Annotated in this window: 201 protein-coding genes and 7 pseudogenes (2 of these 208 cut by a window edge); 129 read left to right on the forward strand and 79 right to left on the reverse strand. The window is 73.6% G+C overall.

The genetic code is table 11. The annotated features are described in order from the left end of the window. The 7 genes from truB to O7613_RS02665 form a co-directional block, all read left to right on the forward strand. Window positions 1-583, forward strand: partial view of a tRNA pseudouridine(55) synthase TruB gene (truB, locus tag O7613_RS02635; protein ID WP_282291864.1) — the 3' portion only. 380 nt of this gene lie to the left of the window's left edge; the window shows 583 of its 963 coding nt (coding positions 381-963); its start codon lies off the left edge, out of view; the stop codon is at window positions 581-583. 57 nt (window positions 584-640) lie between these two features. Continuing rightward, the gene (locus tag O7613_RS02640) at window positions 641-1567 is read left to right on the forward strand and encodes a bifunctional riboflavin kinase/FAD synthetase (protein ID WP_281584378.1); all 927 of its coding nucleotides are present in this window, start codon (window positions 641-643) and stop codon (window positions 1565-1567) included. 173 nt (window positions 1568-1740) lie between these two features. Continuing rightward, the gene (gene rpsO, locus O7613_RS02645; RefSeq protein WP_281584377.1) at window positions 1741-2010 is read left to right on the forward strand and encodes a 30S ribosomal protein S15; all 270 of its coding nucleotides are present in this window, start codon (window positions 1741-1743) and stop codon (window positions 2008-2010) included. 217 nt (window positions 2011-2227) lie between these two features. Further along, the gene (locus tag O7613_RS02650; protein ID WP_281584376.1) at window positions 2228-4576 is read left to right on the forward strand and encodes a polyribonucleotide nucleotidyltransferase; all 2349 of its coding nucleotides are present in this window, start codon (window positions 2228-2230) and stop codon (window positions 4574-4576) included. Window positions 4577-4696: 120 nt separating this feature from the next. Continuing rightward, entirely contained in the window at window positions 4697-6022 is a 1326-nt protein-coding gene (locus tag O7613_RS02655) for a pitrilysin family protein (RefSeq protein WP_281584375.1), read from the forward strand. A gap of 47 nt (window positions 6023-6069) precedes the next feature. After that, entirely contained in the window at window positions 6070-6831 is a 762-nt protein-coding gene (gene dapB / locus O7613_RS02660) for a 4-hydroxy-tetrahydrodipicolinate reductase (RefSeq protein WP_282291865.1), read from the forward strand. A gap of 130 nt (window positions 6832-6961) precedes the next feature. Then, window positions 6962-7516 carry a GNAT family N-acetyltransferase gene (locus O7613_RS02665; RefSeq protein WP_282291867.1) on the forward strand — a complete coding sequence of 185 codons (555 nt, stop codon included), beginning with the start codon at window positions 6962-6964 and terminating at the stop codon, window positions 7514-7516. Window positions 7517-7548: 32 nt separating this feature from the next. Here the strand turns inward: O7613_RS02665 and O7613_RS02670 are convergent, their stop codons facing one another. Beyond that, window positions 7549-8142, reverse strand: a complete 594-nt coding sequence (locus O7613_RS02670) for a GNAT family N-acetyltransferase (RefSeq protein WP_282291869.1) — start codon at window positions 8140-8142, stop codon at window positions 7549-7551. A 35-nt stretch (window positions 8143-8177) separates the two neighbouring features. Between O7613_RS02670 and O7613_RS02675 the strand changes: the two genes are divergently transcribed. After that, entirely contained in the window at window positions 8178-9491 is a 1314-nt protein-coding gene (locus O7613_RS02675; protein ID WP_282291870.1) for a glycosyltransferase family 87 protein, read from the forward strand. On the opposite strand, the gene O7613_RS02680 is transcribed toward O7613_RS02675, so the two are convergent. Beyond that, window positions 9390-9941 carry a GNAT family N-acetyltransferase gene (locus O7613_RS02680; RefSeq protein WP_282291872.1) on the reverse strand — a complete coding sequence of 184 codons (552 nt, stop codon included), beginning with the start codon at window positions 9939-9941 and terminating at the stop codon, window positions 9390-9392. The genes O7613_RS02675 and O7613_RS02680 overlap by 102 nt on opposite strands. A 131-nt stretch (window positions 9942-10072) precedes the next feature. Between O7613_RS02680 and O7613_RS02685 the strand changes: the two genes are divergently transcribed. From O7613_RS02685 to O7613_RS02710, 6 genes are all read left to right on the forward strand, one after another. Beyond that, window positions 10073-11302 (forward strand): crosslink repair DNA glycosylase YcaQ family protein, encoded by a 1230-nt coding sequence (locus tag O7613_RS02685; protein ID WP_282291874.1) that lies wholly within the window; start codon window positions 10073-10075, stop codon window positions 11300-11302. A gap of 4 nt (window positions 11303-11306) precedes the next feature. After that, complete coding sequence (locus O7613_RS02690; protein ID WP_281584368.1) at window positions 11307-12047, forward strand: DUF2752 domain-containing protein; 741 nt, start codon at window positions 11307-11309, stop codon at window positions 12045-12047. Window positions 12048-12879: 832 nt separating this feature from the next. Next, window positions 12880-13617: an FAD-dependent thymidylate synthase gene (gene thyX / locus O7613_RS02695; RefSeq protein WP_281590443.1), complete on the forward strand. Its 738-nt coding sequence runs from the start codon at window positions 12880-12882 to the stop codon at window positions 13615-13617. A 52-nt stretch (window positions 13618-13669) separates the two neighbouring features. Continuing rightward, window positions 13670-14596 carry a 4-hydroxy-tetrahydrodipicolinate synthase gene (gene dapA, locus O7613_RS02700; RefSeq protein WP_282291876.1) on the forward strand — a complete coding sequence of 309 codons (927 nt, stop codon included), beginning with the start codon at window positions 13670-13672 and terminating at the stop codon, window positions 14594-14596. Window positions 14597-14647: 51 nt separating this feature from the next. Then, on the forward strand, window positions 14648-16336 hold the full coding sequence (locus O7613_RS02705; RefSeq protein WP_281584366.1) for a ribonuclease J: 1689 nt from the start codon (window positions 14648-14650) through the stop codon (window positions 16334-16336). Between the two features lie 174 nt (window positions 16337-16510). After that, window positions 16511-18055: a S1 family peptidase gene (locus tag O7613_RS02710; protein ID WP_282291877.1), complete on the forward strand. Its 1545-nt coding sequence runs from the start codon at window positions 16511-16513 to the stop codon at window positions 18053-18055. Between the two features lie 407 nt (window positions 18056-18462). Here the strand turns inward: O7613_RS02710 and O7613_RS02715 are convergent, their stop codons facing one another. Both O7613_RS02715 and O7613_RS02720 read right to left on the reverse strand, forming a co-directional pair. Then, window positions 18463-20049: a YbjN domain-containing protein gene (locus O7613_RS02715; protein ID WP_282291879.1), complete on the reverse strand. Its 1587-nt coding sequence runs from the start codon at window positions 20047-20049 to the stop codon at window positions 18463-18465. Further along, entirely contained in the window at window positions 20046-20525 is a 480-nt protein-coding gene (locus O7613_RS02720) for a YbjN domain-containing protein (RefSeq protein WP_282291881.1), read from the reverse strand. The genes O7613_RS02715 and O7613_RS02720 overlap by 4 nt, the downstream gene beginning before the upstream one ends. 113 nt (window positions 20526-20638) lie before the next feature. Here O7613_RS02720 and O7613_RS02725 point away from each other — a divergent pair, with 113 nt between their 5' ends. Continuing rightward, a complete protein-coding gene (locus O7613_RS02725; protein ID WP_282291883.1) occupies window positions 20639-23095 on the forward strand; it encodes a DNA translocase FtsK in 2457 nt (818 codons plus the stop codon). 62 nt (window positions 23096-23157) lie between these two features. On the opposite strand, the gene O7613_RS02730 is transcribed toward O7613_RS02725, so the two are convergent. Both O7613_RS02730 and O7613_RS02735 read right to left on the reverse strand, forming a co-directional pair. Further along, window positions 23158-23397: a hypothetical protein gene (locus O7613_RS02730; RefSeq protein WP_281584361.1), complete on the reverse strand. Its 240-nt coding sequence runs from the start codon at window positions 23395-23397 to the stop codon at window positions 23158-23160. Between the two features lie 84 nt (window positions 23398-23481). After that, a complete protein-coding gene (locus O7613_RS02735) occupies window positions 23482-23796 on the reverse strand; it encodes an SMR family transporter (RefSeq protein ID WP_282291885.1) in 315 nt (104 codons plus the stop codon). Between the two features lie 213 nt (window positions 23797-24009). Here O7613_RS02735 and O7613_RS02740 point away from each other — a divergent pair, with 213 nt between their 5' ends. The 7 genes from O7613_RS02740 (at window position 24010) to O7613_RS02770 (ending at window position 30129) form a co-directional block, all read left to right on the forward strand. Then, a complete protein-coding gene (locus O7613_RS02740; protein WP_282291887.1) occupies window positions 24010-24933 on the forward strand; it encodes an ornithine cyclodeaminase family protein in 924 nt (307 codons plus the stop codon). A 63-nt stretch (window positions 24934-24996) separates the two neighbouring features. Next, a complete protein-coding gene (gene rimO / locus O7613_RS02745) occupies window positions 24997-26481 on the forward strand; it encodes a 30S ribosomal protein S12 methylthiotransferase RimO (RefSeq protein WP_281584358.1) in 1485 nt (494 codons plus the stop codon). A gap of 47 nt (window positions 26482-26528) precedes the next feature. Beyond that, entirely contained in the window at window positions 26529-27110 is a 582-nt protein-coding gene (gene pgsA, locus O7613_RS02750; RefSeq protein WP_282294462.1) for a CDP-diacylglycerol--glycerol-3-phosphate 3-phosphatidyltransferase, read from the forward strand. Between the two features lie 50 nt (window positions 27111-27160). Further along, the gene (locus O7613_RS02755; RefSeq protein WP_282291888.1) at window positions 27161-27709 is read left to right on the forward strand and encodes a CinA family protein; all 549 of its coding nucleotides are present in this window, start codon (window positions 27161-27163) and stop codon (window positions 27707-27709) included. 210 nt (window positions 27710-27919) lie between these two features. Next, window positions 27920-28369 (forward strand): helix-turn-helix transcriptional regulator, encoded by a 450-nt coding sequence (locus O7613_RS02760; RefSeq protein WP_281584356.1) that lies wholly within the window; start codon window positions 27920-27922, stop codon window positions 28367-28369. 127 nt (window positions 28370-28496) lie between these two features. After that, window positions 28497-29348, forward strand: a complete 852-nt coding sequence (locus O7613_RS02765; RefSeq protein WP_281584355.1) for a PspA/IM30 family protein — start codon at window positions 28497-28499, stop codon at window positions 29346-29348. Between the two features lie 16 nt (window positions 29349-29364). Beyond that, complete coding sequence (locus tag O7613_RS02770; protein WP_281584354.1) at window positions 29365-30129, forward strand: hypothetical protein; 765 nt, start codon at window positions 29365-29367, stop codon at window positions 30127-30129. A gap of 287 nt (window positions 30130-30416) precedes the next feature. Here O7613_RS02770 and O7613_RS02775 read toward each other — a convergent pair whose 3' ends face one another. Further along, window positions 30417-34076: a multicopper oxidase domain-containing protein gene (locus O7613_RS02775; protein ID WP_282291890.1), complete on the reverse strand. Its 3660-nt coding sequence runs from the start codon at window positions 34074-34076 to the stop codon at window positions 30417-30419. A 167-nt stretch (window positions 34077-34243) separates the two neighbouring features. Next, the gene (locus O7613_RS02780) at window positions 34244-35035 is read right to left on the reverse strand and encodes a DNA-formamidopyrimidine glycosylase family protein (protein ID WP_282291892.1); all 792 of its coding nucleotides are present in this window, start codon (window positions 35033-35035) and stop codon (window positions 34244-34246) included. Between the two features lie 107 nt (window positions 35036-35142). On the opposite strand from O7613_RS02780, the gene O7613_RS02785 reads away from it, so the two are divergent. Continuing rightward, window positions 35143-36360, forward strand: coding sequence for a hypothetical protein (locus O7613_RS02785; protein WP_282291894.1), 1218 nt, complete (start codon window positions 35143-35145; stop codon window positions 36358-36360). Window positions 36361-36535: 175 nt separating this feature from the next. Here O7613_RS02785 and O7613_RS02790 read toward each other — a convergent pair whose 3' ends face one another. Further along, entirely contained in the window at window positions 36536-37351 is an 816-nt protein-coding gene (locus O7613_RS02790) for an SAM-dependent chlorinase/fluorinase (protein ID WP_281584350.1), read from the reverse strand. A gap of 761 nt (window positions 37352-38112) precedes the next feature. Then, window positions 38113-42726 carry an ATP-dependent helicase gene (locus tag O7613_RS02795; RefSeq protein ID WP_282291896.1) on the reverse strand — a complete coding sequence of 1538 codons (4614 nt, stop codon included), beginning with the start codon at window positions 42724-42726 and terminating at the stop codon, window positions 38113-38115. Between the two features lie 175 nt (window positions 42727-42901). On the opposite strand from O7613_RS02795, the gene O7613_RS02800 reads away from it, so the two are divergent. From O7613_RS02800 to O7613_RS02845, 10 genes are all read left to right on the forward strand, one after another. Further along, on the forward strand, window positions 42902-43255 hold the full coding sequence (locus O7613_RS02800; protein WP_281584348.1) for a hypothetical protein: 354 nt from the start codon (window positions 42902-42904) through the stop codon (window positions 43253-43255). Between the two features lie 143 nt (window positions 43256-43398). Continuing rightward, window positions 43399-46212, forward strand: coding sequence for a Na+/H+ antiporter subunit A (locus O7613_RS02805; protein WP_282291898.1), 2814 nt, complete (start codon window positions 43399-43401; stop codon window positions 46210-46212). Then, complete coding sequence (locus tag O7613_RS02810; protein WP_281584346.1) at window positions 46212-46688, forward strand: Na(+)/H(+) antiporter subunit C; 477 nt, start codon at window positions 46212-46214, stop codon at window positions 46686-46688. The genes O7613_RS02805 and O7613_RS02810 overlap by 1 nt, the downstream gene beginning before the upstream one ends. 88 nt (window positions 46689-46776) lie before the next feature. Further along, complete coding sequence (locus O7613_RS02815; protein ID WP_282291900.1) at window positions 46777-48282, forward strand: Na+/H+ antiporter subunit D; 1506 nt, start codon at window positions 46777-46779, stop codon at window positions 48280-48282. Continuing rightward, window positions 48279-48896, forward strand: a complete 618-nt coding sequence (locus O7613_RS02820; protein WP_282291901.1) for a Na+/H+ antiporter subunit E — start codon at window positions 48279-48281, stop codon at window positions 48894-48896. Before O7613_RS02815 ends, O7613_RS02820 begins: the two co-directional genes overlap by 4 nt. Further along, window positions 48893-49156 carry a monovalent cation/H+ antiporter complex subunit F gene (locus O7613_RS02825; RefSeq protein ID WP_281584343.1) on the forward strand — a complete coding sequence of 88 codons (264 nt, stop codon included), beginning with the start codon at window positions 48893-48895 and terminating at the stop codon, window positions 49154-49156. The genes O7613_RS02820 and O7613_RS02825 overlap by 4 nt, the downstream gene beginning before the upstream one ends. Next, the gene (mnhG, locus tag O7613_RS02830; protein ID WP_282291902.1) at window positions 49153-49476 is read left to right on the forward strand and encodes a monovalent cation/H(+) antiporter subunit G; all 324 of its coding nucleotides are present in this window, start codon (window positions 49153-49155) and stop codon (window positions 49474-49476) included. The genes O7613_RS02825 and mnhG overlap by 4 nt, the downstream gene beginning before the upstream one ends. A gap of 162 nt (window positions 49477-49638) precedes the next feature. Next, a complete protein-coding gene (locus O7613_RS02835; protein ID WP_281584341.1) occupies window positions 49639-50994 on the forward strand; it encodes a hemolysin family protein in 1356 nt (451 codons plus the stop codon). Next, the gene (locus O7613_RS02840) at window positions 50991-52055 is read left to right on the forward strand and encodes a hemolysin family protein (RefSeq protein ID WP_282291904.1); all 1065 of its coding nucleotides are present in this window, start codon (window positions 50991-50993) and stop codon (window positions 52053-52055) included. The genes O7613_RS02835 and O7613_RS02840 overlap by 4 nt, the downstream gene beginning before the upstream one ends. A gap of 129 nt (window positions 52056-52184) precedes the next feature. Beyond that, entirely contained in the window at window positions 52185-53111 is a 927-nt protein-coding gene (locus O7613_RS02845) for a sporulation protein (protein ID WP_282291906.1), read from the forward strand. Between the two features lie 76 nt (window positions 53112-53187). Here the strand turns inward: O7613_RS02845 and O7613_RS02850 are convergent, their stop codons facing one another. Continuing rightward, window positions 53188-54411 (reverse strand): bifunctional pyridoxamine 5'-phosphate oxidase family protein/GNAT family N-acetyltransferase, encoded by a 1224-nt coding sequence (locus O7613_RS02850; protein ID WP_282291907.1) that lies wholly within the window; start codon window positions 54409-54411, stop codon window positions 53188-53190. A 38-nt stretch (window positions 54412-54449) separates the two neighbouring features. Here O7613_RS02850 and O7613_RS02855 point away from each other — a divergent pair, with 38 nt between their 5' ends. Together O7613_RS02855 and O7613_RS02860 are read left to right on the forward strand one after the other, a co-directional pair. After that, entirely contained in the window at window positions 54450-55787 is a 1338-nt protein-coding gene (locus tag O7613_RS02855; RefSeq protein ID WP_282291908.1) for an aminotransferase class I/II-fold pyridoxal phosphate-dependent enzyme, read from the forward strand. Window positions 55788-55869: 82 nt separating this feature from the next. Then, a complete protein-coding gene (locus tag O7613_RS02860; RefSeq protein ID WP_282291910.1) occupies window positions 55870-56568 on the forward strand; it encodes a UdgX family uracil-DNA binding protein in 699 nt (232 codons plus the stop codon). Window positions 56569-56850: 282 nt separating this feature from the next. Here O7613_RS02860 and O7613_RS02865 read toward each other — a convergent pair whose 3' ends face one another. Together O7613_RS02865 and O7613_RS02870 are read right to left on the reverse strand one after the other, a co-directional pair. Then, complete coding sequence (locus tag O7613_RS02865) at window positions 56851-57048, reverse strand: DUF397 domain-containing protein (protein WP_282291911.1); 198 nt, start codon at window positions 57046-57048, stop codon at window positions 56851-56853. Then, entirely contained in the window at window positions 57039-57812 is a 774-nt protein-coding gene (locus O7613_RS02870; protein ID WP_282291913.1) for a DUF5753 domain-containing protein, read from the reverse strand. Before O7613_RS02870 ends, O7613_RS02865 begins: the two co-directional genes overlap by 10 nt. A 114-nt stretch (window positions 57813-57926) precedes the next feature. Here O7613_RS02870 and O7613_RS02875 point away from each other — a divergent pair, with 114 nt between their 5' ends. Continuing rightward, window positions 57927-58187: a hypothetical protein gene (locus O7613_RS02875; protein ID WP_282291915.1), complete on the forward strand. Its 261-nt coding sequence runs from the start codon at window positions 57927-57929 to the stop codon at window positions 58185-58187. Beyond that, a complete protein-coding gene (locus O7613_RS02880) occupies window positions 58168-58422 on the forward strand; it encodes a hypothetical protein (RefSeq protein WP_282291917.1) in 255 nt (84 codons plus the stop codon). The genes O7613_RS02875 and O7613_RS02880 overlap by 20 nt, the downstream gene beginning before the upstream one ends. Window position 58423: 1 nt before the next feature. On the opposite strand, the gene O7613_RS02885 is transcribed toward O7613_RS02880, so the two are convergent. Continuing rightward, window positions 58424-59077 carry a VOC family protein gene (locus tag O7613_RS02885; protein WP_282291919.1) on the reverse strand — a complete coding sequence of 218 codons (654 nt, stop codon included), beginning with the start codon at window positions 59075-59077 and terminating at the stop codon, window positions 58424-58426. A gap of 95 nt (window positions 59078-59172) precedes the next feature. Here O7613_RS02885 and O7613_RS02890 point away from each other — a divergent pair, with 95 nt between their 5' ends. The 9 genes and pseudogenes from O7613_RS02890 (at window position 59173) to rny (ending at window position 68740) form a co-directional block, all read left to right on the forward strand. Then, complete coding sequence (locus O7613_RS02890) at window positions 59173-60315, forward strand: acyl-CoA dehydrogenase family protein (RefSeq protein WP_282291921.1); 1143 nt, start codon at window positions 59173-59175, stop codon at window positions 60313-60315. A 68-nt stretch (window positions 60316-60383) separates the two neighbouring features. Further along, a complete protein-coding gene (locus O7613_RS02895; RefSeq protein WP_282291923.1) occupies window positions 60384-61724 on the forward strand; it encodes an MFS transporter in 1341 nt (446 codons plus the stop codon). A 4-nt stretch (window positions 61725-61728) separates the two neighbouring features. Continuing rightward, a complete protein-coding gene (locus O7613_RS02900; protein ID WP_091072521.1) occupies window positions 61729-61929 on the forward strand; it encodes a DUF3046 domain-containing protein in 201 nt (66 codons plus the stop codon). Between the two features lie 185 nt (window positions 61930-62114). Beyond that, window positions 62115-62729: pseudogene (recA, locus tag O7613_RS02905) on the forward strand (recombinase RecA); the annotation flags it as partial. A 3-nt stretch (window positions 62730-62732) separates the two neighbouring features. Further along, window positions 62733-63581 (forward strand): annotated as a pseudogene (locus O7613_RS02910) (recombinase RecA); the annotation flags it as partial. A 171-nt stretch (window positions 63582-63752) separates the two neighbouring features. After that, window positions 63753-64256: a hypothetical protein gene (locus tag O7613_RS02915; protein ID WP_282294463.1), complete on the forward strand. Its 504-nt coding sequence runs from the start codon at window positions 63753-63755 to the stop codon at window positions 64254-64256. 11 nt (window positions 64257-64267) lie between these two features. Further along, the gene (locus O7613_RS02920; protein ID WP_281584327.1) at window positions 64268-64960 is read left to right on the forward strand and encodes a regulatory protein RecX; all 693 of its coding nucleotides are present in this window, start codon (window positions 64268-64270) and stop codon (window positions 64958-64960) included. A 140-nt stretch (window positions 64961-65100) separates the two neighbouring features. Then, a complete protein-coding gene (locus O7613_RS02925) occupies window positions 65101-65895 on the forward strand; it encodes a 3-keto-5-aminohexanoate cleavage protein (RefSeq protein ID WP_282291925.1) in 795 nt (264 codons plus the stop codon). 1078 nt (window positions 65896-66973) lie between these two features. After that, on the forward strand, window positions 66974-68740 hold the full coding sequence (gene rny / locus O7613_RS02930) for a ribonuclease Y (protein WP_282291926.1): 1767 nt from the start codon (window positions 66974-66976) through the stop codon (window positions 68738-68740). Between the two features lie 56 nt (window positions 68741-68796). Here rny and O7613_RS02935 read toward each other — a convergent pair whose 3' ends face one another. The 4 genes from O7613_RS02935 to O7613_RS02950 are packed head-to-tail and all read right to left on the reverse strand — an operon-like array spanning window position 68797 to window position 72190. After that, window positions 68797-69762, reverse strand: coding sequence for an amino acid ABC transporter permease (locus O7613_RS02935; RefSeq protein WP_282291927.1), 966 nt, complete (start codon window positions 69760-69762; stop codon window positions 68797-68799). After that, the gene (locus O7613_RS02940) at window positions 69759-70466 is read right to left on the reverse strand and encodes an amino acid ABC transporter permease (protein WP_282291928.1); all 708 of its coding nucleotides are present in this window, start codon (window positions 70464-70466) and stop codon (window positions 69759-69761) included. Before O7613_RS02940 ends, O7613_RS02935 begins: the two co-directional genes overlap by 4 nt. A 36-nt stretch (window positions 70467-70502) precedes the next feature. Next, entirely contained in the window at window positions 70503-71381 is an 879-nt protein-coding gene (locus O7613_RS02945; RefSeq protein WP_282291929.1) for a glutamate ABC transporter substrate-binding protein, read from the reverse strand. A gap of 53 nt (window positions 71382-71434) precedes the next feature. After that, a complete protein-coding gene (locus tag O7613_RS02950) occupies window positions 71435-72190 on the reverse strand; it encodes an amino acid ABC transporter ATP-binding protein (protein ID WP_282291930.1) in 756 nt (251 codons plus the stop codon). 206 nt (window positions 72191-72396) lie between these two features. Here O7613_RS02950 and selD point away from each other — a divergent pair, with 206 nt between their 5' ends. From selD to miaB, 3 genes are all read left to right on the forward strand, one after another. Next, window positions 72397-73386, forward strand: coding sequence for a selenide, water dikinase SelD (gene selD, locus O7613_RS02955; protein WP_282291931.1), 990 nt, complete (start codon window positions 72397-72399; stop codon window positions 73384-73386). A gap of 202 nt (window positions 73387-73588) precedes the next feature. Further along, window positions 73589-74068 carry a hypothetical protein gene (locus O7613_RS02960; protein ID WP_281584318.1) on the forward strand — a complete coding sequence of 160 codons (480 nt, stop codon included), beginning with the start codon at window positions 73589-73591 and terminating at the stop codon, window positions 74066-74068. 112 nt (window positions 74069-74180) lie between these two features. After that, window positions 74181-75680, forward strand: a complete 1500-nt coding sequence (miaB, locus tag O7613_RS02965; RefSeq protein WP_282291933.1) for a tRNA (N6-isopentenyl adenosine(37)-C2)-methylthiotransferase MiaB — start codon at window positions 74181-74183, stop codon at window positions 75678-75680. A 101-nt stretch (window positions 75681-75781) separates the two neighbouring features. Here the strand turns inward: miaB and O7613_RS02970 are convergent, their stop codons facing one another. Both O7613_RS02970 and O7613_RS02975 read right to left on the reverse strand, forming a co-directional pair. After that, complete coding sequence (locus O7613_RS02970; protein ID WP_282291934.1) at window positions 75782-77419, reverse strand: cellulase family glycosylhydrolase; 1638 nt, start codon at window positions 77417-77419, stop codon at window positions 75782-75784. Between the two features lie 341 nt (window positions 77420-77760). Further along, on the reverse strand, window positions 77761-78969 hold the full coding sequence (locus O7613_RS02975; RefSeq protein WP_281584315.1) for a DUF349 domain-containing protein: 1209 nt from the start codon (window positions 78967-78969) through the stop codon (window positions 77761-77763). Window positions 78970-79169: 200 nt separating this feature from the next. Here O7613_RS02975 and O7613_RS02980 point away from each other — a divergent pair, with 200 nt between their 5' ends. The 3 genes from O7613_RS02980 to dapF are packed head-to-tail and all read left to right on the forward strand — an operon-like array spanning window position 79170 to window position 81644. Further along, the gene (locus O7613_RS02980; RefSeq protein WP_281584314.1) at window positions 79170-79889 is read left to right on the forward strand and encodes a hypothetical protein; all 720 of its coding nucleotides are present in this window, start codon (window positions 79170-79172) and stop codon (window positions 79887-79889) included. Further along, window positions 79886-80791, forward strand: coding sequence for a tRNA (adenosine(37)-N6)-dimethylallyltransferase MiaA (miaA, locus tag O7613_RS02985; RefSeq protein ID WP_281584313.1), 906 nt, complete (start codon window positions 79886-79888; stop codon window positions 80789-80791). Before O7613_RS02980 ends, miaA begins: the two co-directional genes overlap by 4 nt. A gap of 7 nt (window positions 80792-80798) precedes the next feature. Next, on the forward strand, window positions 80799-81644 hold the full coding sequence (gene dapF / locus O7613_RS02990; protein ID WP_282291937.1) for a diaminopimelate epimerase: 846 nt from the start codon (window positions 80799-80801) through the stop codon (window positions 81642-81644). 145 nt (window positions 81645-81789) lie between these two features. Here the strand turns inward: dapF and O7613_RS02995 are convergent, their stop codons facing one another. Continuing rightward, on the reverse strand, window positions 81790-83262 hold the full coding sequence (locus tag O7613_RS02995; RefSeq protein ID WP_281584311.1) for an NAD-dependent malic enzyme: 1473 nt from the start codon (window positions 83260-83262) through the stop codon (window positions 81790-81792). A gap of 171 nt (window positions 83263-83433) precedes the next feature. Here O7613_RS02995 and hflX point away from each other — a divergent pair, with 171 nt between their 5' ends. Continuing rightward, the gene (gene hflX, locus O7613_RS03000; protein ID WP_281584310.1) at window positions 83434-84924 is read left to right on the forward strand and encodes a GTPase HflX; all 1491 of its coding nucleotides are present in this window, start codon (window positions 83434-83436) and stop codon (window positions 84922-84924) included. A 50-nt stretch (window positions 84925-84974) separates the two neighbouring features. Next, a complete protein-coding gene (locus O7613_RS03005) occupies window positions 84975-86723 on the forward strand; it encodes a hypothetical protein (RefSeq protein ID WP_282291940.1) in 1749 nt (582 codons plus the stop codon). A 54-nt stretch (window positions 86724-86777) separates the two neighbouring features. Here the strand turns inward: O7613_RS03005 and lexA are convergent, their stop codons facing one another. Both lexA and O7613_RS03015 read right to left on the reverse strand, forming a co-directional pair. Continuing rightward, entirely contained in the window at window positions 86778-87560 is a 783-nt protein-coding gene (lexA, locus tag O7613_RS03010; protein ID WP_281584308.1) for a transcriptional repressor LexA, read from the reverse strand. A gap of 142 nt (window positions 87561-87702) precedes the next feature. Then, window positions 87703-88698, reverse strand: coding sequence for an aminoglycoside phosphotransferase family protein (locus O7613_RS03015; protein ID WP_282291944.1), 996 nt, complete (start codon window positions 88696-88698; stop codon window positions 87703-87705). Window positions 88699-89042: 344 nt separating this feature from the next. Here O7613_RS03015 and nrdR point away from each other — a divergent pair, with 344 nt between their 5' ends. The 5 genes and pseudogenes from nrdR to O7613_RS03030 all read left to right on the forward strand — a co-directional run bounded on the left by nrdR (window position 89043) and on the right by O7613_RS03030 (window position 94680). Beyond that, window positions 89043-89543 (forward strand): transcriptional regulator NrdR, encoded by a 501-nt coding sequence (gene nrdR, locus O7613_RS03020; RefSeq protein WP_281584306.1) that lies wholly within the window; start codon window positions 89043-89045, stop codon window positions 89541-89543. Window positions 89544-89608: 65 nt separating this feature from the next. After that, a pseudogene (locus O7613_RS30730) lies at window positions 89609-90061 on the forward strand (vitamin B12-dependent ribonucleotide reductase); the annotation flags it as partial. Beyond that, window positions 90050-90943: pseudogene (locus O7613_RS30735) on the forward strand (LAGLIDADG family homing endonuclease); the annotation flags it as partial. The pseudogenes O7613_RS30730 and O7613_RS30735, both read left to right, overlap by 12 nt. Before the next feature lie 189 nt (window positions 90944-91132). Next, window positions 91133-93559 (forward strand): annotated as a pseudogene (locus O7613_RS30740) (vitamin B12-dependent ribonucleotide reductase); the annotation flags it as partial. 185 nt (window positions 93560-93744) lie between these two features. After that, on the forward strand, window positions 93745-94680 hold the full coding sequence (locus O7613_RS03030; RefSeq protein WP_282291947.1) for a DUF2332 domain-containing protein: 936 nt from the start codon (window positions 93745-93747) through the stop codon (window positions 94678-94680). Window positions 94681-94684: 4 nt separating this feature from the next. Here the strand turns inward: O7613_RS03030 and O7613_RS03035 are convergent, their stop codons facing one another. Next, window positions 94685-95218 carry a hypothetical protein gene (locus tag O7613_RS03035; RefSeq protein WP_281584303.1) on the reverse strand — a complete coding sequence of 178 codons (534 nt, stop codon included), beginning with the start codon at window positions 95216-95218 and terminating at the stop codon, window positions 94685-94687. Between the two features lie 167 nt (window positions 95219-95385). Here O7613_RS03035 and O7613_RS03040 point away from each other — a divergent pair, with 167 nt between their 5' ends. The 3 genes from O7613_RS03040 (at window position 95386) to O7613_RS03050 (ending at window position 97826) form a co-directional block, all read left to right on the forward strand. Then, on the forward strand, window positions 95386-96822 hold the full coding sequence (locus tag O7613_RS03040; protein ID WP_281584302.1) for an alpha/beta hydrolase: 1437 nt from the start codon (window positions 95386-95388) through the stop codon (window positions 96820-96822). A gap of 11 nt (window positions 96823-96833) precedes the next feature. Then, window positions 96834-97475, forward strand: coding sequence for a class I SAM-dependent methyltransferase (locus tag O7613_RS03045; RefSeq protein WP_282291949.1), 642 nt, complete (start codon window positions 96834-96836; stop codon window positions 97473-97475). 120 nt (window positions 97476-97595) lie between these two features. Next, window positions 97596-97826: a DUF5522 domain-containing protein gene (locus O7613_RS03050; protein WP_281584300.1), complete on the forward strand. Its 231-nt coding sequence runs from the start codon at window positions 97596-97598 to the stop codon at window positions 97824-97826. Here O7613_RS03050 and O7613_RS03055 read toward each other — a convergent pair. Together O7613_RS03055 and O7613_RS03060 are read right to left on the reverse strand one after the other, a co-directional pair. Beyond that, window positions 97823-98635, reverse strand: a complete 813-nt coding sequence (locus tag O7613_RS03055; RefSeq protein WP_282291952.1) for an MBL fold metallo-hydrolase — start codon at window positions 98633-98635, stop codon at window positions 97823-97825. The genes O7613_RS03050 and O7613_RS03055 overlap by 4 nt on opposite strands. Then, window positions 98629-99216, reverse strand: coding sequence for a dihydrofolate reductase family protein (locus tag O7613_RS03060; RefSeq protein ID WP_282291954.1), 588 nt, complete (start codon window positions 99214-99216; stop codon window positions 98629-98631). The genes O7613_RS03055 and O7613_RS03060 overlap by 7 nt, the downstream gene beginning before the upstream one ends. 75 nt (window positions 99217-99291) lie before the next feature. Between O7613_RS03060 and O7613_RS03065 the strand changes: the two genes are divergently transcribed. Next, window positions 99292-99780 carry a helix-turn-helix domain-containing protein gene (locus O7613_RS03065; RefSeq protein ID WP_282291956.1) on the forward strand — a complete coding sequence of 163 codons (489 nt, stop codon included), beginning with the start codon at window positions 99292-99294 and terminating at the stop codon, window positions 99778-99780. Between the two features lie 86 nt (window positions 99781-99866). Then, on the forward strand, window positions 99867-100415 hold the full coding sequence (locus O7613_RS03070) for a hypothetical protein (protein WP_281584296.1): 549 nt from the start codon (window positions 99867-99869) through the stop codon (window positions 100413-100415). A 34-nt stretch (window positions 100416-100449) separates the two neighbouring features. Here the strand turns inward: O7613_RS03070 and O7613_RS03075 are convergent, their stop codons facing one another. Then, on the reverse strand, window positions 100450-101148 hold the full coding sequence (locus O7613_RS03075; protein WP_281584295.1) for a metal-dependent transcriptional regulator: 699 nt from the start codon (window positions 101146-101148) through the stop codon (window positions 100450-100452). An 82-nt stretch (window positions 101149-101230) separates the two neighbouring features. Here O7613_RS03075 and O7613_RS03080 point away from each other — a divergent pair, with 82 nt between their 5' ends. The 3 genes from O7613_RS03080 to O7613_RS03090 are packed head-to-tail and all read left to right on the forward strand — an operon-like array spanning window position 101231 to window position 105895. Next, window positions 101231-102106: a sulfurtransferase gene (locus O7613_RS03080; protein WP_282291958.1), complete on the forward strand. Its 876-nt coding sequence runs from the start codon at window positions 101231-101233 to the stop codon at window positions 102104-102106. A 47-nt stretch (window positions 102107-102153) separates the two neighbouring features. Beyond that, window positions 102154-103335, forward strand: a complete 1182-nt coding sequence (locus O7613_RS03085) for an acetoin utilization protein AcuC (RefSeq protein ID WP_281584293.1) — start codon at window positions 102154-102156, stop codon at window positions 103333-103335. Window positions 103336-103360: 25 nt separating this feature from the next. Continuing rightward, the gene (locus O7613_RS03090; RefSeq protein WP_282291959.1) at window positions 103361-105895 is read left to right on the forward strand and encodes a bifunctional GNAT family N-acetyltransferase/acetate--CoA ligase family protein; all 2535 of its coding nucleotides are present in this window, start codon (window positions 103361-103363) and stop codon (window positions 105893-105895) included. Between the two features lie 97 nt (window positions 105896-105992). On the opposite strand, the gene sigB is transcribed toward O7613_RS03090, so the two are convergent. Next, window positions 105993-106979, reverse strand: coding sequence for an RNA polymerase sigma factor SigB (gene sigB, locus O7613_RS03095; protein ID WP_282291961.1), 987 nt, complete (start codon window positions 106977-106979; stop codon window positions 105993-105995). Between the two features lie 222 nt (window positions 106980-107201). Here sigB and O7613_RS03100 point away from each other — a divergent pair, with 222 nt between their 5' ends. Continuing rightward, complete coding sequence (locus tag O7613_RS03100) at window positions 107202-107990, forward strand: sporulation protein (RefSeq protein ID WP_282291963.1); 789 nt, start codon at window positions 107202-107204, stop codon at window positions 107988-107990. Here the strand turns inward: O7613_RS03100 and dtd are convergent. Further along, the gene (gene dtd, locus O7613_RS03105; protein ID WP_281584289.1) at window positions 107987-108409 is read right to left on the reverse strand and encodes a D-aminoacyl-tRNA deacylase; all 423 of its coding nucleotides are present in this window, start codon (window positions 108407-108409) and stop codon (window positions 107987-107989) included. The two genes, O7613_RS03100 and dtd, sit on opposite strands and share 4 nt — an antisense overlap. Further along, window positions 108409-109893 (reverse strand): methyltransferase, encoded by a 1485-nt coding sequence (locus O7613_RS03110; RefSeq protein ID WP_282291965.1) that lies wholly within the window; start codon window positions 109891-109893, stop codon window positions 108409-108411. The genes dtd and O7613_RS03110 overlap by 1 nt, the downstream gene beginning before the upstream one ends. 182 nt (window positions 109894-110075) lie before the next feature. Here O7613_RS03110 and O7613_RS03115 point away from each other — a divergent pair, with 182 nt between their 5' ends. Next, window positions 110076-111296, forward strand: coding sequence for a S8 family peptidase (locus O7613_RS03115; protein ID WP_282291966.1), 1221 nt, complete (start codon window positions 110076-110078; stop codon window positions 111294-111296). Between the two features lie 65 nt (window positions 111297-111361). Here O7613_RS03115 and O7613_RS03120 read toward each other — a convergent pair whose 3' ends face one another. Beyond that, window positions 111362-112558: a HipA domain-containing protein gene (locus O7613_RS03120; protein WP_282291968.1), complete on the reverse strand. Its 1197-nt coding sequence runs from the start codon at window positions 112556-112558 to the stop codon at window positions 111362-111364. Window position 112559: 1 nt separating this feature from the next. Further along, the gene (locus O7613_RS03125; RefSeq protein ID WP_281584285.1) at window positions 112560-114146 is read right to left on the reverse strand and encodes a DUF262 domain-containing protein; all 1587 of its coding nucleotides are present in this window, start codon (window positions 114144-114146) and stop codon (window positions 112560-112562) included. Window positions 114147-114290: 144 nt separating this feature from the next. On the opposite strand from O7613_RS03125, the gene O7613_RS03130 reads away from it, so the two are divergent. Further along, entirely contained in the window at window positions 114291-114875 is a 585-nt protein-coding gene (locus O7613_RS03130; protein ID WP_281584284.1) for an HhH-GPD-type base excision DNA repair protein, read from the forward strand. A gap of 3 nt (window positions 114876-114878) precedes the next feature. Beyond that, a complete protein-coding gene (locus O7613_RS03135) occupies window positions 114879-116105 on the forward strand; it encodes a low temperature requirement protein A (protein WP_282291970.1) in 1227 nt (408 codons plus the stop codon). A gap of 83 nt (window positions 116106-116188) precedes the next feature. On the opposite strand, the gene O7613_RS03140 is transcribed toward O7613_RS03135, so the two are convergent. Together O7613_RS03140 and O7613_RS03145 are read right to left on the reverse strand one after the other, a co-directional pair. Then, window positions 116189-116500, reverse strand: a complete 312-nt coding sequence (locus O7613_RS03140; RefSeq protein WP_281584282.1) for a hypothetical protein — start codon at window positions 116498-116500, stop codon at window positions 116189-116191. Next, a complete protein-coding gene (locus O7613_RS03145; RefSeq protein WP_281584281.1) occupies window positions 116490-116801 on the reverse strand; it encodes a hypothetical protein in 312 nt (103 codons plus the stop codon). Before O7613_RS03145 ends, O7613_RS03140 begins: the two co-directional genes overlap by 11 nt. 99 nt (window positions 116802-116900) lie before the next feature. Here O7613_RS03145 and O7613_RS03150 point away from each other — a divergent pair, with 99 nt between their 5' ends. Then, window positions 116901-117257 carry a DUF3099 domain-containing protein gene (locus O7613_RS03150; RefSeq protein WP_281584280.1) on the forward strand — a complete coding sequence of 119 codons (357 nt, stop codon included), beginning with the start codon at window positions 116901-116903 and terminating at the stop codon, window positions 117255-117257. A 39-nt stretch (window positions 117258-117296) separates the two neighbouring features. Here the strand turns inward: O7613_RS03150 and O7613_RS03155 are convergent, their stop codons facing one another. Beyond that, window positions 117297-118238, reverse strand: a complete 942-nt coding sequence (locus tag O7613_RS03155; RefSeq protein ID WP_281584279.1) for a PfkB family carbohydrate kinase — start codon at window positions 118236-118238, stop codon at window positions 117297-117299. Next, window positions 118235-119155, reverse strand: coding sequence for a pseudouridine-5'-phosphate glycosidase (locus O7613_RS03160; RefSeq protein ID WP_282291972.1), 921 nt, complete (start codon window positions 119153-119155; stop codon window positions 118235-118237). The genes O7613_RS03155 and O7613_RS03160 overlap by 4 nt, the downstream gene beginning before the upstream one ends. 88 nt (window positions 119156-119243) lie before the next feature. Here O7613_RS03160 and O7613_RS03165 point away from each other — a divergent pair, with 88 nt between their 5' ends. The 3 genes from O7613_RS03165 to O7613_RS03175 all read left to right on the forward strand — a co-directional run bounded on the left by O7613_RS03165 (window position 119244) and on the right by O7613_RS03175 (window position 122068). Continuing rightward, complete coding sequence (locus tag O7613_RS03165; RefSeq protein WP_091070524.1) at window positions 119244-119462, forward strand: DUF3039 domain-containing protein; 219 nt, start codon at window positions 119244-119246, stop codon at window positions 119460-119462. A 40-nt stretch (window positions 119463-119502) separates the two neighbouring features. Beyond that, complete coding sequence (locus O7613_RS03170; RefSeq protein ID WP_282291973.1) at window positions 119503-120153, forward strand: TRIC cation channel family protein; 651 nt, start codon at window positions 119503-119505, stop codon at window positions 120151-120153. A gap of 181 nt (window positions 120154-120334) precedes the next feature. Continuing rightward, window positions 120335-122068 (forward strand): DEAD/DEAH box helicase, encoded by a 1734-nt coding sequence (locus tag O7613_RS03175; RefSeq protein WP_282291974.1) that lies wholly within the window; start codon window positions 120335-120337, stop codon window positions 122066-122068. Between the two features lie 146 nt (window positions 122069-122214). Here the strand turns inward: O7613_RS03175 and O7613_RS03180 are convergent, their stop codons facing one another. Both O7613_RS03180 and O7613_RS03185 read right to left on the reverse strand, forming a co-directional pair. Next, window positions 122215-122448, reverse strand: a complete 234-nt coding sequence (locus O7613_RS03180; protein WP_278175105.1) for a hypothetical protein — start codon at window positions 122446-122448, stop codon at window positions 122215-122217. Between the two features lie 247 nt (window positions 122449-122695). After that, the gene (locus tag O7613_RS03185) at window positions 122696-124306 is read right to left on the reverse strand and encodes an RNA polymerase sigma factor (protein ID WP_282291975.1); all 1611 of its coding nucleotides are present in this window, start codon (window positions 124304-124306) and stop codon (window positions 122696-122698) included. A 286-nt stretch (window positions 124307-124592) separates the two neighbouring features. Between O7613_RS03185 and O7613_RS03190 the strand changes: the two genes are divergently transcribed. After that, a complete protein-coding gene (locus O7613_RS03190; RefSeq protein ID WP_281584275.1) occupies window positions 124593-125414 on the forward strand; it encodes an inositol monophosphatase family protein in 822 nt (273 codons plus the stop codon). A 79-nt stretch (window positions 125415-125493) separates the two neighbouring features. On the opposite strand, the gene O7613_RS03195 is transcribed toward O7613_RS03190, so the two are convergent. Then, on the reverse strand, window positions 125494-126009 hold the full coding sequence (locus tag O7613_RS03195; protein ID WP_281590435.1) for a LytR C-terminal domain-containing protein: 516 nt from the start codon (window positions 126007-126009) through the stop codon (window positions 125494-125496). A gap of 437 nt (window positions 126010-126446) precedes the next feature. Here O7613_RS03195 and O7613_RS03200 point away from each other — a divergent pair, with 437 nt between their 5' ends. Both O7613_RS03200 and O7613_RS03205 read left to right on the forward strand, forming a co-directional pair. Beyond that, window positions 126447-126743, forward strand: coding sequence for a DUF4193 domain-containing protein (locus O7613_RS03200; RefSeq protein ID WP_013284790.1), 297 nt, complete (start codon window positions 126447-126449; stop codon window positions 126741-126743). A gap of 210 nt (window positions 126744-126953) precedes the next feature. Further along, window positions 126954-127682 carry a hypothetical protein gene (locus O7613_RS03205; protein WP_282294464.1) on the forward strand — a complete coding sequence of 243 codons (729 nt, stop codon included), beginning with the start codon at window positions 126954-126956 and terminating at the stop codon, window positions 127680-127682. A gap of 109 nt (window positions 127683-127791) precedes the next feature. On the opposite strand, the gene O7613_RS03210 is transcribed toward O7613_RS03205, so the two are convergent. Further along, entirely contained in the window at window positions 127792-128283 is a 492-nt protein-coding gene (locus tag O7613_RS03210; protein ID WP_282291976.1) for a DUF3093 domain-containing protein, read from the reverse strand. An 85-nt stretch (window positions 128284-128368) separates the two neighbouring features. On the opposite strand from O7613_RS03210, the gene dut reads away from it, so the two are divergent. The 4 genes from dut (at window position 128369) to O7613_RS03230 (ending at window position 130748) form a co-directional block, all read left to right on the forward strand. Next, window positions 128369-128866, forward strand: coding sequence for a dUTP diphosphatase (gene dut, locus O7613_RS03215; RefSeq protein ID WP_281590432.1), 498 nt, complete (start codon window positions 128369-128371; stop codon window positions 128864-128866). A gap of 25 nt (window positions 128867-128891) precedes the next feature. Further along, window positions 128892-129512, forward strand: coding sequence for a DUF3710 domain-containing protein (locus O7613_RS03220; protein ID WP_281584273.1), 621 nt, complete (start codon window positions 128892-128894; stop codon window positions 129510-129512). 172 nt (window positions 129513-129684) lie between these two features. After that, complete coding sequence (locus O7613_RS03225; RefSeq protein WP_281584272.1) at window positions 129685-130065, forward strand: OB-fold nucleic acid binding domain-containing protein; 381 nt, start codon at window positions 129685-129687, stop codon at window positions 130063-130065. Continuing rightward, the gene (locus O7613_RS03230) at window positions 130062-130748 is read left to right on the forward strand and encodes a DUF3159 domain-containing protein (RefSeq protein ID WP_281584271.1); all 687 of its coding nucleotides are present in this window, start codon (window positions 130062-130064) and stop codon (window positions 130746-130748) included. The genes O7613_RS03225 and O7613_RS03230 overlap by 4 nt, the downstream gene beginning before the upstream one ends. Before the next feature lie 13 nt (window positions 130749-130761). Here O7613_RS03230 and O7613_RS03235 read toward each other — a convergent pair whose 3' ends face one another. Next, the gene (locus O7613_RS03235; protein ID WP_281584270.1) at window positions 130762-131451 is read right to left on the reverse strand and encodes a TrkA family potassium uptake protein; all 690 of its coding nucleotides are present in this window, start codon (window positions 131449-131451) and stop codon (window positions 130762-130764) included. A 3-nt stretch (window positions 131452-131454) separates the two neighbouring features. Then, on the reverse strand, window positions 131455-132120 hold the full coding sequence (locus O7613_RS03240; protein WP_281584269.1) for a TrkA family potassium uptake protein: 666 nt from the start codon (window positions 132118-132120) through the stop codon (window positions 131455-131457). Between the two features lie 157 nt (window positions 132121-132277). Between O7613_RS03240 and O7613_RS03245 the strand changes: the two genes are divergently transcribed. From O7613_RS03245 to O7613_RS03265, 5 genes are all read left to right on the forward strand, one after another. Further along, window positions 132278-134326: an APC family permease gene (locus tag O7613_RS03245; protein ID WP_282291978.1), complete on the forward strand. Its 2049-nt coding sequence runs from the start codon at window positions 132278-132280 to the stop codon at window positions 134324-134326. Between the two features lie 56 nt (window positions 134327-134382). Beyond that, entirely contained in the window at window positions 134383-135621 is a 1239-nt protein-coding gene (locus tag O7613_RS03250) for a TRAM domain-containing protein (protein WP_282291979.1), read from the forward strand. 43 nt (window positions 135622-135664) lie between these two features. Then, window positions 135665-136825, forward strand: coding sequence for an anhydro-N-acetylmuramic acid kinase (locus O7613_RS03255; RefSeq protein ID WP_282291980.1), 1161 nt, complete (start codon window positions 135665-135667; stop codon window positions 136823-136825). Window positions 136826-136873: 48 nt separating this feature from the next. Next, window positions 136874-138820 (forward strand): 1-deoxy-D-xylulose-5-phosphate synthase, encoded by a 1947-nt coding sequence (gene dxs / locus O7613_RS03260; RefSeq protein ID WP_281584265.1) that lies wholly within the window; start codon window positions 136874-136876, stop codon window positions 138818-138820. A gap of 163 nt (window positions 138821-138983) precedes the next feature. Next, the gene (locus O7613_RS03265; RefSeq protein WP_282291981.1) at window positions 138984-139481 is read left to right on the forward strand and encodes a GNAT family N-acetyltransferase; all 498 of its coding nucleotides are present in this window, start codon (window positions 138984-138986) and stop codon (window positions 139479-139481) included. A 241-nt stretch (window positions 139482-139722) separates the two neighbouring features. Here O7613_RS03265 and O7613_RS03270 read toward each other — a convergent pair whose 3' ends face one another. Next, on the reverse strand, window positions 139723-140916 hold the full coding sequence (locus O7613_RS03270; RefSeq protein ID WP_282291983.1) for a hypothetical protein: 1194 nt from the start codon (window positions 140914-140916) through the stop codon (window positions 139723-139725). 159 nt (window positions 140917-141075) lie between these two features. Here O7613_RS03270 and O7613_RS03275 point away from each other — a divergent pair, with 159 nt between their 5' ends. Further along, window positions 141076-143112, forward strand: a complete 2037-nt coding sequence (locus tag O7613_RS03275) for a hypothetical protein (RefSeq protein WP_282291985.1) — start codon at window positions 141076-141078, stop codon at window positions 143110-143112. Continuing rightward, window positions 143070-144860: a hypothetical protein gene (locus O7613_RS03280; protein WP_282291987.1), complete on the forward strand. Its 1791-nt coding sequence runs from the start codon at window positions 143070-143072 to the stop codon at window positions 144858-144860. The genes O7613_RS03275 and O7613_RS03280 overlap by 43 nt, the downstream gene beginning before the upstream one ends. Window positions 144861-144955: 95 nt before the next feature. Here the strand turns inward: O7613_RS03280 and O7613_RS03285 are convergent, their stop codons facing one another. After that, complete coding sequence (locus O7613_RS03285) at window positions 144956-146764, reverse strand: hypothetical protein (protein WP_282294466.1); 1809 nt, start codon at window positions 146762-146764, stop codon at window positions 144956-144958. A 140-nt stretch (window positions 146765-146904) separates the two neighbouring features. On the opposite strand from O7613_RS03285, the gene O7613_RS03290 reads away from it, so the two are divergent. The 3 genes from O7613_RS03290 to O7613_RS03300 all read left to right on the forward strand — a co-directional run bounded on the left by O7613_RS03290 (window position 146905) and on the right by O7613_RS03300 (window position 150703). Next, the gene (locus O7613_RS03290; RefSeq protein WP_282291989.1) at window positions 146905-148161 is read left to right on the forward strand and encodes a PQQ-binding-like beta-propeller repeat protein; all 1257 of its coding nucleotides are present in this window, start codon (window positions 146905-146907) and stop codon (window positions 148159-148161) included. A gap of 71 nt (window positions 148162-148232) precedes the next feature. Beyond that, complete coding sequence (locus tag O7613_RS03295; protein ID WP_282291991.1) at window positions 148233-149417, forward strand: PQQ-binding-like beta-propeller repeat protein; 1185 nt, start codon at window positions 148233-148235, stop codon at window positions 149415-149417. Next, the gene (locus O7613_RS03300) at window positions 149414-150703 is read left to right on the forward strand and encodes a PQQ-binding-like beta-propeller repeat protein (protein ID WP_282291993.1); all 1290 of its coding nucleotides are present in this window, start codon (window positions 149414-149416) and stop codon (window positions 150701-150703) included. Before O7613_RS03295 ends, O7613_RS03300 begins: the two co-directional genes overlap by 4 nt. On the opposite strand, the gene O7613_RS03305 is transcribed toward O7613_RS03300, so the two are convergent. Next, window positions 150704-151876, reverse strand: coding sequence for a C39 family peptidase (locus O7613_RS03305; protein ID WP_282291994.1), 1173 nt, complete (start codon window positions 151874-151876; stop codon window positions 150704-150706). A 160-nt stretch (window positions 151877-152036) separates the two neighbouring features. On the opposite strand from O7613_RS03305, the gene O7613_RS03310 reads away from it, so the two are divergent. The 4 genes from O7613_RS03310 to O7613_RS03325 all read left to right on the forward strand — a co-directional run bounded on the left by O7613_RS03310 (window position 152037) and on the right by O7613_RS03325 (window position 157224). Continuing rightward, window positions 152037-152702 (forward strand): response regulator transcription factor, encoded by a 666-nt coding sequence (locus tag O7613_RS03310; RefSeq protein ID WP_282291996.1) that lies wholly within the window; start codon window positions 152037-152039, stop codon window positions 152700-152702. Beyond that, entirely contained in the window at window positions 152699-153856 is a 1158-nt protein-coding gene (locus O7613_RS03315; protein WP_282291998.1) for a HAMP domain-containing sensor histidine kinase, read from the forward strand. The genes O7613_RS03310 and O7613_RS03315 overlap by 4 nt, the downstream gene beginning before the upstream one ends. 205 nt (window positions 153857-154061) lie before the next feature. Continuing rightward, window positions 154062-156599 carry a malectin domain-containing carbohydrate-binding protein gene (locus tag O7613_RS03320; protein ID WP_282292000.1) on the forward strand — a complete coding sequence of 846 codons (2538 nt, stop codon included), beginning with the start codon at window positions 154062-154064 and terminating at the stop codon, window positions 156597-156599. 238 nt (window positions 156600-156837) lie between these two features. Continuing rightward, window positions 156838-157224, forward strand: a complete 387-nt coding sequence (locus O7613_RS03325) for a VOC family protein (protein WP_282292002.1) — start codon at window positions 156838-156840, stop codon at window positions 157222-157224. A gap of 56 nt (window positions 157225-157280) precedes the next feature. Here the strand turns inward: O7613_RS03325 and O7613_RS03330 are convergent, their stop codons facing one another. From O7613_RS03330 to O7613_RS03345, 4 genes are all read right to left on the reverse strand, one after another. Then, window positions 157281-157982: a hypothetical protein gene (locus O7613_RS03330; RefSeq protein WP_282292004.1), complete on the reverse strand. Its 702-nt coding sequence runs from the start codon at window positions 157980-157982 to the stop codon at window positions 157281-157283. Window positions 157983-158163: 181 nt separating this feature from the next. Further along, on the reverse strand, window positions 158164-160221 hold the full coding sequence (locus O7613_RS03335; protein ID WP_282292006.1) for a 3-hydroxyacyl-CoA dehydrogenase NAD-binding domain-containing protein: 2058 nt from the start codon (window positions 160219-160221) through the stop codon (window positions 158164-158166). Then, window positions 160218-161411, reverse strand: a complete 1194-nt coding sequence (locus O7613_RS03340; RefSeq protein ID WP_281584250.1) for a thiolase family protein — start codon at window positions 161409-161411, stop codon at window positions 160218-160220. Before O7613_RS03340 ends, O7613_RS03335 begins: the two co-directional genes overlap by 4 nt. 102 nt (window positions 161412-161513) lie before the next feature. Continuing rightward, window positions 161514-162830: a ribonuclease D gene (locus O7613_RS03345; protein WP_282292010.1), complete on the reverse strand. Its 1317-nt coding sequence runs from the start codon at window positions 162828-162830 to the stop codon at window positions 161514-161516. Between the two features lie 233 nt (window positions 162831-163063). Here O7613_RS03345 and O7613_RS03350 point away from each other — a divergent pair, with 233 nt between their 5' ends. Then, window positions 163064-164521 (forward strand): trypsin-like peptidase domain-containing protein, encoded by a 1458-nt coding sequence (locus tag O7613_RS03350; RefSeq protein ID WP_282292012.1) that lies wholly within the window; start codon window positions 163064-163066, stop codon window positions 164519-164521. 473 nt (window positions 164522-164994) lie between these two features. Then, a complete protein-coding gene (locus O7613_RS03355; protein WP_282292013.1) occupies window positions 164995-165531 on the forward strand; it encodes a hypothetical protein in 537 nt (178 codons plus the stop codon). 222 nt (window positions 165532-165753) lie between these two features. Here O7613_RS03355 and O7613_RS03360 read toward each other — a convergent pair whose 3' ends face one another. Beyond that, entirely contained in the window at window positions 165754-166326 is a 573-nt protein-coding gene (locus tag O7613_RS03360; RefSeq protein WP_281584246.1) for a DUF3000 domain-containing protein, read from the reverse strand. Between the two features lie 184 nt (window positions 166327-166510). Here O7613_RS03360 and hemE point away from each other — a divergent pair, with 184 nt between their 5' ends. Genes hemE through hemQ form a run of 3 tightly spaced genes read left to right on the forward strand, consistent with a single transcriptional unit; the run spans window position 166511 to window position 169718 of the window. Then, window positions 166511-167602: a uroporphyrinogen decarboxylase gene (hemE, locus tag O7613_RS03365; RefSeq protein WP_282292015.1), complete on the forward strand. Its 1092-nt coding sequence runs from the start codon at window positions 166511-166513 to the stop codon at window positions 167600-167602. A gap of 8 nt (window positions 167603-167610) precedes the next feature. After that, entirely contained in the window at window positions 167611-169020 is a 1410-nt protein-coding gene (hemG, locus tag O7613_RS03370) for a protoporphyrinogen oxidase (protein ID WP_282292017.1), read from the forward strand. Continuing rightward, window positions 169017-169718 (forward strand): hydrogen peroxide-dependent heme synthase, encoded by a 702-nt coding sequence (gene hemQ, locus O7613_RS03375; protein ID WP_282292020.1) that lies wholly within the window; start codon window positions 169017-169019, stop codon window positions 169716-169718. The genes hemG and hemQ overlap by 4 nt, the downstream gene beginning before the upstream one ends. A 99-nt stretch (window positions 169719-169817) precedes the next feature. Here hemQ and O7613_RS03380 read toward each other — a convergent pair whose 3' ends face one another. The 4 genes from O7613_RS03380 to msrB all read right to left on the reverse strand — a co-directional run bounded on the left by O7613_RS03380 (window position 169818) and on the right by msrB (window position 172420). Next, entirely contained in the window at window positions 169818-170948 is a 1131-nt protein-coding gene (locus O7613_RS03380) for a lytic polysaccharide monooxygenase (protein WP_282292022.1), read from the reverse strand. A gap of 106 nt (window positions 170949-171054) precedes the next feature. Then, entirely contained in the window at window positions 171055-171498 is a 444-nt protein-coding gene (locus O7613_RS03385; RefSeq protein WP_282292024.1) for a GNAT family N-acetyltransferase, read from the reverse strand. Between the two features lie 73 nt (window positions 171499-171571). Next, window positions 171572-171832, reverse strand: a complete 261-nt coding sequence (locus O7613_RS03390) for a Prokaryotic metallothionein (RefSeq protein ID WP_281584241.1) — start codon at window positions 171830-171832, stop codon at window positions 171572-171574. A 177-nt stretch (window positions 171833-172009) separates the two neighbouring features. Continuing rightward, window positions 172010-172420, reverse strand: a complete 411-nt coding sequence (msrB, locus tag O7613_RS03395; protein ID WP_282292025.1) for a peptide-methionine (R)-S-oxide reductase MsrB — start codon at window positions 172418-172420, stop codon at window positions 172010-172012. 47 nt (window positions 172421-172467) lie between these two features. Here msrB and ligD point away from each other — a divergent pair, with 47 nt between their 5' ends. The 5 genes from ligD to ehuA all read left to right on the forward strand — a co-directional run bounded on the left by ligD (window position 172468) and on the right by ehuA (window position 177151). Next, on the forward strand, window positions 172468-173499 hold the full coding sequence (gene ligD, locus O7613_RS03400; RefSeq protein ID WP_281584239.1) for a non-homologous end-joining DNA ligase: 1032 nt from the start codon (window positions 172468-172470) through the stop codon (window positions 173497-173499). A 550-nt stretch (window positions 173500-174049) separates the two neighbouring features. Further along, window positions 174050-174961 carry an ectoine/hydroxyectoine ABC transporter substrate-binding protein EhuB gene (gene ehuB, locus O7613_RS03405; protein ID WP_281584238.1) on the forward strand — a complete coding sequence of 304 codons (912 nt, stop codon included), beginning with the start codon at window positions 174050-174052 and terminating at the stop codon, window positions 174959-174961. Window positions 174962-174973: 12 nt separating this feature from the next. Next, window positions 174974-175693 (forward strand): ectoine/hydroxyectoine ABC transporter permease subunit EhuC, encoded by a 720-nt coding sequence (gene ehuC / locus O7613_RS03410; RefSeq protein WP_281584237.1) that lies wholly within the window; start codon window positions 174974-174976, stop codon window positions 175691-175693. After that, the gene (gene ehuD / locus O7613_RS03415; protein WP_281584236.1) at window positions 175690-176343 is read left to right on the forward strand and encodes an ectoine/hydroxyectoine ABC transporter permease subunit EhuD; all 654 of its coding nucleotides are present in this window, start codon (window positions 175690-175692) and stop codon (window positions 176341-176343) included. Before ehuC ends, ehuD begins: the two co-directional genes overlap by 4 nt. Then, the gene (gene ehuA, locus O7613_RS03420) at window positions 176333-177151 is read left to right on the forward strand and encodes an ectoine/hydroxyectoine ABC transporter ATP-binding protein EhuA (RefSeq protein ID WP_281584235.1); all 819 of its coding nucleotides are present in this window, start codon (window positions 176333-176335) and stop codon (window positions 177149-177151) included. Before ehuD ends, ehuA begins: the two co-directional genes overlap by 11 nt. 8 nt (window positions 177152-177159) lie before the next feature. On the opposite strand, the gene O7613_RS03425 is transcribed toward ehuA, so the two are convergent. After that, entirely contained in the window at window positions 177160-178140 is a 981-nt protein-coding gene (locus tag O7613_RS03425) for a YihY/virulence factor BrkB family protein (protein WP_282292027.1), read from the reverse strand. A gap of 218 nt (window positions 178141-178358) precedes the next feature. Here O7613_RS03425 and O7613_RS03430 point away from each other — a divergent pair, with 218 nt between their 5' ends. The 4 genes from O7613_RS03430 to O7613_RS03445 are packed head-to-tail and all read left to right on the forward strand — an operon-like array spanning window position 178359 to window position 185984. Continuing rightward, window positions 178359-181544, forward strand: a complete 3186-nt coding sequence (locus O7613_RS03430; RefSeq protein ID WP_282292029.1) for an FtsX-like permease family protein — start codon at window positions 178359-178361, stop codon at window positions 181542-181544. After that, complete coding sequence (locus tag O7613_RS03435) at window positions 181541-184288, forward strand: FtsX-like permease family protein (RefSeq protein WP_282292030.1); 2748 nt, start codon at window positions 181541-181543, stop codon at window positions 184286-184288. Before O7613_RS03430 ends, O7613_RS03435 begins: the two co-directional genes overlap by 4 nt. After that, window positions 184288-185274, forward strand: coding sequence for an ABC transporter ATP-binding protein (locus O7613_RS03440; protein WP_282292032.1), 987 nt, complete (start codon window positions 184288-184290; stop codon window positions 185272-185274). The genes O7613_RS03435 and O7613_RS03440 overlap by 1 nt, the downstream gene beginning before the upstream one ends. Next, window positions 185271-185984, forward strand: a complete 714-nt coding sequence (locus O7613_RS03445; protein ID WP_281584230.1) for an ABC transporter ATP-binding protein — start codon at window positions 185271-185273, stop codon at window positions 185982-185984. The genes O7613_RS03440 and O7613_RS03445 overlap by 4 nt, the downstream gene beginning before the upstream one ends. A gap of 11 nt (window positions 185985-185995) precedes the next feature. Here O7613_RS03445 and O7613_RS03450 read toward each other — a convergent pair whose 3' ends face one another. The 3 genes from O7613_RS03450 to O7613_RS03460 form a co-directional block, all read right to left on the reverse strand. Further along, on the reverse strand, window positions 185996-186448 hold the full coding sequence (locus O7613_RS03450; RefSeq protein WP_281584229.1) for a GNAT family N-acetyltransferase: 453 nt from the start codon (window positions 186446-186448) through the stop codon (window positions 185996-185998). Between the two features lie 130 nt (window positions 186449-186578). After that, complete coding sequence (locus O7613_RS03455; RefSeq protein ID WP_282292033.1) at window positions 186579-188168, reverse strand: alpha/beta hydrolase; 1590 nt, start codon at window positions 188166-188168, stop codon at window positions 186579-186581. 34 nt (window positions 188169-188202) lie between these two features. Beyond that, window positions 188203-189315: an ATP-dependent DNA ligase gene (locus O7613_RS03460; RefSeq protein ID WP_281584227.1), complete on the reverse strand. Its 1113-nt coding sequence runs from the start codon at window positions 189313-189315 to the stop codon at window positions 188203-188205. A gap of 136 nt (window positions 189316-189451) precedes the next feature. Here O7613_RS03460 and O7613_RS03465 point away from each other — a divergent pair, with 136 nt between their 5' ends. Both O7613_RS03465 and O7613_RS03470 read left to right on the forward strand, forming a co-directional pair. Further along, a complete protein-coding gene (locus O7613_RS03465) occupies window positions 189452-189664 on the forward strand; it encodes a hypothetical protein (RefSeq protein WP_282292034.1) in 213 nt (70 codons plus the stop codon). 99 nt (window positions 189665-189763) lie between these two features. After that, window positions 189764-190186, forward strand: coding sequence for an SRPBCC family protein (locus tag O7613_RS03470; RefSeq protein WP_282292035.1), 423 nt, complete (start codon window positions 189764-189766; stop codon window positions 190184-190186). On the opposite strand, the gene O7613_RS03475 is transcribed toward O7613_RS03470, so the two are convergent. Then, window positions 190161-190649, reverse strand: coding sequence for a GNAT family N-acetyltransferase (locus O7613_RS03475; RefSeq protein ID WP_282292037.1), 489 nt, complete (start codon window positions 190647-190649; stop codon window positions 190161-190163). The two genes, O7613_RS03470 and O7613_RS03475, sit on opposite strands and share 26 nt — an antisense overlap. A 74-nt stretch (window positions 190650-190723) precedes the next feature. Between O7613_RS03475 and O7613_RS03480 the strand changes: the two genes are divergently transcribed. After that, window positions 190724-191221, forward strand: a complete 498-nt coding sequence (locus O7613_RS03480) for a DUF1990 domain-containing protein (protein ID WP_282292040.1) — start codon at window positions 190724-190726, stop codon at window positions 191219-191221. Here the strand turns inward: O7613_RS03480 and O7613_RS03485 are convergent. The 10 genes from O7613_RS03485 to O7613_RS03530 form a co-directional block, all read right to left on the reverse strand. After that, window positions 191215-192129, reverse strand: a complete 915-nt coding sequence (locus O7613_RS03485; protein ID WP_282292042.1) for a DNA-3-methyladenine glycosylase 2 family protein — start codon at window positions 192127-192129, stop codon at window positions 191215-191217. The genes O7613_RS03480 and O7613_RS03485 overlap by 7 nt on opposite strands. 183 nt (window positions 192130-192312) lie before the next feature. After that, window positions 192313-192972, reverse strand: coding sequence for a hypothetical protein (locus O7613_RS03490; RefSeq protein ID WP_281584221.1), 660 nt, complete (start codon window positions 192970-192972; stop codon window positions 192313-192315). Window positions 192973-193173: 201 nt separating this feature from the next. Then, complete coding sequence (locus O7613_RS03495; RefSeq protein WP_281584220.1) at window positions 193174-193953, reverse strand: zf-HC2 domain-containing protein; 780 nt, start codon at window positions 193951-193953, stop codon at window positions 193174-193176. Next, window positions 193950-194648 (reverse strand): sigma-70 family RNA polymerase sigma factor, encoded by a 699-nt coding sequence (locus O7613_RS03500; RefSeq protein WP_281584219.1) that lies wholly within the window; start codon window positions 194646-194648, stop codon window positions 193950-193952. The genes O7613_RS03495 and O7613_RS03500 overlap by 4 nt, the downstream gene beginning before the upstream one ends. 82 nt (window positions 194649-194730) lie before the next feature. After that, window positions 194731-195588 carry a fused MFS/spermidine synthase gene (locus O7613_RS03505; protein ID WP_282292045.1) on the reverse strand — a complete coding sequence of 286 codons (858 nt, stop codon included), beginning with the start codon at window positions 195586-195588 and terminating at the stop codon, window positions 194731-194733. Beyond that, the gene (locus O7613_RS03510) at window positions 195588-196562 is read right to left on the reverse strand and encodes a hypothetical protein (protein WP_282292047.1); all 975 of its coding nucleotides are present in this window, start codon (window positions 196560-196562) and stop codon (window positions 195588-195590) included. Before O7613_RS03510 ends, O7613_RS03505 begins: the two co-directional genes overlap by 1 nt. Before the next feature lie 55 nt (window positions 196563-196617). Next, the gene (locus O7613_RS03515; protein WP_282292048.1) at window positions 196618-199092 is read right to left on the reverse strand and encodes an SMC family ATPase; all 2475 of its coding nucleotides are present in this window, start codon (window positions 199090-199092) and stop codon (window positions 196618-196620) included. Beyond that, window positions 199092-200240 carry an exonuclease SbcCD subunit D gene (locus tag O7613_RS03520; RefSeq protein ID WP_281584215.1) on the reverse strand — a complete coding sequence of 383 codons (1149 nt, stop codon included), beginning with the start codon at window positions 200238-200240 and terminating at the stop codon, window positions 199092-199094. The genes O7613_RS03515 and O7613_RS03520 overlap by 1 nt, the downstream gene beginning before the upstream one ends. 11 nt (window positions 200241-200251) lie before the next feature. After that, window positions 200252-202000: an ATP-binding protein gene (locus O7613_RS03525; RefSeq protein ID WP_282292049.1), complete on the reverse strand. Its 1749-nt coding sequence runs from the start codon at window positions 201998-202000 to the stop codon at window positions 200252-200254. A gap of 228 nt (window positions 202001-202228) precedes the next feature. After that, window positions 202229-202993, reverse strand: a complete 765-nt coding sequence (locus O7613_RS03530; RefSeq protein WP_282292050.1) for a pyrimidine reductase family protein — start codon at window positions 202991-202993, stop codon at window positions 202229-202231. 150 nt (window positions 202994-203143) lie between these two features. Between O7613_RS03530 and O7613_RS03535 the strand changes: the two genes are divergently transcribed. From O7613_RS03535 to O7613_RS03560, 6 genes are all read left to right on the forward strand, one after another. After that, on the forward strand, window positions 203144-203689 hold the full coding sequence (locus O7613_RS03535; RefSeq protein ID WP_282292051.1) for a plasmid pRiA4b ORF-3 family protein: 546 nt from the start codon (window positions 203144-203146) through the stop codon (window positions 203687-203689). A 209-nt stretch (window positions 203690-203898) separates the two neighbouring features. Then, window positions 203899-205215: an extracellular solute-binding protein gene (locus O7613_RS03540; RefSeq protein ID WP_282292053.1), complete on the forward strand. Its 1317-nt coding sequence runs from the start codon at window positions 203899-203901 to the stop codon at window positions 205213-205215. A gap of 121 nt (window positions 205216-205336) precedes the next feature. Then, window positions 205337-206317, forward strand: coding sequence for a sugar ABC transporter permease (locus tag O7613_RS03545; protein WP_282292055.1), 981 nt, complete (start codon window positions 205337-205339; stop codon window positions 206315-206317). A 10-nt stretch (window positions 206318-206327) separates the two neighbouring features. Further along, window positions 206328-207224, forward strand: a complete 897-nt coding sequence (locus O7613_RS03550; RefSeq protein ID WP_282292056.1) for a carbohydrate ABC transporter permease — start codon at window positions 206328-206330, stop codon at window positions 207222-207224. Then, on the forward strand, window positions 207221-208654 hold the full coding sequence (locus O7613_RS03555) for a GH1 family beta-glucosidase (RefSeq protein WP_281584209.1): 1434 nt from the start codon (window positions 207221-207223) through the stop codon (window positions 208652-208654). Before O7613_RS03550 ends, O7613_RS03555 begins: the two co-directional genes overlap by 4 nt. Window positions 208655-208738: 84 nt before the next feature. After that, complete coding sequence (locus O7613_RS03560; RefSeq protein WP_281584208.1) at window positions 208739-209785, forward strand: LacI family DNA-binding transcriptional regulator; 1047 nt, start codon at window positions 208739-208741, stop codon at window positions 209783-209785. Between the two features lie 15 nt (window positions 209786-209800). Here O7613_RS03560 and O7613_RS03565 read toward each other — a convergent pair whose 3' ends face one another. Then, window positions 209801-211012 carry an acyl-CoA dehydrogenase family protein gene (locus tag O7613_RS03565; protein WP_282292057.1) on the reverse strand — a complete coding sequence of 404 codons (1212 nt, stop codon included), beginning with the start codon at window positions 211010-211012 and terminating at the stop codon, window positions 209801-209803. Then, window positions 211013-212086, reverse strand: a complete 1074-nt coding sequence (locus O7613_RS03570; protein WP_282292058.1) for a phosphotransferase family protein — start codon at window positions 212084-212086, stop codon at window positions 211013-211015. 147 nt (window positions 212087-212233) lie between these two features. On the opposite strand from O7613_RS03570, the gene O7613_RS03575 reads away from it, so the two are divergent. Together O7613_RS03575 and O7613_RS03580 are read left to right on the forward strand one after the other, a co-directional pair. Continuing rightward, a complete protein-coding gene (locus tag O7613_RS03575) occupies window positions 212234-212938 on the forward strand; it encodes an amino acid-binding protein (protein WP_281584205.1) in 705 nt (234 codons plus the stop codon). Window positions 212939-213018: 80 nt separating this feature from the next. After that, the gene (locus O7613_RS03580; protein WP_282292060.1) at window positions 213019-214149 is read left to right on the forward strand and encodes a GNAT family N-acetyltransferase; all 1131 of its coding nucleotides are present in this window, start codon (window positions 213019-213021) and stop codon (window positions 214147-214149) included. Window positions 214150-214325: 176 nt separating this feature from the next. Here the strand turns inward: O7613_RS03580 and O7613_RS03585 are convergent, their stop codons facing one another. Both O7613_RS03585 and O7613_RS03590 read right to left on the reverse strand, forming a co-directional pair. Continuing rightward, the gene (locus O7613_RS03585) at window positions 214326-214517 is read right to left on the reverse strand and encodes a DUF397 domain-containing protein (protein WP_282292062.1); all 192 of its coding nucleotides are present in this window, start codon (window positions 214515-214517) and stop codon (window positions 214326-214328) included. After that, a complete protein-coding gene (locus tag O7613_RS03590) occupies window positions 214508-215311 on the reverse strand; it encodes a helix-turn-helix transcriptional regulator (RefSeq protein WP_282292064.1) in 804 nt (267 codons plus the stop codon). Before O7613_RS03590 ends, O7613_RS03585 begins: the two co-directional genes overlap by 10 nt. A 363-nt stretch (window positions 215312-215674) precedes the next feature. On the opposite strand from O7613_RS03590, the gene O7613_RS03595 reads away from it, so the two are divergent. Continuing rightward, complete coding sequence (locus O7613_RS03595) at window positions 215675-215938, forward strand: hypothetical protein (protein WP_282294467.1); 264 nt, start codon at window positions 215675-215677, stop codon at window positions 215936-215938. A gap of 68 nt (window positions 215939-216006) precedes the next feature. Next, complete coding sequence (locus O7613_RS03600) at window positions 216007-216192, forward strand: flavin reductase (RefSeq protein WP_281590641.1); 186 nt, start codon at window positions 216007-216009, stop codon at window positions 216190-216192. Between the two features lie 81 nt (window positions 216193-216273). On the opposite strand, the pseudogene O7613_RS03605 reads toward O7613_RS03600, so the two are convergent. Beyond that, window positions 216274-216503, reverse strand: a pseudogene (locus O7613_RS03605) (aldehyde dehydrogenase family protein); the annotation flags it as partial. Between the two features lie 204 nt (window positions 216504-216707). Between O7613_RS03605 and O7613_RS03610 the strand changes: the two are divergent. Both O7613_RS03610 and O7613_RS03615 read left to right on the forward strand, forming a co-directional pair. After that, on the forward strand, window positions 216708-219590 hold the full coding sequence (locus O7613_RS03610) for a glycoside hydrolase family 9 protein (protein WP_282292066.1): 2883 nt from the start codon (window positions 216708-216710) through the stop codon (window positions 219588-219590). Window positions 219591-219789: 199 nt separating this feature from the next. Then, window positions 219790-222243, forward strand: coding sequence for a non-reducing end alpha-L-arabinofuranosidase family hydrolase (locus O7613_RS03615; protein ID WP_282292069.1), 2454 nt, complete (start codon window positions 219790-219792; stop codon window positions 222241-222243). 77 nt (window positions 222244-222320) lie between these two features. Here O7613_RS03615 and O7613_RS03620 read toward each other — a convergent pair whose 3' ends face one another. The 3 genes from O7613_RS03620 to bioB are packed head-to-tail and all read right to left on the reverse strand — an operon-like array spanning window position 222321 to window position 224065. Further along, window positions 222321-222827, reverse strand: coding sequence for a GNAT family protein (locus tag O7613_RS03620; protein ID WP_281584198.1), 507 nt, complete (start codon window positions 222825-222827; stop codon window positions 222321-222323). Window positions 222828-222831: 4 nt separating this feature from the next. Then, window positions 222832-223065: a hypothetical protein gene (locus tag O7613_RS03625; protein WP_281584197.1), complete on the reverse strand. Its 234-nt coding sequence runs from the start codon at window positions 223063-223065 to the stop codon at window positions 222832-222834. A gap of 4 nt (window positions 223066-223069) precedes the next feature. Beyond that, on the reverse strand, window positions 223070-224065 hold the full coding sequence (gene bioB, locus O7613_RS03630; RefSeq protein ID WP_281584196.1) for a biotin synthase BioB: 996 nt from the start codon (window positions 224063-224065) through the stop codon (window positions 223070-223072). Between the two features lie 156 nt (window positions 224066-224221). Here bioB and O7613_RS03635 point away from each other — a divergent pair. The 4 genes and pseudogenes from O7613_RS03635 to O7613_RS03650 all read left to right on the forward strand — a co-directional run. Next, window positions 224222-225352 (forward strand): annotated as a pseudogene (locus O7613_RS03635) (8-amino-7-oxononanoate synthase); the annotation flags it as partial. A 62-nt stretch (window positions 225353-225414) separates the two neighbouring features. Continuing rightward, window positions 225415-226140, forward strand: a complete 726-nt coding sequence (bioD, locus tag O7613_RS03640) for a dethiobiotin synthase (protein WP_282292072.1) — start codon at window positions 225415-225417, stop codon at window positions 226138-226140. A 46-nt stretch (window positions 226141-226186) separates the two neighbouring features. Continuing rightward, window positions 226187-227746, forward strand: coding sequence for a histidine kinase (locus O7613_RS03645; RefSeq protein ID WP_282292074.1), 1560 nt, complete (start codon window positions 226187-226189; stop codon window positions 227744-227746). After that, window positions 227743-228420 carry a response regulator transcription factor gene (locus O7613_RS03650; protein ID WP_282292076.1) on the forward strand — a complete coding sequence of 226 codons (678 nt, stop codon included), beginning with the start codon at window positions 227743-227745 and terminating at the stop codon, window positions 228418-228420. Before O7613_RS03645 ends, O7613_RS03650 begins: the two co-directional genes overlap by 4 nt. 26 nt (window positions 228421-228446) lie before the next feature. Here O7613_RS03650 and O7613_RS03655 read toward each other — a convergent pair whose 3' ends face one another. Then, window positions 228447-229268 carry an ABC transporter permease gene (locus tag O7613_RS03655; RefSeq protein ID WP_282292078.1) on the reverse strand — a complete coding sequence of 274 codons (822 nt, stop codon included), beginning with the start codon at window positions 229266-229268 and terminating at the stop codon, window positions 228447-228449. Then, window positions 229265-230106 carry the 3' portion of an ATP-binding cassette domain-containing protein gene (locus O7613_RS03660; protein ID WP_282292079.1) on the reverse strand. It continues 91 nt past the right edge of the window, so 842 of the gene's 933 nt are visible here — the last part of the coding sequence; the start codon falls outside the window, past its right edge — the gene reads right to left on this strand; it ends in the stop codon at window positions 229265-229267. The genes O7613_RS03655 and O7613_RS03660 overlap by 4 nt, the downstream gene beginning before the upstream one ends.

The following is a 230106-nucleotide window of genomic DNA, read 5'->3' on the forward strand; positions in this document are numbered from 1 at the left end:
ACGCGCCGCGCTGGCGGCGCTCACCGGCGAGATCGACCAGGTGCCCAGCGCGGTCAGCGCCATCAAGATCAACGGCGAGCGGGCGTACAAGCGGGTCCGGGACGGGGAGAGCGTCGAGTTGCCCGCCCGCCGGGTCACCATCGCCAAGCTGGACGTGCGGGCGATCCGCCGGGACACCCCGGACGTGGTGGACGTGGACGTGGACGTGACCTGCTCGTCCGGGACGTACATCCGGGCCGTCGCCCGGGACGCGGGCCTGGCGCTCGGGGTCGGCGGCCACCTCACCGCGCTGCGCCGCACCGCCGTCGGCGGCTTCGACCTGGCCGAGGCGGCCACCCTGGCGCAGTTGGAGGAGCGCGCGCCGGAGGTGGTGAACCTGCCGCTCGACGCCGCCGCGCAGCGGTTCTTCCCGCGTCGGGACGCCACCGTCGAGGAGGCGCGCACGCTCTCCCACGGTGGGCCGCTGGACCCGGCCGGCATCGCCGGGCCGTACGCGGTATTCGGGCCGGCGGGCGGGCTGATCGCTATCGTCAGCGAGCGGGACGGGCGGGCCCGCGCGGAGATCGTCCTGGCCCCGGCCTGACGGCGCGGGCGGCAGGGCCCCGGCCGGGACCGGGCGGGCGGACAGGGGAGGAGCGGCATGCAGCGGTGGCGGGGGTACGAGGCGACGCCCGGCGGTTGGGGGCGCTCGGTGGTCACCATCGGCGTCTTCGACGGGGTGCACCAGGGGCACCAGGCCACCATCGGCCACGCCGTGGCCCGCGCCCGGGAGTTGGGCGTCCGGTCGGTGGTGGTGACGTTCGACCCGCACCCGGCCGAGGTGGTACGCCCCGGCTCGCACCCGGCGGTGCTCACCGAGCCGGCCCGCAAGGCGGAGCTGATCGAGGCGCTCGGCGTGGACGTGCTCTGCGTGGTGCCGTTCACCGCCGAGTTCTCCCGGCTGCCGGCCGAGGCGTTCGTGCACGACATCCTGGTCGAGCACCTGCACGCCGCGCTCGTGGTGGTCGGCGACAACTTCCGGTTCGGGCACCGGGCGGCCGGTGACGTGGCGCTGCTGGAGCGCCTGGGCCGCACGTTCGGCTTCGGCGTGGAGGGCGCCCCGCTGGTCGCCGAGGCGGGCACCGTCTTCTCGTCCACGTACATCCGGTCCTGCGTCGACGCGGGTGACGTGCGGGCGGCGGCGGCGGCGCTCGGCCGACCGCACCGGGTCGAGGGCGTGGTGGTCCGCGGCGACCAGCGCGGGCGTGAGCTGGGTTACCCCACCGCCAACCTGTTGACCCACAGGTACGCGGCGGTGCCTGCCGACGGCGTGTACGCGGCCCGGCTGGTGCGCCGGGGCGGCGACCCCCTCGCCGCGGCGGTGTCGATCGGCACGAACCCGACGTTCTCCGGGCGGGAGCGCCGGGTCGAGGCGTACGCGCTGGACTTCACCGGTGACCTGTACGGCGAGCGGCTGGCCCTGGACTTCGTGGCACACCTGCGTGGGCAACTGACGTACGACGCGATCGAGCCGCTTGTCGCCCAGATCGCCGAGGACGTGGAGCGTACCCGCCGGGCGGTGTCCTGACCGCGCGCCGGCCGCCCCGGGCCGGGGCTGGTAGGCTGACGGGTGACGTCGGCTGACCGACGGGGGCCTCGCGTGCCTGCACGACGCCGCGGGTGCGAGGAACCGGTCCGTCGCACCGGTCACCACGACCGCTCCGACGGACCTCATCGAACCACCCACGAAACAGGGAGAACATGGCGCTCGACCAGGAAGCCAAAGCCAAGATCCGCCAGGAGTACGCGACCGCCGACGGCGACACCGGTTCGCCGGAGGTGCAGGTCGCGGTCCTGACCAAGCGGATCGCCGAGCTCACCGAGCACCTGAAGGTGCACAAGCACGACCACCACAGCCGCCGTGGGCTGCTGCTGCTGGTCGGCCGGCGCCGGCGGCTGCTCAACTACGTCCAGAAGAAGGACATCAACCGCTACCGGTCGCTCATCGAGCGGCTCGGCCTGCGTCGATGACCTGACGGGGGAGTGGCCGCTCGGCTGCTCCCCCGTTCCGGTACCACCGAGAAACCCGGCCGCGACGACCCGAGAGGGAGCCGGTCAGCACCGGTCTCCGGTAGTGGCCCCCGGGAACCCCGGCAGACGAGCCGGCCCCCGGGCGCTTCGATCGAAGACCGGCCGCCTGAGCAGTTCCCGTGTCGTCGGCCGACGACGCGAAGGAGCACCACAGCACATGACCGAGACCAACCTCGGCACCGAATCCCGCACCGCCGTGATCGACAACGGGTCCTTCGGCACCCGTGAGATCACCTTCTCCACCGGCCGGCTGGCCCGGCAGGCCGCCGGCTCCGTCGTCGCCCAGCTCGGCGAGACGGTCGTCCTCTCCGCCACCACGGCCGGGAAGCAGCCGCGCGAGTCGTTCGACTTCTTCCCGCTGACCGTCGACGTCGAGGAGCGGATGTACGCCGCGGGCCGGATCCCCGGCTCGTTCTTCCGCCGCGAGGGCCGACCCAGCGAGGACGCCATCCTCACCTGCCGGCTGATCGACCGGCCGCTGCGCCCGTCGTTCGTCAAGGGCCTGCGCAACGAGGTCCAGGTCGTCGAGACCATCCTCGCGCTCGACCCGCTGCACCCGTACGACGTGGTGGCCATCAACGCCGCCTCGATGTCGACCAAGCTCTCCGGCCTGCCGTTCTCCGGCCCGATCGGGGCGACCCGGGTCGCGCACGTGGACGGCCAGTGGGTCGCCTTCCCGACCCTGGAGGAGCTGGCCCGGGCCACCTTCGACATGGTCGTGGCCGGCCGCACCCTGGCCGACGGCGAGGTCGCGATCATGATGGTCGAGGCCGAGGCCACCCCGAACGCGGTGACCCTGATCTCCGGCGGCGCCACCGCGCCGACCGAGGAGATCGTGGCCAGCGGCCTGGAGGCCGCCAAGCCGGCCATCCGCGAGCTGTGCCGGGCGCAGAGCGAGCTGGCCGAGGTGGCCGCCAAGCCGGTCGCCGAGTTCCCGATCTTCCTGGACTACTCCGACGACGCGTACGACGCGGTGGCCGACGTGGCCCGCGCCGACGTCACCGAGGCGCTCAAGATCGCCGGCAAGGCCGACCGCGAGGAGGCCCTGGACCGGATCAAGGCCAAGGTCGCCGAGGAGCTGACCGGCCGCTTCGAGGGCCGCGAGAAGGAGCTGTCCGCCGCGTTCCGCTCGCTCACCAAGTCCGAGGTCCGCAACCGGGTGCTGCGCGAGCAGGTCCGCATCGACGGCCGCGGCCCGCGCGACATCCGTCCGCTGACCGCCGAGGTCGGCGTGCTGCCGCGGGTGCACGGCTCGGCGCTGTTCGAGCGCGGCGAGACCCAGATCCTGGGCGTCACCACGCTGAACATGCTGCGCATGGAGCAGATGGTGGACACGCTGTCCCCGGAGAACCGCAAGCGCTACATGCACAACTACAACTTCCCGCCGTACTCCACCGGTGAGACCGGCCGGGTCGGCTCGCCGAAGCGGCGCGAGATCGGCCACGGCGCGCTCGCCGAGCGGGCGCTGATCCCGGTGCTGCCGTCGCGCGAGGAGTTCCCGTACGCCATCCGGCAGGTCTCCGAGGCGCTCGGCTCCAACGGCTCCACCTCGATGGGTTCGGTCTGCGCCTCGACGCTGGGCCTGCTCTCGGCCGGTGTGCCGCTGAAGGCGCCGGTCGCCGGCATCGCCATGGGCCTCATCTCCGACGAGGTCGACGGCAAGACGCAATACGTCACGCTCACCGACATCCTCGGCGCCGAGGACGCGTTCGGTGACATGGACTTCAAGGTCGCCGGCACCCGGGAGTTCGTCACCGCGCTCCAGCTCGACACCAAGCTGGACGGCATCCCGTCGGACGTGCTTGCCGCCGCGCTCCAGCAGGCGCACGAGGCCCGGCAGACCATCCTCGACGTGATGCAGTCGGCGATCGAGGCCCCGGCCGCGATGAGCGACTACGCGCCGCGGGTGACCACCGTCAAGATCCCGGTCGACAAGATCGGCATGGTGATCGGCCCGAAGGGTCAGACCATCAACGCGATCCAGGACGAGACCGGCGCCGAGATCTCCATCGAGGACGACGGCACCATCTACGTCGGCGCGACGAACGGCCCGTCCGCGCAGGCCGCGGTCGAGCGGATCAACGGCATCGCCAACCCGACGCTGCCGAAGGTCGGCGACCGGTTCCTCGGCACCGTGGTGAAGACCGCCGCGTTCGGCGCCTTCATCTCGCTGCTCCCGGGCCGCGACGGCCTGCTGCACATCTCCAAGGTGGGCGACGGCAAGCGGGTCGACAAGGTCGAGGACTTCCTCAACGTCGGCGACAAGGTCGAGGTGGAGATCGCCGACGTCGACGCGCGCGGCAAGATCTACCTGGACAAGGTCCGCCCGGAGGGCGCCGAGGCGCCGGCCGCCGGTGAGGCCGCCGGCGGCGAGCGTCCGGCCGGCCGCGGTGGCGACCGTGGTCCGCGTGACCGGGGCGACCGCGGCGGTGACCGCGGTGGCGAGCGCCGCCCGGAGGGTGGCGAGGGCGGCGACCGCCCGCGTCGCCGGACCCGGCACAGCTGATCGACCGACCGGCCCGGGCGACGTACCCGTCGCCCGGGCCGGCACACGGCTCCAGGCCGCGCTCGGCGGGCTGGAGCCGTTCGTCATCCACCCCTTCGCGGCACGGAGAGCAGGTAAGTCGTGAGTTCGTCCTCCCCGGCACGGGCGGTCACCCGCACCCTCAGCGACGACCCGCTCGGCGGCACCGTCCGCCGCACCGTGCTCCCCAGCGGCCTGCGGGTGCTCACCGAGGCGATCCCGGCGATGCGCAGCGTCTCGTTCGGCATCTGGGTGGCGGTCGGCTCGCGGGACGAGACCGGGCCGCAGGCCGGCGCCGCGCACTTCCTGGAGCACCTGCTCTTCAAGGGCACGAAGAAGCGCACCGCGATGGAGATCTCGGCCGAGATCGAGGCGGTGGGCGGCGAGACGAACGCCTTCACCACGAAGGAATACACCTGCTACTACGCCCGCGTGCTGGACGAGGACCTACCGCTGGCCATCGACGTGATGTGCGACGCGGTCGCCGACTCGGTGCTGGCCGCCGCCGACGTGGAGACCGAGCGCGGCGTCATCCTCGAAGAGATCGCCATGCACGACGACGAGCCCGGCGACGAGGTGCACGATCTGTTCGCCCGCGCGGTCTACGGCGACCACCCGCTGGGCCGGCTCATCTCCGGCACCGAGGAGACGGTCACGCCGATGACCCGGCGGCAGATCCAGGGCTTCTACCGCAGCCGCTACACCGCGCCGCGGATCGTGATCGCCGCCGCCGGCAACCTCGACCACGCCGCCGTGGTCAAGCTGGTCCGGCAGGCGCTGCGGGGCACCCCGCTGGACGCCGACCCGGCCGTGCCGGCGCCGCACCGCCCGAGGACCCCGGCGGTACGCACGCAGCCGGCCACCACACTCGTCGAGCCGAAGGAGACCGAGCAGGCGCACGTCCTGCTGGGCTGCCCGGCGATCGACCGCACCGACGACCGGCGATTCGCGCTCGGCGTGCTCAACAACGTGCTCGGCGGCGGCATGTCCAGCCGGCTGTTCCAGGAGATCCGGGAGCAGCGCGGCCTCGCGTACTCGGTCTACTCCTACGCCAGCCAGTACGCCGACAGCGGCGTGTTCGCCGTCTATGCCGGCTGCGCGCCCGGCAAGGTCGACGAGGTGCTGGACCTGACCCGGGCCGAGCTGGCGCGGGTGACGGCCGAGGGCGTCACCGAGGCCGAGCTGGCCCGGGGCAAGGGGATGAGCAAGGGTTCCTTCGTGCTCGGGCTGGAGGACACCGGGTCCCGGATGAGCCGGCTGGCCAAGGGCGAGCTGCTGTACGGCAACCTGATGCCGGTGGACGAGCTGCTGGCCCGGGTGGACGCGGTGACCCTGGCGGACGTGAACGCCCTCGCCGCCGAGCTGCTCGGTCGGCCGATGTCGCTGGCCGTGGTCGGCCCGTTCGACTCCGGCGCCTTCACCGCCTGAGCCGGACCGGCGCAGCGCACCGCCCCGGCTGGGATAGGTTGTGGCCCGTGACTGAGGAGCAGAGGAACGCGGCCCGGGTCGGCGTGCTGGGTGCCCGGGGCCGGATGGGCATGGAGGTCTGCAAGGCCGTCGACGGTGCGTCCGACCTGGAGCTGGTCGCCGCCGTCGACCAGGGCGACGACCTGACCGCGGTGGCCGACGCCGGCGCCGGCGTGGTCGTCGACTTCACCACCCCCGACGCGGTGATGGACAACCTGCGCTGGTGCGTGGAGCGGGGCATCCACGCGGTGGTGGGCACCACCGGCTTCACCGGGCAGCGGCTCGACCAGGTGCGCGAGTGGCTGGCCGACCGGCCCGAGGTGGGCGTGGTGATCGCCCCCAACTTCGGCATCGGCGCGGTGCTGATGATGCAGTTCGCCGCCCGCGCGGCCCGGCACTTCGAGTCGGTCGAGATCGTCGAGCAGCACCACCCGCGCAAGCTGGACGCGCCGAGCGGCACCGCCACCCACACCGCGCGGCTGATCGCGGCGGCCCGCGCCGAGGCGGGTCTCGGCCCCGCGCCGGACGCCACCCGCGACGAGGTGGCCGGCGCCCGCGGCGCCGACATCGACGGGGTACGCGTGCACGCGGTCCGCGCCACCGGCCTGGTCGCCCACCAGGAGGTGCTGTTCGGCACCACCGGCGAGACGCTCACCATCCGGCACGACTCGTACGACCGGGCCTCGTTCATGCCCGGGGTGCTGCTGGCGGTGCGCGAGGTCGGCCGCCGGCCGGGTCTGACCGTCGGCCTGGACGCCCTGCTCTCCTGAGGCCCAACGTAAGGAGGGGCCCCCGCTTAACGCTTTCTGCATAGCAGGGGCCCCCGCTTAACACGCCTGCCGCCGTGGCTCGACGAAAATAGGCGGTCGAGGGGTGGGCCCGGATCCTAGGCTGACGGTCATGATCGATTCTGGGGAGCGCGACCGCCTCGGTCGCCGGGTGACCCTGCGCCCGGTGGGCGACGACAACTGGCGGCCGGTGGCCGACGTGGCCCCGCGCGACGACCAGCGCGGCTTCGTGCCGGCCCTGGCCGCCCGTTACCTGCTGCTCACCACGCACTCGGACGTCTGGAAATCGCTCGCCGTGTACGCCGACGAGACCGTGGTGGGGCACGTCATGTGGGGCGTGGACGACGACGGCTCGCGCTGGATCGGCGGCATGGTGATCGACGCCGCCGAGCAGGGCCGGGGCGTGGGCCGGGCCACCGTACGCACGCTCGCCGGACACCTGGCGCAGGCGGGTCACCCGGTCCGCCTGAGCTACCACCCGGACAACACCGCGGCCGTCGCCCTGTACTCGTCCCTGGGCTTCCACCCTACGGGCGCCATGGAGGACGAGGAACTGGTCGCCGAACTCCCCACCCCGCCCCCACCCCCACCCCCGAGGGGCGATCCGGCCGCCCGTCTCGCCGATCATGAAGTTGGCGGCGATGACGGAGATCGCACATGCCGCTAACTTCATGATCAACGCGCTCAAGGGTGCGGCGGTTAACCCGGGGGCTGGGACGAGGGCTGAACCGCCGCCGGGACGGCGACGTGCAGGCGGAGCTGGGGGACCAGCATGTCGTCCACGTCGAGCGCCCGGGTCGCGCCGTCCGGCTCCCAGCCGGTCGAGCCGAGGAACGCCCGGGTCGCCGCGTCCGCGTCGAACGCCCACGCCACCGCCCGGGTGAACCCGTCGTCGCGCCAGTGCTCGACCGCGGCGGCGAGCAGCCGGCTGCCGTGCCCGCGCCGACCCCAGCGCGGCTCGACAAGCAGGTCGGTCACCGCCGCCAGGCCCGGGGTGAGCGCGTCGGCCGGCTCGCCGGGGGCCAGCGCCTCGGCGTCGGCCGGACCGGAGGCGGCGAACCCCACCAGATAGGATTGCGCCGCCTGTTCGACGGCGACAAGCACCCGGTGCGCGCCCGAGGGCGGCTCCTGCACCGCCGCGCCCCACCGCCGGGCGAGGTACGCCTCGTCCAGGTTGTCGAGCACGTGTCGGGGCAGGATCCGGCGGTACGCGACCCGCCAGGTCGCGAGCTGGATGCGTGCGATCTCGGCGATGTCCTCGGGACGCGCGGGGCGGACGTAGCCTGCAGCCATGGCACGTGAGCCTACGCAGGGCGAGGAGGGTGACGGTGGCGCAGGGTGCCGGCCGCACGGCCGCGCAGGTCGTCGCCGTGGCGGCGCTCGCCGCGGCGGTCACCGTGTTCCTCGCCGTGGCGGCCGTCCGGCACGGCTTCTTCGACCTGCGGGTCTACTACGGCGCGCTCACCTACTGGGCGCGTGACGGCGGGGAGATCTACGACTTCCTGAAGGCCGGCACCCAGTACGGCTTCACCTACCCGCCGTTCGCGGCGCTCGTCATGCTGCCGATGGCGTACCTGCCGTGGGGCGCGGCGATCGTGGTGAGCGTGGCGGCGACGGTGGTGGTGAGCGCCGTGGTGATCTGGTGGCTGCTGGACCCGGTCGCCCGCCGCTCCGGCTGGACCCGGTGGTTCGCCCTCGCGGTCGCGCTCTGCCTGGCCGCCGCGTACGAGCCGATGCGCGAGACGGTCAACTTCGGTCAGGTCAACATGCTGCTGCTGTTCCTGGTGGCGGTGGACCTGCTGCGGCTGCTGCCGGCCGGCAACCGCTGGGCCGGCGTGGGCATCGGCCTGGCCACCGCGATCAAGCTGACCCCCGGCATCTTCGTCGTCTACCTGCTGGTCACCGGTCGCTGGCGGGCCGCCGCCACCGCGGTCGGCTCGGCCGCCGTCGCCACGCTCGTCGCCGCCGGCCTCTTTCCGGACGCGTCCCGGGAGTTCTGGACCGAGGCGCTGTGGAACACCGACCGGGTCGGTGAGCTGGCGTTCGTCTCCAACCAGTCGCTGCGCGGCGTGGTGGCCCGGCTCGACCCGGAGCACCCGAGCACGGTCGCCTGGCTGCTGCTCGTACTCGTGACGCTCGTGATCTGGGGTTGGCGGTGCCGGCGCGCGGCGGCCGCCGGCGACGAGGCCACCGGCCTGGCCCTGACCGGCGCGGTGATGTGCCTGGTCAGCCCGGTGACCTGGGTGCACCACCTGGTCTGGCTGCTGCCGGGCCTGATCCTGCTCGTCGACAACGGCATGGCGGCGCCCGCCCGGGGGCGCCGCCGCCGCGTGCTGCTGGCCGCCGCGCTGATCGGGTACGCGCTGCTGTGCAGCCGGATCGTCTGGTCCTGGGAGAAGGACTTCACCGGCGTGGACGGCTTCCTCGGCAGCAACACCTACGTCTGGATCAGCCTGGCGCTGCTGCTCGGCCTGCCGATCCGCCGCTGGGCGACACCGACCGGCGGCGGCGGGCCGGCCGGATCGGCGGGTCCGGCCGGGTCAGCCGTCGAGCCGGGCGGTGTAACGCAGCTCGCGGAGCAGGACCGGGGCGCGCCCGCCGTGCAGCGGCACCGGATAGGCGGTCTCCTCCCCGTCCGGTGAGTGCCCGGCCCGCTCGTAGAAACGGCGGGCCCGCGCGTTGTCGGCGAGCACCCAGAGCCGATACTCGCGCCAGCCCCGCTCGGCGAGGCCGGCCCGGGCCGCCGCGAGCAGCGCCGGGCCGGTGCCCGAACCCCAGCGCGCCGGCTCCAGATAGATGGCCACCAACTCGCCGTTCGCCGGGTCGAGGTCGCCGCGGTCCTGGTTGTTCCGGTACGGCCCGAACGTGGTGAAGCCGGTGACCACGCCGTCGTCCTCGGCGACGAGCGTGGTGAACGGGTGCTCCGGGTCGGCGGTGCCGAGGTCGCGGCGGCGCTGCGCCCAGGCGGCCGGGTTCAACCGGCGCAGCACCTCCTCCGGCATGATCCCGGCATACCCGGCCCGCCACCCGTGGACGTGCACCCGGGCGATCGCCTCGGCGTCGTCCGGTTCCTCCCGGCGGATGGTGGGCACCTGTGTAGTTGTATGCCCGGACGGGCGACCGGTCCAGCCGCCGCACCCGACGACAATTCCCGCTCGGCGCGTCCGGCGCCGCGCGGCGACCGGGAATCGTCGTGTCGGTGGGTTGGATTAGGGTCGCCGCGATGGCCGTACCGGATTCGCTCTCCCTCGCCCAGGCCCGCCGGGTCGCCCTGGCCGCCCAGGGCTTCGCCGACCCGGCGCCCACCGGCGTGCCCACCCGCCGCCACCTGCGCCGGGTGCTCGACCGGGTCGGGCTGATCCAGATGGACTCGGTGAACGTGCTGCAACGCGCGCACTACCTGCCGCTCTACAGCCGGCTCGGGCCCTACCCGACCGCCCTGCTCGACACCGCGGCCTACCGCCGGCCCCGTGAGCTGTTCGAATACTGGGCGCACGAGGCGTCGCTGGTCCCGGTCGAGCTGCACCCGGCGCTGCGCTGGCGGATGGCCAAGGCGCGCGACGACGCCTGGGGCGGGATGCGCCGGATCGCCCAGGAGCAGCCCGGGCTGGTGGCGTGGGTGCGCGACGAGGTGGCCGCCCGCGGCCCGCTCACCGCGGCCGAGATCGAGCACGACGCCCCCCGCGAGACCGGCAACTGGGGCTGGAACTGGTCGACCGTGAAGCGGGCGCTGGAGTTCCTCTTCTGGGCCGGCGAGGTCACCGCGGCGGACCGCACCACCTCGTTCGCCCGCCGCTACGACCTGCCCGAGCGGGTGCTGCCGGCGGCCGTGCTGGACGCGCCCACCCCGACCGACGCGCAGGCGCACCGTACGCTCGTGGCGATCGCGGCCCGGTCGCTCGGCGTCGCCGCCGAGCCGGAGCTGCGTGACTACTTCCGGCTGCCGGTGGCGGGCGCCCGGGCGGCGGTCGCCGAGCTGGTCGAGGCGGGCGAGCTGATCCCGGTGACGGTGCCGGGCTGGCGACTGCCGGCCTACCTGCACGCCGAGGCCCGGCTGCCCCGCTGGGTCCGGGGCAACACCCTGGTCAGCCCGTTCGACCCGCTGGTCTGGGAGCGGGCCCGGGCCGAGCGGCTCTTCGGCTTCACCTACCGCATCGAGATCTACGTGCCGGCGCCGCAGCGGGTGCACGGCTACTACGTGCTGCCGTTCCGGCAGGGCGAGCGCTTCACCGCCCGGGTCGACCTGAAAGCCGACCGGAAGGCCGGCGTGCTGCTGGTGCCGGCCGCCTGGGTCGAGCCGGGCGCCGACCCGGGGGAGACCGCGGTGGCGCTCGCCGCCGAGCTCTACCGGCTCGCCGGTTGGCTCGGCCTGGACGCGGTCGCCCCACCGGCCGCCGGCGATCTGGCCGCACCGCTGGCCGCCGCGCTGGTGGGCGTGGCCGGTGTACGGTGAGCGCGTGACAAGCGTTGACCGGCCCGCCACCGCGCCCGACCCTTACCGGGAGCCGTCCACGCACGTCGAGCCGTTCCCACACGCCGGTCCGTCCCCGCACGTCGAGCCGTTCCCACACGCCGGTCCGTCCCCGCACGTCGAGCCGTCCCCGCACGGCGGTCCGCCCACGCACGTCGAGCCGCACGGACACGCCGGGCCGTCCGCTCACGCCGAGCTGCACGGGCAGGCCGAGCTGCACGGGCACGGTGAGGGGGCCGGGGCGGCGTGGCCGGCCGGGGTGGCCTACCAGCCGGTCGAGCCCGACCGGTTCACCCGGATGGTCCTGCGCCTGCACGCGCGCGCCCCGCGCTGGGCGGTGCCGCTGGCCGCGCTGGGCTGCGTCGGCCTCGGCATGGCGTACGCGCTGATCAGCGATCCCACCGTAAGTGACCCGGACGCCCGGCCGACCTGCCTGCTCAAGCTCACGACCGGGCTGGACTGTCCGGGCTGCGGCGGCACCCGCGCGCTGTGGTACGTGTTGCACGGCGACCTGCCGGCGGCGGCCCGGCACCACTTCCTCTTCGTCTTCGCGTTGCCGTTCCTGGCCTGGCTCTTCGTCGCCTGGGCCGGCAATCGGGCATTCGGCTGGAGGCTGCCGGAGCCGCAGTTCAGCCCGAAGGTGATCGGCGGCTTCCTGGCTGCCTGGGTGGCCTTCTCGGTGGTCCGCAACCTGCCCTGGGCGCCGTTCCCCTCGCTCTACGTCTGACCGCTCACCGACGCGGCTGCCCCGGCGCCCGGTCGGCGGATGACCTGCTGCCGAGCGCCCTTTAGAGCTGAGTCGTCGGTGCTGTCGCGAACTCGACGTCGTTTCGGCCGGGTGGTCGGGTGGCGCGGTGGCCGGGTAGCCGGACGCCAGCTCGGCGAAGTGGCCGTATCCGGCTGGCAAGGATGCCGCCACTTCGCCGAGCTGGCGTCGATCTTTGACCGAAAATCGCCGCCTACCCTTCCTTTGCGAACGGGCGGAGCCGACCAGCCCATTCACCCGGTCAGACCTCTCGCTTCCGGCATGTGCGGCGCAGAAGTGGACGGCGGTCGAGCGCGGAGGGGCCCTAGCCGTTGACCATGAGGTTGACGTCAAAAAGAGCGCTCTCTCCACCGCCAACTTCATGATCGCCAGGCTCCTGTGCGGCACCGGGGGTGCGGCGTCGGCGTGTGCTTTGACGCGAACTCCTTGATCTACGCCCCGGGACGGCCGGGGTGGGGGCCGTTGGGGTTGGTGGCAGCACGGTTCAGGTCGACGGCTCCGGTCGAGATCTGGGAGGGAGAGGAGTGGACTGCGGCTTTCGGTCACTGATCGACGCCAGCTCGGTGGAGTGGCGGCATCCCCGCCGACCGGATACCGCTACTTCGCCGAGCCGGCCACCGGGCACCCCGGCCACCGCGCACCCCGGCCACCGGCCGCCGGGCCCTCCGGCCACCGGGCCCAGGCCGCCCGGCCACGGGCCACCCGCGGCGGGATAGCGTGCGCCGGCTGGTCGGCCGCGTGCCCGATTTCCGCGCCGGGGGCCGGGCCAACTACAGTCCTCGGCATGCCGGAGATGGTGCAGCCCCAGGTCAAACTGATCGCGTGGACCCAGTTCCAGGCGCCGGACGAGGTGCCGTGGTCGACCGACGCCGACGGCGGGCAGGCGCTCGCCGAGTTCGCCGGTCGGGCCTGCTACCAGAGCTGGAAGAAGCCGAACCCGGCCACCGCGACGAACGCCGGCTACCTGGCGCACATCCTCGACGTCGGCCACCTGAGCGTGCTGGAGCACGGTTCGGTGAGCTTCTACTTCAGCGGCGTCTCCCGGTCGTTCACCCACGAGCTGATCCGGCACCGGCACTTCTCCTACTCGCAGCTCTCCCAGCGCTACGTGCCGGAGCGGGACGCGGCGATGGTCGAGCCGGCGGTGATCGCCGAGGACCCTGAGCTGCACAAGAAGTTCGTCGAGGCGTCCGAGGCGGCGGTGCGGGCGTACACCGATCTGCTGGAGGGCCTGGAGGCCCGCTTCACCGACGAGCCCAACCCGACGCTGCGCCGCAAGCAGGCCCGGCAGGCGGCCCGGGCGGTGCTGCCGAACGCGACCGAGACCCGGATCGTGGTGACCGGCAACTACCGCGCCTGGCGGCACTTCGTCAAGATGCGCGCCACCGAGCACGCCGACGTGGAGATCCGCGAGCTTGCCGTGGAGTGCCTGCGTCAGCTCAAGGGCGTCGCGCCGAACGTGTTCGCCGACTTCGTGATCTCGACGCTGCCGGACGGCACCGAGGTGGCGGCGTCGCCGCACGCCGAGTGACTCGTCGCCCTTCGCCGCCGGGCCACCGGTGGTCGTCCGCTAGGTTGTGAACATGACGCACGACCACTCCGCCGCCCCACACCCGGGGGCGTCACGCCCGTTCGGACGGGTGATCACGGCCATGGTGACGCCGTTCACCCCCGACGGCGCGCTCGACCTGGACGGCGCCACCCGGCTGGCCCGCTATCTCGTCGACGAGCAGGGCAACGACGCGCTCGTGCTCAACGGCACCACCGGCGAGTCGCCGACCACCACCGACGCGGAGAAGGAGACGCTGGTCCGCGCCGTGGTCGAGGCGGTCGGCGACCGGGCCCGGATCGTGGCCGGGGTGGGCACCAACGACACCCGGCACACCGTCGAGCTGGCCGCGCAGGCGGAGAAGGCCGGCGCGCACGGCCTGCTCGTCGTCACGCCCTACTACAACAAGCCGCCGCAGGCCGGGCTGCTGCACCACTTCACCACCGTCGCGGACGCCACCGGGCTGCCGGTCATGCTCTACGACATCCCGCACCGCTCCGGCGTGGCGATCGCCACCGAGACGCTCGTCAAGCTCGCCGAGCACGGCCGGATCGTCGCGGTCAAGGACGCCAAGGGCGACCTGACGGCCACCTCGGAGGTGCTGGCCCGCAGCGACCTCGCGTTCTACAGCGGTGAGGACGCGCTCACCCTGCCGTACCTGTCGGTCGGCGCGGTCGGCGTGGTCGGCACCTCGACGCACTTCACCGGCGCGCTGACCAGGCAGTTGATCGAGGCGTTCGTGGCCGGCGACCACGCCGGCGCGCTCGCGCTGCACCGGCGGCTGCTGCCGCTCTACACAGGTATCTTCCGCACCCAGGGCACGATCCTGGTCAAGGCCGGCCTCGCGGCCCAGGGCCTGCCGGCCGGCCCGGTGCGACCGCCGCTGGTGGAGGCCACCAGCGGCGAACTGGCCCGGCTGCGCGCCGACTGCGCCGCGGCGGGCCTGCCCCTGCCCGAATGATTCAACGACACGACGGACGCCGTGCGACGGCGTCGCAGAATGAGGTGACGCGTGACCGAGGCGCACATCGAGGGTGAGCTGCCCCCGCCGCTGCCGGAGGGCGGCCTGCGGATCATCCCGCTCGGCGGACTCGGCGCCATCGGCCGGAACATGACCGTCTTCGAGTTCGACGGCAAGCTGCTGATCGTCGACTGCGGGGTGCTCTTCCCCGACGTCGAACAGCCGGGTGTGGACCTGATCCTGCCCGACTTCGGCCCGATTTTGGACCGGCTGGCCGACGTGCAGGCGATCGTGCTCACCCACGGCCACGAGGACCACATCGGCGCGGTGCCGTACCTGCTCGCCCACAAACCCGACATCCCGCTCGTCGGCTCCCAGTTCACGCTGGCGCTCGTCGAGGCGAAACTGGCCGAGCGGCGGATCCAGCCCTACACGCTCACCGTCCGGGAGGGCGGCCGGGAACGGCTCGGCCCGTTCGAGTGCGAGTTCTTCGCGGTGAACCACTCGATCCCCGACGCGCTCGCGGTGGCCATCCGCACCCCGGCCGGCCTGGTGCTGCACACCGGCGACTTCAAGATGGACCAGCTCCCGCTGGACGGCCGGATCACCGACCTGGCCGGCTTCGCCCGGCTCGGCGCCGAGGGCGTCGACCTGCTGCTGTCCGACTCCACGAACGCGGAGATCCCCGGGTTCGTCACGCCGGAGCGGGAGATCGGGCCGGTGCTCGACTCGATCTTCGCGAAGGCCAAGGGGCGGATCATCGTCGCCTCGTTCGCCTCGCACGTGCACCGGGTGCAGCAGGTCTTCGACTCGGCGGCCGAGCACGGCCGCAAGGTGGCGCTGATCGGCCGGTCCATGGTCCGCAACATGGGCATCGCCCGCGACCTGGGCCTGCTCAACATCCCGGCCGGTCTGGTGGTGGGGATCGAGGAGGCCACCAACCTGCCGCCCGAGCAGATCGTGCTGATGTCCACCGGCTCGCAGGGCGAGCCGATGAGCGCGCTCGGCCGGATGGCCAGCGGCGACCACCGGCACATCACCATCGCGCCGGGCGACACGGTGGTGCTGGCCTCCTCGCTGGTGCCCGGCAACGAGACGTCGGTCTACCGGGTGATCAACCGGCTGGCCCGGGCCGGCGCCGTGGTGGTGCACAAGGACGTGGCCAAGGTGCACGTCTCCGGGCACGCCCCGGCCGGCGAGTTGCTCTACCTGCTCAACGTGGTGCGGCCGAGCAACCTGATGCCGGTGCACGGCGAGTGGCGGCACCTGCGGGCGCACGCCCGCCTCGGCATCGAGTCCGGCGTCGCGCCGGACCGGGTGGTGCTCTGCGAGGACGGCGACGTGGTCGACCTGGTCGAGGGCCGGGCCAGCCTGGTCGGGCGGGTGAAGAGCCGGTACGTCTACGTCGACGGCCTCGCCGTCGGCGACGTCAGCGAGTCGCTGTTGACCGAGCGCCGGATCCTCGGCGACGGCGGGTTCATCGCGACCACGGTTGTGGTCGACTCGGTCACCGGCAAGGTGGTCGCCGGGCCGACCGTCTCGGCGAAGGGCTTCTCCGAGGACCCGGCCGCGTTCAACCCGGTGGTGCCGCTGGTCACCGAGGCGCTGAACCGGGCCGCCGCGGACGGCATCACCGACCCGCACCAGCTCCAGCAGATCGTCCGCCGGACGGTGGGACGCTGGGTCAACGACGCGTACCGCCGTCGTCCGATGATCGTCCCGACCGTCGTCGAGGTCTGACCCGACCGCTTCGCGCGCCGGCCCACCGTCCGCGGTGGGCCGGCGTCGTCGCTTTCCGGGTACGCCCCGACACGCCGCGTCGAAACCCTGTGCCGCGGTTCAACCGATCGGCGTCCGTCTCCGTACTCCCGGTCGTCCGGCGTGCCCCCGCGCCGGTCGGGAGGAGCGTGGCGGATGGACCGCAGACGGATGACAGCCATCGGCGTACTGGTGGCGGCGGCCGGGCTGACGGCGGCGGTGACCCTGCCGTCGTTCGCCGGTGAGGAACCCCGGCGGGCCGCCCCGACCGCCGACGGCGTCGCCCCGGAGGTGCTGGACGCGCTGGGCCGCGACCTCTCGCTCACCCGCGACCAGGCGGTACGCCGGCTGCGCACCGAACGCTGGGCCGCCGGCACGGTCACCACACTGCGTACCGAACTCGGCGCCGCCTACGGCGGAAGCTGGCTCAGCTCCGACGGCGCCACGCTCAACGTGGCGGTCACCGATGCGCCCGGTGCGGCACGGGTGAAGGCGGCCGGCGCGGTGCCGAAGCGGGTCGCGCGCGGCGTCGCCGAGCTGGACGCGGTGAAGACCCGGCTCGACTCCGCCGGCGCCGACGCGAGCCCGGACATCGCGGGCTGGTACGTCGACGTGGCCACGAACTCCGTGGTGGTGGTCGCCCGGCCCGGCGCGGAGGCCGCCGGTCGCCGGTTCGCCGCCGCCGGCGGGACGGGCGCGGTCCGGGTGCGGACCGCCGACGAGGCCCCCCGCCCGCTGTTCGACGTCCGGGGTGGCGACGCGTTCTTCATCAACAACGCCGGCCGCTGCTCGGTCGGCTTCTCGGTGGTCGGCGGGTTCGTCACCGCCGGGCACTGCGGCCGGCCGGGCGACCGCACCACTGGGTCGAACCGGGTGGCCCAGGGCACGTTCTCCGCGTCCTCGTTCCCCGGTGACGACTGGGCCGTGGTCGAGGTCAACGGCGACTGGACACCGCAGGGTGTGGTGAACGACTTCAACGGCGGCACGGTGCCGGTGAACGGCTCCACCGAGGCCCCGGTGGGCGCGTCGATCTGCCGCTCCGGCTCCACCACCGGCACCCGGTGCGGGGTGGTCCAGGCCAAGAACGCCACGGTCAACTACCCGGAGGGGACGGTCACCGGCCTGACCCGCACCGACGTCTGCGCCGAGCCGGGCGACTCCGGCGGCGCGTGGCTCTCCGGCGACCAGGCGCAGGGCGTCACCTCCGGCGGGTCCGGCGACTGCACCCGCGGCGGGGTCACGTTCTTCCAGCCGGTCAACGAGATCCTTCAACGCAACAACCTGACCCTGATCACCGCCGGCGGCCAGCCGGAGCCCGCGGAACCGCCGGCCGGTGGCGGCGAGACGGTCCCGCCGGCCAGCGCGCCGCCCGCGGAACCGCCGGCCGGCGACGCCGAGTGCACCGGCCAGGTGAACCGGAGCGGCCAGGTCACCGCCGGGCGTGCCCAGGTGCAGCCGGACGGCCGCTTCTTCCGGGTGGCCGGCGGCGCCCAGGAGGCATGCGTGGTGGCCCCGGACGGCGCCCGGGTGGCGCTGGAGCTGCAACGCTTCACCGGCGGCGCGTTCCGCACCGTGGCCCGCGCCGACAACGCTGACGGCCCGGTCCGGCTGACCGCCGACACCCCGGCCGGCGCCTACCGCTACCGGGTCGTCGGGCTGGCCGGCTCCGGCGAGTACACGCTGGCGTTCTCCGCCCGCTGACCGCCGGCCCCGAGACCGCGGCCCCCGATTCACCACCGCCCGGTGGGTCGGGGGCCGCGCCGCGTCTGCGGTCACGCGGCGGCGATCTTGGAGTTGTGGCACCTCGAATGTCAGCAGTGCACCTTTTGTCAACGACCACAACCCCAAGATCGACGGGAAGGGTCAGCGGCCCCCGTCTCCGATGCCGTGATCATGAGGTTGGCGGCGGTGTTGATCTCTGTTGATGTCGTCAACTTCATGATCACCCCCTCTTCCGCTGCTCGTCTGGCCGTCGGGAGGCGTTCCACCCGCCGGCCTGGGGGACGCGAGTGGTGGCAACGTCGAGCCTGATCACCGGCCGAGCCGTCCCGCCACCCCACCGGCCCGACCAAACAGATGATCATGAAGCAGATCGACGGGAAGGGTGGTCAGGCCAGCGCGGCGACCGCGTCGGCGTACGCGGTGCCGGTGCGGACCGCGGCGGCCACCAGCACGGCGAGCTGCGTGGGGGCCACCCCGCAGGACAGGTCGGTGGTGACGCCGGCGACCAGCACCAGCGTCCCGTCACCGGGTTCGTGCACGTAGGCGGCGGGCAGCAGCCGGTCGTGGTTCCAGGCGTTGCAGAACGCGTACGCCTCGGCGCGGCGGCCGGTCGGCAGCCGGCGGGCCGCCACCACCCGGGCGTGCAGCACGTCGCCCTGCCGGCCGAGCCGACGGAACTGGATCGTCGCCTCGCCCCACCGGCCGACGAGCGCGCCGTCCGGCTCCACCGTGTACGGGTCGCCCCGGGCGTCCAGCACGGCGGTGAGCAGCGCCGCGTCGAGCGGGACCGGCTCCTCCGGGTCGGGTGGGCCCGGTTCGGCCGGGTCGACCGCCGGCTCGTCGTCGAACTCGCTCTCGGCGGCCAGCGACACCGGCCCGGCGATCGGCCGTTCGGCCAGCCAGGAGGCGATCCGCCCGGACTGGTGCCCGGTGCCGTTGCGGGCGTCGAAGCTCCCGGCCAGCGCGGTCGCCAGCGCCTGGAGTTGCGCGCCGAGCGTGGCCACGTCCACCTCGGCCGCCGGCCGGGAGCCGTGCCCGGGGCGGTGGATCCGCCGGCCACCGAGGCCGGCCTCCGCGGCCAGCCCGCAGAGCAACGCGCCCGCCGCGGCGAACTCCATTGCGGACAGGTCGTCCGCCGGGCGGTCCAGCCGGGGCAACTGCTCGGTCAGCACCTCCAGCCCGCGGTGCAGATAGCCGCCCAGCGCGCAGAACCGCAGGTGCGTGGCGAGCAGCGGAAACGCGACCCGTTCCCGGCGGTGCCGGCGGTACGCGCGAACGTGTGCCCGGGCCGCCTCCGCCACCGCGCCGGTGCGCAGCCACGGGAGCATCCCGGCGGTGAGGGACCGTTCGGGCTGGTCGGTGCAGCCCGGCACGTCGACCGGCCCCGGCCCGAGCGCCGCGAGCGCCGCCTCCGGCTCACCCCAGCGGGCCAGCAACTCGGCCCGCCGGGCCGGGGCGCAACCCGGGCAGCCGCCCACCGGGTCCGCCGGATCGGCGGCCGTCCAGCGCGCGTACGCGTCCCGGGCGGCCGGCTCGTCGCCGAGGTGGTCGGCGAGCCGGCAGCGCAGCTCGGCGACCGGCCCGGCGTCCGGGCCGAGTTCCTGGGCGAGCGTGTCCAACAGGGACCCGGCCTGGTCCAGTCCCACCCGGGGGGTGCCGAAGAGCGCCTCCACCGCCTGCCGCTGGTGCCGGCGCAGCCGGACCAGCTCGTCGGGGTGGGCGTCGAGCAGCCCCGGGTGCCGGGCCAGCGTGGCCCGCAGGCGCCGCACCGGCTCCACCGTCCGCCACCGCTCACCCAGGTGCAGGTACGCCTCGACGAGCGCGAACCGCGCCGACAGGGCGGTACGCGGGTCGCCGGTGGCGTCGGCGCGGGCGGCGATCCGCTCCAGCTCGGCGCAGCGCTCCTCGCCGTCGGGCCGGTCCCGGGCGTCGGCGAGCGCGGCGGCCAGCCCCCGGTCGCGGGCCGTGGTCACCGGACCGACCCGCCGGGCAGGCCGGCGACGGCGTCGGCGAGCTGGCAGCCGGTGGTGACGCCGCCGTCGACCAGTCGGTCGAGCTGGTGCGGGGTCACCCCGCGTTCCAGGTCGGTGGTGACCTCGCCGCAGACCTGGGCCACCCCGTCGTCGTTGACGTGCACGTACGCCTTGGGCCAGAGCCGGTCGTGGTTCCAGGTGTTGCAGAACACGTGCAACTCGGGCACCCGGTCGATGCCGAACCGGGGTGCGGCGACGGTGCGTACCTGGAGCAGTTCTCCGGCCGCGCCCCGGCGATGGAACCAGATCAGGTGCCGTTCCCAGCGGCCGACAAGCGCGCCGTCGGGCTCCTGCGCCACCGCGTACCCCCGGTGGGCCAGCACGGCGGCGATCAGCGCACCGCTCAGCGGTTGCAGCGCCTGCGGGTGTCCGGTCAGCGGACCGTCCGGACCGTCCTCGATCTCCGGCGACGCCATCGGGCATCCCTTCTGAGGCGAATAACACAAACGACGGTCCGACCTGTGCTGCGACACGCGGACGCGACCCGGAAAAGCGGCGTTTCGTCGGGTGCCGCCGTTACCGTGACTCTATGGCGGGCCGTACCTCTCAGGCGAGCCGGCGGCGCGGCGCGTCGCCACGTGGCTCCACGAACAACCGTGCCCGCCAACCGGCGAAGAAGGCGGCGCGCAAGCCCGTCCGGCGTCGACCGGCGGCGGGGCCGAGTCCGGCCGCGTTCGTCGGCCGGGCCGTCAACGCCATGTTCATGGGGATGGCGCACTCGGTCGGCTGGGGATTCCGGGCGGTCGGCCGGCAGGCCGCGTCCACTCGGGAGCTGGATCCGGAGCACCGTCGCGACGGCGCCGGCCTGCTGCTGTTCGGCCTGGCCATCCTCGCCGCGGTGGGCATCTGGGGCGGCGGCGCCGGGCCGGTGGGCCGGCACCTGGCCGACACCGTGCGTCTCTTCGTCGGGGCGATCTCGATCGTGCTGCCGGTGCTGTTCATGGTCGGCGCGTGGCGGCTCATGCGCACCCCGGTGGATCCGGAGCACCGCGGGCGCGGCCTGGTCGGCTGGGGTTCGATGCTGCTTGCGACCGCCGCGATGCTGCACATCGGGCAGAACCCGGTCGACGAGGTCCAGCGCGACTACGCCGGCGGCCTGATCGGCGCCGGGGTGGGCGACCTGCTGAAGTCGGCGGTGACCGCCTGGGTGGCCATGCCGCTGCTGCTCCTGCTGCTGGTGTTCGGCCTGCTTGTGGTCACCGCGACGCCGATCAACCGGATCCCGGAGCGGCTCGGCCTGCGCGCCGACCCGGACGCTCCCGAGGACGTCGAGGAGGAGCGGGACGAGGTCGAGGCGCCGCCGAAGCCGGCGCGCAAGCGGCCGGCGAAGCGGCTCCCGCCGCCACTGGACCCGCTGGACCCGGACGACGAGCTGGCCGGCGTCGACCTCCAGGAAACCATCGTGCTGCCGCGCAAGATGCCCAAGGTGCCGGCGAACCGCAAACCGGCCGAGCCGCCGGAGCACTCGCCGCTGCCCACCCGCGCCGAGCAGCTCGCGCTCACCGGCCTGGCCGGCGACTACACGCTGCCGCCGGCCAACATGCTCGGCGGTGGGCCCGCGCCGAAGACCCGGAGCAAGGCCAACGACGAGGTGATCGCGGCGCTGACCGGCGTCTTCGACCAGTTCGGCGTGGACGCCGAGGTCACCGGCTTCACCCGCGGCCCGACCGTCACCCGCTACGAGGTCGAGCTGGGGCCGGGCGTCAAGGTCGAGCGGATCACCCAGCTCTCCCGCAACATCGCGTACGCGGTGAAGTCGCCGGACGTGCGGATCCTCAGCCCGATCCCGGGCAAGAGCGCGGTCGGCGTGGAGATCCCGAACACCGACCCGGAGAACGTGTCGCTCGGCGACGTGCTGCGCTCGCGGGCCGCGACAAGCGACCACCACCCGATGGTGGTGGCGCTCGGCAAGGACATCGAGGGCGGCTACGTGGTGGCCAACCTCGCGAAGATGCCGCACATCCTGATCGCGGGCGCGACCGGCGCGGGCAAGTCGAGTTGCCTGAACAGTCTGCTTGTGTCCATTTTGACCCGGGCCACGCCGGACGAGGTGCGGCTGCTGCTGATCGACCCGAAGCGGGTCGAGATGACCGGCTACGAGGGCATCCCGCACCTGGTCACACCGATCGTGACCAACCCGAAGAAGGCGGCCGACTCGCTGGAGTGGGTCGTCCGCGAGATGGACATGCGCTACGACGACCTCGCCGCCAACGGGGTCCGGCACATCGACGACTTCAACCGCAAGGTGCGCAACGGCGAGATCAAGGCGCCGCCCGGCAGCGAACGGGAGATGCGGCCCTACCCCTACCTGCTGGTGATCGTGGACGAGCTGGCCGACCTGATGATGGTGGCGCCGCGCGACGTGGAGGACTCCGTCGTCCGGATCACCCAGCTGGCCCGCGCCGCCGGCATCCACCTGGTGCTGGCCACCCAGCGCCCCTCGGTGGACGTGGTCACCGGCCTGATCAAGGCCAACGTGCCGTCCCGGCTCGCGTTCGCCACCTCGTCGCTCGCCGACTCCCGGGTCATCCTCGACCAGCCCGGCGCGGAGAAGCTGCTCGGTCGCGGTGACGGCCTGTTCCTGCCGATGGGCGCGTCGAAGCCGGTGCGGATCCAGGGCGCCTGGGTGACCGAGCGCGAGATCACCGACGTGGTCAAGTTCTGCAAGGACCAGCGCGAGCCGGAGTTCCGCCCGGACGTCCTCGCCCCTGCGCAGGACAGCAAGAAGAAGATCGACGAGGACATCGGCGACGATCTCGACCTGCTGGTGCAGGCCGTCGAGCTGGTGGTCACCTCGCAGTTCGGCTCGACCTCGATGCTCCAGCGCAAGCTGCGGGTCGGCTTCGCCAAGGCGGGCCGGCTGATGGACCTGATGGAGACCCGGGGCGTGGTCGGCCCGTCCGAGGGCTCCAAGGCCCGCGACGTGCTGGTCAAGCCGGACGAGCTGGACGAGGTGCTGACCGGCCTGCGCGGCGGCGAGGAATAGACCCGGTCACGAACGAGGGCCCGCCGGAATCCGGCGGGCCCTCGTTCGTGCGGGTGGCGCGGTCAGGCGTTCAGGATCGCGGCGGCGAGGATGAATCCGAGGACGGCGCCGGCGACGCTCGCCGCGGCGGCGTACCAACCGAGCGGCTTGTCGCCGAGCACCGCGCCGACGATGCCGAGGACCAACCCGACCAGGCCGAGGAACGGTACGAAGATCGCGATGGCCGCGAAGACGAAACCGATGATGGTGCAGATCCGGGCGGCGTTGCTGTTCGAGCGGGCGGTGGCGGGAACGTCGGCCATGGTGTCCTCCGTGAGTGATCTTCTCGGTGCGCTGACGATCACCTACCCCGGCGGGCCGGCCGTCCAAACCGGATCACGCATCGATCAGTGGAACAGTTTCAGGCCGACCGCCCCGGCGACCACGAGCAGCAGGCAGGCGATCCGGGGCAGGCTCGCCGGCTCGCCGAGGGCGAGCATGCCGACGAGCGCGGTGCCGACCGCGCCGATCCCGACCCACACCGCGTAGCCGGTGCCGACCGGGATGTCGCGCAGCGCGTACGCCAGGCCGGCCATGCTGCCGGCGAGCGTGCCGGCGAAGACGGCGGTGGGGAGGAGGCGGGTGAAGCCGGCGCTGCGGTCCAGGGCGACCGCCCACGCGGTTTCCAGCAGTCCGGAGAGCACAAGCACGATCCAGGCCATGAGTGTCACCTCTGACGGGCGGGCCCGGCGGTCGGCCGGGCGGTGGTCGTTTCCGCGGGGCGTCGTGCCTGACCGGGTACGCCCACCACTCGTCCGGGGCGGCCGTGGACCGCCGTGGCCGACGCTAGCACCGGCCGGGGCGGCCGGGCGGCGTGGTGACGAAGCCCACCATCGCTGGAGTTCACGCAAACTTCAGGTTGCACGATGGGGGTCATGACCGTGCTCTTCTCCGACGAGGACGTCGCGGCGGCCGTGGACGCCCCGCTCACCGTCGCCGCCATGCGGGACGCGCTGCTGGCCGCGCACCACGGGCGGCTGATCGCCCCACCCCGGGCGTCCGCGTCGCTGGGCGGCGGCCGGATGGTGCTCACCGCCGGCCACCTCACCGGCGAGTGGTACGGCTTCCGCTCGTACGACACGTTCGGGCACCCGGAGAGCGGGCAACTCGTCGTGCTGCACGACGCGACCACCGGCGCGGTACGCGCCATCGCCGTCGGCGAGGAGCTGGGCTCCCGGCGTACCGGAGGACTGGGCGGCGTGGCGGTGGACGCGCTGGCCCGTCCGGACGCCGCCACGCTCGGCGTGGTGGGTTCGGGGCGGCAGGCGTGGACCCAGGTGTGGGCCGCGGCGGCGGTCCGGCCGCTGCGCGAGGTGACCGTGCACAGCCGGTCGGCCGCCCGGCGGGAGGCGTTCGCCGCCCGGGTCCGGGCCGAGCTGGGCGTGCCGGCCCGGGCGGTCGACTCGGCCGCCGCCGCGGTGCGCGACCGCGACCTGGTGGTGCTGGCCACCACGAGCACCGCCCCGGTGCTGGCCGCCGCCGACCTGTCGCCGGGCACGCACGTCAACACCGTCGGCTTCAAGCAGGTCGACCGGCACGAGTTCGGCACCGACCTGCTCGACGCCGCCGACCTGCTGGTCACCGACTCGCCGGGGCAGGCCGCCGCGTACGCGCCGCCGATGCTCGCCGCCGTCGAGCCGTACGCCGGGCGGCTGCGCGACCTGGGCGCGGTGCTGGCCGGCGCGGCCACCGGCCGGACCGGCGCGGACCAGATCTCGGTCTTCTGCTCCACCGGCCTGGCCGGCACCGAGGTGTTCCTGCTCGACCGCCTCGCCCGCGCGTTCACCCCGGCGCGGTGAGAGGGTGACCCTTCTCTACCGCAGGCGTTAACAAGGGCCCCTTCCTTGCACCTGTACCCTCGGATGGTGTCTGACTCCTCTCCGCGCCGGGTGGCGCTGCTGACTCTGGGCTGCGCCCGCAACGAGGTCGACTCGGAGGAGTTGGCCGCCCGGCTGCACGCCGACGGCTGGCAGGTGACCACCGACGGCGAGGGCGCCGACGTGGTGGTCGTGAACACCTGCGGCTTCGTGGAGAAGGCCAAGCAGGATTCGATCCAGACGCTGCTGGCCGCCGCCGACACCGGCGCGAAGGTGGTCGCCGCCGGGTGCATGGCCGAGCGGTACGGCCGTGAGCTGGCCGCCAGCCTTCCCGAGGCGCAGGCGGTGCTGAGCTTCGACGACTACCCGGACATCGCGGCCCGCCTCGACGCGGTGGTGGCCGGCGAGACGATCGACGCGCACGTCCCGCGCGACCGGCGCGAGCTGCTTCCGCTCACCCCGGTCAAGCGCCGGGACGCGGCGGTGTCGCTGCCCGGCCACGGCACCCCGACCCGGGTCGCGCCGGAGACCGACGAGCACACCCCGGCGCACCTGCGGCAGGTGCTGCGGCACCGGCTCGACACCGGCCCGGTGGCCTCGCTGAAACTGGCAAGCGGCTGCGACCGGCGGTGCGCGTTCTGCGCCATCCCGGCGTTCCGCGGTGCGTTCGTCTCGCGTACCCCGGACGAGCTGCTCGCCGAGGCCGAGTGGCTGGCCAAGACCGGCGTCCGGGAGCTGGTGCTGGTCAGCGAGAACTCCACCTCGTACGGCAAGGACCTGGGCGATCCACGGGCACTGGAGAAGCTGCTGCCGCAGCTCGCCGCGATCGACGGGATCGTGCGGGTGCGGGCCAGCTACCTCCAGCCCGCCGAGACCCGGCCCGGCCTGGTCGAGGTGATCGCCACCACGCCCGGCGTGGCCGCCTACTTCGACCTGTCGTTCCAGCACTCCAGCGAGCCGGTGCTGCGCCGGATGCGCCGGTTCGGCTCCACCGACCGGTTCCTGGAGCTGCTCGCCTCGGCCCGCGCGCTGGCGCCGGCGGCCGGCGCCCGGAGCAACTTCATCGTGGGCTTCCCCGGCGAGACGAAGCAGGACGTGGCCGAGCTGGTCCGGTTCCTGACCGAGGCGCGGTTGGACGCGATCGGCGTGTTCGACTACAGCGACGAGGACGGCACCGAGGCCGCCGGGCTGCCCGGCAAGGTCTCCGCCGCCACGGTCAAGCGGCGGTACGACAAGCTCGGCGCGCTCGCCGACGAGCTGTGCTCGCAGCGGGCCGAGGAACGGCTCGGCTCGACCGTGGAGGTGCTCGTGGACTCGGTGGCCGACGACGTGGTCGAGGGGCGGGCCGCCCACCAGGCGCCCGAGGTCGACGGTTCGACCACCCTCGTCGCGCCGGACGGCGGCGGGGTGGACCTGGCCGCGCTGCGCCCGGGTGACCTGGTCCGGGCCCGGGTGACGGCGACCGAGGGGGTCGACCTGATCGCGGTGCCGGACGAGATGATCTCAGCGGCGCCCGGCGCGGCCCGGTGACGGTGGGCCCGGACGGAGCGGGGGAGCGACGTGGGGCGATGTCGGACATGACCGGGGCGGAGCCGACGGTGGCGACGCCGGTGCCGCTGCTCAACGCGGCGAACCTGTTGACCGCGGCGCGGCTGCTGTTGGTGCCGGTCTTCGCGGTCACCGTGGCCGTGTCCGGGATGAGCCACGCCGGCTGGCGGATGGTGGCCTGCCTGATCTTCGTGGTGGCCTCGGCGACGGACCTGGTCGACGGCTGGATCGCCCGCCGGTTCGGCCTGGTCACCTCGCTCGGCAAGGTCGCCGACCCGATCGCCGACAAGGCGCTCACCGGCGCCGCGCTGGTGCTGCTCTCGTGGTACGACCGGCTGCCCTGGTGGGTGACCGTGGTGATCCTCGCCCGGGAGTTGGGCATCACCGCGCTCCGCTTCTGGGTGATCCGGCACGGGGTCATCGCCGCCAGCCGCGGCGGCAAGATCAAGACGGCGTTGCAGATCCTGGCGATCACCTGGTACCTCTGGCCGATGCCGGACGCGCTGGCCCCGGTCGGCCCGTGGATCCTGGGCGCGGCCGTGGTGGTGACCGTCGCCACCGGCTTCGACTACGTCGCCCAGGCGCTACGGCTACGCCGTCCCCGGCGTTGATCGGTGTGACCGGCGACTGAGCCGGCGCGACGCGGGAAGAAGGTGCGGTCATGGACGACACCGACGCGAGGCACCGACGGCCCGCCGGCAGCCCGGCCGCCGCCGTGGTGCACCGCCTGCACGACCGCGGGGAGACGCTGGCCACGGTCGAGTCGCTGACCGGTGGCCTGCTCGCCGCCGCGATCGTGGAGATCGCCGGAGTCAGCGCCATCTACCGGGGCGGCCTCGTCGTCTACGCCACCGAGCTCAAGGCGACGCTCGCCGGCGTACCCGAGGATCTGCTGGCGGCGCGCGGCCCGGTCGACCCGGACGTGGCCGTCGCCCTCGCCGAGGGCGGTCGGCAGCGCTGCGGCGCGGTCTGGGGGCTGGCCACCACCGGGGTGGCCGGGCCGGAGCCGCAGAACGGCAAGCCGGTCGGCCTGGTCTACGTGGCGGTCGCCGGGCCGGACGGCACGCAGGTGCGCCGGCTCGACCTGGACGGTGGCCGGGACCACATCCGCTCGGCCGCGGTGATCGAGGCCCTGCGCCTGCTCGCCGAACAGGTCCGGGTCGTCCGCGAGGGCGAGGCCGTCGACCCGGCGGGCGCCGGCCGGCGATGACCCCGCCGACACCGACACACCCGACCGCGGGCGCATCGGAACGGTCGTTCTGACGGGATTGGACAGGCGGGGTGGGATGTCGTCGCGGCGGTCAGCGGGTACGGTTGCGGGAAGGCTCCGGCGGGCGACGCCGGCGCCGGGGCGGCGACTCGCCGCGCTCGGCGCCGCGCGGCGCGGTCGGGCATGGTGACCCGTTCACGGGGAGGTGCGATGGTCCTGCTACGCCGGGTGATCGGTGACGCACTGCGGGCGCGCCGGCAGGGGCAGCACCGCACCCTCCGCGAGGTCTCGTCCGCCGCCAACGTCAGCCTCGGTTACCTCTCCGAGATCGAACGCGGCCAGAAGGAACCATCGAGCGAGCTGCTGGCGGCGATCTGCGACGCGCTCGGCGCCCGCCTGTCCGAGCTGCTGCGCGAGGTGAGCGACACGGTGGCGCTGGCCGAGCAGATGCCCGGCGTGCTGGTGCCGGTCGCCGACGAGCCCGTCGAGTCGACGTCGGTGGCCACGCCGGCCGTGCGTAAGGCGACGAACCGGGGGGTCCGGCAGGTCACCTCCGACGGCGCGGTGGCCGTCCAGGTCCGGCAGGACTCGCCGCTCAAGGCGACGCTGCGCAGCGCGCGCGTGCGCCCCGCCGAGCGGGACGTGGTCTGCGCCGCCTGACCGTGCCGTCCGCCCATGTCGCCGCTGGCGTCCACGTCGTAATGTTGATCAGGATCGTACGGGTGCCGGAGTGGCGTCCGACTGGGACGATGTAGGCGTGACGCTACTGTGAGGGGACGAGGCGGAGATGGCTAACCCGTTCGTCAAGGGTTGGAAATACCTGATGGCGGCCTTCGGCGCGAAGATCGACGAGCACGCCGATCCGAAGGTGCAGATCCAGCAGGCGGTCGAGGAGGCGCAGCGGCAACACCAGGCGCTGGTCCAGCAGGCGGCGGCGGTGATCGGCAACCAGCGTCAGCTCGAGATGAAGCTGTCCCGGCAGATCACCGAGGTGGAGCAGCTCCAGGGCAACGCGCGGCAGGCGCTGACGCTTGCCGACCAGGCCCGGGGCCGGGGTGACGAGGCCGAGGCCGGGCGCTTCGAGCAGTCCGCCCAGATGCTTGCCACCCAGCTGGTCTCCGGCGAGCAGGCGTTGGAAGACTTGAAGACGCTGCACGACCAGGCGCTGAACGCGGCGGCGCAGGCCCGCAAGGCGGTCGAGAACAACTCGATGATCCTCCAGCAGAAGCTCGCCGAGCGCACCAAGCTGCTCAGCCAGCTCGAGCAGGCCAAGATGCAGGAGAGCGTGGCCCGCTCGCTGGAGTCGATGTCGTCGCTCACCGCGCCGGCCAACACCCCGTCGCTGAACGAGGTGCGCGACCGGATCGAGAGCCGCTACGCCACCGCCATGGGCCGGGCCGAGCTGGCCGGCAACTCGGTCGAGGGCCGGATGCTGGAGATCCAGAAGGCGTCGATCGACTCGGCCGGGTCGGCCAGGCTGGAACAGATCCGGTCGAGCATGGCCGGCAAGCAGGTCGACGGCCGGTCGGAGCGCCCCGCGGTGGGTCCGGCGACCGACCCGGCGGCGACCGCCAAGCTGGACGAGATCCGGGCCAGCATGAGCCGGGAGCGTGGCACCGGGGAGACCACCACCGGCTGACGGACGGGGGAGAGCGATGGCGGACGAGCGGACGCGGCACTTCCGCCGGCTGGGCAAGCTGCGGCGCTCGGCGCGGCGGTGGAGCGTTCTGGCCGGCGGGCTCGGCGGTGCCGCCGCGGTGCTCACCCCGTACGCGGGGCTGGGCCTGCCGGACGCGGCCTGGGCCGGCGCCGCGGGGAGCGCGATCGCGGTGGCGTGCTGGCGTTGGGCCGACCACCGGGCGCTCGCGGCAGTGCCGGCCCCGCCCGCGCTCGACCCGGCCGAGGCCGCCGCCCGATCCCGCGCCCGGCTGGTCGCCGCCGTCGAACGGCTGCCGGTGGGCCCGGGCGTCCTCGCCGAGGTACGCCGGGTCCGCGCCCGCCTCGGTCTGCGCGGCACCGCCGCGGCCGAGCCGTGGGCCCGGCTCGACCGGGCCGCGCTCACCCTCGGCGGGTTGGCCGGCCGGCTGACCGGGCTGGCCGAGCCGGCGGTCCGGGAAGCGGCCGAGGCCGACCATTCCCTACGCGAACTGGCCACCCGGGTGGCAGGCGTGGAAGGCGCGGTGAAGCTCGCCCCGCACGGGCCGCTCGCCGAGGTGCACGCGATGCTCGTCGCCCAGTTGGAGGACGGGGTGGCCGCCTACGAGCGGCTGGTGGTGGCCGCCGCCGGCTACGTGGCCGAGGATGCCCGTCCGAACACCGCGCACCCCGCCGCCGCCCGCCTGACCGAGGCCACCGACATGCTGCACGGCGTGGCCGCCGCCCTGGCCGAACTCCGCACCCCCCAGCCCCGCCCCTCCTGACGCCGCTCCGGCGGCCCGTTCCTCCGCGGCGCCGTTACCTTCCAAGTCACCTGGTCTCGTCGGGACGCCGCGCAGGCGTGAAAACGGGCAACCGGCCGCACGGTGGCCTGCTCTCCGGCCGGGTCTCGTGCGAGGAAGCGCGGGCGGTGATCGTTTGGCCATGATCAACACCAGTTCGGTGAAGTGGGGGCCATCGCCGGTGGTCGGATACCGCCACATCACCGAACTGGCGTCCGGCCTACCGACGTCCAGCCCGCCGGGCCGGGCCGGGTCGGTGAAAAGCTGGGTCAGGGTGGGGTGGTGATGCTGGTGGCGGGGGTCCAGGGGGAGGCGCCCACCACGTTCGTCGCGCGTACCCGGTAGTGGTAGGTGACGCCGCGGGACAGGCCGGTGTTGGTGAAGCCGCGACCGGTCGCCCGGAAGGTGGCCGGTTCCCGGGTGAAGGCCCCGTCGAGGGCGCGCTCCACGAGGAAGCCGGCGCCCGGCCCGGCCGGCGCCTCCGCCGACCAGCCCAGCGTCACCAAGGCGGTGTCCGGGGACGGCGCGCCGACGGTGGCGGTCACGCCCGTGGGCGTGGCCGGTCGGGGCGGAACGGTCACCGTGGCCACCGTGGACCAGGGCGACGCCGCACCCAGATAGGTGGTGCGTACCCGGTAGTAGTAGGTGGTGTCGGGGGCGACGGCCGGATCCAGGTGGGTCTCGCCGACGGCGATCGCCGTGGTGCCCGGCCCGCTGGTGAACGTCGGGTTCGTGGCCCGCTGCACGTCCACGCCGGTGGCGAACGAGTGGTTCGCCCAGCGCAGCGCCACCCGCACCGGCGCTGCCGGCGGCACCACCGCGGTCAGCCGGGCCGGCGGGGCCAGCCGCACCGAGGCCGGCGCGCTGTTCGACCAGGCCGAGCAGCTCACCGCGTTCTCGGCCCGGATCCGGTAGTGGTAGGTGACGCCGGGGGTGACTGTCGCGTCCGTGTACCGGGTCGCGGCGGCGGCCACCGTGATCTCGGTGCGGCCGGCGGTGAAGGCGCTGTCGGTGGCGCGTTGCAACCGATGGCTGGTGGCCGGTGGGCGGCTGCCGTTGCCGGTCCAGGTCAGCGCGATGGCGGGCAGCGCGGTGGCCGACCCCGGCGCCGGGGTGGCGGTCAGCCCGGTCGGCGCGCGGGGCGACACCCGCAGCACCAGTGGCCGGCTCATGCCCTGGTCGCGCAGCCCCGCCGAGCGGGTCTGCCAGCGGTACTCCCAACCCAGATTGACCAGGTGGTTGACCACCACCGCGGGCCCACCGTCGACCGGGCTCACCGGGCCGGCGTCCAGCCGCGCGCCGGCCGGGCGGGTCGGGTCGAGCAGCCGTACGCTGTCGCCGATCCGGAACGGCAGGTCGGGCGGGACCGGGCGCAGCGCCACGATCACGTCTTCCCGGGGATTGACCCGGACGGTGTCCTTCCAGCCCAGCTCGCCCAGGTCGGGCGGGCGGAGCGTGCCGTCCCAGCCGACCCGGTTGACCACCTGCACGTCGACGCCCTCGACGTGCACCGGGTGGGTGCGGTCGGAGTCGCCGACGATCCGCCAGAGCTGGGTGCCGTCCGCGGGCGCGCCCACCGGCACGGTCGGGTCGGTCGCGAACAGCACCTCGGTGGCCGGGTCGGCCGGGCCCAGTGGCAGGACGGCCGGGACGAGCGGTCCGCCGATCGGGTGGCCGACGCCGAGCCGGCCCACCGCCCGGCCGTGCCGGGGCTCGAACATCTGCCCGACCGACTTCACCGCCAGGGGCAGCGTGACCGGGGCGGATCCGCCGAGCGGGGTGAACGTGACCGCGCCGGCCCGCGCCGGGACCAGCGTCGGGCCGGCGGTGCGGGTGCCGAACGCCGGGTCGTACGCCGGTTGCGGCACGATCGGCGGCGGCTGGCTCTCCGCGTACGCGCCGGGCAGCCGGGCGGCGAGCCGCCGCCGGTCGAAGCGCGGCCCCGGGGTGCCGGTCACCCGGATCTGGAGCAGGGTCCGCGTGTTCGGGCCGTAGCCGGGGCGGGTCGGCGGGAGGCCGCCGGTGGCGGTGCGGTCCGGTGCGCCGGTGTGGTGGTCGTAGCGGGGGTCGAACCGGGGCAGCGGCGCGGGGCAGTCGTTGTAGAGGATCAGCGTGCCGCCCGGCGGCACGGTGGAGAAGTCCACCACCACGTCGGCGCGTTCGCCGGGGGCGAGCAGCAGCGCGTGCCCGTCCACGTTGAGCACGGTCGGGTCCTGCCTGTCGTACCGGTAGTCGACCGGCCGGTTCGCCAGCACCACCGGGGCCGGGAGCAGGCCGCCCTCGTTGCCGATCTGGATCAGCTCCGGGCCGGCGGCGGCCGGGTCGGGCACGCCGCCGTCGCGCCCGTCCGCCGGCCAGTCCGCCGGCCGGCCGGGCGCGCGGACCGCCTCGACCATCGGCACCTCGCCGGCGAGCGGGTCGGCCGGCCCGCCGTCGGGCGCCCACATCGGCCCGTCCGAGGCGGCCCGGTAGAGCTGGAGGTTGAGCGCCCGGTCCGCGCAGGCGTTGAGGATCCGGAACCGGTACGCCGTCGGCGTGACCTCCAGGTACGGGTAGGCGACGCCGTTGACGAGCGGGGTGTCCCCGTACGCCTCGGGGACCGCGGAGGGGTGCGGCACGGCCGGGACCAGCGGCGGCTCGTCCGGCTCGGTGGCCGGGTCGTGGTGCGGGCTCGGCACCGGGGCGACCCACGGGCTCGCCCCGCCGTCCGGGTCGTGGGTCCACGGCCCGTAGTCCCAGCGGCCGGTCGGGTTGGTGCCGCTGAGCCGGTACGGGTTCTGCCGGGGCTGGTAGACGTGCGGGTGCCAGAGGCTGCCCTTGGCGCCCCAGCGGTCCCGGTCCCAGGTCGGGTCCTGGGCGGCGAGCTGCGCGTCGTCGGGCACGAACGTCTTGTCCTCGATCACCAGCGGGAGCTGGTCGGCAGGGAGCACGCCGTCGTCCACCAGCCGCTGTTCGGCCGGGTCGGTGAGCAGCCAGAGCGCGAGCTGCCCGGAGTAGGTGGTGAGCCGGGACAGGCCGAGCGTGTTGTCGTGCAGCCACATCAGCCGGCCGCTCTGGTCGTTCGGGAAGTAGAGCGTGGTGGCGCCCGCGCCCGGAGCGGGCATGTCCGGCACCGGAACCACACCCACCCCGACCGGGTACGGGGTGATCTCGCCGGCCGGGGTCACCCACTGCCACGGGTTGCCGGCGCTCGTCCACGCGGTACGCGCCCCGGCCAGGTGCGGCACGGCGCGGTTCTGCGGGTAGGGCGCGGGCCCGTCGAGCGGCCCGGCGCCGGCCCCGTCGAGCGTCTCGTCGACCGGCAGGAACAGTTCGCCGGCCCGGCCGGTGGGGAGCTGGTTGATGAACTTGACCCGCACCGGCCGGCCCCGTCGCGCCACGATCATCGGGCCGAGGTGCCAGGGGCGGTCGGGCGGGCTCACCGTGTTGTGGCCGGCGGCGTCGGTGCCCAGGTTGAGTTGCCGGTAGCCGCGCAGCCGGGTGGCCGGCAGGTCCCGGTGCAGGCGCTGCGCGTACTCCTGGAGGCCGATTTCGTAGTAGTCGCAGCCCGGCCACGTGATGGTGTCGGGCACGGCGACGGGCAGGCGGGCGCCGAGCCCGGCGGTGGCCGGCCGGCCGGGTGCGGGCAGCGGGTCGACGAACTTGCGGATGCCGGTGCCGGGCACCGGCCGGCCGTCCGGGTCGAGCACGGGCAGCGGGCTGGCGGCGGTGTTCGGCACCGGCCCGAACAGGCGCGGCGCGACGTCCGGGTCCAGGCTCGCCGGGTTCGGCGCGGTCGTCCCGGCCGGCGCGGTCGGCGTTGCCGAAGCGGTCGGCGTGGGCGGCTCGGTCGGCTTTTCGTCGGTGGCGCGGGCGGTGGGGACGGTGGGCGCGGTCTCCTCGGCGACCGTGGCGGCCCGGACCGGCCGGAGTCTGCGGAACAGCACCATGGCTCTCCCCGGATCGGGGCGCGCGGCCGTCACCCCGGCGTGGCGGCGTACGCGCTGCTGACGAGCGGTGAGCGGTCCATCGCAGCATGCGACGCCGGAGGGGCGAGAGGGAAGTACCCAATCGTCCCTATCTCGGGGGATGTTAGGCGGTTCGTGGAAGTTCCACGTCACTCGCGTTCCGGCTGGCAGGCCGGGCACCAGTAGGTGACCCGTTCGCCCAGTTCATCCTTGCGGATCGCGGCGCCGCACCGCCGGCACGGCTGGGCCCGGCGGCCGTAGACGTAGCTGGTCCCGCCCCGGCGCAGCACGCCGGTGGTGCTCTGCGTCCAGCGACCCCGGTTGGCGGCCAACAGCCGCTGGGCCAGCGTGACGGTGCCGGCCAGGTCGGGCACCGCGCGCACCGGCGTCCACGGTGACACCCCGCGCAGGAAGAGCACCTCACACTTGTAGAGGTTGCCCACCCCGGCCAGGTTGCGCTGGTCGAGCAGGGCCTCGCCGATGCTCTGCTCCGGATGCTCCGCCAGCCGGCGGACCGCTTCCTGCGGATCCCAGTCCGGGCCGAGCAGGTCCGGGCCGAGGTGGCCGACGAGCGTGCCCTCATCGGCGGTCGGGACCAGCGCCAGCTCGTGCAGGTGGTAGCCGACCGCGACCGCGTCGGGGGAGCGGAGCACCACCCGGATCAGGTGCGCCGGCCGGGCCGTCCACCGCTCGCCCGGCGCGTACGCCCGCCAGGCGCCGTCCATCCGCAGGTGCGAGTGCAGCGTCCAGTCCGTGGCGTCCGGATCTGCCAGCCGCAACAGCAGGTGCTTGCCGCGGCTGGCCGACTCGCGGACGGTCCAGCCGGTGAGGTCGGTGGTCGCGAGCTGCGGCACGCGGAAGTCCGACCCGGTCAGGCGGGCCCCGGCCAGCGCGCGTTCCAGCACGCGGGCGGTGTTCCAGACGGTGTCACCTTCGGGCACGCCACCATTCTCCCCGACCGAACGAAATTCGCGTGTTTCGCTATTTGTACCTATGTTCCGATTCATTCGTTTAACGGCGAGGATCAGGGAGTTCTGAGGAGAATCCCATGGCCCATGTCCGCCGTACCTCAATCGCCCTGACCGCCCTGCTCACCCTGGCCGCCGGCCTGCCCGGCGCCCCCACGCCGGCCCGCGCCGCCGCCCCCGGATCCGAACGCTGGTCCGCCGACCTCACCGTCGCCGGCGACGACGACGTCAACGTCACCTGGCGGTCCGGCCGCCTGCGGCTGGCCGATCCCCACCCCACCGACCACACCCGGCCCGCCGCCGCGGCCGGACCGGTCGCCGAGGGCATCCTGCTCACCGCGCCGCGCGCGCTCGACCACCCCGCCACCCGGGTACGCGCCCAGCTCGCCGCCCGCACCGGAGGCGGCGGCACGGCGACGGCCCAGGTGCGCGGGTGGCGGGCCGGTCGCTGGACCGAGTGGCGGGACGCCGCCGAGGCGATCTTCGACCAGCCGGTCACCCAGGTGCAGGCCCGGGTCGTGCTGACCACCCCGAACGCCGCCGCGGAGGCCACCGTGACCGGCCTGACCCTCGCCGCCGACACCGCCGCCACCACCGCCCCGTCGGCGGTCGCGCTCACCTACCGGGTGTACGCGACCCGGATCGGTCTCGTCGGCGGCGTCACCGCCAACGGGCACACCGTCGGCGTCCGGGACCACTTCGCGGCGCTGCCCTCCCGGCGTGGCCTCTCCCCACGCGGAACCGGCGACTACACGGTCAAGGTCTGCACCACGAACGGAAGCCGCTGCGAGTACGCGCCGGTCTGGGACGTCGGCCCGTGGAACACCCGCGACGACTGGTGGAACCCGTCGGACGTCCGGGAGAACTGGCGGAACCTGCCGCAGGGGCTCCCCGAGGCCCAGGCCGCCTACCAGAACGGATACAACGGCGGGCGGGACCAGTTCGGGCGGACCGTACGCAACCCGGCCGGGCTGGACCTGGCCGACGGGACGTTCTGGGACGGACTTCGGCTCACCGACAACGCGTGGATCAACGTGACCCTGCTCTGGACGGCCGGCGGGATCCGGGGCGTGGTCGGCTCCGGGCCGCTGAACCTGCGTACCGGCGCCGGCACGTCGTATCCGAGCCGTGGCCTGGCCGCCACCTACGCGCAGGTGCCGATCGACTGCTACGTGACCGGGCAGCGGATCGCCGGGCCGTACCGCACCACGACCCGCTGGTACCGGTTGGTGGGCGGGCTGTACGTGAGTCACGCGTACCTGTCCACGACCCTCGGTGGCACGGCGCCACACTGCTGACGGCGTCCTGGCCGATGATCGCCCGCGCCGCGGCCCCGCGCGGCCGGTCCCGGTGTCGGTTCCGCCCGGCCGGGTGTGCCTGCGTGTGCCGGTGGCCGGCTCGCCTGGCCGGGTGTGCCTGCGTGTGCCGGTGGCCGGCTCGCCCGGCCGGTCCGCCTGCGCGGTCCGGGTCGGCTCAGTCGCCGGTCACGGTGAGCACGTCGCCCGGTCTGACGCCGAGCAGGTCGACGGCGCGGCCGGTGCGCACCGCCACCGCCACCAGTGCGGCGGAATCGACGTACACCACCAGCTCACCCGGCGCGGCGTCGCCGAACGTGCGGCCGTGCACGGCCGACCGGCCGCCCACCCGTACCCGGGCCGGCAACCCGTCGAGCAGCGCGGCCGGCGCGGCGAGCTGCACGTTGCCGAAGTGATCGACGGTCACCACCTCGGCGCGGAACCCGCCCGCGTCGGCGTGGACCACCGGCTCGGGCAGCCGGACCAGAGCGGCCGGGTCGACGGCCGGTCCGGCCCCGGCCAGCGGCGCGCCCACGGCCAGCCGGGCCGCCACCGGCGCGAACACGTCTCGCCCGTGGAAGGTGCGGGGGACCGTCGGCGCGAGCCACCACTCCGGGTTGGTCAACTCCACCGCCCCGGTCACCCCGCCGAGCGCCTCGGCCGCCGGCACGAGCAGCCCGTTGTCCGGGCCCACCAACAGCCCGCCGGGTGTGGCAAGCGCGATCCCGCGCCGCTCGGTGCCGACCCCCGGGTCGACCACCCCGACGTGCACCCCGACCGGCAGGTACGGCACCGTCTGCGCCAGCACCGCGGCGCCCCGCCGCACGTCGGCCGGCGGCACCAGGTGTGTCACGTCGATCACCCGGGCGGCCGGGGCGAGCCGGGCGAGGACCCCGTGGCAGGCCGCCACGAAGCCGTCCGCGAGCCCGTAGTCGGTGGTCAGCGAGACACACGGCCCGCTCGCCGGCGGTGGATCGTCCGGCTGGATCGCCATCGGTCCCTCCTCCACGTGTCCGGCAACCCTAACCAGTCCCCGAGCCGTCCTCCGCGCCGTCCCCGCTCACTCCCGTCCCCCACCTTTCTCTTGCTTCCTCCCTCCTTTCCGTCCCTCCCCTTCCTCTTCTCCCTCCCCTTCCTCTTCTCCCTCCCCTTCCGGTGCTGTTCGTCCCGCTGTCCTCCTGTCCCTTCGTCTTGCAGCCCTCCTGTTCTGCCGTCGTCCCGTCCTGCCCTCCTCCTGTTCTGCCGTCCCGCTGTTCGCCCTCCTCATTCACCACCTCTCGTCCATTTCGTCATCCCCGCCCCTTTCGAGCTCCGGAACCACGCTTGATCTCCACAATTCGAGATTCGCGTCCACTAATTGGGATCCCGTAGATCTTGGTACGAAAAGGCCCCCAGAGGGGCCATTTCGTACCAAGATCTCGTAGCCGGCGGGCAGGCGCGCCGAGTTGTGGCGATCGTCGGGCCGATTGGGGCCATCGGGGGTGGGAACAGGTGCCGGGCTGGGTGAAGAGCCATGTGCCCCAGAGAGCCGTGCCTCCGTGCTGCCGTGCCTCCGTGCTGCCGTGCCGGAGACGCGGGGCCGGAGCCTATGGGCAAGCCCGGATCGGCCCGTTCCCTCGGGCAAGCCCGGATCGGCTCGCTTCTTCGGGCAAGCCCGGATCGGCTCGCTTCTTCGGGCAAGCCCGGATCGGCTCGCTTCCTCGGGCACGCGGGGCCGGAGGTTAGGTGCGAGTGACGGAGAGGCGGCCGGGGCGGTCAGCCGCGTAGGCGCAGGCCCCGAGGGGTGGCCCGGAAGCCGGCCGCGGTGAGCGCGTCGCGCAGCGGGGACGAGTGCACCGCCTCGCCGTCGGCGCGTTCGACCGAGATCGCACCGAGCGCGCCGGAGTGCACCGCGTCGGCGAGCGCCTTGCCTGCCGCGCCCAGCGTGTCGGCGTCGTCGGTGAACGAGAGGATCGTCCGCCCGCCCCGTTCGACGTAGAGCACCAGGTCGCCGCCGACAAGCACCACGAGCGCGCCCGCCTTGCGCCCGGCCCGGTGACCGGTGGCCGGTGCCGCGCCGTCACCCGAGTCGACCACACGTTCGGGCCAGGGCAGTGCCGCGCCGTACGGGTTCGCCGGGTCGGTGGCGGCGAGCACCACGGTCGGCCCGCCCCGGCTCCGGCCGCCGTCGGTCCGGCCGTGGTCGGCCGGGTCGGCCAGGGCGCGGATCCGGTCGACGGCTCCGGGCACCGCGAACTGCGCCGCGCCGAGCCCTTCGACGAAGTAGCCGCGTCGGGCCGCCCCGCGTTCCTCAAGCGCGGACAGCACCGGGTAGACCGCCGCGAAGCCACCTGTCACCTGCTCGGCCACGACCGCGCCGCGGGTCACCACGCCGTGCCGTTCGAGCAGCAGGTCGGCCAGGGCGGCGGCCCGGCGGGTCGGGTCGAGGTCGCGGTCGGGCAGCCGGGACCACCGGCCGGCCATGGTCGGCGGGCCGCCGCGGCTGGGCAGCGCCACCCGGCCGGGGCGGCGGTAGCGGGTACGCGGGGCCGACGGCCGGGACCGGTGCGCCCCGCCGGCGCCAAGCGCGGCGCGCAGCGGCGCGAGCGTGTCGTTGGTCAGGTGACCGGCCCAGACCAGGTCCCACACCACGGCCGACAGGGCGGCGTCGTCGGTCGCGCCGACCCGGTCGGACAGGGAGCGGAAGAAGAGCGCCTGCCCGTCGGCGAGCGCGTCGAGCACGGCCGCGTGCGGCGGGGTGAGCGTCAGGGCCTCGTCCGGCGGGGGCAGCAGCAGCGGCGCGACGTCGGCGTACGCGAGTGTCACCCACCCGTCGCCGCCGGAGATCGCACCGGCGCCGGCCCAGAGCACCTCGCCGCTGGCGCACATCTCGTCGAGCTGGGCGGGGGAGTAGTCGGCGACCCGGGCGGGCAGCACCAGGCGTTCCAGCGCCGACGCCGGCACGGTCACGCCCTGCAACTGCTCGACGGTGGCGGCGACCGCCTCGACCCCGCGGGCCGAGGAGCCGACCTGCTGCCAGCGGGGCAGGAACGCGGCGAGCGCCCGGGGCGGCACCGGCTCGATCTCCCGCCGCAGCGCCGCCAGGGAGCGGCGGCGCAGCAGGCGCAGCACCTCGGCGTCGCTCCACTGCGTGCCGACGCTGTCCGGGGCGAACTCGCCGGAGACCACCCGGCCGTTGGCGGCGAGCCGGCGCAGCGCCTGCTCGACCACGAACACGCCGAGCCCGAACCGGGCCGCGCAGGTGGCCGCCGCGAACGGGCCGTGGGTGCGGGCGTATCGGGCGACCAGGTCGCCGAGCGGGTCGGCCACCGGCGTCAGGTATGCCTCGGCCACCCCGACGGGCAGCGCCACCCCGAGCGCGTCGCGCAACCGGGCCGCGTCCTCGACGACCACCCAGCGGTCCTCGCCGGCGATCCGCACCCGCAGCACCCGGCGGGCCGCCGCCAGCTCCGCCGGCCACTCCTCCGGCACCCCCCGCTCGGCCAGCTCGGCCGGACTCAGGTCGCCGACCACCCGGAGCAGCTCGACCACGTCCTCGGCGTCGCGGGGTCGCCGCTGGTCGGTGCGCCAGCGCAGTTGGCGTTCGGTCTCGGCGAGCACCGCCGGGTCGAGCAGCTCCCGGAGGTCGACCCGGCCGAGCAGCTCGCCGAGCAACCCGGAGTCGAGGGCCAGCGCGGCGGCGCGCCGTTCGGCCAGGGGCGCGTCACCTTCGTAGAGGAACGCGCCGACATAGCCGAAGAGCAACGACCGGGCGAACGGGGACGGGCGTTCGGACTCCACCTCGACCAGGCGGACCTTGCGGGCGGCCAGGTCGCGCATCAGCTCGGCCAGGGCCGGCTGGTCGAAGACGTCCTGGAGGCACTCCCGGGCGGCTTCGAGCGTGACCGGGAAGTCGGCGTACTCCCGGGCCACGTCGAGGAGCTGCGCGGCGCGTTGGCGCTGCTGCCACAGCGGCTGCCGGCGGCGCGGGTCGCGTCGGGGCAGCAGCAGCGACCGGGCCGCGCACTCGCGGAACCGGGAGGCGAACAGCGCCGACGTGCCGACGGACTCCTCCACCAGGTGGGCGACCTCGTCCGGCTCGAAGACCACCACGTCCGCGCCGGGCGGCTCCTCGGCGGTGTCCGGCAGCCGGACCACGATGCCGTCGTCGGAGGGCATCACCTGCGCGTCCACGCCGTAGCGCTCGGCCAGCCGGCGGCCGATGGCGAGCGCCCACGGGCCGTTGACCCGGGCGCCGAGCACCGAGTGCACGGCGAGCCGCCAGTCGCCCAGCTCGTCGCGGAACCGTTCGACCACCACCGTCCGGTCGTCGGGCAGCGACCGGGTGGCCGCCTTCTGCTCGCGCAGGTAGGTCATCAGGTTGCCGGCGGCCCAGTCGTCCAGCCCACCGGCGCGCAGCGCGGCCACCGCGTCGGTGTCGGACTGCCGCAGCAACGCGCGGACCCGGGCGCCGATCGCCCGCCCCAGCTCGACCGGGCGGCCGAGCTGGTCGCCCTTCCAGAACGGCATCCGGGCGGCCTGGCCGGGGGCGGGGGAGACCAGCACCCGGTCGGGGGTGATCTCCTCGATCCGCCAGGACGACGACCCGAGCAGGAACACGTCGCCGACCCGCGACTCGTAGACCATCTCCTCGTCCAGCTCGCCGACCCGGGCCGCCCGCTCGGCACCGGCCAGGAAGACGCCGAACAGGCCCCGGTCGGGGATGGTGCCGCCGCTGGTCACGGCGAGCCGTTGGGCGCCGGGCCGGCCGGTCAGCACGTCGGTCGCCCGGTCCCAGACCAGGCGGGGCCGCAGCTCGGCGAAGGCGGTGGACGGGTAACGGCCGGAGAGCATGTCGAGCACCGCGTGCAACGCCGAGTCGGGCAGCTCGGCGAAGGGCGCCGCCCGGCGGACCAGCACGGCCAGGTCACCGAGCTGCCACGGCTCCAGCGCCACCATCGCGACGATCTGCTGGGCGAGCACGTCGAGCGGGTTGCGCGGGTAGTGCAGCTCCTCGATCGCGCCCACCCCCATCCGCTCGGCGACGACCGTGCAGGAGAGCAGGTCACCGCGGTGCTTGGGGAAGACCACGCCGCGGGAGACGGCGCCCACCTGGTGCCCGGCCCGGCCCACCCGTTGCAGCCCGGCCGCGACGCTCGGCGGCGCCTCGATCTGCACCACCAGGTCGACCGCACCCATGTCGATGCCCAGCTCCAGACTGGAGGTGGCGACCACGGCGGGGAGCTGGCCGGACTTGAGCGCCTCCTCGATGTGCTTGCGCTCCTCCCGGGACACGCTGCCGTGGTGCGCCCGGGCGATCACCGCCGGCGCGCCGACCGCCGCGCCGGACTGCGCCATCACCTCGGCCGGCTGCCGCGGCGCGCGCACCGGCTCGCCGCCCCGGGCCACGCGGCTGCCGTCCGGGGCGGTCGTCGCCTCCGACTCCTCGGCGGCCAGCTCGTTGAGGCGGGCGCAGAGCCGTTCGGCGCCGCGCCGGGAGTTGGTGAAGACGATCGTGGAGCGGTGCGCCCGGATCAACGCGAGCACCCGTTCCTCGACCGCCGGCCAGATGGAGGGCCGGCGTGGACCGGGACCGCCCAGCTCGTCCTCCGGCGGCTCCTGCTCGTCGAGGCGGGTCATGTCCTCCACCGGGACCTGGACGCTTACCTCGATGGTCTTGTCGGCCGGCGGCTGCACCACGTCGACCGGCCGGGCGCCGCCGAGGAAGCGGGCGCAGACGTCGATCGGTCGGACGGTGGCGGAGAGCCCGATCCGTTGGGCGGGCCGGTCGAGCAGCGCGTCCAGCCGTTCCAGGGAGAGGGCCAGGTGGGCGCCGCGCTTGGTGCCGGCCACCGCGTGGACCTCGTCGACGATCACCGTGTCCACCCCGCGCAGCGAGTCCCGGGCGGCGGAGGTGAGCAGCAGGAACAGCGACTCGGGCGTGGTGATGAGGACGTCCGGCGGGGTGCGGGCGAAGGCCCGGCGCTCGTCCGCCGGGGTGTCGCCGGTGCGCATGCCGACGGTGATGTCCGGCGGGACGAGGTCGAGGCGGGTGGCGGCCTGGCGGATGCCGATGAGCGGGGTGCGCAGGTTGCGCTCCACGTCGACGGCGAGCGCCTTGAGCGGGCTGACGTAGAGCACCCGGCAGCGCCGCCGGGGATCGGCCGGCGGTGGCTCCTTGCCCAGCCGGTCGAGCGACCAGAGGAACGCCGCGAGCGTCTTGCCGGAGCCGGTCGGCGCGACCACCAGGGCGTTGCGCCCGGCGGCCACCGAGCGCCAGGCCCCCTGCTGGGCGGGGGTGGGCGCGGCGAACGCCGCGGTGAACCACTCCCGGGTCGCCGCGCCGAAACTCGCCAGCACCCCGCCTGCCGGGGTCACCTCGTCCGCCACGCCCCCATCCTGCCGCGCCGGTACGACATCCGGCTCGGCAGCGGGTGGTTCTGTCCGCCCGACGAATTGGCGCGATGAATAGGCCAATTGTTCCGTTAAGTCTTACTTAACTGCTTGCTTGCAAGCTACAACATAAAGTAACTTCACTCGCAACGCGGCGTGGGTGGAGGCGTGGATGACCGTGGAGGACCGTGGGCTCAGCACCGGCACCGACGTGCTCATCCGCAAGGTCGACAGCCGGCTCGCCACGCTCCGCGCCGGCCTGCACGGTCCGGAGCTGGAGCTGGCCGAGGAACTGGCCCGGCGCCTGCGCGAGATGGTGGTCGCCACCGCCCGCTCCAGCGCCGCCGACCGGGCCCTGGTCCGGGCCGCGGTGCACTACTTCGTCCTGCGGCGGGAGAGCCGGGACGCCCGGCTGCCGGTCCGCTCGCTCGCGGGCGCGCAGCGCGTGGTCGACCGGGCGGCCCGTCAACTCAACCGCCCGAACCAGGCGGCGCAGTCCCGCCGCAACGCCGCCCCCTTCCACTGACGGCCCGAACTCCTGGTCGAGCGGGCCGGGGCAGCGAGGTGGGTGGGTTTCGGGGAAAACGGCCCGGCTGCGAGGGAAGTGGCGTCTGATCGGTCGTGCACCCAGCGTGCCCCGGCGCGCTGTCACCTCGACCGGGAGCGCGCGTGCTCGTCCTGCTGATCCTGCACCTGGTGGCGGCCCTGCTCGCGCCGTCGCTGGTCCGCCGGTGGGGTCCGCGCGCCTGCCTGCTGCTCGCGCTCGCCCCGGCCGCCACGGCCGGCTGGGCGGTGGCGCGCACCGGTGCGGTACGCGACGGCGGCGCGGTGGCCGAGACGTACCCCTGGATCCCGCAGTTGGGGTTCGACGTCGCGCTGCGCGTCACCACGCTGTCCTGGCTGATGCTGCTGCTGGTCGGCGGCGTCGGCGCGCTCGTGCTCGTCTACTCGGCCCGCTACTTCCGGGCCGGCTCGATCGGGCTGGGCCGGTTCGCCGCGGTGATGGTGGCCTTCGCCGGCGCGATGCTCGGGCTCGTCGTCTCCGACAACCTGCTCCTGCTCTACGTCTTCTGGGAGCTGACCACCGTCTTCTCCTACCTGCTGATCGGCCACAGCACCGAGCGCCGGTCCAGCCGGTGGGCCGCCGCGCAGGCGCTCACCGTCACCACGCTGGGCGGGCTGGCCATGCTCGTCGGGTTCCTGCTGCTCGGCCACCATGCGGGCGGCTACCGCCTGTCGACGGTGGCCGCCGCGCCGCTGCCCGGCGGCGGATACCTGGTCACCGCGGTGCTGCTCATCCTGGCCGGCGCGCTTGCCAAGTCCGCGGTGTTCCCCTTCAACGCCTGGCTGCCGGTGGCGATGGCGGCGCCGACGCCGGTCAGCGCGTACCTGCACGCGGCGGCCATGGTGAAGGCGGGCGTCTTCCTGATCGCGCTGCTCGGCCCGACGCTCGCCCCGGCCGGGCCGTGGCGGCCGGTCACCGTGGTCGCCGGGCTGGTCACGCTCGTCGCCGGCGGGTGGGCGGCGTTGCGGCAGTGCGACCTGAAGCTGCTGCTGGCGTACGGGACGGTCAGCCAGCTCGGCCTGCTCGCGGTGGCGCTCGGCGCGGGCACCCCGGCCGCGGCGCTCGCCGGCGTCGCCATGCTCGCGGCGCACGCCCTGTTCAAGTCGGCGCTCTTCCTCGTCGTCGGGCTCCTCGACCACCAGGCGGGCAGCCGGGACCTGCGGGAGCTGTCCGGGGTGGGGCGGGCCGCGCCGGTGCTGGCCACGGTCGCCACGTTGGCCGCCGCGTCGATGGCCGGCGTGCCGCCGCTGCTCGGGTTCGTGGCCAAGGAGGCGGTGCTCGCCGCGTTCACCGACCGGCCGTGGGTGCTGGTGGCGCTTGTCGCCGGCAGCGCGCTGACGGTCGCCTACAGCATCCGCTTCCTGTGGGGCGCGTTCGGCACCCGGCCCGGCATGCCGGCCACCGAGGTGGCCCACGCGCCCGCGGCGATGCTCCTGCCGCCGGCGATGCTCGCCGTGGCCGGGCTCGCCGCCGGGTCGGCCGCCGGTTGGCTGGGTGGCCTGCTCGACCCGTACGCCGAACTGTTCGGCCCGGTCGAGGAGCACCTGGCGCTCTGGCACGGGCCGACCGCGGCGCTCGGCCTCTCCGCCCTGGTGCTGGCCGGCGGCGTGGCGCTGCACCTGGCCCGCGGCCCGCTCGCGCCCGCGCTTGCCGCGCTGCGTTCCCCGGTCTCCGGCAGGCAGGGGTACGAGTGGGTGACGCACCGCTTCGACCGGTTCGCCATCCACGTCACAAGCGTCACCCAGCGTGGTTCGCTGCCGCAGTATCTCGGTGCGGTGCTCGTCGTCCTGGTGCTGGTGCCGGGCATGGCGATGGTCACCACCGAGCCGTGGCGGGTCCACCTGGTGCCCTGGGACAACCCGGCCCAGTTGGTGGTCTGCGTGGTGATCGCGGTGGCCGCGGTGCTGGCGGTCGGCGCGCGCCGCCGGCTCACCGCCATGCTGCTCGTCGGCGTGACCGGCTACGGCACCGCGATGATGTTCGTCCTCTACGGCGCGCCGGATCTGGCGCTCACCCAGTTCCTGGTGGAGACCGCCACCATCGCCGTCTTCGTGCTGGTGCTGCGCCGGTTGCCGGAACGCTTCTCGGCCCGTCCGCTGCGTCGCAGCCGTTGGGTGCGGCGGGTCGTCGGGGTCGCCGCCGGCCTGGTGGCGGCCGGTCTGACGCTGACCGCGGCCGGGGCCCGGCGGGCGCCGCCGATCTCCGCGGCCTTTCCCGACCTGGCGGTCACGCAGGGGTACGGCCGCAACGTGGTGAACGTGACCCTGGTCGACATCCGGGCCTGGGACACCATGGGCGAGATCTCGGTGCTCGTGGTGACCGCGACCGGGGTGGCCAGCCTGATCTTCGAGCGGTCGCGGACCGGGCCGCGCCCACGCCGTCCCCGCCCGGCGATGCCGCGCGCCGGGCGTACGGTCTGGTTGCGCGGCGGGCAGACGCTGCACGAGCGGCGGCGCTCGATCGTGTTCGAGGTGGTCACCCGGCTGATCTTCCACACCGTGCTGCTCTTCTCGCTGTTCCTGCTCTTCTCCGGGCACAACGCCCCCGGTGGCGGTTTCGCCGGCGGGCTGGTCGCCGGCCTCGCGCTGACCCTGCGCTACCTGGCCGGCGGGCGGTACGAGCTGGCCGAGGCGGCACCGGTGGGCGCCGGCACGGTGCTCGGCGCGGGCCTGGCCCTGTCGGTCGGCAGTGGCGTGCTCGGCCTGGTGCTCACCGGCGATGTGCTGCAGAGCGTCAAGGTCGATCTGGGGCACACCTACCTGGTCACGTCGATCTTCTTCGACATCGGCGTCTACCTGGTCGTGGTCGGGTTGGTGCTGGACATCCTGCGCAGCCTGGGCGCCGAGGTGGACCGGCACGTCGAGGCCGCCGGCGAGCCGGGCCGGGGTCTCACCGTCCAGCGCGAGGGACAGTCCTGATGCGGGGCGTGGCCGGGCCGACGCTCGTGCTCGTGCTGGCGGTCGGCGTGCTCGTCGCCACGGGTGTCACGCTGCTGCTGGAACGCAGCCTGACCCGGATCCTGCTCGGCGTCATCCTGCTCGGCAACGGGGTGAACCTGCTCATCCTGCTCGGCGGGCGGTCCGGCGCGGCGCCGCTCGTCGGCACCGCCCCGCCGGAGCTGATGAGCGACGCGTTGACGCAGGCCATGGTGCTCACCGCCGTGGTGATCACGTTCGGGCTGACCGCGTTCCTGCTCGCCGTCGCGTACCGGAGCTGGCACACGAGCGGTGACGACGAGGTACAGGACGACCTGGAGGACCGGCAGATCGTCCGGCTGGCCGAGCGCAACGAGGTGGCCACCGCGGACCTCGGCGGCGAGGGCCCGGACGGCGATCCGGAACAGGTCGATCCGGAGCCGGCCCGCCGCCGGCTGCGCCGGGGCGAGGGCTCGTGAGCGCGCGGAGCGGGCCGGGTCCACGAGCGTTGCCGGTACGCAACGGCAGGCGCGGCGCAGCCCCGCGCGCGCGCCGAAGGGCGGCGTGGTGAGCGGGCTGGTGCCGTTGCCGGTGGTGGTGCCGCTGCTCGGCGCGGCGCTCACCCTGATGCTGACCGGGCGGCCCCGGTTGCAGCGCTCGATCAGCGTGCTCTGCCTGGCCGGCGTCCTGGCGGTCGCGGTGGTGCTGCTGGTCGAGGCGTACCGGCACGGTCCGGTGGTGACCCGGGTGGGTGGCTGGCCGGCGCCGGTCGGCATCGTGCTGGTGGCCGACCAGTTGGCGGCGCTGATGCTGGTGGTCTCCTCGGCGGTCACGCTCTGCGTGCTGCTCTACTCGATCGGCCAGGGCCGGGCGGAGACCGGCGAGACCGCGCCGGTCAGCATCTACCACCCCACCTACCTGGTGCTCACGGCCGGCGTGACGAACGCCTTCCTGGCCGGTGACCTGTTCAACCTCTTCGTCGGCTTCGAGCTCCTGCTGGCCGCGAGCTTCGTGCTGATCACGCTGGGCGGCACCGAGGTCCGGCTGCGCACCGGCTCGACGTACGTGGTGGTCAGCATCCTGTCGTCGCTGCTCTTCCTCTCCGCCGTGGGACTTGTGTACGCGGCCACCGGCACGGTGAACATGGCGCAGCTCGCCGGCCGGCTGGACGCGCTGCCGTCCGGCGTACGCCTGGCCCTGCAACTGACGCTGCTGCTCGCGTTCGGCATCAAGGCGGCGGTCTTTCCGGTCTCCGCCTGGCTGCCGGACAGCTATCCGACCGCGCCCGCGCCGGTCACCGCCGTCTTCGCCGGCCTGCTGACCAAGGTCGGGGTGTACGCGATCATCCGCACCGAGACGCTGCTGTTCCCCGGCGGCGACCTGTCCGGCCTGCTGATGGTGGTGGCCGGCCTGACCATGGTGGTCGGCATCCTCGGCGCGGTGGCCCAGTCGGACATGAAGCGGCTCTTCTCCTTCACCCTGGTCAGCCACATCGGCTACATGATCTTCGGGGTGGCGTTGAGCAGCGTGGCCGGCCTGTCCGGGTCGATCTTCTACGTGGTGCACCACATCACCGTGCAGACGACGCTCTTCCTGGTCGCCGGCCTGGTCGAGGAACGGGCCGGCAGCACCGACCTGCGCCGGATCGGCGGGCTGGCGCGGATCACCCCGGTGGTCGCGGTGCTCTTCTTCGTCCCGGCGATGAACCTGGCCGGCATCCCGCCGTTCTCCGGTTTCCTCGGCAAGCTCGGCCTGCTCCAGGCCGGCGTGGCGGCCGGCGGCGCGCTGCCCGCCGTGCTGGTCGGCGCGGGCACGCTCACCAGCCTGCTCACCCTCTACGTGGCGTCCCGGGTGTGGAACATCGCGTTCTGGCGGTCGCCGCGACTGGCCACCACCACCCCGGTGGTCCGGCTGCCCGGTCTGATGGTCGGCGCCACCGCCGCGCTCGTGGCGCTCGGCGTGCTGCTCACCCTGGTCGCCGGCCCACTGTTCCAGGTCACCGTGGACGCCGCCACCGACCTGCGCCAGCGCACCCCGTACGTCCGGGCGGTCCTGCCCCGGGAGGTGCCGTGACCGGCGACGAGCCCCCGGGTCGGGGCGACGCGCCGCCGGCCGCCGACCGGCCGACGGTGGGCCGGGGCGGGCGGTGGCGCGACCAGGCCGTCGCGCTCGGGTGGCTTGTCGTCGCCTGGCTGCTGCTCTGGGGCGACGTCTCCTGGGGCAACCTGCTCACCGGAGTGGTGGTCGGTGCGGCCGTGCTGTTCTTCTTCCCGCTGCCGCCGGTCACCTTCGGCGGCCGGTTACGTCCCGGTCCGCTGCTGGTGCTGGCCGGCACGTTCGCCGCGGAGCTGGTCAGCGCCAGCGTGCACGTGGCGGCCGTGGCGCTGCGTCCCGGCTACCGGCCGCGCGGCGCGATCATCGCGGTGCCGCTGCGGGTCCGCACCGACCTGAACCTGGCGCTGACCGCCGAGGTGATCTCGCTGGTGCCGGGCACCCTGATCCTCGACATCGACCGGGTACGGGGCGTGCTCTACGTGCACGTGCTGGACGTGCGCGGCCCCGAGGACCTGGCCGGCAGCCGCGACCGCGTGCTCACCGTCGAACGGCGCATCGTCCGCGCCGTCGGCTCTCCCACCGAGGTACGCCAGCTCGACCTCGAACCCGCCGATCGGAGGAACCACACGTGACCGCCCTGCTCGCCGTCGCGCTGACCGTGCTGTTCTCAGCCACCGCGCTGCTCGCCCTGGTCCGGATCTACCGCGGCCCGTCCCTGCTCGACCGGATCGTCGGCGCCGACCTGCTGCTGGCGGCCATGCTCGGCGCGGTCGGGGCGGAGGCGGCGGTGACCCGGCACGCCACCACCCTGCCGGTGCTCGTGGTGCTGTCGCTGCTCGGTTTCGTCGGCTCGGTCTCGTTGGTCCGCTTCGCCGTCCGGGCCGAATCATGAGGGTCGTGGCGGACTGGGCCGGGGGGATCCTGCTGCTCGGTGGGGCGTTGCTGAGCCTGGTCGCCGGCATCGGGCTGGTGCGGTTCCCGGACACCCTGGACCGGATGCACGCGGCCACCAAGCCGCAGGTGCTCGGCGTGCTGCTGCTCCTGGGCGGGCTGGCGTTGCGCCTGCGTACCGGCTCGGACCTGGGAATGCTGGCGCTGGTGGCGATCTTCCAGCTCTCCACCGCGCCGGTCGCCGCGCAGATGATCGGCCGGGCCGCCTACCGGTCCGGGCGGATCGACCGGACCCTGCTCGACGTCGACGAGCTGGCCTGAACCGGACCCGCGGTGCGGTTCCCGGCACCTTCAGCGGGCACCCAGCGGGCACCGATAAAATGGCCGCATGATCGACTCTCCTGCCCCGGAGGGCAGCAGTAGCCGGCCGGGTCGTACCCGGCATCTCCCCTCCCCGACGACCCCGGGAGCCCTGAACCTCCCGTGCTGATCATCGTCGGTCTCCTTCTCATCACCGTGCTCACCGCCGCCACCGGCTATTTCGTGGCGCAGGAGTTCGGTTACGTCGCCGTCGACCGCGGCAAGCTCAAACAACTCGCCGACGGTGGCGACCGCGCCGCCGCCCGGGCCCTGGAGGTCACCGGTCGGCTCTCCTTCATGCTGTCCGGCGCCCAGCTCGGCATCACCGTGACCGCCCTGCTCGTCGGTTACGTCGCCGAGCCGTACCTGGGTGCCGGGCTGGCCGACCTGCTCGGCGTCGCAGGGGTGTCGAGCGCGGTGGCGCTGCCGCTGTCGGTGGCGCTGGCCCTGGTCATCGCCACCGTGGTGCAGATGGTCCTGGGCGAGCTGGCCCCGAAGAACCTGGCCATCGCCCGGGCCGAGCCGCTCGCCCGGGCGCTGTCCCGGTCCACCCTGGTCTACCTGCGGATCGCCGGTCCGCTGATCACGCTCTTCGACCGGGCCGCCGTGCGGCTGCTCCGCCGGGTCGGCATCGAGCCGATCGAGGAGCTGCCGAGCGGCGCCACCCCGGCCGACCTGGAACAGATCATCGCCGAGTCCCGCGAGGAGGGGCACCTCGACGCGGAGATGTCCGACCTGCTCGACCGGGGGCTCGACTTCCGGGAGTTGACCGCGGGCGAGGCCATGGTGCCCCGGGTGGACGTGCACACCGTCCGGGCCGACGAGCCGGTCAGCCGGGTCGTCGAGATGCTCGACACCGGTCACTCCCGGTTCCCGGTCCGCGGCGCCGAGGGCGTCGACGACCTGATCGGTGTGATCGGCATCGCCGACGTACTGGGGGTGCCGCCGGCTGAGCGGGGGAGTACCCGGATCGACGCGGTGGCCGTACCCCCGTTGCTGGTGCCGGAGACGCTGCCGCTGCCGACGGTGCTGGACCGGCTGCGGTCCGGGCACCGGCAGTTGGCCTGCGTGGTCGACGAGTACGGCGGGTTCGCCGGCGTGATCACGCTGGAGGATCTGGCCGAGGAACTGGTCGGGCCGATCCGCGACGAGGACGATCCGCCGGAGCGGGCGCCGGCCCGGCAGGAGGACGGCTCGTGGGTGGTGCCGGCCCGCTGGCGGATCGACGAGGTCGTCGACAGCACCGGCATCGAGCTGCCCGAGGCGCCCGAGTACGACACGCTCTCCGGCCTGGTGATGCGGGAGCTGGGCCGGGTGCCCGAGGTCGGCGACCGGCTGGAGATCGCGCCCACCGGTGAGGGCGACGAGCCGTCGTCCGGGCCGCGGGTGCTTGTCGAGGTGCTGGCCGTGGACCGGCACGTGGCCGACTCGGTGCGACTGCGGTCGACCGCCGACGTGTCCGGGGAGGGGGCGGCATGAGCCCCGGGTTCGCGCTGATCTTCTCCGTGGTGCTGCTGGCGCTCAACGGATTCTTCGTGGCGGCCGAGTTCGCGTTGGTCGCCGCCAAGCGGTACCGGCTGGAGCAGTCGGCGGCCGGTGGCGGCCGGGCGGCCCGCGCGGCGCTCGACGGCGTCCGCGAGCTGAGCCTGATGCTTGCCGGCGCCCAGCTCGGCATCACGCTGTGCACGCTCGGCCTCGGCGCGCTCGCCGAGCCGGCCATCGAGCACCTGCTCAGCCCGCTGCTGCACGCGGTCGGCCTGCCGGACGCGGCCAGCCACGTCGTCGGCCTGCTGTTCGCGCTGGGCCTGGTGACCTTCCTGCACCTGGTGGTCGGTGAGATGGCGCCGAAGTCGTGGGCGATCACCGACGCGGAGCGCTCGGCGATGCTGCTGGCGCTGCCGTTCCGGGCCTTCGCCCGGATCGCCCGTCCGGTGCTCTCCCTGCTCAACGGCCTGGCCAACGTGATGCTGCGGGTGGTCGGCGTGCGGCAGCAGGACCAGCTCGCCCAGGTGCACGGCCCGGACGAGCTGCGCATCCTGCTGGAACAGTCCCGGGAGCACGGGCTGCTCGGCGCGGAGCAGCACCAGTTGCTGACAAGCATGCTGGAGTTGCAGGGCACCACGGTCGCGCAGGTGATGGAGCCGTTCGATCGGATCGTCACCGTGCGCCGCGACGACACCGCCGAGCGGATCGAGCACGTGTCGCGGGACAGCGGCCGGTCCCGGCTCGCCGTCCTCGACGCGGGTGGCGAGGTGTGCGGCCTGGTCCACGTACGGGAGGCGGTGCGGGCGGTCACGAACGGCCGGCCGGCCATCGCCGGGGAGCTGATGACTGGCGCGTTCACGCTGCCCGCCGAGGCGTCGGTGACCGAGGCGGTGGCCGCCATGCGGGGCCGGCAGGCGCAGCTCGCGTTGGTGCGCAACGGCGGCGGACCGACCCGGCCGATCGGCTTCGTCGCGCTGGAGGACCTCCTGGAGGAGGTCATCGGCGAGTTCGACGACGAGACCGACCCGATCCCCCGAGGCCGCCGCCTCCGCTGACCACCCCACCCCACCCTCACCCCCGCTCGGCGCAGATTCACGGAAAGTGGGCCTATCCGGCCTCGGATAGGCCCACTTTCCGAGAAACAGGGCGGGTGTGTGAGGGCCGGGGGAGGGGAAAGCGCGGGTGTGCGGGTGACGGGGGTGTCTCGGGGGGGCTTCTGGACCGGGCTCTCGGTCAGCAGCACCCTGAGCAACCCGAGCACCCGGCCCGGTCTGCGGCTGCCGGGACGGGTGACGCTTGCCGCCGAGGGGGAGGACGTCCCGGTCCGGCGTATCCGGCTGGGACTTGTCGCGCAGGTCGAGCCGGAGGACCCGGGCGCGCCGCGCCGGCTCGTGCAATATCACCAATGGACGGTCGCCGGGCGGTTCGTGGTGCCGGCCGGGCGGCGGCGGGCGGTCGACTTCGCCGTGCCGCTGCCCTGGGAGACGCCGGTGACGGTGTTCGGCGGGGTGCCGTTGATGACCCTGCGCACCGGGCTGCGTACCGAGGTGTCCGTCGACCCTGACCTGGACCAGGGCGAGATGGTGCCGGTCCTCATCCATCCGCTGCCCACCCAGCAGCACCTGCTCGCCGCGCTCGGCACGCTCGGCTTCGTGATGCGGCAGGCGGGACTCCAGCAGGGCCGGCTGCCCGGGGTGGAACAGACGTTGCCGTTCCAGCAGCGGCTCGGGTTCTGGGTCGCCCCGCTCTACGCCGGGCCGATCACCGAGCTGGAAGTGATCATGTTGACGAACTCGGCCGGCATGGAGGTGCTGTTCTGGCTGGACCGGCGGCTCTCCCTGGCCGGGGTGACCCACCAGAGCATCAGCCGGTTCCGGGTCTGGCACGCCGGGGCGGACCGGCGGGACTGGGTCTCCACCGTGGATGGCTGGTTGCGGCACGCCATCGACAGGCACGCCGCCGCGGCAGCGCACGCGGACTGGTCCGCCACGATCCGCGAGTCGGCGCACGTCAGCCGCGCTCCCGACCAGCCGGTGGCTCCCGGTTACGGCCTGGGCGGCACAGCCGGCAGCGCCGGCGTAGGCGGCTCCGGCGCCGGCGACGGCACCTGAGCGGCGTGCCCCCGCCGCGACGGGGTGTTAAGCGGGGCCCCCTCCTCTACCAAATGCGTTAAGCGGGGCCCCCTCCTTACACTCGGGCGCGTAAGGCGTGCTGGGCGGCGGGCCACTCCTCGGCGAGCATCGAGTACTGCGCGGTGTCCCGCCAGGAGCCGTCGGGGCGCTGCCGGTGCCGCCGCAGCACACCCTCGCGGGTAGCGCCGAGCCGTTTGATCGCCCGCTGGGAACGCTCGTTGCGGATGTCGGTGTGCCAGGCCACCCGGATCGCGTCCAACTCCTCGAACGCCCGGGTGAGCAGCAGCAGCTTCGCCTCGGTGTTGATGCCGGTGCGCCACCACGGCCGACCCAGCCAGGTGTAGCCGATCGCCAGCGACCGGCGGGCCGGGTCGACCTCGTACCAGGAGGTGGTGCCGACGACGGCGCCCGTCACGGCGCAGCGCTGCACCCAGCACACCTGCTCGCCGCGCTGCTGGGCGTCGAGGTAGGCGGCGAGGATCCGGCGCATCCCGGCGACGTCGGCCGGCTGCGGGTAGCCGAGGTGCCGCCACACCTCCGGGTCGTCGGTGGCCGTGTGCAGGTCGTCGGCGTGCGCGAGGTCGAGCGGCTCCAGCACCACGTGCGCGCCGCGCAGCACCACCGGCTCCAACCAGGCCGAGCGCGCCGGTCGCAGGTACGCCGGCACCGGCGCGGTCACACCGTCGGCCGGCTCGGGTCGCCCCGGCGTGAGGCGCAGCGGCAGCACCCCGGCCCAGTACGGCAGGCTCTCGTCGGCCGGCTCGTCGTTCACCCCGCCGGTGCGCATCCGCACCGAGACCTCGCGCAGCGGCAGCGCCAGCACCGCCGTCTCGGCCAGCTCGCGCCGGTTCGGTGGCCGGCTGTCGGCGGACCGTCCGGCGGCCACCTTCTCCACGAGCGCGGTCATCGCCCGGGCCTTCTCGTCGGCGTCGTCGACGAGGCGGGCGGCGCCGTGCACGACGACGGACCGGTAGTTGGCGCTGTGGTGGAACTGCGAGCGGGCGTAGACCAGCCCGTCGAGGTGGGTGACCGCGACGCAGACCGCCAGCCCGGCCTCGCCCCGGGCGGCGAGCAGCGGCCGGCTGCCGGTGGAGCCGTGCAGGTAGAGCGTGTCGTCGACGCGGACGTGCAGGGTCGGCAGGACGCGCGGCTCACCGTCCACCACGAACGACAGCGCGCAGTGGTACGCCTCGTCGAGCAGCGCGTGGGCGGTGGCCCGGTCGTAGTGCATCCGGTCGCGGGTGCGGGTGGCGGTGGTGCGATGGGTCGGAGGGTACATACGACATCCCGCCTTTGTTCTAGTACAATCTTAAAACTGTGGCAGCACATTATCAGGTGACCGGGTCCACGTCGGCGGCCATTTCGGCGAGCGTGGAATCCGCCATCCGCACCGGCGACCTCGCCCCCGGCGACCCCCTGCCCGCGGTCCGCGCGCTCGCCGCCGACCTCGGCGTCAGCCCGGCCACCGTCGCGCGGGCGTACCAGGACCTGCGGCACCGGGGACTGGTCGCGACCGCCGGCCGGCACGGCACCCGGGTCCGCCCCCGGCCGCCGGTGGCCACCCGCCGCGCCGCGCTGGCGCCCCCGCCGCGACCCGGCACCCGGAACCTCGCCGACGGGCACCCCGACGGACGGCTGCTGCCCCCGCTCGGTCCGCACCTCGCCGCGCTCGCCGCCGAGGTCGACACCCCGACCGGGTACGCGGACGCCGCCGTCCTGCCCGAACTGGCCGCCGCCGCCCGGGAACGGCTCGCCGCCGACGGGGTGCCGGCCGACGAGCTGACCGTCACCGGCGGCGCGCTCGACGGCATCGAACGGCTGCTCGCCGCCCACCTGCGCCCCGGCGACGCGGTGGCGGTGGAGGACCCGGGCTGGGCCAACCTGCTCGACCTGATCGCCGCGCTCGGGCTGCGTACCGTCGGGGTGCCGGTGGACGACGACGGACCGAGCGTGGCCGGGGTGCGGGCCGCGCTGGCCGCCGGGGTACGCGCGCTCGTGGTGACCAGCCGGGCCCAGAACCCGACCGGCGCGGCCGTCTCCGCCGACCGGGCCGCCGCGCTGCGTACGCTGCTCGCCGGCCGCGCCGACCTGCTGGTGATCGAGGACGACCACGCCGCCGAGCTGGCCCGCGTACCCCTGCACCCGCTCGCCGGGGCGACCCCGGCGTGGGCCTTCGTCCGGTCGGTGAGCAAGCCCTACGGGCCCGACCTGCGGCTCGCCGTGCTCTCCGGCGACGAGGCCACCGTGGCGCGGGTGTCCGGCCGGGCGCGGGTCGGCGCCGGCTGGGTGTCCACAGTGCTGCAACGCCTGGTCCTGTCGCTCTGGCGCGACCCGGCCACCGGCGAGCTGGTGCGGCGGGCGGCCGACGCCTACGACCGGCGGCGCGACGGCCTGGTCGCCGCGCTCGCCGCGCGCGGGCTGGCCGCGCACGGGCCGACCGGGATCAACGTCTGGGTGCCGGTGCCCGACGAGACGGTCGCGGTCACCGCGTTGCGCGACGCCGGCTGGTCGGTGGCGCCGGGCAGTCTCTACCGGATCGCCGCCGCCCCCGCCGTCCGGCTCACGGTGAGCACCCTCGACGCCCCCGACCTGCCAGCGCTCGCCGAAGCGCTCACCCGCGCGGTGCGCCCTGTGCAAGGCGGGGGCCCCTATTAACGCTTTCGGTAGAGGCGGGGGCCCCGCTTAACACGCGGGGAGATACGGCGTGGCGGGCGGTGGGTGGGGTAGAACGGTCGGCATGGTCGAGACCGGGAGCGCGCCTGGGGCGCAGGAGTTCATCCCGCCGGAGGCGGACACCATCGCCGCGCTGCGGGCGGCGTCGTCCGGCTGCCGGGGCTGCGAGCTGTACCGGGACGCGTCACAGACCGTCTTCGGCCGGGGTGACGAGCGCGCCCGGGTGGTCCTCGTCGGCGAGCAGCCGGGAGACGTGGAGGACCAGCAGGGACTGCCGTTCGTCGGCCCGGCCGGTCGGCTGCTGCGCCGGGCCGTCGACGACGCCGGCCTCGACCCCGGCCAGCTCTACCTGACGAACGCGGTGAAGCACTTCCGCTTCGAGCTGCGCGGCAGGCGGCGCATCCACCAGACCCCGGACCGGGTGCACATCACCGCCTGCCGCCCCTGGCTGGTCGCCGAGTTCGCCAGGCTGCACCCGGAGATCGTGGTGGTGCTCGGCGCCACCGCCGCCAAGGCGCTGCTCGGCCCGACGTTCCGGGTGACGAAGCAGCGCGGCGAGCTGCTGCCGTGGCCGGCCGCCGCGCAACACCCGGAGGACTTCGCCGGGGTGCCGGTGGATCGCGCCGGCAAGGTCGCCGACGCGCCGACCACCCGGCTGCTCGCGACCATCCACCCGTCCGCCGTGCTGCGCGCCGACAATCAGGACATCGCGTACGAGGGCCTGGTCGCCGACCTGAAGGTGGCGGCCGGGGCGCTGCGCTGAGTCAGCCCGGGCGCTGATCCTCGACGGCTCCGGCCGGTGCTCAACCCTGCTGTCCCGCCTTAGCCGGTCTCCCGGCGTCGGGTGGAGCGCTACGGGTGTCATGACGGCCCGCCGCACCCACCCGTGGGCACGTGGTGCGTGCTACGGGTGTCCAGAGCGGCCTGAGGCGCCCTTAGCGTTACACTCGTGGGCTGGGTGGGGTGTGGGTGGAGCGCTATGGGTGTCTACGGGCGCGGAGGGTGCCCACCAGCGGATGACGTCGGCGCGGTCATGGACGCCGGATCAAGCGAGGCGTCGATGCTTGACCGCGGAGACGAACGTCTCGAAGGTCGCCGGGGCGAACACCAGCGCCGGCCCGTGCTCGTCCTTGCTGTCCCGGACGGCGACGACACCGGGGAGATTGGCCGCTACCTCCACGCACGCGCCGCCGTTGTTGCCGCTCTTGGTGCTCTTACGCCAGTGCGCGTTGCTCAGGTCCATGACGCCGCCGCTTCCCTGATGAGGTCGAGAGACTGCGCTCGGGGGAGCGCTTCGCTAACTATGCGCGCCCAGCGGCCTTCCAGGGTAGCGACTTCACCTCGATCCTCGATGATCTGAGCCCTGACCTGTGCGTCTATGTGCGCTGTGCGGGTGCCGTCAGGCATCTCCGCCAGGATGAACGGCCCTCCCATCCCGGGGTACATCGGCGTAGCCGACGGGACCACGTGAACCCGCACGCAGGGCAACTCGGCGCAGGCGAGGATGTGCTCGCACTGCTCACGCATCAGGGTGTCGTCCTTTCTGGTGCTGGCTGGACGGCGAAGGGCTGCCTCGTCCATGACGGCGATGAGCAAGGGCGGTCGGGACCTGCGAAGGACCGATTGCCGCTCGATCCGAGCTGAGACCAACTCCTCGATCTCGCCCGCGGTCAGCGACTCCATCGCGAGGGTCGCTCTGGCGTACGCCTCGGTTTGCAACAATCCGGGCACCCACACCAGCTCGAACCATCGAAGCTCCAGGGCTTCCCGCTCGATGTCGGCCCAGGGGCGGAACCATGACGGCTCACGTCTCTTGAGCACGTCCGGCCACAGGTCCTTTACGTCCTTGCCGAGGATGGCCGCCACCCGGGAGCGGGCCAGGGGGCGCGGGATGCGCCCACGACTGACCCAGCGCTGTGCCGTCTTGGGGTCGACACCTGTCTGAGCTGCGAGGCTCTCCGCGGTCTCACCCGCTTCGGTCATGGCCGCTATGAGCCCGTGGTTCACCGTGCCCTCCCCAGTGGACGTCCCCGACGTCTCACGAACATACAGCAACGCTGTGTGAGGGTCCTGTCACCGTTCGGCATCGTGTGGGAGGCGAGGACGATGCGGAGGCCGAAGATGACCAGGTGGAAGTGGTTCCAGCGTGATGACGAGCCGGTCGACGTGGTGCAGCCGGCCACGGCGTACCCGGATCGGGCCGGCGCCCACGCGACGCCGCCGTTCGCCGTGATCATGGCCGGTTACGTGCTCGACTTCCATCACCGGCAGCCCTGTTCCCGGTGCGAGGCGGACGGCGGTTGCGAGCGACTCACGCGGGCGTGCGAGACCCTGCGCGCCTGGCGGGACCGGACGGGGACCGATGGTGCTGAACGGCGGTGACATTCTGCTGGTCACCAGGGCGGCGAGCGTGCAGTTCACCAAGCCGATCCGGTTCCGGGTGATCCGGGACGTCACCGACGCGGCGACCTTCGACGGCTGGCGGTGGGTCGAGGGCTACGAGTTGGACGCCAAGGGCGAGGCGGTCCGGCGGCGGCGCATCTTCGTACAGTCGAAGGGGTTGCGGGTGGAGCGCCGGGCCGTCGGGGACGGCCGGGTGCGGCTGCCCGCCCGCTGAGTCAGCCGCGTCCCTGCCAGGTGCAGAGGCAGACCCGGTTGCCGTCCGGGTCGGCGAGCACCCAGAAGTTCGGCGCCTCGGCGTCGCTGACAAGCGTGCCGCCGGCCGCGAGCGCCGCCTCGATGCGCGGCGCGACCTCGGCCGGGTCGACCCATACGTCCGGGTGCCAGCGCTGCCGGGGCTCGTCGCGGCCCGACGCCTGGAACCAGATCGTCGGCAGCGCGCCGGCCGGGTCGCGTACCTCGTCGTCGGAGCTGGCATCGGCCGGTCGCTCCCACGCCAGGACCGCCCGCCAGAACGGCGCCACGGCGGCGTGCTCCGGGCTGTCCAGCCCGAGTTCCAGCCGGGCCAGGCCGGCGGGGGAGGGCGTCAGGCCGGCGTCGGCGGCGAGCGCCGAGATGGTCCGGGCCAGCCGCAGGTCACGGCCGGTGACCCCGCCGACGTCGTGCGACCACAGCCGCACGTCCACGAACGTGTAGCGCAGGTCCAGGTCGGGATGATGGTCGACCCGCTCGGCCTCCGCGCCGACGGCGGCCACCAACGCCAGTCCGGCCGCGAAATCGGGGGTACGGATGCGGGTGTGCAAGGCGCCGAGTAGGTACGTCCACCCGTCCAGCCCGGCGTCGTCGATCTGTGCTCCGGTCAACGTGCCCATCCCGCCATCCTGACGTGCCTCGGGCCGGCCGGCCACCGCCCACACCGGCATGCGGCCCCTGTCCCGGGCGGGTGAGCGGTGCCAGACTGGCCGCCATGGAGCAGCATCTCTACCAGCCCGTCCACGAGGAGTTCCGGGACCTGTGCCGCCGGTTCCTGGCCCGGGAGGCGGTGCCGCACCACGAGCGGTGGGAGGCCGACGGCATCGTCGACCGCGAGGTGTGGCGCAGGGCGGGCGCGGCCGGGCTGCTCGGTCCGGACGTCGACCCGGCCTACGGCGGTGGCGGGCAGCGTGACTTCCGGTTCAACGCGGTGCTCGACGAGGAGATCGTCGCGGCCGGCTGCACCGGGCTGGGCTTCGGCCTGCACAACGACGTGGTGGCGCCGTACCTGACCGAGTTGACCACCGACGACCAGCGCCAGCGTTGGCTGCCCGGTTTCTGCTCCGGCGACCTGGTCACCGCGATCGCGATGAGCGAGCCGGGCGCGGGCAGTGACCTGGCCGGCATCCGCACCACCGCGGTCCGCGACGGCGATTCGCTCGTGCTGAACGGCCAGAAGACGTTCATCACCAACGGGGAGATGGCCGACCTCGTGGTGGTGGTGGTCAAGACCGCCCCGGACCGGGGCGCGCACGGCGTGAGCCTGGTGGCGGTGGAGCGCGGCACCCCCGGCTTCGACCGGGGTCGCCGGCTGGCCAAGGTCGGCCTGAAGGCCAACGACACCGCCGAGCTGTTCTTCGACGACTGCCGGGTGCCGGCGGAGAACCTGATCGGCGTCGAGAACCAGGGCTTCTACCACCTGATGGCCAACCTGCCCCGGGAGCGGCTGAGCATCGCCGTCGGCGCGGTGGCGGCCTGCGAGAAGCTGCTCGCCCTCACGCTGGAGCACGCCCGGTCCCGGGAGGCGTTCGGCCGGCCGATCGGTGCGTTCCAGCACAACCGGTTCCTCCTGGCCGAGCTGGACACCGAGGTCACCATCGCCCGGACGTTCGTCAACCACTGCGTGGCCGAGCACGACGCGGGCCGGCTCTCGGTGACCGACGCGGCGAAGGCCAAGTGGTGGACCACCGAGTTGCAGACCAGGGTCGCCGACCGGTGCGTGCAGTTGCACGGCGGCTACGGCTTCATGCTGGAGCACCCGGTGGCGAAGGCTTGGCTGGACAGCCGGGTGCAGACCATCTACGGCGGCACCACCGAGATCATGAAGGAGATCATCGGCCGCGGCCTCGGCCTGTAGCGAAACCGGGTGCCGGTCGCCCGAGCCGGTGGGGGACGATGAGGCCCCCGCCGTACCCCAGGAGCGCCATGACCACCGACCTGACCGCGCCGGCGCCGCCCCGGCCCGACGTCGCCGGCATCCAGCGGCGTACCCTCCGGCTGCTCGTCTGCACCCAGATCATCGGCGGCGTCGGCGTCGCCATCGGCATCTCGGTCGGCGCGTTGCTCGCGGCCCGGGTCGCCGGCACCGCCCTGGCCGGGCTGGCGCAGAGCGCCGGGGTGGTAGGGGCCGCGCTGCTCGCCGTACCGGTGACCCGGCTGATGGGGGCCCGCGGGCGGCGACCCGGCCTGGTCGCGGCCTATCTGGTCGGCGCGGCCGGCGGGGCGCTCGTGGTGGTGGCCACCGCGACCCGCGTGGTGCCGCTGCTCTTCGTCGGCATGCTGCTGTTCGGCGGCGGCACGGCGGCGAACCTCCAGGCCCGCTACACGGCCGTCGACCTGGCCGCGCCGGAACGCCGCGGCCGGCAGTTGTCGTTGGTGGTCTGGGCCACCACCATCGGCTCGGTGGCCGCGCCGAACTTCGCCGCGCTCGCCGACGACACCACCCGGGGATGGGGCCTGCCGGTGCTGGCCGGCCCGTTCGCCTTCAGCGCCGTCGCGTTCGTGCTGGCCGCCGTCGTACTCCTGATCCTGCTCCGGCCGGACCCGCTGCTCACCGCGCGCCGGCTGGCGGCGGCCGAGGACGCACGTCCCGCCGGCCCCGCACCGGCGGTCACCCGCCGCGGTGGCATGGTCGCCGCGTGGCGGACGGTACGCGGACGGCCGGCCGCCCGCCTCGGCATCGCGGCGGTCGCGGTGGGGCACCTGGTGATGGTCGCGGTGATGTCGATGACCCCGGTGCACCTCGGCGAGTGGCACTCCGACGCGGACGTGCTGCGGGTGGTCGGCATCGTGCTCAGCCTGCACATCGCCGGCATGTACGCGCTGTCGCCGGTGGTGGGTTGGCTGACCGACCGGCTGGGCCGGCGGCCGGTGATCCTCGGTGGCGTGGCGCTGCTGCTGGCCGCGTGCGCGGTCGCCGGCACCGCCGGCCACCACACCGCGCCGCTCTCGGTGGGGCTGGCGCTGCTCGGGCTGGGCTGGTCGGGCACCATGGTGGCGGGCTCGACGCTGCTGTCGGAGTCGGTGCCGACCGCCGACCGGCCCGGTGTGCAGGGCCTGTCCGACCTGCTCATGGGGCTGGCCGGGGCGGGTGCGGCGGCGGTGAGCGGGTTCGTCCTGCGGGCCGTGGGGTACCCGACGCTGACCCTGCTGGCGGCCATCGCGGTGGTGCCGTTGGTGGCGCTGGCGTTGCGGACTCCGGGCGCAGCCGGGGCTTCCGGCGTGGCCGGCGTTTCCGGCGCCGGCGGACATCAAGAGGAGGACTGAACACGTGCGGCTGACCGACTTCTGGGCGCGGCTGGAGGAGGCGTTCGGGCCGGGCTACGCGGCCAGCATCGCCAGCGACCAGGTGTTGTCCCAACTCGGCGGGCGGACCGTCGAGCAGGCCCTGGCCGCCGGTGAGGAAACGCATGTGGTGTGGCGCGCGGTGGTGGCCGCGTATCCCGACCGGGTGCCCGCGCGACTACGCTGAGCAGCCTTTTCGGCGGTTCCGCGTGTCGCTTGCCCAGTCGTACACCTGTTCGGCTATTGTCCACAGCGGGGTGCTCGTCCACAGCTCGCGGCCCGTCGGCTGGTTTTCTGTCGGACCCAGCGCCTAGCGTGTCCCGCGTGACGCGAAGCTCAGGAAAGACGCCGGCGAAGGCAGGGGTGGCAACGATGGCGGCAGGTCCTGACCGGGAGAAGGCACTCGACCTTGCTCTCGCTCAGATCGACAAGCAATTCGGCAAGGGTTCGGTGATGCGGCTGGGGGAGCGGCCCGTCATCCAGACGGCGGTCACGCCGACCGGCTCCATCGCGCTCGACGTGGCCCTCGGCGTGGGCGGTCTGCCCCGGGGCCGGGTCGTCGAGATCTACGGTCCGGAGTCCAGCGGTAAGACCACTGTCGCCCTGCACGCGGTGGCCAACGCCCAGCGGGCCGGCGGCATCGCCGCGTTCATCGACGCCGAGCACGCGCTCGACCCGGAATACGCGAAGGCCCTCGGTGTCGACACCGACGCGCTGCTGGTCTCCCAGCCGGACACCGGCGAGCAGGCGCTGGAGATCACCGACATGCTGGTGCGCTCCGGCGCGATCGACATCATCGTGATCGACTCGGTCGCCGCCCTGGTGCCGCGCGCCGAGATCGAGGGCGAGATGGGCGACAGCCACGTCGGCCTCCAGGCCCGGCTGATGAGCCAGGCGCTGCGGAAGATCACCGGCATCCTCAACAACACCGGCACCACCGCGATCTTCATCAACCAGCTCCGCGAGAAGATCGGCGTCATGTTCGGCTGCATGTCGTACTCGACCAGGGTCACCCTGGCCGACGGCACACAGGAGAAGATCGGCAAGATCGTCAACCAGCGGATGGACGTCGAGGTTCTCTCCTACAACCCGGACACCGACCGGGTGGAGCCCAAGCGGATCACCAACTGGTTCAACAACGGGCCGGCGGAGCAGTTCCTCCAGTTCACCGTTGCCAGGTCCGGCGGCAACGGCCGGTCCCAATTCGCCGCGACCGCCAATCACCTGATCCGGACGCCCGGAGGCTGGCGGGAGGCGGGCGAGTTGATCGCCGGCGACCGGGTGATGCTTGCCGAGTCGCGTCGGCTCAGCGAGCAGCAGTGGCAGGTCGTGCTCGGTTCGCTGATGGGCGACGGGGCGCTGTCGCCGAACCAGCGGGACCGCTCCGGTGTCCGCTTCCGGCTGGGGCACGGTGCCCAGCAGGTCGCCTACCTCGACTGGAAGGTCTCCCTGCTGGGCAACATCAGTCATTCCCGCCGCACCGACGCCCGTGGCGCGAGCTTCGTCGACTTCACGCCGCTGCCCGAGCTGGACGAGCTGCGTCGCGCGGTATATCTCGGTGACGGTAAGAAGCACTTGAGCTGGGACTACCTCAAGGCGTTGACCCCGCTGGCGCTCGCCGTGTGGTTCATGGACGACGGCTGCTTCACGCTGCGCTCCAAGGGCTTGCAGGAGCGGACGGCAGGTGGTTCGGGTCGGATCGAGATCTGCGTCGAGGCGATGGCGGAGGGGACCAGGACCCGCCTGGTCGACCACCTGCGCGACGCGTACGGGCTGGACGTGAAGCTGGTTGCGCGAGGCGCCCGGCAGACCGCGTCGATCATCTTCACCACCGACGCGTCGGCGAAGTTCCAAGAGCTGATCGCGCCCTACGTTCCGGTCGCCATGGAGTCGAAGCTCCTGCCCCGGTTCCGCGGGCAGTGCGTGGTGGAGCCGCAGTTCGTGCCGGAGGAGCTCACCCCGGTGCCGGCGCGGGTCATCGACGTACGGGTCAAGCCCCGTACCCGGTCGATGAACCGTTTCGACATCGAGGTGGAGGGCAACCACAACTACTTCGTCGACGGCGTCATGGTGCACAACAGCCCGGAGACCACCACCGGTGGTCGGGCGCTGAAGTTCTACGCCTCGGTCCGGCTCGACGTGCGCCGCATCGAGAGCCTCAAGGACGGCACCGACGTGGTCGGCAACCGCACCCGGGTCAAGGTCGTGAAGAACAAGGTCGCCGCGCCGTTCAAGCAGGCCGAGTTCGACATCATGTACGGCAAGGGCATCTCCCGCGAGGGTTCCCTGATCGACGTGGGCGTGGAGCAGGCGATCATCCGCAAGTCCGGCGCCTGGTACACCTACGACGGCGACCAGCTCGGCCAGGGCAAGGAGAAGGCCCGCGAGTTCCTCCGCGAGAACCCGGACGTGGCGGCCGAGGTCGAGAAGAAGATCCTGGAGAAGCTCGGCGTCGGCACCGGTGGTGCGGGTGACGCCACCGGCGGCCCGGAGCTGCCGCCGGTCGACTTCTGATCCGCTGATCCGTGGCAGGACGACGCGCCCGCACGGGGCGGGGCTGGGATGCCAGCCCGCCCCGTGCGGGTGACGCCACCGGCACGCCCCAGCCCCGCCGTGGGCGCCGCGGTCGCGGGGCGGAGCCCGAACCAGGGGAGGCTCCGGCTCCGCCCCGCGACGAGGCCGAGGTGGCTCGGGAGATCTGTCTGCGGCAGCTCGCGACCCGGCCGCGCACCCGGGCCGAGCTGGCCGGCGCGCTGGCCCGGCGAGGCATCTCCGAAGAGGTGGCCGAGCAGGTCCTCGACCGTTACGACGAGGTCGGCATCGTCGACGACGCCGCCTTCGCGCGGGCCTGGGTGAGCAGCCGGCACACCGGCCGTGGGCTGGCCCGCCGGGCGCTCGCCAACGAGCTGCGCCAGAAGGGCGTCGACGGCGAGGTCGCCGGTGCGGCCCTGGAGGACCTCGACCAGGAGACCGAGGCGGAGACGGCACGGGCGCTGGTGGAGCGGAAGCTGCGCACCGCCCGGGGCGAGCCCGACGCGGTGTTCCGGCGCCTGGTCGGCATGCTGGCGCGCAAGGGCTACCCGGCCGGCGTGGCGATCCGCGCGGTGAAGGACGCCCTCGCCGCGCAGAGCGCCGAGGCGGCCGAGTTCGCCGAGCACATCGACGCCGACGCGTTGGCCGACGCCGAGAACGACCTCGACGCCCGCCGGCACGACTGACCGGCCCGGCGCGTCGACGTCGTGTGGACCGTGGGGAAGAGGTCGTGCCCGTGCTGACGGCGTGTGAAGGGTGTACGCCCGTGCTGACGGCGTGTGAAGGGTGTGCGCCCGTGCTGACGGCGTGTGAAGGGTGTGCGCCCGTGCTGAAGGCGTGCCTGAACGGGGGGCGACGGCGGGACGAGCATCCCGCCGTGCCGCTCACCCCGGCCGAGTTGGCGGCCGACGCCGTGCGCTGCGCGGAGGCCGGGGTGGCGGCCGTGCACGTCCATCCCCGTGACGACGGTGGCGTCGAGTCGCTCGACCCGGCGGTGGTCGCCGCGGCGCTCACCGCCGTCCGGGCGGCCCGCCCCGGCCTGCCGGTCGGGGTGAGCACCGGCGCCTGGATCGTGCCCGACCCGGCCGCGCGCGTCGCCGCCGTCCGCGCCTGGACGGTGCTGCCCGACTTCGCGTCCGTCAACGCCCACGAGCCCGGGGCGGCGGAGGTCGCCGCGGCCCTGCACGAGCGTGGCGTCATGGTCGAGGCCGGCCTCTGGACGGAGGCGGCGGTGGACGCCTGGCGCCGCTGGCCGACACCGACCGGGCGGCTGCTCGTCGAGTGCATGGCCGAACCGGTGGAGGCGGCGCTCGCCGACGCGACCGCGATCCTCGCCGCGCTCGCCGACGCGACCGGGATTCCGGTCGGGCTCGGCGACGCGACCGGGATCCCGGCTCGGCGCGCCGACACGCCCGCGATCGACGCCGGGCCGCCGGACGGGTGCCCGCCGGTGCTGCTGCACGGCGAAGGCCCGGCCACCTGGCCGGTGTTCGCCGAGGCGGTCCGAAGGGGCCTGCACACCCGGATCGGCTTGGAGGACACGCTGCTGCTACCCGACGGCAGCATCGCAGCGGACAACCGCACCCTGGTGCAAGCCGCCCAAGCCCAGCTCACCCCCTGACCCGTTCACCCACCCACCCACCCACCACCCACCCCACCCCGCCCTCTGTCCCGGCGATCATGAAGTTGGCGGCGTAGTTGATCTCCAAAACGGCCGTCAACTTCATGATCGCCGGGGACGGAGAGGCCATCGTGGGTCGGTGATCAAGGGTTTTGTGTCTGGTGGGTGATCGTTCTTGACGTCAACTCCTTGATCAGCGCGGGTTGGAGGACGGGAGAGGGCGAGGGTGGGCTCTGGAGGGAGGGCGTGGCGTCTGAGCAGGCGGAAAAGGTCACGGGGAGGTGACGGGCGGCGAGGTTTGTCCGGCGCTGTCCGGCATATTCTCAGCAATCCGTGACGGGTCAACTTCTCTCCGTCCGGGTGGTTTGATCATGACTCCTTGACCGAACGGCCCCTAGCGACCTAGCCTCGCCATACAGGCTCACTTTGCCCGACCAGCGCAGGCTAAGCGCACAACATAGAACGCGTAACAAGACAGCATCACTTTGGCCAGCTTCACCGGCCTTTGACGGCAGCTCCGGATTCGTCCGGAGCATCCGACAACTGCAACCGGCCGCTGGCGGTGCCCAACGAGGGGCACCGCCGACGGAAAGCTGCCCAGAGCCAGCCGCTCGGGTCGGGCGTCCAGAGCCGCAGGCGCGTCTTCGTGCGTGTCCTGCGGTCGACGTTCAGGGGAGGCGGCCATGGCGCGGCGGCACAGGTTCACCGGCGGTCTGCCACACGGTCCCGGCCGGTCCTCGCCGGTCGTCCGATGCCGGCCGACAGGCGGGTCTCGACCGACGCAGCGACCCCGGTCGCGGCACGCGGAGCCGCGGCCCGCCACGTCACGGCGGACACCCGGCGCGAACCGAACCGGCACGGCAGCGCGGACCGCGGGGGCGGCGTTGGCCGGCACGACGGGACGGTTCGGTGGGACGGCAGTGGCCGGCGCGGCGAAGCGGTTCGACCGGGCGACGGGCGCCGGCGCGAAGCGGTTCGACCGGGCGGCGGGGGTCGGCGCGGCGCGATTCGACCGGGCCACGGGGGCCGGTGTGGCGAAGCGGTTCGACGGAGCGGCGCACCGGTGCGGGGTCGGGCGATGAGCGCCTTCGACGTGATCCTCCTCGTGGTGGTCCTGCTGCTCGTCGCGTTGGTGGTCGGCGCGGTGCTGTTCGGCGTGCGTACGCTCAAGCGGCTCAGCCTGGCCCCCGCGCCGGAGGACCCGGCCTTCATCGCGGAGAAGGACCGGCAGGAGCAGTCCCTGGCCGCGCTCCGCAGCGCCGCCGACGAGGCGAACAGCACCATCGACGTGGCGAAGTCGGCCGCGTCTGCCGCCCGCGCCGAGGCGGCTGCCGCGAAGGCCGAGGCGAAGGCTGCCCGGGCGGAGGCCCGGCGGGTGCTCGACGATGCCCGGGCCGAGGCCGACACCGTGCTGGAACGGGCGCACAAGCAGGCCGAGGCGGACGCCGACCAACTGCGCACCACCGCGCGGCGCAGCGGCGAACGGGAGGTGGCGGTGCTCGCCGCCACCACCCGGGAGCAGGCCGCCGAGGTGGAGCGACGGGCAGCCCGGATGGACGAGCGGGAGCGGATGCACACCGAGGAGGTGGAGCGGCTGGCCGAGCGGGAACGGCAGCTCACCGCCGCCACGGCCGCGCTCGCCGCCCGGGAGGCCGCGCTTGCCGAGCGGGAGCGCGCGCTGACCGAGGTGGAGGAGCAGCGCCGCCGCGAGCTGGAACGGGTGGCCGGGCTGACCGCCGACACGGCTCGCGCCGAGCTGGTCGAGTCGATCGAGGGGCAGGCGAAGCGGGAGGCCGCGCTGCTGGTCCGGGAGATCGAGTCCGAGGCGCGGGGCACCGCCGAGCAGCGGGCCCGGCACATCGTGGTGGACGCCATCCAGCGGGTCGCGAGCGAGCAGACCGCGGAGAGCGTGGTCAGCGTGCTGCACCTGCCCGGCGACGAGATGAAGGGCCGGATCATCGGCCGGGAGGGGCGCAACATCCGCGCCTTCGAGTCGGTCACCGGCGTCAACCTGATCATCGACGACACGCCCGAGGCGGTGCTGCTCTCCTGCTTCGACCCGGTCCGGCGGGAGGTCGGCCGGCTCACGCTGGAGAAGTTGGTGTTGGACGGCCGGATCCACCCGCACCGGATCGAGGAGGTCTACGACCTGGCCCGGCAGGAGGTGGAGGAGCTGTGCCACCGGGCCGCGGAGGACGCCCTGGTCGAGGTGGGCATCACCGAGATCCACCCGGAGCTGGTCACCCTGCTGGGCCGGTTGCGCTACCGGACGTCGTACGGGCAGAACGTGCTCAAGCACCTGGTCGAGACCGCGCACATCGCCGGCACCATGGCGGCCGAGCTGCGACTGGACGTGCCGACCATCAAGCGCTGCGCGTTCCTGCACGACATCGGCAAGGCGCTCACCCACGAGGTGGAGGGCAGCCACGCCATCATCGGCGCCGACCTGGCCCGCAAGTACGGCGAGGCCGAGGACGTGGTGCACGCCATCGAGGCGCACCACAACGAGGTGCCGCCGCAGACCATCGAGGCGGTCCTGACCCAGGCGTCGGACGCCTGTTCGGGCGGGCGGCCGGGGGCGCGGCGGGAGAGCCTTGAGGCGTACGTCAAGCGGCTGGAGCGGATCGAGGAGATCGCGGCCGGCAAGCTCGGCGTGGAGAAGGTCTTCGCCATGCAGGCGGGCCGGGAGATCCGGGTGATGGTCAAGCCGGACGACGTGGACGACATCGGCGCGGCGGTGCTGGCCCGGGACGTGGCGAAGCAGATCGAGGAGGAGCTGACCTATCCGGGGCAGATCCGGGTGACTGTGGTGCGCGAGTCCCGGGTCACCGAGATCGCCCGCTGACGGGTAGACGGAATCGGGCCGGTCGGATCGCTCCGACCGGCCCGATTCCGTCTAGGTCAGAGGGCTTGGCCGGTGCTTTCGGACTGGGAGGCCAGTGCGGCCGGCGGGGTGGGTGCCGGGCCGGTGGTCCGGCGGCCCCGGGAGAGGCGGCGCTCGGCGTACTGGGCCAGCTTCGACAGCGAGTAGTTGATCGCGATGAAGAGCACGGCGATCACCACGTAGACCTGGATCGGGTTACCGAGCACGCCGATGATCTGCTTGCCGATGTTGAGCGTCTCCTCGTAGCTGATGATGAAGCCCAGCGAGGTGTCCTTGAGCACCACCACGAGTTGGCTGATCAGCGCCGGCAGCATGATCCGGAAGGCCTGCGGCAGCAGGATCATCCGGGTGGTCTGGAACGGGGAGAGCCCGATCGCGGCGGCGGACTCGCCCTGGCCGCCGGGCAGCCCCTCCATGCCGGAGCGCAGGATCTCGGCGATGACGACCGCGTTGTAGACGGTCAGGCCGATGACGAGATACCAGAGGTTGTCGAACGAGACGCCGAACTCGGGGAACCCGCGTGCCACGAAGAAGATGGTGATGACGACCGGCAGGCCGCGGAACACCTCGACGCAGACCCGGGTCACCACGGACAGCACCCAGCTCAGCCCGCGCAGGAGGTAGGACAGCGGCGTGGCCAGGCCGGTGAAGCGCCGCCGGGTCAGGCTCTTGAGCTGGATCCGCAGCACGGCGATCAGGGTGCCGACGACGAGCGACGCGACGATGGCCAGCGCCGCGGCGGTCAGCGTGTTCTTCAGACCGAGCCCGAGCCGGTCCCAGACCTGGGAGAAGTTCTCGTTCGAGGGGTCGATCAGCGGGCCCCACAGCTCCATCGAGAGCTGGCCCTTGTCCGACAGCGGCCGGTAGATCAACAGGTACGCCCCGGCCAGCAGCACCACGACGGCGACCAGGCTGCTGATCAGTGTGATCCGGCGCTGGCGCGGGCCCGGAACGTCGTAGAGGACGCTTGTCTGCCGGCTCATCGGGCCACCGCCTGTCGCTTCTCGATCCGGTCCAGCAGGGCGCCGAGCGGCACCGTCATGATCAGGTAACCGACGGAGATGCCGATCGCCACCGGGATGAAGGCGTAGCCGCCGGCGGAGGTGAGCTGGTCGGCGGTCTGGGAGAGGTCACCCACGACGCCGAAGAAGCCGACAAGCGCGGAGTTCTTGATCATCGCGATGATGACCGAGCCGAGCGGCACCACGGACGCCTTCCACGACTGCGGCAGCACCACGTGGCGCAGGTTCTGGCCGAAGGTGAGGCCCAACGACCGGGCCGCCTCGGCCTGGCCGGCCGGCACCGCGTTCACCCCGGAGCGCAGCGCCTCGCAGACGAACGCGGCCGTGTAGAGGACCAGGGCGATCAGCCCGAAGCGAAAGTAGGGCAGGTCGGTGCCGAGCCGGCTGAAGATCACCTCCAGGCCCGGGATCCGCAGGAACTCCGCGTTCGATCCCAGCGCCGGCAGGCCGAACGCGGCGAAGAACAGCACCACGGTCAACGGCATGTTCCGGAAGATGTTCACGTAGGTGGTGCCGACGGCGCGCAGCGGCGGCACCGGCGAGATGCGCAGCACCGCCACGACGGCGCCCAGGACCAGGGCGCCGATCGCGGCGAGTACGCAGATCTGGAGGGTGAGCCAGAACCCGCCCGCGAAGACGTCGAACTTGTCGATGAGCACGTTCACGGGTCGGTTTCCTCCCCACCCTCCGGATCGGACGGATCAGTAGCGGTTGACGGTCGGGGCGTCGCCGAGCGTGGCGCCGAACTTGCCGGCGGTGTCGTCCCACGCCTTCTTCCAACTGCCGTCGGAGAAGGCCTTCTCCAACGTGTCGTTGACGAAGTTACGGAAGTCGGTGTCCTCCTTCTTGACACCGATGCCGTACGGCTCCTTGGTGAAGTTGTCGCCGGCCATCTTGAAGGACTCCTCGTCCTTGGCGATGTAGCCGAGCAGGATGACGTTGTCGGTGGTGACGGCGTCGACCTGCTTGCCCTTCAGGGCGTCGCGGCACTTGTCGTAGGTGTCGAAGAGGACAAGCTGGGAGCCGACGTCCTTGACGTACTTCTTGATCTCCTCGGCCGGGGTGGAGCCGGTGACCGAGCAGACCTTCTTGGCGCCGTCCTTGAACGAGTCCGGACCGGTGATCGCGGTCTCGTCCTTGCGCACCATGATGTTCTGGCCAGCCTCGTAGTACGGCCCGGCGAATGCGATGCGCTCCTTGCGCTTATCGTTGATCGTGTAGGTGGCCGCGACCAGGTCCACGGTGCCGTTCACGATGACGTCCTCGCGGACCTTCGACGGGGCCTCGACGTACTCGATCTTGTCCTCGGGGATGCCGAGTTCCTTCACGATGATCTTGGCGATCTCGACGTCGAAGCCCTCCGGCTTGCCGGACAGGCCCTTCTGACCGAAGCCCGGCTGGTCGAACTTCGTGCCCACCTTGATCGCCTGGGCCTTGTTCAGCCGCTCCATCGTGCTGCCGGCCGCGAAGTCCTTGCTCCCGGCGCCGGTGCCCTCGTCGCCGTCCTTTTCGCCGCAGGCGGCCAGGCCGAGCGCCAGAGTTGCCGCCGCGGCGACCGCCGCCACGCGCTTGTAACGCATCATCATTCTCCTTCTTCCACGAAGCCGCCGGGACGACTCCACTACGGGGACGCTCAGTGCGTGAGGATCTTGGAAAGGAAGTCCCTGGCTCGCTCGCTGCGCGGGTTCTCGAAGAACTCCGCCGGCGGGGCGTCCTCGACCAGTTGCCCGTCGGCCATGAACACGACCCGGTTGGCCGCGTGCCGGGCGAAGCCCATCTCGTGGGTGACCACCACCATGGTCATGCCGTCGCGGGCCAGCGAGGTCATCACGTCGAGCACCTCGCCGACCATCTCCGGGTCGAGCGCGCTGGTCGGCTCGTCGAAGAGCATCGCCTTGGGCTGCATGGCCAGCGCGCGGGCGATCGCCGCCCGCTGCTGCTGGCCGCCGGAGAGCTGCGCCGGGTACTTGTCCGCCTGGTTGGCGATGCCGACGCGGTCGAGCAGGGCCAGGCCGCGCTCGCGGGCGGCGGCCGGCTTCTCCTTGCGTACCTTGATCGGCCCGAGCGCCACGTTCTCCAGGATGCTCTTGTGCGCGAAGAGGTTGAACGACTGGAACACCATGCCGACCTCGCTGCGCAGCCTGGCCAGGGGCTTGCCCTCGGCCGGCAGCGGCTGCCCGTCGAACGTGATGGTGCCGTTGTCGATCGGCTCCAGCCGGTTGATGGTGCGGCACAGCGTCGACTTGCCGGAGCCGGACGGGCCGATCACCACGACCACCTCGCCCCGGCCGACGGAGAGGGACACGTCGTCGAGCACGTGCAGCGGCCCGAACCACTTGTTGACCCCGTCGAGCACGATCAGCGGGTCGCCCGTCGTCACGTCGTCCACCGTCCCTGTCGTCCCTGTCGTCCGTGCCGTGAGGGGGTCGGTCGACCCCCGGTTGGGCAACTGTAGGCGGGGTGACGTGGCAGAACGCAACCGAGATGGTCACGGAGCGGTAACACCGGTCGACGGCGTGCCGGTGCGTCCGAATTCCGTTCCGCCGAAGGCGCGTCCCAGTGGCGGCGGCGCCGGATCGCGGAGATCATGAGGCGATGACCGACACGTTCCGGCTGACCGATCATGCCCGCGGCGGCGGCTGCGCCTGCAAGATCCCGCCCGGCGAGCTGGAGGCGATGGTCGCCGGCCTCGGCCCGAGCGCCGGCACGGCTGACCTCCTGGTCGGCCTGGAGAACGGCGACGACGCCGCGGTGGTCCGGCTGGACGCGCGCACCGGCCTGGTGACCACCGCCGACTTCTTCACCCCGGTCGTCGACGACGCCTACGACTGGGGCCGCATCGCCGCCGCGAACGCGCTTTCTGACGTGTACGCCATGGGCGGCACCCCGCTCGTCGCGCTCAACCTGCTCTGCTGGCCGCGCGAGGTGCTGCCGCTGGAGTTGGCCCGCGAGGTGCTGCGAGGCGGGCAGGACGTGGCGAACGAGGCCGGCTGTCACCTGGCCGGCGGGCACAGCGTCGACGACGACGGCCCGAAGTACGGTCTGGCGGTCACCGGCGTGGTCCGGCCGGAGGAGCTGATCACCCTGGACGCCGGGTGGGCCGGGCTGCCGTTGTCGCTGACGAAGCCGCTCGGCGTGGGCGTGCTCAACACCCGGCACAAGCAGACCGGGGAGCGGTTTCCCGAGGCGGTCGAGTCGATGGCCCGGCTCAACCGGGACGCCGCCCGGGCGGCGGTGGCCGCCGGCATCCGCTGCGGCACCGACGTGACCGGCTTCGGGCTGCTCGGGCACGCCTCGAAGCTGGCCCGGGCCAGCCGGCTCACGGTCGCGATCGACACCGCCGCGGTGCCGTACCTGCCGGGCGCGCGGGAGGCGCTGCGCGACGGGTACGTCAGTGGCGGCACCCGCCGCAACCTCGACTGGGTGACGCCGTGGACCGACTTCGGGGGCACCGACGAGTCCGAGCGGCTGCTGCTGGCCGACGCCCAGACCTCGGGCGGGCTGCTCGTCGCGGGCGAGGTGCCGGGCGGCACGGTGATCGGGGAGCTGCGGCCCACCTCGGACCACCTGATCCAGCTCCGGTGACCGGCGCGGCAGCCCGGGGAACCGGGCACCATACTCGATAAACTGTCACCTTCCCGCCACTGCGGGCAACGTCGCCCAGGGAAATTTTGCCCGGAATGGTCACAGACCGGTAACTTGCCCCCGGCTGAGGCTAAATGCCCCCCACCATCGTCAGTAAGGCCCGATCCGGAGGCCGGTGGGACGAGCGCAGCGAGGAGGCAGCATGACCGAGCTGTGGAACTGGAGAATCAACGGCGGCGCGCCGGTGGAGGTCTACCCGGCGATGGCCGAGGCGCTCGGCCGGGTGGTGATGCCCCTCGCCGTCGCCGACCCGGGCCGGCTGCCCGCGTACGCGGTGGTCTGCGACGTGTGGGAGGCGCCCGGGGCGTACGGGACGGTGGTCGACTGCTACGGCGTACCCGAAAGCCTGGCCGAGCTGCCCGCCATCGCGGCGCTGGCCCGGGTGCTGGGCCGCAACTGCCTGATGCGCGACGACACGCTCGACGCCGGCCGGCACCTGCTTGTCGCCCCGGACGGCACCATCCGCCCGGTGCACTTCGACGTGGTCGAGACCGACGACGGCGAGGTCCTCAGCGACCAGCGGCTCTGCACGCTCGCCGACCCCGGCTGCCGGGGCTGGTCGCGCTGCCACCGCTCCCGGTGGGCGCCGGACTCGGTCGCACCGGCGCTCGCCGCCGCCTGACCGTCGCCGCTGACCGCCGGGGCCTGACCGCTATCGGCTGACCGCCGCCTGACCGTCGCCGGCTGACCGCCGGCGGCGCGTACCGGCGCCACCCGGATACGCTGTCCGGGTCATGACTACCGCAGCCGTGGGCAGCCCGCGCACCTACCAGGTGCGTACGTACGGCTGCCAGATGAACGTGCACGACTCCGAGCGCATCTCCGGCCTCCTCGAGGACGCCGGATACGTGCGCGCCGCCGAGGCCGACGATCAGCCCGACGTGGTGGTGTTCAACACCTGCGCGGTCCGGGAGAACGCCGACAACCGGCTCTACGGCAACCTGGGTCACCTGCGCCCGGTCAAGGCGAAGCACCCCGGGATGCAGATCGCGGTCGGCGGCTGCCTGGCCCAGAAGGACCGCGGCGAGATCGTCCGCAAGGCGCCCTGGGTGGACGTGGTCTTCGGCACGCACAACATCGGCTCGCTGCCGGTGCTGCTGGACCGGGCCCGGCACAACGCCGCCGCCGAGGTGGAGATCCTCGAGTCGCTCGAGGTCTTCCCGTCCACGCTGCCGACGCGGCGCGAGTCGACGTACGCCGGTTGGGTGTCCATCTCCGTCGGCTGCAACAACACCTGCACGTTCTGCATCGTGCCCGCCCTGCGCGGCCGGGAGAAGGACCGCCGTCCCGGCGACATCCTCTCCGAGGTGCGCGCGCTCGTGGACGAAGGCGTGCTGGAGGTGACCCTGCTCGGGCAGAACGTCAACTCCTACGGCGTCGAGTTCGGCGACCGGTACGCCTTCGGCAAGCTGCTGCGGGCCTGCGGCGACATCGACGGGCTGGAGCGGGTCCGGTTCACCAGCCCGCACCCGAAGGACTTCACCGACGACGTGATCGCGGCCATGGCGGAGACGCCGAACGTCTGCCACTCGCTGCACATGCCGTTGCAGTCCGGCTCCGACGACGTGCTGCGGGCCATGCGCCGCTCGTACCGCTCGGAGCGCTACCTCGGGATCATCGAGAAGGTCCGGGCGGCGATGCCGGACGCGGCGATCACCACGGACATCATCGTCGGCTTCCCCGGCGAGACCGAGGCGGACTTCGCCCGCACCCTCGACGTGGTCCGGGAGGCCCGGTTCTCCTCGGCGTTCACGTTCCAGTACTCCAAGCGCCCCGGCACCCCGGCCGCCATCATGGACGACCAACTGCCCAAGCCGGTCGTGCAGGAGCGGTACGAGCGTCTGGTCGCGTGCGTCGAGGAGATCACCTGGGCGGAGAACCGGAAGCTGGTGGGGGAGACCGTCGAGGTGCTCGTCGCCGTCGGCGAGGGGCGCAAGGACGAGCGCACCGGCCGGATGTCCGGCCGCGCCCGCGACGGCCGCCTGGTGCACTTCGCCACCGGCGAGTTGGCCGGGCGGATCCGCCCCGGCGACATCGTGCACACCGCCGTCACGTACGCGGCGCCGCACCACCTCAACGCCGACGGTGCGCCGCTGGCGCACCGGCGTACCCGGGCCGGCGACGCGGCCGAGGCGGGGCGGGCCCCGCGTACCCCCGGGGTGCTGCTCGGGTTGCCGACGGTCGGCGCGCCGGCCGCGCCGCCCGCCGCCACCGGCGGTTGCGCCGCCCGCTGACCCCGCCCTGACGGTTAGGAGGGGCCCCCGCTTAACACCTCGTGTTAAGCGGGGGCCCCTCCTCTACCGAATGCGTTAAGCGGGGCCCCCTCCTTACAACCTCAGCAGGTGGCGCTGTTGAGCTTTACGGTGGCGGGGGAGGCGGCGGTGCCGTTGGCGGTGAAGCCGACGGTGACCGACGCCCCCGCCGCCAGCGACGGCGACCAGCCCGGCGCGGCGGCCGTGACAGTGGTGCCGGACTGCGTGACGGTGGCGTTCCAGCCACTTTGGAGCGTGACCCCGGACGGCCAGGCCCAGGTGACCGACCACGGGTTCACCGCGCCGGTGCCGGTGTTCTTCACGGTCAGTTCGCCCTGGAAGCCGCCGGCCCAGGCGTTGATCTGCTTGTAGCTGGCGGTGCAGCCGCCGCTCGGCGCCGGCGTGGTCGGCGTCGCGGTCGGGGAGCTGGTCGGCGTCGCCGTCGGCGAGCCGGTCCCGGTCGGCGTCGGGTTCGGGTTCCCGCTGCCGGACGGCGGGATCAGGTACGGCTGGAGGATGGACTGCTTGGCCTGGTTGACGGTGGTCCAGTCGTCGTTGGCGATGCCGCCGGTGTCACCCGAGTTCGGGTTCCACGACCAGTAGGTGAAGGACATCCCGTTGACCCCGGTGCCGGTGTAGGCCATCAGGTTCTCCAGCCAGATCTTGTCCTTCGGGTCCTGGAGCGTGGTGCCGAACTCGCCCATCATGATCGGCGCGATGTTCTGCTTGTAGAGGTAACCCCAGTAGTGGTCCCAGATCGCCGGCATGTTCGCCGGGTAGCTGGGGTCGTCGAACCAGGCCTGCCGGTAGACCGAGGTGGCGTACTCGTGCGGGGAGTAGACCAGCCGGTTGGCCACGTTCAGCCGGACCGGGAACTGCCCGGCCTTGGAGAGGTTGCCGCCCCACCAGCCGCAGTCCTCGTCGTTGCTGGGGTCGTTGTCCCAGACGTTCGACAGCCCGCCGCTCGGGCAGCTCACGCCCTCCACGAAGATCAGCCAGTTCGGCTGCACGCCGAGGATGGCGTTACCGGCCCGCTCGGCGGCGAGCCGCCAGTCGCGGGCGGTGTCGCCGCAGCCCCAGCAGGCGCCGGTGGCGGCCGGGTTGGTGCCCTCGGCGTGCGGCTCGTTGTGCAGGTCCGCGCCGATCACCGTCGGGTTGTTCGCGTACCGCTGGGCCATCGTCTTCCAGTCGGCGATCCAGGTCGCCTCGGAGACGCCCGAGGTGTACCAGAGCGGCGACTGCCCGGCCGAGGTCGGCCGGTGCCGGTCCAGGATGACCCGCATCCCCTTGCTGCCCGCGTAGTCGATGACCTTGTCCAGGATCTGCAACGGGGAGAGCCCGATCAGGTCCGGGTTGACGAAGTCGTTGATCCCGGTCGCCGTCGCGCCGGGCTTGATGGAGTCGTTCGAGTACGGGATGCGCAGCGTGTTGTAGCCGAGCCGGGCCATGGTGTCGACCTGGCCGCGCCACGTGTTGCTCGACCACAGGCCGTGGAACGTCTTGTTGTCGGTCTCCATGCCGAACCAGTTGATGCCGGTCAGCCGGACGGTCGCGCCCGTGCTGTCGACGATCTTGTTGCCGCTGGTGTGCAGGTAGCCGGTGCCGGTGCCGCTGGCCGCGGCGACGGCCGGGGTGGTGCTGACGGTCGCGGCGACGAGGATGCCGGCCGCGGCGGTGGCGAGCGCCGTCAGGGCGCCGCCGAGGGCGGTGCGTCGGTGCATGGGTGCTCCACTTCGGATGCCCGCGCCGCTCAGGCGCCGCGGGCGGCAGGACCAGGAGGCCCGACCCGCTCGTCATCGAGTACGCGCACAGCGCGCGCCGGGCCGGTCACGTGGACGGCCACTCGCGACGTTCACCCGGCGACCTCGACGGCGAAGTGCAGCCGTCGACACCCTCGCGCCGGAACCCCTAGCTCCGACGCCCATTCTGATCAGCCCACCCCCACCCGTCAACACGCACCCCCTCCCGCCCCCTGGACGCGCTGATTCACGGAAAGAGTGCCTATCCGGCGCGGAACAGGCACTCTTTCGGTGAATCAGCGGGGGTCGAAGCGGGGTGTGGGTCAGCCCGCCTGTTCGGCCAGCTGGAGGAACTGGCGCTTCGAGGTGAGGGCCTGCTCGGCCTCCCTGATGCGGCGGGTGTCGCCGGCGGCCTGGGCCCGGGTCAGGCGGTCCTCGGCCTCGGCCACCTGGGCGCGCATCTGCGCCAGCAGCGGGTTGTCCTCCTTGGAGGTGCGCCGCCACGCCGAGTCCATCACCTCGCGGACCTTGTCGTCCACGGCCCGCAGCCGGCGCTCCAGGCCGGCCGCCGCCTCGCGGGGCACCCGGCCGGCCTCGTGCCACTGCGCCTGGATCTCGCGCAGCTTCGCCTGGGCGCCCTTCGGGTCGCCGTCCACGTCGAGCGCCTCGGCCTCGGCCAGCAGCGCCTGCTTACGCTCCAGGTTGGCCCGCTGCTCGTTGTCGCGGGCGGAGAAGACCTCACTGCGCCGGGTGAAGAATTCGTCCTGCGCCGCCCGGAACCGTTCCCAGAGCTTCTGCTCGGCCTCCTTGGCGGCACGCGGCGCGGCCTTCCACTGGGCCATCAGGTCCTTGAGCTGGCCGGCGGTGACGCCCCAGTCGGTCGACTCCTTGAGCTTCTCCGCCTCGGCGACCAACTCCTCCTTGACCGTCTGCGCCTGCTTGCGCTGCTGGTCGAGGGAGGCGAAGTGGGCGCCCCGACGGCGGGTGAAGCCGTCCCGGGCCGCGGCGAACCGCTTCCACAGCTCGCCGTCGGCCTTCTTGTCGACGCCGCGGATCGTCTTCCACTCGTCGAGGATCTCCTTGAGCCGGTCGCCTGCGGTCTTCCAGCCGGTCGACTCGGCGGCGAGCTTCTCGGCCTCCTCGACCAGGGCCGTCTTGCGGGCGAGCGCCTCGCCCCGGGCGGCCTCACGGGCCGCCTTGGCCTCGCCGGCCTTCTCCTCGGCGACCGTGGCCAGCTTGTCCAACCGGGCGGCCAGGGCGTCGATGTCCCCGACGACGTGCGCCTCGGGCAGCGACGCCCGGATCCGGCGGATCGTGGTCAGCGAGTGGCCGGCGTCCGCCGCGCCCGAGTTGAGCCGGGCCTCGGTCAGGTCGACCTCGGTCACCAGGTCGGCGAAGCGCCGGGCGAAGTGGGCGAGCCCTTCCTCCGGGGCCCCCGCCTGCCAGGATCCGACCACCCGCTCGCCGTCGCCGGTCTTGACGTAGACGGTGCCGTCCTCGTCCACCCGTCCGAAGGCAGTCCAGTCGCTCATGTGCCCATCCTCGTTCTCCCGGCGTCGAGGGGACAGCCCTCGGCGCCGCCACGGCGCAGCAAACTTTCTCCCGGCATTGTCACAGGTCCGCCCCCGTCCGTGTCGAGCGCCTGTCGTCGACCGTGACCATACGGTGTCGTACGCCCTCGATGGCCGGATCGGCGCGGGGACGCACCGGGACGCCCCGATAGGTTGGGGTCGTGCCCCTGGTCGCCGCCGCCGTCTGCCCCCATCCGCCCCTGCTCGTACCCGAGCTGGCCGGCGCCGCCGCGCCGGAGCTGGACGACCTGCGCGCCGCCGCCGACGCGGCGGTGGCCCGGTTGCTCGCCGCCGGGCCCGAGGCGATCCTGCTGGTCGGTGGTGGCCCGGAGACCGTCCGGTTCAACGCCGCCGAGCACGGCTCGCTGCGTCCGTACGGGCTGGACCGCCACGTGCGGCTGTGGAAGGTCAACTGCGCCGGCGGGGACCGCCTGCCGTTGAGCCTGACCATCGGCGCGTGGCTGCTCGGCCGCGCCGGCACCGGGCTGCCCCGGCTGGCCCGGTCGGTGGCGCACGACGCCACCCCGGCGGAGTGCGCGGCGTTCGGCGCGAGCCTGGTCCTCGACGACGATCCGCGGGTCGCGCTGCTCGTGCTCGGCGACGGGTCCGCCTGCCGGGGCGTCACGGCGCCGGGGTACGACGACCCGCGCGCGCAGGCGTACGACGAGGGGGTCGCCGCGGCCCTGGCCGGCGCGGACGCCGACGCCCTGCGCGGCCTGGACCCGGTGCTCTCCGGCGAGCTGCGGGCCGCCGGGCGGGCCGCGTGGCAGGTGCTCGCCGGCGCGGTCGGCGCGGCGGGCGGCCGTTGGCGGGGCGGGTTGAGCTACCACGCCGCGCCCTACGGCGTTGCCTACTTCGTGGCGAACTGGGAGCGGTCATGACAGTCGTCGCGGTGGTCGGGCCGACCGCGGCCGGCAAGTCGGCGCTGAGCATCGCGCTGGCGCACGCGCTCGACGGCGAGGTGGTCAACGCCGACTCGATGCAGCTCTACCGGGGCATGGACGTCGGCACCGCGAAGCTGACGCCGGCCGAGCGGGAGGGGGTGCCGCACCACCTGCTGGACATCTGGCCGGTGACGGAGCCGGCGAGCGTCGCCGAATACCAGGCGCTGGCCCGCGCGGCGGTCGACGACATCCTGGCCCGGGGCCGGGTGCCGCTGCTGGTCGGCGGCTCCGGGCTCTACGTGCGGGCGGTGCTGGAGCGGTTCGAGTTCCCCGGCACCGACCCGGCGCTGCGGGCCCGGCTGGAGGCGGAGCTGGCGGCGGTCGGCCCGGGTCCGCTGCACGCCCGCCTGGCCGAGGCGGACCCGGAGGCGGCGGCCGGCATCCTGCCCGGCAACGGCCGGCGGATCGTCCGGGCGCTCGAGGTGATCGAGCTGACCGGCGCGCCGTTCACCGCGTCGCTGCCCGCGCCCACGCCGTACTACCCGTCCGTTCAGCTCGGGGTCGACCTGGACACCGCCGCGTTGGACGAGCGGATCGCGCTGCGGGTGGACCGGATGTGGGCCGACGGCCTGGTCGACGAGGTGCGCTCGCTCGTCGGGCAGGGGCTGCCGGCGGGGCGGACGGCCAGCCGCGCGCTCGGCTACCAGCAGGTGCTGCGCTTCCTTGCCGGTGAGCTGACGGAGGCGCAGGCGCACGAGGAGACGATCCGGGCCACCCGGCGTTTCGTCCGCCGGCAGCGCTCGTGGTTCCGGCGCGACCCGCGGGTGCGCTGGCTCGACTCGGCCGCCCCCGGGTTCGTCGACACGGCGCTGCGGATCGCCGCCGGGGATCGGGAATGATGGGGGCGTGGAGTTCACCAAGGGGCACGGCACCGGCAACGACTTCGTCATCCTGCCCGACCCGGACGGCGCGCTCGACCTGACGTCCGACCTCGTCGCCGCGCTCTGCGACCGGCGGCGCGGGCTCGGCGGCGACGGCGTGCTGCGGGTGGTACGCGCCGCGAAGCACCCCGACGGCGTCGCGCTGGCGGGCGAGGCCGAGTGGTTCATGGACTACTGGAACTCCGACGGCTCGTTCGCCGAGATGTGCGGAAACGGGGCCCGGGTGTTCGTGCGTTACCTCCTGGAGACCGGCCTGGTCGCCCCCACGGACGGGACGCTGCCGATCGCGACCCGCGCCGGCCTGGTGCGGGCCCGCGTCGAGGGGCCGGACGTGGCGGTCGAGATGCGCCGCCCCCGCCTCCACGAGGCGGCCACCGCCACCCTGGGTGGCCTGACCCTGACCGGCACGGCGGTGGACGTGGGCAACCCGCACCTGGTGTGCGCGCTGCCCGCCGCGCTGGACCTGGCCGGTCTGGACCTCACCCGGGCCCCGGAGGTGGAGGCGGCGGCGTTCCCGACCGGGGTGAACGTCGAGTTCACCACGCCCGGGGGGCCGGTCGACGGCACCGACGGGCACGTGCTGATGCGGGTCTACGAGCGCGGCTCGGCCGAGACGCTCTCCTGCGGCACCGGGGCCTGCGCGGTGGCGGCGGTGGCGTTGCGCGACGCCGGCCGGGACACCGGCATCGTGTCGGTGGATGTCCCCGGCGGCCGACTCATGGTCACGGTGACCACCGACTCCTGCTGGCTCGCCGGCCCCGCCGTCCTGGTGGCGACCGGCACCCTGATCCCCACAGCCATGCACCCGTAGCCCTCGCCCGCCCCGCCGCGGTGGGCGGCCTTCCGTCCGCCTTGCCGACCTCCGGAGGGTCGCTGCTGGAGATCTTGGAAGGTTCGGGCCCCCATGAGGGCCGTTTCCATCCAAGATCTCGCAGCGGACAGCGCGGCGGTCGGTGTCAGGGGGTGGCGCTGGCGTTGGCAGCGATCTCGGGGAGGTCGGACGGGCCCGGGTCGGCGGCCGGCGGCGGCGTCACGGCCGGGTTCTGGGCGGCGGCGCGCACCGCGGCGGCCACCGCGGGGGCCACCCGCGCGTCAAAGACGCTGGGCACGATCACCGTCGGGTTGATCTTCTCCTCGCCGACCACGTCGGCGATCGCCCGGGCCGCCGCGATCGCCATCTCCTCGGTGAACTCCTCGGCGTGCGCGTCGAGCATGCCGCGGAACACGCCCGGGAAGGCGAGCACGTTGTTGATCTGGTTCGGCTGGTCCGAGCGGCCGGTGGCCACCACGGCGGCGTGCTTGCGCGCCTCCCGCGGGTCCACCTCCGGGTCCGGGTTGGCGAGCGCGAAGACGATCGCGTCCTTCGCCATCGCGGCCACGTCGTCACCGGTGAGCAGGTTCGGGGCGCTCACCCCGATGAACACGTCCGCGCCGCGTACCGCCCCGGCCAGGTCACCGGCGTAGCTCTCCTTGTTGGTGTTCTCCGCCAGCCACTGCCAGGCCGGGTTGAGGTCGGGCAGGCCGCGGTGCAGGGCGCCCTGCCGGTCGTACGCGATGATGTCGCCCACGCCCTGGCGCAGCAGCAGCTTCATGATCGCGGTGCCGGCGGCGCCGGCGCCGGAGACCACGACCCGGACGTCCGCGAGCTGCTTGCCCACCACGCGCAGCGCGTTGGTCAGCGCGGCGAGCACGCAGATCGCGGTGCCGTGCTGGTCGTCGTGGAAGACCGGGATGTTCAGCGCCTCGCGCAGCCGGGCCTCGATCTCGAAGCAGCGCGGCGCGGCGATGTCCTCCAGGTTGATCCCGCCGTACGCGGGCGCGATCGCCTTGACGATCGCCACGATCTCGTCGGTGTCCTGGGTGTCAAGCACCACCGGCCAGGCGTCCACCCCGCCGAAGCGCTTGAACAGCGCCGCCTTGCCCTCCATCACCGGCAGCGAGGCGGCCGGCCCGAGGTTGCCCAGGCCGAGCACGGCCGAGCCGTCGCTGACCACGGCCACCGTGTTGCGCTTGATGGTGAGCCGGCGGGCGTCCGCCGGGTTCTCCGCGATCGCCATGCAGACCCGGGCCACCCCCGGGGTGTACGCCCGCGACAGCTCGTCACGGTTGCGGAGCGCGACCTTGGAACTCACCTCGATCTTGCCGCCGAGGTGCAGCAGGAACGTGCGGTCGGAGACCTTGCGCACGTCCACCCCGTCGAGCCCGGTGAGCGCGTCGACGACCTGGTCGGCGTGGGTGGCGTCGGCGGTGTCGCAGGTGAGGTCGACGATCACGTTTGTCGGGTCGGAGTCGACCACGTCCAGCGCGGTCACGATGGCGCCGGCCTCGCCCGCCGCGGTGGTGAGCCGGCCGATGGAGGAGGCGTCTGCGGGCACCGCGATCCGGATCGTGATCGAGAATCCGGCACTCGGCAGTCGGGTGATGGCCACGAAAATTACTCCTCCGTCGACGCTGAGCGGCTCGACTGGCATTTCTACCCGCCCGGCCGGCCCGACCGGCATCCGGGCCCGCTACCGGTGGGTAGCGCCACGGGCATAACCCGGGTGCGCCAGGCGTTGCCACATGTCAGGATTGCTGTCACGCGCCGAAAATTCCCGGCGATGCACATAACGGACAGGAGACGCAGTTTGCGCGAGCAGGAGACCTTCCAACCCTTCGAGGACGACGAGCTCGACACCACCACCGGTGACTACGAGCTGTCGGAGCGGCAGGCGCTGCGGCGGGTCCCCGGCCTCTCCACCGAGCTGACAGACGTCACCGAGGTCGAATACCGCCAGCTCCGGCTGGAGCGGGTGGTCCTGGTGGGCGTCTGGACCGAGGGCGACCAGTCGGACGCGGAAAACAGCCTGACCGAGCTCGCGGCACTGGCCGAGACGGCCGGCTCGCAGGTGCTCGAAGGGCTGATCCAGCGCCGCAACCGGCCGGACCCGGCCACCTACATCGGTCGCGGCAAGGTCGACGACCTGGGCGCAGTGGTGCTCTCCACCGGCGCCGACACGGTGATCTGCGACGGTGAGCTCTCCCCGTCGCAACTACGCAACCTCGAACAGCGCACCAAGGTCAAGGTGGTCGACCGCACCGCCCTGATCCTCGACATCTTCGCCCAGCACGCCAAGAGCAAGGAGGGCCGGGCGCAGGTCGAGCTGGCCCAGCTCGAATACCTGCTGCCGCGCCTGCGCGGGTGGGGCGAGACGCTCTCCCGGCAGACCGGTGGCAGCGGTCGCGGTGGCGGCGCCGGCGGCGGCGTGGGCGTGCGTGGTCCCGGTGAGACCAAGCTGGAGACCGACAGGCGCCGGATCCGGCACCGCATCGCGCGGCTGCGCCGCGAGATCAAGGGCATGACCACGGTACGACAGACGAAGCGCGCCCGGCGCTCCCGCAACGCGGTGCCCGCGGTGGCCATCGCTGGCTACACCAACGCCGGCAAGTCCAGCCTGCTCAACCGTCTCACCGGGGCGGGCGTGCTGGTGGAGGACGCGCTGTTCGCCACGCTGGACCCGACCACCCGTCGGGCCACCACCTCGGACGGTCGGCTCTACACGCTCTCCGACACGGTCGGGTTCGTCCGGCACCTGCCGCACCAGATCGTCGAGGCGTTCCGCTCGACGCTGGAGGAGGTCGGCGACGCCGACCTGGTGGTGCACGTGGTCGACGGCACCCACCCGGACCCGGAGGAACAGGTCCGCGCGGTCCGCGAGGTGCTCGCCGAGGTGAGCGCCGACCGGCTGCCGGAGTTGCTCGTGGTCAACAAGACCGACGCCACCGACGAGGAGACGATGCTGCGGCTCAAGCGGCTCTGGCCGGAGGCGGTGTTCGTCTCCGCGCACCGCGGGCGCGGGATCGACGAGCTGCGCGCGGCGATCGAACGGCTGCTGCCGCGGCCCGCCGTCGAGGTCCGCGCGGTGCTCCCGTACGACCGGGGTGACCTGGTGGCCCGGGCGCACCGACAGGGTGAGGTGCTCAGCACCGCACACCTGCCCGAGGGCACGCTGCTGCACGTGCGGGTGAGCCAGGCGCTCGCCGCCGAGCTGGCCCCCTACCGCGCCGGGGACCGCCTCACGAGCGAGGAACGGGTGGGCGTCGGGCGGTGAGCCGTCCGGCGTCACCCGCCGGAAACTGGGGTCGTGCGACACTGAGCCCCATGCGGCACGTTGTCTCCTCGGTCACGCTCGCGCTCGGCCTGGTCGGCGCGGTCGTGGCGCCGGCCGGGCCGGCACTGGCGGCGCCCGGCGCGGCCCCGGTCCTGGCTGCGGCTCCCAAGAAGAAGTGCACGGTCTCCGACGACCGCCTTCGCGAGCTGTCCGGCCTGGTCGCCACCAGCGACGGCTACGTCGTCATCAACGACGGCTCCGACGATCCCAGCCGCAAGCGGGTCTTCTACCTGACCACCAAGTGCAAGGTCGACAAGGAGGTCCGATACTCCGGTGACGGACCCCTCGACACCGAGGACCTGGCGCTCGGGCCGGACGGCAAGACGCTCTGGATCGCCGACACCGGCGACAACATCGAGAAGAAGACCCGGCGGGAGCGCGTCGCGGTCTGGACGATGCCGCTGAGCGGGTCGAAGGAGCCGGTCCTGCACCGGCTCAGCTATCCGGGCAAGGAGCCGCACGACGCCGAGGCGCTGCTCGTCGGCGACGACGGTATGCCGCTGGTGATCACCAAGGACCTCTCCGGCACGTCGGAGATCTTCACGCCGACGGTGAAGCTGAAGGCCGGCGCCGACCTCGAGCCGGTTCCGATGAAGAAGGTCGGCGAGTTCACGCTGCCCAGGACCAACACGGAGAACAAGCTCGGCTCGCCCGGTCGGGCGCTCGTCACCGGCGCCGGTCGCGCACCCGACGGCGGCAAGGTCGTGATCCGCACGTACGCGGACGCGTTCGAGTTCGACGTGGCCGGCGGCGACATCGTCAAGGCGCTGACCGGCGGCAAGCCCCGGATCACCCCGCTCGCCGACCCGTTCGGCGAGGCCATCTCCTACACCCCGGACGGCAAGTCGTTCGTCACCGTCTCCGACGGCGGCTCGCTCGACGACGCGGACCCGATCGACATCCTCGGCTACACGCCGTCGACCACCGGGGCGGAGGCGTTGCCCAACGGCGGCAACCCCGAGACCAAGCCGGCCGCACAGAAGTCCTGGCTGGAAGGGCTCTCGCTCGACGAGATCACGTACCTGATCGCCGCGGTCGGGGTGCTCGGCGCGCTCCTGGTCGGCGCCGGCGTGTTCGGCATCCTGCGGGCCCGGCGCAAGCCGGCGCCCGTCGCCGCGGCCGACGCGCCCGAGCGGAGCGGTGAATTCCCGGTGGGCGGCGGCCCCGCGCCCGGCAACCGGCCAGGCGCACCGCCGCGCGGCGGCGTCTACGGTGGCGCCGCGAACGGCAACCGGCCGGCGGCCGGCGGGGTCTACGGCGGTGGCCGGCCCCAGGGAGGCGCGGTCTATGGCGGCGCGCCCCACGGTGGGGCGCAGGGCGGCAGCCGTCCGCAGGGCGGCGGCGGCGCCCAGGGTGGGCGCCCCCAGGGCGGTGGTCGTCCCCATGGTGGCGGCGCCCCCCAGAGCGGGCGCCCCCAGGGCGGGGGTCGCCCCCAGGGCGGCGGGGTCTACGGCGGTGGCGCCGGTCCGGGCGGTGGCGCCGGGGAGCGGGCCGGTCAGGGCGGTGTCTACGGAGGCGGCGGTCCGGGCGGTGCCCGTCCGGGCGGCCGTGGCGGCGGCCCGGGGAGCGCCGGCCACGGGCAGCCCGGCGGCGGGGGCCGGCGGAGTGACGGCGGCCGGGCCGAGCCGCCGCGCCGGGAGCCGGGCCCACGGGACCCGCGCGGCGCCCGCCGCGACGACGGCCACGGAGGGTACGGGCCGGTCTCCGGCGGCCGGGAGCACCGGGGCGACCGCTACTGAGACGACTTTCGTGAGGGGTGGCCGCCGCGGTCACCCCTCACGAAAGTCGGTGGGTCAGATCCGGCGCAGCACCGCGACCACGCGGCCCATGATGGTGGCGTCGTCGCCGGGGATCGGGTCGAAGGCCGGGTTCTGCGGCATCAGCCAGACGTGCCCGTCGCGGCGCCGGTAGGTCTTCACGGTCGCCTCGCCGTCGAGCATGGCCGCCACGATGTCGCCGACCTCGGCATTGGGCTGCTGCCGCACGACCACCCAGTCGCCGTCGCAGATCGCCGCGTCGAGCATCGAGTCGCCCTTGACCTGGAGCATGAAGACCTCGCCCTCGCCGACCAGCTCGCGGGGGAGGGGGAAGATGTCCTCCACGGCCTGCTCGGCGAGGATCGGCCCGCCGGCGGCGATTCGGCCCAGCATCGGCACGTAGGCCGGGGCGGGACGCTGCGCCCGGGCGGCCTCGTCGTCGACGTCGCTCGGGGCCCGGACATCGACCGCGCGCGGTCGGTTCGGGTCGCGGCGCAGGAAGCCCTTCTTCTCCAGCTCCTTGAGTTGGTAGGCGACGCTGGACGGGGAGACCAGGCCGACGGCCTCGCCGATCTCGCGCACGCTCGGCGGGTAGCCGTGGCGCTCGACCCAGGTGCGGATGAAATCCAGGATCCGGCGCTGCCGGGCGGTGAGATCGACCGTCGCCGGGTCGGGGAAGCTGCTGACCACCGGGGTGACCGGGCGCACCGCGGGCTGGACGGCGCGGCTACGGGCGGTGCGGGGGCGACGGGACGCCGGCGGACCCGCCCCGTCGATCGGCTGCGGGTTCTTCTGCCGGCTGGCCCGGTCCTCGGTCACGTCCGTCCCTCCCTGGTCGGCGCTGGGTGCCTCGTCGGCTCGTGGTGCATATGGTCCGACCGTAACGGTAAGATCGGCCTTTTTCAAACATCTGTACGACCTGACGTCGGCGTGTCGCCCCGCGAGTCGGGCGCGGCGAGGGTCAGAGCGGAGCCGGTGCGAACAGCTCCTCCAGCCAGCCCGGGACGGCGGCGGCGTACTCGGCGCGGGCCGGGTCGGCCGGCGGCAGGGCCCGTCGCCAGGACAGCGAACGGCTGACCGTGGTCACGGTCGTCGCCAGGGCCGCCGCCTCCCGCAGGACGGCCCGGTCGTGCCTGTCGGTCCACGCCTCCAGGTACGCGTCCCGCATGCGGAGCAGCACCGGGTCACCGGCGGGCAGCTCGAAGGCGTGCGCGACCGAGCGCAGTGTCACCAGCAGGGTGCCGAACGGGTGGGCGAGGGAGGCGTCCCCCCAGTCGAAGAAGCGTGGGCCGTCGGCGGCGACGAAGACGTTGCCGTCGTGCAGGTCGTCGTGCTGCACGGTGGGCTCGACCCCGAGGTCGGCGAGCCGCCGGCAGTCCCGCGCGTACCGGTCGGCGTGGGCGCGCAGCCGGGCGAGGAACTCCGGCGTGAGCCCGCCGTCCCGGCCGAGCAGCAGCGCGTCGGAGTCGCCCAGCAGGCCGGTGAAGAGCCCCGGCAGTGCCTCCGGCCGGTGGTCGGGCAGGCCGAGGGCGAGCAGCTCACCGGCGTGCGCGGCGCTCGCCCGCTGCAGGTCGGCGTAGACCGGGAGGATCCGCTCCCAGCGGCCCGGATCGGGCTCGACGGCCAGCACGTCACGGAGGGTGGGGCCGCCGTCCGGCAGCAGGGACCAGCCCCGGCCCGCGTCCACCGCCAGCGGGTCCGGCACCCGGCCGGGCGCCAGCCGGGACAGCGCGGCCAGCACGCCCGCCTCGTAGCGGGTGCCGTCGCTGTTGGCCTTGAACCAGGCGTCGCCGTCGCCGGTGGGCACGCGCCACACCAGGGACCACGGGCGTACGCGCTCCTGCACCGGCCCGGTGACCCGCCGGCCGTGCCGGCCGAGCTGCTCCGCCACCCAGTGCGAGGCGGACTCGCGCCACCCCGGCGCGTCCCACTTGATGTCGATCACGTCTGCGCTCACGCCGGCAACCTAGCCCGGTGGACGCCGTCGGGCGAGGCGATTTCGGTCGAACGGGTGTTCCATCCCGATGTGCCGTGACCGGGGGTGGTCGGGGCGCGTTGGGATCGTCGACGGGTGACGCGCCGGACACTCCGGCCAACTTGACCTCGCTTGGGGGACGGCATACGGTCAACCCCTAGATGTAGTAGTGACACGGGCGTAAGTTGCCTACAGGTTGGGTTCGACTACCGAACGCACTCCCATCTCGCGCACCCGGCGACAGTCATCGAAGGATGGCTCCGCCGTGTCGACGCGTGCCCGGGAGCCGGTGGTGGTGCCCGTGGTCGATCAAAGGAGGTTGGGCGATGCGATGTCCGTACTGCCGGCACGCCGACTCCCGGGTGGTCGACTCGCGGGAGGCCGACGACGGCCAGCTCATCCGACGACGGCGATCCTGCCCGGAGTGCGGCAAGCGGTTCACCACCGTCGAGGAGGCGGTGCTCGCGGTGGTCAAGCGCAGCGGGGTGACCGAGCCGTTCAGCCGCACGAAGATCATCGGCGGGGTGCGCAAGGCGTGTCAGGGCCGACCGGTCGACGACGACTCGATCGCGCTGCTGGCACAGAAGGTCGAGGAGACCGTACGCGCCAAGGGGGCGGCCGAGATCCCCAGCCACGACGTGGGGCTGGCCATCCTCGGCCCGTTGCGTGATCTCGACGAGGTGGCCTACCTGCGGTTCGCCAGCGTCTACCGGTCCTTCGACTCGCTCGCCGACTTCGAGCACGAGATCGAGACGCTGCGGGCCGCCGCGCGCGCCCGGGACGGCGCCGACGCGCCGGCGGCCGACGCCGCCGGCGCGATCAGCTGACATTTCTGATTTCCGACAGTGTGAGCAGGCACGGTGGGTGACCGTGCCGACGAGGGGGCGAGGGCGTGACGACAAGCAAGTCACGGAACAAGGCCGGGGCGGGGCTGAAGATCGAGCGCGTCTGGACGACCGAGGGGGTGCACCCCTACGACGAGGTCGCCTGGGAGCGCCGCGACGTCGTGATGACGAACTGGCGGGACGGCTCGATCAACTTCGAGCAGCGCGGGGTGGAGTTCCCCGAGTCCTGGTCGGTCAACGCGGCCAACATCGTGACCACCAAGTACTTCCGGGGCGCGGTGGGGACCCCGGAACGGGAGTGGTCGCTCAAGCAGCTCATCGACCGGGTGGTCGACACCTACCGCACCGCCGGTGAGGAGTACGGCTACTTCGCCTCCCCGGCCGACGCCGAGGTGTTCGCGCACGAGCTGACCTGGATGCTGCTGCACCAGGTGTTCAGCTTCAACTCGCCGGTCTGGTTCAACGTCGGCACGCCGTCGCCGCAGCAGGTGAGCGCCTGCCTCCCGTACGACTCGCTGGTCAGCACGCCGGCCGGGCTGGTCCCGATCGGGAAGCTTGTCGAGGACGGGGCCGTCGGCACCAAGGTGTACGACGCGAACGGTCTGACCAGCATCGTCGCCGTCAAGGCCAACGGGGTGCGCGAGGTTCTCCGACTGCACACCAAGGCGGGTTACACCCTCGACGTCACCCCGGACCACGTGGTCTGGAAGAGCACCGGCGCCGGCACCGGCGCCTGGGTGGAGGCCGGCACCCTCAACCCTGGCGATCAGCTCGAGTGGCACCGCACGTACGCCTACGGCGAGAGCGAGATCGACCTACTGGAGATCCGTGAGGCCGCGCTGGCCGGCTGGCTGCAGTCGGACGGGTTCGTCGGCCAGTACGACAAGGGCACGAACCGGTCGCTGACCATCGAGGCGATGACCGCCAACGACGACGAGCTGGACTGGGTCACCGGCACCCTCGACGAGGTCTTCGCCGACGTCCACCGGCACGAGCGCACCGTGCAGACGCAGAGCGACCAACTGGACTGCCGGCGTACCCGCCTCTACGGCGAGCACCTGCGCCCGTTCGTGGACAAGTGGGATCTGCTCACCCGTGGCGTCGACATGAGCGTGCCGGAGCGGCTGTTCACCGCGCCGCTGCCGGTCGTCGCCGGTTACCTGCGCAGCATCTTCCAGGCCGAGGGTTACGTGTCGGCCCGGGAGAGTTCGACGCTCGTCGCGGTGGACATGGTCTCGGAGAAGCTGATCCGTGGCGTACAGAGCCTGCTGTTGCGGTTTGGGATCTTCTCCCGCGTCTCGCGCAAGCGGGACCCGCGTCCGGACCGCAACGACTGCTGGACGGTCCGGATCCAGAACGACGGCGACCGGGACCTGTTCGCCACCCACATCGGGTTCGTCGGCGCGGAGAAGATGGCCAAGCTCGAACAGAGCTTCGCGAAGGCGGGCCGGCCGGCCAATGGCGTCAAGCGGTTGGAGATCGACCGCATCGAGCCGATCGGCGCGATGGAGGTCTACGACATCCAGACGGAGAGCGGCGAGTTCCTGGCCGGCAACCTCCGGGTGCACAACTGTTTCATCCTGGCCGTCGACGACTCGATGGACTCGATCCTCGACTGGTACAAGGAGGAGGGGCTGATCTTCAAGGGCGGCTCCGGCTCCGGCGTCAACCTGTCCCGGATCCGCTCCTCCCGGGAGCTGCTCTCCTCCGGCGGCAATGCCTCCGGCCCGGTCAGCTTCATGCGCGGCGCGGACGCCTCCGCCGGCACCATCAAGTCCGGCGGCGCCACCCGGCGCGCGGCGAAGATGGTCATCCTCGACGTGGACCACCCGGACATCCAGGAGTTCGTGGTCACCAAGGCGCGCGAGGAGGACAAGATCCGCGCGCTGCGGGACGCCGGCTTCGACATGGACCTGGGCGGCGCCGACATCGTCAGCGTGCAGTACCAGAACGCCAACAACTCGGTCCGCGTCTCCGACGAGTTCATGACCGCGGTGGAGAACGGCGGCGGCTTCGACCTGCGCGGCCGGCTCGACGGCCAGGTCATCGAGACGGTCGACGCCAAGAACCTGTTCCGGAGCATCTCGACGGCCGCCTGGGAGTGCGCCGACCCGGGCCTCCAGTACGACGACACGATCAACGACTGGCACACCTGCCCGGAGACCGGGCGGATCACCGCGTCGAACCCGTGCTCGGAATACCTGCACCTGGACAACTCCTCGTGCAACCTGGCGTCGCTGAACCTGATGAAGTTCCTCCGCGCCGACGGCGGCTTCGAGGTGGAGAAGTTCGTCCGGTCGGTCGAGCTCGTCATCACCGCGATGGACATCTCGATCTGCTTCGCCGACTTCCCGACCGAGAAGATCGGCGAGACCAGCCGCGCCTACCGGCAGCTCGGCATCGGGTACGCCAACCTGGGCGCCCTGCTGATGGCCTCCGGCCTGCCGTACGACTCGGAGCAGGGGCGGGAGGTGTCGGCGGCGATCACCTCGCTGATGACCGGCACCGCCTACCGCCGCTCCGCGGAGCTGGCCGGCATTGTCGGCCCGTACGACGGCTACGCCCGCAACGCCGAGCCGCACAAGCGGGTCATGCGCAAGCACGCCGCCGCCAACGACAGCATCCGGCCGACCGGCACCGTGGGCACCGCCGTGCAGCGCGAGGCGACCAAGCAGTGGACCCTGGGCAACAAGCTCGGCGACAAGAACGGCTGGCGCAACTCGCAGGCGAGCGTGCTCGCCCCGACCGGCACCATCGGCCTGATGATGGACTGCGACACCACCGGTGTCGAGCCGGACCTGGCGCTGGTGAAGTTCAAGAAGCTCGTCGGCGGCGGCTCGATGCAGATCGTCAACCAGACCGTGCCGCGCGCCCTGCGCAGCCTCGGCTACCCCGAGGAGCAGGTCGAGGCGATCGTCGAGCACATCGCCGACCACGGGCACGTGGTGGACGCCCCCGGCCTGAAGCCGGAGCACTACCCGGTCTTCGACTGCGCCATGGGCGAGCGGTCCATCGCGCCGATGGGGCACGTGCGGATGATGGCGGCGGTCCAGCCGTTCATCTCCGGCGCCATCTCCAAGACGGTCAACATGCCGGAGCAGGCGACCGTCGAGGACGTCGAGAAGATCTACTTCGAGGGCTGGAAGCTCGGCCTGAAGGCGCTGGCGATCTACCGGGACAACTGCAAGGTGGGCCAGCCGCTGTCGGTGGCGAAGCCGAACAAGGCAGTCGTCGAGGCGGCCGTCGAGGCCGCGGTCGAGGCCGCCGTCGCCGAGAAGGTCGTGGAGAAGGTCGTCGAGTACCGCCCGGTGCGCAAGCGGTTGCCGAAGAAGCGCCCGTCGCAGACGGTCTCCTTCTCGGTCGGCGGCGCGGAGGGTTACCTCACCGCCTCGTCCTACCCGGACGACGGCCTCGGCGAGGTCTTCCTGAAGATGTCGAAGCAGGGCTCGACCCTGGCCGGCGTGATGGACGCCTTCTCGGTGGCCATCTCCATCGGTCTCCAGTACGGCGTCCCGCTGGAGACGTACGTCAGCAAGTTCACCAACATGCGCTTCGAGCCGGCCGGCATGACCGACGACCCGGACGTGCGGATGGCCGCCTCGGTGATGGACTACATCTTCCGTCGCCTGGCGCTTGACTTCCTGCCGTACGAGCGCCGCGCGGAACTGGGCATCTTCACCGCCAAGGAGCGGGCCGCCCAGCTCCGGGCCGAGGCGGAGGCGGAGGCGAGCGGTGCGGACCTCACCGCGATGGCCGCCTCCGCCCCGGTCGAGGCGCCCGAGCCGACGACCGGCCCGGTGGCCCAGCCGGCGCAGGAGCTGGCCGACGTCGCCGCCGTGAAGCCCGCACCGACGGTGGGCTCCAGCACCGAGCTGCTGGAGGCGGTGATCGGCAAGGCCGCCGACGCGCCGCTCTGCTTCACCTGCGGCACGAAGATGCGGCCGGCCGGTAGCTGCTACGTCTGCGAGGGCTGCGGCTCCACGAGCGGCTGTAGCTGACGTTCACCGCACGTCCCGCGAGCGCGGCAGGGAATCCCCTGCCGCGCTCGCGGCGCTTCGTGATCCACTCCATCTCGGGGAAACGGCGGCATCCACCCGCCCTCGACCCGGCGATTTCCCGGACCTGGCGGCGAAGCCCACCGCGCGGGCCAGCGCGGGCCGGCGCGGGCTGCGATGCTCGGGGGATGAGCACGGCTGACATCTATCAGGCGTTCGCCGACCGCGAGGCGCGCGACGTCTCCCCGGCGTACCACCGGTTGTCGGTGGCGGTGGCGCGCGACCCGGAGCTGCTCGCGTTGCTCGACACGCTGCCGGCGGCCAAACGCCAGCCGAACCTGCTCTTCGGGGTGGTCCGGCTGCGCGGCGGCCCGGTGGACGACCCGGCGGCATTCCGTGCGCACGTGGTGGCGCACTGGCCGGACGTCGCGGCGCAGATGCGGGTCCGAGCGACGCAGACGAACGAGGCCGGGCGCTGCGCGGCACTGCTCCCGGCGCTGGCCGCGTTGCCGCAACCGCTGGCGTTGCTGGAGGTGGGCGCGTCAGCCGGCCTGTGTCTCTATCCCGACCGGTACGCCTACCGCTACGGCGACCGGCGGGTCGGAGACGGCGAGCCGGTGCTCGACTGCGCGCTGAGCGGCGCCGCCCCGCCGGACCGGCGGCCGGAGGTGGTGTGGCGGGCCGGGCTGGACGTGCACCCGCTCGACGTCACCGACCCGGCCGACCTGGCCTGGCTGGACGCGCTGATCTGGCCGGAGCACACGCACCGCCGGGACCGGCTGCGGGCCGCCGCGGCGGTCGCGGCGGCCGACCCGCCGCTGCTGGTCCGGGGCGACCTGGTCGACGACCTGCCGGCGCTGGCGGCGCGCGCCCCGGCCGGCGCGACGCTCGTGGTGTTCCACAGCTCGGTGCTCTACCAGGTGCCGGTGGAGCGCCGGGCGGCCTTCACCGAGCTGGTGCGGACGCTGCCCGGGCACTGGCTCGCCAACGAGGATCCGGCCGTCCTGCCGCACGCGGAGCTGCCCGCGCCGCCGGGCGGCGGGTTCCACAACGTGCTCGCGCTGGACGGCCGTCCCCTCGCCTGGACCCGGGGCCACGGGCAGGCGGTCACCTGGTTCGGCTGACGGTTCAGGCCGGCAGCGAGTCGACCGCCGAGGCGAGCACCCCGCGCAGGTCGGCCTCCGCACCGGCGGGCAGCGTCTGCGGCTTGACCACCTGGTACGCCACGCGTACCTCGTAGTGGTCGCCCCGCCAGGCCCAGCCGTCGAACCGGGTTTCCCCGCCGTCCCACGCCTTCACCGCCACGCAGGAGGCGTCCCCCGGCCCGGCGTCGGTCAGGTCGGTGGCGATCCGCGCGCACCGGTCCCGTCGCCACCTGTCGTCGTACATGCCGCCGGCGTCGACGGCCACGGTGACGGCGAGGTCGCCGCGCATCGAGGTGCCGCTGGTCAGGTCGACCGCGCACTCCCGCGAGCCGCTGCGGTCACCGAGGTTCGCCGCGGCGCTGGGCTGCGCGCCGGGCGCGAGGCGGGCCAGCAGGTCGGTCGGGAGCAACGCGCAGGGGTCGCGAAGCTCATCCGGCTGCGCTGTCTCGTCCGCGGCACAGCCGGCGGTGGCCAGGAGCGCACCGGTGACCACGAGCATTGCGGCCGATCTCGTCATCTGTCCTCCTTGGACGGTCGCGGGGGACCGTAGCAACGCGTCGCTACCCCCGGATCTCATGGGGGGACGTGTCCCGACCCGTAGACGTCCGCACTCTTCGTGCCGGGGGGACCACCCCGCGTGGCTGTCGCGGATAAGGTGGACGGTCTCGGTGGAAGGAGGTCGAGATGCGGGTTCGGAGTCTCCTCGCGGCGGCGCTGCCGCTGCTCTGGGGCGTGCTGGCCGGCTGGTGGACCCCGCGCGGCCCCGGCACGGTCGGCACGGCGCTCGCCTCCGTCGCGGTGAGCCTCGCCGTCGGGCTGGTCGCCGGCTGGTCGAGCCGCTCCCGCTGGGCCATGCTCGTCGGGCCGGTGTTCTTCGCGCTCGCCGTCGAGCTGGTCCGGCTCCGCCTGCGCGGGCCCACCGTCGACCGTCCCCACCTCACCGGTCTCGGCGTCGCGGCGCTGCTCGCCGGCCGGGGCGTACACGGGCTGCTCGCGTTGCTGCCGATGCTCGTCGGCGCCGCGTACGGCGCCGGCCTTGCCCGCCGCCTCGACGGCGTGCCCCCGCGCCGGCCGGTGCCCCGGTGGTCGGGCCGGGTGGGCATCGGCCTGCTCGCCGCGCTGCTCGTGCTGGTCAGCGTGGGTGCGGCGGTGCCGGGCCGCACCGACCCGATCCCCGGCGGGATCGCCCGGTTCGACACCGTCGACTCCGGTGGGCGCGAGCTGGGCCTGCTGATCCGGGGTACGGACATGAGCGCGCCCGTGCTGCTGGTGGTGCCCGGACCGCCCGGCGGTTCGGAGATCGGCGCGGTCCGCCGTCACCTGTCCGCCCTGGAACGGCACTTCGTGGTCGCGGTCTGGGACCGGGCCGGCGCCCCGCACTCCTGGTCGGCGTTCCGCGCCCCCGCCGACTGGCGGCTCGACGACGAGGTCGACGACCTGGTCGCGGTCGCCCGCCACCTGCGGGAGCGGTTCGGCCGCGATCGGATCCACCTGGTCGCCCATTCCGGCGGCACCACCGTGGGCCTGCTCGCCGTGCAACGGCACCCCGAGCTGTTCGCCTCCTACGTGGGCGTCGGGCAGGTGGTCAGCCTGCGTGAGGCCGACCGCAGCCAGTACGCCGACACCGTCGCCTGGGCCCGCCGCACCGGCCGGACGGCGCTCGCCGACCGGATGGCCGCCCAGGGCCCGCCGCCCTACCGCGACGTGTGGGCGTACGAGGCGTTGCTCACCAACGAGGCCGGTGCGTTCCCGGTCGACCGGGCCGGCGCGGGCGAGGACGAGACCGGGACCGTCGGCAACCTGGGCGTGCCGGAATACAGTCCACTGGAGAAGGTGCACGTGTTCGGCTTCCTCGACGGCTGGGACGTGCTCTACCCCCGGTTGCAGGATCTCGACTTCCGGCGCGACGTGCGACAGCTCGCCGTGCCGGCCCGGTTCGTCGACGGCGCGCAGGAGGTGCCGGGCCGGCTGCGCCTGTTCGACCAGTGGTACGCCCAACTTCAGGCCCCGCGCAAGGACCACCTGGTGATCCCGCGCGCCGGGCACCGGTCGCTGTTCGAGCGGCCCGCCGAGTTCGTGACGTACCTGGAGCGGATCCGCTCCGACGGGGGCCCACCCTAGAGTGGTCCGGCGTGACCGAACCGAGCTGGCTCACCGAGACCCGCACCGCCTACGACACCGTGGCTGTCGACTACGCGCGGCTGTTGCCGGAGGTGGTGGAGCCACCGCTGGACCGGGCCGTGCTCACCGCGTTCGCCGAGACGGTCGGGCCGGGCCGGCCGGTGTTGGAGGTCGGTTCCGGCACCGGTCGCGTCACCGCCCACCTGCGTCGCCTCGGCCTCGACATCGCCGGCGTGGACCTCTCGCCGGGCATGGTGGCGGTGGCCCGCCGAGCCCATCCGGAGCTGCGCCTCGACGTCGGCTCGATGTCGGAGCTGACCGCGCCGGACGCGTCGCTGGCCGGGCTGGTCTCCTGGTACTCGGTCATCCACCTGCCGCCGGAGCTGCTGCCCGAGGTGTTCGCCGGCTTCCGCCGGGTGCTCGCGCCGGGCGGCCACCTGCTGCTCGCCGTAAAGGCCGGTGACCGGCTCGACCGGCGGGAGCAGGCGTACGGGCACGCCGTCGCCTTCGACGTGCACTGGCTGCCGCCGGAGCGGCTGGCCGGGCAGCTCACCGCCGCCGGGCTGCCGGTGCGGGCCACCCTGGTCCGCGAGCCGGTCGGCGCCGAGCGTCAGCCCCAGGCGTTCCTGCTGGCCCAACGTCCGGTCGGCTGATCCTTCCCGTCCGTGCCGAAGCCCCGCGCCGACGCCCGGAGACCGGCGTTCGCCGCGGTTAAGCGGGGGCCCCGCCTATGCAGAAAACGTTAAGCGGGGGCCCCTCCTTACACTTCAGCGGTGGGGGATGAGCTGGCGGACCGGCCGCTGACCGAGCCGCACCCGTCGCGGCTGCCGCCGGAGCATCAGGGGCGGGCCCGGATCCTGGCCGCGCACGCCGCCGCGCTGGCCGCCGGGGAGGCCGGCTACCTCGACCCGGAGACCGGGCTGTTCGTGCTCAGCGCCGGGTTCCTGGCCCGGCGTGGCACGTGCTGCGGGCGCGGCTGCCGGCACTGCCCGTACGTGGCCTAACGTGCGGCGGCCAGGCGCTGGACCTGCCCGCGGTGCAGGTCGTCCACCCACTCCCAGCCGGGCGCGGCCGACGGGCCGATCCGCCTGTCGTCGGGCTCGCGGCCGTCGCGCAGGGCGAGCACGTACGCCCGGTCCCGCTCGATCCGTTCGTACGCCTGACCGGCATCGCCGACCGACCCGTGGCCGGGGATGACCACGTCGACGTCGGCCGCCACGCCCTCCAGCAGCCGCAACGCCGCGAGGTAGTCCCCGATCGGGTCGGCGGCGTCCGGGTCGAGCATCGGGACCAGGACGTCGGAGAGCATGTCGCCGGCGACGAGGACCCCGCACTCCGCGACGAACAGCGCCGCGTGGCCGGGCGCATGCGCCCGGTGCTCGATGATCCGGGCCTCGGGGCCGTCCCACGGAATCCGCGTCGCCCCGGCGGGCAGGGCGGTGAGCAGGCCGTACCCGTCCAGCGGGACGCGCCCGGCGATCTCCGTCTCGGCCAGGTGCTCGGTGATCTGCGCCTTGATGTCCGGTTCGGACAGCTGCTCCCGGACCGTGGCCACGCAGCGGGCCGTGCCGTACCGGGGCGCGTCGCCGAGGCGCGCGTGCCAGAGCAGGTGGTCCCAGTCCGGATGCGTGGAGAAGCCCGCCACGACGGTCCGGCCCGAGGCGGACAGGTCGTCCGCGAGGCAGGCGAGTTCGTGGTCCTGCAACCCGGGGTCGACGAGCAGCACGCCGGCGCGGCCCCGCACGACTGTGGTGTTGGTCTGGAGGAATTCGCTCCGGTGCACCAGCACGCCGTCGGCGACCTCGCTCAGCACGGGTTCGCGCCGCGGATGGCGTAGTGGTGCATGGTGACGCCCTGCGGGAAGGAACGCTGCTCGATCAGGTCGAGGTCGACCGGCCGGTCCCAGTCGTCGAACAGCGGACGGCCGAAGCCCAGGATCGCCGGGTGGGTGAAGAGCAGCAACTCGTCGAGCAGGCCGGCCCGGAGCAGTTGCGTGGCGAGCGTCGCCCCGCCCACCCCGAGGGTGCCGTCGGTCTCCGCCCGCAGCACGGCCAACTGCTCGATCGCGTCGTCCCCGCCGATGACCCGGGTGCCGTGGTCGGCGGTCGCGCGGGTGCGGGAGACGAGCACCTTGGGGGCGGAGGTCCAGATCTCGCCGTACTCGCGCATGACGTCCGGCAGCGACGTGTCCGCGCGCGCCCGTGGCCAGTATTCCTCCATCGTCTCGTAGATCACCCGGCCCTGGACCATGCCGGCGAGCTTGCCCGCCCGCGCGTTGAACTCCCGGTGCAGCTCCTCGTCGATGCGCAGCCACTCGCCCGCGCCGTCGTCGCCGGGGACCTGCTCGATCCGCAGGTCGAGGGACACGTTCATCCAGTACAGGAAGCGGCCCATCAACCCCTCCTCCCTCTAGTGATTGCAATCTGCAATCACTATTGTGGGGGTGAGGGTCGCTGTCAAGGAGGCGTCGTGAAACCACGGTCCGGGTGTCCGATCAACGCGGCCGTCGAGGTGCTCGGAGACCGATGGGCGCTGCTCGTGCTCCGCGACGTCATCTTCGGCGACCGCCGCTACTTCCGGGCCCTGCTCACCGGGTCGATCGAGGGCATCGCGTCGAACATCCTCGCCGACCGTCTCGTCCGACTCGTCGAGGCGGGCATCCTCACCCGTGGCACCGCGGCGCGGGGGCAACGCGCCCGTTACAGCCTCACCGAAGCCGGCATCCAGACCGTGCCCGTCCTCTACGCGCTCGGCAACTGGGGCCTCGACTGGCGCCCCGGCACCGAGGAACTCCGGACCCGGCAGCGGCTCATGCGGGACGCCGGCCCGGCGTTCGTCGCGGAACTCATGGACGAACTCCGGGTACGCCACCTCGACGCCCCACCGCGGCACCACGACGGCCCGAGCCCGCTCGAACGCCTGACCGCCGCCCATGAAGCCGCGCGGGAGGGGACCTGAGGGCTTCCGTCCCCGCCGGACGGGCCGTACGGTGTCCGACGGAACTCCGGCGGGCCGGCCCCGCCGCCGATCGCGGAGGTCTCCCCGTGCGCGCCCGAACCTGGCTGGCCACCTCGGCCGTCCTGCTCGCCACCGGCTGCGCCGACGACGCCTCCCCGGTGGCCGTGCCGGCGCCCCCGCCGCCGGCCGCCCCGGCCGTCGCCGCCTCCTCCGGTGGTGCGTGCCGGCTGCTCGACTTCGCGGTGATCGCCGAGCACACCGGCGGCGCGTTCGACGTGGCCGCCGCCACCGAACGCGGCGACACGCACACCTGCGTGGTCCGCGCCCGGGACGCGGCGCTGCCGGAACTGACACTCGCCGTGACCGACACCTCGATCGACGCGGCGACGTTCACCGCCGACGTGCAGCCGCGCGGGGCGGTGAAGGTGGCCAAGCTCGGCAGGATCGCCTACCGGCGGACGGCGCCGAAGACCAAGACGGCCGGTCCGGTCGCCGAGGTGGGTTGGCTGGCCGCCGGGGATCGGCTCGCCAGCCTCCGCTGGACCAGCCCGGAGGGCACCGCCACGGCCGAGGTCGAGAAGGCGACCGGAAAGCTTGTCGCGCTGGCCCAGGTGATCGACACCGGCCAGCTCTGAGGCGGCCGGTGGGCCCGATCAGCGGGCCGCGACGTCAGCGAGCCGCGACGAAGACCCGGGAGGCCACCTCGCGGGGCAGCCGCACCCGGTCGCCGGAGCGGTCGATGGACACCCCGTCGCGCTCCTGCGCCACGGTGACCGTCGCGCCCGGGTCGACGCCCGCCGCGTGCAGCTGCCGGAGCACGTCCGAGTCGGTCTGCACGCTCTCACAGATCCGCCGCACCACCACCGGCCCGGACAGGCCGGGGAAGGCCAGGTTGCGCTCGCCCTCGACCGTCTCGGCCGCGGGCTGACCCGGGTCGCCCAGCTCCTCCAGACCCGGGATCGGGTTGCCGTACGGCGAGCGGGACGGGCGGTTGAGCAGGTCGTAGACCCGCTTCTCCACCGCGTCGCTCATCACGTGCTCCCAGCGGCAGGCCTCCTCGTGGGCCTCCTCGTAGGGCATCCCGATCACGTTGACCAGCAGCAGCTCGGCCAGCCGGTGCTTGCGCATCACCGACACCGCGGAGTTGCGGCCCAGCGGGGTGAGGGTCAGGTGCCGGTCGCCCTCGACGGTGAGCAGGCCGTCCCGCTCCATCCGGGCGACGGTCTGACTGACGGTGGGCCCGCTCTGCCGCAGCCGCTCGGCGATGCGGGCACGCAGCGGCGGCACACCCTCCTCCTCCAACTCGAGGATGGTGCGCAGGTACATCTCGGTCGTATCGACCAGTGAGTGAGCGTTTATCTTTATCACCCGTAAGCGAGGAACGAACCGGAATCTCCAGTGTCTCACGAAGTTGCCGTGAGCTGCCAACACCACGACGGGGAGGGGCAGGGTGGCCGAGCCTGTACCGACGTCCGCAACCGTAGAGCTGCTTGTCGAGCCGGACCGGCTCGCCGCCGAGTTGGACCGGGCCGACCCGCCCGTGCTGCTCGACGTCCGCTGGCGGCTCGCCGGGCCACCCGGCCGCGACGACTACGCCGCCGGCCACCTGCCCGGCGCGGTCTTCGTCGACCTGGACACCGAGCTGTGCGGCCCGCCCGGCGCCGCCGGTCGGCACCCGCTGCCCGACCCGGCGTCGTTGCAGGCCGCGCTGCGGGCCGCCGGCGTCCGCGCCGGTCACCCCGTGGTGGTGTACGACGGCGGCGACGGCATGTCCGCCGCGCGGGCCTGGTGGACGCTGCGCTGGGCCGGTCACCGGGCGGTGCGGGTGCTGCACGGCGGGTGGCCGGCATGGACGGCCGCCGGCCTGCCGGTGGACACCGCGACGCCCGAGCCCGTGCCCGGCGACGTGACGGTCACGCCGGGCGCGCTTCCGGTGCTCGACGCCGCCGGGGCCGCCCGGCTCGCCGCCGCCGACGCCGGGGTGCTGCTGGACGTGCGGGCCGCCCCGCGCTACCGGGGCGAGACCGAGCCGGTCGACCCGGTCGCCGGGCACGTCCCGGGCGCGGTCAACCTGCCCGCCCCGGGGTACGTGACGCAGGGGCGGTTCCCCGCCGCCGAGGCGCTGCGGGAGCGCTTCGGCGCGGCCGGGGTGGCCGGGGACGCGCCGGTCGGGGCGTACTGCGGCTCCGGGGTGACCGCCGCGCAGGCGGTCCTGGCGCTGCACCTGGCCGGCCGCCCGGACGCCGCCCTGTACGTCGGCTCGTGGAGCGAGTGGGTGGCCGACCCGGACCGTCCGGTGGCGACCGGTGGCGCCGCCGGACAGTGAGCGCGCGGCTCATCGGCGCCTCCCGGCTTACGTGCGACGATGGCCGCATGGCCGACGACACGGTGGTGGTGTGGGACGAGTCTCTCCTCGCCTACGACATGGGCGACCATCCCCTCGACCCGGTCCGGGTCGAGCTGACCATGGCGCTGGCCCGGGAGCTGGGCGTGTTCGACCGGCCCGGGGTGCGCCTGGTCAAGCCGGAGCCGGCCGACGACGCGCTGCTGACCCGGGTGCACGACCCGGCCTACCTGGCCGCGGTCCGGACCGCGCCGCGTGACCCGCTCTTCGCCGGCTTCGGGCTGGGCACCTCGGACAATCCGGTCTTCGACGGGATGCACGAGTCCAGCGCGTTGATCGTCGGCGCGAGCGTGGCCGCCGCCGAGGCGGTGTGGCGGGGCGAGGCCCGGCGCGCGGTGAACGTGGCCGGCGGCCTGCACCACGCCATGCCGGCCCGGGCGTCCGGTTTCTGCGTCTACAACGACCCGGCGGTGGCCATCGCCCGCCTGCTCGACCTGGGCGCGGAGCGGATCGCGTACGTGGACGTGGACGTGCACCACGGCGACGGGGTGCAGGAGGTCTTCTACCGGGATCCACGGGTGCTCACGGTCAGCCTGCACGAGACCCCGCTGGCGCTCTTTCCCGGCACCGGGTTCCCGGACGAGACCGGCGGGCCGGGCGCGGAGGGCACCGCGGTGAACCTGCCACTGCCGCCGGGGGTCGGTGACGCCGGCTGGCAGCGGGCGTTCCACGCGGTGGTGCCGTCGGTGCTGCGCGCCTTCCGGCCGCAGGTGCTCGTCACCCAGTGCGGGGCGGACGGGCACCGCGCCGACCCGCTGGCCGACCTGCACCTGTCGGTGGACGGGCAGCGGGCCACCTACCGGGCGTTGCGGGCGCTCGCCGACGAGTTGTGCGACGGCCGCTGGGTGGCCACCGGTGGCGGCGGGTACGCGCTCGTCGAGGTGGTGCCCCGGGCGTGGACGCATCTGCTGGCGGTGGCCACCGGCGAGCCGCTCGACCCGGCCGCGCTCACCCCGCCGGGCTGGCGGGAGCTGGCCGGGCGGCGGCGGCCGGGGCACCAGGTTCCGCTGCGGATGACCGACGACGTGGACCCGGAATTTCAGCCGTGGCAGCCCAGCGGCGAGCCGAACGCGGTGGACCGGGCGGTCGCGGCGACCCGCCGGGCCGTCTTCCCGCTGCTCGGGCTCGACCCGCACGATCCGCGCGACTGAGCCGGCGGTGGGGGAGGACCGACCGGTGACGACGGTGGACGTGCTGCTCAGCGACGGCACGACGGTGCAGTTGCGGCAGATCCGCGCCGACGACGCGACGGCGATCGTGGCGATGCACGCCCGGTTCTCCGAGCGCACCCGTTACCTGCGCTACTTCTCGCCGTACCCGCGGATCCCGGAGCGGGACCTGAAGCGGTTCGTCACCGTGGACCACCGCGACCGGGAGGCGTTCGTGGTGCTGGCCGGCGAGCGGATCGTGGCCGTCGGCCGGTACGAGCGGCTCGGTCCGGCCTCGCCGGAGGCCGAGGTGGCGTTCGTGGTGGAGGACGCCTACCAGGGCCGGGGCATCGGCTCGGTGCTGCTGGAGCACCTGGCGGACGCGGCCGGCCGGCACGGGATCGCGCACTTCGTCGCCGAGGTGTTGCCGGCCAACGGGACGATGCTGCGGGTCTTCGGCGACTTCGGTTACCAGGTCCAGCGCCAGTACGCCGACGGTGTGGTGCACCTGAGCTTCCCGATCGCGGCGACCGAGGCGACGCTCGAGGTGCAGCGGGGCCGGGAGCACCGCACCGAGGCGCGGTCGATCGCCCGGCTGCTCGCGCCGCGCGGCGTCGCCGTCTATGGGGCCAGCACCACCGGCCAGGGCGTCGGCGCGGCGCTGCTCGGGCACCTGCGCGACGGCGGGTTCGGCGGCGCGGTCGTGCCGGTGCATCCGAGCGCGGCGACCGTGGCCGGGCTGCCGGCGTACCCGTCGGCGGTCGACGCCGGCCAGGACGTGGACCTGGCCGTGGTGGCGGTCGCGCCGGAGGCGGTGACCGAGGTGGTCCAGGACGCGGCCCGGGCCGGCGCGCACGGGCTGGTGGTGGTGTCGGCCGGGTTCGCCGAGTCCGGTCCGGCCGGCGCGGCGGCGCAGCGGGCGCTGGTGCGGGCCGCGCACCTGGCCGGCATGCGGGTGGTCGGCCCCAACTGCCTCGGCGTCGCCAACACCGACCCGGCGGTACGCCTCAACGCCACGCTCGCCCCGGTGCTGCCGGCGGCGGGCCGGGTCGGCGTGTTCAGCCAGTCCGGCGCGTTCGGGGTGGCGTTGCTGGCCGAGGCGTCCCGGCGCGGGCTCGGGCTGTCCAGCTTCGTGTCGGCCGGCAACCGGGCCGACGTGTCCGGCAACGACCTGTTGCAGTACTGGCAGGACGACCCGGGCACCGACGTGATCACGCTCTATCTGGAGACGTTCGGCAACCCGCGCAAGTTCGCCCGGTTGGCCCGCCGGATCGGCCGGGACAAGCCGGTGGTGGCGCTGGCGTCGCTGGCCCGGCCACCGGGCGTGGGCGACGCGCCGGCGCTCGACGCCGCCGCGGTCAGCGCGTTGTTCGCCCAGTCCGGGGTGATCCGGGTGGACACCGTGGCCGAGCTGCTCGACGTGGGGGTGCTGCTGGCGCACCAGCCGCTGCCGGCGGGGCGGCGGGCCGCCGTGGTGGGCAACTCGTCGGCGTTGACCGGGCTGGCCGCGACCGCGTGCGCCGCCCAGGGGCTGGTGGTGGCGGACGGCTACCCGCACGACGTGGGGCCGAGCGCCGGGGCCGCCGCGTACGCCGCCGCGCTTGCCGCCGCGGCGGCCGACGAGCGGGTGGACGCCGTGGTGGCGGTCTTCGCCCCGCCGCTGCCCGGCCAGCTCACCGATTCGGAGGCGGATTTCGCGGCGGCGCTGCCGGCCGCCGGCAAGCCGGTGGTGGCGACGTTCCTCGCCGGTCGGGTGCCGGCCGGGGTGCCGGCGTATCCGAGCGTGGAGGAGGCGGTGCGGGCGCTGGCCCGGGTCACCCGGTACGCGGACTGGCTGCGCCGGCCGCCAGGGGCGCTGCCCGAGCTGGCCGGCGTGGACCGGTCGGCGGGGCAGGCGGCGCTCGGCCCGGACGGGGCGGATCCGGCGGCGCTGCTGGGCGCGTACGGGATCGACGTGGTGGAGTCGGTGCCGGCCGGCTCGGCCGACGAGGCGGTGGCGGCGGGGGAGCGGCTCGGCTGGCCGGTGGCGCTGAAGGCGGCGGCCCCGGGGCTGCGGCACCGGCTCGATCTGGGCGCGGTCCGGCTCGACCTGGCCGACGCCGCCGCGCTGCGCCGCGCGTACGCGGAGGTGGCCCCGGTGTTCGGGGCGGAGGTGCTGGTCCAGCCGATGGTCGCGCCCGGGGTGGCGTGCGTGGTGGAGCTGGTGGAGGATCCGGCGTTCGGGCCGGTGGTCGGGTTCGGGCTGGGTGGGGTGGCGACCGAGCTGCTCGGCGACCGGGCGTGGCGGGCGGTGCCGTTGACCGACCGGGACGCGGCCGAGCTGGTCGACGAGCCGCGCGCCGCGCCGCTGCTGCGGGGGCACCGGGGCGCCGCGCCGGTCGATCGGGCGGCGCTCGTCGACCTGTTGATGCGGGTGGGTCGGTTGGCCGACGAGCAGCCCCGGGTGCGGTCGCTGACGCTCAACCCGGTGCTGGCCCGCCCGGACGGCGTCTCGGTGCTGCACGCCACCGTCGGCGCCGGCGCGGCTTCCCCACGCCCCGACACCGGCCCCCGCCGCTTGTAAGGCGGGGGCCCCTTTTAACGCCTCCGGTATAGGAAGGGCCCCCGCTTAACACGATCCGGCCCCGGCGAGACGCCGGGGCCGGATCGGGGGCAGCGGGTCAGCAGGCGTACGCCTCCAGGCGGTTGGCCCGCTCCGGGTCGCGCAGCTTGAGCAGCGTGATCTTCTCGATCTGCCGGATCCGCTCACGGGACAGCCCGAACTCGCGGCCCACCTCGTCGAGGGTGCGCTGACGGCCGTCGTCGAGGCCGAAACGCAGCCGGATCACCGCCTGCTCCCGCTGGGAGAGGGTGGCCAGCACGATGCGCACCTCGTTGCGCAGCTCGCCGTTGGAGGCGGCGTCGCCGGGCTCGGTACGCGGGTCCACCGCGGCGACGAAGTCCCCGAGCGCGCTCTCCCCGTCCTCGCCGACCGCCTGGTCGAGGCTGACCGGCTCCCGGTCGTACGAGATCAGCTCGATCACCTGGTATTCGGGGATCTCAAGCGCCCGGGCGACCTCGCCGACGGTGGGCTCGCGGCCCAGCGTCACCGACAGCTCGCGGCGGACCCGGACCATCCGGTTGACCTGCTCGACCATGTGCACCGGGATGCGGATGGTGCGGGCCTGGTCGGCCATGGCGCGGGTGATGGCCTGGCGGATCCACCAGGTGGCGTACGTGGAGAACTTGTAGCCCTTGGTGTAGTCGAACTTCTCGACGGCGCGGATGAGGCCGAGGTTGCCCTCCTGGATCAGGTCGAGGAAGGCCATGCCCCGCCCGGTGTAGCGCTTGGCGATGCTCACCACGAGCCGCAGGTTCGCCTCCAGCAGGTGGTCCTTGGCGGCGCGTCCCTCGGCCGCGATCAGCGTCAGGTCGGCGCGCAACTCGGCGGAGACCGGAGTGCAGGCGGAGAGCTTCTCCTCGGCGAAGAGGCCGGCCTCGATCCGCTTGCTCAGCTCGACCTCCTGCGCCGCGGTGAGCAGCTTGGTGCGGCCGATGCCGTTGAGGTACGCCCGGACCAGGTCGGTGGAGACGCCGCGCTCGTCGGTGGCGTCGAGGTCGGTGAGGGTGACGTCCAAGTCCTGGTGCTCGATCATCTGCTGCGTCATCTCTGTCTCTCCCCGTGTCCTACGTGCCGTCCCGGCCCCGTGTCGACGACGCGGTGGGCCGGTGACAAACAGCTTGGCGGTCGGGGCGTGAGACGGGGGTGAGGCGATCGGGGACCCGACACGAATCCGCGCGGATTTCCCGTTGTCGTTTGTCCGGCCCGCTTACCGTGCCAGCGACCGGCCCGGTGGGGCCGCGGACGGAAACGGCGATCGGAGAACGTGGTGGTCCTCAAGCGGTTGATGCAGGCGATGGGTGTGGGCGGACCGTCGGTGGAGACGGTGCTGGCCAACCCGAACTGCCGCCCCGGTGGGCAACTGGAGGGCCGGATCCAGGTGGTCGGCGGCGACCACCCGGTGGATGTGAGCTGGGTCTCGCTCGGCCTGATGACCCGGGTCGAGGTGGAGAGCGGCGACTCGGAGTACCACACCAACCAGGAGTTCGGCCGGGTCCAGGTGACCGGCGCGTTCCGGCTGGCGCAGGGGCAGCGGTACGACGTGCCGTTCCGCTTCCAGGTGCCCTGGGAGACCCCGCTCACCGACCTGTACGGCCAGCACCTGCACGGCATGACGATGGGCCTGCGCACCGAGCTGGAGGTGGCCCGGGCGGTGGACTCCGGTGACCTGGACGCGGTGGCGGTGCACCCGCTGCCGGCCCAGGAGCGGCTGCTGGAGGCGCTGCTGCGGCTGGGCTTCCGGTTCGCGCGCGCCGACGTCGAGCGGGGCCACATCCACGGCGTACACCAGCAGTTGCCGTTCTACCAGGAGATCGAGTTCTATCCGGCACCGCAGTACGCCGGCGCCATGAACCAGTTGGAGGTCACCTTCGTCACCGATCCGCGGCAGGTGCACGTGGTGCTGGAGCTGGACAAGCGGGGTGGCCTGTTCACCGAGGGCCGGGACGCGTTCGGCCGGTTCACGGTGGACCACGCCACGGCGGACCGTACCGACTGGGCCGCCCAGCTCGACGGTTGGCTGCGCCAGTCGCTGTCCCGCCGCGGCGTGTTCTTCTAGAGATCCAGCAGGAGGGTACGGGGGCCGACGTTGACGCTCTCCACGAGCATGTGGGTGCGGAAACGGCCGGTCTCCACCTTCGCGCCGCGGGCGCGCAGCTCCTGCACCACGGCCTCCACCAGGGGCTCGGCGACCGGCGCGGGAGCGGCTGCGGTCCAGCTCGGTCGCCGGCCCTTACGGGCGTCGCCGTAGAGCGTGAACTGGCTGACCACCAGCAGCGGCGCGCCGGTGTCGGCGGCGCTGCGCTCGTCGTCGAGGATGCGCAGCTCGTGCAGCTTGCGGGCCATGGTGGCGGCCACCTGCGGGGTGTCGGTGTGGGTGACGCCGAGCAGCACCAGCAGCCCGTCGGCGATCTCGCCGACCACCGCCCCGTCGACCGTGACGGCGGCCCGGCCGACGGTCTGCACAAGCGCCCGCATCAGTCGACCACCGGCTCGACGAGGCCGCGTTCGACCAGGTGGGCCACGATCGGGCCGGCCGCCTCGGCCAGCTCGTCCGGGGTCACGTCGTGCGCGGCGGCGAGCAGGGCGAGCTGGTCGCGCAGCGGCAGCCGGCCGTCGGCGCCGCCGACCAGGGCGAGCACCAGCGGGTCGATCTCCTCGGACCAGCGCAGCCCGCGCGGCATGGCGAGGACCTGCCGGTCCACCGCCCAGCCGTCGTCGCCCATGGTGGCCTCCTGGCGTAGCTGGAGCCCGTCGGCGGCGCGGTAGCGGGCGGCGAGCAGCCCGTCGGCGCCCCGGGCGCGCAGCCAGTCCTGCCTGTCGAACCATTCGCCGATCCGGTCGCCGAGCGGCGGTTCCACCCGCTGGCGCAGGTCCTCGACCCGGATGATCGGCTGTTCGTGGCCGGCCCGGCGCAGCGACACGATGCCGAACCCGATCGCCTCCACCTTGTGCGCGTCGAACCAGTCCAGCCACGCCTCCATCCGCTGCGGGTCGGCGCTCTCCCCGACGTCGGTCAGCCACAGGTTCACGTACGCCATCGGGTCGGCCACCTCGCGCTGGATGACCCAGGCGTCCAGGCCGGTGCCGGCGAACCAGCCGGCGACCCGCTCGCCCCAGTCCTCGCCTGTGACGTGCACCCAGTTCGCCAGGTACTGCATGGTGCCGCCGTCGGTGAGCAGGTGCGGGGCTGCGGCGGCCAACTCGGCGCCGATCGCGTCGCCGACCCGCCCGGAGTCGCGGTAGACGTGCGTGGTGGTGCCGGGGCCGACCACGAACGGCGGGTTGCTGACCACCAGGTCGAAGCGGCGCCCGGCCACCGGGGCGACCAGGTCGCCGCGGAGCAGTTCCCAGTCCTGCCCGTTGAGCGCGGCGGTGGTGGCGGCGAAGCGCAGCGCCCGCTCGGAGACGTCGGTGGCGGTGACCCGGCGGGCGTGGGTGCCCAGGTGCAGCGCCTGCACGCCGGAGCCGGTGCCGAGGTCGAGCGCGGTCTCCACCGGGCGGCGCACGGCGGCGCCGATAAGCGTCTGGGTGGCCCCGCCGATGCCGAGCACGTGCTCGGCGTGCAACGGTCGGCCGGGCCGGGCGCTGGCCGGGACGTCGGCGAGCACCCACCAGTCGTCGCCGTACGGCTCCAGGTCCACGCCGGCCCGCAGGCCGTCGCCGTGCCGCTCGACGATGCCCCCGGCGAGCGCCTCCGCCACGGTCAGCGGGGCCAGCGCCGCGGCCACCACCGGCTCGGGCTCGGTCTGGTCGCAGATGAACACCCGGATCAGCGTGGCCAGCCGGTCGCGGTCCTCGGTGGCGCGCAGGGCGGCGCGGTGGTCGTTGCGGGCGACCCCGCCGGTGGCCTGCGAGCCGAGCCGCCCGGCGATGCCGTTGGCGGTGAAGCGGGCCTGCGTCAGCGCGGTGCGCAGCGCGTCGACCCCGGCGGGGGAGAGCAGCATGTCGTGACGGTCCACGGGGCCATCCTGCCCCGCCCGCGGCCCGGCGCGGCGCGCACCCGCCGGATCCGGTTCACGGACGGTATTACCCGGCAACTATCTCTTTCACGGACATCGATGTGTGGTTAGCATTCCCGTCAACATCTGTCGATGGGTGGACCGCCGGCCACGAACCGGCCCGCCCGGTAGGGAGCCAGAACATGCCCGACGTGTCCGTTCCCCGGCGTCGTGCGCTGCGCGCGCTCGCCGTCACGGCCGCCGCCGCGGCCCTCACCGCCGCCGCATCCACCCCGGCCCTCGCCGCGCCGACCGGCCAGATCCGGTACGCCGGCGCGGCCGACGCCGTCAGCGGCAGCTACCTGGTCATGCTCAAGGGCGACGCGGTCGGCGCCGCGAACAGCCGTACCGCCCGCACCGCCGTGCCGGACCGGGCGGCCGGCCTGACCAAGCGGTACGGCGGCAGCGTCGGCGCGGTGTGGAGCGCCGCGCTCACCGGCTACAGCGCAAAGATGAGCGCCGGACAGGCACGTCGGCTCGCCGCCGACCCGGCCGTCGCGTACGTCGAGCAGGACCGGCGGATGACAGTGCAGGGCACCCAGACCGGCGCCACCTGGGGGCTGGACCGGATCGACCAGCGCAACCTGCCGCTCAACAGCACCTACACCTACCCGAACACCGCCACCAACGTGCGCGCCTACATCATCGACACCGGCATCCGGACCACGCACAGCCAGTTCGGCGGCCGGGCCACCTGGGGCACCAACACGGTGGACAGCAACAACACCGACTGCAACGGCCACGGCACGCACGTCGCCGGCACTGTCGGCGGCAGCACGTACGGCGTGGCCAAGGGCGTACGCCTGATCGCGGTGAAGGTGCTCAACTGCTCCGGCAGCGGCACCACCGCCGGCGTGGTCAACGGCGTCAACTGGGTCACCTCGAACGCGGTCAAGCCGGCCGTGGCCAACATGAGCCTCGGTGGCGGTGTCAGCACCTCGCTCGACAACGCGGTGGCCAACTCGATCAGCTCCGGCATCACCTACGCGCTGGCGGCCGGCAACTCCAGCGCCAACGCCTGCAACTCCTCGCCGTCGCGGGTCGCCTCGGCGATCACGGTGGGCGCCACCACCAGCACCGACGCGCGTGCCTCGTACTCGAACTACGGCTCCTGCGTGGACATCTTCGCCCCGGGCTCGTCGATCACCTCGGCCTGGCGGACCAGCGACAGCGCGACCAACACGATCAGCGGGACCTCGATGGCCTCGCCGCACGTGGCCGGCGCGGCGGCGCTGGTGCTGTCCGCGAACCCGTCCTACTCCCCGGCGCAGGTCGCCAGCTACCTGACCAGCAACGCCACCACCGGCAAGGTGACCAACCCGGGCTCCGGCTCGCCGAACCGGCTGCTCTTCGTGGTGAACTGACGCTTTCCGCAGGCCGCGCGGCCCGGTGGACCCCCAGCGGAGTCCACCGGGCCGCGCCGAACCCGCTACCGGGAACGGCAGATCGGCAACGTCTCAAGCCGTTGGGAGTAGTGGTCGGCCAGGGCGGGAAATCGGCTCCGAGCCTCGTCCGCCAGCCCACCGTGCCAGGCGTCCCGCAGTTGGCTGACCGTCTGGGAGATCGCCTCCGACGTGGCTTCCGGATCTCCGCCGACGATCTCCGCCAACCGGCGGAAGTGCTCGTGGTCGATCAGCGCCGGAACCGTCTCGCTGCCGAGACTGAGCGCCAAGGGCGACCACCGGTAGCGCGAATACACCGAGAGTGAGTGGAAGTCGTAGACCGGGGCGAGCCGTGGCGTCCGGCCGTCCGGATAGACCAGTCCCCAGTTCTTCAGGTGCCCGTCGGTGTTCCCGACCACAAGCATCGCGGCGAGCCGGCGGACGAAGTCGAGATAGCCCTCCTCGCCGGTCAGTTGAAGGATGACCGCGGCCAGGGTGTCGTACGAGGTGCCCGACTCGCTGTACTTGAACATCGGTTCGATGTCGGCGACCTGGGCGAAGTCCTCGGCGTGGATCCGTCCGGCGGAGGACCGGTCGAACCGCTGGATGAGGTAGACGAGATCGTTCGGATCCACCATGCCGTCGGAGAGGCCCTTGACCTCGTCGGCGCGGATCAGGCGCACCGGTGGCACCGGGAAATCAGCCGACCGTAGCCAGCTCATGGTGAGGTATTCGTTGACCGGCAGGTCCCGCAGCCCGTGGTCGGGCAGTTTCACGATCCACCACCCGCCCTGCCCGCTGACCGGAACGGCCAATCGCTCCGCGGAGATCGAATACTTCAGCTGCACGCCCGCCAGGGAGTGCCGGAGCGGATGATCGGCCTCCCCTGGCGTGTCCGGGAGGACATCATCCTCGGGCTCGGTGTCGGCGTGCACCGTCACCGCGCCCGGTAGGTCGCCGCCCACGCGCAGCAGCAGGGTGAAGTCGCCGACGTTCCCACCTCCCAGCTCCCGGACGATCTGGCGGCGGAGCGCCCCTTCCGGTAGCAGGTTCGCGAACCAGGCGGGCACGCCGACGCGGGCCCGTCGGATCGCCCGCGGATCGTCCTCGAAGATCTGCCCCAGCACCTGATGGCGAGGCGAGGCGAGGTCGTCGTCGTAGCTGAACTCCGAGCCTCCCTGTCGGAAACTCAGCTCGCCGACCCGACGGCCGTGCAGCCGCACCTGCGCGGTGACCTCGGCCATCTCAGGCGACCTGCCGGAGGATGTCGGCCGTGGCCCGCCCGTCCCGCGCGCCCCACTCGGCCATCCGGTTGACGTGGTCGGTGATGGTCCGCTCGCACACGCCTCCCCGAAGGTGGAGGAAGCCATCCCAGTCCGCGCGCGCCAGGCGCTCCTGCGCGGCCTCGTCGATCAGATGACTGGCCGCGACCGTCGGTGAGACGGTCGCCATGAGGTCCGCCGTCAGACGCTCCCCGGCTGGCAGGACGAGTCGGTTGGCGATCGTCTGCCTGGCAGGTCCGTCGTCGGGGAGAAACGGACGCAGCGGGCTTCCGTGATCGAGCAGGCGGGTCACGTTGAGAATTTCTCCGCTCGCCGGGTCGCGCGGCTCGGCGGAGAGAAGCCCCAACGTGTTGAGCTTCGTCATCGCGTGATTGAAGTGGACCTTGTCCAGCTCCGCGACGAAGTCCGGGAACTGCTGCACCTGCCGGAGCACGCTCATCGCCGCGGTCTGCGGGTCGGCCGCGTCGACCGCCTCCACCTGGTTGCGTACGTCGGCGACGCCCACACCGCGGGCCCGGCTGCCGGCGACCGCGCTGCGCCACACCCACCTGCGGAGCAGGGTCGCCGGTCGGCCGGTCGGCACCCCGTGCAGACGGATGAAGCGAACCAGGATCGGCAGCACGTGGGAGTAGGGCAGCAGCCTGATGTGCGGGATGCCGCAGGGGCCGCGAAGGAAGTCGACCGCCTCACGCAGCCGCGCGGCCACGTCCCGCAGCGTCTCGGCCGGGTCGTCCTGCGGCCCGAACTCCTGGCGGAAGTCCTCGCGGAAGATGTCTCCACCCCGGTAGGCGAGGACACAGCGCAGGGTCAGCCGATCGTCGAGCGCGCCGAAACCCTGAGTGGCGGGCACCCGGCCGAGATCGTGCAGGGTGCTCAACTCGCCGCCAACGGCACCGGCGTGCAACGCCTGGAACACCTCGGACTTGGTCAATCGTTTGCCGGTGGTGTTCATGCGCGTGAAGATCTCGAGCAGGGCGTTCTCATCTGCCGAATGCACGACATAGGTCGGGATCTGATATTCGCGGATCGCCTTGGCGGCCTGGTCGGCCAGCGCGAGCTGAGCCTCGGAGAGCCAGCCGGAGTTGTCCCGCATCCAGCGCAGCAGGACCGCGGTGTCCAGCAGGAAACTCACCGGGATCCAGGGCCGTGGCGTGCGCTGACGTGCGCCCGCGGTGTGGAATTCGCCGGTGTCGAGGTCGAGATGCACTCGGAAGCGGGGGTCGACAGCGCTATCCGCCCTGGTCAGCGCTCCGACAAGAGACACGATGCGCTGCTGGCCGTCAACGACCCAGAGCGCCGAGGCGGTTTCTGGCGCCTGGACGTCCAGCGGCCCGACCTGAAGCCGTTGGGCCGGTGCCGGACGTTGCCAGAGGAGCAGATTACCGATCGGGAAACCGCGCAGCAGGCTGTCGAAGAGCCGGACGATGTCCGTGCCCTCCCACTTGAACGAGCGCTGGAAGGGTGGGATCCGCACCAGTCCCGCCCTGACGTCCCGGACCAGGTCTTCCGGTGTGCGGTACTCGACGCGGGGTCTCTCCAGACTCGGCACGGCAACCTCCGTTGGGACGACGCACCGAGGGTAACCGTTCCGGTCCTTCCGACCCGTCCATGCGCTCGGTGTCGCCGCGGCGCGGGCAGGGGCGAGTGCGTGTCTCGTCGAACCCGCATGGTCGGCGGGGTCTGTTGCGGGACCATGTCTGTCATGACGTTGTCCTTGCCTATCGATCCCGCCGCGAATGACTTCCTCCACCGGAACACGCTGGCGCTGCTCCTCGGCATGGTGCTGGACCAGCAGGTGCCGATGGAGAAGGCGTTCTCCTCGCCGTACGTGCTGGCGCAGCGGCTCGGCCACGAGCCGGACGCCCGGGAACTGGCCGGGTACGACCCGGAGGCGCTTGTGGAGCTGTTCGCCGGGCCGCCGGCGCTGCACCGCTTCCCCAAGGCGATGGCGGCCCGGACGCAGGAGGTCTGCCGGGCGCTCGTGGAACGCTACGACGGCGACCCGGCCCGGCTCTGGTCGGACGTGACCGACGGCCGGGAGCTGTTGCGCCGGGTCGCCGAGCTGCCGGGCTTCGGTCGGCAGAAGGCGCAGATCTTCGTCGCGTTGCTCGGCAAGCGGTTCGGGGTCACCCCGGCGGGCTGGCGCGAGGCGGCCGGCGACTACGGCGACGCGGAGGCGTACCGGTCGGTGGCGGACGTGACCGACCCGGAGTCGCTGCGCCGGGTACGCGAGTTCAAGCAGCGGGCGAAGGCGGAGGCGAAGGCCGCGAAGGGCTGAGGCGTGAGCGAGCAGCGGGGCGGGGGGCTGCTGCGCACCATGTCCAGCCCCAACCGGGCCACCTTCCTGGAGCTCTTCTTCGACCTGGTCTTCGTCTTCGCGCTGACCCGGGTGTCGCAGCGCATGGTGGCCGACGTCGACGGTGGGCACATGGCGGCCGACGTCGGGCGGACGCTGCTGCTCTTCCTGGTGCTCTGGCACGTCTGGACCATCACCACCTGGGTGACCAGCCGGTACGAGCCGGAGCGCGTGGTCATCCAGGCGGTCGTGGTCGGCGTCATGTTCGGCAGCCTGGTGCTCGGGGTGACGCTTCCCCGCGCGCTTGAGGAACGGGCGCTGGCGTTCGCGCTCGCGTACGTGGTGATCATGGTCGGGCGTCCGCTGGTGTTGGTGGCGGCGTTGCGCGGGCACCCGCGGCGGATGGTGCCGGTGCGGCTGGTCGGCTGGGCGGTGGCGACCACACCGCTCTGGCTGGCCGGCGCGCTGGTGCCCGACCTGCGCCTGCCGCTGTGGGTGGTCGCGTTGGCGGTGGACTATCTGGGCGCGTTCCTGGGCTGGCCGTTGCCCCGGCTCGGGGCGTCCCGCATCCGGAGCTGGCTGCTTGCCGGTGAGCATCTGGCCGAGCGTTACCAGCAGATCTTCCTGATCGCGCTCGGCGAGTCGATCCTGGTGATCGGCGTGTCCTACAGCGGGGAGCGGTTCTCCGCCCGGTCGGCCGCCGCGTTCGCGCTCGCGTTCGGTGTCACCGCGTTGCTCTGGCGGCTCTACTTCCACCGGGCCGGGTACCTGCTCGCGGAGGCGTTGCGGCTGGCCGGCACGCCGGGGCGGCTGGCCGAGTCGGCCGCACAGACCCACCTGTTCATGGTGCTCGGCGTGCTGAGCGCCGCGGTCGGCTACGAGTTGGTCATCGCCCACCCGTTCGTGGCGGCCGATCCGGGCCGGCTGGTCTTCGTGGTGGGCGGCCCGGTGGTCTTCCTGGTCGCCCGCTCCCGCTTCGAGTACGAGATCTTCGGCCGGGTCTCCCGCTCCCGAGTGGTCGCGCTGGTGGCGCTGCTGCTGCTCGCGCCCGTGCTGACCGCCGGGCCGGCCCTGCTGGCGCTCGGCGTGGTGGCCGGCGTGCTGGCGCTCGTCGTCCTCGCGGACGCGCGGCGCGCCCGGGGACGGCCGCCGGAGTCCTCCGCCTCGCCGGTCGGGCGGGAGGCCATCGGCGAGGCCGGGCCCGAGGCGTGAGCGCTCAGGCGGGGCCCGAGGCGTGAGCGCTCAGGCCGGGCCCGAGGCGTGAACGTTCAGGCCGGGGCCCGGGGCGTGAACGTTCAGGCGGCGTTGGGGCGGGACAGCGAGGCCAGCGCGCGGCGCACGTCCGCGAGCGAGACCGTGGCCGAGTCGTCCAGGTCGGCCAGGCCGGCCTCGATCCACTGCCGCATCAGCGTGGTCACGCCGATGCCGCGCGCGTCGGCGGCGGCCCGGACCCGGTCGTACGTCTCCAGCGGGAGGCGTACCGACCGGCTGACCATCGGCACGTCGGTGTCGGGGGTGGGCAGCTGCGCCGGCGACGTCTCGTCGATCAGGTCGGCGAACCCGTCGCCACCGGCGTGGAACCGCTTGGTCGCCTCGTCACGGTGCATGGTGACCGCCTCCTCGTCGGCGTGACCTCCGCACCGCGTCGTCGTAGCGCTTGGCCTCGACGTCGCTCAGTTCGCGGGCGGAGAGGATGTCCCAGTCGTTGTCGGTGCCGTCGGCCTCGGCCAGCAGCACGGCGAGACGCCGGCCGCGGTGGTCGGTGGCGTAGACCACCATGACGTCGTCGCCGAGGTGCCGGATGACCCGGCGGTGGCTGTGCAGGGCCTCCCAGACTTCCCCGGGTGTGACGTCGTAGACCCGCAGGTTCGCCAGCGCCTCGTCGGTGAAGCTGAACCGGTTGGCCACAGGACGCAGCGTACCACGGGCGTAACACGTGGCCGGATCTTGGTCGATCGCCCGCGGGTAGTGACAGGATGGGGCGTATCCCCTCGTAGGAGGTCAGTGGTGAAGCGTCAGGCCTACCAGCCGATCCTGATCACCGACGCCCGGCGCAGCCAGGACGACCAGCTCAACAGCCGGCAGAAGCGCTACGTGCTGATGATGGCCGTCCGGGTCGCCTGCCTGGTGGCGGGCGCGATCCTGGTCGGCGTCAAGGCCCCGCTGCTCTGGCTCTGGCTGCCGCTCTGCGCCCTCGGCATGGTGCTCATCCCGTGGCTCGCGGTGCTGCTCGCGAACGACCGCCCGCCCAAGGAGGAGCACCGGCTGGCCACCCGCTTCCAGCACCGGGGCCGGGACGAGACCCCGCCGATGGCACTGCCCACCGAGGAACGCGCGCACAAGGTCATCGACGCCGAGCCCTGACCGGTCCGGCCGCGTCGACGCCCGGACCGGTCCGCCGGCTCAGGGCGTGGGTCGGGCGCCCACCGTGGTCACGGCCAGGGCGCCGAGGTCGCCGGCGCGGGCCAGGGCGGCACGCGGACCGGCGCCGGCCAGCCAGGCGGTGAGCAGCCCGGCGGCGAACGCGTCCCCCGCGCCGGTCACGTCCACCACGGCCACCCCGGGCGCCGGGGCCGCCTCCACCCGACCGCCGCGCTCCACCCAGACCGCCCCGGCCGCGCCGCGTTTGACCACCACCCGGTGCGCCACCGAGGTCAACGCCCGCGCCTGCGCCGCCGGGTCCAGGCCGCCGGCCAGCACCGTCGCCTCGTCCGTGTTGACAAGCAGCAGGTCGACGTCGCGTACCCAGGTCAGGAACGACCCGCCGACGCGCCGCAACGGCGCCGCGGAGGCCGCGTCGACGCTGACGGTCAGCCCGCGTTCGCGGGCGGCGGCCAGCGCGCGCAGGCCCGCGCCGCGCGACCCGACGTCCAACAGGGTGTACGCGGACAGGTGCAGATGCCCGGCGTCGGGCGCCGCGGCCAGGGCGGTGTCCACGTGCGCCGCGGTCAGCCGCAGGTTCGCGCCCCGCTGGCTGATCATGGTGCGCTCCCCGTCGTGGGCGAGCACGATCACCGTGCCGGTCGGGTAGCCCTCGTGCCGCTCCACCGCGCACTCCACGCCGACCCGGGTCAGCTCGGCGACCCGTTCCCGGCCGGTCTCGTCGTCGCCCACGGCGGCCACGAGCGTCACGGCCGCGCCCTGGCCGGCGAGCCAGGCCGCGGTGTTGGCCGCCTGCCCGCCGCCGCTGAACCGGATCCCGGCGGCGGTGTCCGAGCCGGTCGCGAGCGGCCCGGACAGCATCGCGACCACGTCGGTGATCACGTCGCCCACCACGACGACGCGCGGGGAACCCGCGCCCGGAAGACCGGGAGTGGGCTCACGGCGCTCGGTGCGTCCGCTCATGGGGTGCCGGCCGCGGCGACCGCGATCCGCGCCGCCAGGTCGGCGTTACGCAGGATGATCCGGACGTTCACCGTCAGGCTGGCGCCCTCGGTGGCGGAGTGGAAGTGGGCCAGCAGGAACGGGGTGACGGCCTTGCCGGTGATCCCCTCGCGGGCCAGCGCGGCCAGCCCGTCGGCGAGTGTGCGGTCGTGCAGCGCCGGGTCGAGCTGCTCGTCGGCCGGCAGCGGGTTGGCCACCACCAGCCCACCCCGGTGCACGCCGTGCGCCGCCCGGGCGGCCAGCACGTCGGCCATCCGCTCCGGGGAGTCCACCGACCAGTCCAGGTCGAAGCCGGAGTCGGTGAGATAGAACCCGGGGAACCGGCGGGTGCGGTAACCCACCACGCCCACCCCCAGCGTCTCCAGCCGTTCCAGGGTGGCGCCGGTGTCGAGGATCGACTTCACCCCGGCGCACACCACCGTGATCGGGGTACGGGCCAGCGTGACCAGGTCGGCCGACTCGTCGAACGTCTGCGCCGCCTCCCGGTGCACGCCGCCCAGCCCGCCGGTGGCGAACAGGTCGATCCCGGCCGCCGCCGCCACCGCGCTGGTGGCCGCGACCGTGGTGGCGCCGTCCGCGCCGGTCGCCGCCGCCGGTGCCAGGTCGCGGACCGAGAGCTTGCTCACTCCGTCGACCGTGGCGAGGCGGGTGAGTTGGGCGTCGTCCAGGCCGACCCGCAGCTCGCCGCCGACCATGCCGATGGTGGCCGGGACCGCGCCCGCGTCGCGGACCGCCTGCTCGATCTGCCGCGCCACGCGCAGGTTGTCCGGTCGGGGGAGTCCGTGCGAGACGATGGTGCTCTCCAGCGCGACGACCGGACGCCCGGCGCGCAGGGCGTCGGCCACCTCACCACCGAGGCTGATGCGAAAGTTGGTCACGTCCGTTACGGTACGGGCCGCCCGCCGGGTGGCCTGTGGTGGACCCGACCCGGCCGGCCTGCAAAACTGGGAAGCCGGAGGTGGGGACGTGAGCACTGAGATTCTCGAACGCCCGGAGCAGAAGGACGCCGACACCGGCCCTGAGATGTTCCACTACGTGCGTAAGGACAAGATCGCCGAGAGCGCGGTCATGGGCACGTACGTCATCGCGTTGTGCGGGGAGACCTTCCCGGTGACCAAGGCCGCCAAGCCCGGTTCCCCGGTCTGCCCGAAGTGCAAGGAGATCTACGAGTCCTGGGGCGAGTGACCGCGGGCGGCTCCGCCGCCCGCCCACGTAACCTGCGGCGGTGACCACCTCCACCGCCCTGCTCCTCGCCGACCTCACCGGCGTGGCGGTCTTCGCCGCCTCCGGCGCCTCCGCGGCGGTGGTCAAACGGCTCGACCTGTTCGGGGTGGTCTTCGTCGGCGTGGTCGCCGCCCTCGGCGGTGGGATCTTCCGCGACCTGGTCATCGACGAGGTACCCCCGCTGGCGTTCGCCGACTGGCGGTACGCGGTCACCGCGGCGGTCGTCGCCGCCGTCGTGTTCCGGTCGCATCCCCAGCTCGCCCGCCTGCGCACCACCGTGCTGGTGCTCGACGCGGCCGGGCTGGCCCTGTTCACCGTCACCGGCACGCTCAAGGCGCTCGACGCGCACGTGCCGGCCGTCGGCGCCTGCATGATCGGCATGCTCACCGCGATCGGCGGTGGCCTCGGCCGGGACCTGCTCACCGGTGAGATCCCGGTGGTGCTGCGCCGGGAGATCTACGCCGTGGCCGCGCTCGCCGGCTCGATCATGGTGGCGCTGCTGTCGACGTACGGACAGGCCACCGCGCCGACGCTCACCGGAGCGGCGGTCTTCGTCTTCGGGCTGCGCCTGATCTCGCTGCGCCGGCGCTGGTCCGCTCCGGTGGCGACGCTGCGCCCGCCGCGCACCGGCGCGCGCGGACCGGAGCGGTAGTGCCCTCCCGCACCGGGTTGGGCGGATGTGACAGGCGTGGCGTCGGGTGGGGCGGAACGTCTCCGCTGGTTATGCTGAGTCGGCCTTCGCGGCACGGGATGCGCGAGGGCGTTTTCATGGGCGGCGGCCCCCGGTGGCCCCGGTCGGGCCCGTCGCCGTCCGCGGCGGAGAGGAGCTGACCGTGCCACCCCGGTTGCCGGTGCTCGACACGTTCCCGCCCCTGCGTTCCTGGCAGCGCAGGGCGATGGTGGAATACCTGCGCCGCCGGGCCGAGGACTTCACCGCGGTCGCCACGCCCGGCGCCGGAAAGACCACCTTCGCCCTGCGGATCGCCGCCGAGCTGCTCGCCGACGGCACCGTCGAGGCGGTCACCGTGGTCGCGCCGACCGAGCACCTGAAGACCCAGTGGGCCCAGGCCGCGGCCCGGGTCGGCATCCAGTTGGACGCCGCGTTCCGCAACGCCGACCTGCACTCCGCCGCCGACTTCCACGGCGCGGTGGTCACCTACGCCCAGGTCGGCATGGCGCCGCAGGTGCACCGCCGGCGCACCATGACCCGCCGGACCCTCGTCATCCTCGACGAGATCCATCACGCCGGCGACGCCCGGACGTGGGGCGACGGCGTCAAGGCGGCGTTCGAGCCCGCGGTACGCCGGCTGATGCTCACCGGCACGCCGTTCCGCTCCGACGACAACCCGATCCCGTTCGTCAGCTACGAACGGGGCGGGGACGGGCTGCTGCGGTCCCGCGCCGACTCCGTCTACGGCTACGCCGACGCGCTGCGCGACGGCGTGGTCCGGCCGGTGCTGTTCCTGGCCTACTCCGGGGAGACCCGGTGGCGCACCAACGCCGGCGACGAGTTGGCCGCCCGGCTGGGCGAGCCGATGACGCAGGACCTGATCGCGCAGGCGTGGCGGACCGCGCTCGATCCGGCCGGTGACTGGATGCCGCAGGTGCTGCGCGCCGCCGACGCCCGGCTGAGCGTGCTGCGGGCCAACGGGATGCCGGACGCGGGCGGCCTGGTGATCGCCAGCGACCAGCAGGTGGCCCGCGCCTACGCGAAGCTGTTGGAGCAGGTGACCGGCGAGAAGGCCGCCGTGGTGCTCTCCGACGACCAGGGCGCGTCCGCCCGGATCGCGACGTTCGCGGAGTCCGAGCAGCGGTGGCTGGTGGCGGTGCGGATGGTGTCCGAGGGCGTGGACATCCCCCGGCTGGCCGTCGGGGTGTACGCGACGAGCGCCAGCACCGCGCTCTACTTCGCGCAGGCGATCGGCCGGTTCGTCCGGGCCCGCCGTCCGGGCGAGACCGCCTCGGTGTTCCTGCCGAGCGTGCCGCACCTGCTCGGGTTGGCGAGCGAGATGGAGATCGAGCGGGACCACGTGCTCGGCAAGCCCAAGGACCGCGAGGGCTTCGACGACGACCTGCTGGAGCGCGCCCAGCGCGACGACGGCGCCAGCGGCGAGCTGGAGAAGCGGTTCGCCGCGCTCTCCGCGACCGCCGAGCTGGACCAGGTGATCTTCGACGGCGCGTCGTTCGGCACCGCCGCCCAGGCCGGCACGCCGGAGGAGGAGGAATATCTCGGTCTGCCCGGTCTGCTCACCGCCGACCAGGTTTCGCTGCTGCTGACCAAGCGGCAGGCCGATCAGCTCGCCGCGCAGCGCCGCCGGGCAGCCCAACGGACCGCTGAGCCGGCCGCTGCGGCCCCCGTGGCGGCGCCCCCTCCGATGAGTGCGGCCCAGCGTCGAGTGGCCCTACGGCGGCAGCTGAACGCCCTGGTGGCCGCCCGGCACCACCACACCGGCCAGCCGCACGGCAAGATCCACGCCGAGTTGCGCCGGCTGTGCGGCGGCCCGCCCAGCGCCCAGGCGACGATAGAGCAGCTGGAGGAACGCATCGCCACCGTGCAGACCCTGTAAGGCGGGGGCCCCGCTTAACGCCTCCGGTAGAGGCGGGGGCCCCGCTTAACGCACACCTGTCACGCCCTGGGCACGACGAACCGGCCGGAGGCACCCGCGGTGGGTGCCTCCGGCCGGTTATGTCGCGTTGCGGATTGTTTGTCGGCTCAGTTCGCCATCAGATCGGCGCCCCGCCAGCTGAACTCCGGGTCCGTCGCGTAGCGCACGGTGATCTTCACGAGATCCTCCGCGTACTTGTTCGCGTGGTGCCCACAGAACACCAGCTCACTCCCACCCGACAGGGTGATCCGGAGCTTGCCGGCAGCATTACAGCGGTCGCACCGTTCATCGGCGGCCGGGGGGCTCACCGTCTCGGGCGGCGGCGTGAGGGTCGGGGTCATCGCCTTCCTCCTCTGGTCGTCACCGATGAACACACTCGTCGGTCGTTGCTCACCTATCGTGCAACACCCATCTCGGGCCCTGCCTTCCCTGTGTGCCCGCGGGGGACCGAGGTCACACCTGGCGTGGAAGACAGTGTGCCGTGCACCAAGGGTGCCACGTCAACGATCACAAACAGGCAACCGACGGATCAACTATCGGTGTTCTACGGCTGGTGATCAAACCGACACGACTGGTTGACGTGCGCGGTCAGTCCAGGTAGTCGCGGAGCACCTGGGAACGCGAGGGGTGCCGCAACTTGGACATGGTCTTGGATTCGATCTGCCGGATGCGCTCCCGGGTCACGCCGTACACCTGGCCGATCTCGTCCAGGGTGCGGGGCTGGCCGTCGGTGAGACCGAAGCGCAGGCGCACCACACCCGCCTCACGCTCGGACAACGTCTGGAGGACCTGCTGGAGCTGGTCCTGGAGCAGCGAGAACGACACGGCGTCGACCGCCACCACGGCCTCGGAGTCCTCGATGAAGTCGCCGAGTTGGCTGTCGCCCTCGTCGCCGATGGTCTGGTCGAGCGAGATGGGCTCCCGAGCGTACTGCTGGATCTCCAGCACCTTCTCGGGTGTGATGTCCATCTCCTTGGCGAGCTCCTCCGGGGTGGGCTCGCGGCCCAGGTCCTGGAGCAGCTCGCGCTGGATCCGACCGAGCTTGTTGATCACCTCGACCATGTGCACCGGGATGCGGATGGTGCGGGCCTGGTCGGCCATGGCGCGGGTGATGGCCTGGCGGATCCACCAGGTGGCGTACGTGGAGAACTTGTAGCCCTTGGTGTAGTCGAACTTCTCGACGGCGCGGATGAGGCCGAGGTTGCCCTCCTGGATCAGGTCGAGGAAGGCCATGCCCCGCCCGGTGTAGCGCTTGGCCAGCGAGACCACCAGTCGGAGGTTCGCCTCCAGCAGGTGGTTCTTGGCCCGCTCGCCGTCCCGGGAGATCCACATCAGGTCACGCTGCATGTCGCGGACGAGCTTCTCCTCGCCCTCGTCGGCGGCGCGCAGCCGCTCCGCGGCGTAGAGGCCGGCCTCGATCCGCTTGGCGAGCTCGACCTCCTGCTCGGCGTTGAGCAGCGGGACCTTGCCGATCTGCTTCAGGTAGGCCCGGACCGAGTCGGCGGAGGCGGTCAGCTCGGCGTCGCGACGCGCCTGCTTGAGCGCCTCGGACTCCTCGTCGTCCCACTCGAAGTCGTTGTCGGTGGCGGAGCTCGCCGCGTCCGCCGCGGCGGCCTGGGCCAGCTCGGCCGGCTCCTCGACCACCACGTCCTCGATCTCGGCGGCCAGCTCCTCCGGATCGACCTCGCCCTCGGCGCCCTCGCTCTTGGCACCGGCCTTGCCCGGCTTGGCCGCGGCGGTCTTGGCGGCCACGGTGGCCTTCGTGGCCCGGGTCGTCCTGGTGGCCTTCGCCGGGGCGGCGGCCTTGGCGGCCACCTCGGCGGTGGTGCCGGCGGCCTTGCGCGCCGTCGCCTTGCGTGGCGCCGGAGCGGGGGCCTCCTCGGCGGCGGGCGCCTGCTTCGGGGCGGGCGCGGCGGCCTTCTTGGTGGTCTTGGCGGTGGTGGCCCGGGAAGCCGGAGTGGCGGACCGGGCCGCGGCGACCCGGCGACGGGTGCTGGCGGAGCCGTCCACCACCACCGTCACGCCCGCCTCGGAGAGCGCGCGGAGGATCTTCTTGGCCTGGGCCGGGGTCACCTCGGCGGACTCGACGGTGCGCGCGAGCTGGGCCGACGTGAGCTGGCCGCCGGCGCTCTGCGCGTGGGCGATCAGGGTGTCGGTGAGCGAGCGAACGTCGGCGCCGGTCTGGCGGGGTTCTGTCACGAATGACCTTCCGGAGGCGAAGAGCGAGCACGGCCGGGTCGTCCGGCGCAGCACGAACGGCCGTGCCGGGCGAGTCTTTGAGGAACCCCCGTGTCCCGGTCCGTCCGGTCGCTGGCGGTCCGTGGCGCGTGGGCAGGGTGAATTGTAACGCCGTCTGCCGCGATCATCCCGCGCCGCACGGCGTACCGCCGGTCCGGGACCGCCGAATCGGCGCAGATGTGGACTTTGTAAGGATGATAACCACGCGCGGACCGGGCGGACCCGATCGCGCGGGAAGGGGACAAACATGATCACCTCGGCGCCCACGCCGCGGGAACTGCTCACGATCGCCGTCGAGGTGGCCCGGGACGCCGCCGCCACCGCCCACCGGATGCGCGCCGAGGGCGTCTCGGTGGCCGCGACCAAGAGCACGGTGACCGACGTGGTCACCGCCGCCGACCGGGCGGTGGAGCGGCAGGTGCGCGACGCGCTGCGGGAGCGGCGGCCCGGCGACGCCGTGCTCGGCGAGGAGTACGGCGCGGGGGTGACCGGCCCGGCCGCGCCGGACGGGGTGCGGTGGATCGTCGATCCGATCGACGGCACCGTGAACTACCTCTACGGCCTGCCCTACTGCGCGGTGTCGCTCGCCGCCGAGGTGGCCGGCGAGGTCGTCGCCGGCGTGGTGCGCAACGTGTTCACCGGCGAAGAGTGGACGGCGACCGCCGGCGGCGGGGCCTGGCGGGACGACCGTCGGTTGCGCTGCTCCGCCGAGACCGACCTGGGACAGGCGCTCGTCGCCACCGGTTTCGGGTACGACGCCGGTCGCCGGTCGCACCAGGCCCGGGTGGTCGCCGAGCTGATCGGGCACGTGCGGGACATCCGCCGGATGGGCGCGGCGGCGCTCGACCTCTGCCTGGCCGCCGAGGGACGGGTGGACGCCTACTTCGAGAAGGGGCTGGCCGCCTGGGACCTCGCCGCGGGCGGGCTGGTCGCCCGGGAGGCCGGACTGCTGGTGACCGGCCTGTCCGGTCGGCCGGCCGGACCGGACCTGGTGCTCGCCGCGCCGCCGGCGCTGCACGCGCCGCTGCACACCCGGCTCGCCGACCTGGACGCCTCCGGCGGCCCCTGACCGGTATGCGCCGACGCGGCCCCCGGCTGAAACGTCCGGGGGCCGCGTCGTCATCGGGGCCGGCGGACCGGCCCGGCGGTCACTTCTCGACCGGCATCGGACACGTCTCGGGCGGAGCCTCGGGAGCACCCAGGTCACCGAGCGACTGGTTCACCTCGGTGGTGGTGGCCAGCTGCTGGAAGCCGTTGCCGAGGACCACGTCGACGGTGTCGTCCTTGCGGTCCGGCTGGAACACCCGCTCGGCGTTGTTGAGGAAGTAGGCCCGCAGCAGATGGGCCGAGCCGACACCCTTCGGGCCGAAGCGCAGCACCGCCACGCCGTCGACCTCCTTCTTCTCGTTGCCGACCTTCTTGACCTGGAACTTTCGGTTGCGGAAGTCGTCCGCCACGCCACTGGCCCGGCCGGCCTCGTCGGTGGCGTTGTAGACGTTGATCTTCACGTCTTTCTGCTCGCGCAGCCGCAGGTCGACAAGCGGCCAGCCGTCCGGGCAGCCGGCCGCGGTGCCGGCCTCGCCCTGACTGTCGCGGAGGACGGCGATGAACACGAAGACCAGGGCGATGACCGCCAGCAGTCCGACGACAACGAGTGCCCGCACTCGCGCAAAACTCATCCTGGGCGCTCCCCGGACAGTGATTGGGTGGCGGCGGCCGCCGCGGTCGGGCCGCGTCTGTCGGCCGTCGAAGTACGCCGCTGAGGTTAACCCTTGTCCGGCTCCCGCGTGGAAACAGTCCGACATGCCGGCGCGCCACCGGAGGAACGGGTAGGACTACCCCTATCTTCGTGTCGCCTGAGTCACATTGGGAACAACTTCGGGCTTTGGGGCGTACATCTCTCCCGCGAGGGCGGTATACATGCCTCGCCCAAGGGGGGGTAAGGTTCCGCGCTCGCCGGGGGGTTCCGCTCCGGCGAACCCGACCCAACGGTCGTCGGGTCGGGTGCCCGACACAGATGGTGGCCGGCCAGGGGAACCGAAACGGCGTCGTCCGGCGTTACAACCGGCAGCGACCATATCGATATTGGAGAGTGAAACCGATGGCCACCGACTACGACGCCCCGCGTCGCGACGAGGTCGACCTCGGCGAGGACAGCCTGGAAGAGCTCAAGGCCCGGCGGGTCGACTCACAGTCGGGCGCCGTGGACGTCGACGAGGCCGAAGTGGCCGAGAGCTTCGAGCTGCCCGGCGCCGACCTGGCCGACGAAGAGCTCACGGTCAAGGTGCTCCCGATGCAGCAGGACGAGTTCAGGTGCGCCCGCTGCTTCCTGGTCCACCACCGCAGCCAGCTGGCGGTCGAGCGCAACGGCGACCTGATCTGCCGCGAGTGCGTCTGATCCCGAGCCGGGACACCGGCGGCGGCCTCGTCGACGAGGCCGCCGCTGTTCGAGCTGCCGTGCGACGGTGGCGGGAAGCTGCTTGACTCGTACGGGCGGCTGCCACGCCGCGCGGAGGAGGGCGGACGGGTGAGCGAGCGCAGCGAGCGGGCCGACGAGACCGACCGGACGCCGGCCCCGGAGCCGGGACCGGCACCGTCCGGCGCGGAACTGGGCCCCACGGTCGCCGCCCTGACCGCCGACGACATCGCTCCGGCCCGCCGCCGGCAACTGCTGGTCCGGCTGGTCGGCCAGGCCCGCGCTCGCGGCCTCACCGACCTGTTCAAGCCCAGAGCGGCGCTGCGCTGGATGACGGACACCGTCGCCGAGGTCGCGCCGCACGTGCCGATCCGTGACCTCGCCACGCTGCGGCGGCACTTCCCCGGCCTGGACGACGACGCGCTCGCCGACCGACTGGTCCGCAACGCGTCCCGGGCCACCGCCGGCATCGGCGCGGCCGGCGGCGGCGTCGCGGCGGTCGAATGGGCGGTCACGCCCACCCTGCTCTCCGCGCCGGTCCTGCTGGCCGCCGAGACGGTCGCCGTGGTGGCGATCGAGCTGAAGCTGATCGGTGAACTGCACGAACTGCACCGGATGCCGCTGCCCACCGGTGGGACCGCGCGCACCGTGGCGCTCGTGCAGTCCTGGGCCGGCCAACGGGGGATCAACCCGATGATGCCCGGCGTCGGGGTGAGCGCCGTGCTGGGCACCGCCGCCCGCCGCGAGTTGCGGGACAGCCTGTTGCGTCGATTCGGCCGCAACCTCACCACGCTCGGCCCGTTCCTGACCGGCGCCGCGGTGGCCGGTTACCTCAACCGGCGGGCCACCCGGGCGCTCGGCGAGCATCTCCGCAAGGACCTGCGGCACGCCGCCCGAGGGCTCCCCGGCAAGCCGACCTGACCACCCCCACCTTCGAGGGGATGATCATGAACTTGGCGGCGGCGGGGAGCGCTCTCCCACGCGCTAACTTCATGATCGCCGGCAAGGTCGGCCGTGGGGTGGGGCGGGCTCAGGCCGCGTCGCGGGCGGCCAGCAGCGCGGCGGCCAGCTCCGTCGGGCGTCGGGTGCTGACCACCCAGAACGGGGTGGGATCCGCCGGGTCGTCGAGCACCACCTGGACCGCGCCGCCGATCCACGGGCGCTGCACCACGAAGGCGAGCGGGTCGGCGCCGACGCCGAGCACCTCGCGCCGGCCGGCGGCGTCCAGCGGCACCGCGTCCGCGACGTACCGCACCGGCAGGTGGGCGTCGTCGACCCGCAGCTCGCCGTCGCGTACGGCGACCGGGATCCGGCCCAACCACCACAGGGCGGCCACCGTGCCGGGGACCAGCAGCAGGAACGGCAGCCAGGACCGGAGGCCGGTCGCGCCCAGCCACAGCTCGGCGGCGAGCAACCCGGCCACGGCCAGCCCCGCGGGCCAGGCCCACCAGGGCAGCCCGAGACGCTCCGCGTAGGGCGCGGGGGCGGCCGTCGGGGCGGCCGGGGACGACGACTGACGCACCCTGCGAGGGTACGGCGCGCCGCCGACCGGTCAACCGGCAGGATGGCAGGGTCACCCCGCGAGGACCGGACGGAAGAGGATGACCGTGACAGATGTGGTGCCCGTGCCCGTACGGCAGCTCGACCCGGAGTTGCCGCTGCCGGCGTACTCCCATCCCGGCGACGCCGGCGCGGACCTGATGGCCGCCGCGGACGTGGAGCTGCCACCCGGCGGCCGGGCCCTGGTGCCCACCGGGGTGGCGGTGGCGTTGCCGCAGGGGTACGTCGGGCTGGTCCACCCCCGGTCGGGACTGGCCGCCAGGCTCGGCGTGACGGTGCTCAACGCGCCCGGTACGGTCGACGCCGGCTACCGGGGTGAGATCCTGGTCAACCTGATCAACCATGATCGGGACACGCCGGCGCGGATCAGCCGGGGCGACCGGATCGCGCAACTCGTGGTCCAGCGGGTCGCCCGGGCGGAGTTCGCGCCGGTGGCCGAGCTGCCCGCGTCCCGGCGCGGGACCGGCGGGCACGGATCCACCGGCGGGCACGCCGGGCTGGTTCCGGCTCCGGCCGGCGGGCAGAGCGAAGAGGTGGCAGGGTGAGTGCGAACAGCGGAGGGTGGGCGCAGTGATCTTCTCTCGGAAGCGGGCCGACGAGGCGCGTGACAACGGGGTCCTCGACGCCGAGGAGACCCCGGCGGCGCCGGCCCGCGGCCCGTACGACGTCAGCGAGGCGCCCGACGCGCCCCGGCTCGACCTGGGCAGCCTCCAGATCCCGGCGGTGCCGGACGTGGAGGTGCGGGTGCAGGCCGACCCGCAGGGCGTGATCCAGCAGGTGGTGCTGGTGCACGGGCAGAACGCGCTCCAGCTCGGTGTGTTCGCCGCGCCCCGCTCCGAGGGCATCTGGGACGAGGTGCGCGAGGAGATCCGCACGTCGCTGGCGAACGACGGCGCGGTGGCCCAGGAGGTCGAGGGGGAGCGTGGCGCCGAGCTGCGCGCCCGGGTGCGTACCCCGGAGGGGGTGACCGACCTGCGTTTCGTCGGCATCGACGGGCCGCGCTGGATGGTGCGCGGCGTCTTCCAGGGCCAGGCGGCCACCGACCCGGCCGCCTCCGGGCCGCTCGCGGCCTGCCTGGACGGCCTGGTGGTGGACCGGGGCCAGGAGGCCAAGCCGGTCCGCGAACCGCTGCCGCTGCGGCTGCCCCGCGAGGTGGCCGAGCAGCAGGAGGCCGGCGCGCAGGAGGTCTGAGCCACGTCGTGCCGGGCCCGGTCCGTCGGCCTCCGCCGCCGGACCGGGCCCGTAGCACGTCCACCCCCGGGGCGGGCCGCCGGTGCCGCCGGCGGGCCGGATCGGCGTACGCTGGCGGGACGGTTCCGCCCCCTGCGGAGCCCCCGCCGGTGGAGAGGGTGACGCGGAGGTCATGACGACCGACCAGGGTCGGGTGTCGCTGCGGCGGCTCCTGCGACGGCTCACCGCGAGCGAGGCCGAGATCGAGGCGCAGGAGCTGCGCCGGGAGAGCGCCGAGTCCGGCGGCACCCCGACCCACCAGTGCAGCCGGGGTCAGGTGGTCTCGGTGTCCGGGCGGCTGCGCACGGTGGTCTACACGCCGCGCACCAACCTGCCCACGCTTGAGGCCGACCTCTACGACGGCAACGACGTGGTCACGCTGGTGTGGCTGGGCCGGCGGCACATCGCCGGGGTCGAGCCGGGCCGGCACCTCACCGCGCACGGCCGGGTGGCGGTCCGGGACGACCGCAAGGTGATCTACAACCCGCACTACGAGCTGGAGCCGCCGAAGTGACCACCGGACAGCAGCACACCCCGTCGGGACTCGACCCGCAGGACGAGGAGCGGCTGCCCAGCATCGCCGAGCAGATGGCCGACCAGCTCGGCGGCTGGCGCGGGCTGGTCGAGTCGAGCATCCCGGTGGTGGTCTTCGTGATCGCCAACATGGTGGGCGAGCTGCGCCCCGCACTGATCGCCGCCATCGCGGTGACGCTGCTGATCGCCGCGGTGCGGTTGATCCAGCGCCGGCCGGTGCGGCACGCGGTCAACGGGTTGATCGGCATCGCCATCGGCGCGGCCATCGCCCTGAAGACCGGTAACGCCCGCGACTTCTACCTGCCGGGCATCGTGCAGGGCATCGGCTTGGGGCTGGCGCTGCTGCTGTCGGCGGCGTTCCGGCAGCCGCTGGTCGGCTGGCTCTGGTCGGTGCTGGTGGCCAAGGGGCGCTCCGAGTGGCGCGACGACCCGAAGCTGGTGCGCACGTTCACCCAGCTCACCGTGCTCTGGGGCGTGGTGTGGCTGGCCAAGGTCGGCGTGCAGGCCGGGCTCTACCTGGCCCACCAGGACACCGCGCTCGGCGTGGCCCGGCTCGCGCTGGGCTACCCGCCGTACGCGCTGCTGCTGCTGATCACGGTCTGGGTGGTGCGCCGGGTCACCCGGGAGGGCACCACCACCGTCACGCCGCTGCCGGGGGCCTGAGCCCCGCCGTCCGTCAGGCGCGTCCGCGCTGCCGTTCGGTGCTCTCCGGGCCGAGGATCACCGCGCGCACCTCGTCCTCCACCTCGGCGGTGCAGACGAACACCAACTCGTCGCCGGCCTCGATCGGGTCGTCCGGGGTGGGCACCAGCACCCGCTTGCCGCGCAGGATCGCCACAAGCGCCGCGTCCCGGGGGATCGGCACCGCGTGGATCGGCTGCCCGACGTACGGCGCGGTCGGTGGCAGAGTGATCTCCACCAGGTTGGCCTCGCCCTGCCGGAACGTCATCAGCCGGACCAGGTCGCCGACGGTGACCGCCTCCTCGACGAGCGCCGCCATCACCCGTGGCTTGCTGACCGCGACGTCCACGCCCCACTGCTCGGTGAAGAGCCACTCGTTCTCCGCCCGGTTGACCCGGGCCACCACCCGGGGCACCGCGAACTCGGTCTTGGCCAGCAGCGAGACGACCAGGTTGACCTTGTCGTCGCCGGTGGCCGCCACCACCACGTCGCAGCCGGCCACGTCGGCCTCCTCCAGGCTGGCCAGCTCACACGCGTCGGCGAGCACCCAGTCGGCGGTCGGCACCCGGTCGGGCCGCAGCATCTTGGGCTGCCGCTCGATCAGCATCACCTGGTGGCCGTTGTCGATCAGCTCCTGGGCGATCGAGCGGCCCACGTTGCCGGCGCCGGCGATGGCGATCCGCATGGCTCAGAGCCCCCCTTCCGGCGGCGCCGCCGCCACCGACGTGACCGAGGCGACGATGTCGTCGGTCACCAGCATGAAGACCTGGTCGCCCTCCTGCACCACGGTGGAGGCGGTGGGCAGGGTGCCGATCCCGAACCGGGTCAGGTAGGCCACCCGGGCGCCGGCGGACTCCTCCAGCAGCCGCAACGGCTGGCCGATCCAGTCCTTGTGCACCGGCACCTCGATGATCGACACCGTGCTGGTGAGGTCCCGGAAGATCTCCACGTTGCCCTCGGGGACCAGGTGGCGCAGCATCCGGTCGGCGGTCCACCTGACGGTCGCCACGGTCGGGATGCCGAGGCGCTCGTAGACCTGGGCGCGCCGCTGGTCGTAGATGCGGGCCGCGACCCGGGACACGCCGAACGTCTCCCGGGCCAGCCGGGCCGAGATGATGTTGGAGTTGTCGCCGCTGGAGACCGCGGCGAACGCGTCGGCCCGCTCGATGCCGGCCTCGCGCAGCACCTCGCCGTCGAAGCCGGCGCCGGTGACCGTGATGCCGGCGAAGTCGGGCCCGAGGCGGCGGAACGCGTCCGCGTCCTGGTCGATCACCGCCACCGAGTGCCCCCGGGACTCCAGGCTCTGCGCGAGGGTCGACCCGACCCGGCCACAGCCCATGATCACGACATGCACGGTGTCCGCTCCTCCCACGGTGCCGCCCGCCGACCCGTCGTCTGCGAGCCTGCCACGTCCCTGCCCCCGACGGGGCACCGACCGTACCGTGCGGGCGCGCGCGGGGGTGATCAGCCACCCCACCGTCCCGCCTGCGGTGGCCGTACGCTTGTCGGTTGTGGCCAGCCCCACCTCGCTGCTGAAGCGACTCCTCCTCGGTCGACCGTTCCGGTCCGACCGCCTCCAGCACACGTTGCTGCCGAAACGCATCGCGCTGCCGGTCTTCGCCTCCGACGCGCTGTCGTCCGTGGCCTACGCGCCGGACGAGATCCTGCTGACGCTCTCCATCGCCGGCGCCTCGGCGTTCTTCTTCTCGCCGTGGATCGCCCTCGCCGTCGTCGTGGTGATGCTGACCGTGGTGGCGAGCTACCGGCAGAACGTGCACGCCTACCCCTCCGGCGGCGGCGACTACGAGGTCGCCACCGTCAACCTGGGGCCGCGGGCCGGCCTCGCGGTCGCCAGCGCGCTCCTCGTCGACTACGTGCTCACCGTGGCGGTGTCGGTCTCCTCCGGGGTGGCGAACCTCGGCTCGGTGGTGCCGTTCGTGGCCACCCACAAGGTGCTCATCGCGGTGAGCGCGGTGGTGCTGCTCACCGCGATGAACCTGCGCGGCCTGCGCGAGTCGGGCACCGCGTTCGCCATCCCCACCTACGGGTTCGTCATCGTCATCGGCGGCATGCTGCTGACCGGGTTCGTGCGGATCTTCGTGCTCGGCGACGACCTGCGCGCCCCCAGCGCCGGCCTGGAGATCCACGCCGAGCACAGCGTGACCGGGTTCGCGCTGATCTTCCTGCTGCTGCGCACGTTCTCCTCCGGCTGCGCCGCGCTCACCGGCGTGGAGGCGATCTCCAACGGGGTGCCGGCGTTCAAGACCCCGAAGTCGAAGAACGCGGCGACCACGCTGTTGCTGCTCGGCACCATCGCGGTCAGCATGCTGGTCGGCATCATCCTGCTGGCCCGCCGGACCGGCCTGCAGTTCGTCGAGAGCCCGAGCCAGATCGTCTCCGGCCCGGACGGGTACGTGCAGAAGACGGTCACCGCGCAGCTCGGCGAGACCGTGTTCGGCGGCGGCTCGGTGCTGCTCTACGTGGTGGCCGGGATGACCGCGCTGATCCTGTTCCTGGCCGCGAACACCGCGTTCAACGGCTTCCCGGTGCTCGGCTCGATCCTGGCGCAGGACCGCTACCTCCCCCGGCAACTGCACACCCGGGGCGACCGGCTGGCGTTCTCCAACGGAATCGTCTTCCTCGCGGTCTCCGCGGTGGTGCTGATCGTCGGCTTCCAGGCCGAGGTGACCCGGCTCATCCAGCTCTACATCGTCGGCGTGTTCGTCTCGTTCACGCTCTCCCAGGCCGGCATGATCCGGCACTGGAACCGGCACCTGCGCACCGAGCGCGACCCGGAGGCCCGGCGGCGGATGGTCCGCTCCCGGGCGATCAACGCGTTCGGCATGGCCATGACCGGCGTGGTGCTGATCATCGTGTTGGTCACCAAGTTCCTGCTCGGCGCCTGGATCGCGATCGTCGCCATGGCGATGATGTACGTGGTCATGCTCGGCATCCGCCGCCACTACGACCGGATCGGCGCCGAGCTGGAGCCGACCGAGCAGCGGGCCGTGCTGCCCGCCCGCAACCACGCCATCGTGCTGGTCAGCAAGCTGCACAAGCCCACGCTGCGGGCCGTCGCGTACGCCCGGGCCACCCGGCCGGACACGCTCACCGCGGTCACCGTCAACGTGGACGAGCAGGACACCCGGGACCTCCAGGCCGACTGGGAGCGGCGGGAACTGCCGGTGCCGCTGACCGTGATCGACTCCCCGTACCGGGAGATCACCCGGCCGATCCTCAACTTCGTCGCCTCGGTCCGCCGTGACTCACCGCGCGACGTGGTCACCGTCTTCATCCCCGAGTACGTGGTGGGCCGCTGGTGGGAGAACCTGCTGCACAACCAGAGCGCGCTGCGGCTCAAGGGCCGGCTGCTGTTCGAGCCGGGGGTGATGGTGACGAGCGTGCCGTGGCAGCTCGCGTCCACCGCCAGCAAGAACCTGGACCGCCTCGACGCCACGCTGAGCCGCGGTCCGGCCCGCGGCCCCCGGGTGGCGCCGCAGAGCACCCTGCCGCCGCCGGTCGACGCCACGCCTCCCGGCGAGCCGGGAGACCGGCCGTGAGCGCGAGGAGTGAGCCGGTTTTGCGAGCCCCGCAGTCGCGAACGAAAGGAGACGCTGTGACCGCGGATCCACGTCCCGGGCTGGAGGAGGCCGAGCGGGTCGAGCTGACCGTCGACGCGGTCGCCCCCGGCGGGCACTGCGTGGCCCGGGTCGGCGGCCAGGTGGTCTTCGTCCGGCACGCGCTACCAGGCGAGCGGGTGGTGGCCGAGGTGACCGAGCTGCACCGGGGCTTCGCCCGGGCCGACGCGGTGGAGATCGTCACCGCCGCGCCGGACCGGGTCACCCCGCCCTGCCCGTACGCCCGGCCGGGCGCCTGTGGCGGCTGCGACCTCCAGCACGTCGCCCCGGCCGCCCAGCTCGACTGGAAGGTCGCGGTGGTGCGCGAGCAGCTCATCCGGCTCGGCGGCCTCACCGACGCGGCGGTGGACGCGCTCGGCGTCCGGGTCGAGGCGTTGCCCGGCGGGCCGCTGGGCTGGCGCTCCCGGGTCCGCTACGCGGTCGACGCCACCGGCCGGGCCGGGCTGCTCAAGCACCGCTCGCACGAGGTGGTGCCGATCGACCGCTGCCTGATCGCCCACCCGGCGATCCAGGAGCTGCCGGTGCTGCCGCCCACCGGGGCGCGCTGGCCGGACGCCGACGCGGTGGAGGCGGTCGCCAGCAGCGGCGGGGACGTCGCCGTCGTCGCGTACGCCGACGGGGTCGCCACCGCCGTGCGCGGGCCGGAGCGGGTCCGGGAGGCGGCGGCCGGGCGGTCGTTCACGCTGCCCGCGTCCGGTTTCTGGCAGGTGCACCCGGCCGCCGCGGACGCCCTGGTCGGCGCCGTGCTCGACCTGCTCGACCCGCGGCCCGGCGAGACCGCCTGGGATCTGTACGGCGGGGCCGGGCTGTTCGCCGCCGCGCTCGCCGGCCGGGTCGACGGGGCCCGGCTGACGGTGGTCGAGTCGGGCCCGGACGGGGTGGCCGCGGCCCGGACGAACCTGGCCGACCTGGCCGGCGTCGAGGTGGTCGCGGCGCGGGTGGAGACCGCGCTGGCCCGCCGCCGGATCACCGGCCCGGTCGACCTGGTGGTGCTCGACCCGCCGCGCTCCGGCGCGGGCGCGGCGGTGGTACGCGGTGTGGTGGCCGCCGGGCCACGGGCCGTCGCGTACGTGGCCTGCGACCCGGCCGCGTTCGCCCGGGACGTGCGCACGTTCGCCGAGGCGGGCTGGCGGCTGACCGAGTTGCGCGGATTCGACCTGTTCCCGATGACCCAGCACGTCGAGCTGGTCGGCCTGTTCCTGCCCCCGGCGTGTTAAGAAGGGCCTTCCGCTACCGGAAACGTTAAAAGGGGGCCCCTCCTTGCGCATCGTCGGGTTGATGTCGGGGACGTCGTGTGACGGCGTCGACGTCGTCGCGGGGGAGTTCCGCCTCGACGGGGAGACGTTGCGGTTGCGGGCGCTCGGGCACCGCGAGCTCGCCTACCCGGACGACCTGCGGGGCGAGATCGAGGCGCTGCTGCCGCCGGCGGCCACCACGATCGAGGCGGTCTGCCGGCTGGACAACCGCCTCGGCGAGGTGTTCGCCGAGGCGGCGGCGCTCGGCGTCGAGCTGGCCGGCGGCGCGGCCGACGCGGTCGTCTCGCCCGGGCAGACCGTCTTCCACTGGGTCGAGGGCGGCCGGGCGCGGGGCACCCTCCAGCTCGGCGCGCCGGCCCGGGTGGCCGCGCGGGTGGGCGTACCGGTGCTGCACGACCTGCGCTCCGCGGACGTGGCGGCCGGCGGGCAGGGCGCGCCGCTGGTCCCGGCGTTCGACGCGCTGCTGCTGGACGCCGGCACCTCCCCGCGCGCCGCGCTGAACCTGGGCGGCATCGCGAACCTCACCGTGGTCGCGCCCGGGGCGCCGGTCCTCGGGTACGACGTGGGCCCGGCCAACGCGCTGCTGGACGCCGCCGCCCGGCGTTTCCTGGGCCGGCCGTGCGACGTCGACGGGGCGCGGGCCGCGGCCGGCCGGGTGCACGGGGCGCTGCTGGCCCGGCTGCTCGCCGAGCCCTACTACGCCGCGCCGCCGCCCAAGTCGACGGGCAAGGAGCTGTTCCACGGCGGCTACCTGGACGCCGCGCTGGCCGGCGTCGGCGAGCCGGTGACCGCCGACGACGTGCTGGCCACGCTCACCGAGCTGACCGCCCGCACGGTCGCCGACGCCTGCGACCGGCACCGGGTCACCGAGGTGGTGGCCGCCGGTGGGGGAGTGCGGAATCCCACACTTCGGACACGGCTGGCCGCGCTCGGGGCGGGGCGCTGGCGGCTGCGCGTCACCGACGAGCTGGGCGTGCCGGCCCAGGCCAAGGAGGCGTACGCGTTCGCGCTGCTGGGCTGGCTGAGCTGGCACGGGCTGCCCGGGGCGGTGCCCTCGGTGACCGGCGCGTCCCGGCCCGCCGTGCTCGGCTCCTGGACCCCATCCGGGCCGCCGTTCAAGGCGTCGACACCGACGCCGCCGCGCCGGCTGGTGGTGGCGTCCTGAGCCACGGCTCGGCTGCGGACTGTGCCACGGCCGATAGACTCTCCGGTCATGAGTGTTGAAGAGGGCACGGCCAACCACGGTCGGCTGCTGGGCACCGTCCGTGGGCCGCAGGACGTGAAGCGGATGACCGCCGAGCAGCTGGACATCCTCGCCGCCGAGATCCGTGACTTCCTGATCGCGAAGGTCTCCCGCACCGGCGGGCACATCGGCCCCAACCTGGGCGTCGTCGAGCTCACGCTGGCCATGCACCGGGTGTTCGACTCCCCGCGCGACCGGCTCCTCTTCGACACCGGTCACCAGGCGTACGTACACAAGATCCTCACCGGCCGGCAGGAGGGCTTCGACAAGCTCCGCCAGCGCGGTGGTCTCTCCGGCTACCCCAACCAGGCGGAGAGCGAGCACGACCTGATTGAGAACTCGCACGCCTCCACCGCCCTGTCCTACGCCGACGGCCTGGCCAAGGCGTATGCGCTGCGCGGCGAGAAGCGGTCCGTGGTGGCCGTGGTCGGCGACGGCGCGCTCACCGGCGGCATGTGCTGGGAGGCGCTGAACAACATCGCCACCGCCGGCAACCCGCTGGTCATCGTGGTCAACGACAACGGCCGGTCCTACTCGCCCACCATCGGCGGTCTCGCCGACCACCTGTCGTCGCTGCGGCTCAACCCCGGCTACGAGAAGGTGCTCGACACCGTCAAGGACGCGCTCGGCAACACCCCGTTCGTCGGCAAGCCGATGTTCGAGGTGCTGCACGCGGTCAAGAAGGGCATCAAGGACGCGGTCGCCCCGCAGGCCATGTTCGAGGACCTGGGCATCAAATATGTGGGCCCGGTCGACGGCCACGACGTGCCCGCGGTCGAGGCGGCGCTGCGCGCGGCGAAGAACTTCGGCGGCCCGGTGATCGTGCACGCGGTCACCCGCAAGGGCTACGGCTACCGTCCCGCCGAGGACGACGAGGCGGACTGCCTGCACGGCCCCGGTGGCGCCTTCGACGTGGAGACCGGCCAACTGGTCGCCGCGCCGTCAGTGAAGTGGACCCACGTCTTCGCCGACGAACTGGTCCGGATCGCCGACGAGCGTCCCGACGTGGTCGGCATCACCGCCGCGATGGCCGGGCCCACCGGCATCGCCACGCTGGCCCGCAAGCATCCGGAGCGGGTCTACGACGTGGGCATCGCCGAGCAGCATGCGGCCACCTCCGCCGCCGGCCTGGCCATGGGCGGCCTGCACCCGGTGGTCGCCGTCTACGCCACGTTCCTCAACCGCGCCTTCGACCAGGTCCTGCTGGACGTGGCGATGCACAAGCTGCCGGTCACGTTCGTGCTGGACCGCGCCGGCATCACCGGCCCCGACGGGCCCAGCCACTACGGCATCTGGGACATGTCGGTCTTCGGCGTGGTGCCGGGCCTGCGGATCGCCGCGCCCCGCGACTCGGCCACGGTGCGCGAGGAGTTGCGCGAGGCGATCGCCGTCGACGACGGCCCGACCATCCTGCGTTTCCCGAGCGGCACCGTCGCCGCCGACCTGCCGGCCGTGCGCCGGGTCGGCCCGGTCGACGTGCTCGCCGAGTCCGCGCGTACCGACGTGCTGCTGGTCGCGGTCGGCTCCTTCGCCGGCCTCGGCATGGAGGTCGCCGCCCGGGTCGCCGAGCAGGGCTACGGCGTCACCGTGGTCGACCCGCGCTGGGTCCGGCCGATCCCGGCCGAGCTGGTCGAACTGGCCGCCGGGCACCGGCTCGTGGTCACCGTCGAGGACGGCGTCCGGGTCGGCGGCGTCGGCTCCGCGCTGGCCCAGGCGATGCGCGACGCCGACGTCCGCGTGCCGGTCCGGGACCTCGGCGTACCGGCCGACTGGCACCCGCACGGCACCCGCGCGCAGATCCTCGCCGACCTGGGACTGACCGCACAGGACGTGGCCCGCGACGTCACCGGCTGGATCTCCGGCCTGGACGCCGCCCCGGTCGATCCGGCCACCGACGGGGCCCGCGCGCAGAACTGATCCGGTTACGTGCTCGGGCGGTCCCGCTCCTTGTCGGGGCCGCCCGAGCGCTCTGTCCGGGCAGCGGCTGCGGGGTGCCGCCAGATCGCCGGAGTGGCGGCATCGCGGTGGCCGGGATACCGCCACCTCGGCGAGGTGGAGTGGATCATGTGAGGGGTGCGCCGTGGACGTGCGTGAGGCCACGCCGGCCGACCTGGATGACATCGTCGACCTGCACACCCGGGCCCGGATCGCCTACTACGGCGCGGGCGGGGTGCCGGCCGAGGAGATCGTCAATCCGGAGCTGGCCCGGGAGCAGCGGGACGGCTGGACGGCTGCCATCGTCTCGCCGCACAAGCACGTGTGGTGCGCCGTCATGGACGGTCGCTTGGTCGGTCTCCTGGCCATGGGGCCGCCACACTCGTCCGAGGTGGACGCCGCGCAGCTCTACCAGATCCACGTCGACCCGGACAGTTGGGGCCGGGGGATCGGCAGCACGCTGCACGGCCTGTTCCTGCGTCACCTGAAGGCCGAGGCGCTGTCCGTGGGCGTGCTCGAGGTGTGGGAGCGCAACGCTCGGGCCCGCGCCTTCTACGCCCGGCACGGCTGGCAGCCCGACGGCACCTCCCGCCCCGGCCCCGCCGGCGCCCCCTACCTGGGCATGCGCCGCAGCCTCCCCTGACCGCCCGGGCTGTGCGCTTTGCGCGGGTGGAACCTCGTGGGGTGTCCGGCCGACCCGCTGACATCCAGGCCGTCCCACCGCGCCGCTCCCACATGGCGGGCTCTTCTTCTCGCATTCCAGGAGCGGCAAGATCTTGGAAGCTTAGTGCCCCTCCAGGGGCCATTTCCCTCCAAGATCTCGGCTGTTGGCGTCGATGTCACCCGTCAAGGTCTGACTGGGGCGGGACCGGCGGAGGGCGGGGTCAGGTTGGGGGAGTCAGGGAGCGGTACCAGGTTTTTTCGGTGCCGGCCAGGCTGAACGTCTGCTTGGCGTCGGTCTGCTCGACCACCACCAGGCCCGGACGGTCGACCAGGCGGGTGGTGCCGGGCGGGGCGGCGAAGGAGGCGTCCCGGGTCCGCCAGGTCAGCACCGCGAGCGGTTGCCCCGGCACTGGCAGGTGGTATGCCTGGAGCGTGGTGGACCGGTCGGCGGGGGAGACCACCGGGGTGCCGCCGCCGGCCGGGCGGTAGAGGACGGCGGTCATGGTGCCGGTGGCCGTCTCCCAGGTGAGCTGCTCCAACTCGCCCGGCTCGCCGCCGCCGAGCGCCACCTCGCCGAGCGATCGGGTGGCGATCTTCGCCATCGGCCAGGACTCGGGCGCGGAGCGGGGCGCCTCGCGGTCGCCGATGCGGCGCGGCAGGCTGCCGAAGGGGCCCCGCTCCCCGGCCAGGACGCAGGTGTCCAGGCCGGTCAGGGCGCGCCGGCCGGCGCCGGTCTCGTCGCGTACCAGCGGATAGCGGGGGGCCCCGGTGGCCGTACCCAGGTCGAGGACGCGGTCGGCGGCCCGGCCGCGCGGCAGCGACGGCGTGGGCCGCAGCGTCGCGGTCAGCTCGACGGCCTGGCAGGCCGGCACGGCGACCGGCTCGGTGACGCCGTCGGTGCTGGCCACCGTGCCGCCGTCGGGGCCGAGCAGGCGCTCCACCCGGGCGGAGGTGAGATAACGGCGGCCGGTGGGCTCCCGCACCGGCAACACGTCGGAGTAGACCAGGTAGCCGGGGTCGGTGTACTCGGTGGCGTGCACCACCCGCCACCGCTGCCCGGCCCGGTCGAGTTGCAGCAGCCAGGAGGCGGCCTCGCCGGGCACGTCCGCGGCCACGAGCGCCAGCGGCGCGTCGCCGACCCGGCCGGAGAAGAGGATCCCGGACGAGGGCAGGTGGACACGGTCGTCCACCGGGGAGCGCCAGTCCCGTACCGCGTCGGTGATCGCGGCGGTCACGGCGGCGTCGCGGGCCAGGCTGCCGCGCGGCGGCCAGACCGGGAGCGCGCCGTCCAGGCTGTCGTAGCCGACCCGCAGGCCCGCCGACTGCCGGTCCGCGACCGGTCCGCAACCGACAGTGACCAGCAGTAGGGCGGCCAGCGCGGTGCCCGTCACCGCGCCTCGGCGGGCTGAAGCCACACTGATCCCCTCGCCGGTCGTCGGTCGGAAGCCCACATGGTACGAGACGGTCGGTCTTTCGGCCGCGCCCGGCTCACCGGTTGGGCCGAGTTGCCGTCGCGGAACGTGACGCGCGATTCGGGTATCAATATCCGGCTCCGGTAGACTCCGCCGACTGTGATGCCTGCCGAGACCCGCGCCTCGACGCCGGCCGCCGCCGCCCCGACGGGCTCTCGCTCCGTCACCGAAGGCTCACCACAGGTCACCCGGCCCGAACCCGCGCCGACCCCCGCCGCCGCTCCGGCCACCGAGGACATGGTCCAGGCCACCGGGGCAAGCGCCTCGGCCGCCGTGCCCGCCGTGCCGGCGGCCGAGGACACCGCCCCGGCCCCGGCCGCCGAGGACACCGTCCGGGCCGTCAAGGACGCCGCAGCGGGGACCGAGGACGCCGCGCCGGCCGGGCGCCGCTGGCGGTGGCGGTGGACGCGCCGCCGCATCGACCTCGTCGTGTACGCCGGATTCCTGCTCGCCGCGATCTGGGTGACGAGCGGCATCTGGGCCGACCCGGCCGGCCGGGTGGCCGCGCTCTACAGCAGCGACCCGGCGCAGGTGCAGTTCTTCCTGGCCCACTCGGTGCGGGTGGTGCTGCACGGCGAGTTCCCGTTCTACACCGAGCAGTTCAACTATCCCGACGGGGTCAACCTGATGGCGAACACCGCCATCCTGGCGCTCGGCATCCCGATGGTGCCGGTGACCCTCCTGTTCGGACCGGCGGTCTCCTTCGTCGCGCTCGTCACGCTCGGCCTGGCCGGCACCGCCGCGGCCTGGTACCGGGTGCTCTCCCGGCACCTCGTCCGGCACCGCCCGGCCGCCGCGGTCGGCGCGTGGTTCTGCGGCTTCTCCCCGGCGATGCTGTCGCACGCCAACTGGCACCCGAACATCATCAGCCAGTTCCTGCTGCCGTTCATCGTCTGGCGGGTGCTGGTGCTGACCCGGTCGACCCGCCCGGTACGCGACGGCGCGCTGCTCGCCCTGCTGGTCACCGTGCAGGCGTTCATCAACGAGGAGATCCTGCTCTTCACCGCGATGGCGCTCGGGGTGTTCCTGCTGGCCGTGCTGGTGCAGCAGCGCCAGCGGTGGGCGGTCGCCCGCCGACCGCTCGGCGTCGGGTTGGCCGTCTGCGCGGTGCTGGCCGGCGCGCTGCTGGCGTACCCGCTCTGGGTGCAGTTCGCCGGGCCGATGGCGTACCACGGGCTCAGCGACGCGGTCCGCGACTACGGCAACGACATCGCCGCGTTCTTCGCCCCCGGGTCGCCCACGTTCGGCGGCAACGAGCGGGCAAACGTCAACCTCGCGCCGAACTACTCCGAGGAGAACGCCTTCTTCGGCTGGAGCCTGTCGCTGCTGGCCGTGGGCATCGTCATCTGGCTGCGCCGGGACGTGATGGTCCGGGCGCTCGCCGCCACCGGGCTGTTCTTCGCCGTGCTCTCCCTCGGTGAGCGGATCTCCTGGTGGGACCGGGACCTGATCACCGGGCCGTGGGACCTGCTGGTGCGGCTGCCGCTGCTCGACGCCGTGGTGCCGACCCGGTTCGGCCTGATCACCAGCGTGACGGTCGCGGTGCTGCTGGCGTACGCGGTGCGTCGGGCCTGGGTGTTGCACGGCGTGGAGCGGCGCACGGCCCGGACGTTGACCGCCGCGGGCCTGGTCTTCGCGTTGCTGCCGATCGCGCCGATGCCGCTGCGGGTGACCACCCGGCCGCCGGTGCCGGAGTTCATCACCGCCGGCCGGTGGCGGCAGTACGTCGGCCCCGACCAGACGTTGGTGTCCGTGCCGGTGCCGGCGATGGGCAACACCGACCCGATGCGGTGGGCGGCAAGCACCGGCCTCGACTTCAAGATCCCCGGCGGCTACTTCCTCGCCCCGCGCAACGGCGTCACCGGCGACCCGGGGCGCTTCGGCGGCCGGCGCAGCGGCATCGGCGAGCTGCTGGCCGACGTGGCGTCCACCGGGCGTACGCCGAAGTTGGACGACCGGCAGCGTCGCCGCTTCCTGGACGAGTTGCGGCACTGGAACGCGGCAGTGGTGGTGCTGCCGCTGGACGAACAGAACGCCGAGCCGCTGCGCCGGACCGTGGAGCAACTGGTCGGACCCGGCCGGCAGGAGCTGGACGTGTGGGTGTGGGACGTACGGACACTTTCCGACCGGTCCGCCTGACCGCGGCGGACCGCCCCGGGGCCACGCCCCCGCGTCGGTGGCGGCGGCCCCGGCCGGTCGACGCGCTCGTGGTGGCCGGCTACCTCGCGCTGGCCGTGCTGCTCACCGCCGACCAGTGGCGCCGGCCGGAGCGGCTGTTCCACCAGGCCGGCGACCAGATGCTGTTCGAGTGGATGCTGGCCCGGGCCGCACGCGCGGTGACCGACGGCGGGAACCCGCTGCACAGCGCCGCGCTCAACGCCCCGGACGGGGTGAACCTGATGGCCAACACGTCGGTGCTCGGGCTGGGCGTGCCGCTCACCCCGGTCACCGTGGCGTTCGGCTCCCAGGCGGCGTTCCTGGTCGCCGTGGCGCTCAGCCTCGCCGGCACCGCCACCGCCTGGTACGCGCTGCTGGCCCGCCGACTGGTCCGCTCCCGGGCCGCCGCCGCGGTCGGCGGACTCTGCTGCGGCTTCGCCCCCGGCATGGTGGCGCAGGCCGGGGCGCACCTGCACATGGCCGCCCAGTTCCTGGTGCCGGTGATCCTCGCGCTGCTGTTCCGCCCGGCCACCGACCGGGTCCGTCGCGACGGCGTGCTGCTCGGACTCGTGGTCGCGTACCAGGTGTTCCTCGGCGAGGAGGTGCTCGTCTTCACGGCCCTCGCCGCCGGGGTGCTGGCCGGGGCGTACGCGCTCGCCGACCGGCCCGCCGCACGCCGGCTGGCCCCCGCGGTGGCGCGCCGGGCCGGACTCGGCGCGCTCGTCGCCGGCGTGCTGCTGGCGTACCCGCTGTGGTTCCAGTTCGTCGGGCCCGGCCACTACACCGGGATGCCGTTCCACACCGTCGGCTACCGGTTGGACCTGGCCTCGTTCACCGCCGCCGCCCGGCAGACCGTCGCCGGGGACGGTCACCGCGCCGGGCTGCTCTCGCCGAACCCCACCGAGCAGAACTCGTTCTTCGGGCCGATCCTGCCGCTGCTGGCGCTGGTCGTGGTGGTGCGGCTGTGGCGGCGACCCCTGGTGCGCGCGCTCGCCGCGTGCGGGCTGCTGTTCGCGTCGCTGTCGCTCGGCGCCACGGTGGTGGTGAACCGGCGCGACACCGGGCTGCCCGGCCCGTACCGGCTGCTCGCCGACGTGCCGCTGCTCGACCTGGTGGTGCCGGCGCGGTTCGCGCTCGTCTGCGTACCGGTGCTCGGGGTGCTGCTGGCGCTGGCCGTGGACCGAGTCTCCGGCGGCGACGTCCGCCGCTGGGCACCGTGGGCCGGCGCGGTCACCGCCGCGCTGCTGCCGCTGACCCCGACCCCGATCCGCACCGTGCCGGTCCCGCCGGTGCCGGCGGTGGTGAGCGGCGGCGGCTGGCGGGCGTACGTCCCGCCGGGCCGGACGCTGGTGCCGGTGCCGCCGGTCACCGGCGCGGCGAAGAGCCCGGCCATGTTCTGGTCGGCGCGCACCGGGCTGGCCTTCGACGCGCCCGGCGGCTACTTCATCGGCCCGCGCTCGGCCACCGACCCGACGGCCCGGTGGGGCGCGCCGGACCGGCCCACCTCGCTGCTGCTGCGCCGGGCCGCGGAGACCGGTCAGGTGCCGCCGATCGGCGACGTGGAACGCCGGCAGGCCATGGCGGACCTGCGGCACTGGCGGGCGGCGGCGCTGGTGCAGGCCGACTCGACACCTGGCGACCCGGTGCGCGCCACGCTCGACGCGCTGCTCGGCCCCGGCCGGGACGTCGCCGGCGGGCACTTGTGGGACGTCCGCCCCCTGCTCGGCTGACCGACCGGCTTGGGTGTCAGGCGGGGGCCCCGCTTAACACTTGCTGTTAAGCGGGGCCCCTTCCTCTACCGAAAACGTTAAGCGGGGCCCCCGCCTTACACGAGGGCGCGGACGTCCCACAGGTAGACGTCGTCTACCCGCTGTGGGGGGCCGAGCAGGGCGGTCATCAGGTCGCGCAGCACCGCCTCGCGCGGGTTCGGGCCGAGTACCACCACTGACGCCCGCCAGAAGCGCAGGTCCTCGACGGCCTGCCGGCGGTTCTCCGGGGTGATCTCCGGGACCTTGTTCGCGTCCATGGTGGAGTAGATAAGCGTGCTGGTCGGGCGGTTCGGCGCGCCGAAGACCCCTTCGCCCAGGTCGTTGGGGCCGATGAAGTAGCCGGCCGGGATCGGGAACTCCTGCCCGGTCAGCGCGCTCCAGCGCAGCGTCGGCAACCCGTGCACGTTGCTCGGGATCGGCACCGGCACCAGCGTCCGGCCCGCCGGCACGTACGGCCGCCAGCCACCGGCGGTGATGAAGTGCGGCGGCGGGTCGATGTGCTGCGCCGGCAGCGGGCGCGGGAACAGCGGCAGCAGGGCGGCCACGACCGCGGCGTACCCGACCAGGCGCACCGCCCGCCGCCGGCCTGCCGTGGTCCGGCCCGCGTCGGTGTCGTCGTCGCCGCTGCGGGGGGCGGGCACCGGCCGCCGGCCGGTGCGGGACAGCGTGTCCCAGGCCAGGGCCAGCAGCACGCCGACCGCGGCGACCACCACCAGGCTCAACCGGGTCGGCATCATCATCTCGACGAGCGGCAGGTCGTCCGGCACGTACGCCCACGGCCCGGCCACGTCGGTCTCCGCGCCGTCGAAGCGCACCACCGGCCCGATCGAGGCGATCGTGAACAGGACCACGAGCACGGCCAGGATCCGGGCCGGCACCGACCGGCGGACCAGCAGCGCCAGCGCGACCAGCCCGACCAGCACCAGCGGCCAGCCGAACCAGGTGTTCTGCTCGGTCAGCCCGATCGTCTTCTCCACCGCCTCGTTCCCGGCGATGCTGTCCCGGGGGAACGTGACGAAGGCCATCAGGTCCTCGCCCCAGTTGTGGAAGACCCCGCCCTGCAACCCCCGGTAGGACTGCGGGCCGTTGAACTGGAACCAGATCGGGTACGCGACGAGCAGCAGCGCCACCCCGCCGCCGACCCCGACCGCGGCCAGGAAGGCGCCGGCCCGCTCCCGTGCCGCGCGTGGCCGTTGCACCGCGTACGCCGCCACGACGACCAGGCACGCGAGCGCGGTGAGCAGCAGCATCTCCTCGTTGATGAAGATCTGGTACGCCACCAGCAGCCCGAGCGCCACCCCGTTGCGCCGCCAGCGGCCCGGCTCGCCGAGGCGCAGCACCCGGGACACGATCAGCGGCAGCAGGAAGTTCGACACGAAGTTCGGCTGCCCGTTGGCGTGGTGCACGATGCCGGGGGCGAAACCGAGGAACGCGCCCCCGACGAACGCCGCCCCCCGGGACCGGACCAGATGCCGGGAGAGCGTCCAGTAGGACGTGGCGGCGGTCGCCGACAACGCCGCGCCGAGGTAGAGCGCGTACATCACCTGCGGGCCGAGCAGCATGGTCAGCGGCGCCAGCGGCAGCGTCACCCCGAGCAGTGAGGTGTTCGCCATCATGTTCACCCCGTCCGGCGCGTTCTGCCGGGCGGTGAACAGGGGATTCTCCAGGTGGCGCACCGAGTACGCGCCGTGTGCGAACAGCCACTCGAACCAACTGTGGTCGGTCGGCAGGTGCGACGACACCCGGTGCTGCACGTCGCCCCAGTAGTTGAGGCAGACGAGAACGCCGAGCAACGCATAGGCTCCGATGGCCAGCACGTCGGCGCGGGCCGGCCGGCGACGGGGCCGGCGCGGCGGATCCGCCACGACGGCGTCCGTCTCGACGGACGAGGGGTTCAACGAGGGGTCCACCACGGGCACGGCCACGACGGGCCATCGTACAGGCGGCCCGGCATCGGTCCGGTCACGGCCGGGCGGCGGTCCGGCGGCGCGGGGAAGGGGTGGTCGTGACCGTCATCGATCTGGGTGAGCTGCGCGACGAGGCCCCGACGCCCGGTCCGGCGGCGCGTCCGCCGCGCGCCGTGGGTCGGCCGTTCCGCACCGCGTTGGCGCTGCTGGTGGCGCTCGTGACGCTCGCCGCCGGAGCGCCGCCGGCCCGGTCCGCGGTGGGCGCGATCCCCGGCGGGCCCGGGTCCACCGCCTTCCTCTCCGAGGACCGGGTGTACGTGGTGCGACCGCCGCACGGGTGGCCGGACACCGAGCGGGAACTCGTCGCGTACCGGGTGGGCCGGGAGCTGTGGCGCACCCCGCTGCCCGGCATCGGCGACGTCATGTCGGTGTGGCAGGCGGGTGGCCGGGTGCTGGCCGCCGTGCGCACCGGCGACGACCAGGAATGGGAGACGGTGGCCCTGGACGCCGGCACCGGAGCGTCGCGCTGGCGGCAACCGGGGATCGCCGTCCCGGCCGGCGACGGGCTGCTGCTGTTCCCGGCCGGCGGGTCGGCGCCACGGGCGGTCCGCCGGCTGGCGGTGACCGACGGACACACCACGTGGACCGCGCCGACGAGCGCGGACGTGCAGGTCAGTTACGGCCCGTCCGGGGTGGAGCGACTTCTGCTCCGGTCGACGGCCGGCGAGACCGTGGTGCTGGACGCGGTGACCGGCGCCCGGCTGGCCGCGCGCAACCTGCGCCCGGGACAACCGCCGGCCCAGCGACGGATGGCCGCCGTCGCCGGGCTGCTGGTGGAGATCCGGGAGGCGGGTGACGCCGTCGACGCGTACGAGCTGGACACGCTCCGGCCGCTCTGGACCGCGGAACTGCCGTTGGTCGGCGCCCTGGAACGGTGTGGCGCCCTGCTCTGCGCCGGCCGGTCGACCGGTGGGCTGTGGGCGCTCGACCCGGCCACCGGCGCGGTGCGGTGGACCGTCGAGCGGTGGACGGGCGTGCTCCGGGCCGAGTCCGGTCACCTGCTGGTCGGTGCCGAGGACGCCGGCGGCGCCCGGCTGGCGGTGCTGGCCGAGGCGGACGGGCGGCTGGTCGCCGACCTCGGCGGGTGGGGGGTGCTCGGTCAGAGCGAGGCCGACGACGGGCTTCTGCTCACCCGGCCGCTGGGCGGCGGCCGGCTGCTGCTCGCCGAGCCGGACCTGTCGGGCGGCCCGCCCGCGGCGCGGGACGTGCTGACCGGCACCGACTGCACCGCCGGGCGGACGCTGCTGGTCTGCCGGGAGCGGGGCGGCGACTTCACGCTGCGGAGGCTGCCCTGACCCAGATCATCGATCTCGGCGAGCTGCGCGACGACGCCTCGACGCCGACGGCGGGGCGTCCGCCGCGCGCCGTGGGCCGGCCGTTCCGCACCGCGTTGGTGTTGCTGGTGGCGCTTGTGACGCTCAGTGCCGGAGCGCCGCTCGCGCGTCCCGTCGTGCGCACGCTCCCCGGGGGCGCCGGTGTGGTCGCATTCGTCTCCGGTGACCGGGTGTACGTGGTCCGGCCGCTCGACTGGCGGCCCGGGGCGGTGCGGGAGATCGTGGCGTACCGGGGCGGCCGGGAGCGGTGGCGGAGCCGGCTGCCCGGCCCGGGTGAGGTCGTCTCGGTGTGGGAGATGGGCGGGCGGGTCCTGGCCGCCGGAGCGACAGGCGACGACGAAACCTGGGAGACCACGGCCTACGACGCCGACACCGGCCGGATCAGTTGGCAGCAGGCGGCGCTCGCCTACCCGGCGGGCGACGCGCTCATGCTCGAACCGACGCGCGGGTCGGGTCCACGGGAGGTGCGCCGGGTGGCGGTGGCCGACGGCCGCACGGTGTGGACCGCGCCCGGAGCGGATGACCTGCGGCTCGCCTTCCGTTCGTCCGGGGCGCTGGACCGGCTCCTGCTGGCGCCGGAGACCGGCGAGACGGTGGTGCTCGACGCGACGACGGGCGCTCGGCTGGCCGCCCGCGACCTGCACCCGGGGGAACCACCCGCGCCACGGCAGATGATGGCCGCCGGCGAACTGCTGCTGGAGAGCCGGGCGGGCGACGACGCGGTCGACGCGTACGAGATGGACACGCTGCTCCACCGGTGGACCGCGCGGCTGCCGCCGCTGAGCCACGTGGAGCCGTGCGGCGCGTTGCTCTGCGCCGGCCAGAGCGGCGAGGGGATGACGGCGCTCGACCCGGCCACCGGCGCGGTGCGCTGGACCACCGGCCGGTGGGCCGGCGTGGTGGCGGCCGACGCGGGCCGCCTGCTCGCCGTCGGCGGCGACACCGGCGGCGACCGCCTGGCGGTGCTCGACGAGACCGACGGAAGGCTCGTCGCCGACCTCAAGGGCTGGGCGATCGTCCCGCAGGACGAGGCCGCCGAGCGACTGTTCCTGACCCGGCCGCTTGGCGGCGGCCGGCTGCTCCTCGCCGAGCTGGACCTGTCGGGCGACCTGCTGCCGGTCCGGGGCGTGCTGTTCGGCACGGACTGCGCCGCCAGCCGGGCGCTTCTGGTCTGCCGGGACTCCGACGGCGACTTCGCGACGCGGCGGCTGCCGTGACCCCGGTGATCGAGTTGGGCGAGATGCGGCACGGGGAGGACGACGACGAGTCTCCCGCGCCGCCCCGACGGCCACCCGGTCGGGCCGCCCGCGCGGTGGCGCTCGGCTGCCTGGTGCTGCTCACGTCGGCCGGCGCGTCCGCGCCACCGCGTCGGCCGGTCCCGGTCCGGGTGCCCGCGCCGCAGGGCGCCGCCTTCGTGGCGCTGGCCAGCCGGTTGATGGTGGCCGACGGGCCGGGCACGGTCGGCCGCGACGGCCGGGCGGTCACCGGGCACCGGCTGTCCGACGGAGCGCAGTTGTGGCGGTTCACGCTGCCGGCCGGCGACCACGTGCTCGGGTTGGGTGCCATGGGGGACGGGCTTCTGGTGACGAGCAGCCCGGCCGGGGCCGGGGACACGCGCTCCACGTTGCTCGACCCGGCGACCGGCGCGGCGCGCTGGCAGCAGTCCGGCTACCCGGTCCGCACCGCGTCCGGCGGGCTGCTGTTCGAGAATCCCGGGGCCACCGGCGGTGGCAGCCTGCTGGCCGCCGACCCGGTGACCGGGGCGGCGCGCTGGTCACTGCCGATGCCCACCCAGGGGGTGGCCTACCGGACGGACGACCGGGGCGTGACGCAGTTCGTGCTCGTCACCCCGGACGGCCGGGTGACCGTGCACGACGCGGACTCGGGCGCGCCGGTGCTCACCGGCCGGGTGCCGCCCGCGCCGGACCGCGTCTCCTACCGGTACGCCCAGGTGGTGGCCGGCCTGCTGCTTGTCGAGGGCGGGCCGGGCACGGTCACCGCGTACGGGCTGGACCGGCTGGACGCCAGGTGGACCGTGCCGGTGCAGCCGCGTGCCGGGCTCTGGTTCACCGACTGCGCCGGCATGGTCTGCCTGCGCGACCAGATCGGCGGCGCGCGGGCCCTCGATCCGGCCACCGGCCGGCCCGGCTGGGTGGACGAGCGCTGGTTCGGGTTGTTCCCGTTCGGTGGCCGGCTGATCGCGGCCACGCCCGGCGTCGGGCTGGAACTTCACCGGTGGGTGCTCGACCCGAGGACCGGCCGGGTGCTCGCCCGGCTGGGGCGCTGGCGTCTCACCGGCACCGACCGCGAGCCCGGTGGCCTGCTCGGGGTACGTCACCTCACCGGCGACCGGACGCTTGTCGGCGCGCTCGACGTGCCGGCGGGGGAGGTCCGGATCCGGGCGGTGCTGCCCGGCTCCTGGGACGAGTGCGTCGACCCGGGCGCGGTGCTCGTCTGCCTCGACCCGGCGGGCGGGTTGGCGATCTGGCCGGCCGACCGGTGATCACCAGTTGGCCTGGGCGGGCGCCGGGGGCAGCGGCACCGACTCCGGCCGCAGCACGTACGCGATCCCACCGCTGCCGGACTGCCAGGCCGCCTCGAACGGCGCGCGCGCCACGGTCCGGCGGACCCGCTCGTCGTCGGCGGCGTACGGGTCGTTGAGCACCGGGTCCCCGTCGTTGGTGAAGCCGGCCAGCACGATGAGATGCCCGGCGGTGTCGTAGTCCAGCCCGGGCACCTGCCCCCGGGTGAACGCCGCCGAGACGACGAGCGGGATGCCGGCGGCCACGAAGCGCTCCGCCTCGGCCAGCGAGCGTAGCCGGGTGACGAACGCGTCCACCCCGTGCGTCGCCGCGTACGCGGTGTTGAACGGCCAGTTTCCGGCGCCGGCGTACGCATGGTCGTAGCAGTGCCGGGCGGCGTGCACCACGGCCGGCCGGGGACCGGGCGGGTCGACCCAGGCGTACCGGTGCGGGGCGGGGCCGGCGCCCCAGAAGTCGAGCACCATCGACACGCAGGTCGGGCTGCACCAGGAGTCGCCGCCACCACCCCACCGGGTCTCGCCGCCGGCGTGCAGTCGCTGCGCGTAGCGCGGCACGTCGAGGACCCGTCCGCGCGCCAAGCCGTACCCGGCCGGCGCGCTCACCGCCGACCCGGCCGCACCGGGGTCGGCGGAGGCGACCACGCCGATCGTGCGCAGTGTCGGGCCGGCCGGCGCGTCGGGCCGGCGAAGCAGCGTCACCCGGACCTGCCAGCCGGTCACCGTCGCACCCGTCACCCGCAGCGTGTCCGCGGCGACCCGGGCCCGCTCGTCGGACTGCCCGGGCACCGACGAGCGACGCACCGTGCCGTCGTCGGCCGCCCAGCGGCCCAGGTCGTACCAGCCGGTGGTGGCGGCACCGGCATCGCAGCCTCGCAGCTCCACCCGGAGCCAGGAGCCGGACGGTGCGTCGGCGGTCCAGGAGGGCACCAGCTCGGTGGCGGCGAAGCCGACCGGTGTGACCGGGGAGATCCAGCTCCCGGCGTACGGGCCGGCGTGTGTCGGCCGGCCGGCCGTCCCGTCCGGCGCCAGCCCGTCCGGCCCGGCGCCGAGCCCGTCGGCCCGCCCCAGGCCGCGGTCCGCCGGGAACCGGAAGCGGCGGTACGCGACGTCGCGGCCGGGGTCGACGAGTGTCATCGGGGCTCCCCTGCGCTCGGGCCCGGCCGGTGGCCGGAGGCGGTTGTCGCTCGCTGCCGGCGAGCATCGCGTACCCGAAGGTTTTCTGCAACGGCGGCGGGTGCCGGCCGGTTTGGCCCCCGGCACTAGGTTGTGGGAGGTCACCAAGTGGGAGGCCGGGATGCGGGTACTTGTGGTCGAGGACGAGCGCAACCTCGCCGACGCGATCGCGCGCGGGCTGCGCAAGCGCGGCATGGCGGTGGACGTCGCCTACGACGGGAACGCCGGGCACGAGGCGGCGTTCGTCACCCGCTACGACGTGGTGGTCCTGGACCGGGACCTACCAGGCGTGCACGGCGACCAGATCTGCGCCGACCTGGCCGCCTCCGGCGCGCTGACCCGGGTGCTGATGCTGACCGCGAGCGGCACGGTCGCCGACCGGGTCGAAGGGTTGCAGCTCGGCGCCGACGACTACCTGGCCAAGCCGTTCGCCTTCGACGAGCTGGTGGCCCGGGTGCAGGCGCTGGGGCGGCGGGCCACCCCGGCCGCGCCGCCGGTGCTGGCGGTGGCCGACCTGGAACTCGACCCGGCCCGCCGGGTGGTGACCCGGGGCGGCGCGCCGCTCGACCTCACCAACAAGGAGTTCGGCGTGCTCACCGAGCTGCTCCGGGCGCGCGGCGCGGTGGTGTCGAGCGAGGAGCTGCTGGAGCGGGTGTGGGACGCGAACACCGACCCGTTCACCACGATCGTCCGGGTCACCGTGATGACCCTGCGCAAGAAGCTCGGCGACCCACCCCTGATCGACACGGTGGTCGGCGCGGGCTACCGGATCGAGTTCGGTCAGTGACGGCGCGGAAGGTACGCCCGACGCTGCGGCTGCGGCTGACCCTGCTCAACGGCGTGCTCCTGGTCGGCGCCGGGGCGATCCTGGTGCTGCTGGCGTGGCTGCTGGTCCGGGACGCGCTGCGCCCCACCGACGAGCTGCTGCCCGGCACCACTGTGGTGCTCACCGACGGCCGGACCCTCGACGCCGGGCAGTGGCAGCGGCAACTTGTCGACGCCGCCTCGCGGGAGCTGCTGGTCAAGGGGCTGCTGGCGTTGCTTGCGATAAGCGTCGTCGGGGTGGCCGGGGCGTACCTGGTGGCCGGCCGCGCGCTGCGCCCGCTGCACCAGGTCACCGCCACCGCCCGCCGGCTCGGCGAGGCGACGCTGGACGAGCGGATCGGCTGGTCCGGTGCGGACGACGAGGTGGCCGAGCTGGCCGAGACGTTCGACGCGATGCTGGACCGGATCACCGCCGCGTTCGAGGCGCAGAAGCGGTTCGTCGCGAACGCCTCGCACGAGCTGCGGACCCCGCTCGCGGTGATGCGTACCGAAATCGATGTGACCCTCAGCGACGACGACGCGGACCTCGGCGAGTACCGGCGGATGGCCGGCGTGGTGCGGGAGGCGTCGGAGCGGGCCAACGGCCTGGTCGACGCGCTGCTGGTGCTGGCCCGCAGCGAGGCGCAGACCGGCCGGCGGCTGGCCCGCCGCGCCGAGAGCGACCTCGCCGTGGGCACCGCCAACGCGCTCTCCGCGGTGTCCCGGGAGGTGGAGCGGATCGGCCTGAAGGTGCACACGTCGTTGCGCCCGGCGCCGGTGGTCGGCGACCCGGGGCTGCTCGACCGGCTGGCCGGCAACCTGGTGGAGAACGCGGTCCGCTACAACCACCTGCACGGCCGGATGTGGGTGCGCACCGGCACCGACGGCCAGCGGTCCTGGCTGGTGGTGGGGAACACCGGTTTCGAGGTCACGCCGGCCGAGGTGCCCGGGCTGTTCGAGCCGTTCCGGCGCGGCGGGCAGGAACGCACCGGTGCGCGTGGCTCCGGCCTCGGCCTGTCGATCGTGCGGGCGGTCTGCGACGCGCACGGCGGCACGGTGAAGGCGGTCGCCCAGCCCGGTGGCGGCCTGGAGGTGACGGTCACCCTTCCGTCAGCCGACCCGCCGGCGGCCACCTGACCGCCGATCCGGGCCCGCCCGGGCGTACACCCGCTGCCACCTGATCGTGTGGCCCGACCCGGCTGTCCCGGCTGGTCGCGGCGGGTGGACGGGCGCGGCGGCACGGTGGTCGGTCAGAAAGCTTGCCGCACGCTGGACGGCGGTGTGGTCGTGGCTCAGGGTGAGCGGTGCGACACGCCTCACCGACGATCCTATGGAGCTGCCCGTGACCCACCCCTCGGCCCCGCGCCGCCGCGCCCTCGCGGCCCTCGCCGCCGTCGCGCTCACCGTGGCCGGCCTGGCCCCGGCCGCGCCCGCCGGCGCCGCGCCCGACCACACCACAGTGGTCCGGGACACCCCCGCCGCCACCTCGCCCGACATCACGGACGGCACCGTCGACGCGATCCACGACGCCGGCACGAAGATCATCGTGGCCGGTTCGTTCAGCACGGTGCAGAACCGCGACTCCGACACCGACATCACCCGCAACTACCTGCTCGCCTTCGACAAGGCCACCGGCACCGTCGACACCGCGTTCGCGCCGTCGGTCGACAACGAGGTGTACGCGGTCGTCGCCGGCCCGACCCCCGGCACGGTCTTCGTCGCCGGCAAGTTCAACACCGTCAACGGGGTGACCCGGCGCAAGGTGGCGCTGCTCGACGTCGCCACCGGTGCGCTCGTCACCGGCTTCACGCCACCGCCGTTCAACGGGCTGATCAACGACATCGCCCTGGTCGGCGACCGGCTGCTGGTGGGCGGCATCTTCACCGCCGCCGGCAACCCCAACCCGCGCGGCGGTCTGGCCTCGCTGAACGCCACCACCGGCGCGGTGGACGACTATCTCACCACGGCGCTCACCGAACACCACAACTACGACGGGGTCAGCGGATCCAACGCCGGCGTCGGTGTGGAGAAGATGGCCGCCTCCCCGGACGGCACGCGGCTCGTCGTGATCGGCAACTTCAAGAAGGCCGACGGGGTGCTGCACGACCAGATCGTCCAACTCGACCTGGGCGCCACCGCCGCCACCGTGGCCGACTGGAACACCAGCCGGTACACGCCGCGCTGCAAGTGGCAGGCGTTCGACTCCTACATGCGGGACATCGCGTACGCCCCGGACAGCAGCTACTTCGTGGTGGTCACCACCGGTTCGCCGTACGGCGGCACGCTCTGCGACGCGGCGGCCCGCTGGGAGGCCGGCACCACCGGCGCGGACCGGCAACCGACCTGGATCGACTACACCGGCGGCGACACGTTCCTGTCGGTCGCCGCCAGCGAGAAGGCGGTCTACGTCGGCGGCCACTTCCGCTGGCTCAACAACAGCACCGGCGCCGACAACGCCCGGGCCGGCGCGGTCGGCCGGGCCAGCATCGCCGCGCTCGACCCGCAGACCGGCCTGCCGCTGTCCTGGAACCCGGGCCGGCACCCGCGCGGCATCGGCGCCTCCGAGATGCTCGTCACCCCGTCCGGACTCTGGGTCGGCGGGGACACCCCGTTCATCGGCAACTTCCAGTACCGGCGGGAGCGGATCGCGTTCTTCCCGCTGGCCGGCGGCACGGCCCCGCACCCGACCACGTCGGCCACCCTGCCCGGCACGGTCTACCAGGCCGGCGTGCCCAAGCCGACGAACGTGCTCTACCGGATCAACGCCGGTGGCCCGGCCGTGGCCGCCACCGACGGGCCGGACTGGGCGGCCGACGACGGCGGCAACCCCAGCCCGTACCACAACAGCGGCAGCTCCGCGTCGAGCTTCAACGCGGTCGGCGCCGTGGACGCCACCGTGCCGACCGGCACGCCGGCCGCCCTCTACAGCACCGAACGGTACGACGGGGCCGGCGCGCCGGAGATGACCTGGCAGTTCCCGGTGCCCACCGGGACCGAGGTGCAGGTGCGGCTCTACCTGGCCAACCGGTACGACGGCACCGCCACCGCCGGTAAGCGCGTCTTCGACGTGGCGCTGGAAGGGACCACCGTCCTCGACGACCTGGACCTGGCGGTCGACCCCGGGCACAACGTGGGCACCATGCGGGAGTTCACCGTGGTCAGCGACGGCGCCATCGACCTGGAGTTCCGCCACGTGACGGAGAACCCGCTGGTCAACGGCATCGAGATCGTCAAGACCGGCCCGCCGCCCCCCGGCACCGGCGACGAGGTGCAGGCCCGGTCGTACGACGGGGCGACCACGGTCGGCGCGGCGAGCCCGGTGGCGAACCCCGACGACACCCCCTGGTCCACGGCGAAGGGCGCGTTCTGGGTCGGCGGCACGCTGTTCTACGGGATGGACGGCGCGCTGTGGCGGCGGACGTTCGACGGGACCACGTTCGGCACCCCCGCCCTGGTCGACCCCTACCACGACGCCTACTGGGACACGGTGGAGACCGACTCCGGCCCGACCGGACAGACGTACGTCGGGGTGAACAGCAGCTTCTACACCGAGATCCCCAACGTGACCGGGATGTTCCACCTCGGTGGGCGGCTCTACTACACGCTCACCGGGCAGAACGGCCTGTTCTGGCGCTGGTTCACCCCGGACAGCGGCACGGTCGGCGCGGACCGGTTCACGGTGTCCGGGTCGGGTGGTCTCGCCGACGCCGGCGCGGTCTTCGTCGCCGGCGACACCCTCTACAAGGTCAACCGGAACACCGGTGACCTGTCGGCCACCGCGTGGGCCGACGGCGCCCCGACCGCCACGTTCACCGTGCGCAGCGGCCCGGCCGTCGACGGCGTCGACTGGCGCGCGAAGGCGGTCTTCCTCGCCCCGTGAGGATGTAAGGAGGGGGCCCTTCTTAACGTTTTCGGTAGAGGAGGGGCCCCTTCTTAACGCCCGCGCTGGCCCGCACACGCCCACGCCTTGTCACCGGGCCGTGTCGGGTGACACGATCGGGTCGTCAGCCGAGAGGTGGAAGGGGGTGGGGTGATGTCCGTTCTGCATCGTTCCGCGCCCCGCGTTCCTCGCTGACCGTCGCACTCCGGCGGGGCGCACCCGAACCGGAGGAAGCACCGTGCGTGCACAGATCCACTGCGTGACAGTCGAATCCGACGACCCGTACGCCCTGGCCACCTGGTGGGCCCGGGTGCTCGACCGCAAACTGGCCGACGACGACTTCCCGGGCGACCCGGAGGCCGTCCTCGTCTCGCCCGACGGGCACGGCCCCGACCTGCTCTTCGTCGAGGTGGGCGAGCGGCACGGCAAGGGCGCGTTCCACCTCGACCTGCAGCCGGCCGAGGGCACCCGGGACGCCGAGGTCGCGCGACTGCGTGACCTCGGCGCCACGGTGGTCGCCGACCGGCGCCGGCCGGACGGCACCGGCTGGGTGGTGCTCGCCGACCCGGAGGGCAACGAGTTCTGCGTCTGCCGCGGCGAGGCGGAACGCGCCGCGTCGGCCTGACCCGGAAACGGCGCCGGACCCCCGCCGACGGCGGGGGTCCGGCGCTCCGGGCGGTGTCAGTCCTTCTTCTCGATCTCACCGCGCAGGTCGACGAACTCGGACTGGAGTTCGGTCGCGGATTTGAAATAGGCCACCACCATGCCGAGGCTGCCCTTGTCGGCCCAGACGCAGACGCCCACCGGGATGTCCTGCGCCTTGCCGTCGCCGCACTCGGCGTCGCCGCCGAGCGGCCCGGCGTCGACCGCCTTGAACTCCTTCGCGCCCAGCTCCGGGGTGATCGCGGTGATGGCGTCCGCCATCTCCTTCTTCGGGTCGGCGATGACGCCGGAGACGCCGACGATCATGACCAGGTCCTTCTTCTCCGGGTCGCCGTAGAAGGCGCCCGCCGTGCTCGTCGCGTTCGGCACGTCCTTGCTCAGGTCGTTCTTCATCTGCGAGGCGAGGGACTGGAGCTGGGGCTCGCTGACCTTCGGCCGGCCGCCGAGCGTCGTGGGCTCGACGACGCGGGTCCTGGTGGCGGCGACGACGTCCTTGACCTCGTCGCCGGCGACGAGCCAGAGGACGAGGCCGCCGCCGAGGCAGAGCACCAGGACGGCCGCCAGGACGATCAGCAGGATCTTGCCGGCCCCGAACTTCTTCTTCGGCGGGGCGCCGAGCTGGTCACCGCCGTACGGCGGCTGCGGCGGCGGGTATCCACCGGGCTGCTGCGGCGGCGGGGGAGTGGTGCCGGGGTAGGGATTGAACGGCGGTTGGGACATGAGGGCGGCTCCGGTGAGAATGCTGGACGCGTGATGGTAGCTACCGCCGCCGACGGCCCGCCGTCCGCCCCAAGGGCCGGTGTGACCAGGCCGGGACGCGTGGCCGGGACCGGAACGCCGATCGCGGTGGCCGCACGTCCGTTCCGGACGGCCCGGCCACCGCGATCGGTCGCGGATCGGGTCAGCGCAGGCTGGCCACCCCGCGCGGCAGGAACCGCCGGCCGGTCACCCGCTCGGACGTGCCGGTCCGATCGAGGTACGGCGTGACGCCGCCCAGATGGAACGGCCAGCCGGCGCCGAGGATCATGCACAGGTCGAGGTCCTGCGCCTCGGCGACGACACCCTCGTCGAGCATGAGCCGGATCTCCTCGGCCAGCGCGTCGAGCGCGTTCTGCCGGACCTGCTCGCCGGTGAGCGGCTGGTCGCCGACCACGAGCAGCTTCGCTACCTCGTCGTTGATCTGGTCGTCGACCACGATCGGCTGGCCGGAGTCGGCGATCCGCCTGAGGTTCTCGCTGACGCCGAAGCGGTCCGGGAACGCCTCGTGCAGGGTGCCACCCACGTGGTACGCCACGGCCGGTCCGACGAGTTGGAGCAGCGCGAGTGGACGCATCGGCAGGCCCAGCGGATCGAGCGCGCTGTTCGCCACGTCCAGCGGCGTGCCGGCGTCGACGGCGGCGAAGACGGCGCCGAGGAAGCGGGTCAGCAGCCGGTTGACCACGAAGGCCGGGGCATCCTTCACCAGCACCGACGACTTCTTGAGCTGCTTGCCGACCGCGAACGCGGTGGCGAGCGTGGCGTCGTCGGTCCGCTCGCCGCGGACGATCTCCAGCAGCGGCAGCACCGCGACCGGGTTGAAGAAGTGGAAGCCGACGACCCGCTCCGGGTGCTCCAGGTCGGCTGCCATCTCGGTGATCGACAGCGAGCTGGTGTTGGTGGCGAGCACCGCCTCCGGCTTGACGATCTTCTCCAGTTCGGCCCAGACCTGCTTCTTGACCGACAGGTCCTCGAAGACGGCCTCGATGACGAAGTCGGCGTCCGCGAACACGGACTTGTCGACCGAGCCGCTGACCAGGCCGTACAGCTTGGCGGCGGTGCCCTTGTCCATCCGGCCCTTGCTCACGGCCTTCTCGACCTGGGTGTGTACGTAGGCCACGCCCTTGTCCACGCGCGCCTGGTCGAGGTCGGTCATCACGACCGGCACCTGGAGGCGGCGGGCGAACAGCAGCGCGAGCTGGCTGGCCATCAGGCCGGCGCCGACGATGCCGACCTTGGTCACCGGCCGGGCAAGGCCCTTGTCCGGCGCGCCGGCCGGGCGCTTGGCCCGCCGCTGCACCAGGTCGAAGGCGTACAAACCGCTGCGCAGCTCCTCGGAGAAGACCAGGTCGGCAAGCGCCTCGTCCTCGGCCGCGGTGCCGGCGACGAAATCCGCGTCCTTCGCGGTCTCCAGCAGGTCCAACGCCTTGTACGCGGCCGGGACCGCGCCGTGCAGCCGCTGGTCTAGGGTCTGCCGGGCGAAGTAGAGCACACCTGCCCACATGTCTCTGTCGACCTCGGGCCGGCTCACCGTGACCTCGCCCCGGACCACGCCGGCGGCCCATTCCAGGGACCGCTCCAGGAAGTCGGCGGGCTCCAGCAGCACGTCCGCGATGCCCATCTCGGCGGCCTGCTTCGGCTTGAGCATCTTGTTCTGCATCAGCGGGTTCTGCAGGATCACCTGGGTGGCGGCCGGGATGCCGATCAGGTTCGGCAGGAGCTGGGTGCCGCCCCAGCCGGGCACCAGGCCGAGCGAGACCTCGGGCAGCGCCAGGGCCGCCGCGCCGGCGGACAGCGTCCGGTAGTGGCAGTGCAGGGCCAGCTCCAAGCCGCCGCCCATGGCCGCACCGTTGACGAACGCGAAGGTCGGCACGTCGCTGTCCTTGAGCCGGGCGAAGACCCGGTGGCCGAGCCGGCCGATCTCCAGCGCCTGCTCGCGGTTCGCCAGCGCCGGCAGGCCGACGATGTCCGCGCCCACGCAGAAGATGTACGGCTTGCCGGTGACCGCGACGAACGCCGGGTTCGCCGCCAGCGCGGCGGTGATCGCCTCGTCCAGGCTGGTCAGGCCGTCCGGACCGAAGGTGTTCGGTTTGGTGTGGTCGAAGCCGTTGTCCAGGGTGATGAGGGCGGCGGGCCGGTCCAGCCCCGGCACGGTCACCTGACGCAGCAGCGCCCTGGTGACGACCTCGTTCGGTGCCTTCACTTGTCGCCCTCCCAGTGCGGGTTCTCCCAGATCACGGTGCCGCCCATGCCGATGCCGATACACATGGCGGTGAGGCCGTAGCGGACCTCCGGGTGCTCGGCGAACTGCCGGGCGAGCTGGGTCATCAGCCGGACGCCGGAGGACGCGAGCGGGTGACCGATGGCGATCGCGCCGCCCCAGGCGTTGACCCTGGGGTCGTCGTCGGCGATGCCGAAGTGGTCGAGGAACGCGAGCACCTGCACCGCGAACGCCTCGTTCAGCTCGAACAGGCCGATGTCGTCGATGCTCAGGCCGGCGATGCGCAGCGCCTTCTCGGTCGACGGGATCGGGCCGACGCCCATCACCTCGGGCTCGACGCCGACGAAGCCGTACGACACCAGCCGCATGCCGACCGGCAGGCCCAGCTCGCGGGCGGTCTCCTCGGCGACGAGCAGCGCGGCGGTGGCGCCGTCGTTCAGGCCGGCGGCGTTGCCCGCGGTGACCTTGCCGTGCGGGCGGAACGGGGTCTTCAGCGAGGCCAGCTTCTCCATCGAGGTGTCCCGGGGCGCCTCGTCCACGGTGGCCAGGCCCCAGCCGCCCTCGTCGTCGCGCACCGCGACCGGCACCAGGTCGCCCTGGAGCTTGCCGTCGGCGTACGCCTTGGCGGTCTTCTGCTGTGAGGCGAGCGCGAACGCGTCGGTGCGCTCCTTGGTGACGTGCGGGACCCGGTCGTGCAGGTTCTCCGCGGTGGCGCCCATCACCAGGGCGGACGGGTCGACGAGCTTCTCCGCGACGATCCGTGGGTTGGGGTCGACGCCCTCGCCCATCGGGTGGCGGCCCATGTGCTCGACGCCGCCGGCGATCGCCACGTCGTACGCGCCCACGGCGATGCCGGAGGCGACAGTGGTGACGGCGGTCATGGCGCCGGCGCACATCCGGTCGATGGCGAAGCCGGGCACCGTCTTGGGCAGGCCGGCCAGCAGGGCGGCGGTGCGGCCGATGGTCAGGCCCTGGTCACCGATCTGGGTGGTGGCGGCGATCGCCACCTCCTCCACCTTCTCCGGCGGCAGCTGCGGGTTGCGGCGCATCAGCTCACGGATGCAGCGGATCACCAGGTCGTCGGCGCGGGTGTTGCCGTACATCCCACCCGCCTTGCCGAACGGGGTACGGACGCCGTCGACGAAGACGACATCTCGAACTTCACGGGGCACTTGGAGCCTCCCTCGGCACTTGCCATTTCCCCGGATGCTACTCGCCAGTAACCAGTGGCGTCACCACCCCCCGTGTGGCCCACCCCACACCCACGCCCGGGATCAGGGGGTGTGCAGAGCCCCGGTGAGCGCGGGCAGGAGCAGCGTGATCTGCCACTCGCGGGCGCCCAGGGTACGCAGCGCCTCCGCGACGGTGTCGTCGGTGATCTCCTCCGGCGGCTGCCAGGCCACCCGACGGATCGAATCCGGCGCGATCAGGTTCTCCGCCGGCAGCCGGTGCGCCGCGGCGGTGCCGACCACCACCTCCCGGCAGCGGGCCAGCCGGCCCGCCGCCACCGGGTCGCGCTCCGCCCACCGGTGCGGCGGGGGCGGGCCCTCCACCGTCGGGCTCACCGGCAGCGCGTCGTCCGGCAGTTGGCGTGCGTCGTCCAACGCCGCCAACCAGGTACGCGCCAGCCGGCGCACCGAGCGACCACCGAACCCGGGCAGGGTCAGCAGGGCCTTCTCGTCCTTCGGATCCAGCTCGGCCGCCGCCACGATCGCCGAGTCCGGCAGCACCCGGCCCGGGGCGGCGTCCCGCCGGGACGCGATCTGGTCCCGGGCGTACCAGAGGGAACGGACGCGGGCCTGGGCGCGGGCGCCGCGTACCCGATGGATCCCGGACGTACGTCGCCACGGCTCGGCCCGGACCCGGGGCGGGCGGGCGCCGTTGCGCACCAGCGCGGCGAACTCCTCCGCCGCCCAGCCCGACTTGCCCTGCCGGTCGAGTTCGGCGTCCAGCACGTCGCGCAGGTCGACCAGAAGTTCCACGTCAAGTGCCGCGTACGTCAACCAGGACTCCGGCAGCGGCCGGCTGGACCAGTCCGCCGCGGAATGGTGCTTCTCCAGGCTGAAGCCGAGCAGCTGTTCGGTCAGCGCGGCCAGGCCGACCCGGTCGAACCCGGCCAGCCGGGCGGCCAGTTCGGTGTCGAACAGCCGGCGCGGACGCAACCCCACCTCGGCCAGGCAGGCGAGGTCCTGGCTGGCGGCGTGCAGCACCCACTCGGCCTCGGCGATCGCCGCGTCCAGGGCGGACAGGTCCGGCAGCGGCAGCGGATCGACAAGCGCGGTGCCGGCGCCCGCCCGACGCAGCTGCACCAGGTAGGCCCGCTGGCTGTAGCGGTAACCGGAGGCGCGCTCGGCGTCCAGCGCCACCGGGCCGGTGCCGGCCGCGAAACGGGCCACCACCTCGTCGAGCTCGGTCGAGGTGGCCACCGGCGTGGGGGTGCCATCGCGCGGAGCGGTCAGCGGGACGGCTGCGCCCGGGTCGGTCTCGGTCCCCGCGTCCGCCGGCTCCGGCACGGCCGACGACGGATGCGGAGACACCTCTCCCGTACGGCTTTCAGCGGCCCGACGGCGCAGGGGTGGTTCGTCGGTCACCTGACAACCCTAGTGGGCCGGACGACGCGGCGCGCGCAGCCGGGTCCGGCGCGTGTCGAACGGATGTCCGCCGGTTGTCCGGAACGTGACGGGTTGCGCATGCGTGACAGGGTCGGACAACGGGGAAGACAAACCCTGTTCCCGCCGGTACGGTCCATCGAGCCGTGAGCAGCGCGGGGGCGGCCGGGACAGCGGTCGGACGTCGGCGGAGCCGGCGGGGAGGACGGGCGATCATGGCAGGCGGGTACGGAACCGGTGACGGCGTGCCGGGGCAGGACGGCGACGGGACAGACCGGCCGGGGCCGCTCCCGCCGCGCATCGTCCCACCCGGCTCCGCGTGGGGCGGCGGCTATCCGGGGCGACCGGCGTCCGGTGCGGGCGCGTCGCCCGCCCACCCGACCTTCGGCGCCGGTCACCGAGGTCCCGGCACGACGTATCCCGCTCCGGCCGACCACGCCGGTCCGCCGGCCGGGGGAGCCCGCGCGGCATCGCCCGTCGTTCCGACCCAGCCGTCCCCTGGTTCGGGGTCGCAGCCCACCCCGGGCCCGGCCTATCCGTTCTCGGGTCCGGCGTATCCGGCCCGGCCGAATTCCGGACCCGCACGTGCGGGGCAGCCTGCCGGGGCGTCGTACCCGGCCCAACCGGCGCCCCCGTACCCGGAGCGGCCGGCCGCCGGAGCGCCGCACCCCGGGTCGCCGGTCTCCGGCCCTGCCTACCCGGGTCAGCCCGGGTCGGGTCAGCCGGTTTCCGGCCCTGCCTATCCGGGCCAGCCGGGGCCGGGTCAGCCGGTTTCCGGCCCTGCCTATCCGGGCCAGCCGGGGTCGGGTGTTGCCCATCCGGGCCCACCGGCCGGCGGTCCCGGGCAATCCGGGTTCGGCGTACCACCGCTCGCCGGCCATCCCGAGCGGCCCCGGCGTCGTGGCGCGCTGCCGCTGGTGGCGCTGGCGCTGGCCGGCGTACTGGCGGTGATCACGGGCGTGCAGGCGTACCAGATCCACCGGCTCGACGACCGACTCGCCGCCGCCGACCGGCGGTCCGCGGAGGCCCAGGGCGTGGACGCCCGCCGGCTCGACGGGCTGGAGCAGCGCGCCGGGAGCCTGGAGAAGCAGGCCGGCGCCGCCTTCAACCCGGAGGCGGTGGCGAGCGCGGTGCTACCGAGCGTGTTCCGGGTGCGGGCCGGTCAGTTCACCGGTACGGCGTTCGCGATCGGCAAGGCCCCGTCCGGCGGGGGCACCACGCTGCTCACCAACTTCCACGTGGTGGAGTCGGTTTTCGCCGCGGGCGAGCGCAAGGTGTTCCTGGAGCGCACCGACCAGCGGTTCGAGGCGACCATTATCGACACCGACAAGGACAAGGACCTGGCGCAGCTGCGCACCACCGCGAAGTTCGGCGGGCTGGTCGCGGCGCGTGCGCCGGTCAAGTCCGGCCAGCAGATCGTGGTGGTCGGCGCCCCGCTCGGGCTCCAGGACAGCGTCACCACGGGTGTGGTGAGCGCCTTCCGCGAGGACGAGAGGGCCTCCGGCCCGGTGATCCAGTTCGACGCGCCGATCAATCCCGGCAACTCCGGCGGCCCGGTGATCAACGGGTCGAAGGAAGTTGTCGGCATCGCCACGGCCAAGGCCCGCGACGCCGAAGGGATCGGCCTGGCGGTGCCGATCAAGACCGCATGCGACCGGTTCGAGCTCTGCTGATCGGTGGCTCGACCTCGGCCCGCCCCCACGGGGACCAGCACATCTGGAGGAACGACATGTCCCAGCCACCGACCGGAGCGGATGGCCAACCGCCCCAGCCTCCGGGCGGCACGGTCTACGGCAACCGGCCCACGCCCGCGCCGTACGAGCCGGCCCGGCCCGAGCCCGCTCGACCCCAGCAGCCCGTGCCCGGTCAGTACACCCCGGGCGAGCCCGGAGCGGGCGGTTACCCGCCCGGCGCGGCCGGGTCTGGGGGGTACTCGCCGGCCGCTACCGGGTCGGGCGGTTACTCGCCGGGCGCTCCCGGGTCGGGTGGTTACGTGCCGGGCTCGGTCGGGTCGGGCAGCGACGTGCCGGGCTCGGTCGGGTCGGGCGGCTACGCGCCGGGCTCGGTCGGGTCGGGCGGCTACGCGCCGGGTGGACCCGGATCGGGGAGCTACGGCGCGGCCCCGGTCCTCATGCCGGGACAGCCGATGTCGGCGCCACCGGTCTCCGTACCCCCGGTTTCCGGCGCCGGTCACCCGCAGCCGATGTCCGGGCCGCCCGGGGTGGTGCCCCCATACGGGCCGGGCGGGTACGGGCCGCCGGCGGGTACGCCGGCCGGCGCTGGGCGGGGCCGGACCGCGCTTGTCCTCGGCCTCGTCGCCGGGCTGCTCGTCGTCCTCAGCGGTGTGATGACCACTCTCTACGTCACCACCAACAGCAAGTTGACCAAGGCGGAACAGCAGGTCAGCCAGCGTGACGGCACGATATCGGCGAACCAGCGGGAGATCGACCGGCTCAAGGGTGAGATGAAGACGGTCCAGGAGCGGCTGGCCGACACCGAGCAGGACCTGACCGGCACCAAGAACGATCGGGACGAGCAGGCCCGGCAGAAGAAGGTCATCGGGGACTGCCTGAACAAGTTGACCGCCGCCCTCGCCGCGGCGTCGCGCAACGACAAGGCGGCATTCGAGGCGGCCAACAAGGGCCTCGACAAGGTCTGCAACGAGGCCGAGAACTACCTCTGACTGTCCCCCCGAACCCCTCACCTCATCCCCGACCCCGGTCGATCATGAGGTTGGCGGCGACCTGGATCTTCGAAACAGCCGTCAACTTCATGATCGCCGGGGCGCCGGGGCGCCGGGGCGCCGGGGCGCCGGGGCGCCGGGGCGCCGGGGCGCCGGGGCGCCGGGGCGCCGGGGCGCCGGGGTGCCGGGGTGCCGGGGTGTGGGTGGGTGGGTGGGGGTTGGTCAGGCGGCGCCGGCGGAGCGGCGGGTGGGCAGCGCGGTGACGCCGGGTGGCGGCAGGCCAGCCGTCGAAGCGAGCAGCGTGCACCAGCCGAGCAGGTGCGGGCCCAGGTCCGCCCGCAGCGGCGTCCAGGAGGCGCGGATCTCGATGTCGCCGGCGGCGGGCGGCCCGGCCAGCTCGCCGAACCGGGTGGAGAGCGTCTGCGTGACCGTGCCGCCGATCGCCCGGTGCCCGGCGCCCTGCGCGTTCAGCGCGTCGGTCAGCCAGGTCCAGCCCACGCCCGGCAGCAGCGGGTCGCTGGCCAGGTCGACCTCCAGCTCGGCGGTCACGTAGGTGACCAGCCGCAGGGTGCCCTGCCAGGCCTCGTGCCCGACCGGATCGTGCAGCAGGATCAGCCGGCCGGTGGCCACCTCGTCGTCGTCGCGCATGACCGCGGCGGACAGGGCGAACGCGTACGGGGCCAGCCGCTGTGGCGCGCCGACCTCCTCCAGCTCGATCTCCGGCCGGGGTGTGACCGATCGCAACCCCGCGACCGCGCGAGCGAACGTTTCCGGGAGCGCGATCGGGGGGGCCATGCCGGCAGCCTATGCCGCCTCCGGCGCGCCGTGGGTGACGGCGCGCCGGGCGCGTCGCACGGCCCGGGGTGTTAAGCGGGGGCCCCGCCTATACCGAATGCGTTAAGCGGGGCCCCCTCCTTCTACGTCACAAATGCGGGCGGTGGGCGCGGGGGGCGGTGGGGGGCGTGGCACGATTGCCGCGATGACCACCGACACCACGGGCACTGCCGCCCGAGACGGAGAACCCCGCCGTGGCGGGCCGGCCGATTCGCCGTTCGTGCGCGCCTGCCGGCGTGAGCCGGTCCCGCACACCCCGGTCTGGTTCATGCGCCAGGCCGGCCGGTCGCTGCCGGAATACCGGGAGATCCGGGCCAGCGTGCCGATGCTGGAGTCCTGCCGCCGGCCCGAGCTGGTCACCGAGATCACCCTTCAGCCGGTCCGCCGGCACGGGGTGGACGCGGCGATCCTGTTCAGCGACATCGTGGTGCCGGTGGCCGCCGCCGGGATCGACCTGGACATCGTGCCCGGGACCGGGCCGGTGGTGGCCGAGCCGGTGCGTACCGCCGCCGACGTGGAGCGGATCGCCCTGATCGGCCGCGACGACGTGTCCTACGTGGACGAGGCGGTCCGGCTGCTCGTCGCCGAGCTGGGCGACACCCCGCTGATCGGCTTCGCCGGCGCGCCGTTCACGCTCGCGAGTTACCTGGTCGAGGGCGGGCCGTCGCGGACCCACGCGCGGACCAAGGCGCTGATGCACGGCGACGAGGAGCTGTGGCACGCGCTCTGCGCCCGGCTGGCCGAGGTCACGCTGTCGTTCCTGCGGGTGCAGATCGACGCCGGCGTCTCCGCGGTGCAGCTCTTCGACTCGTGGGCCGGCGCGCTCTCCGAGGCCGACTACCGCCGTTTCGTGCTGCCGCACTCCACCTACGTGCTCGGCGGGCTCCAGGACGCCGGTGTGCCGCGCATCCACTTCGGGGTCGGCACCGGCGAGCTGCTCACCGCGATGGGCGAGGCCGGCGCCGACGTGGTCGGCGTCGACTGGCGTACCCCGCTCGACGTCGCCACCGGCCGGATCGGGCCGGACAAGGCGGTGCAGGGCAACCTCGACCCGGCCGTGCTGCTCGCGCCCTGGCCGGTGGTGGAGGCCGAGGTGCGGCGCATCGTCGAGCAGGGCCGGGCGGCCCCCGGCCACGCGTTCAACCTCGGCCACGGCGTCCTGCCGGAGACCGACCCCGACGTGCTGACCCGGGTGGTCGCGCTGGTGCACGAGCTGTCCGTGCGCCCGGCCCACTAGGGGGCGTCGTGGCGGGTCCGTGGCGGGTGGCGGTCGTCGGTGGCGGGATCACCGGGTTGGCCGCCGCCGTCCGGTTGCGCGACCGCGCGCCCGCCGGCACCGCGATCACCGTGTACGAGCAGTCCGACCGTCTCGGTGGCAAGCTGCGCACCGGTGCGCTGGCCGGTGGCCCGGTCGAGTTCGGGGCCGAGTCGTTCCTGATGCGCGACCCGGCCGGCGGGGAGTCGGCGGTGGTGACGCTCGCCCGCCGGCTCGACCTGGCCGAGCAGATCGTGCACCCGAGCGTCGGGCAGGCCGCCCTGCTCGTCGACGGCAGGTTGCGCCAGGTGCCGGGCGGCACGCTTGTCGGCGTACCCGGGGATCTGGCGAAGGTGGCGGCGGTGGCGCGGCCGGCGGCGGACGCCGACCGGGACGCGGGCCGCCCGCTGCTGGCCCCCGGCGAGGACCTCGCGGTCGGCCGGCTGGTCCGGGAGCGGTTCGGTGACGCGGTGGTGGACCGGCTCGTCGACCCGATGCTCGGCGGCGTGTACGCGGGCCGGGCCGACGACCTCTCCCTGGTGACCACCATGCCGGCGCTGGCCCGCGCGGCCCGCGCCGAGCACACGCTCGTCGGTGCGGTACGCGCCGCGCAGGCCGCCGCGCCGCGCGCGCCCGGCGCACCGGTCTTCGGCACCCTGGCCGGCGGGCTGACCACGCTCGTCGACGCGGCGGCCCGGGCCGGTGGCGCGACGATCCGCCGGGGCGCGGCGGTCCGCGAGCTGCGCCGCACCCCGGCCGGCTGGCGGCTGACCGTCGGCCCGACCCGGGACCCCGAGCACGTCGACGCCGACGCGGTGCTGCTGGCGGTGCCGGCCCGGCCGGCGGCCCGGCTGCTCGCCGGCGCGGCACCCGAGGTGGCGGGGACGGTGGGCGTGCTCGACTACGCGAGCGTCGCGCTCGTCACGCTCGCCCTGCCCGGGCCGGAGCTGCCGGAGCTGTCCGGTTTCCTGGCGCCGGCCGGCGAGGGTCTGCTGATCAAGGCGGCCACGTTCTTCACCACCAAGTGGGGGCACCTGCGCCGGCCCGACGGGATCGCGCTGGTCCGCGCCTCGGTGGGCCGCTACGGCGACGAGACGTCGCTCCAGCTCACCGACGACGACCTGGCCAGCGCCGTGCACCGGGAGCTGTCGGCGGTGCTGGGCCCGGCGCTGCCCGCACCGGTGGCCCGGCACGTGCAGCGGTGGGGTGGCGCGTTGCCGCAGTACCGGCCGGGGCATGCCGACCGGGTGGCGGCGGTCCGGACGGCGTTGCGCGCCGCCCACCCGACGCTGGCGCTGGCCGGGGCCGGTTACGACGGCGTCGGCATACCGGTCTGCGTCCGCTCCGGCGAGACGGCGGCCGAAGAGATCATCACGGCACTGGGAGGATCGGCGGCATGACCGAGCAGACCAACGCGGCGCGGCTGCGGGAACTCAACGAGACCATCCGCTACACCATGTGGTCGGTGTACCGGGCCACCAGCCCGCTGCCGTCGCTGCGGGACAACGTCGGCCAGGAGGTCGAGTCGCTCTTCGCGGAGCTGGCCGGCAAGGACGTGACCGTGCGGGGCACGTACGACGTGGCCGGGCTGCGCGCCGACGCCGACCTGATGATCTGGTGGCACTCGTCGTCGAGCGACGCGCTCCAGGACGCGTATCTGCGGTTCCGCCGGACCACGCTGGGCCGGGCGCTCACCCCGGTCTGGTCGCAGATGGCGCTGCACCGCCCGGCGGAGTTCAACCGCAGCCACATCCCGGCGTTCCTGGCCGACGAACAGCCGCGCGGCTACCTCTGCGTCTATCCGTTCGTCCGCTCCTACGAATGGTATCTGCTGCCGGACGCCGAGCGGCGGGAGTTGCTGGCCGAGCACGGGAAGATGGCACGGGGCTACCCGGACGTGCGGGCCAACACGGTCGCCTCGTTCGCGCTCGGCGACTACGAGTGGATGCTGGCGTTCGAGGCCGACGAGCTGCACCGGATCGTCGACCTGATGCGCGACCTGCGTGCCTCCGGGGCTCGACGGCACGTCCGCGAGGAGGTCCCCTTCTACACCGGCCGCCGTCGTCCGATCGCCGACATCGTCACCTGCCTGGCGTGAAAGGCGGGGGCCCCGCTTAACGCTTTTGGTAGAGGCGGGGGCCCCGCTTAACAACACGTGTTAAGCGGGGCCCCCGCCTAACCGGCGGGAGGGAGCGGGTCAGGCGGTGGTGGTGCAGGAGAGGATGCCGGGCACCGGGTTGGTGCCGGTCGACGTGCCGGTGAAGCCGAAGGAGGTGCTCGCGCCCGGCGACAACGCCCCGTTGTAGGCGACGTTGCGCGCGGTGACGAGCGTTCCGCTCGTGCTCACCGTGGCGTTCCACGCCGAGCTGACCTGCTGGCCGTTCTGGTAGTTCCAGCTCACCGACCAGCCGCGGATCGGGGAGCCGCTGCCGTTCGTCACCTTCACCTCGGCCTGGAAGCCGCCGCCCCACTGGCCGGTGATCTGGTAGGTCGCGGTGCAGCCGCCGGCCGGGTTCGGCGTCGTCGGGCCGCCGGTGGGCGACGTGGTGGGGCTGGTCGTGGGCGACGTCGTCGGGCGGGTCGTCGGCGACGTGGTCGGGGAGGTGGTCGGGGACGCGGTCGGCGACGGGCCGCTGCCACCGAAGTCCACGTCGCTGCACAGGTAGTAGGACTGGTCCAGGTGGCTGGCCTGCCAGATGGTGTAGACGATGTGCCGCCCGGTGCGGCCCGGCGCGCTCGCCGGCACCTGGATCGACACGCCCGACGCCTCCGGCGTCCACTGGCTGGCCGGGGTGTTGCCGATCTGGCCGACCTGCTCCAGGTCACTCCAGCGCAGCGGCGTGGTCAGCGCGTTGAAACCCTGCTTCGTCACGTACACCCGGATGTAGTCGGCGCCGTGGCTGGCCTGGTCGGCCAGCTTGATCTTGAAGTTGGTGGAGATCGGCGTGGTCTTCCAGGCGCCGACCGTGTCGAGCGCGTTGTAGCGGCCGGCGGAGGTGTGCCCGGCGCTGCACAGTTGGCCGTCCGGGATGGCGCCCTGGTGGTTGCCGGCGACGCCCTCGCGGAACAGGGCGTTCCAGTTCCACATGGCGGAGGGGTCCGCCTGCCAGGCCTGCCAGCACATCGGGTCCTGGGTGGCCATCGCCGGGTTCTGGAAGTCGGCGCCCCAACGCTGCCAGCAACTGTAGTTGCGCGAGGCCGGGTCGATCACGGACCCGTGCGCCGAGGCCGGGCCGGAGAACGCGGTGGTGAGCAGCGCGGCGACGACCGCGCAGACGCCGAGGATCGCCGCGCCGAGCGGGATCCGACGGCGGTACGGAGTGGACATGTGAAGCCTCCGGGTGGGGGTCGGTGCACGACGCCCGGACTGTCGGGAGTTGCCCTCTCCCGCGTGGCGGCTCGGTTCCGCACGCTGCCACAGAAAGTGACAAACGTCAATTAGTTGGTTTCCGGCGCATCGGTGTGTGCGGGATGCCGTCATCCAGGTAGCCGGGGCCGCTCACCGTGAAGCCGTGGCCGGCGTAGAAGCCCACCAGGTGGGTCTGCGCCTCCAGCACGCACGGCCGGTCGCCCACCACGGCCAGCGCCTCGGTCATCAGTGCGCCGGCCAGGCCCGCGCCGCGGGCCGCCGGCGCCACCACCACCCGCCCGATCCGGGCCAGGCCGTCGGGGTCGGCCAGGATCCGCAGGTACGCCACGACGGCGCCGTCGCGGGTCAGCCACAGGTGGCGGGTGCCGGGCTCGACGTCCCGGCCGTCGAGTTCCGGGTACGGGCAGGACTGCTCCACCACGAACACGTCGATGCGCAGCCGGAGCAGGTCGTGGAAGGTGTGGGCGTCCAGTTCGGCGAAACCGGCCTGGTGGGACTCGACGGGCATCCCACCAGGCTAGGCCGCGACCGCGGGGTGGCCGCCACCGGTGGGAGCCGCGACCTCGGCGGAGTGGCGTCGGTCAGGCCGGGCGGGCACCGACCGCGTCGCGGATCTCGGCGCCCTGGTCGCCCTCGACCGCGCGGGCGCAGTGGGCGCAACAGAAGAAGCGGCCGGACACCTCCACCCCGTGCCCGACGATCTTGATCTGGCAGTGCTCGCAGACCGGTGCCATCTTGTGCACCGCGCACTCGAAGCAGTCGAACGTGTGCCGGGCGCCGTCCACCGTGCGTACCTCGAACGCCATCCAGTAGTCGTTGCCGCAAACCTCACAGGTAGCCATGCAAAACCCCCCGAAAACGGACTCGTCATCCCAGGGTCGGGCAGCGGACACGTGGGAGCAACCGAAACCGGCGAACCTGGTCCGGCCCGACGGCGAGTCGCTCCCGGCGTGTCGTACGTCGACCCTGGTGACCGCCGATCGCCGGAGCCCTCCGCGAGTGGCGCGGGCGGGACGGGGTCAGCCGGCGCTCGGCTCCAGCCGCACCGAGATCGAGTTGACGCAGTGCCGGGTGTCCTTCGGGGTGAAGCCCTCACCCTCGAACACGTGCCCGAGGTGGCTGTCGCAGCGCGCGCAGCGGATCTCCGTACGCCGCATGCCGAGCGTGTTGTCGGGGATCTCCTTGACCGCGCCGGGGATGGCGTCGTCGAAGCTGGGCCAGCCGCAGTGCGAGTCGAACTTGGCGTCGCTGCGGAACAGCTCCAACCCGCAGGCCCGACAGTGGTAGACGCCGGGGGTCTTGGTGTCGACGTACTCGCCGGTCCAGGGCGCCTCGGTGCCGGCCTCGCGGAGCACCCGGAACTCCTCGGGACTCAGCCGGACCCGCCACTCGTCCTCGGTGCGGGGCAGTTCGTTGTCGGAAAGACTCACCCCTCCACGGTACGTCGGGTGTCGGGGGGATCGCATATGGTCGCCTGATGGCGGGCAGCAGAAGCGCCGTCGAGGAGATCGAGGTCGCCGGGCGGGCCGTGCGGCTCAGCAGCCCGGATCGGGTGATCTTCCCGCAGCGCGGCTTCACGAAGGCGGACGTGTTCCGTTACTACCTCGCGGTGGGCGAGGGGATCACCCGCGCCCTGCGGGACCGGCCGACCACCCTGCAACGCTTCCCCGAGGGCATCGAGGGGGAGATGTTCTTCCAGAAACGCGTGCCGGCGCGCGGCGTACCCCCGTGGGTCCAGACCGCGGAGATCAGCTTTCCCAGCGGCCGGAAGGCGCACGAGCTCTGCCCGGCCGACCTGGCCCACGTGGCCTGGGCGGCGCAGATGGGCACCGTGGTCTTCCACCCGTGGCCGGTGCGCGCCGCCGACACCGACCGCCCGGACGAGTTGCGCGTCGACCTCGACCCGCAGCCCGGCACCGACTTCGCCGACGCGGTTACCGCCGCCGGCGAGCTGCGCGGGCTGCTGGACGAGCTGGGCGTGCCCGGCTGGCCGAAGACCTCCGGCGGCCGGGGCGTGCACGTCTACCTGCGGATCCAGCCGCGCTGGACGTTCGTCGAGGTGCGCCGGGCCACCATCGCGCTGGCCCGGGAGCTGGAACGGCGCCGGCCCGAGCTGGTCACCACCGCCTGGTGGAAGGAGGAGCGGGGGCGCCGGGTCTTCGTCGACTTCAACCAGACGGCGCGGGACCGCACCATCGCCTGCGCCTGGTCGCTGCGGGCCAATCCACGCGCCACCGTCTCCACCCCGGTCGACTGGGACGAGTTGCCCCGGGTCGACCCGGACGACTTCCACCTGGGCACCGTGCCGGCCCGGTTCGCCGAGCGGGGCGACCCGCACGCCGCGATCGACGACGCCCCGTGGGACATCACGCCGCTGCTGGAGTGGGCCGAGCGGGACGCCGCAGACGGCCTCGGCGACCTGCCCTACCCGCCGGAATACCCGAAGATGCCGGGCGAGCCGAAGCGCGTCCAGCCGTCGAAGGACCGTGACCGCCCGAAAACGGTCTAGGCAGGCTGGCCACCGCCACCCAGAGGGGCGAGCTCCGGCGGGGGTAACCCGGCGTGTGGGTCGGTTCGGCCGGGACGGGCCGGCGGCGGTGGCCACGTAGACCGGCAGGACGGACTGGCGCGGGACGCGCCCCGGCAGAGCCCCGGCGGTGCACGACAGTCACCTCGGTATGGTCGGTGAGAGGCACGCGGGCCACCCGTGTCGACGCGGCACATTCCGCCCCGGCAGGGCTCGTGCCGCTTGCGTGCCGCGCGGTGCCGAACGTGTGCCGCGAGCGTCCATGACCGTGCCGGGATCCGCCCCCGGCTGTACCCGTCCGTGACCGAGCGGGAACACGCTCCGCGGCGCAATCCTTCGGCGAACGGCCGAGGCGTCCTGTGCCCACCTGCGGCTCTTCGACTGTTCGCCGAGTTGTGCGCGGTTGAGGCATGACCGGTGGGTCGAGATGAAGATCCTATGACAAAACACGAAATATTTTCGCGTATTTCCTCGAATGTGGTTACCGTCGGGCGCCAACGGATCGCCGGCGATCACCTGGAAGGACGAAGCTGTGACTCTGAGTCAAGGAACATCGAGACGAGGACTGTTCAAGCTCGCCGCCGCGGCGGGAGTCGCGGCGACCTCGGCCACCCTGCTCGGCTGCTCGCGCACGGAGACGAACACGAGCGGTGGCGGCACCGACACCGGTGGCAGCCTGCTGGCGCAGGCGAAGGAGCGCGGCTACCTCACCGTCGGGTTCGCCGGCGAGGCGCCGTACGCCTTCAAGGACGGCGGTGACCTCACCGGCCAGGCGCCCGCCGTGCACGGCAAGATCTGGAAGGCGCTCGGCATCGAGGAACTCCGCGGTGTCCAGGTCGGCTTCGGGCAGCTGATCCCCGGCCTGAACGCGAAGCGCTTCGACGCCGTGGCCGCCGGCATGTTCATCCTGCCTGAGCGGTGTGCACAGGCGCAGTTCTCCGAGCCCGTCTACGTGGCGCCACAAGCGTTCCTGGTGCCGGACGGCAACCCGGAGAAGATCACCGACTACAAGTCGGTGGCGAGCGCCGGCGTCCCGCTCGGTGTGCTGCCCGGTGCGGTGGAGGGCATCCACGCCCGCAAGCAGGGGGTGACCGAGCTCGTCGAGGTCTCCAGCCAGCGCGACGCGCTGTCGGCCCTGAAGGCCGGCCGGATCAAGGCCTTCGCACTGACCAGCATCTCGCTGCGCAACATGCTGGAGCAGGAGCAGGGCGCCAAGCTGACGCTCACCGAACCATTCACGCCGGTCATCGACGGCAAGGAGCAGTTGGGCGCCGGTGCGGCGGTGTTCCGCAGGGAGAACAAGGACCTGCTCGACGCGTTCAACGGTGAACTGGCCAAACTCAAGGAGTCGGGCGAGCTGCTGAGCTTGATCGAGCCGTTCGGGTTCGGCCCGGAGACGATCCCGCCGGCGGACCTCACCACCGAGAAGCTCTGCCAGGGCTGACCCGGACCAGTCGTGGACTTCCTCACCGACGTGACCCCCTGGGTCGACGACCTGATCGGCGGTGTCTGGATCACCGTGCTCGTCACGGTGCTGGGCGCCGCCGGGGCACTGGTCGTCTCCTTCATCTTCGGCCTGCTCGCGCAGGCCAAGGGGCGGGCGCCGCGGTTCGTGGCCCGGCTCTTCATCGAGTTCTTCCGCGGCACCTCCGTGCTGGTGCAGCTGTGGTGGCTGTTCTTCGTGCTGCCGGCCTTCGGTTGGACGCTCCAGCCGCTCGCCGTGGGAGTGGTCGCCTTCGCGCTGAACTTCGGCGCGTACGGCGCCGAGGTGGTGCGAGGGGCGATCAACGCGGTGCCCCGTGCCCAGTGGGAGGCGACCGTGGCCTGCAACATGACCGCCTATCAGCGGATGCGGCTTGTCATCCTGCCCCAGGCGCTGGTGGGAATGATTCCCCCCTTCGGCAACCTCCTCATCCAACTGCTCAAGTCCACGCCGTTGGTCTACACCGTGACGGTGATCGACGTGACCGCGGTGGTCCAGGACTTCCGGGCGGCCGAAGGCCACGAGGCGTACATCTTCGGCCTCGCGCTCCTGGTGTACCTCGTGCTGGCGTACCTGTTCACGTCCGGGATGCGGATCCTGGAACGCCGGGCGAAGGCCGCCGTCGGCGAGCCGGAGCCCGCCCGTGACAGGTGGCGACTGCGCACCCGGTTCGCGCGGGGGGTGGCCGGATGAGCTGGGACTGGGGCTATGCCCTCGAGATCCTGCCGGACCTGCTCTCCGCGTTCCTGCGGTTCACACTGGTGGCGACGGTCTTCGGCACTCTGCTCGGCGCGTCGCTCGGGCTCGTGTTCGCCGTAATCCGGCGGCTGCGCGTGCCGATCCTCTCGCCACTGGTGTGGGCATTCATCGAGTTCGTCCGGAGCACGCCGCTGCTGGTGCAGTTGTTCTTCCTGTTCTACGTGCTGCCGCTGGCCGGCGTCACGCTTCCCGCCCTGACCACCGGCGTACTCGGTCTCGGCGTCCACTACGCCTGCTACTACGCCGAGATCTACCGCTCCGGGATCGACGGAGTTCCCAAGGGGCAGTGGGAGGCCAGCACCGCGCTGTCGCTTCCCCGGCGCTTCACCTGGTCGCACGTGGTGCTCCCGCAGGCGATCAGGCGGGTGTTGCCGGCCCTCGGCAACAACGTCATCTCCATGTTCAAGGAGACCCCGTTCCTGGCGTTGATCACCGTGCCGGAGATGGTCCAGCAGGCTCGATCCATCGGTGGCTACAGCTTCCGCTACGTCGAGCCCATCACGCTCGTCGGCCTGATCTTCCTGGCCGCCAGCTATCCCACCGCCATCGCGCTACGCCGATTGGAGATCCGCCTTGGACGTTAGACCCGCCGCCGAGACCGCCGAAGCGTCGTCCACCACCGAACCGATCGTCCGGTTCGACCGGGTGGTGAAGAAGTACGGAGACAACGTCGTGCTCCGTGAGCTCGACTTCGACGTCGCTCCGGGCGAACGCGTCACGTTGATCGGCCCGAGCGGCTCCGGCAAGACCACCATCCTGCGACTGCTGATGACCCTGGAACGGCCCGACGGCGGGCACATCTGGGTCGACGGCGAACCGCTGTGGCACGTGCGTGACGGCGACCGGCTCCGCCCGGCACAGGAGAAGCACCTGCGGCGGGCGCGCCGTTCCATCGGCATGGTGTTCCAGCAGTTCAACCTGTTTCCGAACATGAGCGTGCTGCGCAACGTCACCGAGCCGCCGGTGCGGGTGCTCAACGTGCCACGGGACGAGGCCGAGCAGCGGGCTCGGGACCTGCTGGACCGGGTCGGCCTGAGCGAGAAGGCGGACGCCCGGCCGAGCCAGCTCTCCGGCGGTCAACAGCAACGTGTCGCCATCGCCCGCGCGCTGGCCATGGAACCCAAGGTGCTGCTGCTGGACGAGGTGACCTCGGCCCTCGATCCGGAGCTGGTGGTCGGCGTGCTGGACGTGCTGCGGGAGATCGCCGACAGCACCGACATCACGATGCTGATCGTCACGCACGAGATGAACTTCGCCCGGGACGTCTCGCACCGCGTGATGATGTTCGACCAGGGTCAGGTGATCGAGCAGGGCCCGCCCGAGCAGATCTTCACGGCGCCGCAACACGAACGCAGCCAGGACTTCCTGCGGGCCGTGCTCGATGCCCGCTGACCCGACGGTCACCTGACCGCCGGCGACGGGGGCCGGCGCCGACCCTCGCCCTCTGCCTGCCGCTCCCGCGCCGAGCGCCTCCCCTCCTCGGTCTCGGGCTCCGGCCAGCGATCGTCGATGGTGGCGTTGAACTCGGCGCCGATCAGCACGGCCAGGGCGGTGAGGAAGAAGAACAGCAGGACCGCGATCGGTGCGGCCGCCGGGCCGGCGTCGCCGCGCAGGTCCGAGCCGAGATACAGGCGCAGACCCACGCTGCTCAGCACCCAGATCAACAACGCGAGCACCGCGCCGGGAAGGTCCTTACGCCACCGGGTCCGCACCGGCACGGCGAGATGATAGAGCGAGGTGATGGCGACGAGGGAGAGCGCCACCACCGCCGGCCAGTAGGCCGCGGTGACCAACCAGTTCAGATCGGAGCCGGAGATCCGGGCCAGCAGGCGGCCCAGAATGCCCGGACCGATCACGATCAGCGGCAACAGCACCGCGCCGATCACCAGTCCGGCGAGGTACATGGCCAGGCTGAGCAGCCGGGAGCGCCAGAAGCTGCGCAGTCCGCCCAGTTCGTAGGCGGTGGTGACGGCTGACACGTAGCTGCTGATGGCCGCCGAGCCGCTCCACAGGGCGAGGACCACCCCGAGGGACAGCAGACCGGAATGCCCCTCCCGCAGGGTGTCCAGCACCAGCGGCTCGACGATCTCCTGCATGGTGCGGTCGGTGAAGACGCCGTCGGCCCAGTCCAACAGCGACCGGGCGACCCAACCGGAGGTGTCGGCCCCGATGACGCTGCCGAGTTGGCCGATCAGGGCTAGCAGGGCCAGCAGCAGCGGCGGCATGGACATCATCGTCCAGAAGCTCGCCTCGGCTGCCAACCCGTGTACGCGGTCCCGCATCGCTCCCTTGGCGGTGCCGACGCCCACCTCGAACCCGACCCGTGCACCGGCACGTAGCCGCTGCCGCGCCAGCACGCCGTACCGGTGGTAGTCCCGCATCGCGTCCTGTCTGCCCGGGCCCTTGGACCTCGAAACCCCGTGCCGGCCGGCCCGGCGCCGGGTAGCGGGCCCTGACCCGGCTCGGCTGAGGCGGGACGAGACGGGAACCGACGCCGGCGGTGTGGGCGCGTAACGATCATGTAACGGGCGCGAACCTTTTCGTGGGGGTGGCGGGTCTTTCTGGTCGTCGGCCCACCCGGGCCAGGGAGGGACGTCGGATGAAGCTGGTGTGGAGGCGGGCGGTCGAGGCCCGTGGGCTGCTGCTCGCCGCCGCGGTCGCGGCCCTCGTCGCGGTCGGGCTGGTCACCGGGCTCTCCGACTACAACCGGCAGGCGGTCGAGGCAGGCGCCCGCGCGGTGCTCGACGCCGCCCCGGCGGAGGAGCGCAGCCTGCTGGTCAGCGGCTCCGGCGGCGCCGACGCCACCGCGTTCGCCGAGCGGGACCGGGCGGTCCGGGCGCAGTTCGCCGACGGACTGGGCGGGGCTCCCGTCACCGTCGCCTCCGCCCGCTACGGCACCGGGCGGGAGCTTACCGGTGACGTGGGCGCCGCCCGCGCCGACGACGACCCGATGTTCGCCAACCTCGCCGTCCTGGACGACCTGCCGGCGCGCGCCGAGCTGACCGCCGGCACGTGGCCGACACCGGGCGCCACCCCGCTCCAGGTCACCGTCCCGGAGAAGGTCGCCGCGCGGCTCGGCCTGACGGTCGGGGAGCGGGTGCCGCTGTTCGACCGGGCGGCGGAACGCGCCGGCTCGGTGACGGTCGCCGGCCTCTGGCGGCCCCGGGACCCGTCCGACGCCTACTGGCGGCTGGCCCCCGGCGTCGGCGACAGCCAGGGCGACGCGGCGAGCAGCTCGTACGGGCCGTTCGCGCTGGACCCGGCCGACTTCGCGCGTACCTTCCCGGGGTCCGTGTCGGCGGCCTGGCTCGTCGCCCCGGACCTGGTCCGGGTCGAGCCGGCCCGGCTGTCCGACGTCACCGCCGCGCTTGCCGACGTCACCGGCCGGCTGCCCGAGGCCACCGGCCTGGGGTCCTCCGCGCAGCAGGTCAGCCACCTGGACCTGCTTGTCGACCGGCTCGGCCGGGCCGACCTGGTGGGCCGGTCCGCCCTGCTCACCCCGCTGCTGCTGATCGTGGTGCTCGGCGGGTACGCGCTGGTGCTCGTGGCCGCGTTGCTCAACGAGGACCGGCGGGCGCAGACCGCGCTGCTGCGGGCCCGGGGCGCCGCGCGTGGCCAACTCGCCGGGCTCGCCGTACGCGAGGCGACGCTCGTGGTGGCGCCGGCCGTACTGCTCGCCCCCGCGCTGACCGGGCAGGCGGTCCGGTATCTCGGCGTGGACCTGGGGCTCACCGACGGCGATGTCGTCCGGGTCTGGTCGGTCGCGGTCGGCGCCGCCGTCGGCTGCCTGCTCGCCATGGTGCTGCCGGCCCTGCGCCGGGCCGGCACCTACGTCGCGGACATGGCAGCCCGCTCCCGGCCCACCCGGGGCGCGGCCGTGCAGCGGGCAAGCGTCGACCTGGTGCTGGTGGCGCTTGCCGTGCTCGCCTGGACCCAGCTGCGGCAGTACTCCTCACCGCTGGCCGGCGCGAACGGCAGCCTCGGCATCGACCCGCTGCTCGCCGCCGCGCCCACGATCGGCGTGCTGGCCGGGGCCGTGATCGCGCTGCGGCTGCTGCCACCGACCACCCGGCTCGCCGAACGCTTCGTCGACCGGCGGCCGTGGAACGCCACCATGTTCGGCATGTGGCAGGCCGGTCGCCGCCCGCACGCCGGGCCGGTGCTGCTGCTCGCGCTCGCCGTCGGCGGCAGCACCCTGGCCTGGTCGCTCGTGGCCTCCTGGGAGCGGTCGCAGCGCGACCAGGCCTGGCACACCGTCGGCACCGACCTGCGGCTGACCGAGCGGGACGGCACCGCCCCCGACGACCGGGCCGCCGGGCTGGCCGCCGTTCCCGGGGTGGACCGGGCGCTGCCGGCCTGGCGGGACGACATCCGCCTCGGCCGGGAGGCTCTGCCGGCCACCGCGATCGCCCTGGACGCCGCCGCCGCGCGCGGGATGATCCGCCTCGACGACGCCGACGGCGGTGCGTCCACCGCGGCGCTGCTGGACCGGCTGGTCGGCGGGCGGGGCGCGCCCGCCGGCGGCGTCCTGCCCGCCGGGGCTCGGACCCTGGCCGGGACCGTCCGCACCCCGGTCGACACCGAATTCGGGCCGCCGACGGTGACCGTGACCGCCCTGTTCACCACCGACGCCGGCGCCGCCTGGCGGCTGCGGCTGGCCGAGGCCGGCGGCGACGGCCGGCCGGTGCGTTTCTCCGTCGCGCTACCGGACGCCGGCGGCGTACCGCTGCGGCTTGTCGGCTTCGAGGCCGACGGCGGGGACGTGCTCGGCTCCGCGTACCGGCTGCGCCTGGACGGGCTGCGCCTCACCGACGCCGGTGGCGCCACGCTGCCGCTCCCGGTGGACGGCGCGTGGCGGGTGATCGACCCGGCGAACGGTCCGCGCGGCACCGCCCGGACCACCCCGACCAGCGTGGACGCCACCCGGACGTTCGTCGTGCCGGAGGGGATGCTCGTGTACGCGACGACACCACCGACCCGGTTCGCCGTGGTGCCCCGGGGCGACGACCCACCGGTGCCGGTGCTCGTCACACCGGGTGTGGCGACCGCGTTGAGCGTGGGCACCGGCGACACCCTGAAGCTGACGCTGGCCGAGGTGACGCTCGAGGTCACGGTGGTGGGCAAGGTCGCCGCGGTTCCCGGCACCGACGGCGACGGGGTGCTCCTCGACCTGCCGGCCGCCACCGACCAGATGCTCCAACGGCGCGGCGGTGTCCGGCCGGTGGCCGAGTGGTGGCTGCGGGCCGGGCCCGGCGGTCACGCCGCCGCGGCCTCGACGCTCGCCGCGCTCGACGGCACCACCCTGCACGACCGGCGACAGGTGGCGCAGGAGGCGGCCCGGGACCCGTACTGGCGGGGCGCCCGCACCGGGCTGCTCGCCGCCGCACTCGGTTCGGTGCTGCTCGCCCTGGTCGGCCTGGCGGTGGACGTCTGGGCCACCACCCGCCGCCGGCTCAGCGAGTTCGCGGTGTTCACCACGCTCGGCGCGACCAGTCGGCTGCTGGCCCGCGCCTACCTGGCCGAGCAGACGTTCCTGGCCGCCATCGGGGTCGCTGTGGGGCTGGCGATCGGTGCCGTGGTCGCGGCGACCATGGTGCCGCTGGTGATCCTCACCCCGGCTGCCGGCCGGCCGGTGCCGGAGGCGGTCTTCGTCGTGCCCTGGGCGCCGATCGGGCTGACCGCCGCCGGGCTGCTGCTCGCCGCGCTGGCCTTCGCCGCCGTCATCACCACCGGGATCCGCCAGCGGATCGCCGCCGCGCAGCTCCGGATCGGAGGAGCCCTATGAGTCCCGTAGCCGTGAGCCTGCCAGGTGCCGCGGGCCGGGTCCGGGCGTACGGGGGGCAGTTCCTGCTGCTCGCCGTCCTGACCGTGGTGACCGCCCTGCTGATCACCGGGGTGCCGCGGATCGCCGACCGGCTCACCGGCCAGGGGCTGCGCGAGCACGTCGCCAACCAGCCGGTGGCGCTGCGCGACCTCACGTACGACACCGGGCCGGCCACGTTCCCGCCGACCCGCCAGCCGGTCGTCGCCGGCCAGGCCGCCCAGCTCGCGGCGATCGAGCACGGGATGCCGGGCGCGGTGCGGGAGACGATCGGGGAGCGCTGGTGGGTGGCGAACACCGCGTCGGGTCGGCTGCGCGGCCCGACGCTCGCCAGCGACAAGGGGCTGATCGACCTGGTCCTGCGTACCGGGAACGGGCTGCGCGAGGCGGCCACCCTCAGCGGCGGGCGGTGGCCGGAACGCGGCGTCACCGAAACCGGCGCGATCGAGGTGGCGCTCGCCGACACCGTGGCCACGAGCCTGGGCGTCGCACCCGGCGACCGGTTCCGCCTGTCGCTGCTGCAACCGAACAGCCCGAACGGTGACGTGCTGATGTCCCGCCCGGTCGAGCTGGTCGGGGTGTGGCGGGCGAACGACCCGAAGGACGGGGCCTGGGACGGGCTGCCGCCGATGCTGCGGCTCACCCCGCCCGAGGGCGACGGCAAGCCGTACGTGGCGGTCGGCTACACCGCCGACGCCGGGGTCGACGCCGCCGCGGCCGTCGGCTGGCCGGTGAGCTTCGCCTGGCGGTACCGCATCGCCCCGGACCGGCTCGCCCCCGGCCGGCTCGACGCGCTGATCGCGGGTCTCGACGGGCTGGAGCGGGTCCGCCCCGCCTCGGTCCGGCTGAACGAGGGCGTGGACATCGCGCTGCGCCGCTTCGCCGCCGCGCTCGCCGCCGCCCGTACGCTGCTCGCCGTCATCGCCGCCGGGCTGCTCGCCACGCTGGCCGGGCTGTCCCTGCTGGCCGCCCGGCTGGCCGCGCGTCGCCGGCGCGCCGAGTTCCACCTGATCCGGGCCCGGGGCGCCTCGACAGGTGACCTGCTGCGTCGGGGCCTGGCCGAGTCGGCGCTTGTGCTGCCGGCCGCGGCCGGGATCGGCTGGCTGCTCGGCGGCCTGCTGCCCGGCACCGGCACGTCGCCGAGGTGGGTGTTGCTGGCCGCGTTGCTCGCCACCGCACTTCCGCCGCTGGCGGCGCTCGCCGCCGGCCGCCGGGGCAGCGAGCGGTCCGATCTCGGCGGCCGGTCCCCGGCGGTCCGGCTGACCGTCGAGGTGGCGGTGCTCGCGGTCGCCCTGCTCGGGGCGTTCCTGCTGCGCCGGCGCGGGCTCACCCCGGGATCGGTGGACCCGCTGCTGGTGTCGGTGCCGGTGCTGCTGGCGGTGGCCGCGGCGTTGCTGGCGCTGCGCGCGTACCCGTGGCCGTTGCGGCTGCTCAGCCGGGCCGCGGCCCGGGCGCGCGGCAGCGTCGCGTTTCTCGGCGCGGCCCGCGCCGGCCGGGCGGCCAGCACCGGCCCGCTCGTCGTGGTGGTGCTGGCGGTCGCCACCGCCGCGTTCTGCGGGGTGGTGGCGACCGGCATCGAGACCGGCCGGGACACCGCCGCCGTCGACGCCGTGCCCGGGGACGTCCTGATCGGCGGCGAGCGGTTCGCGCCGGACACCGCCGCGCAGTTGGCCGCGCTTCCCGGCGTCCGCGCGGTGGCGCCGCTGCTGACCGTCCCGGCCGAGCGGCCGTACGCCGACCGGGCCGGCCGTCCCGCCCCGCTCCGGGAACTGCGGGTGCTGCTCGTCGACGGTGAGCGTTTCGCCGAGGTGGCCCGCCGCGCCGGCGTACCGGTGCGGGTGCCGGACCTGCTGCGCGCCGGCGGTGACGGCAGCGCCCCGCTGCCGGCGCTGGTGTCCCCGGCGGTCGCCGGGGAACTGGCCGAGGCCGGGCTTGCGGACGCGCAGGGCCGGCGTCCCGCCTGGCTGGACGTGCAGGGCAACCGGTTGCCGGTGCGGGCCGCCGCCACCGTCGACGGGTTCCCGCTCGTCGACGCCGACGTCAGCCGGTTCGTGGTGCTGCCCTGGCCGGCGCTTCCGGCGGACGCCCTGCACCCGCTCGCGCCAAACGGTTTCGTGCTGGCCGGGCCCACCGTGGACCCGGCCGAGGTGAACCGGGTGGCGATCGACGGGCAGCGCCGTTACCTGCGGATCGGCGCGGTCGCCACCGCGGACAAGGCGCGCGCGCCGGAGGTGACCACCCGGGCCGCGGTCCGGGCCGAGCTGGGCGGCAGCGGCGTGAACGGGCTGCTGGTGTTCGGCTTCGCGCTCGGTGCCGGCGGCGGCGCGGTGTTGGGCCTGCTCGGGCTGGCGTTCGCGGTGCTCGCCGGCGCCCGGTCCCGCGGGCAGGTGCTCTCCCGGCTGCGCACCATGGGCCTGTCCCGCCGGCAGTGGCGCGGGATGCTGCTCGTCGAACTGACGCCGCTGGTGCTGGTAGCGGTGCTCACCGGCGCGGTGGTCGGCGCGCTGCTGCCGCTGCTGCTCACCCCGGTGCTCGGCCTGCCCGCGTTCACCGGCGGGGTGAGCGTGCGTCCCCGTTTCGAGCCCGGCCTGGTGGCCGGGGTGTCGGCCCTGGCCCTGCTGGCCCTCGGCTTCGCGCTGACCGTGGAGGCCGTGAACAACCGCCGGATGCGCCTCGGTGAGGTGCTGCGGCTCGGAGAGGAGAGCTGATGACCGCGACCGCTTCCGCACCGGACCTGGCCGCCCTGCACCAGCGCGCGGCCGAGCGTGCCGCCGAACGGGCCGGCGGGCGGGACCGGCTGCGCGGGCACATCGTCTGCGACGGGCTGGTGCGCATCTTCAAGACCGAGGGCGTCGAGGTGGTCGCCCTCCAGGGCCTGGACCTGGTGATCGACCGGGGTGAGCTGGTCGCGATCGTGGGCGCCTCCGGCTCCGGCAAGTCCACCCTGCTCAACATCCTGTCCGGGCTGGACACCCCGACCGCCGGCATCGCCCGGGTGGCTGACTACGACCTGCTGGCCCTGTCGAACCGGAAACGTCTGGCCTACCGGCGGGAGATGGTCGGGTTCATCTGGCAGCAGACCGGCCGCAACCTGTTGCCGTACCTGACCGCGCTGGAGAACGTCGAGCTGCCGATGAAGCTGGCCGGGCGGCCCGGCGGCCGGCGGGACCGGCGGGAGCGGGCCCGCCGCCTGCTCGACCTGGTCGGGGTCGGCTACTGCGCGGACCGGCGGCCGGGCCAGATGAGCGGCGGCGAGCAGCAGCGGTGTGCGGTGGCGGTGGCGGTGGCCAACGACCCGGAGATCCTTTTCGCCGACGAGCCGACGGGTGAGCTGGACGAGGCGACCGGCGCGGAGGTCTTCGCGGCGCTGCGCACCATCAACGCCGAACTGGGGGTGACCATCGTGGTGGTCACCCACGACCACGCCGTGGCCGGTCAGGTCCGCCGGACCGTCGCGATCCGCGACGGCCGGACCGCCTCCGAGGTACGGCGCACCGCCCGGGTCACCGCCGACGGCGGCACCGAGATGGTGAGCGAGGAGTACGCGGTGCTCGACCGCACCGGCCGGATGCAGTTGCCGGCGCCGTTCGTGGAGGCGTTGTCCCTGCGCGACCGGGTCCGGCTCAACCTGGAACCCGACCACGTCGAGGTGCGCCCCGGCGACCGGGCGCACGCCGAGGAGAGTGAGCGATGAGCGACCAGGCCGCGGTGCTGCCGGCGACCACCGTCGAGAAGGTGGTTCGGGTCGAGGGGGTGAGCCGCACCTTCGGCCGGGGGGAGCACGCCGTGCACGCCGTACGGGACGTCTCGTTCACCGCCGGGCGCGGTGAGCTGGTCGCAGTCCGGGGCCGCTCCGGTGCCGGCAAGACCACGCTGCTGAACCTGGTCGGCGGCCTGGACCGGCCGGACAGCGGGCTGATCCGGGTGGCCGGGCACGACGTGACGGCGGCGGGGGAGCGGGAGCTGCTGTCGTTGCGGCGGGGCACCGTCGGTTTCGTCTTCCAGACCTTCGGCCTGGTGCCGATCCTGTCCGCGGCGGAGAACGTGGGGGTGCCGTTGCGGCTGGCCAAGGTGCCGGCGGCGGAACGGGAGCAGCGGGTGGCGGTGCTGCTGGAGCTGGTCGGGCTGGGCGCGCACGCGGCGCAGCGCCCGTACGAGCTGTCCGGCGGGCAGCAGCAGCGGGTGGCGGTGGCCCGGGCGCTGGCGAACGAGCCGGACCTGCTCATCGCCGACGAGCCGACCGGGCAGCTCGACTCCGAGACCGGCCGGTCGATCATGGATCTGCTCCGCGCCGTGGTGCACGCCCGGGGGATGACCGCGCTCGTGGCGACGCACGACCCGGCGCTGATCGAGCTGGCCGACCGCACCCTGGTCCTGCGCGACGGGCAGTTGGTGACCGACTGAGCCGGCGCGTCCTACAGCGCCAGCTTCATCCCCTCGTGGCTGGGCACGAACCCGAGGTCAACGTAGAAGCGGTGCGCGTCGACGCGCCGCTTGTCGGTGGTGAGCTGCACCAGCGCGCAGCCGCGCTCGCGCGCCCGGTCGATCGCCCAGCGCATCATCGCCCGGCCCAGCCCGCGTCCGCGCCGGTCCGAGCGGACCCGCACGGCCTCGATCAGCGAACGCTCCGCGCCGTGCCGGCCCAACCCGGGGATGTACGTGATTTGCAGGCAGCCGACCAGCTCACCGCCATCGTCGGCGACGATCAGGTGGTTGCGCGGGTCGGCGTCGAGGTCGGCGAACGCCCGCTCGTACGCGGCGTCGACCTCAGGAAGGTCGCGGGTGCGGCCCAGCACGTCGTCGGCGAGCAGCGCGAGCACAGCGGGCAGGTCGGCCCGGACCGCCTCCCGGAAGATCACATCGGTCACGCGGGCAGCTTGGCACGGACGTTCAGCAGCCGTCCAGCCAGCTCCGTAGCGCCCACCACCAGTGGATGGTCCCCGGGCACCGCCGGCGTGGTCAAGGTGATCGAGATGCGGGACCGGCTGGACGCCGCCGTCACCGGGCGGGGCAGCGCTGCCCCGCCCGGGGGACGGTGAGCGAGATCAGGTACGCGTCGACGGCCGCGGTCACGCACCGGGTCTGCGGGTAGGCGGTGTGTCCCTCGCCCTCCCAGGTGAGCACCCTCCCCACCCCGAGCATCGAGGCCAGCGCGGCGGTCTGCTCGTAGGGCGTGGCCGGGTCGCCGGTGGTGCCCACCACCAGGATCGGCGGCGCGCCGTCCGCCCGCCCGGTCGGATAGGGATCCCGCCCACCCGGCCACTCCACGCAGCCGAGCATCCCCACCGCCAGCGCCGGGCCGAACAGCGGGTATTTCTGCCGCCACTGCGACTGCAACGACCGGACCTGCTCCCGGGTCGGCTTCTCGGTCTCGTCGGCGCAGTTGACCGCCAGGTTGGCGTCGAACAGGTTGGAGTAGTGCCCGTCGTCCGCGCGGCCCGCGTACGCGTCGGCGAGCTTGAACACCCCCGCCGGATCGCCGCCCTGGAGGTCGTCGATCGCCTGGGCCAGCTCCTGCCAGCCCGGCTCGGTGTAGAGCGAGGAGATCACCGCGTAGAACACCCAGCCGGCGGTGGCCTCCCGACCGTCCGCGCCGCGTACCGGGGAGGCGTTGGCCTTGTCGATCGCGGTGGTGACCGCCCCGCGAGCGTCCGGCGCGAGCGGGCAGCGGCCGGCGTTCGCCGCGCACCACCGGGAGAAGTTGTCGAACGCCCGCTCGAAGCCCTTGGCCTGGCTCTCCGAACCGGCGATGAGCTGCTGTCGCGGGTCGACCGCGCCGTCGAGGACAAGCGCCCGCACCCGCTGCGGATAGAGCTGCGCGTAGGTGGCGCCGAGCAACGTGCCGTAGGAGTAACCCAGGTAGGTCAGCTTGTCGTCGCCGACCGCCGCGCGCACCGCGTCCATGTCCCGGGCGGCCTGCGCGGTGCTGTAGAGCGGGAGCTGGTCGCCGTACTTTTCGCCGCAGCGCTGCCCGATGCGCCGGTTGAGGTCGACGAAACCGTCGAAGGACGCCTGGCTCTCCGGGTCGGGGTCGTAGCCGAAGCTGGCGTCCAGGTCGGCGTCGGGGATGCACTTGACCGGGCTGGACCGGGCCACCCCGCGTGGGTCGAAGCCGACGATGTCGAACCGGTCGGTGACCGCCGTCGGCAGGCCGCCGAACGCCGGGCCGAAGGAGAGGTAGACCGCGGTGTCCACGCCGGAGGCGCCGGGGCCGCCCGGGTTGACCACGAGCGACCCGATCCGGTCGCGCTGGGTGGCCGACCGGATCCGGATCAGCGCGATCTCGAACGTCTCGCCGGTGCCCGGACCGGCGGTCGCGCCGGTGGCCGCCCCGCCGCCCCAGTTGCGCGGCACGGCGATCCGGGCGCACTCGTAGCGCATGCCGGACGCGCCCCGGCCGACCAGCTCGCCGGGCACCTCCGGGCAGTCCCGCCAGGTGGGCGCGGTGCCCGGTGGGGCCGCCTCGACCTCGCTCTCGGCGCGCGGGGCGAACGCCGGCAGCGTGCAGCCGGCGGTGAGCACCACCGCCGCGACGAACGCGGCCAGCGCGGGCCGGATCCGGCGGGGCCGGGCGGGGAAGCGGGTCACGAGGGCACCCTCCATGATCGTGTCGACCGTCAGGCTACGCCCGGCCGCCGGCGTCGTTCACCGTCGCCGCCGGATCCCCGCGCAGCACCTCGTCGACGTCGTAGCGGATCGGGCGGTCGAGCTGGCCGTAGTCGCAGGAGCGGGGATCGCGGTCGGGCCGCCAGCGCAGGAACCGGGCGGTGTGCCGCAGCCGGTCGCCCTCCATCGCGTCGTAGGCCACCTCGACCACCAGCTCGGGGCGCAGCGGCTCCCACTCCAGGTTCTTGCCGCCGGTCCACCGGCTCACCCCGCCCGGGATGCGCTGGCCCCGCTCGTGGTCGCCGTGCGCCCACGGGTGGTCGCCGCCGACCTCGCGGTAGGGCTCCAACTCGTCGAGCAGCTCCTTGCGGCGGGCCATGGTGAACGAGGAGCTGACGCCGATGTGGTGCAGCAACCCGTCGTCGCCGTAGAGCCCCAGCAGCAGCGAGCCGACCACCGGGCCGGACTTGTGCCAGCGGAAGCCGGCCACCACCGCGTCCGCGGTGCGGGCGTGCTTGACCTTGAACATCAGCCGCTTGCCCGGCTCGTAGGGCAGGTCGGCCGGCTTGACGATGAGCCCGTCCAGGCCGGCGCCCTCGAACACCTCGAACCAACGCCGGGCGGTCTGCGGGTCGGTGGTCACCTGGGTCACGTGCACCGGCGGCCGGACCCCGGCCAGCGCCCGCTCCAGCCGCTCCCGGCGCTGCGGGTAGGGCCGGTCGGTGAGCAGCTCGTCGTCGAGGGCGAGCAGGTCGAACGCGACGAAGTCGGCAGGTGTGGTCTCGGCGAGCAGCTTCACCCGAGAGGCGGCCGGATGGATCCGCTGGGCCAGCAGCTCGAAGTCGAGCCGCGGCTGCCCGCCGGGACCGTCCCGGCGGATCACGATCAGCTCGCCGTCGACCGCGCACCGGGCCGGGAGCTGGCGACGCGCCTGCTCGACCACCTCGGGGAAGTAGCGGGTCATCGACTTGCCGCCGCGACTGGCCAGCTCGACCTCGTCGCCGTCGCGGAAGACGATGCAGCGGAAGCCGTCCCACTTCGGCTCGTAGGTCAGGCCCGGGTCGGTGGGCAGCTCGGCCACGCTCTTGGCCAGCATCGGCTCGACCGGTGGGTTGATCGGCAGGTCCACGGCGACAAGTCAACCAGACCCCACCGACACCCGTGAGGCAGATCACCACCCGGCGGCGGGCGGCGTGTCCCGCCCCGGACCCGTTCATCCCCCGCGACCGGATGGCGGAGGCGCAGGTCAGCGCTACCGTCGCGGCGTGCCGGAGTGGAGCTGCGGATGCTGCGGTCGCTGGCGGGTCAGCGTGGAACTGGTCCGGGGGCGGTACCGCTACCGGCTGGTGCACCGCTACCCGCCGGAGCACGGCGGCGGCGCGAACGTCCTGGGCGAGGTGGGCTCGGTGGCCGAGCTGGAACGCCTGCTGCTGCGGTACGCCCCGGTCGGCCTCGCCGACCTGCACGAGGCCGCCTGAGACGGGACCGCCTGAGACACGGGACCGCCTGAGACGCGGGACCACCGTTGAGCGGCGCCCCGCGTAGCCTGAGGCGGACCGGCTCCGGGAGGGAACGCCATGCGCTTCGTCGAGACCGTCGAGATCGCCGCCGACGTCGACCGGGTCTGGGCGGTGCAGACCGACGTGGAGAGCTGGCCCGAGTGGACGCCCTCGGTCACCGCCGCCCGCCGGCTGGAGTCCGGGCCACTCGCCCTCGGCTCGACCGCCCGGCTCTCCCAGCCCCGGCTGCGGCCGGCGATCTGGCGGGTCACCGAGATCGACCCGCCGTACGCCTTCGTCTGGGAGTCCGCGAGCCCCGGCGTGCGCAGCCGCGGCGAACACCGGCTGGTGCGGCTGGACGACCGGCGCACCCGGGTCGAGCTGGCGCTCGTGCAGACCGGGCCGCTGGCCGGGCTGGTCGGGTTGTTCGGCGGCGCCACCATGCGCCGCTATCTGCGGCAGGAGGCGGACGGGCTCAGGCGCCGCTGCGAGCGGGCGTGACCTTCTCCAACACCGCCAGGCGGTTGCCGTTCTCGTCCGACCGGTGCGCCACCACGCGATAACCGCGCCGCGCGTACAACCCCAGGTTCTCCGCGCTCCGCGCACCGGTGAACAGCGCGAACCGCGCCACCCGGTCGGCGCACGCCGCCTCGATCGCGGCCAGCAGCCGGCCGCCGATGCCGCGACCCTGCTGGTCCGGGGCGACCGAGAGACGGCCGACGTGGGCGGTGTCGCCGTCCACGCTTGCCCGCACCGAGCCGACCAGGCGGGCGCCGTGCCGGGCGGCGAGCACCACGACCGGGCCGGCCAGCGCGGCCCGGACCTCGTCAAGCGTCTCGGTCAACGGGGGAAGGAACACGTCCCGGTAGCGCTGCGCCTCCACCAGGTACGCGGCGCGCTGCACGGTGAGGATCTCACCGGCGTCCGCGGCGACGGCGGGGGCGACGGTCACGTCGTCGGTCACCCGGTCAGCACACCACACCCGCGCCGGGCGGTCGTACCCTGGCGGGTGTCCCCGTCCGAGGAGAGGTGGCCGAGGTGCCCGAGCTGACGTACCCCGAGGTGGGCGCGACCCGCGACGGCGACCTGCCGGCGGGCTACCACCACCTGCGCCACCGGATCCGGCTGCCGGACGGCGCCTTCGCCACCGCGGCGGACGCGGTGCTCGGCTGGCGGCTGCACCGCGCCGCCGGCGTGGTGATGCGCGCCGACGCGGCGCGCGCCGCCCCCGGCGTGCGGGTCACACCGGGGCTGGGCGTCGGGCCGGCGCGGGTCTGGGGGCCGACCGAGGTGGTCTGGGCCGTCGACGAGCCGGACCGGGCCGGTTTCGGCTACGGCACGCTGCCCGGGCACCCGGAAGTCGGCGAGGAGGCGTTCCTGGTCACCCGCGAGCCGGACGGGACCTGGTTCGAGGTGACCGCGTTCAGCCGGCCGGCACACTGGTACGTGCGCGCGGCCGGGCCGGTCACCCGGGGCTTCCAGCGGGCGTACGCGTGGTGGCTGGGTCGGACGCTGCGCCGGCTCAGCGCTCAGTAGCGGGCGAAGGAGCGGATCGGGGCGCGCGGCCCGTACCTCGGCGCCTGGATGCCGGCGGCCTCCAGCAGCACGCAGACCCGCCCCCGGTGCCCGGTGAACGGCTTCAGCAACGTCAGCATCCGGGCGTCGTCGCCACGCGGCTCCCCGGCCAGCGCCCAGGCCACCGTGTTCGGTACGTGGTAGTCGCCGACGCTCACCGCGTCCGGGTCCCCGTACGCGATCCGGACCACCTCGGCGGCGGTCCACGGGCCGATGCCGGGGATCGCGGTGAGCCGGCGGGTGGCCTCGGCGGCGTCCACGCAGCGTTCCAGCCGGTCCGCGACGGCGGCGGCGCGGCGCAGCGTGTCGGCCCGGCGCTGCTCCACCCCGAACGGGTGGAAGACCCAGTACGGCATGGCCGCCACCGCGGCCGGCGCCGGCGGCAGCAGCAGCGGTTGCAGCGGGCCGGGCGCCGGCTCGCGGAAGTGCCGCACGGTCGCCGCGTACGCCCGGTACGCCTCCTTGCCGGTGACCTTCTGCTCGAACACGGCCCGCAGCAGCCGGGGGAAGACCTGGCCGGTGGCGGGCATCCGCAGCCCGTGGTGCGCCTGCGCCAGCCGGGCCACGAGCGGGTGCGCGGCGGCGAGCGCGGCGAACCCGGTCAGGTCGTCGCGCAGCCCGGCGACGCCGTCGGCGCGTTCGACCACCCAGGACGCGCCGGGCCCGTACCCCTCGGCGACCAGCTCGCCGGCCTCCGGGCGCAGCGCCAGCGTGGCTGGTCCGTCCGGGGTGCGAGTGGCCCACCAGAAGCTGCCGGCGGCGATCCGCGCGCACGGGTCGTACGGGCTGAAGGTCAACGCCCGCACCGAGGCGGCCAGTCGGTAGCCGGCCGGCGGTCGCAGCGTCCGGCGGGCGTCGGGCGGGGTCACCCCGCCACTCTGCCACGTGGCCGGGCCGGGACGGACGACACCGCCGTGGGCGGTGGGCTCACGGCGGTGTCGGTGTGTGGGTGCCGGGAGGCGGGGCGATGCCGGTACGCCCCGCCTCCCGGGTTCACGACGGTGACCGGCCGCGCCCTCCCCGGCGGCGGCCGGTCACCGTGTCCGGTGCGGTCAGTACGAGTAGTCCGAGCCGCCGCCCGAGTCGCCCGAGTCGCTCGACGACGGGGGCGCGACCGCCTTCGGGGTGCCCTTCGGCAGGCAGGTCAGGTTCTTCTTGCCGTTGGGGTCGACGACGAACCAGGTGCCGCCGACGGCCTGGCCCTTCCACTGGCCGGGCTTCTTGTCGCCGATGTACCGGTAGACCGGCCAGTCCCCGATGGTGATCTGCCGGGTGCCGTCCTGCCGGGTCACCGTGCCGATCTTGTCGTCGGAGACGCCCTGCAACTGCGGGTTGCCGTCGGTCAGCGCCGGCGGCCAGACCTCGGCGCACTTGTCCACGCAGTTGGACTGCGCCGGCTTCGACGAGTCCTTGTCGAACCGGTACAGCACCCAGCCGTCCTGGTCGGTGACGACCTTGCCCATCCGAGGCAGGGTCTTGCCGACGAGCTGATCGGTGAGTTTCACGTCCGACGGGGGTGCCGCCTGGTCGTCGGTCGGCGCCTCGGGGGTGGCCGACGCCTCCGGCTCGGCCGCCGCGGTGGGTTCGGCCGCGGCGACGGCGACCGGCTCCGCCGCGCTCGAGTTCGCCCCGTCGTAGCCTGCTGGGGCGCAGGCCGTAAGTGCGACCATCGCGCTCGCGACGATGACGGTCGTCCGCTTGTGGTGTGCCACGTGCCCTCCTCGTTCTTGGCAGTTCGCCGAGTAGTACGGGCGGCAGTGCTGTCAAGGTTGAACGCAGAAGCGTGGTCCATTTCACAGTGGACCGGTTGAACCGATCCCGCCCGCCGCGCGTACGCCACCACGACGGGCCGTCCGCACACGACACGACGGCGCCGGGCGGTCTCGCCGCCCGGCGCCGTCGGCGCGGTGGATCTACAGGTCGGAGACGGTCACCAGCGGGCTGGCCACCCCGTTGACGTCCACGGACTGCACCTGCACCTTCTCGATGTCGCCCAGCGGGGCCGAGGTGGACGCGGTCAGCTCCAGCCCGAGCGGGTTCTGGTTGGTGCCGTACCCGCTGCCCGGCACCGACCAGGTGCCGACCACCTCACTCGTGGCGTTCTTCCGCACCACGAGCAGCCGGCAGGTGCGCGGACCGGGCAGCCGGCTCAGTTGCAGGGCGATCTGCGTGCCGTACTCCTTCTTCGCCAGCCACATCGTGGTCTTCACCCCGGTGCCCGCGTCGGTGGCGTTGTGCTCCTCGCCCTCCTGCTCGTTCCCGCCGACGCCCGGCTGGTTCGGATCGACCGGACCGCCGCTCGGCGCGGCCGTCGGCACGCTCTGCGTCGGCTCGGCCCGCGGCACCGGCGCCGAGTCGTCGCCGAGCATCCCGGCCGCGACCCCGCTCACGCCACCGAGCACCACCACGGCCGCCGCGGTGGCCAGCAACTGCCGGACCCGGGTACGCCGCCGGTCCCGCCGTACCGCCACCAACGTGCGGTCCAGCAGCGCCGGATCGGTGTGGGTCTGCTCCAGCGCGGCCATCGCCTCACCGTCGATGCCGGAGAGCATCCCCACCACCGGGACCATCGTCTCCAACTCGGCGGCACACGCCCAGCAGGTGGCCAGGTGCTCCTCGAACCGCTCCGCGTCCTGTGCGTCGAGCACGCCGAGCGCATAAGCGGCGACGTCCATGTGGTCGGCCCGGCTCATTCCGTCACCCCCCTCTCCTGCAGAGCGGTGCGCAGCGCGCGCAGCGCGTAGTAGACCCGTGACTTGGCGGTGCCGAGCGGAAGGCCCAGCTCCTCCGCCGCCTCGGGGACGGTACGACCCCGAAAGTACGTCGCCACCAGGATCTCCCGGTGCGACTGGCTCAGCGTCCGCAGCGCGTCCGCCACGGTCATCGTGCGCAACACCCGGTCGGTGCTGTCCGACTCGGCGAACGCGGTCAGGTCCCGGTCGTACGTCTCCGCCGGGCGGGCCTGCTCGCTGCGGTGCTCGTCGATGGCGATCCGCCGGGCCACCGTGACGAGCCACGGACGCAACGAGCCCTGGCCCTGCACACCGAGGCGGTGCGCGTTGCGCCAGGCCCGCAGCAGCGTCTCCTGCACGATGTCCTCGGCGCGCTGCCGGTCCCCACCGGTCAGTCGCATCACGAACATCAGCAGCGGGCCGGCGTGCTCGGCGTAGAGCAGGCGGATCAACTGGTCGGAGTGGCTGGCCTCGGCGGAGGTCGCCTGGTGGCGTCCGGGAGCGGGTCGCGGCGGCACCGGATCATTCTGGCGATCGGCGGGTCGGGCGTCGACCCCCCGATCCGAGCGCGCCGCCCGGGAGTGTGACTGCGCCCGGGCGAACATCCACTCGGGCCTCGCCACCTCGCCGTGCCAGCCGGCCGCCACCGCATGCATGCAGACCTCCGGTGTCCAATGACATCAGCCGGCCCCCCACGGGCATGGCCGCCCGGTGATACGCACCGAACCCACGAACGGATCAACGTTTGACAGAAAAAATTCCTGGCGGTGGCGGAGTGGAGTCGGCGGCGTCCGCGTCGCGCACCACCGGCACGCCGCCGGCGAACCGGTCCAACTCCGCGCCGGCCACCACCCGGCCGGGAAACCAGTCGCCGGCCGCGCGGCGGGCCAGCTCCGGCACCGGCGGCTCCACCCGGGACGCCACGAGCACCAGGTTGCCGTACCGCCGGCCGCGCAGCACCGCCGCATCACCCACCAGGCAGGCCCGGGGCAACACGGTACGCACGGTGGCGACCTGCCCGCGGACGTGCCGCAACGGCGGGCCGTCGGCGACGTTCGCCAGGTACGTGCCGCCCGGCGCCAACACCCGGGCCACCTCGGCGGCGTACTCCACCGAGGTCAGGTGGGCCGGGGTGCGGGCGCCGGCGAAGACGTCCGCCACGATCACGTCGTACCCGGCGTCCCGGCTCGACGCCAGCGTGGCACGGGCGTCGGCTACCCGGACCCGCAGCCGCGGATCGGATGGCCACGGCAACTCCCGCCGCACCAGCTCCACGAGCGCGCCGTCCACCTCGGACACCCGCTGCGTCGAGCCGGGCCGGGTCGCCTGCACGTAGCGGGGCAGGGTGAGCGCGCCGCCGCCCAGGTGCAGCACCCGCAGCGCCGCGCCGACGGGCGCGACCAGGTCGATCGCGGCGGCCAGCCGCCGCACGTACTCGAACTCCAGGTGCGTCGGGTCGGCCAGGTCGACGTGGGACTGCGGCGCGCCGTCCAGCAGCAGCGTCCACGAGCCGGGGCGGTCCCGGTCCGGCACCAGCTCGGCCCGCCCGGTGTCGACGTCGGCCACCACCCGGTCGGTGTCGCGTCGCCGGCCCATCAGCGCCGCATCCCGCGCGCGGCCGAGGTGAGCACCCGGTGCAGCAGCCGCGCGTCGCCGAGCATCCCGCGCAGTTTGCGCTCCAGACCGGCGATCGGCACCAGGTTCTGCGGCGCGCGCGGGTCCTTGTAGGGCGTCGACGCGAACCGGGGCAGCGTGACCAGCGACAGGTCGGCGAGCGCGACCGCCTCCGGCACGCTCAGCTCGGCCGAGCACTCCATCCGCACGATGCCCGCCCAGGGCGCCCCGGCGGCCACCGGCAGTCGCAGATACCACGACCAGCCGCCCCACGCGGTGCCCAACCGGAACACCGGGCAGCGCTGGCCCGGCGCCAGCCCGGTCACCACCGCGGTCAGCCGGGCGTCGAGGTATTGGCTGTGCTGCGTCTTGATGTAGCCGAGCGTGCGCGGCAGGTTCCGCCGGCTGCGCAGCGGACCGTCCACCACCAACAGGTCGCCGTCGGCGCGCACCGCGTCCGACACGTCCACCTCAAGCGCGGTGAGCGGGCCCTGCACCGCCGCCGGCAGCTTGCTCAACTCGCCGGTGCCCCCGACCCGGTGCACCGGGTAGCGGATCGCGCCGGCCACCACGTCCCCCGCCGACGGGCTGGCGGTGAACAGGCCCCGACCCACCCGGGATCCGGCCAGCTCGGCGGCACCCCGGTCCAGGTCACAACGGACCACCCCGGCCGCGTACGAGGCGGCGATGCCGGGGAACGAACCGCCGTCCTCCTCCGCCGTCCAGATGCTGGCGTCGATCCGGCGTACCCCGTCGACGAGCAGCACCACGTCCGGCGCCCGCACCCCCGGCCGGGGGTCGATGGCCCGCCAGTCGGTCACCGGCAGCTCGACGTCGGCCTCCACCTGGGCGCTGCTCGGCGTCGCCGGCCCGGCCCCGCCCGCCGCCTCGAACGACGCCCCGTACGCCGGATCCCACGAGTCGACGAAGAACCGGGGTTGTCCCGGCCGGGTCACAGGGCTGGCCTTCCGTTCGCGACTGCGGGGCTCCGCTGCGCTGCACTCCTCGCGCTCACAGGCCGGTCCGCTCGATGCGGGCCGTGCGGGCGTCCTTGCGGACCTCGAAGCGGACCGGGATCCGCTCGGCCAGCGCCGGCACGTGCGTCACCACGCCGACCATCCGGTCGCCCCGGGCGGCCAGGTTCTCCAGGGTCGCCGCGACCGTGTCGAGCGTCGCCGCGTCGAGCGTGCCGAAGCCCTCGTCCAGCACGATCGACTCCAGGCTCGCCGCGCTCGTGGACATGCCGGCGAGCTGCTCCGACAACGCCAGCGCCAGGGCCAGCGACGCCTGGAACGTCTCCCCGCCGGACAGCGTCCGCACGCCGCGCCGCAGGCCGGCGTCGTGATGGTCGATCACGAAGAACTCGCCCTTGTCGTGGACCAGGTCGTACTGCCCGCCGGACAGCTCGCGGAGGATCCGTGACGCGCCGTCGACGAGCAGGTCGAGCGCCTCGGTGAGCAGCCAGCGCTCGAAGTTGTTGGCCCGCAGGTGCCCGGCGAGCGCGCGGGCCACCCGCGCCTGGTGTTCGTGGCCGGTCCGCTGCGCCCGCAACCCGGCCGCCTGCTCGCGCCGCTCGGTCAACCGGCGCAGCTCCGCCTCGGCCCGCTCCACCGCCACCGCGACGTCGCGCAGCGGGTCGTCCGGCGCGTCCAGCCCGGCGGCGGTGAACGACGCGGCGATCCGGTCGGCCACCTCGGTCACCGCCCGCTGGGCGGCGTCGACCGCGTCGGCCAGCCCGCCCCGGTCGGCCCGTCGCCGCTCGGCCTGCTCGCCCGCCCAACCGGCGAGCGCCGCCCAGGCGGCGGCCACGTCGTCCCGGTCGGCGGCCGGTGGGCCGAACCGGGCCAACCCGTCCCGCGCCGTGTCGAAGTCGCGCCAGGCCCGGCGCAACCGGTCCTGCGCGCCGTCGAGCGTGCCCCGGGCCCGCCGGGCGGCCTCCCGACCGGCCCGGACCGCGCCGGCCGCCTCGTCCAGCGCCGCCCGCAGCCGGGCGTGTTCGGCGAGCGACGCGCGCAGCGCGTCCGGCGTGGGGGCGTCGGCGAGCTGCCCGTCCACCTCGGCCAGCCGCGCACCGAGCCCGTCGTGTTCGGCCCGCACGCGCAGCAGCACCCGCTCCAGGTCACGGGCGGCGGTGTCGCGCTCCTGCACCACCCGCTTGGCGGACTCGCTCGCCGCCCGCGCCGCCTTGCCGGCCGCGAGCGCCCGGCTCACCGCCGAGCCCTTCGGCACCGCCGGCACGGCGGTGACCACCTGCTCGCACACCGGGCAGGGCGCGCCGTCGACCAGGTGCGCCCGCAGCGCCACCGCCTGGTCCGCCGCCTTCGCCTCCTCGTGCGCCCGGAACGCCGCCTCCAGCTCGGCCTCGGCCCGCGTCGTGTCGGCCCGCGCGGCGGCCAGCGCCGCCACCGCCGCGTCGTGCTCGACCCGCGCCGCGTCGACCGCCGCGCGGACCGTGGCCGCCTCGCCGGTGAGCCGCTCCCGGTCGGCGTACGCCCGCAGGTGCAGCCGCAGCGCGCTCTCGTCACCGGCGGCGGCCAGCTCGCCGCGCAGCTTCTCCTCCCGCTCCTCGGCCAGCCCGACCGCCGCGGCCGTCTCGTCGGCGGTCACCCGCGCGGCGGCCACCGCCCGGGCCAGCTCGGCGATGCCGTCCGGCGGCCGGACCCCGGCCAGCACGCCCAGCTCGGCGTCGAGGGCGGCCAGCGCCGCAGCCCGCTCACCCGCCGTGACCCGGGCCCGCTCCAGTTCCGGTACGGCCACCGCGACCGCGCCGGCCAGCTCGCGCACCACGTCGACCCGGCCCCGGGCGTCGGCCAGGCTCGCGTCGTCGACGTCGGTGAGCCCGCCGAGCATCTTGTCGACCGTCTCCAGCTTCGCCTCGGCCTGCCCGGCCCGCTCGACCGCCTTCTTCTGCACCCCCTCGTAGACGCCCAGCCCGAGCAGGTTGACCAGGATCTGCTGGCGGGTCGCCGGCTTGGCGTGCAGGAAGTCGGCGAACTGCCCCTGCGGCAGCACCACGCACGAGGTGAACTGCTCGTAGGGCAGCCCGACCGCGTCGAGCACCGCCTGCTCCATCTCGGCCGGGGTGCCGGCCACCACGTCGCCCAGGTCCTCCGGGCTGAGCCCGGTGTCGAGCTTGGTGATGTCGAACCCGGGCGGCATGAGCTGGAGCCCGGCGTTCGTCGTCTTCACCGTGCCCCGGCCGTCGCGGCGGACCACCCGGGTGGCGACGTAGCGGTCGCCGGCGGATTCGAAGACCAACCGGACGCGCGCCTCGGCGGCCGACGGCGCCAGCGCGTTCGCCAACCCCCGCGTGCCACCCCAGCGCGGCACCGTGCCGTAGAGCGCGAAGCAGATCGCGTCGAGCACCGTCGACTTGCCCGAGCCGGTCGGGCCGACCAGCGCGAAGAAGTCCGCGTCCGTGAAGTCGACGGTGGTCTCCTCGCGGAAGACGGTGAACCCGGCCATGTCCAGCCGCATCGGCCGCATCAGTGTTCAACTTCCTCGAGCAGCTCGTCGAAGAGCTCCCGCACGCCCTCGTCGGCGTGCCCGCGGCTGCCCAGATAGTCGGCGAACAGCTCGCGCGGGGAGCGACCGGCCCGCTGGGCGGTGCGGGTGCCGCTGCCCGGCGCCGGCATCAGCTCCGGGTCGATCCGGATCTCCAGCGCGCGGGGAAGCAGCTCCTGGACGTCCTCGCGCAGCCCGGCCCGGGGCTGCTCCCGGACGAAGACCCGCAGCCAGCCGTCGGGCGGCTCGATCTCGGCGAGCTGCGCGAGCGTGCCCCGCACCGTGCGCAGCGGCACCGCGCCGGGCACCGGCACCTCCCGGATGCGCGCGGCGGTGCTCGCGGTCACCTCCACGATCGTCACCGAGCCGATGTTCTCCTGCTCGCCGAAGTCGACCGCGAGCGGGCTGCCGCTGTAGCGGATCGGGCAGGGGCCGATCACCCGCTGGGAGCGGTGCAGGTGGCCCAGCGCCACGTAGTGCGCGTTGCCGGGGAAGACGGTGGCCGGCACCGCGTAGCCGAGCACGGTGTGCGCGTCCCGCTCGCCGCCGCCGGTGCTCGCCCCGACGACGGTGAGGTGGGCGGTGACCAGGTGCACCCGGTCCGGCTCGGTGAAGCCCTCGGCCAGTTTGCCGAGCACCCGGCCGAGGTGGTCGGCGTAGGTCTGGTTGGCCTCGGCCGGGGTGAGGGCGTACATCTCCACCGCGCGGACGGCGTAGCGCTGGGAGAGGAAGGGCAGCGCGGCGACCTGCCAGCGCTCGCCGTCGCCCGTCACCCCGTCGACGACGTGCTCGGCCGGATTTTCCCGCACGCTGCCGCGCAGCGTGATGCCGGCAGCCTCGGCCCACGGGCGCAGCGCGTCGAGCGCCGCGCCGTTGTCGTGGTTGCCGCCGATGGCCAGCACATCGGCGCCGGTGCGGCGCAGCGCGGTGAGCGCGCGGGTCACCAGCCGGGTCGCCTCCGGCGTGGGCGCGGCGGTGTCGTAGAGGTCACCGGCGACGATCACCAGGTCGGGCCGCTCGTCACGGGCGATGTCGATCACCTGGGCCAGGACCTGGGTGTGTTCCTCGGCCCGGGACTGCCCCTTGAGGACCTTGCCGACGTGCCAGTCGGAGGTGTGCAGGATCTTCATCTTGGTGCCGCCTAGAACGGGATGTCGTCGTCGGAGGAGCCGGAGCCGACCACCGCGAACGGATCGGCGGCCTGGGTGATCGACCGTAGCGTCTCCGACGGGGCGCGGCCGGCCTCCGACACCCGGGTGGCCCACGCCGGGAACGGGAACTCCAGGCACAGCGGCACCGGGATGTCGGGCTGGTTGACGAACATGGTGCCCGGCTTGGCCAGCAGCGCCCGCTGCCGCTGGGCGGGCGGGAGGAAGCCGTATTCCGGGCGGGACGCCTCGGCCGGGTCGAGCCGCCCGACCACCCGGATCGCCGAGTTGGTGACGATCCGCCGTTCCACCTCGCTCGCCGTCTGCTGCGCGCCGACCAGGATCACCCCGAGCGACCGGCCCCGCTCGGCGATGTCGAGCAGCACCTCCTTGATCGGGGAGGACCCCTCCCGGGGGGCGTACTTGTTCAGCTCGTCGAGCACGACGAAGAGCAACGGCTTGGCGGTGCCGGCCTTCTCCTTGCGCTCGAACTCGCTCTTCAGCGTCACGCCGACCACGAAGCGCTGCGCGCGGTCCGGCAGATTGTGCAGGTCGACCACGGTGACCTGGGCGCTCTCCGCGGTGTTGATCGAGTGCGGGCGGCGGGTGGCCAGATCCCCCCGGATCAACCGGCCCAGGTCCTTCTTGCTGCCGATGAGCCGGCGGGCGAACGCGTTGACCGTGCCCAGCCCGACCGCGCTGCCGGCCCACTCACCCCGGGTCTCGTCGTCGTTGAGCTGCTCGACGACGTGGTCGACCAGGTCGGCGTAGGAGCCGAGGCGGACCCCGTCGATGCTCACCCCGCCGTCGGCGGGCTGGGCGTAGCGGGCCAGGTGGGCGGCGACCGAGTGGACCACCATCGTGTATTGCTGGCGCTCGTCGTCGGCGTCGGCGAAGACGTAGGGCAGCAGGCGGTCGGCGCAGAACTCGGTGAGCGTCCAGTAGAAACTGTCCACGCCGGTGAGCCGGCTGCTCACGTCGGGCGTGCCGGACGAGTCACCGACCCGGGGCGGCGCGTACACCCGCACGTCGGGGAACGCGCCGGCGTCGAGGCCGAGCTTCGCGTACGCCGCGCGGGTCGGGTCGTCGAGCCGGCTGTTGGGGTGGTCGAGGAAGAGCAGGTCCTCGCCCTTGACGTTGAAGATCAGCGCCTTGGCGTTGACCGCGTCGCCGCCGAGCACTCCGGAGCGGAACACGGAGTAGAGCAGGAAGGTCGCGAAGCTGGTCTTGGTGGCGACGCCGGAGATGCCGGAGATGGAGACGTGCGCGCCCCGGGTGCCGTCGAGGAAGTCGGCGTTGAGGTAGACCGGCACGCCGTCGCGGCCCATCCCCATCGGGACCCGCCGTTCCATCCGGTCGAAGTGCAGCGCCCGGGCCCGGGCGTCGCCCTCGGCCCGGTGCACCACCGCGCCGGGGGTGGGCGGGACGTAGAACTCCGGGTCGACCCGGGTGGTGGTGATCTCGGCGGCCTCCTGCACCTGCGCCGGCAGCGTGCCGTCGGCGATGGCGAAGACGTCGGAGTCGAACTGCGCCCCCTCGTGCCGGGCCCGCACCTGGGTCACCACGCCGGCGATGGTCACCGGCTCGCGGTCGGGCAGGTCGCGCCGGGTGACCACCACGTCGTCGAGTTGCAGGTAGCTCCCCGGGGCGACGGCGGTCCAGAAGGTGAGCGGGGTGGCGTCGGCGGTGCCGAGCACCCGGCCGACACCCTCGCCGGGCCCGTCGAGCTGGTCGTCGGTCATCGGCGGTCTCCGGTCGGCTGGTCGTTCCGGTCACGGCGCACGTCCTGCATCCTGCCCGAGGGATGCGACAGGTTGCCACGCGACGCGGCGGACGCCACGCCCGTCGTGTCCCGGCCGGTCGCCGCGTGGATCCGGCCGACCACCGTGCGTGCGCACCCGCACCCTTTACGCGCGCGGATTCACGGAAAGAGGGCTCATCCCGCCGGGCAAGGCCACGCTTGCCGTGAATCAGCGCGCGGTGGGGAGGGGCTCGCGGGCGTAGCGCAGCATCAGCATCCCGTCGGGGGTGGCCAGGGCGTGGCGCAGCGGGAGGTGGCGCGGTGGGCTCGCGGGGCCGGCGGCGATGCGGCCGGGGCCCGCGCCGGCGAGCAGCGGCGCCACGGTCAGGCAGAGCTCGTCGACCAGGTCGGCCTCGGTGAGCGCACCGAACAGGTGTGGCCCGCCCTCGCAGAGGAGTTGGCCCAGCCCGCGTCGGCGCAGTTCGGTCAGGCCGGCGGCCAGGTCGACCCGGTCGGCGCCGCAGCGGATCACGTCGGCCACCTCGGTCAGGCCGGCGGGGGGCGCGGCGTCGGCCCGGGTGAGCACCAGCGGCCGGACCGGGGCGTCGGCGAAGCACGCCTGGGCCGGATCGAGATCGAGCGAGCCGGAGACCACGACGAGCGTCGGGAACTCGGCCAGCCCCCGGTCGCGTCGCCAGGCCCGACGCCCGGGGCTGAGCCGCACCGCGCGGTAGCCCTCGTGGCGCAGCGTGCCGGCGGCCACCAGCAGGCCGTCGCAGAGCATCCGCAGCAGCCCGAAGACGCGCTTGTCCGGCTCGCCGGAGAGCCCGGCGGAGTAGCCGTCCAGGGTGACCGCGCCGTCCGCGCTGGCGACGAAGTTCACCCGCAGGCGCGGGGCGGGCGCGCGGTCGTAGAGCGCGGTGAGCTGCGGGTCGGTCAGCGGGCCGGTGACGGGCGCGGGCCAGATCCGTTCGATCGGGGTTCCGACGCTCATTCGCCGGCCGGACCGGTGACCGGCGGGGTGGGTTCGGGGGTACGGTGCTGGCAGTCGCACCACTTCCGGCCAGGACAGTCGTCGTGCCGCCGCTCCCGGCAGGCTCGGCAGATCATGAAGGCAGCCTATGCCGAGGAAGGATGGGACCACGTGCCGCGTCAGATCTTCCAGCTGATGGTGTCCCTGACCGGGGTCCGGCCGCCGGTCTGGCGGCGGGTGCTGGTGCCCGGCGGCTACACCCTGGACCGGCTGCACCGGGTGATCCAGCACGCGGTGGGCTGGCGCGACTGCCACCTGCACTCGTTCGACGTCGGTGGGCGGCAGTACGGCGAGCCCGACCCGGACGGCGAGTTGGCGCTCCGCGACGAGCTGGACGTCCGGTTGGACGCGGTGGTGGGCAAGGGCGACCGGTTCCGTTACACCTACGACTTCGGTGACTGGTGGGAGCACGACCTCGTGGTGGAGGACGTCTGCGCCGCCGACCCGGACGAGCGCTACCCGGTCTGTCTGGACGGCGAGCGCGCTGCCCCGCCGGAGGGCGTGGGCGGCCCGGAGGGGTACGCCGTGCTGCTGGCCGCGCTCGCCGACCCGGCGCATCCCGAGCACCTGACCATGCGGGACTGGGCCGGCCCGGCGTTCGACCCGGCCGGGTTCGCCGCCGATCGCGCCACCACGTTGCTCCGCCGCTGCTGCTGATACCCGGCCCGGCCGAGGGGACGGATCAGGGGTAACGAAATGGGAACGCTCCCAGCGGCCTATTGACACCCCTGTTACCTGCCGGCAATCTCATGGGAGCGCTCCCGGGAGTGGCGTGGATCTCTTACCCTGCCCGCTCCGGCACGAGCGACACGCACCCCCCACCACACAGATAACTCGCCTCACCACCGAAAAGAGGGGTCTGAAAGATGAGCGTCCCAATTCGCCGTCGGCAGCTCGCGGCCATCGCGCTCGCGTCTGTCGTGGTGCTCGGCACCGCGACCGCGTGCAGCGATGACGACTCGGGCAGCGGCGGCGACAGCGACGGCCCGGTCACCCTGGTCGTCGACGTCTTCGGCGATCAGGGCTTCGGTTACGAGGACCTGTACAAGCAGTACGAAGCCGAGCACAAGAACGTCAAGATCCAGGAGCGGGGCAAGGGCCTCGGCCTGGACGACTACAACACCCGCCTGACCCAGCAGATCACCGCCGGGTCCGGAGCCGGTGACGTGGTGGCCCTGGAAGAGGGCACCATCGTCCAGTTCTACGCCCAGGCCGACAAGTTCGTGAACCTCGCCGACCACGGCGCGAACGACCTCAAGGGCAACTTCCTGCCGTGGAAGTGGGAGCAGGGCACCACGCCCGACGGCAAGGTGCTGGGCCTCGGCACCGACGTCGGCGGCATGGCGCTGTGCTACCGCAGCGACCTGTTCAAGGCCGCCGGCCTGCCCACCGACCGCGAGCAGGTCGGTGCGCTCTGGCCCACCTGGGACGAGTTCATCGCCACCGGCCAGAAGTTCGCCGCCGCCGACAAGAAGCACAAGTTCGTCGACTCGGCGACCAACTTCTACAACGTGGTGCTGATGCAGATCGCGGGCCAGGGCACCGGCTACACGTACTACGACAAGAGCAACAAGCTGGTCATCGACCAGAACCCGGACGTGCAGGCCGCGTACCAGCTCACCACCAAGATGGTCGGCGCCGGGCTGTCGAACAACCTGCAGTCCTTCTCGAACGAGTGGAACGCCGGCTTCAAGAACAGCACCTTCGCCACCATCGCCTGCCCGGCCTGGATGACCGGTGTCATCAAGGGCCAGGCCGGTGACACGGCGGCCGGCAAGTGGGACATCGCCAAGGCCCCCGGCAACGGCGGCAACTGGGGCGGCTCCTTCCTCGGCGTGCCGAAGTCGAGCAAGCACCAGAAGGAGGCCGCGGAGCTGGCCAAGTTCCTGACCAGCGCGCAGGGCCAGATCGGCGCGTACAAGGCGGTCGGCAACCTGCCGTCGAACCCGCAGGCGCTGACCGACCCGGCCGTGGCCGACTCGACCAACGAGTACTTCAGCAAGGCCCCGGTCGGCAAGATCTTCGCCGCCGGCGCGACCGACCTGAAGCCGGTCTACCTCGGCCCGAAGAACAGCGCGGTGCGTACCGCGGTGGAGAACAGCCTGCGCTCGGTGGAGCAGGGCAAGTCGGCGGACGCCGCCTGGCAGGACGCGCTGAAGAACGGTGCGGCTGCCGGTAAGTGACCCGGTTGAGCCGCCCGCGGGTGGCGTCGGCAGCCCTGTGCTGCCGGCGCCACCCGCGGTGCCCGCAGAGCCCGGTGTCGCCCGAGTAGCGGGTGACACCGGCCGAGGAGAAGGACCTCCAATGAGCCTCGACCTGCACGCCACGGCGCCGCCCGAGCCCGGCCCGTCGCGCGCCACCCGCCCCGCGCACCGTCGCGCCACATCGACAACCAGGCTGGACCTGAAGTACTCGCCGTACCTGTACGTCCTGCCGTTCTTCGTGATCTTCGCGGTGTTCAGCGCCTATCCGATCGCGTACACGGTCTGGATCGCGCTCACCGACCGGTCGCCGCTGAACCCGACGATCTCCTTCGTCGGGTTGGACAACTTCGTCGAACTGATCACCAACGATCCGCAGTTCTGGAACGCGGTGGTGAACACGTTCGGCATCTTCGTGCTCTCCACCGTGCCGCAGTTGATGCTGGCGCTGATTCTTGCGAACGCGCTCAACCGGAGGCTGCGCGCGCAGACCTTCTTCCGGATGGCCATCGCCATGCCGATCATCACCTCGACCGCGGTGGTCGCGTTGATCTTCTCGATGATCTACGCGAAGGAATTCGGCCTGGTCAACTGGGTGCTGGACAGCGTCGGCCTGGATCCGATCGACTGGCGGGCGAACCGCTTCGCCTCATGGTTCGCCATCTCCACCATGGTCGACTGGCGCTGGGTCGGCTACAACGCGCTGATCTATCTGGCCGCCATGCAGTCGATCAGCAAGGACATGTACGAGGCCGCGGCGCTGGACGGGGCCTCCCGGCGACGTCAGTTCTGGTCGATCACCGTCCCGCAGCTGCGTCCCACGATCATCTTCACGCTGATCATCTCGACGATCGGCGGGCTTCAGCTCTTCACCGAGCCGCTGATGTTCACCAGCGGCGCCGGCGCCCTCTCGGGCGGCTCCGAGGGGCAGTTCCAGACCATCACGATGTACCTGCTCGACGTGATGAACCAGCGCTTCCGGTGGGGTTACGCCGGGGCGGTCGCGCTCGTGCTCTTCGTGCTCATCGCGCTGGTGTCGCTGGTCAACTACCTGTTGGCCCGACGCATCAGCTCCGACAAGTGAAGGTGACGAGATGACGACCACCACGCTCCGTCCACCCGCCCGGCCGACCGGGCCGGCGAAGGCCACCCACCAGGCCGAGCGGCTCTGGAAGGCCAGCCCGCTCACCTGGGTCGGGCTGGTCCTCGGCGTGCTCCTGTCGCTGTTCCCGTTCTACTGGATGATCGTGATCGCCTCGCGGACCAACGACGCGGCCAACTCCTGGCCGCCGCCGTTCCTGCCCGGCGGCAAGCTCGGCGAGAACATCGAGCGGGTGCTGTCGAACAGCGACGCCAACATCGTCAAGGGCCTGATGAACTCGTTCCTGGTCTCCGGGACGATCACCATCGCCACGGTCTTCTTCGGCTCGCTCGCCGGGTTCGCGTTCGCCAAGCTCCGCTTCCGGGGCAAGAACGCGCTGCTGCTGATCATCCTCGCCTCGATGATGGTGCCGATCCAGCTCGGTGTGCTCCCGCTCTACATCCTGATGGCCAAGCTCGAGTGGTTGAACACCATGCCGTCGGTGACCGTGCCGTTCCTCATCGGCGGCTTCGGGATCTTCATGATGCGCCAGTACGCGGAGCAGGCGGTCCCGAACGAGCTGATCGAGGCCGCCCGGGTGGACGGCTGCTCCACCTGGAAGGTGTACTGGCACGTGGTGATGCCCGCGCTGCGCCCCGCCGCCGCGGTGCTCGGCCTGCTCACCTTCATGGAGCAGTGGAACCAGTTCTTCTGGCCGTTCGTGGTGCTGGCCGACCCGTCCAACCCCACCGTCCAGATCTCGCTGCGGAGCCTCAACACCGCCTACTTCGCCGACAACTCGCAGATCTTCGCCGGTACGTTGATCGCGACCCTGCCCCTGTTCGTCGTGTTCGTTCTGTTCGGCCGCCAGATCATCGGCGGCATCATGGAAGGCGCCGTCAAGTCGTGAGCAACCCAGCCAGCCCGCCCGCCGTCGGCGTTCTCGACGGGGGCCCGGCCCTGACCTTCCCGCCCGGCTTCCTCTGGGGTGCGGCCACCGCCGCGTACCAGATCGAGGGCGCCGCGGCGGAGGGTGGCCGTACGCCGTCGATCTGGGACACCTTCAGCCACACCGAGGGTCGGACGGTGTCCGGGCACACCGGCGACGTGGCCTGCGACCACTACCACCGGATGTCGGACGACGTGCGGCTGATGGCCGACCTGGGGCTGCGGTCCTACCGCTTCTCCGTCTCCTGGCCGCGGGTGCAGCCGGGCGGCGCCGGCGCGGTCAACCAGGAGGGGATGGACTTCTATCACCGCCTGGTCGACGAGCTGCTCGGCCACGGCATCGAGCCCTGGGTGACGCTCTACCACTGGGACCTGCCCCAGCCGCTCGAGGACGCCGGCGGCTGGCCGGCGCGGGACACCGCCGGCCGGTTCGCCGAATACTCGGCGCTCGTCGCCGACGCGCTCGGCGACCGGGTGAAGTATTTCACCACGCTTAACGAGCCCTGGTGCTCGGCGTTCCTCGGCTACGGTTCCGGCGTGCACGCGCCGGGGCGGTCGAACGGCGCGGACGCGGTCCGGGCCGGCCACCACCTGATGCTCGGGCACGGCCTGGCCGTGCAGGCGGTGCGGGCGTCCCGCCCGGAGGCGGAGCTCGGCATCACGGTCAACCTCTACCCGGTCACCCCGGCCACCGACTCGCCGGCGGACGCCGACGCGGCCCGTCGCATCGACGCGCTCGCCAACCGTTTCTTCCTCGACCCGGTGCTGCGCGGCGCGTACCCGGCCGACCTGGTCGCCGACCTGCGCGGCGTCACCGACTTCGGGCACGTCCGCGACGGTGACCTGGCGATCATCTCCACTCCGCTGGACATGGTCGGGGTCAACTACTACAGCCGGCACGTGGTCGCCGCGCCGGTCGAGGGCACGGAGCCGGAGCCCTACTGGCGGGCGTCGTCCTGCTGGCCGGGCAGCGAGGCCGTCCGGTTCGTCACCCGGGGTGTGCCGGTCACCGACATGGACTGGGAGATCGACGCCCCGGGCCTGGTGGAGACGCTGGAGCGGGTCCACCGGGAATACACCGACCTGCCGCTCTACGTCACCGAGAACGGCTCGGCGTTCGTCGACACGCTCGTCGACGGGCGGGTCGACGACCCGGACCGGCTGGCCTACTTCGCCTCGCACCTGCGCGCGTCGCACGCCGCGATCGAGGCCGGGGTGCCGCTGAAGGGTTACTTCGCCTGGTCGCTCATGGACAATTTCGAGTGGGCCTGGGGCTACACGAAGCGGTTCGGCATGGTCTATGTCGACTACGACAGCCAGGCCCGGATCGCGAAGTCGAGCGCCAGGTGGTACGCCGATGTGATCCGACGAAACGGCCTGGCCGCACAATAAGCTGGGCCAGCCAGTAACGGGCGGCCCGGCGCCGGGGGCCTCAACCGGTGCCGGGCCCGCCCGACCGTCGGAGGAGCACAGACGATGACAACGCAGCGCACCCGCTCGCTCGGGCGCCCGACCCTCGACGCGGTCGCGGCGCGCGCCGGCGTCGGGCGCGGCACGGTCTCCCGCGTGGTCAACGGCTCGCCGCAGGTCAGTCCGGAAGCCCGGGCCGCCGTCCAGCAGGCCATCGCCGAGCTGGGGTACGTGCCCAACCGGGCCGCCCGGGCGCTCGTCACCCAGCGGACCGACTCGGTTGCCCTGGTCGTCTCCGAGTCGGGGGAGCGGGTCTTCACCGAGCCGTTCTTCGCGGCGATCGTCCGGGGCGTCAGTTCCGGGCTGCTGGAGACGCCGATGCAGCTCTGGCTGGCCATGGTGCAGTCGCCGATCGAGCGGGAGCGGGTCGAGCACCACCTGACCAACCAGCACGTGGACGGCGTACTCCTGCTCTCTCTGCACGACGCCGACCCGCTGCCCACACTGCTCGAGGAGCGCGGCCTGCCGGCCGTGCTCGGTGGCCGGCCGGCCCGGATGCTGCACCCGAACGCCCAGCCGGCGTGGTTCGTCGACGTCGACAACGTCGGCGGCGCCCGGCAGGCGGTGGAGCACCTGTTCACCCAGGGGCGGCGGCGGGTCGCCACCATCGCCGGCCCGCAGGACATGGGCGCCGGCCTGGCCCGGCTCTCCGGCTACCGGGAGGCGGTGCGGGCCGCCGGGAGCGCGGTCGAGGCGGGCATGATCGCGTACGGGGACTTCAGCGAGGGCAGCGGCACCGCCGCCATGCGCCGGCTGCTGGACGCCTGCCCGGATCTGGACGCCGTCTTCGTCGCCTCCGACCTGATGGCCTTCGGCGCGTTGCGCGCGCTGCGTGAGGCCGGTCGCCGGGTGCCGGAGGACGTCGCGGTGGTCGGCTTCGACGACGCCCCGGTCTCCCGGCAGGCCGACCCGCCGCTGACCACGGTGTTCCAGCCGGTGGAGGAGATGGGCCGGCAGATGGCCCGCATGCTCGTCGCCCGCATCCGCGGTGAGGACGTGCCCTCGCCACACGTCCTGCTGGACACCGAACTCATCCACCGCGCCTCCGCCTGACCCCGCGCCGGGCGCTCAGGACCAGCGGCGCAGTTCGCGCCGGGCCAGGGAGGCGCGGTGCACCTCGTCCGGGCCGTCGGCCAGGCGCAGCGTGCGGGCCTGGGCCCAGAGCGCGGCGAGCGGGGTGTCCTGGCTGACGCCGGCCCCGCCGTACGCCTGGATCGCCTTGTCGATCACCCACTCGGCCATCGCCGGGGTGGCGATCTTGATGGCCTGGATCTCGGTGTGCGCGCCCTTGTTGCCGACGGTGTCCATCAGCCAGGCGGTCTTCAGCACCAGCAGTCGGGCCTGCTCGATCCGGACCCGGGACTCGGCGATCCACTCCCGCACCACGCCCTGCTCGGCGAGCGGGCGGCCGAACGCGACCCGGTCGAGGGCGCGCCGGCAGAGCAGTTCCAGGGCCCGCTCGGCCATGCCGACCAGCCGCATGCAGTGGTGGATGCGGCCCGGCCCGAGTCGGGCCTGGGCGATGGCGAAGCCGGTGCCCTCGGCGCCGACCAGGTTCTCCACCGGCACCCGGACGTCGGCGAAGTCGATCTCGGCATGCCCGCCGTGCGGCGCGTCGGAGTAGCCGAAGACGGTCATTCCGCGCCGTACCGTCACGCCCGGTGTGTCCCGGGGGACCAGGATCATGCTCTGCTGGCGGTGCCGCTCGGCGTCCGGGTCGGTCTTGCCCATCACGATGAGGATCTCGCAGCGCGGGTCCATCGCCCCGGACGACCACCACTTGCGGCCGGTGACGACGTAGTGGTCGCCGTCGCGGGCGATCCGGGTGGCGATGTTCGTCGCGTCGGAGGAGGCGACCTCCGGTTCGGTCATGCAGAACGCGGAGCGGATCTCCCCGGCCAGCAGCGGCGCCAGCCAGCGCGCCCGTTGCGCGTCGGAGCCGAACTCGGCGAGCAGTTCCATGTTGCCGGTGTCCGGCGCGGCGCAGTTGAGCGCCTCCGGGGCCAGGTGCGGGCTGCGGCCGGTCAGCTCGGCCAGCGGCGCGTACTGGAGGTTGGTCAGGCCGGCGCCGTAGCGCGCGTCCGGCAGGAACAGGTTCCACAGCCCGCGGGCCCGGGCCTCGGCGGCCAGCTCGGCCAGCACCGGTGGGCGGGCCCACGGGTCGCCGGCCGCGGTCACCTGTTCGTGGTGCACCGGCTCGGCCGGGTAGACGCACTCGGTGAGGAACGCCTCCAGCCGTTGCCGCAGCTCGACCGTCCGGTCGTCGTACGCGAACTCCATCTACTTCTCCCTGACCGCGTGCAGACCGTGCGCGACGAGCGGCGCCACCATCTCGCCGATCCGGTCGAAGCCCTCGCCGAGCGTCTGGCCGAGGGTGTGGCGGTAGTGGATGCCCTCGCAGATCACCGCCAGCTTGAAGCAGCCGAGCGCCACGTGCCAGTGCAGCGGGCCGACGTCGACGTCGCTGCGACCGGCGTAGCGGTCGATCAGCTCGGCCCCGGTGGGGAAGCCGGCCCGGGGACCGAGGCCGTCGGCGACCGGGTTGCCCTCGGCGTGGTTGCTGTCGCCGAGCACGTCCCAGTAGGTGAGCAGCAGGCCGAGGTCGGCGAGCGGGTCACCGAGCGTGGCCATCTCCCAGTCGAGCACGGCCCGTACCGTCACCGGGTCGACGGTGGCGAGCAGATTGTCCAGCCGGTAGTCGCCGTGCACGATCCGGCCGGCGTTCGCGCCCTCCGGCACGCTGCCGGCAAGCGCGTCGCGCAGCTCGTCGACGCCGGGCAGCGGGCGGCTGCGGGAGCGGTCGAGCTGACCGGCCCAGCGGCGGACCTGCCGGGCCAGGTAGCCCTCCGGCCGGCCGAAGTCGGCGAGCCCGACCTCGGCCGGATCCACCCGGTGCAGCGTGGCGAGCGTGTCCATCATCGCCATGGCCAGGTCACGCCGCTGCCCGGCGGTGAGCGCGTCGGTCTGCTCGCGGCGCCGGTAGACCTCGCCGTCGACCTTGGCCATCAGGTAGAACGGCGCGCCGATCACGCTGTCGTCCGGGCAGAGCAGGAGCGGCTCGGGGACCGGCACCCCGGTCGGGGCCAGTGCCGAGATCACCAGGTGTTCCCGGGCCATGTCGTGCGCGGTGGCCAGCACGTGCCCGAGCGGTGGCCGGCGCAGCACCACCTCGCGGTCGCCGGCCCGCAGCAGGTAGGTCAGGTTGGACTTGCCTCCGGCGATCAGCCGCGCGGACAGCGGCCCGGTCAGGTCCGGCCGGTGCGCGGCCAGGTGGGCGGCGAGCCGGTCGAGGTCGAGCCCGGGTGGCGTCGGACCGGTCGGGGGTCGGGCGGCGTCGACGGCCGGATCGGTCATCGGGATAGTTGATGGCAGCTCAGCTTTGTTGTCAAGGCCGGATTTTCCCGGCGGGACATGCCGCCGCAACGGGGTCGAAATGGTCAGCCGGCAGGCTGGGGCCCAGCCTGCCGGCCACCGCCGGCCCGCCGAGCGGAGGGATCAGACATGCTGCTGCGAGTTCGGGTGACCCTGCCGGACCGACCGGGCACGCTCGGCCAGGTGGCCCGGACACTCGGTGTCTCCGGCGCCGACATCGTGCAGGTGGTGGTGCTGGAGCGGCTCGGCGGGCGGGCGGTCGACGACTTCACCGTGGTCTGGCCGGGCGCGGCGCGGGTGGAACGGCTGCTCGCCGGGCTGGCCGCGATCCCCGGCGTACGGGTGGACGGGGTGTGGCGGGCGATCGGCGCGCCGACCACCACCGGCCAGGACGCGGAGCTGCTCGCGCAGGTGGCGGCGAACCCGACCGACGGGGTGGCCACGCTCGTCGACGCGGTGCCGGGGCTGCTCGCCGCGGACTGGGCGGTGGCCGCGGTCGTGCCGCTGGACTGGGCGTCGCGCAGCGGCGGGTCCGGCTCGGCCACGGTCGGGCACGCGAGCTGGCGCGCGCCGGCGCCGCCCCGGTTGCCCGAGGTGACCCCGTTGCGGGCCCGCGCCATGACCAGCCCGGAGGGGCACCACTACGCGGTGGCGCCGTTCGGCCGGGCCGGCCTGGTCCTCGTGGTCTCCCGTGACCACAGCGAACCGCTCTCGGCGGCCGGGTTCCACTCCACCGAGGTGGACCGGCTCGCCCAGCTCGTCCGCGCCAGCGCGGTGATCCTCGGCGACCGGCTCGACCTGGTGGGCGCGCCGCCCGTGACCACCGTCACCTGAGCCGGGGCGGAGCGTCACCCGGGGGCAACGGGCGCGCAACAGGCGACCGGCATGGTCGTCGGTGAGGAAGGGAGACAACGATGGCGCTGTGGCGGATCCGAGCCACCGTGGACGACCGGCCGGGCTACCTGTCGGTGCTCACGGCGAGCCTCGCGTTGCGCGGGGTCAACATCCTCACCGTGCAGGTGCACACCACCGAGGTCGGTGCGGTCGACGACTTCCTGGTCGACGCACCGGATTCGGTGACCGAGGCGGACCTGCGGGCCGCGGTGGAGCGGGGCCGGGGGCGGGACTGCTGGGTGGCGCGCAGTGAGGCGCGCGGGCTGGCCGACGAGCCGACCCGGGCGCTCGGGCTGGCCGGTCGGCTGGTGCGTGACCCGGAGGCGGCCGGCGCGACGCTGCGTACGCTGCTCGGCGCCGACGCGGTGACCTGGCGTCCGATTCCGGCGTCCGCACCCGGTGGCGTGGGCGGCACCACGATGCTGCTCACCGACCCGGCGGGCGGCGCCTACGAGCTGCGCCGCCGGGAGCCGACCTTCACCCCGGCCGAGTACGCCCGGGCGCAGGCCCTGGTCGAGCTGGCGGCGACGGTGGGCCGGCGGGACACCGACCGGGTCGTCCTGGTGCTTCCCGACGGCGCCGAGGTGTCGGTGCGCACGGCCAGCGTCGACGACGTCCCGGCCGTACGCGAGCTGCATGCCGGCTGCTCCGAGCGGAGCCGGCAGCGGCGTTACCTGAGCGGGGCGGCGGACCCGTCGCCGGCCCGGCTGCGCCGGCTGCTGGAGCCGGCCCGGGGGTTGACCCTGCTCGCCACGGCGGGCTCCGGCGGGGCGGCGGAGCCGGTCGTGGCGATGGCCAACCTGGTCGGCGAGGGGGACGAGGCGGAGGCGGCGCTGCTGGTCCGGGACGACTGGCAGCGTCGGGGCCTCGGTTCGGCGCTGTTGCGCCGCCTGGTCGGGCACGCCGACCGGGCCGGTTACGCCGCGGTGCTGCTGCACGTGCAGGCCGAGAACACGCCGATGCTGCGCACGCTGCGCCGGCTGGACCGGCCGGCGGCCCTGGAACGCGACGGTGGTGTGCTGACCGCGGCCGTGCCGCTGGCTCCCGCCGAACGGGTGGGCGTGCCGGCCGCCCGAGAGCCGAGGGCCGTCCGACCGGCGTGGACCGGCCGGGACACCGCGGCGGGCCTGCCGGCGCAGCGGCCGGGTTGAGCTGACGGTAGCCCGGCCGGGTCCACTGGCGAGCCGCAACGGCGCGGCACGCCGACGGGCCCGGCGGGGAGCCGACACCGGCGCCGATGCGGCGCCACCCTGACCGACCTCCGATGCGGGGGACGGTGACACGACGGGGCCTCCGGTGCGGGGGCCCCGTTCGTGTCACCGGACGGTCAGCCGCGCGCGGCAACCTGGGCGACGAACGCCCGCCAGGAGACCGGCTCGAAGGCGAGCGCCGGGCCGGTCGGGTCCTTCGAGTCCCGCACGCCGACGACGCCGGGAAGGTTGTCGGCGACCTCGACGCAGGCCCCTTGATTACTGCCGCTGCGGGTGCTCTTGCGCCAGTGCGCGCCAGTCAGGTCCATGACTTTGCCACTTCCGTTATCAACTCGGCGGACTGTTGCAGTGTCAGCGCCTCGGCGAGGATGGCTTCCCATTGCTCGCGTAGGGCCGCTAGCTCGGCGGCCCGCTCGACCACCTGACCCCGCAGCCGGTTGTCGAGATAGCCCACGTCAACCAGGTCCGCCAGGGTCGCGACGACAAACGGCCCGTCGAGGCCAGCGTACGCGCCGACCCCACGCGGTACGACGTGGATTCTGACCCGCCGCCGGTGCTGGCTGAGCTGCGCCAGGTGGAACAGTTGCTCGCGCATCACCGCGGGGCCACCGACGGGACGCCGAAGAACTGCGTCGTCCAGAACGGCAACGAGGTGCGGTGGGTCGTCGCTGGCGAGAATCTGTTGCCGCGCAAGCCTTTTAGCTACCCGCGTCGCCACCTCCTCGGCGCTGATCCTGCCGTCGCTGCCGAACACGGCGCGTGCGTACGCCTCGGTTTGCAAGAGTCCGGGTACCCACGCGACCTCATACCACCGCAACGTGCGGGCCTGCTGCTCGTAGGTAATCCACTCGCGTAGCCAGAGCGGCGCGGCGTCGAGGTCGGAGAGCCGGTCGAGTAGACGCGCGAAGACGCCCCCGGTCTTCAGCGCACGATCGATCGCGGCGGCGTAATCGCCCGTCGGCGGGCGCGAGCCGGTCTCAACGGCGCTGACGTGGGTGCCCGAGTAGCTGATGAGCTTGCCGAAATCGTCCTGACTGAGGCCGCGAGACGCACGCGCGTGCCGTAGCTCGTCGAGCAGGATCTCCGCGGCTGTCATGGTCATGTTCCCCAACCCTTCCCCACCTTCTACCCGCGCGTCTTCGTGGCTCCCCACCAGGACAAACGCTGACCGCCGCAGTCTCTCCGACATGGCCGAACACCTTCCGACACTAAGCGGTCACGCACGAGAGTGTCATCAGGACGGCGCGGCCGGCAGGGACCACCCGAGACCCGGCGGCCGTGTCAGTCAGGGGACCGCCTCGTCCGGCAGGCACCAGCGCGGGGCGGTCCCCCTCCCGTTTCCACTCGGAAGGAGGGCGTGTCCGTGCCCGAGGAGAATCCGATTCCCGACGTCGCCGGCCGCGACGGCGCTCTTCCCGCGACCGGGCGACGGCCGGTGACCGCGCCGCGTCGCCGCCGGCCGGAGGTGCCCGCGCTGCGTACCGGCGACGTCCTGCACCTCACCCGGGCGGCGTCGCCGCAGTTCGCCCGGCCGATCATGGCCCGGCTGATCCGGGTGCTGGACTGGACGACGTACGACGGTTGGTTGTGGGCCGACGTCTACCAGCTCGGCCCGGACGGCGACGCGACCGCCCGCCGGTCGGTGTTCCTGCGGCGGAGCGGGGTGCGTGTGCTGACCGCGGGGCCGCCGGTGTCGCAGCGCCGCCCACGCGTCGGCGCTCTCGTGTGATGGCCCGCCGCCCCGGCCCCGCCGACCACGTCCCGTCGCGGCCCACCTGGCGCTGCCGTGCTTGCGGGGTGGCCTGGCCGTGCTCGACGGCGAAACTGAGCCTCCTCGCGCGCTACCGCGAGCGGAAGGCCGAGCTGAGGGCGTACCTCCTGAGCCTGCACGAGACCGCGGCCGAGGAACTGGCCGGGTTGGACGGCGGTCGGCGCCCGGTGAACCTCGAAGACCGCTTCACCGCCTGGGCCGAGCATCGGTAGGCCGGACGCCAGTTCGGTGAAATGGTGGTATCCGACCACCGGCGATGCCACCACTTCACCGAACTGGTGTCGCCCGGCCAGCTCCTCGTCGTCGCAGGCCAGCGACGCGACAAGCGCGCCGTTGGAGGCGTTTATCGCGGCCAGCAGCTCGTCGGTGGTGTCCACCACGACGATGGTGTCGACCGGGCCGAACGGCTCGGCGTGCATCAGGCGGGACCGGCCGGGCGGGGCGAGCAGCACGGCCGGGCCACGTACGCCGAGGTGTCCTGCCCGTCGAGGAAGGGCGGGCCGTCGAGCTTGCCCCGGTGCAGCGACCCGGGGCACCGGCGAGTAACGCACGGGGGTGGATCGGCGGTCGTCTTCCCAACCGGCGGGCGTGAGATTACATTGTCAACTATCCATGGGAGCGCTCCCGCGCCTCCATGGACCACCCACCACCACCGCCGCCGCACGGCGGCCCGACCGGCCCACGGTCGAGTCGGGCCGCCGTGCGGCTTCCTCCACAGGAGCTCGCCATGCCCCGATCGACCCCGCCGCCGCGCGGTCGTCCCTATCGCCGATCCCTCGCCGCCGGTGTCGCGCTGGTGGCCGCACTGGCCGCCGCCGCGCCCGTCCCGGCCGCCGCCGCACCCGCCCGGGCCGCCGGGGCGCAGGCCGCCGCGGCCACCTTCAACTACGCCGAGGCGTTGCAGAAGTCGCTGTTCTTCTACGAGGCGCAGCAGTCCGGTAAGAAGCCCTCCTGGAACCGGGTCTCCTGGCGCGGCGACTCGGCGCTCACCGACGGCGCGGACGTCGGCCTCGACCTCACCGGCGGCTGGTACGACGCCGGCGACCACGTCAAGTTCGGCTTCCCGATGGCGTTCAGCACCACCATGCTGGCCTGGGGCGCGGTCGAGTACCGGGACGGCTATGTCGCCTCCGGCCAGCTCAGCCACCTGCTCAACAACCTGCGCTTCGTCAACGACTACTTCGTCAAGGCGCACCCCGCCCCGAACGTCCTCTACGGCCAGGTCGGCAAGGGCGACGACGACCACAAGTGGTGGGGGCCGGCCGAGGTGCTGCCGATGGCGCGTCCCGCGTACAAGATCGATGCGAGCTGTGGCGGCGCGGACCTGGCCGGCGAGACGGCGGCGGCGATGGCCGCGTCGTCCATGGTGTTCCGCTCCACCGACGCCGCCTACGCCGACAAGCTGCTCGGCCACGCCAAGCAGCTCTACACGTTCGCCGACACCGTGCGGAAGGCGTACAGCGAGTGCATCACCGACGCGGCGGCGTTCTACAAGTCGTGGAGCGGCTACCAGGACGAGCTGGTCTGGGGCGCGATCTGGCTCTACCGGGCCACCGGTGACGCGGCCTACCTGACCAAGGCGGAGAGCGAGTACGACAAGCTCGGCACCGAGCCGCAGTCCACCACCCGCTCCTACAAGTGGACGCTCGCCTGGGACAACAAGCAGTTCGGCGCGTACGTGCTGCTGGCCAACCTGACCGGCAAGCAGAAGTACGTCGACGACGCGAACCGGTGGCTGGACTACTGGACCGTGGGCGTCAACGGGCAGAAGGTGCCCTACTCGCCCGGCGGGATGGCGGTGCTCGACTCCTGGGGCGCGCTGCGCTACGCCGCCAACACGTCGTTCGCCGCGCTCGTCTACAGCGACAAGACCACCGACGCGACCCGCAAGGCCCGCTACCACGACTTCGCGGTCCGGCAGGTCAACTACGCGCTCGGCGACAACCCGCGCAACTCCAGCTACATGATCGGGTTCGGGAACAACCCGCCGAAGAACCCGCACCACCGCACCGCGCACGGCTCCTGGTGGGACAGCCAGACCGTGCCCACCGAGACCCGGCACGTGCTCTACGGCGCGCTCGTCGGCGGCCCGTCGTCGGCCAACGACGCCTACAGCGACAGCCGCTCCGACTACGTGATGAACGAGGTGGCCACCGACTACAACGCCGGTTTCACCTCCGCGCTGGCCCGGCTGGCGAACGAGTACGGCGGCAGCCCGCGCGCCGGTTTCCCGACCGCCGAGACGCCCGACATGGACGAGCTGACCGTGGAGACCACGGTGATGCAGGCCGAGCCGCGGGCCACCGGGCTCAAGGCGATCATCTACAACAAGTCGGCGTTCCCGGCCCGCGCGCTGACCACCGGAAAGTTCCGGTACTACTTCCGGCCCGACGGCACCGGTCCGGTGACCGTCACGCCCGGCTACACCCAGGGCTGCCCGTCGCCGTCGACCGCCAAGCAGTTCAGCGGCGACATCTGGTACGTCGAGGTGGACTGCACCGGCTACACCATCGCGCCGGCCGGGCAGTCGCAGCACCGGATGGAGGTGCAGTTCAAGATCGGCGTGCCGGAGGGCGGCACCTGGGACCCGACGAACGACCCGTCGTACCAGGCCACCGCCGGGCCGAACCGGAAGGTGCCGCTCTACTCCGGCGGGGTCCGGGTGTGGGGCGACGAGCCCGGCCCGGCCACGCCGGACACCACCGCGCCGAGTGTGCCCGGCACCCCGGTGGCGTCCAGTGTCACGGCCACCGGTGTGACTCTGACCTGGCCCGCCTCCACCGACACCGGCGGCAGCGGCCTGGCCGGCTACGAGGTCACCCAGGCGCAGACCGGCAGCGACGCGCTGGTGCTGCGCCAGGCCACCACGAACACGCTCGCGGTGACCGGCCTGACGCCCGAGCGGACGTACTCGTTCACCGTGCGCGCGCTCGACGGCGCCGGCAACCGGTCCGCGGCGTCGGCGGCGGTGAGCGTCACCACGCCGGCCGCCCCGGCGCCGGACACCACCCCGCCGACCGCGCCCGGTACGCCCACCGCCTCCGCGGTCGGCTCGACCGGACTGACGCTGACCTGGGGCCCGGCCACCGACGCGGTCGGGGTCACCGGCTACCGCGTCTACCGGGGCGGAAACGTCCTGGTCGGTTCCACCACCGGCACCACGCTCGCGGTGACCGGCCTGACCGCCTCCACCACGTACACCTTCACCGTGGTCGCGGTGGACGCGGCCGGTAACGTCTCGCCGGCCTCGTCCGGCGTCACGGTCACCACCACGGCACCGCCGACCGGCGGCGGCTGCGCGGTGACCTGGACGGCGAACACCTGGGACACCGGGTTCACCGCGAACGTCACCGTCACCAACACCGGCACGACGGCGCTCAACGGCTGGACGCTCGCCTTCACCTTCCCCTCCTCGGGGCAGAAGGCCGGGCAGGCGTGGTCGGCGAACGTCACCCAGACCGGCACGTCGGTGACCGCGTCGAACCTGGCCTACAACGGGACGCTTGCGGCGGGGGCGTCGACGAGCTTCGGCTTCAACGGCACCCACACCGGCAGCAACCCGAAGCCCACCGCCTTCACCCTCAACGGTTCCGCCTGCACCGTTTCCTGACCGCCGACCGGCGCGCGTGGCCGGTCACCGCATCCGGTGACCGGCCACGGCACGCCAGCGAGAAACCACCGAAACTTTTCCGAAACATATTGTCCGGACGGATGCCCGATGAAAGCATCGGCATACATAGATTTATTGACCCAGCCGTCCAGTCGTCCCCGCCCAGACGGCTCGGGTGCTGGCCAGTGAGGAGGCCACAGTGCCAATGAGCCCATCCGTTCATCCCGGCGGGACCCGGCGGCGGCGACCGCCAGCCGTCAGGGCGCTGATCGCCGGCGCGGTAAGCGCCGTGACGGTGGCCGCGGTCGCGGTGATGATGCCGTCGGCGAACGCCGCGGCGAGCACGCTCGGCGCGGCAGCCGCGCAGTCGGGGCGGTACTTCGGCACCGCCATTGCCGCGAGCAGGTTGAACGACTCGACGTACAGCACGATCGCGGCGCGTGAGTTCAACATGATCACGGCTGAGAACGAGATGAAGCCGGACGCGACGGAGCCGAACCAGAATCAGTTCAACTTCAACTCCGGTGACCAGATCTACAACTGGGCCACCCAGCGTGGCCTGAAGGTCCGCGGGCACACGCTGGCCTGGCACGGCCAGCAGCCGGGCTGGATGCAGAACATGCAGGGCAGCACGCTGCGCAACGCGATGATCAATCACATCAACGGTGTGATGGGCCACTACAAGGGCAAGCTCGCCGCGTGGGACGTGGTCAACGAGGCGTTCAACGAGGACGGCAGCCGCCGTAACTCCAACCTCCAGGGCACCGGCAACGACTGGATCGAGGTGGCGTTCCGCACCGCGCGGGCGGCCGACCCGTCGGTCAAGCTCTGCTACAACGACTACAACATCGAGAACTGGTCGTACGGCAAGACGCAGGGCGTCTACCGGATGATCCAGGACTTCAAGTCCCGTGGTGTGCCGATCGACTGCGTCGGGTTGCAGACCCACTTCACCGGCGGCAGCTCGCTGCCGAGCAACTTCCAGACCACGCTGTCCAGCTTCGCCGCCCTCGGCGTGGACGTGGCGTTGACCGAGGTCGACGTCACCAACTCCTCCACCTCCCAGTACGCCGGGCTCACCCAGGCGTGCATCAACGTGCCCCGGTGCATCGGCATCACCGTCTGGGGTGTCCGCGACAGCGACTCGTGGCGCTCCAACGAGAGTCCGCTGCTGTTCGACGGCGGCGGCAACAAGAAGGCCGCGTACAACTCGGTCCTGAACGCCCTCAACGCGGCGGCCCCCACCTCGGGACCGACCTCAGGGCCGACCTCGGGGCCGACCACCGGCCCGCCGCCGTCCGGCGGCGCCGGACGGATCGTCGGCGTGCAGTCGGGCCGGTGCATCGACGTGCCCAACGCCACCCAGACGAACGCCACCCGGGTCCAGCTCTACGACTGCAACGGCCAGTCGAACCAGCAGTGGACGTACACGTCGAGCAAGCAGCTGATGGTCTACGGCACCAAGTGCCTCGACGCGAACGGCGCGGCCACCGCGAACGGCACCGGAATCATCATCTACGACTGCAACGGCCAGTCGAACCAGCAGTGGAACATCAACTCCAACGGCACCATCAGCGGCGTGCAGTCCGGCCGCTGCCTCGACGTCTGGGGCACCGGCAACGGCCAGCAGATCCAGCTCTACGACTGCCACGGGCAGAGCAACCAGCAGTGGCGGACCGACTTCAACGGCTCCACCTCGGCGCCGCCGACGTCCACGCCGCCGACCACGACGCCGCCGCCGAACGGCTGTGCGCTTCCGTCGACCTACCGGTGGTCGTCGACCGGCGCGCTGGCCAACCCGCAGAACGGCTGGGTCTCGCTGAAGGACTTCACGAACGTCGTCTACAACGGCAAGCACCTGGTCTACGGGTCGAACGTCAACAGCAGTGGCCAGTACGGCTCGATGAACTTCAGCCTGTTCACGAACTGGTCCGACATGGCCTCGGCCGGTCAGACCGGGATGGGCCAGGGCACCGTGGCGCCCACGCTGCTGTACTTCGCCCCGAAGAACATCTGGGTGCTGGCGTACCAGTGGGGACCGACCTCGTTCAGCTACAAGACGTCGAGCGACCCGACGAACGCCAACGGCTGGTCCTCGGCGCAGACGCTCTCCACCGCCAGCCTCCCCGACGCCCCGTACGGCGTGATCGACCAGACGCTCATCGGGGACGACCAGAACATGTACCTCTTCTTCGCCGGGGACAACGGCAAGATCTACCGGTCGAGCATGCCGCTCGGGAACTTCCCGGGCAGCTTCGGCTCCAGCTACACGACGGTCATGAGCGACTCGACGAACAACCTGTTCGAGGGCGTCGAGGTCTACAAGGTGGCCGGCCAGAACCAGTACCTCATGCTGGTCGAGGCGATCGGCAGCCAGGGGCGCTACTTCCGCTCGTTCACGGCCAGCAGCCTGGGCGGCTCGTGGACCCCGAACGCGGCCACCGAGAGCAACCCGTTCGCGGGCAAGGCCAACAGCGGCGCGACGTGGACCAACGACATCAGCCATGGTGACCTGGTCCGCACCAACCCCGACCAGACCAAGACCGTCGACGCCTGCAACCTCCAGCTCCTCTACCAGGGCAAGAACCCCAACGCGGGAGGCGACTACAACCTGCTGCCGTGGCGGCCGGGTGTGCTGACCCTGCAACGCTAGGAACGAGGCTCAACCCGAGGGGCGTGTCCGGCACCGTGCCGGGCACGCCCCTCCGGCTGTCGGCCGTCGGCCGTCGCTCAGTCGGCCAGGTCCTCGGCGAGCAGGTCCATCAGGAGGCCGTCGTGCCAGCGTCCGTCCGGGCCGCGCTCGTAGCGGCGCATGATCCCCACCGGGCGGAACCCCACCTTCGCGTACGCCCGGATCGCCGCCGTGTTCGCCGCCGCCGGGTCGATGGTGAACCGGTGGTGGCCGTACTCGTCGGCCAGGTGCCGGGCCAGCGTGCGGATGGCGTCCCCGCCCAGACCGGACCCGCGTGCCGCCGGGTCGAGGAAGATGTCCAGGCTGGCGTGGCGGTAGTCGGGGTCGGACTCGGCGTACCACTGGATCGCGCCGACCAGCCGGCCGTCGTGCTCGATCACGTAGATGCTCAGCGAGTCGTCGGCCAGGTCGGCGCGGACCGCCCCGGCCAGGTCGTCGTCGCCGCGCCACCAGCGGCGGACCTCAGGGGTGGCCCGGATCGCGGCCAGCGCCTCCACGTCGGCGTCCGTCGCCGGCCGCAGCGTCACCGCCCGTCCCCGCAGCACCGCCTCAGCCCCGCCGCTCGCCGTGCTCGACGCAGACCGCCGACCAGCCGGCCGGCACGACCTGCACCTTCATCCGCCGCCGGCAGGACGCGCACCAGCGCGGCGGCTCCCACGCCCGGGCCGCCGCGCACGCCGGGTGCGGGCCGGCGGCCACCGACTCGCCGCACCTGTCGCACCAGCGCGCCGCCGCGCCCACGTCGCCGGCCGGCACGGCGGGTCGAGTCAGCTCCGTCACCATCGCCTCACAGGGTCGCCGAGAGCGCCTTCACCGGCATCTTCAGGTCGTTCAACAGTTTCAGGTCGTCGGTCGCCGGTCGGCCCAGCGTGGTGAGGTAGTTGCCGACGATGACCGCGTTCACGCCGCCCAGCAGGCCGTCGCGGGTGCCGAGGTCACCGAGGGTGAGTTCCCGGCCGCCCGCGTACCGCAGGATGGTGCGCGGCATGGCCAGCCGGAACGCGGCGATGGCCCGCAGCGCGTCCTTGCCCTCGACCACCGGCTGGTCGCCCAGGGGCGTGCCGGGGCGCGGGTTGAGAAAGTTGAGCGGCACCTCGTGCGGGTCCAGCTCGGCGAGCTGGGCGGCGAACTCGGCCCGCTGCGCCACCGACTCGCCGAGCCCGAGGATGCCGCCGCAGCAGACCTCCATGCCGGACTCGCGGACCATCCGCAGCGTCTCCCAGCGCTCCTCCCAGGAATGCGTGGTGACCACGTTGGGGAAGTGGGAGCGGCAGGTCTCCAGGTTGTGGTTGTAGCGGTGCACACCCATCTCGACCAGCTCGTCGACCTGCTCCTGGGTGAGCATGCCGAGCGACGCGGCGACCTGGATGTCGACAGCCGCGCGGATGGCCGCCACGCCCTCGCGCATCTGCTTCATCAGCCGGGCGTCCGGGCCGCGCACGGCGGCCACGATGCAGAACTCGGTGGCCCCGGTCGCCGCGGTCTGCCTCGCGGCCTCGACGAGTGCCGGGATGTCCAACCAGACCGAGCGGACCGGCGAGGTGAACAGACCGGACTGGGAGCAGAAGTGGCAGTCCTCCGGGCAGCCGCCGGTCTTCAGCGAGACGATGCCCTCGACCTCGACCTCCGGTCCGCACCACCGCATCCGGACCTCGTGGGCGAGTTGGAGGGCGGCGGGCAGGTGCTCGTCGGGCAGGTTCAGCACGGCGAGGATGTCCGCCTCGTCCAGGCCGACGCCGCTGCCCAGCACCCGGGTCCGGGCCTGGTCGAGGATCTCTGGCATGGCTCGTAACCTAACAGGCCGCCGGAGCGGCGGGAAACCGTCGTGAGCGGCCCGGCGAGCCGGGACCGCGCCACGCCGGGACCGCCGGCCCGGGTGGTAACTTCGCCCCGCGGAAGCGCCCGGCGGGGGCGACGCTCGGCGGGAGGGGACGACGCGGTGGCGGACTGGCTGGCGGCCCTGGACCGCGCCGCCTCCCGGCGGGCCGAGGCGGGCCTGACCCGCACGCTGCGCCCGCGCGCCGCCGGCGACGCCGTGGTCGACCTGGCCGGCAACGACTACCTCGGCCTGGCCACCCACCCGGAGGTCACCGCCGCCGCCACCACGGCCCTGTCCCGGTACGGCCTGGGCGCCACCGGGTCGCGCCTGGTGCGCGGCTCCACCGACCCGCACCACGCGCTCGAAGGCGAGCTGGCCGACTGGCTCGGCGTCGACCGGGCGCTCGTGTTCTCCTCCGGCTACCTGGCCAACCTCGCCGCCGTCCGGGGCCTGACCCAGCCGCGTACGCTGCTCGTCTCCGACGCCCACAACCACGCCTCGCTGATCGACGGCTGCCGGATCTCCCGCGCCGAGACGCTCGTGACGCCGCACGCCGACGTGACCGCGGTGGCCGCCGCGCTGGCCGCCGCGCCCGGCCGCCCGGCCGTGGTGGTGACCGAGTCGGTCTTCTCCGTCGACGGCGACCTGGCCCCGCTCGCGGAACTGCACGCGGTGGCCCGCCGGCACGGCGCGCTGCTGCTTGTCGACGACGCGCACGCGCTCGGCGTCACCGGCCCGGCCGGGGCCGGTGGGGTGGCCGCCGCCGGGCTCGCCGGCGAGCCCGACGTGGTGGTCACGGCGACGCTGTCCAAGGCGCTCGGCGGCGCCGGCGGCGTGGTCGCCGGCCCGGCGGAGTTCGTCCGGCACCTGGTGGAGACCGGCCGCACGTTCATCTTCGACACCGCGCCGCCACCGGCGGTGGCGGCCGGGGTGCACGCCGCCGCGCGGCTGGCCCGGGCCGGCGACGCGCTCCGCGCCGAGCTGGCCGACCGGGTCGCGTTCGCGGTGCGCCGGCTGGGCGCGGCGGGGCTGGCCGTCTCCGCGCCCGACGCGGCGGTGGTGTCGGTGACGGCGCCCGGGCCGGAGGCGGCGACCGCGTGGGCGGCGGCCTGCCGGGACCGGGGCGTGGCGGTCGGCTGCTTCCGCCCGCCGTCCACGCCCGACGGGCGCTCCCGGCTGCGGCTGACCATCAGCGCCGGGGTGGACCGGGCGGACTTCGAACGGGCGCTGGACGTGGTCGTGGAGTGCGCAGCCGTGAGCGTGAGGAGTGAGCCGGGTTTGCGAGCCCCGCAGTCGCGAACGAAGGAAAGCTCATGAGTGACGGCTGGACCGGAGCGGTGCTGGTGACCGGCACGGACACCGAGGTCGGCAAGACCGTGGTGACCGCGGCCGTCGCCGCCGCCGCGCAGGCCGCCGGCCTGCGGGTCGCGGTGGTCAAGCCCGGTCAGACCGGTACGGCCACCGGCGAGCCCGGCGACGTCGACTCGGTGAACCGGCTGGCCGCCCCGCTCACCGGCCGGACGCTCGCCAGCTATCCGGACCCCCTGGCCCCGCTCGCCGCGGCCCGGGTCGCCGAGCTGCCGCCGCTGGAGCTCTACCACGCGGTCGACGCGATCCGCGAGGAGGCCGACAAGCACGACCTGGTGCTCGTCGAGGGCGCCGGCGGCCTGCTGGTGCCGATGGGCGTGCGGCCGTCCGGCGAGCCGTGGACGGTGGCCGACCTGGCGGTGTCGCTCGGCGCGCCGGCAGTGGTGGTGGCCCGCGCCGGGCTGGGCACGCTCAACCACACCGCGCTGACGCTGGAGGCGCTGGAGCGGCGGGCCGTGCCGGCCGGCGTGGTGATCGGCGCCTGGCCGGCCGAGGCGGAGCTGGTGCACTGGCTCAACCTGTCCGAGCTGGTGCCGAACCTGCTCGGCGCGCTGCCGGCCGGCGCCGGCGGGATGGACCCGGGGGTGTTCCGCCGCTCGGCGCCGGGCTGGCTCACCCCCGCCCTGTACGGCGTGCTCGACGACTGGCGGGCCTGGGCCGAGGAGATCTGACTTTCGTCGGTGCCCGGACCGGTCGCGCGTAGGTAGCGTGGCCGCCGTGGACCTGCGCCGGATGTCGTCGGCGGCCCGGCACCGGGCCGGTGACCTGCTGCTCTGGGCCGTGCTCGGGACGCCTGTGGCGTACGCCCGGCTCACCCCGCCGTGGCGGCCGTACGAGGCGCTGCTGCTGGCCGGCGTGTTGGCGCTGCTCGGCCTGGCGGTGGCGTCGGCCCGGAGGTGGCCGCTCGCGGCGGTGCTGGCGGTGGTGGTCGGCTCGCTCGTCGACGGCAACGTGGTGTTCGCGATCCCGGTCTTCGGCTACCTGGCCGGGCTGCGCAGCGCGCGGGCCGCGCCGGCCGCGGCCGTGTTCGCCGCCGTCGCGGTGAGCGGCACCGTGCTCAACCTGGGCCTGCTGGGCACCGAGCCGGCCACCTGGTTCCTGCTCGCCTCGGTGCTGCTCTTCGCCGGTGTGTTCCCCTGGCTGCTGGGCCGGCTGCGGCGGCAGCACCGGGCACTGGCCGCGGCCGGGCGGCGGCACGCCGAGGCGGAGCGGCGGAGCGCGGAGGAACGGGTACGCCTGCGCGAGCGGGCCCGGATCGCCCAGGACATGCACGACTCGCTCGGGCACGACCTGAGCCTGATCGCGTTGCGGGCCGGTGCGCTGGAGCTGGCGCCCGAGCTGCCCCCGGCCCAGCGCGCGGCGGCGGGGGAGCTGCGGGCCAGCGTCGCCGCCGCCACCGAGCGGCTGCACGAGGTGATCGGCGTGCTGCGCGAGGAGCGCCCCCGACGGCCACCTGGCGAAACGGTCGACGACCTGGTCGACGGCGCCCGCGACGCCGGCATGATCGTCGACCGGCGCGACGGGGCCGACACCGTGGACGGGGCCGCCGGGCCGCGCGCGGGGCGGGCGGACGCCGACCTGCCGCCGCTCGTCGCGCACGCCGTGCACCGGGTGGTCCGGGAGGCGTTGACGAACGCCGCCCGCTACGCCCCGGGCGCCCCGGTCACGGTCGCCGTGGAGCGCGCCGCCGACGCGGTCACGGTCGCGGTGGTCAATCCGCGGCCGCCGGCCGGCCCGCTGCCCGGGCCGGCGTCGCACGGCTCCGGGCTGCTGGCGCTGCGCGAGCGGGTACGCCTCGCCGGCGGCACCCTGGACGCCGGCCCCCGGGACGGCGGTTGGGCGGTCACCGCCCACCTTCCGCTGACCGTCGCAACCGCCGTCGCTACTGCCCAGCACCACCCGTCGGACGGTGCTCCGCGGGACGGCGCCCGGCCGGACGAGGCGGCGCACCGCCTCCGAGATGCCCGCCGTCGGGTACGCCGCAGTCTGCTCGTCGCGGTCGGCGCGCCGGCCGGGCTGGCCCTGGTGCTCGCGCTCGTCTACTACCCGCTCGCCACGGCCGGCGCGGTGCTGGACCGGCCCGGCTACGACCGGTTGCGGCTCGGCGAGCAGCGCGACACGCTCGGGCTGCCCCGCCGGCAGGCCGACCCGCCGCCGGACGGCGTGGCGCCCGGCTGCGAGTACTACACCGACGGCAACTTCCCGTTCGCGGAGGCGAGCTGGCGGCTCTGTTTCACCGGCGGGCTACTGGTCAGCAAGGAGCGGATCGCGTCATGACCGACGACCACGGACGCCCGGTGCGGGTGGTGCTCGCCGACGACGAGGCCATGGTCCGCGCCGGGGTGCGGGCGATCCTGGCCGCCGACCCGGGCATCGAGGTGGTCGGCGAGGCGGGCGACGGCCACGCCGCGGTGGAGCTGGTGCGCGCGCACCGGCCCCGGGTGGTGCTGCTGGACATCCGGATGCCCCGCTGCGACGGGCTCGACGCGGCGGCGCAGATCCGCCGCCTGGTGCCGGAGACCGCGCCGGTCATGCTCACCACGTTCGGCGACGACGACCTGATCGCCCGCGCGCTCGGCCACGGCGCCGCCGGCTTCCTGCTGAAGTCCGGCGACCCGCGGGAACTGCTGGCGGGGGTGCGCGCGGTGGCCGACGGCGGGGCGTACCTGTCGCCCCGGGTGGCCCGCCGGGTGATCGAGCTGAGCGGCGGACGGATGGCCCGCGGCCCGTCCGCCCGGGACCGGCTGGCCGGGCTAACCGACCGGGAGCGGGAGGTGCTCGCCCTGGTCGGGGCGGGCCTGTCCAACGCCGAGATCGCCCGTCGGCTGCACCTGGTCGAGGGCACCGTGAAGAGCTACCTGACCAGCGTCTTCACCCGGCTGGACGTGCGCAACCGGGTGCAGGCGGCGATCCTCGCGTACGAGGCGGGGCTGGTGCCGCCCACCGGCTGACCAGCCCCGCCCGGCCCGGGCGCGGGTCAGGCGTCGCGCCGGGCCAACGCCCACCGGCCGAGCAGCAGCGCGGCGGCGGCCCAGCCGGCGAGCAGCAGCAGCCCCACCGCCGCCGGGTACGGCTCGGTGTCGCCGGCCAGGAAGTGGGCGCCGGCCACCGCGGGGAACCCGTCGGCGATCCGGGTGAGCACGGTGATGTCCGGCTCCTGCAACGACAGCGGCACGATGTACAGCAGCGCGAGGAGCACGGTCAGGGCCAGCACCGGGCCGCGCAGCGCCGCGGCCAGCCCGAGCGCCAACACACCCAGGAGCGCCAGGTACGCGGCGCAGGCGAAGATGTCGGTCACGGTCACACCCAGCGGCGCCCGCCCCCACTCGCCGAGCACCGGCCGGGCCACCGCCGCGCCGACCGCGCCGAGCAGCAGCCCGACTCCGAACGTCACCGCGCCGACCACGATCGCCTTGGCGGCGAGCACCCGGCCCCGCGACGGGGTGCAGCGCAGCGTGGTGCGGATGGTGCCGGTGGCGAACTCGCTCGTGACCGCGAACAGGCCGAGCGCGAGCACGACGAACTGGGTCAGCTCCAGCGAGCCGGCCACCACGTCCCCGACCGGCACCACGCCCGGGTTCACGGTCGGGTCGTCGTCGGTGTTGGCGTTCACCGCGTAGATGGCGAGCTGGGCGGCGGTGGCCGCCATGGTGACCAGCGCCGCGACGAGCGTCCACCAGGTGGAGCGTACCGACCAGAGTTTCGTCCACTCGGCGGCGACCGCACCGGCGAGCGGGTGGCCGGCCGGCGCGGGCCGGGATGCCGGCCGGGTCCGGTCGAGCGTGGGCGTCGTGGTCATCGGATCCCGCCTCCGGTCGGGCCGGCGGCGTACTCGACGCTGCCGGCGGTCAGTTCCAGGAACGCCTCCTCCAGGGAGGGCGCCACCGGGGTCAGCTCGTGCAGCGGCACCCCCAGCTCGTACGCGAGGTCGCCGACCCGGCCGGCGGTGCTCCCGGTGACGGCCAACCCGTCCCCGTCGGCGGTGACCGTCGCGCCCTCGGCGGCCAGCCGGTCGTGCAGGGCGGCGAGCGTGGCCGGCTCGGGTCCGCGTACCCGGACCGTGGCGGCCGGTCGGGCGGCGATCAGCTCGGCCAGCGGCGCGTCGGCCACCAGCCGCCCGCGGCCCAGCACCACCACCCGGTCGGCGGTCTGCTGCATCTCGCTCATCAGATGGCTGGAGATCAGCACGGTGCGGCCCTCGTCGGCGAGTTGACGGGTGAACCCGCGGATCCACCGCACCCCGTCCGGGTCGAGCCCGTTGACCGGCTCGTCGAGCAGCAGCACCGGCGGGTCGCCGAGCAACGCGCCGGCGATGCCGAGCCGCTGCCCCATGCCCAGCGACAGCGCCCGTCCCGGCTTGCCGGCGGCCCGGCCGTCCAGGCCAACCAGGTCCAGCACCTCGGCCACCCGCCGGGCCGGTACGCCGTTGCTGCGCGCCATCGCCCGCAGGTGCGCCACACCGGAGCGGGCCGGATGCACGCCGGTGGCGTCGAGCAGCGCGCCGACCTCGTACAGCGGGTGTCGCAGCGTGCGGTAGGCCCGGCCGTTGACCAGAGCCGTCCCGGCGGTGGGCCGGTCCAGGCCGAGCACCATCCGCATGGTGGTGGACTTGCCCGCGCCGTTCGGGCCGAGGAACC

This window comes from Micromonospora sp. WMMD975 (assembly GCF_029581215.1).
Classification (GTDB): Bacteria; Actinomycetota; Actinomycetes; order Mycobacteriales; family Micromonosporaceae; genus Micromonospora.

Bases quoted from the DNA above. Each gene is read 5' to 3' on its own strand.
- O7613_RS02640 (WP_281584378.1), top strand. From the start codon at position 641: ATGCAGCGGTGGCGGGGGTACGAGGCGACGCCCGGCGGTTGGGGGCGC.
- rpsO (WP_281584377.1), top strand. From the start codon at position 1,741: ATGGCGCTCGACCAGGAAGCCAAAGCCAAGATCCGCCAGGAGTACGCG.
- O7613_RS02650 (WP_281584376.1), top strand. From the start codon at position 2,228: ATGACCGAGACCAACCTCGGCACCGAATCCCGCACCGCCGTGATCGAC.
- O7613_RS02665 (WP_282291867.1), top strand. From the start codon at position 6,962: ATGATCGATTCTGGGGAGCGCGACCGCCTCGGTCGCCGGGTGACCCTG.
- O7613_RS02670 (WP_282291869.1), bottom strand. From the start codon at position 8,142: ATGGCTGCAGGCTACGTCCGCCCCGCGCGTCCCGAGGACATCGCCGAG.
- O7613_RS02685 (WP_282291874.1), top strand. From the start codon at position 10,073: ATGGCCGTACCGGATTCGCTCTCCCTCGCCCAGGCCCGCCGGGTCGCC.
- thyX (WP_281590443.1), top strand. From the start codon at position 12,880: ATGGTGCAGCCCCAGGTCAAACTGATCGCGTGGACCCAGTTCCAGGCG.
- dapA (WP_282291876.1), top strand. From the start codon at position 13,670: ATGACGCACGACCACTCCGCCGCCCCACACCCGGGGGCGTCACGCCCG.
- O7613_RS02710 (WP_282291877.1), top strand. From the start codon at position 16,511: ATGGACCGCAGACGGATGACAGCCATCGGCGTACTGGTGGCGGCGGCC.
- O7613_RS02720 (WP_282291881.1), bottom strand. From the start codon at position 20,525: ATGGCGTCGCCGGAGATCGAGGACGGTCCGGACGGTCCGCTGACCGGA.
- O7613_RS02725 (WP_282291883.1), top strand. From the start codon at position 20,639: ATGGCGGGCCGTACCTCTCAGGCGAGCCGGCGGCGCGGCGCGTCGCCA.
- O7613_RS02730 (WP_281584361.1), bottom strand. From the start codon at position 23,397: ATGGCCGACGTTCCCGCCACCGCCCGCTCGAACAGCAACGCCGCCCGG.
- O7613_RS02735 (WP_282291885.1), bottom strand. From the start codon at position 23,796: ATGGCCTGGATCGTGCTTGTGCTCTCCGGACTGCTGGAAACCGCGTGG.
- O7613_RS02740 (WP_282291887.1), top strand. From the start codon at position 24,010: ATGACCGTGCTCTTCTCCGACGAGGACGTCGCGGCGGCCGTGGACGCC.
- rimO (WP_281584358.1), top strand. From the start codon at position 24,997: ATGGTGTCTGACTCCTCTCCGCGCCGGGTGGCGCTGCTGACTCTGGGC.
- pgsA (WP_282294462.1), top strand. From the start codon at position 26,529: ATGACCGGGGCGGAGCCGACGGTGGCGACGCCGGTGCCGCTGCTCAAC.
- O7613_RS02755 (WP_282291888.1), top strand. From the start codon at position 27,161: ATGGACGACACCGACGCGAGGCACCGACGGCCCGCCGGCAGCCCGGCC.
- O7613_RS02760 (WP_281584356.1), top strand. From the start codon at position 27,920: ATGGTCCTGCTACGCCGGGTGATCGGTGACGCACTGCGGGCGCGCCGG.
- O7613_RS02765 (WP_281584355.1), top strand. From the start codon at position 28,497: ATGGCTAACCCGTTCGTCAAGGGTTGGAAATACCTGATGGCGGCCTTC.
- O7613_RS02770 (WP_281584354.1), top strand. From the start codon at position 29,365: ATGGCGGACGAGCGGACGCGGCACTTCCGCCGGCTGGGCAAGCTGCGG.
- O7613_RS02775 (WP_282291890.1), bottom strand. From the start codon at position 34,076: ATGGTGCTGTTCCGCAGACTCCGGCCGGTCCGGGCCGCCACGGTCGCC.
- O7613_RS02785 (WP_282291894.1), top strand. From the start codon at position 35,143: ATGGCCCATGTCCGCCGTACCTCAATCGCCCTGACCGCCCTGCTCACC.
- O7613_RS02790 (WP_281584350.1), bottom strand. From the start codon at position 37,351: ATGGCGATCCAGCCGGACGATCCACCGCCGGCGAGCGGGCCGTGTGTC.
- O7613_RS02800 (WP_281584348.1), top strand. From the start codon at position 42,902: ATGACCGTGGAGGACCGTGGGCTCAGCACCGGCACCGACGTGCTCATC.
- O7613_RS02810 (WP_281584346.1), top strand. From the start codon at position 46,212: ATGCGGGGCGTGGCCGGGCCGACGCTCGTGCTCGTGCTGGCGGTCGGC.
- mnhG (WP_282291902.1), top strand. From the start codon at position 49,153: ATGAGGGTCGTGGCGGACTGGGCCGGGGGGATCCTGCTGCTCGGTGGG.
- O7613_RS02840 (WP_282291904.1), top strand. From the start codon at position 50,991: ATGAGCCCCGGGTTCGCGCTGATCTTCTCCGTGGTGCTGCTGGCGCTC.
- O7613_RS02850 (WP_282291907.1), bottom strand. From the start codon at position 54,411: ATGTACCCTCCGACCCATCGCACCACCGCCACCCGCACCCGCGACCGG.
- O7613_RS02860 (WP_282291910.1), top strand. From the start codon at position 55,870: ATGGTCGAGACCGGGAGCGCGCCTGGGGCGCAGGAGTTCATCCCGCCG.
- O7613_RS02865 (WP_282291911.1), bottom strand. From the start codon at position 57,048: ATGGACCTGAGCAACGCGCACTGGCGTAAGAGCACCAAGAGCGGCAAC.
- O7613_RS02875 (WP_282291915.1), top strand. From the start codon at position 57,927: ATGACCAGGTGGAAGTGGTTCCAGCGTGATGACGAGCCGGTCGACGTG.
- O7613_RS02880 (WP_282291917.1), top strand. From the start codon at position 58,168: ATGGTGCTGAACGGCGGTGACATTCTGCTGGTCACCAGGGCGGCGAGC.
- O7613_RS02885 (WP_282291919.1), bottom strand. From the start codon at position 59,077: ATGGGCACGTTGACCGGAGCACAGATCGACGACGCCGGGCTGGACGGG.
- O7613_RS02890 (WP_282291921.1), top strand. From the start codon at position 59,173: ATGGAGCAGCATCTCTACCAGCCCGTCCACGAGGAGTTCCGGGACCTG.
- O7613_RS02895 (WP_282291923.1), top strand. From the start codon at position 60,384: ATGACCACCGACCTGACCGCGCCGGCGCCGCCCCGGCCCGACGTCGCC.
- O7613_RS02915 (WP_282294463.1), top strand. From the start codon at position 63,753: ATGAACCGTTTCGACATCGAGGTGGAGGGCAACCACAACTACTTCGTC.
- rny (WP_282291926.1), top strand. From the start codon at position 66,974: ATGAGCGCCTTCGACGTGATCCTCCTCGTGGTGGTCCTGCTGCTCGTC.
- O7613_RS02935 (WP_282291927.1), bottom strand. From the start codon at position 69,762: ATGAGCCGGCAGACAAGCGTCCTCTACGACGTTCCGGGCCCGCGCCAG.
- O7613_RS02945 (WP_282291929.1), bottom strand. From the start codon at position 71,381: ATGCGTTACAAGCGCGTGGCGGCGGTCGCCGCGGCGGCAACTCTGGCG.
- selD (WP_282291931.1), top strand. From the start codon at position 72,397: ATGACCGACACGTTCCGGCTGACCGATCATGCCCGCGGCGGCGGCTGC.
- O7613_RS02960 (WP_281584318.1), top strand. From the start codon at position 73,589: ATGACCGAGCTGTGGAACTGGAGAATCAACGGCGGCGCGCCGGTGGAG.
- miaB (WP_282291933.1), top strand. From the start codon at position 74,181: ATGACTACCGCAGCCGTGGGCAGCCCGCGCACCTACCAGGTGCGTACG.
- O7613_RS02970 (WP_282291934.1), bottom strand. From the start codon at position 77,419: ATGCACCGACGCACCGCCCTCGGCGGCGCCCTGACGGCGCTCGCCACC.
- O7613_RS02975 (WP_281584315.1), bottom strand. From the start codon at position 78,969: ATGAGCGACTGGACTGCCTTCGGACGGGTGGACGAGGACGGCACCGTC.
- miaA (WP_281584313.1), top strand. From the start codon at position 79,886: ATGACAGTCGTCGCGGTGGTCGGGCCGACCGCGGCCGGCAAGTCGGCG.
- hflX (WP_281584310.1), top strand. From the start codon at position 83,434: ATGCACATAACGGACAGGAGACGCAGTTTGCGCGAGCAGGAGACCTTC.
- O7613_RS03005 (WP_282291940.1), top strand. From the start codon at position 84,975: ATGCGGCACGTTGTCTCCTCGGTCACGCTCGCGCTCGGCCTGGTCGGC.
- nrdR (WP_281584306.1), top strand. From the start codon at position 89,043: ATGCGATGTCCGTACTGCCGGCACGCCGACTCCCGGGTGGTCGACTCG.
- O7613_RS03030 (WP_282291947.1), top strand. From the start codon at position 93,745: ATGAGCACGGCTGACATCTATCAGGCGTTCGCCGACCGCGAGGCGCGC.
- O7613_RS03035 (WP_281584303.1), bottom strand. From the start codon at position 95,218: ATGACGAGATCGGCCGCAATGCTCGTGGTCACCGGTGCGCTCCTGGCC.
- O7613_RS03040 (WP_281584302.1), top strand. From the start codon at position 95,386: ATGCGGGTTCGGAGTCTCCTCGCGGCGGCGCTGCCGCTGCTCTGGGGC.
- O7613_RS03060 (WP_282291954.1), bottom strand. From the start codon at position 99,216: ATGGGCCGCTTCCTGTACTGGATGAACGTGTCCCTCGACCTGCGGATC.
- O7613_RS03085 (WP_281584293.1), top strand. From the start codon at position 102,154: ATGGCCGACGACACGGTGGTGGTGTGGGACGAGTCTCTCCTCGCCTAC.
- sigB (WP_282291961.1), bottom strand. From the start codon at position 106,979: ATGACGCAGCAGATGATCGAGCACCAGGACTTGGACGTCACCCTCACC.
- dtd (WP_281584289.1), bottom strand. From the start codon at position 108,409: ATGCGGGCGCTTGTGCAGACCGTCGGCCGGGCCGCCGTCACGGTCGAC.
- O7613_RS03115 (WP_282291966.1), top strand. From the start codon at position 110,076: ATGCCCGACGTGTCCGTTCCCCGGCGTCGTGCGCTGCGCGCGCTCGCC.
- O7613_RS03120 (WP_282291968.1), bottom strand. From the start codon at position 112,558: ATGGCCGAGGTCACCGCGCAGGTGCGGCTGCACGGCCGTCGGGTCGGC.
- O7613_RS03130 (WP_281584284.1), top strand. From the start codon at position 114,291: ATGTCTGTCATGACGTTGTCCTTGCCTATCGATCCCGCCGCGAATGAC.
- O7613_RS03140 (WP_281584282.1), bottom strand. From the start codon at position 116,500: ATGCACCGTGACGAGGCGACCAAGCGGTTCCACGCCGGTGGCGACGGG.
- O7613_RS03155 (WP_281584279.1), bottom strand. From the start codon at position 118,238: ATGAGCGGACGCACCGAGCGCCGTGAGCCCACTCCCGGTCTTCCGGGC.
- O7613_RS03180 (WP_278175105.1), bottom strand. From the start codon at position 122,448: ATGACCCCGACCCTCACGCCGCCGCCCGAGACGGTGAGCCCCCCGGCC.
- O7613_RS03190 (WP_281584275.1), top strand. From the start codon at position 124,593: ATGATCACCTCGGCGCCCACGCCGCGGGAACTGCTCACGATCGCCGTC.
- O7613_RS03200 (WP_013284790.1), top strand. From the start codon at position 126,447: ATGGCCACCGACTACGACGCCCCGCGTCGCGACGAGGTCGACCTCGGC.
- O7613_RS03225 (WP_281584272.1), top strand. From the start codon at position 129,685: ATGACGACCGACCAGGGTCGGGTGTCGCTGCGGCGGCTCCTGCGACGG.
- O7613_RS03235 (WP_281584270.1), bottom strand. From the start codon at position 131,451: ATGCGGATCGCCATCGCCGGCGCCGGCAACGTGGGCCGCTCGATCGCC.
- dxs (WP_281584265.1), top strand. From the start codon at position 136,874: ATGAGTGTTGAAGAGGGCACGGCCAACCACGGTCGGCTGCTGGGCACC.
- O7613_RS03275 (WP_282291985.1), top strand. From the start codon at position 141,076: ATGCCTGCCGAGACCCGCGCCTCGACGCCGGCCGCCGCCGCCCCGACG.
- O7613_RS03305 (WP_282291994.1), bottom strand. From the start codon at position 151,876: ATGACACTCGTCGACCCCGGCCGCGACGTCGCGTACCGCCGCTTCCGG.
- O7613_RS03310 (WP_282291996.1), top strand. From the start codon at position 152,037: ATGCGGGTACTTGTGGTCGAGGACGAGCGCAACCTCGCCGACGCGATC.
- O7613_RS03330 (WP_282292004.1), bottom strand. From the start codon at position 157,982: ATGTCCCAACCGCCGTTCAATCCCTACCCCGGCACCACTCCCCCGCCG.
- O7613_RS03350 (WP_282292012.1), top strand. From the start codon at position 163,064: ATGGCAGGCGGGTACGGAACCGGTGACGGCGTGCCGGGGCAGGACGGC.
- O7613_RS03355 (WP_282292013.1), top strand. From the start codon at position 164,995: ATGTCGGCGCCACCGGTCTCCGTACCCCCGGTTTCCGGCGCCGGTCAC.
- O7613_RS03360 (WP_281584246.1), bottom strand. From the start codon at position 166,326: ATGGCCCCCCCGATCGCGCTCCCGGAAACGTTCGCTCGCGCGGTCGCG.
- hemE (WP_282292015.1), top strand. From the start codon at position 166,511: ATGACCACCGACACCACGGGCACTGCCGCCCGAGACGGAGAACCCCGC.
- hemQ (WP_282292020.1), top strand. From the start codon at position 169,017: ATGACCGAGCAGACCAACGCGGCGCGGCTGCGGGAACTCAACGAGACC.
- O7613_RS03380 (WP_282292022.1), bottom strand. From the start codon at position 170,948: ATGTCCACTCCGTACCGCCGTCGGATCCCGCTCGGCGCGGCGATCCTC.
- O7613_RS03385 (WP_282292024.1), bottom strand. From the start codon at position 171,498: ATGCCCGTCGAGTCCCACCAGGCCGGTTTCGCCGAACTGGACGCCCAC.
- O7613_RS03390 (WP_281584241.1), bottom strand. From the start codon at position 171,832: ATGGCTACCTGTGAGGTTTGCGGCAACGACTACTGGATGGCGTTCGAG.
- ligD (WP_281584239.1), top strand. From the start codon at position 172,468: ATGGCGGGCAGCAGAAGCGCCGTCGAGGAGATCGAGGTCGCCGGGCGG.
- ehuD (WP_281584236.1), top strand. From the start codon at position 175,690: ATGAGCTGGGACTGGGGCTATGCCCTCGAGATCCTGCCGGACCTGCTC.
- O7613_RS03425 (WP_282292027.1), bottom strand. From the start codon at position 178,140: ATGCGGGACTACCACCGGTACGGCGTGCTGGCGCGGCAGCGGCTACGT.
- O7613_RS03430 (WP_282292029.1), top strand. From the start codon at position 178,359: ATGAAGCTGGTGTGGAGGCGGGCGGTCGAGGCCCGTGGGCTGCTGCTC.
- O7613_RS03435 (WP_282292030.1), top strand. From the start codon at position 181,541: ATGAGTCCCGTAGCCGTGAGCCTGCCAGGTGCCGCGGGCCGGGTCCGG.
- O7613_RS03440 (WP_282292032.1), top strand. From the start codon at position 184,288: ATGACCGCGACCGCTTCCGCACCGGACCTGGCCGCCCTGCACCAGCGC.
- O7613_RS03445 (WP_281584230.1), top strand. From the start codon at position 185,271: ATGAGCGACCAGGCCGCGGTGCTGCCGGCGACCACCGTCGAGAAGGTG.
- O7613_RS03470 (WP_282292035.1), top strand. From the start codon at position 189,764: ATGCGCTTCGTCGAGACCGTCGAGATCGCCGCCGACGTCGACCGGGTC.
- O7613_RS03495 (WP_281584220.1), bottom strand. From the start codon at position 193,953: ATGAGCCGGGCCGACCACATGGACGTCGCCGCTTATGCGCTCGGCGTG.
- O7613_RS03500 (WP_281584219.1), bottom strand. From the start codon at position 194,648: ATGCATGCGGTGGCGGCCGGCTGGCACGGCGAGGTGGCGAGGCCCGAG.
- O7613_RS03505 (WP_282292045.1), bottom strand. From the start codon at position 195,588: ATGGGCCGGCGACGCGACACCGACCGGGTGGTGGCCGACGTCGACACC.
- O7613_RS03515 (WP_282292048.1), bottom strand. From the start codon at position 199,092: ATGCGGCCGATGCGGCTGGACATGGCCGGGTTCACCGTCTTCCGCGAG.
- O7613_RS03520 (WP_281584215.1), bottom strand. From the start codon at position 200,240: ATGAAGATCCTGCACACCTCCGACTGGCACGTCGGCAAGGTCCTCAAG.
- O7613_RS03525 (WP_282292049.1), bottom strand. From the start codon at position 202,000: ATGACCGACGACCAGCTCGACGGGCCCGGCGAGGGTGTCGGCCGGGTG.
- O7613_RS03530 (WP_282292050.1), bottom strand. From the start codon at position 202,993: ATGAGCGTCGGAACCCCGATCGAACGGATCTGGCCCGCGCCCGTCACC.
- O7613_RS03540 (WP_282292053.1), top strand. From the start codon at position 203,899: ATGAGCGTCCCAATTCGCCGTCGGCAGCTCGCGGCCATCGCGCTCGCG.
- O7613_RS03545 (WP_282292055.1), top strand. From the start codon at position 205,337: ATGAGCCTCGACCTGCACGCCACGGCGCCGCCCGAGCCCGGCCCGTCG.
- O7613_RS03550 (WP_282292056.1), top strand. From the start codon at position 206,328: ATGACGACCACCACGCTCCGTCCACCCGCCCGGCCGACCGGGCCGGCG.
- O7613_RS03560 (WP_281584208.1), top strand. From the start codon at position 208,739: ATGACAACGCAGCGCACCCGCTCGCTCGGGCGCCCGACCCTCGACGCG.
- O7613_RS03565 (WP_282292057.1), bottom strand. From the start codon at position 211,012: ATGGAGTTCGCGTACGACGACCGGACGGTCGAGCTGCGGCAACGGCTG.
- O7613_RS03570 (WP_282292058.1), bottom strand. From the start codon at position 212,086: ATGACCGATCCGGCCGTCGACGCCGCCCGACCCCCGACCGGTCCGACG.
- O7613_RS03575 (WP_281584205.1), top strand. From the start codon at position 212,234: ATGCTGCTGCGAGTTCGGGTGACCCTGCCGGACCGACCGGGCACGCTC.
- O7613_RS03580 (WP_282292060.1), top strand. From the start codon at position 213,019: ATGGCGCTGTGGCGGATCCGAGCCACCGTGGACGACCGGCCGGGCTAC.
- O7613_RS03585 (WP_282292062.1), bottom strand. From the start codon at position 214,517: ATGGACCTGACTGGCGCGCACTGGCGCAAGAGCACCCGCAGCGGCAGT.
- O7613_RS03590 (WP_282292064.1), bottom strand. From the start codon at position 215,311: ATGACCATGACAGCCGCGGAGATCCTGCTCGACGAGCTACGGCACGCG.
- O7613_RS03610 (WP_282292066.1), top strand. From the start codon at position 216,708: ATGCCCCGATCGACCCCGCCGCCGCGCGGTCGTCCCTATCGCCGATCC.
- O7613_RS03625 (WP_281584197.1), bottom strand. From the start codon at position 223,065: ATGGTGACGGAGCTGACTCGACCCGCCGTGCCGGCCGGCGACGTGGGC.
- bioB (WP_281584196.1), bottom strand. From the start codon at position 224,065: ATGCCAGAGATCCTCGACCAGGCCCGGACCCGGGTGCTGGGCAGCGGC.
- bioD (WP_282292072.1), top strand. From the start codon at position 225,415: ATGAGTGACGGCTGGACCGGAGCGGTGCTGGTGACCGGCACGGACACC.
- O7613_RS03650 (WP_282292076.1), top strand. From the start codon at position 227,743: ATGACCGACGACCACGGACGCCCGGTGCGGGTGGTGCTCGCCGACGAC.
- O7613_RS03655 (WP_282292078.1), bottom strand. From the start codon at position 229,268: ATGACCACGACGCCCACGCTCGACCGGACCCGGCCGGCATCCCGGCCC.